The organism is Butyrivibrio hungatei (assembly GCF_001858005.1).
Lineage (GTDB): Bacteria > Bacillota > Clostridia > Lachnospirales > Lachnospiraceae > Butyrivibrio > Butyrivibrio hungatei.
Map to the genome: position 1 here is coordinate 57,672 of NZ_CP017831.1, position 230,686 is coordinate 288,357.

At 42.1% G+C, this 230,686-nt stretch carries 183 protein-coding genes, 7 tRNA genes, 3 rRNA genes and 1 riboswitch (2 of these 194 only partly in view); of the genes, 177 read left to right on the forward strand and 16 right to left on the reverse strand.

Features of this window, described 5'->3' with window-relative positions:
• The 42 genes from glgB to bhn_RS00925 all read left to right on the forward strand — a co-directional run.
• Positions 1-1,041, forward strand: partial view of a 1,4-alpha-glucan branching protein GlgB gene (glgB, locus tag bhn_RS00720; protein ID WP_083385594.1) — the 3' portion only. Its footprint begins 951 nt before the window's first position; 1,041 of the gene's 1,992 nt are visible here — the last part of the coding sequence; its start codon lies beyond the left edge, outside the window; the stop codon is at positions 1,039-1,041.
• Positions 1,042-1,131: 90 nt separating this feature from the next.
• On the forward strand, positions 1,132-4,254 hold the full coding sequence (locus tag bhn_RS00725; protein WP_071174912.1) for a DUF6240 domain-containing protein: 3,123 nt from the start codon (positions 1,132-1,134) through the stop codon (positions 4,252-4,254).
• A gap of 32 nt (positions 4,255-4,286) precedes the next feature.
• Positions 4,287-5,450 (forward strand): flagellin N-terminal helical domain-containing protein, encoded by a 1,164-nt coding sequence (locus bhn_RS00730; protein WP_071174913.1) that lies wholly within the window; start codon positions 4,287-4,289, stop codon positions 5,448-5,450.
• A gap of 18 nt (positions 5,451-5,468) precedes the next feature.
• On the forward strand, positions 5,469-5,945 hold the full coding sequence (locus bhn_RS00735; RefSeq protein WP_071174914.1) for a flagellar protein FliS: 477 nt from the start codon (positions 5,469-5,471) through the stop codon (positions 5,943-5,945).
• A 103-nt stretch (positions 5,946-6,048) separates the two neighbouring features.
• Positions 6,049-6,468 (forward strand): A24 family peptidase, encoded by a 420-nt coding sequence (locus tag bhn_RS00740; protein WP_071174915.1) that lies wholly within the window; start codon positions 6,049-6,051, stop codon positions 6,466-6,468.
• Entirely contained in the window at positions 6,465-7,472 is a 1,008-nt protein-coding gene (locus tag bhn_RS00745; RefSeq protein ID WP_071174916.1) for a P-loop NTPase family protein, read from the forward strand. Before bhn_RS00740 ends, bhn_RS00745 begins: the two co-directional genes overlap by 4 nt.
• Positions 7,456-8,700: a CpaF family protein gene (locus bhn_RS00750; protein ID WP_071174917.1), complete on the forward strand. Its 1,245-nt coding sequence runs from the start codon at positions 7,456-7,458 to the stop codon at positions 8,698-8,700. Before bhn_RS00745 ends, bhn_RS00750 begins: the two co-directional genes overlap by 17 nt.
• The gene (locus tag bhn_RS00755) at positions 8,639-9,403 is read left to right on the forward strand and encodes a type II secretion system F family protein (RefSeq protein ID WP_083385598.1); all 765 of its coding nucleotides are present in this window, start codon (positions 8,639-8,641) and stop codon (positions 9,401-9,403) included. Before bhn_RS00750 ends, bhn_RS00755 begins: the two co-directional genes overlap by 62 nt.
• A 14-nt stretch (positions 9,404-9,417) precedes the next feature.
• Positions 9,418-10,875 (forward strand): type II secretion system F family protein, encoded by a 1,458-nt coding sequence (locus bhn_RS00760; protein WP_071174918.1) that lies wholly within the window; start codon positions 9,418-9,420, stop codon positions 10,873-10,875.
• A 57-nt stretch (positions 10,876-10,932) separates the two neighbouring features.
• Positions 10,933-11,151 carry a Flp1 family type IVb pilin gene (locus bhn_RS00765; protein WP_236845941.1) on the forward strand — a complete coding sequence of 73 codons (219 nt, stop codon included), beginning with the start codon at positions 10,933-10,935 and terminating at the stop codon, positions 11,149-11,151.
• Positions 11,152-11,185: 34 nt separating this feature from the next.
• Positions 11,186-12,574 (forward strand): DUF5702 domain-containing protein, encoded by a 1,389-nt coding sequence (locus tag bhn_RS00770; RefSeq protein ID WP_071174919.1) that lies wholly within the window; start codon positions 11,186-11,188, stop codon positions 12,572-12,574.
• The gene (locus bhn_RS00775; protein ID WP_071174920.1) at positions 12,571-13,464 is read left to right on the forward strand and encodes a hypothetical protein; all 894 of its coding nucleotides are present in this window, start codon (positions 12,571-12,573) and stop codon (positions 13,462-13,464) included. Before bhn_RS00770 ends, bhn_RS00775 begins: the two co-directional genes overlap by 4 nt.
• 13 nt (positions 13,465-13,477) lie before the next feature.
• On the forward strand, positions 13,478-13,909 hold the full coding sequence (locus bhn_RS00780; protein ID WP_071174921.1) for a prepilin peptidase: 432 nt from the start codon (positions 13,478-13,480) through the stop codon (positions 13,907-13,909).
• Positions 13,896-14,351, forward strand: coding sequence for a hypothetical protein (locus tag bhn_RS00785; protein WP_148661886.1), 456 nt, complete (start codon positions 13,896-13,898; stop codon positions 14,349-14,351). Before bhn_RS00780 ends, bhn_RS00785 begins: the two co-directional genes overlap by 14 nt.
• Positions 14,351-15,661: a DUF6382 domain-containing protein gene (locus bhn_RS00790; protein ID WP_071174923.1), complete on the forward strand. Its 1,311-nt coding sequence runs from the start codon at positions 14,351-14,353 to the stop codon at positions 15,659-15,661. Before bhn_RS00785 ends, bhn_RS00790 begins: the two co-directional genes overlap by 1 nt.
• Positions 15,662-15,699: 38 nt before the next feature.
• The gene (locus bhn_RS00795; RefSeq protein WP_071174924.1) at positions 15,700-16,710 is read left to right on the forward strand and encodes an SCP2 sterol-binding domain-containing protein; all 1,011 of its coding nucleotides are present in this window, start codon (positions 15,700-15,702) and stop codon (positions 16,708-16,710) included.
• Positions 16,711-16,722: 12 nt separating this feature from the next.
• Positions 16,723-17,385, forward strand: a complete 663-nt coding sequence (locus tag bhn_RS00800) for a rhomboid family intramembrane serine protease (RefSeq protein ID WP_071174925.1) — start codon at positions 16,723-16,725, stop codon at positions 17,383-17,385.
• Entirely contained in the window at positions 17,385-17,795 is a 411-nt protein-coding gene (locus bhn_RS00805) for an HIT family protein (RefSeq protein WP_071174926.1), read from the forward strand. Before bhn_RS00800 ends, bhn_RS00805 begins: the two co-directional genes overlap by 1 nt.
• 10 nt (positions 17,796-17,805) lie before the next feature.
• The gene (locus bhn_RS00810; protein ID WP_071174927.1) at positions 17,806-18,648 is read left to right on the forward strand and encodes a fumarate hydratase; all 843 of its coding nucleotides are present in this window, start codon (positions 17,806-17,808) and stop codon (positions 18,646-18,648) included.
• A gap of 11 nt (positions 18,649-18,659) precedes the next feature.
• Positions 18,660-19,217, forward strand: coding sequence for a Fe-S-containing hydro-lyase (locus tag bhn_RS00815; protein ID WP_071174928.1), 558 nt, complete (start codon positions 18,660-18,662; stop codon positions 19,215-19,217).
• A gap of 107 nt (positions 19,218-19,324) precedes the next feature.
• Positions 19,325-19,412, forward strand: a tRNA-Ser gene (locus tag bhn_RS00820).
• A gap of 757 nt (positions 19,413-20,169) precedes the next feature.
• Positions 20,170-21,713: ribosomal RNA gene (locus bhn_RS00825) — 16S ribosomal RNA — on the forward strand.
• A 70-nt stretch (positions 21,714-21,783) separates the two neighbouring features.
• A 5S ribosomal RNA gene (gene rrf, locus bhn_RS00830) occupies positions 21,784-21,901 on the forward strand.
• 263 nt (positions 21,902-22,164) lie between these two features.
• Positions 22,165-25,024: ribosomal RNA gene (locus bhn_RS00835) — 23S ribosomal RNA — on the forward strand.
• Together the 16S, 23S and 5S rRNA genes with 6 tRNA genes alongside form the textbook arrangement of a ribosomal RNA operon.
• Before the next feature lie 68 nt (positions 25,025-25,092).
• Positions 25,093-25,166 (forward strand) — tRNA-Asp (locus bhn_RS00840).
• Between the two features lie 32 nt (positions 25,167-25,198).
• Positions 25,199-25,271 (forward strand) — tRNA-Val (locus bhn_RS00845).
• Positions 25,272-25,300: 29 nt separating this feature from the next.
• Positions 25,301-25,373, forward strand: a tRNA-Thr gene (locus bhn_RS00850).
• Positions 25,374-25,379: 6 nt separating this feature from the next.
• Positions 25,380-25,461, forward strand: a tRNA-Tyr gene (locus tag bhn_RS00855).
• A gap of 63 nt (positions 25,462-25,524) precedes the next feature.
• Positions 25,525-25,598 (forward strand) — tRNA-Met (locus bhn_RS00860).
• A gap of 6 nt (positions 25,599-25,604) precedes the next feature.
• Positions 25,605-25,677 (forward strand) — tRNA-Phe (locus bhn_RS00865).
• 145 nt (positions 25,678-25,822) lie between these two features.
• Entirely contained in the window at positions 25,823-26,416 is a 594-nt protein-coding gene (locus bhn_RS00870) for an HD domain-containing protein (protein ID WP_330393223.1), read from the forward strand.
• 22 nt (positions 26,417-26,438) lie between these two features.
• Entirely contained in the window at positions 26,439-27,842 is a 1,404-nt protein-coding gene (locus tag bhn_RS00875) for an aminotransferase class I/II-fold pyridoxal phosphate-dependent enzyme (protein WP_161487276.1), read from the forward strand.
• On the forward strand, positions 27,824-29,233 hold the full coding sequence (gene pyk, locus bhn_RS00880; protein ID WP_071174930.1) for a pyruvate kinase: 1,410 nt from the start codon (positions 27,824-27,826) through the stop codon (positions 29,231-29,233). Before bhn_RS00875 ends, pyk begins: the two co-directional genes overlap by 19 nt.
• 8 nt (positions 29,234-29,241) lie before the next feature.
• Positions 29,242-29,835 (forward strand): nucleoside/nucleotide kinase family protein, encoded by a 594-nt coding sequence (locus tag bhn_RS00885; protein ID WP_071174931.1) that lies wholly within the window; start codon positions 29,242-29,244, stop codon positions 29,833-29,835.
• A 51-nt stretch (positions 29,836-29,886) separates the two neighbouring features.
• Complete coding sequence (locus bhn_RS00890) at positions 29,887-30,327, forward strand: YaaR family protein (RefSeq protein WP_071174932.1); 441 nt, start codon at positions 29,887-29,889, stop codon at positions 30,325-30,327.
• A gap of 10 nt (positions 30,328-30,337) precedes the next feature.
• Positions 30,338-31,384 (forward strand): DNA polymerase III subunit, encoded by a 1,047-nt coding sequence (locus bhn_RS00895; RefSeq protein WP_071174933.1) that lies wholly within the window; start codon positions 30,338-30,340, stop codon positions 31,382-31,384.
• Positions 31,381-32,319 (forward strand): PSP1 domain-containing protein, encoded by a 939-nt coding sequence (locus bhn_RS00900; protein ID WP_071174934.1) that lies wholly within the window; start codon positions 31,381-31,383, stop codon positions 32,317-32,319. The genes bhn_RS00895 and bhn_RS00900 overlap by 4 nt, the downstream gene beginning before the upstream one ends.
• Positions 32,306-33,049: a tRNA1(Val) (adenine(37)-N6)-methyltransferase gene (locus bhn_RS00905; protein WP_330393224.1), complete on the forward strand. Its 744-nt coding sequence runs from the start codon at positions 32,306-32,308 to the stop codon at positions 33,047-33,049. The genes bhn_RS00900 and bhn_RS00905 overlap by 14 nt, the downstream gene beginning before the upstream one ends.
• Entirely contained in the window at positions 33,049-33,900 is an 852-nt protein-coding gene (gene rsmI, locus bhn_RS00910; protein WP_071174935.1) for a 16S rRNA (cytidine(1402)-2'-O)-methyltransferase, read from the forward strand. Before bhn_RS00905 ends, rsmI begins: the two co-directional genes overlap by 1 nt.
• A 14-nt stretch (positions 33,901-33,914) precedes the next feature.
• The gene (locus bhn_RS00915) at positions 33,915-35,231 is read left to right on the forward strand and encodes a glycoside hydrolase family 27 protein (RefSeq protein WP_071174936.1); all 1,317 of its coding nucleotides are present in this window, start codon (positions 33,915-33,917) and stop codon (positions 35,229-35,231) included.
• 169 nt (positions 35,232-35,400) lie between these two features.
• Entirely contained in the window at positions 35,401-37,014 is a 1,614-nt protein-coding gene (pckA, locus tag bhn_RS00920) for a phosphoenolpyruvate carboxykinase (ATP) (protein ID WP_071174937.1), read from the forward strand.
• 62 nt (positions 37,015-37,076) lie between these two features.
• A complete protein-coding gene (locus bhn_RS00925) occupies positions 37,077-37,733 on the forward strand; it encodes a hypothetical protein (RefSeq protein ID WP_071174938.1) in 657 nt (218 codons plus the stop codon).
• A 50-nt stretch (positions 37,734-37,783) separates the two neighbouring features.
• On the opposite strand, the gene bhn_RS00930 is transcribed toward bhn_RS00925, so the two are convergent.
• The gene (locus bhn_RS00930; protein ID WP_071174939.1) at positions 37,784-39,151 is read right to left on the reverse strand and encodes an MFS transporter; all 1,368 of its coding nucleotides are present in this window, start codon (positions 39,149-39,151) and stop codon (positions 37,784-37,786) included.
• Positions 39,152-39,280: 129 nt separating this feature from the next.
• Between bhn_RS00930 and bhn_RS00935 the strand changes: the two genes are divergently transcribed.
• The 3 genes from bhn_RS00935 to bhn_RS00945 all read left to right on the forward strand — a co-directional run bounded on the left by bhn_RS00935 (position 39,281) and on the right by bhn_RS00945 (position 45,158).
• Complete coding sequence (locus tag bhn_RS00935; protein WP_071174940.1) at positions 39,281-42,442, forward strand: alpha-mannosidase; 3,162 nt, start codon at positions 39,281-39,283, stop codon at positions 42,440-42,442.
• 63 nt (positions 42,443-42,505) lie between these two features.
• Entirely contained in the window at positions 42,506-43,297 is a 792-nt protein-coding gene (locus tag bhn_RS00940) for a hypothetical protein (protein WP_071174941.1), read from the forward strand.
• Positions 43,298-43,469: 172 nt separating this feature from the next.
• Entirely contained in the window at positions 43,470-45,158 is a 1,689-nt protein-coding gene (locus bhn_RS00945) for a CehA/McbA family metallohydrolase (RefSeq protein ID WP_071174942.1), read from the forward strand.
• On the opposite strand, the gene bhn_RS00950 is transcribed toward bhn_RS00945, so the two are convergent.
• Entirely contained in the window at positions 45,145-46,050 is a 906-nt protein-coding gene (locus tag bhn_RS00950; RefSeq protein WP_071177375.1) for a helix-turn-helix domain-containing protein, read from the reverse strand. The genes bhn_RS00945 and bhn_RS00950 overlap by 14 nt on opposite strands.
• Before the next feature lie 35 nt (positions 46,051-46,085).
• Here bhn_RS00950 and bglB point away from each other — a divergent pair, with 35 nt between their 5' ends.
• The 19 genes from bglB to nagB all read left to right on the forward strand — a co-directional run bounded on the left by bglB (position 46,086) and on the right by nagB (position 69,090).
• Positions 46,086-47,177 carry a beta-galactosidase BglB gene (bglB, locus tag bhn_RS00955; RefSeq protein ID WP_071174943.1) on the forward strand — a complete coding sequence of 364 codons (1,092 nt, stop codon included), beginning with the start codon at positions 46,086-46,088 and terminating at the stop codon, positions 47,175-47,177.
• A 16-nt stretch (positions 47,178-47,193) separates the two neighbouring features.
• Complete coding sequence (locus bhn_RS00960; protein WP_071174944.1) at positions 47,194-48,120, forward strand: ROK family protein; 927 nt, start codon at positions 47,194-47,196, stop codon at positions 48,118-48,120.
• A 16-nt stretch (positions 48,121-48,136) separates the two neighbouring features.
• Positions 48,137-49,801 carry a hypothetical protein gene (locus bhn_RS00965; protein ID WP_071174945.1) on the forward strand — a complete coding sequence of 555 codons (1,665 nt, stop codon included), beginning with the start codon at positions 48,137-48,139 and terminating at the stop codon, positions 49,799-49,801.
• A gap of 46 nt (positions 49,802-49,847) precedes the next feature.
• The gene (gene iolC, locus bhn_RS00970) at positions 49,848-50,864 is read left to right on the forward strand and encodes a 5-dehydro-2-deoxygluconokinase (protein ID WP_071174946.1); all 1,017 of its coding nucleotides are present in this window, start codon (positions 49,848-49,850) and stop codon (positions 50,862-50,864) included.
• 181 nt (positions 50,865-51,045) lie between these two features.
• Positions 51,046-52,977 carry a 3D-(3,5/4)-trihydroxycyclohexane-1,2-dione acylhydrolase (decyclizing) gene (iolD, locus tag bhn_RS00975; protein WP_071174947.1) on the forward strand — a complete coding sequence of 644 codons (1,932 nt, stop codon included), beginning with the start codon at positions 51,046-51,048 and terminating at the stop codon, positions 52,975-52,977.
• A 28-nt stretch (positions 52,978-53,005) separates the two neighbouring features.
• Entirely contained in the window at positions 53,006-53,785 is a 780-nt protein-coding gene (locus bhn_RS00980; RefSeq protein WP_071174948.1) for a 5-deoxy-glucuronate isomerase, read from the forward strand.
• Positions 53,786-53,817: 32 nt separating this feature from the next.
• Complete coding sequence (gene iolE, locus bhn_RS00985; RefSeq protein ID WP_071174949.1) at positions 53,818-54,714, forward strand: myo-inosose-2 dehydratase; 897 nt, start codon at positions 53,818-53,820, stop codon at positions 54,712-54,714.
• A gap of 27 nt (positions 54,715-54,741) precedes the next feature.
• A complete protein-coding gene (gene iolG, locus bhn_RS00990; RefSeq protein WP_071174950.1) occupies positions 54,742-55,752 on the forward strand; it encodes an inositol 2-dehydrogenase in 1,011 nt (336 codons plus the stop codon).
• Between the two features lie 14 nt (positions 55,753-55,766).
• A complete protein-coding gene (locus bhn_RS00995) occupies positions 55,767-56,921 on the forward strand; it encodes an iron-containing alcohol dehydrogenase (RefSeq protein ID WP_071174951.1) in 1,155 nt (384 codons plus the stop codon).
• A gap of 131 nt (positions 56,922-57,052) precedes the next feature.
• Positions 57,053-59,128, forward strand: a complete 2,076-nt coding sequence (locus bhn_RS01000; RefSeq protein ID WP_071174952.1) for an ABC transporter substrate-binding protein — start codon at positions 57,053-57,055, stop codon at positions 59,126-59,128.
• Positions 59,129-59,232: 104 nt separating this feature from the next.
• A complete protein-coding gene (locus bhn_RS01005) occupies positions 59,233-60,321 on the forward strand; it encodes an ABC transporter permease (RefSeq protein ID WP_071174953.1) in 1,089 nt (362 codons plus the stop codon).
• Complete coding sequence (locus tag bhn_RS01010; protein WP_071174954.1) at positions 60,321-61,439, forward strand: ABC transporter permease; 1,119 nt, start codon at positions 60,321-60,323, stop codon at positions 61,437-61,439. The genes bhn_RS01005 and bhn_RS01010 overlap by 1 nt, the downstream gene beginning before the upstream one ends.
• A gap of 13 nt (positions 61,440-61,452) precedes the next feature.
• Entirely contained in the window at positions 61,453-62,544 is a 1,092-nt protein-coding gene (locus bhn_RS01015) for an ABC transporter ATP-binding protein (RefSeq protein WP_071177376.1), read from the forward strand.
• A complete protein-coding gene (locus bhn_RS01020) occupies positions 62,531-63,538 on the forward strand; it encodes an ABC transporter ATP-binding protein (RefSeq protein WP_071174955.1) in 1,008 nt (335 codons plus the stop codon). Before bhn_RS01015 ends, bhn_RS01020 begins: the two co-directional genes overlap by 14 nt.
• A gap of 258 nt (positions 63,539-63,796) precedes the next feature.
• Positions 63,797-64,714, forward strand: coding sequence for an ABC transporter permease (locus tag bhn_RS01025; protein ID WP_071174956.1), 918 nt, complete (start codon positions 63,797-63,799; stop codon positions 64,712-64,714).
• On the forward strand, positions 64,714-65,580 hold the full coding sequence (locus bhn_RS01030; RefSeq protein WP_071174957.1) for a carbohydrate ABC transporter permease: 867 nt from the start codon (positions 64,714-64,716) through the stop codon (positions 65,578-65,580). The genes bhn_RS01025 and bhn_RS01030 overlap by 1 nt, the downstream gene beginning before the upstream one ends.
• A 150-nt stretch (positions 65,581-65,730) precedes the next feature.
• Positions 65,731-67,350 (forward strand): extracellular solute-binding protein, encoded by a 1,620-nt coding sequence (locus tag bhn_RS01035; RefSeq protein WP_071174958.1) that lies wholly within the window; start codon positions 65,731-65,733, stop codon positions 67,348-67,350.
• A 139-nt stretch (positions 67,351-67,489) separates the two neighbouring features.
• The gene (locus tag bhn_RS01040) at positions 67,490-68,368 is read left to right on the forward strand and encodes an ROK family protein (RefSeq protein WP_071174959.1); all 879 of its coding nucleotides are present in this window, start codon (positions 67,490-67,492) and stop codon (positions 68,366-68,368) included.
• On the forward strand, positions 68,365-69,090 hold the full coding sequence (gene nagB / locus bhn_RS01045; protein WP_071174960.1) for a glucosamine-6-phosphate deaminase: 726 nt from the start codon (positions 68,365-68,367) through the stop codon (positions 69,088-69,090). Before bhn_RS01040 ends, nagB begins: the two co-directional genes overlap by 4 nt.
• Positions 69,091-69,164: 74 nt before the next feature.
• Here the strand turns inward: nagB and bhn_RS01050 are convergent, their stop codons facing one another.
• Entirely contained in the window at positions 69,165-70,775 is a 1,611-nt protein-coding gene (locus bhn_RS01050) for a CTP synthase (RefSeq protein ID WP_071174961.1), read from the reverse strand.
• 243 nt (positions 70,776-71,018) lie between these two features.
• On the opposite strand from bhn_RS01050, the gene ftsH reads away from it, so the two are divergent.
• The 19 genes from ftsH (at position 71,019) to bhn_RS01145 (ending at position 94,091) form a co-directional block, all read left to right on the forward strand.
• Complete coding sequence (gene ftsH / locus bhn_RS01055; protein ID WP_071174962.1) at positions 71,019-73,217, forward strand: ATP-dependent zinc metalloprotease FtsH; 2,199 nt, start codon at positions 71,019-71,021, stop codon at positions 73,215-73,217.
• Positions 73,218-73,281: 64 nt separating this feature from the next.
• Positions 73,282-75,150 carry an excinuclease ABC subunit UvrC gene (uvrC, locus tag bhn_RS01060; RefSeq protein WP_071174963.1) on the forward strand — a complete coding sequence of 623 codons (1,869 nt, stop codon included), beginning with the start codon at positions 73,282-73,284 and terminating at the stop codon, positions 75,148-75,150.
• A 55-nt stretch (positions 75,151-75,205) separates the two neighbouring features.
• Positions 75,206-76,153 (forward strand): HPr(Ser) kinase/phosphatase, encoded by a 948-nt coding sequence (hprK, locus tag bhn_RS01065; RefSeq protein ID WP_071174964.1) that lies wholly within the window; start codon positions 75,206-75,208, stop codon positions 76,151-76,153.
• A 24-nt stretch (positions 76,154-76,177) separates the two neighbouring features.
• On the forward strand, positions 76,178-77,113 hold the full coding sequence (locus bhn_RS01070) for an ROK family glucokinase (RefSeq protein WP_071174965.1): 936 nt from the start codon (positions 76,178-76,180) through the stop codon (positions 77,111-77,113).
• 22 nt (positions 77,114-77,135) lie between these two features.
• Entirely contained in the window at positions 77,136-78,050 is a 915-nt protein-coding gene (gene murB / locus bhn_RS01075) for a UDP-N-acetylmuramate dehydrogenase (protein ID WP_236845942.1), read from the forward strand.
• Between the two features lie 215 nt (positions 78,051-78,265).
• On the forward strand, positions 78,266-79,141 hold the full coding sequence (rapZ, locus tag bhn_RS01080) for an RNase adapter RapZ (protein WP_071174967.1): 876 nt from the start codon (positions 78,266-78,268) through the stop codon (positions 79,139-79,141).
• Between the two features lie 15 nt (positions 79,142-79,156).
• Positions 79,157-80,080 (forward strand): DNA-binding protein WhiA, encoded by a 924-nt coding sequence (gene whiA / locus bhn_RS01085; protein WP_071174968.1) that lies wholly within the window; start codon positions 79,157-79,159, stop codon positions 80,078-80,080.
• A gap of 12 nt (positions 80,081-80,092) precedes the next feature.
• On the forward strand, positions 80,093-80,353 hold the full coding sequence (locus tag bhn_RS01090; protein WP_071174969.1) for an HPr family phosphocarrier protein: 261 nt from the start codon (positions 80,093-80,095) through the stop codon (positions 80,351-80,353).
• Between the two features lie 295 nt (positions 80,354-80,648).
• The gene (locus bhn_RS01095; protein ID WP_071174970.1) at positions 80,649-81,554 is read left to right on the forward strand and encodes a GNAT family N-acetyltransferase; all 906 of its coding nucleotides are present in this window, start codon (positions 80,649-80,651) and stop codon (positions 81,552-81,554) included.
• 109 nt (positions 81,555-81,663) lie between these two features.
• Positions 81,664-83,457, forward strand: a complete 1,794-nt coding sequence (locus tag bhn_RS01100; protein ID WP_071174971.1) for a Na/Pi cotransporter family protein — start codon at positions 81,664-81,666, stop codon at positions 83,455-83,457.
• Positions 83,458-83,479: 22 nt separating this feature from the next.
• Positions 83,480-84,634 carry a serine hydrolase domain-containing protein gene (locus bhn_RS01105; RefSeq protein ID WP_071174972.1) on the forward strand — a complete coding sequence of 385 codons (1,155 nt, stop codon included), beginning with the start codon at positions 83,480-83,482 and terminating at the stop codon, positions 84,632-84,634.
• 2 nt (positions 84,635-84,636) lie between these two features.
• Positions 84,637-85,197 (forward strand): NUDIX hydrolase, encoded by a 561-nt coding sequence (locus tag bhn_RS01110; protein ID WP_071174973.1) that lies wholly within the window; start codon positions 84,637-84,639, stop codon positions 85,195-85,197.
• A gap of 30 nt (positions 85,198-85,227) precedes the next feature.
• The gene (locus tag bhn_RS01115; RefSeq protein WP_083385603.1) at positions 85,228-85,992 is read left to right on the forward strand and encodes a Crp/Fnr family transcriptional regulator; all 765 of its coding nucleotides are present in this window, start codon (positions 85,228-85,230) and stop codon (positions 85,990-85,992) included.
• Positions 85,993-86,009: 17 nt separating this feature from the next.
• On the forward strand, positions 86,010-86,744 hold the full coding sequence (gene pflA, locus bhn_RS01120) for a pyruvate formate-lyase-activating protein (RefSeq protein ID WP_071174974.1): 735 nt from the start codon (positions 86,010-86,012) through the stop codon (positions 86,742-86,744).
• 170 nt (positions 86,745-86,914) lie between these two features.
• A complete protein-coding gene (gene pflB, locus bhn_RS01125) occupies positions 86,915-89,179 on the forward strand; it encodes a formate C-acetyltransferase (RefSeq protein ID WP_071174975.1) in 2,265 nt (754 codons plus the stop codon).
• Positions 89,180-89,369: 190 nt separating this feature from the next.
• Positions 89,370-90,119 carry a basic amino acid ABC transporter substrate-binding protein gene (locus tag bhn_RS01130; RefSeq protein WP_071174976.1) on the forward strand — a complete coding sequence of 250 codons (750 nt, stop codon included), beginning with the start codon at positions 89,370-89,372 and terminating at the stop codon, positions 90,117-90,119.
• Positions 90,120-90,129: 10 nt separating this feature from the next.
• Entirely contained in the window at positions 90,130-90,816 is a 687-nt protein-coding gene (locus bhn_RS01135) for an amino acid ABC transporter permease (protein ID WP_071174977.1), read from the forward strand.
• Positions 90,803-91,540 carry an amino acid ABC transporter ATP-binding protein gene (locus tag bhn_RS01140; protein ID WP_071174978.1) on the forward strand — a complete coding sequence of 246 codons (738 nt, stop codon included), beginning with the start codon at positions 90,803-90,805 and terminating at the stop codon, positions 91,538-91,540. The genes bhn_RS01135 and bhn_RS01140 overlap by 14 nt, the downstream gene beginning before the upstream one ends.
• A gap of 73 nt (positions 91,541-91,613) precedes the next feature.
• A complete protein-coding gene (locus bhn_RS01145; RefSeq protein WP_071174979.1) occupies positions 91,614-94,091 on the forward strand; it encodes an amidohydrolase family protein in 2,478 nt (825 codons plus the stop codon).
• 2 nt (positions 94,092-94,093) lie between these two features.
• Here the strand turns inward: bhn_RS01145 and bhn_RS01150 are convergent, their stop codons facing one another.
• On the reverse strand, positions 94,094-94,915 hold the full coding sequence (locus bhn_RS01150) for a TrmH family RNA methyltransferase (RefSeq protein WP_071174980.1): 822 nt from the start codon (positions 94,913-94,915) through the stop codon (positions 94,094-94,096).
• 184 nt (positions 94,916-95,099) lie between these two features.
• Between bhn_RS01150 and bhn_RS01155 the strand changes: the two genes are divergently transcribed.
• The 14 genes from bhn_RS01155 to bhn_RS01220 all read left to right on the forward strand — a co-directional run bounded on the left by bhn_RS01155 (position 95,100) and on the right by bhn_RS01220 (position 117,657).
• Positions 95,100-96,446 carry an MATE family efflux transporter gene (locus bhn_RS01155; protein ID WP_071174981.1) on the forward strand — a complete coding sequence of 449 codons (1,347 nt, stop codon included), beginning with the start codon at positions 95,100-95,102 and terminating at the stop codon, positions 96,444-96,446.
• A gap of 71 nt (positions 96,447-96,517) precedes the next feature.
• Positions 96,518-97,198, forward strand: a complete 681-nt coding sequence (locus bhn_RS01160) for a YoaK family protein (protein ID WP_071174982.1) — start codon at positions 96,518-96,520, stop codon at positions 97,196-97,198.
• A gap of 103 nt (positions 97,199-97,301) precedes the next feature.
• Entirely contained in the window at positions 97,302-97,661 is a 360-nt protein-coding gene (locus bhn_RS01165) for a zinc ribbon domain-containing protein (protein ID WP_071174983.1), read from the forward strand.
• A gap of 5 nt (positions 97,662-97,666) precedes the next feature.
• Positions 97,667-98,080 carry a hypothetical protein gene (locus bhn_RS01170; RefSeq protein ID WP_071174984.1) on the forward strand — a complete coding sequence of 138 codons (414 nt, stop codon included), beginning with the start codon at positions 97,667-97,669 and terminating at the stop codon, positions 98,078-98,080.
• Positions 98,081-98,180: 100 nt separating this feature from the next.
• The gene (locus bhn_RS01175) at positions 98,181-99,911 is read left to right on the forward strand and encodes a hypothetical protein (RefSeq protein WP_071174985.1); all 1,731 of its coding nucleotides are present in this window, start codon (positions 98,181-98,183) and stop codon (positions 99,909-99,911) included.
• Positions 99,912-99,929: 18 nt separating this feature from the next.
• A complete protein-coding gene (locus bhn_RS01180; RefSeq protein ID WP_071174986.1) occupies positions 99,930-101,096 on the forward strand; it encodes a hypothetical protein in 1,167 nt (388 codons plus the stop codon).
• Positions 101,097-101,128: 32 nt separating this feature from the next.
• Positions 101,129-102,292 carry a hypothetical protein gene (locus tag bhn_RS01185; protein WP_071174987.1) on the forward strand — a complete coding sequence of 388 codons (1,164 nt, stop codon included), beginning with the start codon at positions 101,129-101,131 and terminating at the stop codon, positions 102,290-102,292.
• Between the two features lie 293 nt (positions 102,293-102,585).
• Positions 102,586-104,355, forward strand: a complete 1,770-nt coding sequence (locus bhn_RS01190) for an ammonium transporter (protein WP_071174988.1) — start codon at positions 102,586-102,588, stop codon at positions 104,353-104,355.
• 26 nt (positions 104,356-104,381) lie between these two features.
• Positions 104,382-105,965 (forward strand): asparagine synthase B, encoded by a 1,584-nt coding sequence (asnB, locus tag bhn_RS01195; RefSeq protein WP_071174989.1) that lies wholly within the window; start codon positions 104,382-104,384, stop codon positions 105,963-105,965.
• 39 nt (positions 105,966-106,004) lie between these two features.
• Complete coding sequence (locus bhn_RS01200) at positions 106,005-108,113, forward strand: glutamine synthetase III family protein (protein WP_071174990.1); 2,109 nt, start codon at positions 106,005-106,007, stop codon at positions 108,111-108,113.
• Positions 108,114-108,143: 30 nt separating this feature from the next.
• Positions 108,144-112,661, forward strand: coding sequence for a glutamate synthase large subunit (gene gltB / locus bhn_RS01205; protein WP_071174991.1), 4,518 nt, complete (start codon positions 108,144-108,146; stop codon positions 112,659-112,661).
• Between the two features lie 42 nt (positions 112,662-112,703).
• Positions 112,704-114,191 carry a glutamate synthase subunit beta gene (locus bhn_RS01210; RefSeq protein WP_071174992.1) on the forward strand — a complete coding sequence of 496 codons (1,488 nt, stop codon included), beginning with the start codon at positions 112,704-112,706 and terminating at the stop codon, positions 114,189-114,191.
• A 344-nt stretch (positions 114,192-114,535) separates the two neighbouring features.
• Entirely contained in the window at positions 114,536-115,747 is a 1,212-nt protein-coding gene (locus tag bhn_RS01215; RefSeq protein WP_071174993.1) for a GGDEF domain-containing protein, read from the forward strand.
• Positions 115,744-117,657, forward strand: coding sequence for a peptide ABC transporter substrate-binding protein (locus tag bhn_RS01220; protein ID WP_071174994.1), 1,914 nt, complete (start codon positions 115,744-115,746; stop codon positions 117,655-117,657). The genes bhn_RS01215 and bhn_RS01220 overlap by 4 nt, the downstream gene beginning before the upstream one ends.
• A 43-nt stretch (positions 117,658-117,700) precedes the next feature.
• Here the strand turns inward: bhn_RS01220 and mgtE are convergent, their stop codons facing one another.
• Positions 117,701-119,065, reverse strand: coding sequence for a magnesium transporter (gene mgtE / locus bhn_RS01225; RefSeq protein WP_071174995.1), 1,365 nt, complete (start codon positions 119,063-119,065; stop codon positions 117,701-117,703).
• Positions 119,066-119,417: 352 nt separating this feature from the next.
• On the opposite strand from mgtE, the gene bhn_RS01230 reads away from it, so the two are divergent.
• From bhn_RS01230 to bhn_RS01330, 21 genes are all read left to right on the forward strand, one after another.
• Positions 119,418-119,978 (forward strand): hypothetical protein, encoded by a 561-nt coding sequence (locus tag bhn_RS01230; protein WP_071174996.1) that lies wholly within the window; start codon positions 119,418-119,420, stop codon positions 119,976-119,978.
• Entirely contained in the window at positions 119,975-121,723 is a 1,749-nt protein-coding gene (locus tag bhn_RS01235; RefSeq protein WP_071174997.1) for a carbon starvation CstA family protein, read from the forward strand. Before bhn_RS01230 ends, bhn_RS01235 begins: the two co-directional genes overlap by 4 nt.
• A 132-nt stretch (positions 121,724-121,855) precedes the next feature.
• Entirely contained in the window at positions 121,856-122,338 is a 483-nt protein-coding gene (locus bhn_RS01240; protein WP_071174998.1) for a PTS sugar transporter subunit IIA, read from the forward strand.
• 51 nt (positions 122,339-122,389) lie between these two features.
• A complete protein-coding gene (nagE, locus tag bhn_RS01245; RefSeq protein WP_193399762.1) occupies positions 122,390-123,832 on the forward strand; it encodes an N-acetylglucosamine-specific PTS transporter subunit IIBC in 1,443 nt (480 codons plus the stop codon).
• Between the two features lie 114 nt (positions 123,833-123,946).
• Positions 123,947-124,933 carry a DUF3048 domain-containing protein gene (locus bhn_RS01250; protein WP_071174999.1) on the forward strand — a complete coding sequence of 329 codons (987 nt, stop codon included), beginning with the start codon at positions 123,947-123,949 and terminating at the stop codon, positions 124,931-124,933.
• Between the two features lie 101 nt (positions 124,934-125,034).
• Positions 125,035-125,451, forward strand: a complete 417-nt coding sequence (locus bhn_RS01255; RefSeq protein WP_071175000.1) for a LysM peptidoglycan-binding domain-containing protein — start codon at positions 125,035-125,037, stop codon at positions 125,449-125,451.
• Positions 125,452-125,557: 106 nt separating this feature from the next.
• Positions 125,558-126,202, forward strand: a complete 645-nt coding sequence (locus bhn_RS15865; protein ID WP_083385608.1) for a hypothetical protein — start codon at positions 125,558-125,560, stop codon at positions 126,200-126,202.
• 113 nt (positions 126,203-126,315) lie between these two features.
• The gene (gene aspS, locus bhn_RS01265) at positions 126,316-128,127 is read left to right on the forward strand and encodes an aspartate--tRNA ligase (RefSeq protein ID WP_071175001.1); all 1,812 of its coding nucleotides are present in this window, start codon (positions 126,316-126,318) and stop codon (positions 128,125-128,127) included.
• Between the two features lie 231 nt (positions 128,128-128,358).
• Entirely contained in the window at positions 128,359-130,389 is a 2,031-nt protein-coding gene (locus tag bhn_RS01270; RefSeq protein ID WP_071175002.1) for a methyl-accepting chemotaxis protein, read from the forward strand.
• Positions 130,390-130,665: 276 nt separating this feature from the next.
• Positions 130,666-130,929: an AtpZ/AtpI family protein gene (locus bhn_RS01275; protein ID WP_236845943.1), complete on the forward strand. Its 264-nt coding sequence runs from the start codon at positions 130,666-130,668 to the stop codon at positions 130,927-130,929.
• Between the two features lie 23 nt (positions 130,930-130,952).
• Positions 130,953-131,363 (forward strand): ATP synthase subunit I, encoded by a 411-nt coding sequence (locus bhn_RS01280; protein WP_071175004.1) that lies wholly within the window; start codon positions 130,953-130,955, stop codon positions 131,361-131,363.
• Between the two features lie 10 nt (positions 131,364-131,373).
• The gene (locus bhn_RS01285) at positions 131,374-132,144 is read left to right on the forward strand and encodes a F0F1 ATP synthase subunit A (RefSeq protein ID WP_071175005.1); all 771 of its coding nucleotides are present in this window, start codon (positions 131,374-131,376) and stop codon (positions 132,142-132,144) included.
• Between the two features lie 51 nt (positions 132,145-132,195).
• Positions 132,196-132,477, forward strand: coding sequence for an ATP synthase F0 subunit C (gene atpE, locus bhn_RS01290; protein ID WP_071175006.1), 282 nt, complete (start codon positions 132,196-132,198; stop codon positions 132,475-132,477).
• A gap of 19 nt (positions 132,478-132,496) precedes the next feature.
• Positions 132,497-133,033, forward strand: coding sequence for a F0F1 ATP synthase subunit B (gene atpF, locus bhn_RS01295; protein ID WP_236845944.1), 537 nt, complete (start codon positions 132,497-132,499; stop codon positions 133,031-133,033).
• Between the two features lie 160 nt (positions 133,034-133,193).
• Positions 133,194-133,733, forward strand: a complete 540-nt coding sequence (gene atpH, locus bhn_RS01300; RefSeq protein ID WP_071175007.1) for an ATP synthase F1 subunit delta — start codon at positions 133,194-133,196, stop codon at positions 133,731-133,733.
• A gap of 22 nt (positions 133,734-133,755) precedes the next feature.
• Entirely contained in the window at positions 133,756-135,276 is a 1,521-nt protein-coding gene (atpA, locus tag bhn_RS01305; protein ID WP_071175008.1) for a F0F1 ATP synthase subunit alpha, read from the forward strand.
• Between the two features lie 17 nt (positions 135,277-135,293).
• Complete coding sequence (atpG, locus tag bhn_RS01310; protein ID WP_071175009.1) at positions 135,294-136,154, forward strand: ATP synthase F1 subunit gamma; 861 nt, start codon at positions 135,294-135,296, stop codon at positions 136,152-136,154.
• A 177-nt stretch (positions 136,155-136,331) separates the two neighbouring features.
• Complete coding sequence (gene atpD, locus bhn_RS01315) at positions 136,332-137,726, forward strand: F0F1 ATP synthase subunit beta (RefSeq protein WP_071175010.1); 1,395 nt, start codon at positions 136,332-136,334, stop codon at positions 137,724-137,726.
• Between the two features lie 5 nt (positions 137,727-137,731).
• Positions 137,732-138,160, forward strand: a complete 429-nt coding sequence (atpC, locus tag bhn_RS01320) for an ATP synthase F1 subunit epsilon (protein ID WP_071175011.1) — start codon at positions 137,732-137,734, stop codon at positions 138,158-138,160.
• 357 nt (positions 138,161-138,517) lie between these two features.
• Complete coding sequence (locus tag bhn_RS16050; RefSeq protein ID WP_148661887.1) at positions 138,518-141,295, forward strand: carboxylesterase family protein; 2,778 nt, start codon at positions 138,518-138,520, stop codon at positions 141,293-141,295.
• Between the two features lie 20 nt (positions 141,296-141,315).
• On the forward strand, positions 141,316-142,569 hold the full coding sequence (locus tag bhn_RS01330) for a glycoside hydrolase family 5 protein (RefSeq protein ID WP_071175012.1): 1,254 nt from the start codon (positions 141,316-141,318) through the stop codon (positions 142,567-142,569).
• A gap of 79 nt (positions 142,570-142,648) precedes the next feature.
• On the opposite strand, the gene bhn_RS01335 is transcribed toward bhn_RS01330, so the two are convergent.
• Entirely contained in the window at positions 142,649-143,437 is a 789-nt protein-coding gene (locus bhn_RS01335; protein ID WP_071175013.1) for a hypothetical protein, read from the reverse strand.
• Between the two features lie 712 nt (positions 143,438-144,149).
• Between bhn_RS01335 and bhn_RS01340 the strand changes: the two genes are divergently transcribed.
• A complete protein-coding gene (locus bhn_RS01340) occupies positions 144,150-145,598 on the forward strand; it encodes a glycoside hydrolase family 43 protein (protein ID WP_148661888.1) in 1,449 nt (482 codons plus the stop codon).
• A 14-nt stretch (positions 145,599-145,612) separates the two neighbouring features.
• On the opposite strand, the gene bhn_RS01345 is transcribed toward bhn_RS01340, so the two are convergent.
• On the reverse strand, positions 145,613-146,554 hold the full coding sequence (locus bhn_RS01345; protein WP_071175015.1) for a helix-turn-helix transcriptional regulator: 942 nt from the start codon (positions 146,552-146,554) through the stop codon (positions 145,613-145,615).
• A gap of 319 nt (positions 146,555-146,873) precedes the next feature.
• On the opposite strand from bhn_RS01345, the gene bhn_RS01350 reads away from it, so the two are divergent.
• The 13 genes from bhn_RS01350 to bhn_RS01410 all read left to right on the forward strand — a co-directional run bounded on the left by bhn_RS01350 (position 146,874) and on the right by bhn_RS01410 (position 167,091).
• Positions 146,874-148,274 carry an endo-1,4-beta-xylanase gene (locus bhn_RS01350; protein WP_071175016.1) on the forward strand — a complete coding sequence of 467 codons (1,401 nt, stop codon included), beginning with the start codon at positions 146,874-146,876 and terminating at the stop codon, positions 148,272-148,274.
• Between the two features lie 17 nt (positions 148,275-148,291).
• Positions 148,292-151,207, forward strand: a complete 2,916-nt coding sequence (locus tag bhn_RS01355; protein ID WP_071175017.1) for an extracellular solute-binding protein — start codon at positions 148,292-148,294, stop codon at positions 151,205-151,207.
• A 16-nt stretch (positions 151,208-151,223) separates the two neighbouring features.
• Complete coding sequence (locus bhn_RS01360; protein WP_071175018.1) at positions 151,224-152,162, forward strand: carbohydrate ABC transporter permease; 939 nt, start codon at positions 151,224-151,226, stop codon at positions 152,160-152,162.
• A gap of 1 nt (position 152,163) precedes the next feature.
• Positions 152,164-153,027, forward strand: a complete 864-nt coding sequence (locus tag bhn_RS01365) for a carbohydrate ABC transporter permease (protein WP_071175019.1) — start codon at positions 152,164-152,166, stop codon at positions 153,025-153,027.
• A gap of 20 nt (positions 153,028-153,047) precedes the next feature.
• Complete coding sequence (locus bhn_RS01370; protein ID WP_071175020.1) at positions 153,048-154,574, forward strand: hypothetical protein; 1,527 nt, start codon at positions 153,048-153,050, stop codon at positions 154,572-154,574.
• Positions 154,575-154,578: 4 nt separating this feature from the next.
• Positions 154,579-155,238, forward strand: a complete 660-nt coding sequence (locus bhn_RS01375; protein ID WP_071175021.1) for a Yip1 family protein — start codon at positions 154,579-154,581, stop codon at positions 155,236-155,238.
• A gap of 21 nt (positions 155,239-155,259) precedes the next feature.
• Entirely contained in the window at positions 155,260-157,830 is a 2,571-nt protein-coding gene (locus tag bhn_RS01380; RefSeq protein WP_148661889.1) for a DUF5696 domain-containing protein, read from the forward strand.
• Between the two features lie 14 nt (positions 157,831-157,844).
• On the forward strand, positions 157,845-158,753 hold the full coding sequence (locus bhn_RS01385; RefSeq protein ID WP_071175023.1) for a carbohydrate ABC transporter permease: 909 nt from the start codon (positions 157,845-157,847) through the stop codon (positions 158,751-158,753).
• Positions 158,746-159,756, forward strand: coding sequence for a carbohydrate ABC transporter permease (locus tag bhn_RS01390; RefSeq protein WP_071175024.1), 1,011 nt, complete (start codon positions 158,746-158,748; stop codon positions 159,754-159,756). The genes bhn_RS01385 and bhn_RS01390 overlap by 8 nt, the downstream gene beginning before the upstream one ends.
• Before the next feature lie 68 nt (positions 159,757-159,824).
• Entirely contained in the window at positions 159,825-161,303 is a 1,479-nt protein-coding gene (locus bhn_RS01395) for an ABC transporter substrate-binding protein (protein WP_071175025.1), read from the forward strand.
• A 65-nt stretch (positions 161,304-161,368) separates the two neighbouring features.
• Positions 161,369-163,096 (forward strand): SGNH/GDSL hydrolase family protein, encoded by a 1,728-nt coding sequence (locus bhn_RS01400; RefSeq protein WP_071175026.1) that lies wholly within the window; start codon positions 161,369-161,371, stop codon positions 163,094-163,096.
• Between the two features lie 19 nt (positions 163,097-163,115).
• The gene (locus tag bhn_RS01405) at positions 163,116-165,131 is read left to right on the forward strand and encodes a glycoside hydrolase family 3 protein (protein ID WP_071175027.1); all 2,016 of its coding nucleotides are present in this window, start codon (positions 163,116-163,118) and stop codon (positions 165,129-165,131) included.
• 79 nt (positions 165,132-165,210) lie between these two features.
• The gene (locus bhn_RS01410; RefSeq protein ID WP_071177382.1) at positions 165,211-167,091 is read left to right on the forward strand and encodes a sialate O-acetylesterase; all 1,881 of its coding nucleotides are present in this window, start codon (positions 165,211-165,213) and stop codon (positions 167,089-167,091) included.
• A 9-nt stretch (positions 167,092-167,100) separates the two neighbouring features.
• Here the strand turns inward: bhn_RS01410 and bhn_RS01415 are convergent, their stop codons facing one another.
• Positions 167,101-167,985, reverse strand: a complete 885-nt coding sequence (locus tag bhn_RS01415; RefSeq protein WP_071175028.1) for an AraC family transcriptional regulator — start codon at positions 167,983-167,985, stop codon at positions 167,101-167,103.
• A gap of 80 nt (positions 167,986-168,065) precedes the next feature.
• On the opposite strand from bhn_RS01415, the gene bhn_RS01420 reads away from it, so the two are divergent.
• Positions 168,066-170,054, forward strand: coding sequence for an alpha-glucuronidase (locus tag bhn_RS01420; protein WP_071175029.1), 1,989 nt, complete (start codon positions 168,066-168,068; stop codon positions 170,052-170,054).
• A 9-nt stretch (positions 170,055-170,063) separates the two neighbouring features.
• On the opposite strand, the gene bhn_RS01425 is transcribed toward bhn_RS01420, so the two are convergent.
• Positions 170,064-170,933: a helix-turn-helix domain-containing protein gene (locus tag bhn_RS01425; protein WP_071175030.1), complete on the reverse strand. Its 870-nt coding sequence runs from the start codon at positions 170,931-170,933 to the stop codon at positions 170,064-170,066.
• Between the two features lie 202 nt (positions 170,934-171,135).
• On the opposite strand from bhn_RS01425, the gene bhn_RS01430 reads away from it, so the two are divergent.
• From bhn_RS01430 to clpX, 14 genes are all read left to right on the forward strand, one after another.
• Complete coding sequence (locus tag bhn_RS01430; protein ID WP_083385611.1) at positions 171,136-173,979, forward strand: glycosyl hydrolase 115 family protein; 2,844 nt, start codon at positions 171,136-171,138, stop codon at positions 173,977-173,979.
• Between the two features lie 46 nt (positions 173,980-174,025).
• A complete protein-coding gene (locus bhn_RS01435; RefSeq protein ID WP_071175031.1) occupies positions 174,026-174,964 on the forward strand; it encodes an ABC transporter permease in 939 nt (312 codons plus the stop codon).
• Positions 174,965-174,979: 15 nt separating this feature from the next.
• The gene (locus bhn_RS01440; RefSeq protein WP_071175032.1) at positions 174,980-175,852 is read left to right on the forward strand and encodes a carbohydrate ABC transporter permease; all 873 of its coding nucleotides are present in this window, start codon (positions 174,980-174,982) and stop codon (positions 175,850-175,852) included.
• A 64-nt stretch (positions 175,853-175,916) separates the two neighbouring features.
• Positions 175,917-177,629, forward strand: coding sequence for a type 2 periplasmic-binding domain-containing protein (locus tag bhn_RS01445; protein WP_071175033.1), 1,713 nt, complete (start codon positions 175,917-175,919; stop codon positions 177,627-177,629).
• Positions 177,630-177,700: 71 nt separating this feature from the next.
• Positions 177,701-177,943: a hypothetical protein gene (locus bhn_RS15535; RefSeq protein ID WP_148661890.1), complete on the forward strand. Its 243-nt coding sequence runs from the start codon at positions 177,701-177,703 to the stop codon at positions 177,941-177,943.
• 14 nt (positions 177,944-177,957) lie between these two features.
• On the forward strand, positions 177,958-180,081 hold the full coding sequence (locus bhn_RS01450; protein WP_071175034.1) for a glycoside hydrolase family 3 C-terminal domain-containing protein: 2,124 nt from the start codon (positions 177,958-177,960) through the stop codon (positions 180,079-180,081).
• 188 nt (positions 180,082-180,269) lie between these two features.
• A complete protein-coding gene (locus bhn_RS01455) occupies positions 180,270-181,748 on the forward strand; it encodes an L-fucose/L-arabinose isomerase family protein (RefSeq protein WP_071175035.1) in 1,479 nt (492 codons plus the stop codon).
• Positions 181,749-181,894: 146 nt separating this feature from the next.
• On the forward strand, positions 181,895-183,580 hold the full coding sequence (locus bhn_RS01460; RefSeq protein WP_071175036.1) for a GH25 family lysozyme: 1,686 nt from the start codon (positions 181,895-181,897) through the stop codon (positions 183,578-183,580).
• A gap of 120 nt (positions 183,581-183,700) precedes the next feature.
• Positions 183,701-184,930 (forward strand): UTP--glucose-1-phosphate uridylyltransferase, encoded by a 1,230-nt coding sequence (locus bhn_RS01465; RefSeq protein ID WP_071175037.1) that lies wholly within the window; start codon positions 183,701-183,703, stop codon positions 184,928-184,930.
• A gap of 141 nt (positions 184,931-185,071) precedes the next feature.
• Positions 185,072-186,088, forward strand: coding sequence for a UDP-glucose 4-epimerase GalE (gene galE, locus bhn_RS01470; protein ID WP_071175038.1), 1,017 nt, complete (start codon positions 185,072-185,074; stop codon positions 186,086-186,088).
• A 47-nt stretch (positions 186,089-186,135) separates the two neighbouring features.
• A complete protein-coding gene (locus bhn_RS01475) occupies positions 186,136-186,948 on the forward strand; it encodes a phosphatase (RefSeq protein ID WP_071175039.1) in 813 nt (270 codons plus the stop codon).
• A 77-nt stretch (positions 186,949-187,025) separates the two neighbouring features.
• Positions 187,026-187,295, forward strand: a complete 270-nt coding sequence (locus tag bhn_RS01480) for a hypothetical protein (RefSeq protein WP_071175040.1) — start codon at positions 187,026-187,028, stop codon at positions 187,293-187,295.
• A gap of 95 nt (positions 187,296-187,390) precedes the next feature.
• The gene (locus tag bhn_RS01485; RefSeq protein WP_071175041.1) at positions 187,391-188,968 is read left to right on the forward strand and encodes a S1C family serine protease; all 1,578 of its coding nucleotides are present in this window, start codon (positions 187,391-187,393) and stop codon (positions 188,966-188,968) included.
• Positions 188,969-188,986: 18 nt separating this feature from the next.
• Positions 188,987-190,516 carry an ATP-dependent Clp protease ATP-binding subunit ClpX gene (gene clpX, locus bhn_RS01490; protein ID WP_071175042.1) on the forward strand — a complete coding sequence of 510 codons (1,530 nt, stop codon included), beginning with the start codon at positions 188,987-188,989 and terminating at the stop codon, positions 190,514-190,516.
• A 53-nt stretch (positions 190,517-190,569) separates the two neighbouring features.
• On the opposite strand, the gene arcC is transcribed toward clpX, so the two are convergent.
• Positions 190,570-191,508 (reverse strand): carbamate kinase, encoded by a 939-nt coding sequence (gene arcC, locus bhn_RS01495; protein WP_071175043.1) that lies wholly within the window; start codon positions 191,506-191,508, stop codon positions 190,570-190,572.
• 172 nt (positions 191,509-191,680) lie between these two features.
• On the opposite strand from arcC, the gene bhn_RS01500 reads away from it, so the two are divergent.
• Entirely contained in the window at positions 191,681-193,051 is a 1,371-nt protein-coding gene (locus bhn_RS01500) for an MATE family efflux transporter (RefSeq protein WP_071175044.1), read from the forward strand.
• A 79-nt stretch (positions 193,052-193,130) separates the two neighbouring features.
• Here the strand turns inward: bhn_RS01500 and bhn_RS01505 are convergent, their stop codons facing one another.
• Genes bhn_RS01505 through bhn_RS01520 form a run of 4 tightly spaced genes read right to left on the reverse strand, consistent with a single transcriptional unit; the run spans position 193,131 to position 196,761 of the window.
• Complete coding sequence (locus bhn_RS01505) at positions 193,131-195,056, reverse strand: glycoside hydrolase family 2 protein (RefSeq protein ID WP_071175045.1); 1,926 nt, start codon at positions 195,054-195,056, stop codon at positions 193,131-193,133.
• Positions 195,057-195,071: 15 nt separating this feature from the next.
• A complete protein-coding gene (locus bhn_RS01510; protein ID WP_071175046.1) occupies positions 195,072-195,800 on the reverse strand; it encodes a DUF975 family protein in 729 nt (242 codons plus the stop codon).
• Positions 195,801-195,825: 25 nt separating this feature from the next.
• Positions 195,826-196,320: a hypothetical protein gene (locus bhn_RS01515; protein ID WP_071175047.1), complete on the reverse strand. Its 495-nt coding sequence runs from the start codon at positions 196,318-196,320 to the stop codon at positions 195,826-195,828.
• A gap of 27 nt (positions 196,321-196,347) precedes the next feature.
• Positions 196,348-196,761: a DUF4190 domain-containing protein gene (locus bhn_RS01520; RefSeq protein ID WP_071175048.1), complete on the reverse strand. Its 414-nt coding sequence runs from the start codon at positions 196,759-196,761 to the stop codon at positions 196,348-196,350.
• Between the two features lie 207 nt (positions 196,762-196,968).
• Here bhn_RS01520 and bhn_RS01525 point away from each other — a divergent pair, with 207 nt between their 5' ends.
• The 5 genes from bhn_RS01525 to metK all read left to right on the forward strand — a co-directional run bounded on the left by bhn_RS01525 (position 196,969) and on the right by metK (position 205,261).
• Entirely contained in the window at positions 196,969-199,641 is a 2,673-nt protein-coding gene (locus bhn_RS01525) for a Tex family protein (RefSeq protein ID WP_071175049.1), read from the forward strand.
• A 158-nt stretch (positions 199,642-199,799) separates the two neighbouring features.
• Entirely contained in the window at positions 199,800-201,635 is a 1,836-nt protein-coding gene (locus tag bhn_RS01530; RefSeq protein WP_071175050.1) for a WG repeat-containing protein, read from the forward strand.
• On the forward strand, positions 201,632-202,210 hold the full coding sequence (locus bhn_RS01535; RefSeq protein ID WP_071175051.1) for a hypothetical protein: 579 nt from the start codon (positions 201,632-201,634) through the stop codon (positions 202,208-202,210). The genes bhn_RS01530 and bhn_RS01535 overlap by 4 nt, the downstream gene beginning before the upstream one ends.
• A gap of 68 nt (positions 202,211-202,278) precedes the next feature.
• Complete coding sequence (gene xylB / locus bhn_RS01540) at positions 202,279-203,748, forward strand: xylulokinase (protein ID WP_071175052.1); 1,470 nt, start codon at positions 202,279-202,281, stop codon at positions 203,746-203,748.
• A 120-nt stretch (positions 203,749-203,868) separates the two neighbouring features.
• A riboswitch (SAM riboswitch) is annotated at positions 203,869-203,987 on the forward strand.
• Between the two features lie 83 nt (positions 203,988-204,070).
• Positions 204,071-205,261, forward strand: coding sequence for a methionine adenosyltransferase (gene metK, locus bhn_RS01545; protein ID WP_071175053.1), 1,191 nt, complete (start codon positions 204,071-204,073; stop codon positions 205,259-205,261).
• A 276-nt stretch (positions 205,262-205,537) separates the two neighbouring features.
• Here metK and bhn_RS01550 read toward each other — a convergent pair whose 3' ends face one another.
• The gene (locus bhn_RS01550; protein ID WP_071175054.1) at positions 205,538-209,077 is read right to left on the reverse strand and encodes a DNA polymerase III subunit alpha; all 3,540 of its coding nucleotides are present in this window, start codon (positions 209,075-209,077) and stop codon (positions 205,538-205,540) included.
• Between the two features lie 161 nt (positions 209,078-209,238).
• On the opposite strand from bhn_RS01550, the gene pfkA reads away from it, so the two are divergent.
• From pfkA to bhn_RS01665, 24 genes are all read left to right on the forward strand, one after another.
• Positions 209,239-210,207: a 6-phosphofructokinase gene (pfkA, locus tag bhn_RS01555; protein ID WP_071175055.1), complete on the forward strand. Its 969-nt coding sequence runs from the start codon at positions 209,239-209,241 to the stop codon at positions 210,205-210,207.
• 119 nt (positions 210,208-210,326) lie between these two features.
• Positions 210,327-211,130, forward strand: coding sequence for a TrmH family RNA methyltransferase (locus bhn_RS01560; RefSeq protein ID WP_071175056.1), 804 nt, complete (start codon positions 210,327-210,329; stop codon positions 211,128-211,130).
• A 1-nt stretch (position 211,131) separates the two neighbouring features.
• Positions 211,132-211,926: a pyrroline-5-carboxylate reductase gene (gene proC, locus bhn_RS01565; RefSeq protein WP_071175057.1), complete on the forward strand. Its 795-nt coding sequence runs from the start codon at positions 211,132-211,134 to the stop codon at positions 211,924-211,926.
• A 145-nt stretch (positions 211,927-212,071) separates the two neighbouring features.
• Complete coding sequence (locus bhn_RS01570; RefSeq protein WP_071175058.1) at positions 212,072-213,184, forward strand: cell wall hydrolase; 1,113 nt, start codon at positions 212,072-212,074, stop codon at positions 213,182-213,184.
• Between the two features lie 125 nt (positions 213,185-213,309).
• Positions 213,310-214,302 carry an ornithine carbamoyltransferase gene (gene argF / locus bhn_RS01575; RefSeq protein WP_071175059.1) on the forward strand — a complete coding sequence of 331 codons (993 nt, stop codon included), beginning with the start codon at positions 213,310-213,312 and terminating at the stop codon, positions 214,300-214,302.
• 1 nt (position 214,303) lies between these two features.
• On the forward strand, positions 214,304-215,107 hold the full coding sequence (locus bhn_RS01580) for a biotin--[acetyl-CoA-carboxylase] ligase (RefSeq protein WP_071175060.1): 804 nt from the start codon (positions 214,304-214,306) through the stop codon (positions 215,105-215,107).
• Positions 215,108-215,119: 12 nt separating this feature from the next.
• Positions 215,120-215,935 (forward strand): type III pantothenate kinase, encoded by an 816-nt coding sequence (locus bhn_RS01585; protein ID WP_071175061.1) that lies wholly within the window; start codon positions 215,120-215,122, stop codon positions 215,933-215,935.
• Between the two features lie 18 nt (positions 215,936-215,953).
• Positions 215,954-216,436 (forward strand): DUF6145 family protein, encoded by a 483-nt coding sequence (locus tag bhn_RS01590; protein WP_236845945.1) that lies wholly within the window; start codon positions 215,954-215,956, stop codon positions 216,434-216,436.
• Entirely contained in the window at positions 216,437-217,414 is a 978-nt protein-coding gene (gene dusB / locus bhn_RS01595) for a tRNA dihydrouridine synthase DusB (RefSeq protein ID WP_071175062.1), read from the forward strand.
• Positions 217,415-217,558: 144 nt separating this feature from the next.
• Positions 217,559-218,044, forward strand: a complete 486-nt coding sequence (gene greA / locus bhn_RS01600; protein ID WP_071175063.1) for a transcription elongation factor GreA — start codon at positions 217,559-217,561, stop codon at positions 218,042-218,044.
• 119 nt (positions 218,045-218,163) lie between these two features.
• A complete protein-coding gene (gene lysS, locus bhn_RS01605) occupies positions 218,164-219,732 on the forward strand; it encodes a lysine--tRNA ligase (RefSeq protein WP_071175064.1) in 1,569 nt (522 codons plus the stop codon).
• A gap of 361 nt (positions 219,733-220,093) precedes the next feature.
• Positions 220,094-220,537, forward strand: a complete 444-nt coding sequence (locus bhn_RS01610; RefSeq protein ID WP_071175065.1) for a MarR family winged helix-turn-helix transcriptional regulator — start codon at positions 220,094-220,096, stop codon at positions 220,535-220,537.
• Positions 220,530-220,682 carry a GNAT family N-acetyltransferase gene (locus tag bhn_RS15880; protein WP_236845946.1) on the forward strand — a complete coding sequence of 51 codons (153 nt, stop codon included), beginning with the start codon at positions 220,530-220,532 and terminating at the stop codon, positions 220,680-220,682. The genes bhn_RS01610 and bhn_RS15880 overlap by 8 nt, the downstream gene beginning before the upstream one ends.
• Positions 220,672-221,007 carry a GNAT family N-acetyltransferase gene (locus bhn_RS01615; protein ID WP_236845947.1) on the forward strand — a complete coding sequence of 112 codons (336 nt, stop codon included), beginning with the start codon at positions 220,672-220,674 and terminating at the stop codon, positions 221,005-221,007. The genes bhn_RS15880 and bhn_RS01615 overlap by 11 nt, the downstream gene beginning before the upstream one ends.
• Positions 221,008-221,030: 23 nt before the next feature.
• Positions 221,031-221,585: a DUF5714 domain-containing protein gene (locus tag bhn_RS01620; protein WP_071175066.1), complete on the forward strand. Its 555-nt coding sequence runs from the start codon at positions 221,031-221,033 to the stop codon at positions 221,583-221,585.
• A 92-nt stretch (positions 221,586-221,677) separates the two neighbouring features.
• The gene (locus bhn_RS01625; RefSeq protein ID WP_071175067.1) at positions 221,678-222,880 is read left to right on the forward strand and encodes an MFS transporter; all 1,203 of its coding nucleotides are present in this window, start codon (positions 221,678-221,680) and stop codon (positions 222,878-222,880) included.
• 165 nt (positions 222,881-223,045) lie between these two features.
• Entirely contained in the window at positions 223,046-223,816 is a 771-nt protein-coding gene (locus tag bhn_RS01630) for a hypothetical protein (protein ID WP_071175068.1), read from the forward strand.
• A gap of 126 nt (positions 223,817-223,942) precedes the next feature.
• A complete protein-coding gene (locus bhn_RS01635; RefSeq protein WP_071175069.1) occupies positions 223,943-225,553 on the forward strand; it encodes an ABC transporter substrate-binding protein in 1,611 nt (536 codons plus the stop codon).
• Complete coding sequence (gene nikB / locus bhn_RS01640) at positions 225,546-226,469, forward strand: nickel ABC transporter permease (protein ID WP_071175070.1); 924 nt, start codon at positions 225,546-225,548, stop codon at positions 226,467-226,469. Before bhn_RS01635 ends, nikB begins: the two co-directional genes overlap by 8 nt.
• On the forward strand, positions 226,469-227,287 hold the full coding sequence (locus tag bhn_RS01645) for an ABC transporter permease (RefSeq protein WP_071175071.1): 819 nt from the start codon (positions 226,469-226,471) through the stop codon (positions 227,285-227,287). Before nikB ends, bhn_RS01645 begins: the two co-directional genes overlap by 1 nt.
• Before the next feature lie 3 nt (positions 227,288-227,290).
• Entirely contained in the window at positions 227,291-228,013 is a 723-nt protein-coding gene (locus bhn_RS01650) for an ATP-binding cassette domain-containing protein (protein ID WP_022762018.1), read from the forward strand.
• A gap of 1 nt (position 228,014) precedes the next feature.
• The gene (locus bhn_RS01655; RefSeq protein ID WP_071175072.1) at positions 228,015-228,755 is read left to right on the forward strand and encodes an ABC transporter ATP-binding protein; all 741 of its coding nucleotides are present in this window, start codon (positions 228,015-228,017) and stop codon (positions 228,753-228,755) included.
• Between the two features lie 38 nt (positions 228,756-228,793).
• Positions 228,794-229,555, forward strand: coding sequence for a class I SAM-dependent methyltransferase (locus bhn_RS01660; protein WP_083385615.1), 762 nt, complete (start codon positions 228,794-228,796; stop codon positions 229,553-229,555).
• A 20-nt stretch (positions 229,556-229,575) separates the two neighbouring features.
• Complete coding sequence (locus bhn_RS01665) at positions 229,576-230,316, forward strand: DUF4198 domain-containing protein (protein ID WP_161487277.1); 741 nt, start codon at positions 229,576-229,578, stop codon at positions 230,314-230,316.
• A gap of 18 nt (positions 230,317-230,334) precedes the next feature.
• Here bhn_RS01665 and bhn_RS01670 read toward each other — a convergent pair whose 3' ends face one another.
• On the reverse strand, positions 230,335-230,686 hold the 3' portion of the coding sequence (locus bhn_RS01670) for a succinylglutamate desuccinylase/aspartoacylase family protein (RefSeq protein WP_071175074.1). 605 nt of this gene lie beyond the right edge of the window; 352 of the gene's 957 nt are visible here — the last part of the coding sequence; its start codon lies off the right edge, out of view; its stop codon occupies positions 230,335-230,337.

The following is a 230,686-nucleotide window of genomic DNA, read 5'->3' on the forward strand; positions in this document are numbered from 1 at the left end:
ATGCTCTACCTTGATTATGGCAAGAAGGACGGCCAGTGGATACCAAATAAGTATGGTGAGAATAAGAACCTTGAAGCTATCGAGTTCTTTAAACATTTAAATTCAGTAGTCAGAGGAACATATCCGGAAGTTCTGACTATTGCCGAAGAGTCTACAGCGTGGCCAAAGGTTACAGCTCCTCCAGAAGAAGGAGGACTTGGCTTTGCCTACAAGTGGAATATGGGCTGGATGCATGATTTTTGCGAGTACATGAAGCTGGATCCATATTTTAGACAGGGCGCGCACTACATGATGACCTTTGCTATGAGCTATAACAGCTCAGAAAAGTATATTCTGCCGCTGTCTCATGATGAAGTAGTTCATCTTAAATGCTCAATGGTTGAGAAGATGCCAGGCTATAAGGTTGATAAGTACGCAAACCTAAGAGTTGGCTATACATATATGTTTGGTCATTCAGGAAAAAAGCTCTTGTTCATGGGACAGGACTTTGGCCAGGAGAGAGAATGGAGCGAGAAGAGAGAGCTTGACTGGTACCTTCTGGAAAATGAACTAAACAGAGGAATGAAGGACTACGTAGGAGAGCTCCTTAAGATCTATAGAAAATATCCTGCCCTTTATGAAGTAGATGACGACTGGGGCGGATTTGAGTGGATAAACGCTGATGACAAGGAGCGAAGCACCTATAGCTTCTATCGCAGAGCTATTGATGGCAGAGATAACATTCTTTTTGTGCTCAATATGACTCCTGTTGAAAGAAAGGGCTTTATGGTGGGTGTTCCTTTTGCCGGAACATATACCAAGATTCTTGATAGCGCTGAAAAGAAATACGGCGGAGTTGGCAGTAATGTGGAGACCAAGATAGAAGCAGTAGCTGGCCTTTGCGATTACAAGGATTACAGCATAACTCTTGACCTTCCTCCTTATGGAGCAGAGGTGTTTGTATTCCAAAATCCAGAACTGGAGCCTGTAAAAAAGACGACTGCCAGGAAAACCACGAAGAAAGCCACAACAAAAACAACAAAGACAACTAAGAAAAAATAAGTCTTAAGAATTTATGACCATGTGCCGAAATAGAAGGTGACGGAATAAACCGTCACCTTTTTTCGTGTAGATTTCTTTAGCGAGGCGCAGATGAATATAACTTTTCAAAACATTACAGACCAGCGCGCTGAAAAGAAACCGTTCATAAACGGCATGGAAGCAGAAAATAGAACAGGTTTAAGTGCTGGAAGAACAGAAAAGACTGGTGGAAGCGCATATGCAGTACAGTTAGATTCAAGTCTTTTTAGTGACGACGCATATGCAAAAAATGCAAAGAGCATTGATGACATCAGCAACATGGCAGAAAACACGGATGTTTTGAATAGACATAATTTTATGGCTCTTTTATCAAATACCATGTCAGGGGAGGATTACGCAAAGGCCCTTGAGGATGGATTTGATCTTAAAAATCTAAATAGTGCAGAGACAGTCACCATAGTAGATAGGATCAAGAGCGCCCTCCTGCAGGCTGGCGTCGAGGTTGTGGGCTACAATGATGACATGAGTCTTGATAAGCTTACCAAGATCTTTGGAAACAAAGGTTTTGCTTCTGCGCTCAAAAGCAGTTTTTCTGAAAATGACATTCCATTAACAGAAGAAAACATAACAGATGCCAAGGTTGCCTATGAGGAGGTTTCTCAGATGGAGAACCTTGATGATAGTGCGGTCAAATACCTGGTGCTGAACAATAAGTCAGCTACAATTGGCAATGTATATTTGGCTCAGCACAGTACAAATGGCCAGAATGCATCTGGAAGAGGCTTCTATGCTCAGGATATGAGCGGATATTACGCTCAGAAATCAGACAGTTACGATTGGGAGCAGCTTCGCCCCCAGCTTGAAAAGGTAGCAAACGAAGCTGGGCTTTCTGCAGAGGATGACCATGTTATTGATATGGCTAAGTGGACAGTAATGCAGGGCATTCCACTTACTGCTGAGAATTTAGATCGTGTGATCGAGCTTAAAGAGATTTCTTTTCCTATAAAGGATGAAAAACTTGCAAGCGTTATAACATCAGCAATAGCAGATGGAAAGAGCGCTGTAGAAGGCAATATTATAGATCCGACAAGTAATATGAGCAGAGCTATTGAGATTGCAGATAAAACAGCAAAGCTTTCAGATACGTCAGTAGACAAGGTTCTTTCACAGGGAAAAGAAGTTAATCTTAAGAATTTATTTGAAGCTGAGTATTCTTCAGTCTCTGTAAATGCAGCTTACTATGATACTGCGGCATCCCAGACAGCAAGGCTCCAACTTGAAGAAGTAAGGCTTAAGATGACAGTAGAAGCAAATAAGCAGCTTCTAGATAGTGGATTTTCTATAGACACAGCGCCTATGGAGCAGCTCATTGAGAGACTTAAGAGCATTCTTGGGCAGCAGGCTGATGAGGCAGCAGGTCAGGCAGTTGATGAGCATACCCATGTTACGGGGGTTAGCTCAAAGGCAATCTTTGAGATGTCTCTTTCTAGGATCTCGATCATCAGGACAGCTCCAGCAGATCTTGTTGGCAAGATGTCTTCTGAGTTTGAGACTGCAACACTTGGAAAGATAAGTGAAGAAGCAGCAAAGCTCACAATGAAGTTCAAGGCAGCAAGCCAAGGATATGAAGAGCTTATGACAGCCCCACGAGCCGACCTTGGAGACAGCATCAAAAAAGCCTTTAGAAATGTTGATGATATATTGCAGGATCTGGGCAAAGAGTTAAATGATGAGAACAGAAGAGCAGTCCGGATCCTTGGATATAACATCATGGAAATAAACGAAGAGAACTTTGAAAAGGTAAGATCCTGGGATCAGAAGCTTAAGTCCACAATAGAGAGACTAAAACCGGGAGCAGTTCTTGATCTTATAAGAGATGGCAAGAATCCTCTTGGAATGACTATAGAAGAACTTGGAAAAAGTCTTGATGAGAATCTCATGGGAGGGAACAACGATTCTTCTGGTGGAAATAGTAAATCTGATGAGAAGTATGCGAAGTTCCTTTATAAGCTTGAGAAAAAAGGTAATATTACAGAGGCAGAAAAGCAGTCATTTATCGGCATATACAGACTTTTTCATACCATCAAAGCAACAGATTATCAGGCTATTGGATCACTTCTTAAGACAGATCAGGATATGACTTTGGGAAATCTTTTGAAGGCAACAAGAACTCAGAAGACTTCAAAAAGAGGCTTGGATTTCACTGTTGATGATGATTTTGGAGGTTTATCAGCAGGACAATCTGGAATAAAAATTGATGAACAGATAAATTCAGCCTTCAGGTTTTATAGTGCACAAGCCGATATAGTATATGAGAACCTTGAACCTGAGAAGTTAGCCAAGGCAGCACCTAAGAATGAGACTCTTTTACCAGACCTTGCAAATGCGCTCAGTCAGGCTGAGATTGATAAAGAGCTTGAAAGAAAGTATAGCGATGAGCAGCTAAAAGATATCAGAGAGACAGTAGCATCCAGGCTTACAGAAAGTACTCTTGATGAGATGGATGCACTTGATATGGAGCTCACCTACAACAATCTTGAAGCCATGATCGCTAACAGGCGAGACAGAAAGAGCGGCAAAATCTGGGAAAAGGCAACTGACTATGATGAAAAGGCTGACGAGATCCAGGATAAGCTCACTTCACTTCTTGGAGAAGAAGGCTATGAAGAAGAGTATCAGAAACAGGTACTTTCTCTGAGAGATCAGCTTTCCGAAGAAATACTTAATCCGGAAAACAGTTTCATTGATGTAAGGGCAATAAAACTCATGCAGAAGCAGTTGTCCGTAATGAGCGGAAATGCTGAAAGAGGAAGCTTTGAGATCCCAGTAGAAGTAGAAGGAACCAAGGTTTCAATGCATGTCACTTTGCGAAGTGACAACAGCAATATCACAAGGATGGACGCAAGTATTCAGACCTATGAGTATGGACTTATTACAGCAAGTCTTTACGAAAAGGGAGGCGTGATAAACGGAATGCTCACTACAACAAGTGCAGAAAACGCCGAAGAATCTGAATATCTTGAAGGAATCAGGCAGAAAATGTGTGATAATCTTGCGAATATGATAAAGGATATAGGTGTAGACCAGAATATGATCAGTATCCTCTATCACGCACAGAGTAAACCTACAGGAGTAGGCACGGGAATTGCCAGAGCCATGGATGGCGGACAGAACAACAACACAGATACAACTACTTTGCTAAAAATGGCAAAAGCATTTATCGAAGCTCTCTAAGGGTGGCAGATACGTGCAGAAACGAGGTTGAAATGAAAGTTAATTATAATGTATCAGCAATGATCGCTAACAATGCATTACAGAAGACTGATAAAAGACTATCTGAATCACTTGAGAGATTATCAAGTGGTCTAAAGATTGCAAATGCCAAGGATAATCCTTCAGGCCTTGCAATGTCACGTCGTATGAATTCTCAGATCGAAGGACTTGGAGTTGCTAACAACTCATCAAATGATGCTATTTCTATCGTACAGGTTGCAGATGGTACCCTGTCTGAGATTCATTCGGTCTTACAGAGAATGGGACAGCTTGCTATTCAGGCTAGTAACGGTACTCTTACTGATTCAGACAGAGAGATCATTCAGGAAGAGGTAACACTTCTTAAAGAAGAGATCGAGAGAATGGCTAATACTACACAGTTCAATGGACAGAGTATCCTTGACGGATCCTTTGATCTTAAGGGCTATGTAACAGATAAGTATGGTCAGACCAACCCTAACGTCAAGCTCTGTAGCTATTCAGACGCAGTAGAAGCCGGAAAATACAGGATTGAAGGAATCGATGTTGAATTTGCAAATCTTATTGGTTCAACAGGTGTAGATAAAAAAGCTATTTTCATTGATGATGCTGTTGCAGCAAATATCAAGATCTACAAAGAAAATGGCGAGCAGTACATGACAAACCACATGACAGCAACTGTAGAAGAGGATGTACTGACACTTAAAGACAGCACAGGTAAGTCAATTAGTATTCAGATCGATCAGGCCTATAAGGGCGACATGTATGTTGAGCTTACTGCTCAGGGAGCAATGACCATGCAGGTTGGTGCCAACGAAGGCCAGACACTTGACGTCAGAATTCCAGAAGTGTCACTTAGAACACTTTCTCTTTATAACCTTGACATGGCAAATCTTCAGGGTGCACAGGAAGCAATCGAGAGCACAAAGAATGCTATCACAACAATAAGCTCTATCCGAAGCAGACTTGGTGCTTATCAGAACAGACTTGAGCACACAGTCAGCGGACTTGATATTACTGTAGAAAATATGACAGCAGCTTATTCAAGAATCATGGATGTTGATATGGCAGAAGAGATGACAACATATTCAACACAGCAGGTTCTATCACAGGCTGGAACATCAATGATGGCACAGGCCAATCAGAGACCTTCACAGATACTGCAGTTATTACAGTAATTGAAAGAGAGGCATGCTATGACTCAGGAAAAGAAACAGGAATATACTCTTAAGATTTCTCAGGCAAATCAGACACAGCTGACTACAATCACATATGAGATCGTTATCGATTATCTTGATGAAGCAATGGATCAGCTCAGTGTTGGCAAGAAAGAAGAGGCTGAAAAGAACCTTTTATATGCACAGAACTGCATAGATCAGCTCATCACTTCTATCAATCTTAGCGTTGAACTGGGAAGAACACTGCATCAGATATATATCTTCTCCAAGAAAGAGCTGATGGCAGCTGGTGTTACACATAGCCTTCACCGCATTTGGCGAGTAAAGAAGAACTTTAAGCTATTACATGAGGCTTACAAGGAGCTTGAGAAGGCAGATAACAGTCTCCCTATTATGGGAAACACGCAGAAAGTCTACGCTGGACTCACATACGGTAGACACAGCTTAAATGAAGACATTTCGTCGATTTCAATGAATCGAGGATTAATGGCATAATGCACTTTGTGCATTATGCTATTTTATTTTTTGGGGACTTTACAATCAAAAAATATTTTGGTAAATTCTTTAATCGCGAGCTCGAATAATTTCTAAGGAAGGAGTGAGCTTTATTCAAGCGGTTCTATTTACCTTCTTGTCGGGCGCAGTTTTTACTGACCTATATAAAGACAAGATCTACAATTTCTGGGTGATACCGGGACTACTAATTGGTATCATATCTGCCGCCTTCGGAGGCTTTCAATCATTCACAGCATCCATTTCAGCAGTAGGTATTACATTTATAATTTTACTTCCGGTTTATCTTTTAAAAGGAATTGCCGCAGGTGATGTTAAGCTATTCATGGCTACAGCGGCATTCATGTCATTGCAGGACACCTTTTCCTGCATCCTACTATCTTTCTTGATAGCGGGACTTATTTCACTAGTAATAATGATCGTAAAACGTAATAAGAAAAAGACAATCCACTTTGCAGTACCAGTACTTATAAGTGCATTGTTTGTAATAGGAGGTGCACTATGAATAGGCCTTTGCTTGCGCTGTGTGACACAGATGAGATTTATATAAGCAGGCTGGATGAGTATTTAAGGGAAAACTTAAAACTATCTTTTGACATTGTCTCTTTTACGGCAGTTGAGATATTCAGAGAATTTATGAAACATACTCAGATCTCACTTCTGGTGATATCTGAAAATGCATATGCCGAACTTAAGGAAAAAGCTCCTGATGGCAGCATCAGTAACATCCTGGTTCTTGATGAGGATATGCCGGGCGTGTGCGAAGATGAGGAGAGCTACGGCTTTAGTAACATTGAGCACACCAGCAAATATCAGGCAGCAGGAGATGTTGTGGGTAACATAATAGATTTTTGTGTAAAAAAGTCAGAGGATTTTGTGGGTATCAACGTAAAAAATGTAAGCTCTTGTGGAAAAGTCCTTGGATTTTATTCACCAATCTCAAAATGTGGACAGACAAACCTTGCCCTTAAGATGGGAGAGGAGCTTTCTGAAAAGGGAAAGACAATATTTTTGAGCTTTGAAAGATATTCCTCTCTTACCAGAGTCCTTGGCCTAAAAGAAGATGGAGATATTTCAGACCTCTTGTATTATGCAGAGGGGGATAGCAATAAGTTTTGCCTGTATCTAGAAAAGGTCAAGAATGAGAAAGGCTCTTTGGATGTGATATCTCCGGTCAGAACAGCAATGCAGCTTAAAGAGATCAACAGTAATAATCTTAAACATCTTTTGGATTTACTAATGACCAGTGGGTATGAGTATGTGATCCTTGATCTTACTGATTATCCGGATGGTTTCTTTGATATCTTGAGATTGTGCGATGTGGTCTATACAGTCACTAAAGCAGGAAGTACGGATGCTTACAGAGTTGAGATATATGAAGATACTCTTAGAGAGAATGGCTATGAAGATGTGATCGCGATGACAAGAAAGGTCAACATGACAGATGTTAAGGATACATCTGGTCTAACAAGAATTGTCAGGGAGCTTATAAATGAGCGGGAGATTTGAGGATATCAGGCGGCGAGTCAGGGCAAAGGTTGTAAGTAACCTTGATCTTTCAAAAGATACTTCTGATGACGAACTCATGGAGATCATCGATGCAGTTCTATCAGAGGAGATCAAGAAAATGGCTGTTCCCATAGAGGTCAGAAGAAAGATAAAGACAAATGTCTTTCATTCCTTAAGAAAACTGGATGTTCTTCAGGAGCTTGTAGATGACCCGACAATCACAGAGGTGATGATAAACGGAACGGACAATATCTTCATTGAAAGAGCTGGCTCCATCATAAAGAGTAAGACAAGCTTTGAGTCCAAAGAAAAACTTGAGGATGTGGTCCAGCAGATCGTTGCTTCATGTAACAGAGTAGTAAATGAAGCATCTCCCATAGTTGATGCAAGACTTGATAACGGATCAAGAGTAAATGTGGTCTTGCCGCCTATTGCACTAAATGGGCCTATTGTTACCATAAGGCGATTTCCAGAAAAGCCTTTTACTATGGAAAACTTAATACAGCTAGGAGCTCTTTCAGAGTATCTCAAAGATTATCTGTCAGTTTTAGTCAGGTCTGGCTATAACATCTTTATTTCAGGAGGTACGGGCTCCGGTAAAACAACATTCTTAAATGCATTGTCCAATTATATTCCCAAAGATTCAAGAGTTATCACCATCGAAGATAATGCAGAGCTTCAGATACTGGAGGTTCCAAATCTGGTTAAGCTTGAAGCCAGAAATGCCAACGTGGAAGGGTGCGTAGAGATAACCATAAGAGATCTTATAAAGTCATCTCTTCGAATGAGGCCTGATTGGCTTATTGTTGGTGAGGTCCGAGGCGGTGAATGCGTTGATATGTTACAAGCGATGAATACAGGTCATATGGCTATGTCTACGGGCCATTCGAATAGTGCCAAAGACATGCTTTCAAGATTAGAGACCATGGTGCTCATGGGTGTTGAGATCCCTTTGTCTGCGGTAAGGGGACAGATAGCTTCAGGAATAGATATAGTGATCCACCTTGGAAGATTAAGAGATAGATCAAGAAAACTTCTTGAAATCTGTGAACTGGAGAAGAGTCTGGATGGAACCACAGGAAAGATAAATACCAATCCGCTATTTAGATTTGAAGAGACCGGTACAGACGCAAAGGGCAAGATAATAGGCGAATGGAGGAGAGTTGGTGAACTTAAAAATACTGAAAAACTTTTATCGGCAGGTCTGCGATTACCCGCCGAAGGTTAAAGATATTCCGCTTCTTCTTCAAGGGGCAGGCATAGCAGTTCTTTTTGGAAGGATATTCTATGACTCGTGGATTGCGGTAGTAGTTCTTTTACCAATAATGATTCCGTGGATGATACATCAGAGGAAACTTGCAAGGCAGCGTGATTGCAGGATAGTGGGGATACAGTTTAAGGATGCTATTGCTTCGGTTCTTACGAACTTGAAAGCAGGCTATTCCATAGAGAATGCCTTTAGAGAAGCCAGGAAAGACATGGAACTATTGTATGGCAAGAAGAGTCTGATCGGCGGTCACTTGAATAAGATATGCAAAGGACTTAAAAATAATATTCCGCTAGAGAAGCTCCTTTTTACATTTGGAAATGAAAGTGAAAACCCTGATATTCAGGAGTTTGCAGGGGTATTTGCTGTAGCTAAAAGAAGCGGCGGCAATATGACAGACATTATAGGAAGGACCATAGGGGTCATTTCTCAGAAGATAGAAGTTGAAAAAGAGATCGAGGTTTTGATCAGTGCTAAAAGAATGGAAGCCAGAATAATGAATTTTGTGCCATTTTTCATCATCTTCTACATCGAATTAACTAGCAGAGGTTTCTTTGAGCCTCTATATCACAATGTTTTCGGAATAGTCTTAATGACGATCTGCATGGTTGTCTATGTGGCAGCCTATCTTCTATCTGAAAAGATAGTCAATATTTCAGTTTAGCCAGAGGGTTAAAAATGGTTTTTTTGTATTTGATCATCTTAATTGCAGTATTTGTTATATGGATCATGGCTCGTAACCTGGAGTTACCGTCAGGGATCACGGAGGATGGAATAGGAAGGGAACTTTTGAAAGTATCTCTTTTCATCTATAACAAGCTGTTTAGAAAAAGAAATCCAGTAAAGCTTGAGTCAGTCAGAGGGTATCTGACGGTTTTGAGCAATAGAAAAGATATTGAACAAATGGAGACTGAGTATTTCATCAGAAAGATCTGTATCTTCTTGGTGATGACTTTGGCAGGAAGTTTACTTGCGCTTATGATGGCGCTTTCTGGAATGCGAGGAGCCCATATTGTAGATGGAGGCACAGTAAGCAGAAAAAGCTATGGAGAAGGCTCTTTTGAAACTGAGCTTGTTGCTTCAAATGAAGACGGTGAGGAGATCGGAGAATTTGATGTCCTTGTAAATGAGCGAAGCTACACCAAGGAGGAGGCTGACAAGCTTTTTGAAGAAGCCAGTACTGAGATGGAAAGGCTCATTCTTGCTGAAAACGAGGAGCTTGATGAGGTCAGGACCGACCTTGATCTTGTAGAGAGCGTTCCTGGTTATCCGTTTTCTGTGTATTGGAAGATTGATGACTACGAGCTTATGCATTATGACGGAAGTCTTGAAACAGACAAAATCCCCAGCACAGGAGCGGTGGTTACTTTGACTGCGACTTACAAGTATGGGGATCTGAGCTGGCAGCAGGTCATTCCTGTTAACCTCATTCAAAAAAGTTTGAGTCCTAAGGAAAGAATGATAGCTGGTATACAAAAGCTTATCAAAAGCGCTGACGAGAAATCAGTTTACGATGAACAGATTACTTTGCCCCAAGCATATGAAGGACAAGCCATTGTCTGGAAGGTTAAGAATGAGGATAACAGTCTTCTTATATTGATCCTTACGGTCATAGGCGGAGCGGCAGCCTACATTTTTAAAGATAAAGAGCTAAAAAGAACCATGGAAGAAAGAACAGAGCAGATGCTAAGTGATTATCCGCAGCTGGTTTCAAAGCTTGTTTTGTATCTTGGTGCAGGCATGACTGTGAGAAATGTTTTTGAAAAGCTTGGACGAACCTATTTAAAAAAGCTAGAACAGGGCGGCCAAAAGCACTTTGTTTATGAGGAGCTTGTAAGAGCCACCAGAGAATTATCAAGTGGAGCGTCAGAAGCAGATGTATATGAGCGCTTTGGAATGCGCTGCGTAAGTCAGCAATATACCAGGTTATCAACTCTTCTTTCTCAGAATCTTAGAAAAGGAAACAGTAGCCTTTTGAATGTTTTGAATGAGGAAGCAACGAAAGCCTTTAATGAGAGAATGGATACGGCAAGAAAGCTTGGAGAAGAAGCGGGAACAAAGCTTCTTTTACCAATGATACTTATGCTTGTGATAGTTATGGTCATCATAATGATCCCGGCATATATGGCGTTTTGAGTAATCGCAGCAATGCTGCTTTTACATATATCAGGCGAAAAGCCAAAAGGAGGAAAAATGAATTTAGTAACACAAAACATGAAAAAAATCGGAGGAAAGATCAGGAAAGGAGTAATGGATTTCTGGAATGATGAGTCTGGAATGGGTACAGTAGAAGTAATTCTCATCATCGTAGTTTTGATTGGATTAGTAATCGTCTTTAAAAAAGAAATTTCTGGAATCGTTGAAGATGTCTTTAAAACAATAAGGGCAGATACCCGTGCGATCACAAACTAAGGGTTATCTAACTGTCTTTTTATCCCTATCAATAATGATAATCATGTCTCTGATCTTGGCTCTCTATCAGGGAGCCAGGATTGGAGCAATAAAGATGAAGACTGAATGCGTGGCAGACATCTCCATGAATTCAATATTGGCCGAGTATAACAGGGAGCTGTACGAGCAGTACGGTCTATTTATGGTCGACACATCTTACGGGACAGGAAAACATAGTATTACAAATACTGAAGAGCACTTAAGAAAATATGTTCAAAAGAACTTTGAAAGAAGCACAGTTGGTAAGCTTACGGGAAAGACAACGATGCTTGGTGCTTACTGCAAAGAAGCAAAGATAACCGGAACATCTTTTGCAGCAGACAACAAGGGAACGGTATTAAACAGGCAGATATTAGCATACATGGCGGGAGAACCTGTAGGGGCTCTTATGATAGATGTGGTAAGTAATACACAGACACTTCAGGATGCTGGATTTGATACGACAGATGTTGAAGCAATGGCAAGTGAAAATCAGGCGCAGATAGATGCTATAGAGCTTCCAACCATTATTAACGACAAGGGTGAAGAAGAGCAGATAACTCTTGGAAATCCTGCAGATATCGTTAATTCTCAAAAGGGCATAGGCGCGCTAAACCTTGCCATCAAAGATAAGTCTGTTATTTCAAAAGCCGCAGTAGATCTTTCTCAGTATGCTTCACATCGAGAACTTAATAAGGGCACGGGGCTTAGAGATTATGAGGAAATATCAGCTTCTGAAAAGCTCCTTCTTGAGCAGTATTATTACGAAAAATGCAGTAGATATGGCGAGGAGATGGACAAAGCTCTTTTGAAATACCAGCTTGAGTATCTGGCATTTGGACAAAGCAGCGATTATGGGAATCTTGAAAAGATGGCAGAGACGCTACTGTTTTGGAGAGAGGCTTCAAATATGCTCTATCTGTTTAATTGCAGTGCTAAGGTCGAAGAAGCGGAGCTTATAGCTTTAGCGCTGACTGCAATAATGCTTGTTCCAGAGTTAAAAGATCTTGTGAAGTATTCTATTCTCTTTGCATGGACCTTTGCGGAAAGTATCGCCGATCTGCATGCGCTTTTTTCTGGCGGAAGGGTACCTCTATTTAAGAGCGATAGTACCTGGAAGCTTAGCCTTACCAACATGTTTTCTTTTAGAGACCACCTAGGTGATGGAGGAGAAAGTGAAGGGCTTCTTTATGAAGATTATCTTAGAATGCGCCTTTTAATGACTGATCTTGAGAAAAAGACCTTAAGGCTCATGGACATAATGGAGATGGATATCAGGAGAACAAGTGGTAATGCGCAGTTTAAGATCGATCATTGTCTAGATACATTTTGCGGAGAGATAGAGGTGGCATCGATGTTTGGTTATGACGTAAAAATTGAAAGGGTATATGGGTACGAGGAATGAAGTGCGGACAAATAGAAGTAGTTAAAGGCACTTCTTATAAAGAATATAAAAATATAAAAAGAACACTTCTCCAGGTGGCTCAAAAAGGAGTGTCTTTATCTGCTTCTATAACAGTAGAAGCATCTATAGTCTTACCTCTTTTTATTTTCTTTTTTACAAACATAATGATGGCTTTTAATATCATCAAAATGCAGTGCGATATGGAAGCTGCGCTGCATCAGACTGGAAATGAACTGGCGCTTTTGGCTTTTGATGAAAGATGCGCGGAAGGTGTTCTTGGCATTGAAGAAGATGGCGTTAGTACAGTCGCAGGGGCACTTTCGATTTTTTACGTAAAGGGAAAAGTAGAAAGTTATTTTGGCCAAGAACTTGAGAATAGTTGTGTAACTGATGGAAAGGCGGGCTTTAGCTACTTGCCATCCAGGATAATGCTTGGAAATGACATCATTGATATCGTGATCGATTATAAAGTTCATCCGCTCATTTCTCTTATAGGGTTTGAAGATTTTCCTGTGGAAGCCAGATATTACGGGCATGCCTGGACTGGCTACGATATAAGCGAGGGTGCGGCAGCAGATGAAAATGAAGAGGAGATGGTCTATGTGACAGAGCATGGCGAAGTTTATCACAGAGACATTAACTGTAATCATCTTAAGCTCAGTATCCGCAGCGTAAGTTTGGATCAGATCGATAAGGAAAGAAGTATGGATGGTTCTAAGTACTACCCCTGTGAATACTGTGGAGGGGGTATCAGTGGAGGGAACGTGTTTATTACTGATTACGGTATCAGATATCACAGCAGTGTTAACTGCGCTGGTCTAAAAAGGAAGATCTATACGATACCTATATCTGAAGTTGGTGACAGAAGGCCTTGTAGTGGATGTGGCTAATTTAGGAGGATTTATGATTCAGGTTGTTTTGGTTTTAGTTTTACTTGTGATTGCCTCAATTGAGGATATCAGGAAAAGAGAAATATCAGGAACTGTGCTGCTTGGCTTAGCGGGAGTGTCCTTGGTATGCAGTGTGCTTTCAGTCTATAGAGGGCATAGTACTTTTTCTGACGTAGCGATGTCTCTTTTGCCAGGAGCAGTTGTGATACTGCTGGCATGGATCACCAGAGAAGGGATTGGCTATGGAGACGGACTACTACTTATTGCAATGGGGCCGGTGATTGGCCTAAGGGGAATTGTGATGGGGCTTGTAATAGCTTTTTTTGCAGGCGGAGTTCTTTCTATTATATTGATGATCTTTAAAAAGGTAGGAAAGAGGTACAGTTTTCCCTTTGTGCCTTTTATGACAATTGGAATGGTGGTGAGTTGTTTTGCGAAAATTTAAGGGATATATGACATTGGAAGCATCCCTGATCGTTCCTATGGTGATCTGTGTATTTGTGGTATTGATCTTCTTTACATATTACTTATATGGAAGATGCGTACTTTCTCAAGATAGCTATATTTTGGCCTTTAGAGCCAGTATAAATAAAACGGCAGAATTCAAGGAAGATCCGGAAGGGTATGTTGCAGCTAAAATGGATCAGGTGCTGGGAAATAAGTACTTTGGAAGCGAAAAACCTACTGTACATACGAGAGTAAACGGCAAAGAAATAATAGTTACAGGCAGCAATACTGTCAGAACCAAGGCTATGGGCAGATATTTCTTAAAACCAAAGACAGGATGGGACTATATAGCTGCTGGAAAAGCCAAAAAGCTAGATCAGATAAAGCATATGAGAAGAGTTAAAAGACTAAAGGATATTGCGCAAAGGAGCGTAGGATAATGGAACAGAAATTTTATAGAGATCTAAAACATAGTTATGCTGTCTGCAGCTGTGACGCAGACATAATGGAAAAGAAGGATACCCGTTATCAGTTAAAGATAATGGAAAGCGGAAGAATACCGAAGCTTTTGAAGTGCTCTCTTCGAAAGATCAACCAGGAGAACTTTATTTATTACGATATTAGCTCCATGATGAGCCTTGAAGACCGGTACTCTTCCAGAGGGATGGGATATGACGAGCTTATGCAGCTCTTTTCAGATATGAAGATTATGATTGAAGGCCTTTCTGAGCATCTTCTTGGAAATGAAGGTATTGTCCTTGATTGCAAGAGTGTATTCTGTAACTTGTCTTCAGGTGAATATCAATTCATGTACTATCCCAATTATAGCGAGAGTGGATCAGCTGAGGCGTTTTTTGAATCTGTTTTATGTATTACAGATCACGACGATGAGAAGGCGGTCGAGCTCATTTATGGACTATGTGACAAAGCGCAGCTTTCAGATGTTCTTTTGATAGATGTTCTTGATGATCTGTTAAAAGAGCCTGTAGAAGAGAAGATAGAGCTGATAAAAGAGCCGGAAGTATATTTCGAAGAGGAAGAAGAGATGGAAGAGCCAGAAGAAACTGGCATGGAAAGGGCAAAGAGGCGCCTTGGAGGCAAGGCAGAGCTTTTCTTTTCGCTTTTATTCGTGGCGGTTATCATTGGGCTTATGTACATCAGGGTCAATTATGTTCTTACAAAAGAAGAGAACCTCTTATCTATAGCAATCATGCTCGTATCTGGCGTAACCGGAGTCATAGCTTTTTTGTCAGGAATAAAGACAATGAATGGCCCAAAGCAGGAGAAAAAGAATAATGATTACGAAGAAGATATAGAAGAATACGACAATTATGATGACTTTGATGATGATGTGTCATACGACATCCCGATCCATGTGACAGCTTCCACAAAGGAGGTTAAGAAGTTAGATCTTGGTGAGTGCGAGGAAACAGTGGTTTTGGACGCTGAAGAGGCGGAGCATATGACTTTATACAGCAGAAATACCGATAAGACTATAAGGATCAGTCTGGACAAACTGCCGATAACTATCGGGAAAATGGAGGGCTGCGTGGACAGGGTGCTCTCGGATGCCAGTGTATCACGTATTCATTGTAAGTTTCTTCGTGACGAGAATGGTGTAGCTCTTGTGGATCTGGGGTCAACCAATGGAAGCTTTAGAAACGGTCTTAAACTCATTCCTCAGGAAAAGAATTATATAGAAGAAGGAGATGAAGTAAAATTAGGTAGAATATGCTTTGATATCCGATAAATGTGATATACTATCTGTAACTGGTTGGAGGGGTATTCATGAAGATAAACATCTATTATGGAGGAAGAGGGATCATCGATGATCCTACCTTAAGCGTTATCTCGCAAATTACAGCAGTTTTACAGGAATTGAATGTTAAAGTTCAGCAGTACAATCTGTACGAGCAGAGGAATGGCATAACTGCGCTTCCTAACACTCTCAAGGATGCAGATGGAATCATTCTGGCATCTACCGTTGAGTGGTTTGGAGTTGGCGGCTATATGATGCAGTTCCTTGATGCATGCTGGCTTTATGGCGATAAAGAAAAGATCAAGCAGATATATATGGCTCCTGTTGTAATGTCTACTACTCATGGTGAAAGAGAGGGTATGACAAATCTGGCAGCTGCCTGGGAGATGCTTGGAGGACTTCCTTGCGAAGGAATATGCGGATATATTGCTGATACAACGAAGCTTGAGAATAGCTCTGAGTATAGCAAGATCATAGATAAAAAGGCTGAGAACATGTATAGAACTATCAGCCAGAAGATGCCGGTATTCCCTGCAAGTAATCAGGCTGTCATAAATAAGGTTGCTGTAGCTAATAGCATAGATCTGACTCCACAGGAATCAGAGCAGCTTTCAGAGTATGCGTCTGATGATAAATATGTACGCACTCAGAAGGAAGATCTTCAGGAACTTGCAAGCATATTTAGAGACAAGATGGGACAGGAAGAGTCTGCTGCAGGCAGTTCTGATGAATATGCCAAGGTGCTCAAAAAGAAATTCACACCTGTTGCAGGCGTTAGAGCTAAGTATAAGATCGTGTTCCAGGACAACTCAAGGCTTAAACCTATAGTGATAGATGTTGACAACAGCAAGTGCGATCTAAGATGTCAGGATGAAGATGGATGTGATGTGGTGATCACTGCAGACCAGAAGGTATTTGAGGAAATCCTTGATGGTCACATGACATTTCAGAGAGCTTTTATGGGCGGAAGCGTCAAGATGAAGGGTGACTTCAAGCTGCTAAGGAGCATGGATCAGCTTTTTGAACTAATGTCAGAATGATAGGTGTTGTTTATGGATAATATAGAGCGTGAATCCTCTGAAATAACAGATCAGTTCTGGGATAGACAGGAAAAGATCTACAAAAAAGCGTTCATAACAATAGGGCTTCTTACTATTAATATAGTAGTCTTTTTGATCAGCACATTTGTGGCTTATCCTGCCGTATACAATGAAGGGGTTCTGGTTACAGAAAGAATCTTAAATGATGGCGAGTTTTATCGTATTGCCACTGCGATCTTTTTGCATGCGGATATCAAGCACCTGTTTAACAACATGATAATACTGTTTTTGGTTGGTGCTGTTGTAGAGAATTACACGGGACACATTTATTATGTGATTGTATACTTTTTCTCAGGCTTTTTTGGAAACATACTTTCAATGGCTTATGAGCTAAAAAATGGCTTGAAATGGATTTCGCTGGGAGCGAGCGGAGCTGTGATGGGGATAGTAGGTTTTCTTATTTCATGGCTTATCTTGAACAGACGCGTATTTCTCAGATCCAAGGGAACAGTGATAAGAGTAGCATTGCTACTGATCTTTGTTATCCAGTCTTGTTTCTTTCAAGAAGGGGCCAATACAGTAGCGCATTTAGGTGGTTTTATAACAGGCTTTGTGCTTGGATTATTAAATATAGTAGTATTCAAGAATGATAAGATGATGGAGGGACTAGCATAATGGACGGATGTATTTTTTGTAAGATAGCAAATGGAGAGATACCTTCAAATACAATATATGAAGATGATGCTTTTAGGGTAATCCTTGATAATGGCCCTGCTACAAAGGGACATGCCCTTGTATTACCAAAGGCTCACTATAGTGATCTTTTTGAGATGCCTGAAGAGGCAGCAGCGGATGCTATGAAGGTTGCTAAGAAGGTGGCTTCTCTTATAAAGACTAAGCTTAACTGCGATGGACTCAATTTGGTTCAGAATAATGGAGAGACTGCAGGACAGACAGTTATGCATTTCCATCTTCATGTTATTCCTAGATATGAGAACGATGGACAAAAGATTCTTTGGAATCCAACCAGTCCTTCAGCAGAGGAACTTGTAGACATCAAGAATAAGATTGTAGGAACAGTTTAAGGGGATATACATGCGAGACATCGATGTTTCACTAGTTACTCAGACAGTAAGGGATATGTGTATTGACGTAAACCATGAGCTGTCTCCGGATATGAAAGAAGCTTTTAATGAAGCATGCTCAAAAGAAGAATCCGAGTTGGGCAAGCAGATTTTTAAACAGTTGCAGCAGAATCTTGATATAGCCAAGGCGGATAAGATACCGATATGTCAGGATACAGGAATGGCAGTGTTCTTTGTTAAAGTAGGCCAGGAAGTGCACTTTGTTGGTGGCGATATTACAGAAGCTATCAATGAAGGAGTACGCCGCGGCTATACAGAAGGTTATCTTAGAAAATCTGTAGTTGGAGATCCTCTTATTAGAAAAAATACAGGAGATAACACGCCGGCAGTTATCCATTATGAGATAGTGCCTGGAGATAAGGTGGTCATTACCTGTGCGCCAAAGGGCTTTGGCAGCGAGAATATGAGTAGAGTATTTATGCTTAAGCCTGCAGATGGTGAAGAGGGTGTTAAGGCTGCGGTTGTTCAAGCTGTAAAGGACGCAGGACCAAATGCATGCCCACCTATGGTTGTGGGCGTTGGTATTGGCGGTACCTTTGAGAAGTGTGCGGAAATGGCAAAAGAGGCTCTTACAAGGCCTGTTGGTCAGCATTCTGATATTGGATACGTTAAAGATATGGAAGAAGAGATTCTTGAGCGTATAAATGATACTGGTATTGGACCTGCTGGTCTTGGAGGAAGAGTAACAGCTCTTGCAGTAAATATCAATACATATGCGACTCATATAGCAGGACTTCCGGTGGCAGTCAATATATGTTGTCACGTAAACAGGCATATTAAAGCTACTATATAATAAGGTGAATAATGGATATTCAGTTAAACGCTCCTATAGATAAGAACAAGATAAAAGAACTGAAGATTGGCGACATGGTCTATATTTCTGGTACGATCTATACTGCTAGGGATGCAGCCCATAAGCGAATGGCAGAGGCACTGGCTAAAGGGGAAAAGCTCCCTATAGATCTTAATGATAATCTCATATACTACATGGGACCTTCTCCTGCTAGGGAAGGAAGAGCTATTGGGTCTGCAGGGCCTACTACAGCTAGTAGAATGGACAAGTATGCCCCGGATCTGCTGGATCTGGGCCTTGGCGGAATGATTGGCAAAGGAAAGAGGTCAAAGGAAGTATCTGAGGCTATTGTAAGAAATGGTGCTATTTACTTTGCTGCAATAGGCGGTGCTGGAGCTCTTTTATCCAAGGCAATAGTCGATTCAGAGGTGGTTGCCTACGATGATCTTGGAACAGAGGCAATAAGGAAGCTTAAAGTAGAGAACTTCCCTGTAATAGTAGTAATCGATCCAAAGGGAAACAACCTCTATGAAGAGGCTGGGACGCTATATAATAGAGAAAAGAAATAAAAAGATTTGACAAAGCACTTAGGTCTTTGTATAATAACATTTGCGTCTTGGCTAATAGCTGAGATACAAGAATTCACAACCACATATTGGTAGGAGGATTCAGGCATGGAGAAATACTCAAGTGGCTGAAGAGGCGCCCCTGCTAAGGGTGTAGACCGTTCGCGCGGTGCGCGGGTTCAAATCCCGCTTTCTCCGTTTAGTACATTAGAAGATGGCTTATATGAGCCATCTTTTTTTTATTCAATAGGATATTACTTCGAATATCGTATGAAACATCACCAGGAACCAGCATGTCGTAAGTGACATGCTTTTTTGATGCACAAGACCGGCAAGCGAATGGATGCTTGCATACAAATTCATTTGCCGGTCGTAAGAACATGGAGCACTAAGTGCGGAATGTTCGTGTGCGAAATCGAGTAGGAGTCAGCCTACTCGATTGCATAAAAAGCTAACAGAGTTGGCGCTACAAAATGGAGGGATAATTGAATGCTAATATCTATATAATTAGCTCAATTTGGGCTATGGTATGGTGTTCTTTTGTGAACGGAATTAAAAACTACACAATAGATTGGGGTCAAAAAGCCTCAAAACGCCCATATATAGTAGAAAAAAACTTTTTAAAAAAAACTGAAAAAAGTAGTTGCATTTGATAAGCCCCTTTGCTATAATAACTTTTGCCCGCTTGAGAGAGGGCAGGGAAGCCAAGCAGTAAGCGGCTTTCCGAAAAAGGATTTAGAAAAACTTCTAAAAACTTTTAAAAAAGTTGTTGACAAACACTTGAAGCTGTGATATTCTAAATGAGTTGCGGCTGAGAGCTAAGCAACAAAGCACATTGACAAATAAACAGTAATGCAACCCTGAAAAATTCCAAGAGAATTATTCAGAACAAAGATTTAGTAAATAACGGACAGAACAAAAGCCAAGCTTTAGTTCTTTGTCAGATCAAACTTTTAAACGTGAGAGTTCGATCCTGGCTCAGGATGAACGCTGGCGGCGTGCCTAACACATGCAAGTCGAACGGAGATTTAACGCTGATGAGGCTTCGGCGGATTCTTGTTAAATCTTAGTGGCGGACGGGTGAGTAACGCGTGGGCAACCTGCCTCATACTGGGGGATAACAGCTGGAAACGACTGTTAATACCGCATAAGCGCACAGCATCGCATGATGCAGTGTGAAAACTCCGGTGGTATGAGATGGGCCCGCGTCAGATTAGCCAGTTGGCAGGGTAACGGCCTACCAAAGCAACGATCTGTAGCCGGCCTGAGAGGGCGGACGGCCACATTGGGACTGAGACACGGCCCAAACTCCTACGGGAGGCAGCAGTGGGGGATATTGCACAATGGAGGAAACTCTGATGCAGCGACGCCGCGTGAGTGAAGAAGTATTTCGGTATGTAAAGCTCTATCAGCAGGGAAGAAAGGCTCGTAAGAGAGATGACGGTACCTGACTAAGAAGCCCCGGCTAACTACGTGCCAGCAGCCGCGGTAATACGTAGGGGGCAAGCGTTATCCGGATTTACTGGGTGTAAAGGGAGCGCAGACGGTGATGCAAGTCTGAAGTGAAACCCCACGGCTCAACCGTGGGCTTGCTTTGGAAACTGTATGACTAGAGTACTGGAGAGGTAAGCGGAATTCCTAGTGTAGCGGTGAAATGCGTAGATATTAGGAGGAACATCGGTGGCGAAGGCGGCTTACTGGACAGCAACTGACGTTGAGGCTCGAAGGCGTGGGGAGCAAACAGGATTAGATACCCTGGTAGTCCACGCGGTAAACGATGAATACTAGGTGTTGGGTGCCATAGGCATTCAGTGCCGTCGCTAACGCAGTAAGTATTCCACCTGGGGAGTACGTTCGCAAGAATGAAACTCAAAGGAATTGACGGGGACCCGCACAAGCGGTGGAGCATGTGGTTTAATTCGAAGCAACGCGAAGAACCTTACCAGATCTTGAGATCCAGATGAATACAGGGTAATGCTTGTAGCTCTTCGGAGCATCTGAGACAGGTGGTGCATGGTTGTCGTCAGCTCGTGTCGTGAGATGTTGGGTTAAGTCCCGCAACGAGCGCAACCCTTGTCCATAGTAGCCAGCAGTAAGATGGGAACTCTATGGAGACTGCCAGGGATAACCTGGAGGAAGGTGGGGATGACGTCAAATCATCATGCCCCTTATGATCTGGGCCACACACGTGCTACAATGTCGTAACAAAGGGACGCGATCCCGCGAGGGTGAGCAAATCTCAAAAATAACGACCCAGTTCGGACTGTAGGCTGCAACCCGCNTGCACGAAGCTGGAATCGCTAGTAATCGCAGATCAGCATGCTGCGGTGAATACGTTCCCGGGTCTTGTACACACCGCCCGTCACACCATGGGAGTCGGAAATGCCCGAAGCCGGTGACTTAACCGTAAGGAGAGAGCCGTCGAAGGCAGGTCTGATAACTGGGGTGAAGTCGTAACAAGGTAGCCGTAGGAGAACCTGCGGCTGGATCACCTCCTTTCTAAGGAAAGAAAAAGGAATGAAGTAGGGAGTTGTATTACTGTTTAGATGCCAATGAGCATCAAGAAATTTCCGGTGGCGATGCGCTTAGGGGTAACACCCGTTCCCATCCCGAACACGACGGTTAAGACCTAAGCGGCCGAAAGTACTATACTGGCAACGGTATGGGAGGATAGGTGGCTGCCGGTTTACAAAAAAAGATTACGCTTTAACAGCGATGAGAGATTAAAAACATTTTTGATCTCTGATGACTGCTAAAGCAGTCAAGAAGTTTGTACCTTGAAAACCGAATACTGAGAAATTTTTTAATCCAAGATATTTTTACGATTAAAAGACATCGAAAATCCAAAACAAAGAAACAAATTTATTCTTTATGAGTAACGCTATACATCATAAAGAAGAGAGAATGGTTATCGAAAGATAAGACCAGTTCTATACTAGCTAACTAAAATGGTTAAGCTATATAGGGCGCAGGGCGGATGCCTTGGCACTAAGAGCCGATGAAAGACGTGATAAGCTGCGAAAAGCTACGGGGAGATGCAAATAATCCTTGATCCGTAGATATCTGAATGGGGCAACCCGGCAGAGAAGAACTCTGTCATCGTTTACTGAATCCATAGGTTAACGAAGGGAACCCGGTGAACTGAAACATCTAAGTAGCCGGAGGAAGAGAAAACAAAAGTGATTCCGTAAGTAGCGGCGAGCGAACGCGGAAGAGCCCAAACCTAGGAGCTTGCTCTTAGGGGTTCGGACTGTATAATCGATGGAGACTGTTAGTAGAATCTGAATGGAAAGTCAGAGCCAAAGAGCGTGAAAGTCGCGTATACGAAAATGGTCGAAGCGAGACAGTATCCAGAGTAGGACGAGACACGTGAAACCTTGTCTGAATATGCGGGGACCACCCCGTAAGGCTAAATACTACTTAGTGACCGATAGCGAATAGTACCGTGAGGGAAAGGTGAAAAGGACCCCGGGAGGGGAGTGAAAGAGAACCTGAAACCCTGTGCCTGCAAGCTGCGAAAGCTCCATATGAGAGTGATCGCGTACTTTTTGTAGAACGGTCCGGCGAGTTATGTTTGTTGGCGAGGTTAAGCACTTAAGGTGAATAGCCGAAGGGAGACCAAGTCTGAATAGGGCGAATAGTCGTCAAACATAGACCCGAAACCGGGTGATCTATCCATGGACAGGATGAAGCGGCCGTAAAAGGCTGTGGAGGTCCGAACACACATCCGTTGAAAAGGGTGGTGATGAGCTGTGGATAGGGGAGAAATTCCAATCGAACTCGGAGATAGCTGGTTCTCCCCGAAATAGCTTTAGGGCTAGCCCTGTAGCATTCCTCTTGGAGGTAGAGCACTGAATATCCGCGGGGGCTTCACCGCTTACCAAAGATTATCAAACTCCGAATGCCAAAGAGGATGAGCGCAGGAGTCAGACTACACGAGATAAGTTGGGTAGTCAAAAGGGAAAGAGCCCAGATCTACGGCTAAGGTCCCAAAGTACGTGTTAAGTGGAAAAGGATGTGGGATTTCATAGACAGCTAGGATGTTGGCTCAGAAGCAGCCACACATTCAAAGAGTGCGTAATAGCTCACTAGCCGAGAGGTCCTGCGCCGAAAATTACCGGGGCTGAAACACGACACCGAAGCCTAGGGATTGATATCATCTACGGGTGATATTGATCGGTAGGGGAGCATTCACAGGGGCGTAGAAACTGTACCGAAAGGAGCAGCGGAGCGCTGTGAAGAGAGAATGCCGGAATGAGTAGCGAGATGGAGGTGAGAATCCTCCAGGCCGAATATCCAAGGATTCCAGGGTAAAGCTGATCTGCCCTGGGGAAGTCGGGACCTAAGCTGAGGCCGAGGAGGCGTAAGCGATGGACAGCAGGTTGATATTCCTGCACTTATGTATATCAGAACTGTGGGGACACAGGCAAAAGGCACGAGCCGGGGAAGGAAGAACCGGTCCCGCAAGGGGGAGCGAAGTATAGTAGTGAAGCGTGAGATATGACTGTCAAGAAAAGCCACTATTGCGTATACATAACCCGTACCGTAAACCGACACAGGTGGATGAGGAGAGAATCCTAAGGCCGACGGGAGAAGCATTGTTAAGGAACTCGGCAAAATGTCCCCGTAACTTCGGGATAAGGGGAGCCCACGCAAGTGGGCCGCAGAGAAGAGGCTCAAGCAACTGTTTAGCAAAAACACAGGTCTATGCGAAACCGAAAGGTGAGGTATATGGGCTGACGCCTGCCCGGTGCTGGAAGGTTAAGAGGAGAGGTTAGAGCAATCGAAGCTTTGAATTTAAGCCCCAGTAAACGGCGGCCGTAACTATAACGGTCCTAAGGTAGCGAAATTCCTTGTCGGGTAAGTTCCGACCCGCACGAAAGGCGTAATGATTTGAGCACTGTCTCGGCAATGCACCCGGTGAAATTGAAGTACCAGTGAAGATGCTGGTTACCCCGCCAGGACGGAAAGACCCCATGGAGCTTTACTCCAGGTTGATACTGGGGTCCGGTACCATATGTACAGGATAGGTGGAGACTAAGAAGTAGTGACGTCAGTTGCTACGGAGTCGCTGTTGGGATACCACCCTTATGATGCTGGGCTTCTAACCAAGGATCTTGAAACAGGTCCGGGGACAATGTCTGCCGGGGAGTTTGACTGGGGCGGTCGCCTCCGAAAGGGTATCGGAGGCGCTCAAAGGTTCCTTCAGAATGGACGGAAACCATTCGCAGAGTGCAAAGGCAGAAGGGAGCCTGACTGTGACACCGACGGGTGGAACAGATACGAAAGTAGGACTTAGTGATCCGGTGGTATGAAAGTGGGATTGCCATCGCTCAACGGATAAAAGCTACCCTGGGGATAACAGGCTTATCACTCCCAAGAGTTCACATCGACGGAGTGGTTTGGCACCTCGATGTCGGCTCATCGCATCCTGGGGCTGTAGCAGGTCCCAAGGGTTGGGCTGTTCGCCCATTAAAGCGGTACGCGAGCTGGGTTCAGAACGTCGTGAGACAGTTCGGTCCCTATCCGGCGCGGGCGTAGGATATCTGAGAGGAGCTGTCCTTAGTACGAGAGGACCGGGATGGACGGACCGCTGGTGTATCAGCTGCATCGCCAGATGCATAAGGCTGGGTAGCCACGTCCGGAAGGGATAAACGCTGAAGGCATCTAAGCGTGAAGCCCCCCTCAAGATGAGATATCCCTGCTTCGGCAGTAAGACCCCTTGGAGAGTACGAGGTTAGATAGGCACAAGGTGTAAGCACGGTAACGTGTTCAGCTGATGTGTACTAATAGGTCGAGGGCTTATCCAAAACGCAAGTATAGGAAGATGGATTTAGATATCAGTGTTCGGTTTTGAAGGTACAAAAACTTCAATAATGGCCCGGTGGCTCAGCTGGTTAGAGCGCCGCCCTGTCACGGCGGAGGTCAGGGGTTCGAACCCCCTTCGGGTCGCTCAACTTCATATTGTTTGGTTTACTTAGAACGGGATCTTAGCTCAGCTGGGAGAGCATCTGCCTTACAAGCAGAGGGTCACAGGTTCGAGCCCTGTAGGTCCCATTTTTCTACTAAACACAATTCGTGTGTAGGCCGATGTGGCTCAATTGGCAGAGCAGCTGATTTGTAATCAGCAGGTTAACGGTTCGAGTCCGCTCATCGGCTCTATATGGATGGCTTCCCGAGTGGCCAAAGGGGACAGACTGTAAATCTGCTGCAAATTGCTTCGGTGGTTCGAATCCACCGCCATCCATTTTTTTATTGCAAAAATGCAATAATCAAATAGGATTCGTACGGTGGTGCGGATTTATAATGACGCGGGGTGGAGCAGTCTGGAAGCTCGTCGGGCTCATAACCCGAAGGTCATAGGTTCAAATCCTGTCCCCGCTACTCTATGCCTAGATAGCTCAGTTGGTAGAGCAGAGGACTGAAAATCCTCGTGTCGTTGGTTCGATTCCGACTCTAGGCATCTTTTTTATTAATTCTTTACTCAGTAGGCGGAATTGTTTACTGAGTTTTTTTATGTTTTTTATACATTTTCCCTTGTTCTGTGGTAATATTATAAAAATTAGTCCACGTGGTGCTCAAAGCCACATAAGTAAAGGTAAAGAGTTATGATGCATTTAACTGGAGAAGATAAGAAGATTATCAAACAGGTCTTAGATATTAAAGACTATGATCCTGATACATTTGACCCAAAGATCTTAGATGAGCTTGAGGAAGATGAAGAGTATCGTGGTATTCTTCATAAGCATGGAGCAGAAGTTCTTGGTTCTAAGCGCTATCAGAGATTAAAGACTTACATTCAGCATGGCAATGTAACAGTATTCGAGCATAGTATTCACGTTGCACTTTGTGCAATAAAGTTAAATAGAAAGCTTAAAGTAGGCTGTAAGGAAAGAGCATTGATAAGAGGAGCTCTTTTACATGACTATTTCTTGTATGATTGGCATGATAGTGATGCACCTGGAAATATACATCCAAAACTTCATGGATTTTATCATCCTGGTATAGCACTTAGAAATGCTTGCAGAGACTTTAAGTTATCACCAAGAGAAAAAGATATCATTGAGAAGCACATGTGGCCACTTACAATAAGACCACCTCGTTGCAGAGAGGCATGGATAGTGTGTTTAGCAGATAAATATGCGTCTACGCTTGAAACATTGAAGCTTAAGAAAGGAAAGATTAAAGTTAACTATGCCTGATCTTTACCAGGAGTTAATTAGTTTGGCTGAAAGTGATATGTATCCCTTTCATATGCCAGGTCATAAAAGAAACTGCTTAAGCACCCCATTAGAGGGTGCTTTTCGTTGTGATATAACAGAAATAGATGGCTTTGATAATCTGCACGATGAGGACGGCATTATTCTTCAGGCAGAGGAAAGAGCTAACAGTCTTTATGGTGCTGATAAGACATATTTTCTTGTGAATGGAAGTACAAGTGGAGTTCTTTCAGCTGTTTCGTCAGCTGTTCATAAAGGAGGCACTGTATTAGCCGCAAGGGCTAGTCATAAGTCTTTTTATCATGCAGCATATCTCAGAGATCTAGATATTCATTACTTACCTGATAATACAGAAAAAGAATTAAATATACCTGGAAGATACAGTGCTAAGGATGTTGAAAAGTGCTTAACAGATGATGTCGAGGCTGTATTTATAACTTCTCCAACCTATGAAGGCAAATGTTCAGATATTAGAGGAATAGCTGAGGCATGTCATAGAAGGGGAATTGCACTTATTGTTGATGAAGCTCATGGTGCGCACTTTGGCTTTGGAAAAGAATACACTGATGCAGAGGGTGGGTTTTATGCCTTACCTAATAGTGCTGTTTCAGAGGGAGCAGATCTGGTAATTCATAGCACTCATAAGACACTGCCATCAATGACTCAGACAGCACTTATTCATGTTCAGGGAAATATTGTTGATAAGGGACTTCTTAAGAGATTTTTAAGGATATATCAGTCTAGTAGCCCTTCATATGTACTTATGTCTTCAATTGATCTATGTATGAAGGAAATGGAAGAAAAGGGAGACGAATTCGTTAGAAATCTCCTTAAGTATAGAAACAAGATTCAGGAAGAAACTGCGTCTAATCAGCTTGTAAAAGTACTAGGGCATGATGACAATGAGGATGCCGCTAAAGTGGTGATTTCTGTAAAAGATACCTCAATGACAGGACAGCAGTTATATGATATACTTCGTGAGGAATATGCTTTGCAGCTTGAAATGGCAGGCGAAAAATTTGCACTTGCTATTATCTCAGGCTGGGATACAGAAGAAGGTATAGATAGACTGATCAGGGCTATTAATGACCTAGAAAAAAAGGCTGTTAAGGAAGAAGCAAGTTCTAAATATGGGAAACTTGTGATGCCTTCTAAGGCTATGAAATTGAGTAAGGCCTGGGATAGCGAAAAAGAAGTTATCAGAATAGATGAAGCCGCAGGACATATATCAGGTGAATTCATCAATCTGTATCCACCGGGAACACCGATAATTGCGCCTGGTGAAGTTTTTTCAAAAGAAATATTAGATACCATTAAGACTTATTTGGGTGAAGGCCTTAATGTTCAGGGGATTGTAGAGGATAATAAAGGAAATAAGGAAGGAATTATATGCGTAAGACAAAAATAATTTGTACTATTGGACCAGCAAGTGAGAGCGAGGAAAAGCTTCGTGAGATAATGCTTGCAGGAATGAACGTAGCTCGATTTAATTTTTCACATGGCTCACACGAGGAACATAAGAGAAAATATGACAGGATCAAGAAACTTCGTGAAGAACTTGATCTTCCTGTAGCAGTTATGCTTGATACAAAGGGACCAGAGATTCGTTTAAAAGATTTCGAAGCTGGAAAAATCGAGCTTCAGGCAGGACAGAAGTTTACACTTACATCTAGAGAAGTATCAGGAACACAGTCAGAGGTATCCATTACATATAAGGAACTAACAAACGATTGCAAGAAGGGAATGACTATCCTTATCGATGATGGTCTCATTGAACTTGTAGTTGATGAAGTAACAGATACAGATATTGTCTGCACAGTAGTAAATGGTGGACCAGTTTCAGATAAAAAGGGAGTTAATGTTCCTGGAGCAGAGCTCACAATGCCTTACTTAAGTGAGCAGGATAAGAGTGATATTATTTTCGGCTGTGAGCAGGGATTTGATTTTGTGGCAGCATCTTTTGTCAGAAACAAGGAAGACGTTGAGGCTATTCGTGAGCTCTTAAATGAAAAGAATAGCCAGATGAAGATAATTGCTAAAATTGAGAGTACACAGGGTATCAATAACCTTGAAGAGATTTTGGATACAGCTGATGGAATCATGGTAGCAAGAGGTGATCTTGGCGTAGAAGTTCCATTTGAAGATGTACCAGTAGTTCAGAAGGAAATGATCAAGCTTGCAGAAGCAAAGGGAAAGTATGTTATTACAGCAACTCAGATGCTTGATTCTATGATCCATCATCCACGTCCAACACGTGCGGAAGTAACAGACGTAGCAAACGCTATTTATGACGGCACAACAGCTATCATGCTTTCAGGAGAGACAGCTTCTGGTGATTATCCAGTTGAGGCTGTTAAGACAATGGCTCGAATTGCAGAGCGTACCGAGGCTGATATCGATTATGTTGGAAGACTTCGCAAGAGAGACTATGTCCCAAGCGATATCACAACAGCTATTTCACATGCTACATGTAATATTGCAGCAGAAGTCAATGCTGATGCGATCCTTACAGTTACTATGTCTGGATTTACAGCAAGCATGGTATCTAGATACAAGCCAAATTGCCAGATCATTGCATGCACAGTCAATCCAACAGTTTGCAGACAGTCAAATCTTATGTGGGGTACAACACCACTTCATATCAGACAGGAAGACACAGCTGATGAGCTTTTCAGGGAAGCTATCAATGCTGCTAAGAATGCAGGATATCTCAAGGCAGGAGATAAAGTTGTATTAACAGCAGGAGTTCCACTTGGAATACCAGGTAGAACAAATATGATAAGAGTAGAGGAATTATAAGGGGTAAAATGGGAAGAATATTTCTTTTGATGGGAAAGAGTACCTCTGGTAAAGACACAATTTACAGAGAACTTATAAAGAACGAGGAACTCAGGTTAAATCAGGTGATTCCATATACAACTCGCCCTATGAGAGATGGGGAGACTGACGGAGTTCAGTATTTTTTCAAGGATGAGCAGGAATACCAGAATCTTAAGAAAAGTGGCAAGATAATAGAAGAAAGAACCTATCACACAAATTATGGCGAATGGAGATATTTCACTGTAGATGATGGTCAGATCGATCTATCTGCTGGAAATTATCTGGTGATAGGAACTTTGGAATCGTATTGCTACATTAGAGATTATTTTGGAAAAGAAAATGTGATTCCACTTTTGATTGACGTAGACGCCAAGATAAGACTTCAAAGAGCTATGCACAGAGAGGACAAGCAGGAACATCCTAAATATGATGAAATGTGCAGACGCTTTTTGGCTGATGAAGAAGACTTCAGTGAAGACAAGATTGCTCAGGCAATGGTGCAAGACAGATTCAAGAATAATGGCAAAATAGACGATTGTATTAATGAAATAACTAGGTACATTATTCAGAAAATAGGATAAAATAAGTATAGGCGTCAAGTGACATAACGACATGGTTTGAGGGGTCAAATTATGGATATAAAGATCAATAATGTCGTACAGCCGACACAAACTGCAGCACCTGAGCAGGTCCAAGAGGCGAATGGAGATTTTAAGTTTGTTCTAACCAGCAAGCTGGAAGACACAAATCTTGCAGAGCGCCTCAATTTGATGATGCAGGATATTGTCCAGCAGGGTGAGAGAATATCCAAGAGAAATGACATCAAGGATATGCAGCGCTACAGAGTGCTTATAAAAGATTTTTTAAATGAAGTTGTCACAAGATCTCACGCCTTTTCAAGAGAGAATTTCCTTGATAGAAAGGGAAGACACAGAGTTTATGGAATCATCAGGCAAGTAGATGATGAGCTCGATGCTCTTGCTAAGGAACTTGTTAAAGATGAGAAGGACAATATTGGGATACTGGCCAAGATAGGTCAGATTGAAGGACTTTTGTTGGATATTTTTACTTAAGGGGAACGAAATGGCGGATTTTTCCGATATCATAGATCAAGTTCAGATGAAAGAGCACATGCAGAATGCGCTCAAGACAGATAAGGTGTCACATGCCTACATCATATCTGGTGAGAATGGTTCGGGAAAAGAGTTTATCGCACGTATATTTGCAAAAGCACTTCAATGTGAGAACAGACAGGACAAAAAAGGCTTTATCGATGGATGTGATGAATGTCCATCCTGTGTGAAAGCCTTAAGCGGAAGTCATCCGGATATCATTACTATCGGACATGAGAAACCAGGAAGTATTGGTGTTGATGATATAAGACATGGTCTTAGAGATGACGTAGTCATCAAGCCATATGAGAGCAAGTACAAGGTCTATATTATTCCAGAGGGCGAAAAAATGACTCCGGCAGCACAAAATGCGCTGCTTAAGACATTAGAGGAGCCACCTTCATACATTGTTATCATAATTCTTACTAATAATATCAATGCATTTCTCCCAACAATCATAAGTAGATGTATTGTTCTTCCTATGAAGCCAGCACAGGATGATTCTATCAAGAAATACCTGATGGAAGAGTGTCATGTAGTTGACTATAAGGCTATGCTATGCGCTTCTTTTGCAAGGGGAAATGTAGGCAAGGCCATAGATCTGGCTTCAAATGAGAAGTTTGAAAATCTAAAAGATAGTACAATTGAGCTCTTTGCAAAGCTTAAAAACCTAGAGATCCATGATATGATGGACCGGGTTCATGAAATACTTGCACCTTCTGATGAAGAAGATAAAGCAAGCAAAAAGAATATTGATCCCAAAAGTCTTGAAGACTTTATGGATGTTTTTATATTCTTATTTAGAGATATGCTGGTTTACAAAGCCACAGAGAACGAGGATCACTTGATTTTCTCTGATAAGATATCGTATATTAGAAGTGTTACAGAAAAATGTGATTATGAACAGATCGATCAGATGCTAAAGAATCTAGAGATAGCGAAAAATCGTATAGGTTCAAATGTTAATATAGATCTTGCATTGGAGCTTATGCTCCTTGCAATTAAGGAGAATTTATGACAAAAGTAATCGGCGTCAGATTTAGAACTGCCGGAAAGATATATTTCTTTTCACCAGGTAAGTATGTGATCAAAAAGGGCGATCACGTTATTGTAGAGACAGCTAGAGGTGTTGAATACGGAACAGTAGTAGGCGAGCCAAAAGATGTTGAGGATGACGAGGTGGTTAAGCCACTTAAGCCAGTTCTCAGAACAGCCAGCACCAAAGATGATGAACAGGAGAAGGCTAACAGAGAGAAAGAAAAAGAAGCTTTCAGAGTTTGCCTTGAAAAGATCAAGAAGCATAATCTTGATATGAAGCTCATAGATGCAGAGTACACATTTGATAATAATAAGATCCTTTTTTACTTTACAGCTGATGGACGAATCGACTTTAGAGAATTGGTAAAAGATCTTGCGGCAGTATTCAAGACAAGAATCGAGCTTAGGCAGATTGGTGTTAGAGATGAGACCAAGATCATAGGTGGTTACGGAATCTGCGGTAGACCACTTTGCTGTCACTCTTATCTTTCAGATTTTGTGCCGGTATCAATCAAAATGGCCAAGGAGCAGAGCCTTTCACTTAATCCAACTAAGATTTCAGGTGTATGTGGAAGACTTATGTGCTGCCTCAAGAATGAAGAAGATGTTTATGAAGAGCTCAATCGCAAGATGCCTAGCGTTGGAGATATCTGTAAGGCCAATGACGGACTTGAAGGTGAGGTTTCAAGCGTAAATATCTTGAGACAGACTCTCAGAATCCTCGTAGATGTTGATGATGAGAAGGAAGTTCACGAGTACAAGCTCGAAGAGATAGAACAGATCAAAAAGAAACCAAAGAAAAAGAACCAAAACGGTGGCAAGAAAAATTCTCAAGAAGACGCTGAGATAAAAGAGCTTGAAAAACTTGAGAAGATCGAGAAACAGGAAGGAAAGTCAAAGCTTGGGGACAATTGATCTTAAAAGCGGAGAAAGACTGGATGATCTGCAGAGAAACGGATATAGGATCATACAGGATCCAGAAAAATTCTGTTTTGGTATGGATGCAGTTCTTTTGACAGGGTTTGCAACTGTTCCGGATGGTGGCAGTATGCTGGATTTGGGAACAGGAACAGGAATAATACCTATACTTATGGCAGCCAAGACCAAGGCAGATAGGATTGTAGGTCTTGAAATACAGAAAGAAAGCTCCGAGATGGCTGGTAGAAGTGTGATTCTAAATGACCTGCAGAACCGTGTAGAGATCATTCATGGAGATATTAAGGAGGCAGGCGATTTATTCGAGGCTGCCTCTTTTGATGTAGTAACATGCAATCCGCCATATATGATAGGTGGGCATGGCCTTAAAAATCCTGATGGACCTAAGGCCATAGCAAGACACGAGATATTATGCGATTTAGAGGATGTGGTTAAGGCAGCAGCAAGATGCCTTAAGCCTGGAGGCAAGTTCTATATGGTACACAGACCATTTAGGCTGTCAGAGATCATTGTCTTGATGCATGATTACAGGGTGGAGCCAAAAAGGATGAGGTTAGTGCATCCTTTTGCAGATAAAGAGCCAAACATGGTCCTGATAGAAGGCGTTAGAGGCGGAAAGTCCAGAATGACAGTGGAAGCACCGCTTGTAGTCTATGAAAGTCAGGGCAAGTACACACAGGAAATATACGAGATATACGGGTATAAATAATGCAGGGAAAGTTATATTTGTGCGCAACTCCCATCGGAAATCTTGATGATATGACTTTTAGAGTATTAGAGACTCTAAGAAGTGTTGATCTGATAGCCGCTGAGGACACGAGAAACAGCATAAAACTGCTAAATCATTTCGATATCCACACTGAAATGACTAGCTATCATGAGTACAATAAATACGATAAGGCCAAGTGGCTTATCGAGAAAATGCTTGAGGGAACGAATGTTGCTCTCATAACTGATGCAGGAACACCAGCTATTTCAGACCCGGGAGAGGTTCTTGTCGCTGAATGTCACAAAAGCGGTATTACTGTAACATCACTTCCGGGACCAGCTGCTTGTATTACAGCGCTTACGCTTTCTGGTCTTCCAACCAGAAGATTTTGTTTTGAAGGTTTTTTACCATCTCTTGAAGACAAAAAAGATAGAAAAAGAATTCTTGAAGATTTGAAAGATGAGAGCAGGACTATGATTATATACGAGGCTCCTCATCACTTAAAACAGGTTCTAAATGACCTGTATGAAACGCTGGGAAATAGAAGAATTTCCATATGTAGGGAGCTTACCAAGAAATTTGAAGAGGTGAACCCTACAACATTGGAAGATGCCATCTCTTTTTATGGAGAAAATGAGCCAAGAGGCGAATATGTACTAGTTATCGAGGGGAAGAGCCTTAAGGAGCAGGACGAGGAAAAGAGATTATCCTGGCAGGAGATGAGCATTGAAGAGCATATGAAGTTTTATGAGGATGCGGGGGTTCCTCATAAAGACGCCATGAAGAAGGTTGCAGCCGACAGAGGAGTCGGAAAAAGAGAAATATATAAGGCACTATTAGAGAATGACTGAAGTTGGAGGTTTTTATGGGAGACAAGTATTATGTAGCAAAAAGGCCACCTATGGGATGGAACAGTTGGGATTGTTACGGAGCAAGCGTTACTGAAGAGATTCTTCTTGGAAATGCGCAGTACATGGCAGAGAATCTGGAAAGATTTGGCTGGGAGTATATCATCTGTGACATTCAGTGGTATGAACCACTGGCTGATAGCCATGAATATCACAAATTTACTGAGCTGGAGATGGATGAACATTCAAGACTTATTCCAGCGGTTAACAGATTTCCATCATCAGCTGGTGGAAAAGGCTTTAAGCCAATAGCTGACAAGATCCATGATATGGGGCTTAAGTTTGGTATTCACATCATGAGAGGTATTCCAAGACAGGCAGTTCACAGAAACACACCAATTTTGGGAACAGACGCTACAGCAAGGCAGATTGCACATCCAGCATCTATCTGTCTGTGGAACACTGATATGTACGGTGTTGATGCCAAGGCAGAGGGGGCGCAGGAATATTACAACTCACTGTTTAAAATGTATGCAGAGTGGGGTGTAGACTACGTAAAGGTAGACGATATCGCAAGAGTAGATTGTGGACCAGATGCGCCAGGAGCAGGATTTAGCGAGATTGAGCTCATCAAGAACGCAATTGAAAACTGCGGAAGAGAGATGGTTCTTAGCCTTTCACCAGGACCAGCAAGGGTTGATCAGAAAGACTTCCTTCTTACCAATGCAAACATGTGGAGAATGACAGACGATTTCTGGGATAAGTGGGAACACTTATATGGAATGTTTGAAAGATGTCATGCATGGCAGGGCATTGGATGCAAGGATCATTGGCCAGATTGTGATATGCTTCCACTTGGACATCTGTGCGTTTGCAATAACGAGAATGGAAAACAGGGGCATTACACACATTTCACCCATGATGAACAGAAGATTCTCATGACACTTTGGTGTATATTCAGATCTCCACTTATGTTTGGTGGTGAGATGAGAGATAATGACGAGTTCACAAAGAGTCTTTTGACCAATGAAAAGCTTCTGAACATGCACAAAAACGGAAGAAAAGCCAGACAGGTCGAAAGAAAAGACGATGTTGTAGCATGGAAGAGCATCTCAAAAGATGAAAAGATCTACATTGCAATTTTCAATATCAGCGACTCAAAAAGAAAGTACAAGCTTAAATTAAAAGATTTTGGACTTCCAAAGAGTAAAAAGTATGACGCTATAGAAATTTGGACCAACGTTTCCGAAACTTTGGAAAATGGAAAGAGGTTTGAGCTGGCGCCACACACAGTTGTTTGCTACGAAATCGAAGCGTCAGAAATGTTAAAATAATGCTAGGTTTTAACAGGAATTTTATAGATATTTTCTGTCAAAAATCTTGTTAAAAGTTTGACTTTGTAGTATAAAAGAAGTATCGGGCGCAGAATTCCCGTTTGATAATAGTGAAACTGCGAATCACGTATTCGTAACAAAAAAATATTAAAGAAAAGAGGATAGCAAAATGGCAAATATCGATTTAAGCCAGTATGGCATCACAGGTGTAAAAGAAGTTGTTTACAATCCTTCATATGAAGACCTTTTCAAAGATGAGATTGATCCAAGTCTTACAGGTTATGACAAGGGTGTAGAGACAGAGCTTGGTGCTGTTAATGTTATGACAGGTATCTATACAGGTCGTTCACCTAAAGATAAGTTCATCGTTGAGGATGAGAAGTCAAAGGATACAGTATGGTGGACATCTGAGGAATATCCTAACGATAACCACAGAGCATCACAGGCTGCTTGGGATGCTTGTAAGAAGCTCGCTGTAGAAGAGCTTTCAAACAAGAAGCTTTATGTAATCGATGGTTTCTGCGGAGCAAATGCTGATACACGTCTTTCAGTACGTTTCATCGTAGAGGTTGCTTGGCAGGCTCACTTCGTAAAGAACATGTTTATCCGTCCTACAGCTGAGGAAGAGGCTAACTTCAAGCCTGATTTCGTTGTTTACAACGCTTCTAAGGCTAAGGTTGAGAACTATAAGGAGCTCGGACTTAACTCTGAGACAGCAGTTCTTTTCAATGTAACAAGCAAGGAGCAGGTAATCCTTAATACTTGGTACGGTGGAGAGATGAAGAAGGGTCTCTTCTCTATGCAGAACTACTTCCTTCCACTTCAGGGCATGGCTTCAATGCACTGCTCAGCTAACACAGATATGGAAGGTAAGCACACAGCTATCTTCTTCGGTCTTTCAGGAACAGGTAAGACAACTCTTTCAACAGATCCTAAGAGACTCCTCATCGGTGATGACGAGCACGGTTGGGATGACAACGGTGTATTCAACCTTGAAGGTGGTTGCTATGCTAAGGTTATCGGCCTTGATAAAGAGTCTGAGCCAGATATCTACAACGCAATCAAGAGAAATGCTCTTCTTGAGAACGTAACAGTAGATGCTAACGGTAAGATTGACTTTGATGACAAGAGCGTTACAGAGAACACTCGTGTATCATATCCTATCGAGTTCATCGACAAGATTGCTCAGAAGGTAAATAAAGTTTCTGCTGGTCCAGATGCTGAGAACGTAATCTTCCTTTCAGCTGATGCTTTCGGAGTACTTCCTCCTGTATCAATCCTTACACCAGAGCAGACACAGTACTACTTCCTTTCAGGATTCACAGCTAAGCTTGCTGGAACAGAGAGAGGAATCACAGAGCCTACACCTACATTCTCAGCTTGCTTCGGTCAGGCATTCCTTGAGCTTCATCCTACAAAGTACGCTCAGGAGCTTGTTAAGAAGATGCAGAAGTCAGGAGCAAAGGCTTACCTTGTTAACACAGGTTGGAACGGAACAGGTAAGAGAATCTCTATCAAGGATACACGTGGTATCATCGATGCTATCCTTAACGGTGATGTTCTTAAGGCTGAAACAAAGAAGATCCCTTACTTCGATTTCGAAGTTCCTACATCTCTTCCAGGAGTTGATCCTACAATTCTTGATCCTAGAGATACATATGCAAATGCATCTGAGTGGGAAGAGAAGGCAAAAGACCTTGCAGCTAGATTCCAGAAGAACTTTGTTAAGTACACAGGAAACGAAGCAGGTAAGGCACTTGTATCAGCTGGTCCTCAGCTCTAATAAATTAAACATTCAAGGGCTGTCACGAAAGTGGCAGCTCTTTTTTGTAAAAGGAACTTGCTATGGAAAACATATTTGAGTACGCACCAATAATCTATATGGATAAAAAAGAGCCAATAAGTATCAAAAAAGTTGGCTATCGTATATATGAAAAAGACGGAGAAAGAAGCGATTCTTTTAACAGATCTTTTGATTTCCAGAATCACAAAGGAACTGTAAAAGTTATAGAATATGCGTATTATCTGGACTACGACATTCAGCACTTATATGACCTTGAGCACATCTGGATCTATCTTGATAAAGAAGGAAAAGTCGTAGGAGCAGAAGGAAGCTATCACGGAAGATTTTTAAATGCGATCCTCTTTGATGTCACAGGCTTTGCAGAAAAGGGCAAGAGAATTAAAATGTACTCTCAGCCAGGAAAACACGCAATGCTAGCAGCCCCTAGACTGATGTTTTTGTATCCTGAACTGTACGAAAGCTGTCAGAGACTTGCTGGAATCAGTGGTCTGGACGCCCCAGAGAGATACCTAACAGATATCCACATCACAGAAGAAGAGAATCAAAAGGTTATCAAATACATAAGAGACAACTTTTCTTTTGAGCCCACCATGGAATTTGAAGAATATGTAATTTCAGAAGATGACTACATGCCATGGAATGAGCTTGCAGAGAAGATTCCAGAATTTATTCAGAAGCAATTAGATATAATTCTTTGAATTAAAAAGCCTACTCACAAAAGTGAGTAGGTTTTTTGGTTCAACACTTATTAAAATTCATCAGAACCCTTAAGTTCTTTTATCTTAGAAAGGATCATCTTTTCGTTATAGGCAAAGAATATGCATGCGCCGATAAAGCAGCAGATAAAGGCAACAACTGCAGTTGTGCGGTAGCTTTGCTTGGTCTCGGCAACAGTAACAGAAGTGAAAGTTACAAGGGCAAGAGCCTGGCCAAGTTTAAAGGCAAAGGTTCTGGCAGCAAAGAACATACCGCTTCTATCTTCGCCTGACTCTAATCTTGTAAGCTCAGCAACATCTGCAACGCAGGCTTGAGGAAGGATTCCAAGTATTGCCATTGGAATGGCAGCAGTTACTGCGATGATAAATCCCCACTGAAGTCCCTTTCCACAGAAAGAAGTAATTGCAAATACGCAGCAATATGAAAAGAATCCAAAGATGATAAGGCTCTTTTTGCCAATCTTTTTTGCAAGGATGTTAACCACAGGATACAGAAGAACACTGATAAATGTCATGGTCGCTGTCAAAAGGAATGTCCAAGTATCCTCAATCTCCATAAGCTTGGTCTCGTAGAAGGCAAGACCAGTCTGGAAAAGAGTAAGTGCAAAGAAATAGATAACATCGCTGTAGACAAATCGTCTAAATTGTCCATTTGAAAAAGTCTTACCCAGAGACTTGAAAGGCTTGGTATCGCTAGGCTTGCTGTCAATGTAATCGCGCTCCTTGATGTAGAAAGCAGGAATCATCATTGAGATGCAAGCGATGGCAGCCATGATAGCTACTGCAAGTCTGATACCGTCCTTTTGTCCTGCCAAAGAAGTAAGAGCTCCAGCGAGGTTTGGTAAGAGGAATGAAATACTCTGACCAACGATAAATGTAAATGAGATATAAGTTGAAACATTTATCCTATGCTGCTGTGTATCTCCAAGCTCCGCGATCAGCGCATTGTATGGAGTGCAGAACATAGTCATAAACAAATAGAAAACAAGTAAAAGTATAAAAAGAACAAGATCATTAACTACGATATTTCCAGTTTGTGGGAGAACGAAGAGACCTATTGTACAGAGGGCAAAAGGAATTGCCATTGCACGAAGGAAAGGAATTCGTCTTCCTTTTTTGTTGGTACATCTGTCAGACCAGCCAGCAACAAGAGGATCAGTGATTGCGTCAAAGATTCTGCCGGCTGCAAGAACAAGACCAAATAAAGTAAGTTTAAAAATGATAGGATTTTGCGTAATTCCCGAAGCAAAAATTCCTGTGTTTGGATTTTGTGCATCAGGGCTACCCGTGTAGTAATAGACCATCCAGTTAGATACGACACCAGATAAAAGGCTCCATCCAAACTGTCCTAAAGCAAAGATCCAGAGTAATTTGTTAGTGATAGGCTTTAACTGTTTCATGTCAAAAAGTCCTTTCTATTTTATAAAAACTATTATACACCAAACCAGTTTCCAATAATATTTCTATTTCTTTTTTGAAGAAAAAGGTTATTATGTTTTTATGTAAAAAATTAAGGCAGGAAACTTTTAATGGGAAATTTGGAGAAGTACAACAAGATTAAAGCTACGCTTGAGAAACTGGAAAAAGACATTTTTTCAAACGTAACACCAATTGAAGAAGTGATGACAGATGAGGGTCTCAAGATATTGTCAGTTCCGTATGGCAAAAGAGACGCTCTCTTTGATGATTCATTAGATTGGAAAGAATTTGAACCAGGTGGGGTATGGGGAGAACCAGATAAACACTACTGCTTCAAGGTGACAGTACATATTCCGGATTCATTCGAAGGAAAAGAAGTTTTATTCTTCATGTCCACAGGTGCAGAAGATATCTGGAATACTAATAATCCACAGATGCTGGTTTATGTAAATGGTGTAAGACGCTGTGGTATGGATATGAACCATAACAGTCTCACTATATTTGACAAAGAGGACTGGAAAAACAATAAAGATAGAACTGTAGAGATCAGAATATATGCATATTCCAATCTTGATAAAAACGAAAACTATCTAAGCCTTACACTTGCAACCAGAAACGAAGAAGTGCAGAAATTATACTTCGACATGAAAGTCCCATTCGAGGCAATGCAGGCCATGCTTGGGATTCCGTCATCCAAACGTGAATCAGTCCTTGATACAACTGCGGGCGCATTTGAGGAACAGAATAAAAACGTGGAGATTACTGAGGAAACATTCACAGGGTTATCCACAAAGCTATCCACAACTGGGGAAAACTCAGTGGAAATAATTTTAAATCAGCTGTTCAAAGCCAGTAATTTACTGGGTGTGGACTATGTGGAAAATGCAGACGCGGCAATCAACAATTGTGGAAAACTCATCGAGAGTTCCGATTATCTCAGGGCTAATCTATATGGCATTGTGGATAACTCTGTAACAGTCAAGAGCACAGGACATACCCATATTGATGTTGCCTGGAAATGGCAGATCAGACAGACTAGAGAGAAGGTAATCCGCAGCTACTCTACTGTTATGGAACTTATGAAAAAATATCCTGAGTATAAGTTCATGGCTAGTACTCCACAGATGTTTGAGTTTGTAAAAGAGGAAGAGCCAGAGCTTTTTGAAGAGATAAAAGAAAAGGTAAAAGAAGGTCGCTTTGAGCCAGAAGGAGCTATGTGGCTGGAGGCAGATTGTAACCTCACATCAGGAGAGTCCCTTGTAAGACAGATCCTTTACGGAAAAGAATATTTCAAAAAAGAATTTGATGTGGATAGTAAGATACTTTGGCTTCCAGACGTATTTGGATACAGCGGAGCACTCCCGCAGATCCTCAAAAAGAGTGGAGTTAAGGCATTCATGACAACGAAGCTTGCCTGGAATGATACTAACAGAATGCCAAATGATCTTTTCATCTGGGAAGGAATCGACGGCAGCAGTATTCCAACCTACATCATCACAGCATGTGACTATGACAAGGCTGTCGAAGCCAATGAAACAGGAAAGATCCTGAATTACACATACAATGGAAGGCAGAATGCATCTCAGGTAATGGGAACATGGGAAGCCTTCAGGGAAAAAGACATAACTGATACAGTTCTCGAAGTTTACGGCTACGGTGACGGCGGCGGCGGCCCAACATGGGAAATGCTTGAGATGGACAGACGCCTTCACATGGGAATTCCTGGAATTCCAAAGACAGAGCAGGGGCTGGTGTCAGAGTTCTTTGAAGATCTCCTTGATAGGATCAAGGATAATAGCGACGTTCCTACATGGAATGACGAGCTCTATCTTGAGTACCATAGAGGAACCTATACTTCTATCGGCAAGAACAAAAAGAATAATAGAAGATCAGAGTATCTCCTTGCAGAAGCAGAGCTTCTTTCAGTCTATGCCTACCTTAAAGGGCAGGCTTATCCTGCAGATCAGATAAAAGAACTGTGGAAAAAAGTAATGCTCAATCAGTTCCACGATATACTTCCAGGCTCATCAATTGAGGAAGTGTACATAGATTCTGATAAAGACTACGCTGAGATCAAGTCAGCCGCTGAGAAGATCGTAGCTAACGCAGTAGAAAAAAGCGGATTAAAAGATAACAAAAAGTGGATAAGTCCTTCAGAAAAAGATTCAACTGTGGACAAGAAGCTTACGCTTACAGAAACTGGCGATGAGACAGTAGTAGAAAACAAGTATTACATCATATCTTTTGACAAAAATGGTGAGATCTACAGTCTTTTTGACAAAGAGATAGGAAAAGAACTGAGGCATAGCGAGAAAGAACCCCTTAACAGACTTATCGCTTTTGAAGATAAGCCAAAAGAGTATGATTGCTGGAATATTGATGACACTTTTGAAGATGTTTCATGGAATATAACAGGCCTTGATAGCATCATAGCTAGAAGGGAAAGTGGAAAAGTAATCATCTCTATTTCAAGAACCTTCAGGGATTCAAAGATAAACCAGGATATTGTAGTTTATGCTGATAGCAGAAGGATTGATTTTGTTACAAAGGCTGACTGGCATGAGCACCAGACTTTATTAAAGGCAGCATTTCCTGTAGATGTTCAGACAGACAAGATAACCTGCGAGATCCAGTACGGAAACATAGAGAGAAACTTGAAGAGAGAAACTAGCTGGGATAAAGCAAAGTTTGAGTGCTGCGCTCATAAGTGGATCGATATGTCAACCAAGGCGGGAGAAAGCTACGGCGTTGCAATCTTAAATGACAGCAAATATGGCTATGATTCCAAAGAAAACCTCATGAGACTTACACTTATTAAATCAGGAATCTTCCCTAACCCTAACGCAGATCAGGGACAGCACGAGTTCACCTATTCTCTTTTCCCACACCTGGGTGATTACAGGCAGGGGCACGTAATAGAAGAGGCTAGAGCACTCAATGAGGAGAGCCACTATTCTCAGGCAAAAGAGCTTGTGGAAGCCGTAAGAAACAGCATCTTCGAACTCAAAGACTCAGAAGGTGTCTATGTTGAGGCTGTTAAACTTGCAGAAAGTGGTGATGGCATCATAGTAAGACTCTATGAAGGACATGGAAAGAGCGCAGAAGTGACTGCAGCTGTATTGAAAGAATTTGATATAGTTCCTAGGGAAGTTTATGAGTGCGATCTCCTTGAAAACCGCATAGACACAGGTATCACATATGATGCTATGACAAAAGAAATGAAATTTGGATTAGAAAAGTTTGAAATTAAGACAATAAAAATTTTGCTTTGACCGTAAAATACGCTATAATATATTAAGAAAAAGTTAACCGGGGTGAATAATTGGGGGTTTACCATGGCACTAAATATTTCAGAAGTAGTAAGTGCAGTTAATAAATATCTGTATTCAATCTCTGATGTAGCTAAGGCTACATCAGATTCTTCAAAGACCGCAAAAGCCGGTGAAGAATCCATATTTCAAAAATACTTAAATAATGCAACGGAAAATGCGGTAGCTTCTGATGACACACAGGCAGCAGAGGTTGTCGCAGCAGTAGCTGCTGATCCTAAGACAGGTGCAGCTGCGACACCTACAGTACAGACTGATGATTTAAGCCAGAAGATAAATAGTGTTTTTGATAATATGAATCTTGAATCCAAGATACTTAGTAACTTAGAATCAAAATCCGTGGATATTAAGTCAGAGATCACCAAAAACATTGCATCTCATACGGTGGATGTTAAGGCAGAGCTTGTTGATAATATGGCAAGTCACAACAGGCTTAATGAGATTCGAGAAGAGGTGGTCAAAGAAGTATCACCATCAACCACATCAACTGATGGAGATGCTTCATCAAATTTCAACGCTTATAACGGGCTTCTTGGTTCAGGAGCATTAAAGGAACTTGCAGATTCATCATACTTTACATCCAATCTGGTTCAGAGTTCCATAACAAATGCGGATGATCTAACGAGCAAGAAAGATGCTGGAAACATGACAATAGCGGATCTAAATACTAATTCACTTTTGTCAAACACGCTAGGCAATTCCTTCTCAGCACTAGATTCAAACGACTATACATCGGCTCTTGTAAACTCTTATAAAAATAATAGCGCATCTAATGCATTGTTTGATTTTACTGTTTAAGAGCATCACAAAAAATGCAATATTTTTTATGATTAAACATAAAAATCGCGTAGATAATGCACATAATTGACACTAAAATGTATGATATGGAGATATGGTAGGACTCTATGTCATACATTTTTCTTTTTATAACACCTTGGCAGTTCTATTTGTCAGGAGGAATAGATATAGCATGAGTAAAGAAACAAAGTTTTTATCAATTGCAATAGGTCTTTTACAGGGTAAGCTCGCTGAGGAAGGCGTTGACGATCCAGTAGTAAAAGAAATGAATGCAGACAGACTCTATGAATTTACCAGTTTTGCTGTTACAAACTTTGGAGGTAAGATTTCAAAGAGAACCAATAATGTTGATTACGATGCCAAGAACGACAGAAACAGATTCCATAGAAATGGAATTCTTGAAGGCGCTACTGATCTTGGTAGTTTGATCGTAGAGACAAGATGCGACGGAGTAGGAACACCTGCTCAGGTCAAGCTCTTCAAACTTCTTGAAGGCGAGACACCAGAAACATTTAATAGGGTTAATGGTAAGATCACTATGATCCGTGATATGACTGGATTTGACGGTGTTCTTTCCAGAAAGCTCTCGGAAGGAACATATGTAGTTGAGATCTCAAAGGGTAGTGAGTATGAGATCATCACAGACAGCCTTGAGATCAAGACTGGTGAATATACCAAGAAGCTTTATGACCTCAACAGATTCTACAATCTTTCAAAAGAAGGCTGGATCGCAGGAGACCTTCATCATCACAGCGTTTATTCAAGCCCTGTTTACGCAGGAGATGACGATGTAGTTGAGACTCCACAGGAAATAGCAAATTCAATGATGGCCATGGGACTTGAGTACGGCGCACTTAGTGATCACCACAACGTCCTGAACCATGAAGCATGGAAGGCTGGGAAAAGAGATAACTTCACACCTATAGTGTCCAAGGAAATTTCAACTTCCAACGGACATGTTATGGCTATGGGTGTAGATGAAGATGTAATATACGACATTCCACAGGGTGATCGTAGAACAGACGAGTTCCTGAGAAATGAATTCAGACGTGTTACAACACAGATCAAGGAACTGGGCGGACTTCCACAGATCAACCATCCTAGAGATCTGTCAGTTTCAATATCCTGGAATCCAAATTTTTATGATATGATCGATATCTTTGAGACCATGGAGATTTGGAATGGATCTAACCCAATGATGGCCGGAAGTACCAATGATCTGGCTTACAAGCTGTGGCTTACACTTATGCAAAGAGGATTGCTTCTTCCAGCAACAACGGGAAGTGATACACATAATATAGCTGCAGATGATTATCACATTCTATTCGATCAGATCATGGATACAGTTGATATCATCAAGGCTTCAGAAAAAGAGCTCGAAGAAAAATATAAAGATGAGCTCCACGTATTTAAGCTTATTACAGAGAGTCTTTTACCTATCCTTGAAAAATGGGCTGAGACAAACCTCACAAGCGGCGGAGTCAGAACCTATATCAATATCGAAGGTGAAAGAAATCAGGAAAATGTCTTAAAGACATTAAAGAGTGGTCATAGCTTTTTGACTAACGGACCAATCCTGATCCCAACTGTAAATGGCAAAAAGCCTGGTGAGAAGCTTGAAAAGTCAGGAAAACTTGATATTGATATTAAGCTCCTTGCTAACACAGAGCTTAAGAAACTCCTTATCTGTACTGAGAATGGAACATTTAAGGAGATAGATTTAAAAGCAAACAAAGAAAAAGGCTTCTATGACTACAGCATGCACATAAGTGAAGATGTAGAAGAAGCCAAGTATGTATTCTTTATTGCTAAGAGCGATTGTACAAACCTTGCTATCAGCAATCCTGTTATTTGTTGTTAGTGATCGCGGTCTGTCTGTACTGTCTGGGACTTGTTCCTGCAACCTTATTAAAGATTCGGTTGAATTGTGAGAAAGATGCAAAACCGCATTCTTCTGAAATAACAGAGATTTTCTCATTGGATGAAACAAGCCTGTACTGTGCGTTCTTGATCCTGGTAAGCTGAATGTAGTTGGAGAGGTTGAAGCCTGTAACCTGCTTGAACTCTCGTGACAAATAGCTAGGGCTCACAAAGAACTGATCAGACAGCGAGTTAAGTGAAATATCTTCACTGAAATGGTTATGAATGTAGGATGAGATCTCATACATCTTTTGCTCGATGGAGCTGTAGCTCTGATCATTGGTGTAGAGATTCTTGTCCTTTAAATCATAAAGAGTATAAAGAAATTCCTGGAACTTAGTGTGAATATAAAATTCATCTGCAGGATTTCCGTAATACTGGTGCTCTTTAGAAAATACAAAGAGCGAATTCAAGATGCTTATAAGTTTTTGCCTGTCTTCAAGGCTAAATCTGAAGATTGGGACTTCATTGTTGAAAGGACTGAGAATTTTCTCATAAGCTTCGGCAGTATCTGGATTATGAAGCTCATACATAAAGTCAATAATGATTCTCTTGCTGGGCTCGCCCTTGTAATACACAGATTTGTGCATGACAGAAGGCGCCAGTAACACAATGTCTCCCATGTGGATATTGTAAGGAGTTCCCTCGATAAGGTGGGTTGCGTTAGGCGCAAGCAGTATCATCATCTCGTAATATGGATGCAGATGCTGGAATTCCATATTGATAGAGGCATCCCTCTTATCATAATCAATGTAATAAAAGATGTTGTTAGGGATGTTGTTGATGATTATATAATGATTGTCTTCATAAAAAATACTGTCATCTATAAGCATGTGATTAGTATATATGAAAAAAAGAGAGGTAGCAAATGAAAGTCGATAATGAATTAATAACAAATACTCTGAAGGTTCTGGCAGATAGTTTCCAGAAATTCCTCTATGAGGATGATGAGTTCTTTTTGGAAAATATGAAATCCAAGAATCTTGCTGGAGATGATGTATCAAGATACCAGCACTGGGAGTGGACTCAGGGAGTAGGACTTTACGGACTTTTGCAGCTCTTTGAAGAGACAGGAAATCAGAATTACTACGACTTCCTTGATAAGTTCTATGATAAGGAGATCTCACTTGGACTTCCTGCAAAGAATATTAATACGACAGCTCCACTTTTGACATTGTCATTTTTGTTAAAAGAAAAAGAGAATGCTGAATATAGAAAAGTATGTCATGAGTGGGCAGAGGCCATCATGAAAGATTTCGTAAGAACAAAAGAAGGCGGCTTCACTCATAGAACATCTGACAGTGAGAATAACGAAGAGCTATGGGATGATACACTGTTTATGACAGTTATGTTCCTTGCTAGTATGGGCGAGATCGAAGACAACGATGAGTACAGAGAAGAAGCAAGGTATCAGTTCCTTCTTCACATCAAGTATCTTACAGACCGCAAGACAGGACTTCTTTTCCATGGATGGACCTTCAACGGAAATCATAACTTCGCAGAAGCTCTTTGGGGCAGAGGAAATTGCTGGTTTACAATGGCAATTCCAGAGTACCTTTCAATTGCTGATGTAAAGGGAGCAGACAGAAGGTTCCTTATCGGTGCTTTGGAACGCCAGGTAGAAGCTCTTGAGAAATACCAGGATGAGAGCGGAATGTGGCATACACTTGTAGATGATCCAACATCATATGTTGAGACAAGTGCTACATGTGGATTTGCCTACGGAATATTAAAGTCAGTTAGAATGGGACTTATTGATCCTAAGTATAAAGAGGTTGGACTTAAGGCACTTGATGCAGTGCTTTCAAATATTGCAGAAGATGGAACAGTCAACCAGGTATCCTACGGAACTCCAATGGGTAGAGAGTCCAAAGACTTTTATAAGACCATCGAAATCAAGCCAATGCCATATGGACAGGCCCTCGCAATGTTATTCTTGTTGGAAGCATTGAAAGCGTGAATTATTGAGGTGTGAGATGTACAGAGTTGGAGTGGATGTAGGTGGAACCAATATTGCGATCGGAATTGTTGATGAAACCTACAAGATTGTGGACAAGACTGGTGTTAAGACATCAGAAGCTAGTAGTCCAGAAGAGATGATCAAAGCCATAGCAACAACTGTAAAGGAGTTGATTGCTAGGAATGGTTTAAATGAATCCGATATCGAATCCATCGGTGTTGGGGTTCCGGGAACGGCTGAGCTTGATACAGGCAAGATCATGTATGCTAATAACCTGGGATTTGAGGATGTACCATTTTTACCAGAGCTTCAGAAGGCTCTTGGTGAGAAGCTTGGAAGTGTTACTTGTTTTGACAATGATGCTAATGCAGCGGCAATTGGTGAGTACATTACAGGCGGTTATGATGCAAAAAATTTTGTGATGGTCACTCTTGGTACCGGAATCGGCGGCGGGATCATCATTGATGGCAAGGTTGTGAGAGGTATCAATTACGCGGCAGCAGAGATCGGACACATGACAATAAATGTGGAAGGAGCGGAGTGCAACTGCGGAAGACGAGGATGCTTTGAAAACTACGCATCAGCAACAGCCCTTATAAATCAGGCAAAAGAAGCTATGCAGGTAGATGACATGGATGGCGAGAAATTCTTTGGTCTTGTAAGAGAAAAGAATGAAACAGCGCTCAAAGTCCTGGACCAGTTTACAACTTATCTTTCCGAAGGTCTCATAGACATAATAAACATCCTGCAGCCGGAAGTACTTGTTTTAAGTGGCGGTATTACAAGGGCAGCAGATCTTTTTATTGAACAGGTGAGAGATAAGGTCAGCAAAGGCGTATATTCAAGAACCAGCAAAAAGAATACATTCATCACTGTGGCAAAGGGAATCGCAGACGCAGGAGATGTAGGAATAGTAGGAGCAGCACTAATTAGCAAAGGTTGAATAAAAGAGGCATATTATGGAAAAACATTATCAGATTATTTTAAAGGACACAGAAGAAAGAGTATATGAGTCCATGCGTCAGCAGATCATGGATGAGAATAATCCTAATCAGGGAGCATTTCTTGATGATGATCATATCTTGGATGCGAAGTACACCATCTATAGAACAGCTTCTATGATGGCTCTTTATTGCAATAGCGACAGTGAGCTTTACAGAAGCAAAGAGCTCTTAAACAGGATCAGACTTGGCTTTAAGTTTGCCAAGATGATGCAGCATGAAAGCGGACTTTATGACTATGTAACATGTAACTTCAATTCCGCTCCAGATACAGCTTTTTCAATCAAGAAGCTCATGCCGTTTTTCTTTTACCTTAGAGATATCGTAGGAGACAAAAGAACTGCTGAAGAAAATGAGATGTTCGAGACAATGAATGAGATCATTGAGAAGGCAGCTCACGGTATCATGACTGGTGGCTTCCATACTCCAAATCATAGATGGGCAATTGCTTCAACACTTATGGAATGTGCCAAGATCTATGACAATGATGACATGAGAGCCTGTGCAAACAGATATCTTGCAGAAGGAATCGATTGCAATGAAGACGGAGAGTTTGCAGAGAAGTCAGCAGGTAACTATAACAGAGTAAATAATGACGCTATGATCACACTTGCTGAGGCAACAGGTGATGCTTCCTATGAAGATTATGCAGTTAGAAACCTTTACATGATGCTTCATTACTGGGAACCAGACGGATCAGTTTATACAGCCAACTCAACAAGATTTGATAAGGACCGTCTCTCATATCCTACAGATTATTACACTGAATATATGCTCATGGGTCAGCGTCACAACGTGCCTGAGTTCTATGAGATGTGCAACAGCATTATAGATATTTGTCAGTCCAAGAATCTCTTAGCTCCTGACTGCCTCATTTATTTCATGTGGTATCCAGAATGGAGGACGATCGAGCACGATGGACTTTACAGCAATCCTGATTACCACGTATTTTATAAAAACTCAGGTATCGCCAGAAATAAATCTGGAAGATATACATATACAACCATGAGCGGCAAGTCAAACTTCCTTTATTTCCACAACGGAAGCATCAAGCTTGAGATGAAGGTTGCAGGAAGCTTTTGTGAACACAGAGCCTTCAAGGCAGATACCATCGAGGAAATTCCTGGGGGAGTACACCTTCACCAGACAATGCATGGTTGGTATTACCTGCCATGGAGCGCAGACAAGATTCCAGAGACCAACGACTGGTGGCAGATGGACAATGCAAACAGAGACAAGAAGATGGGACCAGACATGGATATTGATGTTTGGGTAACAGAGTCTTCTGAAAAAGATGGAATCGATGTAAGGGTTAAGACAAGCGGTGTTGATGGAGATCCTTGGAGAATCGAGCTTGCATTTACCGGAGCAACATTCATTGAAAATGATCACCTTGCTATGCACCTTTCAGGCAACGAAGCTCTCACAGTAAAAGATGGAAACGTAGAGCTTTCAAACAGCAAGGATACACTTGTTATTGGACCAGCTTTTGGAACTCACAGATTCATGGAGGGTAAAGAGGACTCTGAGCTGAGAAATGCAGGCGCATCAACAGTTTACTTTACTGATTACACAGGATTTGATCATACTATCACAATTAGAAATAAAAGAAGTCAGTTCTAAATTATCTACATAATAATGTATTGGGGAATACAAAGGGGATAGAAACATGAAGTATTTAGAATTTGATAGCACAAGGAAGATGGACATAGTTTTTCTTGGAAGGATTGCAATTGATTTCAATCCGGTAGACTATTTTCATCCATTAGAAGAATGCACAACATTCAAGAAGTACGTCGGTGGATCACCGGCTAACACTTCAATTGGTGTCACAAGACACGGCCTTAAGGCAGGCTTTTTTGCAAAGGTATCTGATGACCAGTTCGGAAATTTCGTAGTGAATTTTATGAACAAAGAAGGCGTGGATACATCCCACATCACAAGATGTGCAAATGGCGAGAAGCTTGGTCTGACATTTACAGAGATACTCTCACCAACAGAGAGCAGTATCCTCATGTACAGAAATGATATTGCAGATCTTCAGCTTTCAGTTGAGGATATAGATGAAGACTATATCAAAAACAGTAAGGCACTCCTGATCTCAGGAACATCCCTTGCTGAGAGCCCTTCAAGAGAAGCTGCTTTGAAGGCTGTTATGCTTGCCAAGAAAAATGGCACGAGAGTCATTTTTGATGTGGATTACAGAGCATACAACTGGAAAAATGACGACGAGATCTCAATCTACTACGCAGCAGTTGCCAAAGAAGCAGATATCATCATGGGTTCAAGAGAGGAGTTTGACCTCACCCAAAAGCTCATTATGCCAGGCTTGAACGATGAAGAGACAGCAAAGTACTGGTTCTCACAAAATGCCAAGATCGTTTTGATCAAACATGGTAAAGAAGGCTCAACTGCCTATACGAAGGACGGCGAAAAGTATTCAATAAAACCATTCCCGGTAAAAGCACTTAAGGGATTTGGCGGCGGAGATGGATACGCATCAGCTTTCCTCTATGGAATATTCTCAGGCTGGGACATGATCGATTGCCTTGAATTTGGTAGCGCTGAGGCATCAATGATGGTCAAGAGCCACTCTTGTTCAGAGGAACTTCCAACTACAGAAGAAGTCAGGAAATTCATAGAAGAAGAGAAAAAAGAATATGGTGAAATGATTGCAAGAGTTTGATGACAAAAAATGCAATCTTTTTATGAAGTCATCATAAAAAGCGCGTAGAATATGCACAATAATAAAAATAAAATGTATGGTATAGGGTAACAATTACGCTCTATATCGTACATTTTTTTGTTTTGGGAAATTACAAAGAGCGTGATCAAGGGGTATAGCAAATTTAATATAGGAGAAGGTCATGGAGAAAACTATAAAGCTTACAACAGCTCAAGCGCTGGTTAAGTTTCTTGACCAGCAGTATGTTTCCTTTGATGGTAAGGAGACAAAGTTTGTAGAGGGGATATTTACAATCTTTGGTCACGGTATCGCTGTAGGACTTGGGGAAGCCTTAGACAGTGATCCGGGAAAGCTTAAGGTCTTTCAGGGAAGAAATGAGCAGGGGATGTGTCATACCGCCTGCGCATTTGCCAAGCAGCATAACCGCAGAAAGATCATCGCTTGTTCATCCAGTGTAGGTCCAGGTGCCGCAAATATGGTAACTGCCTGCGCAGATGCGACAGTCAATCATATTCCACTTTTAGTATTCCCAGCAGATACATTCGCATCAAGACAGCCAGATCCTGTTCTTCAGCAACTTGAAGTAGAGGGTTCACTGGCAGTAACGACAAATGATGCATTTAAGCCAGTCTGCAAGTATTGGGACAGGATAAACAGACCTGAACAACTCATGACAGCAATGATAAGCGCCATGAGAGTTTTGACAGATCCTGCAGAGACGGGTGCAGTATGCATTTCGCTTCCACAGGATATCGAAGGCGAGGCCTATGACTATCCGGAGTACTTCTTTAAAAAGCGAGTTCACAAGATCGTTCGCCAGGCAGCAGCTTCAGAAGAGATAGAAGATATTGTTTTAAAGATCTCTAAGGCAAAAAAACCACTGGTAATAGTTGGCGGAGGCGCTAAATATTCAGAGGCTGGCGAGACAATAGAGAAGTTCTGCAGCTCTTTTAACATCCCGTTTGGTGAGACTCAGTCTGGAAAGAGCGCTTGTAAGTCATCTGATCCTATGTGCCTTGGAGGAATCGGTGTAACAGGTACAGCTGCTGCAAATCAGATTGCCAAAAAAGCAGATCTTATCATAGCTCTTGGCACAAGGCTTTCTGACTTTACAACGGGGTCAAAGAGACAGTTCAAGCAGGGAGTATCGGTTGTTACCATAAACGTAAACCGCTTTGACGCATACAAGATGGATGCAACAAAGGCTGTTGGTGATCTGAAAGAAACTCTTACATTGGTTACAGCAGAGCTCAAGAAAAAGAAATATAAGAGCGCATATAAAGATGAAATAAAGACTGCAAAACAAAATTGGTCAAAGGAAATGAAAAAACTTGCAGGCATTGTTTATACAGGCGATAAGTTCAAACCAATGATCGAAGCAAGGGATCCTAGAACACTTCCTGAGTTCCATAAATTAACAGGAGCTACATTGACACAGACAGCAGCTATAGCTGCAGTCAGACGAAATATTGATGCAAATGCAAACATTGTTACAGCTGGCGGATCGCTTCCTAGCGATCTTCAGAGAATGTGGACTACTGACGAGAGAGGCGCTTACCATGCAGAGTATGGCTATTCATGTATGGGATATGAGGTGGCAGGAGCGCTTGGAGTCAAGATGGCTGAGCCCAAGAAGGAAGTCTATACATTTCTTGGAGATGGAAGCTTTTTGATGCTCCACAGTGAGATTGCAACAGCAATGCAGGAAAAAGCCAAGATCAATATCTTAGTATTTGATAATTGCGGATTTGGATGTATCAACAATCTGGAAATGACCCATGGTATTGGCTCAATGGCAACCGAGTTCAGGTATAGAGACCGAAATGGAAAGCTGGCCGGAGACCTTATTCCTATCGATTATGCCATGATCGGTAAGGGATACGGACTTAAGACCTACACAGTAAGAACTGTGGAAGAGCTGGAGGAAGCAGTAAAAGATTCTAAAAAGCAGAAAGTATCTACTCTCATAGACCTAAAGGTAATGCCAAAGACCATGACTGATGGTTACGATTCATGGTGGGATGTAGGTCTTGCAGCAGTATCTACAAGTAAGAGTGTAAGGGCCTGCCGCAAAGATGTAGAAGAAGGTAGAGCAGAGGCTCGTAAATACTAATAAAACTTTTTTAGAGAAGGGGAAAGCTATGGGAAAGGTTTTTGGTTATCCTGAGTTTGATGACAAGGGCGAAAAGATCCTGACGACTTATGATAACGACTATAAAGACATGATGATGGACATCAGAGTATTCCGTATGTCCGAGGGCCAGGTAAAAGAATTTGTGAAGCCCAAAGAGGAGATGGCAGTTCTTTTGCTAAAGGGAAAACTAAAGTATTCCTGGAACGGTCAGGAAAAGGAAGTGTACAGAAAAGACGTCTTCACAGACGGGCTCTATGCGCTTCATGTTTGTAAAAACACCAGGGTTACAGTTACAGCAGAAAGTGATGCAGAGATTCTTGTTCAGTGCACTGACAATGAAAAGGAATTTGATGCTAAGTTCTATGATCCAGATAACACGCCGTGGATCTACTCTTGCAAGGACAAGTTCGGGGGAACTGCAAAAAGAAGAGTGAGCACCGCCTTTGATCATGAGACAGCGCCTTACTCAAACATGGTTCTTGGAGAGGTTTTAAATGACCCGGGAAACTGGTCAGGATACATACCACACACACATCCACAGCCAGAGACCTATTATTTTCTATTCGACAGACCGGAGGGGTTCGGCGCAAGCTTCGTAGGAGATGAGGTCTTCAAGAGTGTTGACGGTAGCTTTTCAGCAATTCCAGGTGGAAAGGTCCATCCGCAGTCCTGCGCACCAGGATTTCAGATGTACACCTGCTGGATGATCAGACATCTGCCAGGAAATCCATGGACCGACAGGATTGATGATGAGAGATACACTTGGCTGTATGACTACAAGGGGTAAAAGACTACATAGACAACAAAGGGGAGAAAGTAATGTTAGATAGTAAGAAGGTATCACTGGGCATCGCGCCTATTGGCTGGACCAATGACGACATGCCAGATCTGGGAAAAGAAAACACATTTCAGCAGTGCATCAGCGAGATGGCACTTGCAGGCTTTAAGGGCTGCGAAGTAGGAAGCAAGTATCCAAAGGATGCAGAAGAACTAAAGAAGGCACTTGATCTTAGGGGTATTCAGGTGTGCAATCAGTGGTTCTCCTCATTTCTTTTGACAAAGCCATATGAAGAGGTGGAAAAAGAGTTTGTGGAACAGCTTAATTTCCTGAAAGCTCTCGGAGCTAAGGTAATAGGGGCCTCAGAGCAGAGTTATTCTACTCAGGGAAAACTGGATCAGCCAATCTTCGAAGGAAAATATGTCATGAATGACAAGGAATGGGACAGACTTATAGACGGACTCAATCGGCTTGGCAAAGTCGCCAAAGATAACGGTATGACATTAACATACCATCACCACATGGGTACTGTGGTTCAAACAGAAGAAGAGATCGATAGATTCATGCGCATGGTAGATCCTGAGCTTGTCTATCTATTATTCGATTCAGGACATCTGTCATTTGCAGGAATTGATCCAGAGCCAATCCTTGCTAAATATGCAAAGAGAGTTAAGCATGTACATTTAAAAGACATAAGAACAGCTAAAGTTAATGAGGCAAGAGAGAACAAGTGGAGCTTCCTAAAAGGCGTACGAGAGGGAGTATTTACCGTACCTGGAGATGGTGACGTGAATTTTGCTCCACTATTCAGAATATTGGAAGCAACGAATTACGAAGGATGGGTAGTTGTAGAAGCAGAGCAAGACCCTGCAAAAGCTAATCCGTTTGAGTATGCGCTCAAAGCTCGTAAGTACATCAGTGAAAAAACAGGGTTATAAGCAAAAACAATTTAAAGGGGAAAAAATATGGTTACAGTAGGAATTATCGGCGCTGGCCGAATCGGAAAGGTACATGTACAGAGTATTAGCAATAATGTTCCAGGAGCCAAGATCAAGACACTGGCAGATCCATTTATGAATGATGAAACTGCTAAGTGGGCGGAAGGCATGGGAATAGAGAAGGTAACAAAAGATTATAAGGACATCATCAATGATCCTGAGATCCAGGCAGTACTCATCTGCTCATCAACTGATACTCATGCGCCTATTTCTATAGAGGCAATAAACGCAGGAAAGCATGTCTTTTGCGAAAAGCCCATAGATCATGATGTAAACAAGATCCATGAAGTCATTGATGCATTAAAAGGCAAGAACCTCAAGTATCAGGTAGGCTTCAACAGAAGATTCGACCATAACTTCAGGGCAGTACAGGCAGCAGTTGCAGCTGGCAAAGTTGGAGATCCTCAGATCATCAAGATCACATCAAGAGATCCTGAACCACCTTCACCAGCATATGTTGCAGTATCTGGTGGAATGTTCATGGATATGACAATTCATGACTTTGACATGGCCAGATTCCTTGCAGGATGCGATGCAGAAGAAGTATATGTTCAGTCGGCAGTTTTGGTCGATCCGGAGATTGGCAAGGCTGGCGATGTAGATACAGCCGTTATCACCATCAAAATGAAAAACGGAGCTCTTGTAGTAATTGATAACTGCAGAAAGTCAGTATATGGCTATGATCAGAGAGCAGAAGTATTTGGTTCAAAGGGAATGGCAGCAATCACTAACGACGCCCAGTCAAATGTGACAGTGTCAAATCAGGATGGGGTAACAGGAGAAAAGCCTCTTTTCTTCTTCCTTGAAAGATATATGCAGGCTTATTCAGATGAGATCAAGTCCTTTATTGATGCAGTTGAGAATGACACAGAGACAGCTGTTGGCATTGAAGATGGTCTTAAGCCAGTACTTATGGCAATGGCAGCAAATCTTTCTGTAAAAGAACACAGACCAGTAAAGCTTTCAGAGGTCGAGTAAGGGGGAAGTAACTAATGGCTAAAGAGTTTATTGTTCCGGGGAAGATAGTTACTGGAAAAGGAAGTATAAAAGAAGTCGGATCATATGTAGAAGGTTTTGGTAAAAAAGCTCTCATAGTATGTGATCAGATAACTGAAAAGCTTGGCAAAGTGAAGATCATCACAGATGCACTAAATAAAAAAGGAATTTCTTTTGCGATATATGATGATTTCCTGGGGGAGCCAACGAATGTGATGATAGAGGATGCTCTGTCAATCTACAGAAACGAGGCTTGCGATTTTCTTGTGGGAATAGGCGGTGGAAGTGCTCTTGATATTATGAAGGCAGTTGCGGCAATGGATGCCAATACTGGCAAGATATCGGATTATATGGGAAAAGAAATATCTGGCATCAAAGCTAAGATGGTAGCAATCCCGACAACAGCTGGAACAGGCTCTGAGGCAACACAGTTTACCATCATTTCTGATGTGGATACAGGTGTAAAAATGCTTCTAAAGGGAGCGCAGCTCATGCCAGATGTTGCAATAATTGATCCAGAGCTGACTATGACACTGCCTCCTAAGATGACTGCGTCAACAGGACTTGATGCGCTTACACATGCGGTTGAAGCCTATACATCAAGAAAGGCGCAGGCACTTACAGACACCTTGGCAATATCTGCAATAAAAAGAATATTTCATTACCTTCCGCTTGCATATCATGACAATGGCAGTGATGTGGCTAGAACACAGATGTCTATTGCAGCTTTGGAGGCTGGAATAGCCTTTAACAATTCCAGTGTAACGCTGGTTCATGGAATGAGCCGTCCTATCGGAGCTCTTTTCCACGTGCCACATGGAATTTCTAACGCAATGCTTCTTAGTGTTTGCCTTGAGTATGCAAAGGAAGGGGCTAAGGACAGATTTGCCGATATGGCAAGAGCAATAGGGGCAGCAAGTGATGAAGATTCAGATGAACAGGCAGCAGATAACTTTATGGTTGAGATTAAAAAAATCTGCAATGTTTGTCACATACCAACACTTGAGGGATATGGCATAAACCGTGATGAATTCTACGCTCAGATCGATAAGATGGCCGAAGATGCGATGATAAGTGGAAGCCCATCAAACACAGTTAGAGAACTGGATGTAGAGGTGCTAAAAGACCTTTATCGCAAATTATACAAGTGAAAATAATAAAAATAACAAAAAATGCAATGTTTTTTGAAAATAATCAAAAAAAATAAACTATTTTACCTTATCATGGTTTGATAATATGTTAATATCATAATGTATTGGTGATATTACCAAAGGAGGAACTTATGAGAAAGAAGAATTCTAGATTATTATCTATGGTTCTTGCAGCAGCAACATCAATGACGATGTTAGCAGGTTGTGGGGGAGCAGCTACTCCTAATGAATCTGGGGTAGATACTAACACATCAACAGAGCAGGCAGGAACAGAAGCTACAACAGAAGAAGTATCACAGGTAGAGGTTAACCTTGGAAGCTATTCTGAAGCTCCAATGCTTGCTGATCAGGTATCAGCAGGAACACTCCCAGCAGTTGAGGAGAGAATCCCAGACGCTGATAACGTTTTTGTTGAAACTGTAGATGCAACTGGTGCACACCTTGAAATCGGTAATTACGGCGGGGTTATCAATCTTGCAGGTGCTAGCGGCGGATGGGGATTATCCAGACCAACACTTGAGTCTATTATCCGTTACAACACAGACGGATCTTATTATCCAAACGTAATCAAGGCTTTTGATCACAACGATGACTACACAGAGTGGACATTCCACTTAAGAGAAGGCATGAAGTGGTCTGATGGAGAGCCATTCACAGCAGATGATATTACATTCTGGTATTACATGTGCCATCTTTCAAACTTTGATAGCAAGAAGAACGGATGGCCAGCTCTTAAAGAAGAAGTTGACGGCGAAGATGCTTGGGCAAAGCTTACAAAAGTTGATGATTACACAGTAACATGGACATTTGTAAATCCTAAGTACCCAGCAGACTTCATTGAGAACGGCGACTTCAAGTGGTGCTGGGCTCCAGCTCACTACTTAAGCGATCTCATTCCTGATTCAGAGGATTTCCCTTATGTAGAGAATGAGTATTGGCAGTCAACAGGACTTTCTGAAGAGGAAGTACTTGCAAACGCTCAGAAGAAGGGCATCGATGCAGCAACAGTTAAGGATCTTGGTAAAGCAGTTTCTTACAACTTCTGGAACACATCAGGACTTCCAACACTTAACTCTTTCGTTCTTTCAACTGTTCCAGGTAACAGCTCAAAAGACGATACACTTTGCATCATGGATCGTAACCCATACTTCTGGAAAGTCGATGCAGCAGGCAATCAGCTTCCTTATGTTGATGCACTTCACTTCAACACAACTTCAGAAGATGGACAGGATCTTCTTATGTTCCGTTCAGGCGAGATCGATATCATTACAATCGCTATGAAGGACATTTCAGCAACACTTGGTGATCTTGGCGATGCAGCTGAGCTTCGTGAGTGGGGCACAACAAACTGGGGTAGTTACCAGATCACATTTAACTACACAAACACAGACGAGAATTATGCAACACTTTTTGCTAACCCAGATTTCCGTGAAGCTATGTCAATCTGCGTAGATAGAAAACAGGTTTCAGAGCTTCTTTCAGACGGATTCCTTGAGCCAGGCCAGGCAGCTCCAGCTGAAGGCAACATCGGATACGATGAAGAGTGGGCAACAAAGTGGACAGAATATGATGTAGACAAGGCTAAGAGCCTTCTTGAAGGATGTGGACTTGTAATGGGATCAGACGGATTCTACGATTTCGCAGATGGATCAGACTTCATGCTTACATTCCTTGCATATGATGGTGGTGCTGATGAATCATATCCAGTATTTGAGCAGTACTACAAAGCAGTTGGTATCAACTGTGCACTTAAGAACCTTGAAGTAGCAGCATTTGATGAGCAGATTGATAACAATGACTGGGTTGCAGTAATGGGACCTCACACAGCTATCGGTGGTGCTTCACTTAAAGATAGAGCAGCTCCATTCGTTCCTATCGCTCAGTCATCAGAGTGGTATGGTGAGTATGGTACATACTACCAGACAAAGGGCGCTCAGGGTGTTGAGCCTACAGGCGACATGGCTAAGCTTGTTGAGATCTATGACAAGTGGCGTTCAACATCTGATGAAGCAGAAAGAGACGCTTATCAGGAACAGATCTATCAGATCCACAAGGATAACCTCTGGTCAATTGGTTATCTTAAGGCAGAAAACTCATATGAGCTCATTAACTCAAAGATTAAGAACTATGCAGATAACCTTGTATGGGCTGACTGCTATCAGTATGCTAACATGACTCACTATGAGGTGCTTTTCAAAGCTGAGTAATATTATCAACACTAATTGAATTGGTAAATATTTCCGAGGGCGCGAAAGGTTTTTAAAACGCCCTCGGATTTTTTGAGAAAGGGACAGTTCTGATGGAGGAAAAAATGGCTAAAAAGAGCTTTGTTGGTAATCTGAAGGCCTTTTTTGAGAAAGACCTTGTTCAGTACATCGTTAAGCGTGTACTCATGTTTATTCCTACATTGCTTCTTATTTCAATTCTTGTTTTCTTCGTTATACAGCTTCCTCCGGGAGACTATGTATCAGCACATATCGCGGCTCTGGCCACAGAAGGTGAGCTGGTAGACGCAGATTACGCGGCATCAATGAGAGAAGACTATGGTCTTGATCTGCCAGTATGGCAGCAGTATATCAAATGGGTAAAAGATATCATCTGGACACCATCTGATACACCTTATTACAGACTTTATCACTCACACCACAACTGGAAGTACTCATTTGCATATGGTCGTGATGTTTGGAGCGTAGTAAATGACAGATTAGGATTAACTATTGGCGTTACTTTCATTATCATGTTGTTCCAGTATCTGGTATCAATACCTATAGCAGTATACGCCAGCACCCATCAGTATTCGGTGGGCGATTACATATCGGCCATCATAGGATTTTTGGGTACGGCTATTCCTAACTTTATTTTGGCTATTGTACTTATGTATTTATCTTATAGATGGACAGGCAACGCAAACGTAGGTCTGTTTACACAGGAAATGCTCAAGAACGGTGTTCACCTCTACAACTTTGGCGATTTCATGAAGAGAATGATCATTCCTATCGTCGTAATCGGTACAAGTGGAACTTGCGGTATTATCCGTTCAGTCAGAGCGCAGATGCTTGATGAAGTTGCTAGACAGTACACATTAACAGCAAGAGCTAAGGGTGTACCAGAAGGCAAGATCATTATGAAGTACTGCTTCAGAGCAGCTATCAACCCAACTGTTTCAGGTCTTGGCGGAGTATTATCAAGTCTTTTCTCTGGTTCAACTGTAACAGCTATGGTATTAAACATGCAGATTCAGGGACCTGTACTTTACAAGGCACTTCAGTCTCAGGACATGTACCTTGCAGGTGCTATCGTTATGATCCAGGCAGTATTGGTCGTAATCGGTGTACTTTTATCAGATATTGCACTTGCTTTCCTTGATCCAAGAATTCGTTATTCAGGAGGTAACAGATAATGGCAAAGCGCACAAAGTCAAAAGACGATTATTATCTTGCCTCCCAGTGGACCTTGATGGCAAGAAAGCTCAAGAAACACAAACTGGCACAGGTTTCATTCTTTATTTTAGCAATACTTTATATTGCAGCTCTTTTTGCTGATTTCCTTGCTCCATATTCACTTGATGAATTTGATGGACTTTACAGAAACTCAGCACCAACAGCAATCTATACAATCTACGATGGCCAGAATGTAGGACCTCACGTATACAAACTTGCCAAGCAGATTGATAAAAAAACATTTGAAGTAAGCCTTCAGCCAGATCTATCAGAGTATTACAAGATTCGATGGTTTGTACATGGCTCTGAGTACAAGATCTTAGGACTATTCCCTTGTGATCTTCACCTTTTTGGTGTAGGCGAAGGATCAAATGGCGGAACGGGAGCTAAGTTATTCCTCTTCGGAGCGGATTCACTTGGACGAGATATTTTCTCAAGAGTACTTCTTGGCGCAAGAATCTCGCTTTCAATCCCATTTGCCAGCGCGATCATAAGTTTCTTCCTTGGAATTGCAATCGGATCAATTTCAGGTTACTTTGGTGGAGCCATCGATATGGTAATACAGCGTATTATCGAGGTTATCGGTGCTGTACCTCAGATTCCTCTTTGGATGGCACTTTCAGCAGCTATCCCAGCCGGAATCTCAACAATTAAGATGTACTTCTACATGACGATCATTCTTTCATTCATTAACTGGACTGGAATGGCTCGAGTTGTTCGAGGCAAGTTCCTCTCTCTCAAGAATGAAGATTATGTAATGGCTGCCAGAATATCAGGTGTATCAACCTGGAAGATCATCTGGAAGCACCTTGTTCCTGGATTCATGAGTTACCTTATCGTATCACTTACTCTTGGAATTCCTGGATCGATCGTAGGTGAGACTTCTATGTCATACCTTGGACTTGGTATTAAGTCCCCTGCAACCAGCTGGGGTGTACTTCTTCAGGAAGCAAGCTCAGTTACTGACGTAGCAGCTAACCCACACAAGCTTATTCCAATTATCTTTGTAACAATCACAGTTTTGGCATTCAACTTCCTTGGAGACGGAATGCGAGATGCAGCTGATCCATACAAATAATCAGGAGGAATTTATGGAAAAGGAAAATATTATAGAAGTAAAAGACCTCCATGTTGATATAAAGATGATGGAAGGCACTCTTACACCTGTAAGAGGCGTAAACTTCGAAATAAAGCGCGGCGAGACACTTGGTCTTGTTGGAGAATCAGGTTGCGGTAAGTCAATTACATGTAAATCCATTCTTGCTATCAATGACAAAAAGTGTATTCCAAGCGGTGAGATCATGTTTAAAAATGAGGATGGAACAGAAGTAGATATCCTCAAGATGAATCCTAAGGGAAAAGAGATCCGTAATATCAGAGGAAAGCAGATTTCCATGATCTTCCAGGAGCCAATGGTAGCTTTTTCTCCAATGTACACAATTGGTAACCAGATCACTGAAGCAACTCTTTTGCATATTACAAAGGACAAGAAAAAGGCGAAAGAGATCTCTCTTGAAGTAATGAGAAAGGTTGGTATCGCCAACGTAGAAAAGAGATACAATCAGTATCCTCATGAGTTTTCAGGCGGTATGTTACAAAGAGCACTTATAGCTATGGCTCTTGTATGTAATCCAAAGCTCCTCATTGCTGATGAGCCTACTACAGCTCTTGATGTTACAATTCAGGCTCAGATCCTTGAGCTTATGAAAGAACTTCAGAAAGAGTTCAACATGGCTATCCTCTTCATTACACATGACCTTGGCGTTGTTGCCAGAATGTGTGACAGAGTAGCTGTTATGTATCTTGGAAAAGTCGTTGAGACTGGTGATTCCAAGACAATATATGCAAACCCTCAGCATCCTTACACAAGAGGTCTTATGGGCTCTGTTCATAAGATCGGTGGAAATAAGGAAGAGAGACTTTTCTCTATCGAGGGTACTGTACCTCTTGCCATGAATCTTCCAAAGCAGTGTGGATTCTATGACAGATGTGATTGCAGAATCGAAGGCCTTTGCGACAAGGCTGAGCCTGAGCTTGTAGAGACTGAGCCGGGACACAAGATTGCATGCTTTGCTTGCAACAATCCTGCTTGTCAGGCACATAGAAAAGAGGTAGAGGAGAGACTTGCAAAAGAAGCCTCAGAACCTGCACCAGAAGGAGGAAAGAAGCGTGGAAAAGGGTAATATTTTAGAAGTAAAACATCTTCACAAGCGTTTTACCTCCAAGAACGTAACAGTTAAGGCTGTTACAGATGTTTCTTTTAGCGTAAGAGAAGGCGAGACTATCGGTATCGTTGGTGAGTCTGGCTGTGGTAAGACAACACTTGGACGTTGTATCGTAAGAGCTTATGATGCATCTGAAGGTGAAGTAATGTACCGCACAGAGGCTGGCGAAGAGCTCGACTTCCTCAAAGTAGACAAAAAGAAGATGAAAGGAATCCGTAAAGAGATTCAGATGATCTTCCAGGATCCATATTCATCACTTGATCCTAGAATGACAGTACTGGACATCATCAAGGAGCCACTTAAGGCTAACTTCCCAAAGATGCCAGAAAGCGAAATGGATCAGAAGGCTAAGGACATGGCTGAGAAGGTAGGCCTTAATCCAGCTTACCTCATGAGATATCCACATGCGTTCTCTGGTGGACAGAGACAGCGTATCGGAATCGCAAGAGCACTTGTTCTTAATCCTAAGATCATTGTTTGTGACGAGGCTGTATCAGCCCTTGACGTTTCTATCCAGGCCCAGGTTATCAACCTGTTAAAAGACCTTCAGAAAGAAATGAAGCTCACATACATCTTCATTTCACATGACCTTTCTGTAGTTGAGCATATCTCTGACAGAGTAGGTGTTATGTACCTTGGTAAGATGGTAGAGTATGGCGAAACAGAGCAGATCTTCTCACATCCAAAGCATCCATATACAGAAGCTTTGATGTCAGCAGTTCCTGTCGCTGATCCTAACTTCCAGCAGGAGAGAATTCCTCTTAGAGGAGAGATTCCAAACCCTGCAAATCCACCAAGTGGATGTTACTTCCACACAAGATGCAGATTCTGTGATGAGAAGTGCAAAGAGATCACACCTGAGTACGCTCAGTATGAGCCAGGACACTTCGCAGCATGTATCAAAGCAGGTGAGTTAAAGCTTAGAGGCTTTGAATATACAGAAAATAAATAATCGATCCTAGAGCGGATGTAGGTCGCAAAATGACCATACATCCGCTTCTTAATTTATAAAAAAACTGAATATTTGACTAAAATGTAAAATGACAAAAAATGCAATGATTAATCAAGTATAGGGCAAAATCAATGTAGTTTCTTGTTGGTGACATGGGTAAAATAAGTATATATAATGATAAAGAGAACAGTGATTATCATTATAGCGTTTGTGATGTGGGGGATATCACATTTTGAGTTATTGGGAAGAGAGGGTTATATGGACAAGAAAAAGAGAGGAAAGGTCAGGGTATATCTGAGAAACAACTGGCAGTTGTACCTGATGCTCATAATTCCTGTAGTGTATATGGTCTTGTTTAAGTACAAGCCAATGCTCGGTGTAATTGTAGCTTTCAAGAAATTCAATGTTTTTAAAGGCATTTGGGATAGCCCATGGATAGGACTTGCAAACTTCAAAGAAGCTTTTACTTCGAAAGACTTCTGGAGTGCGCTTAAGAACACTTTGATACTTAATATCGGTGATCTTATCATAGGTTTTCCATTTCCAATATTCCTTGCGATATTTTTAAACGAGCTAAGAAGTGAAAGGATCAGAAAGACTACTCAGACTCTTTTGTACCTTCCAAACTTCCTTTCCTGGGTTATCATCTCAGGAATCGTTACACAGCTCTTTTCAAATTCAGGACTTGTAAACAACGTTATCACATCACTGGGGGGTGAGAGTGTATCGTTCCTAAGTAACTCGTTCCTGTGGAGATTTGTGTACTGGGTAATGGGTGTATGGCAGGGAGCTGGATATTCACTTATCGTTTATCTGGCAGCTCTTATGGCTGCAGATGCTTCCCTTGGAGAAGCTGCTTATATCGATGGAGCAACCAGACTTCAGAGAATATGGCATGTAACTATTCCACAGATTTCATCAACTATTACAGTTCTTTTGATCATGCAGATCGGAAAACTTGTTAATATCAGCTTTGACAGACCATATATGATGGGCAATACCCTTGTCAGGGATGCGTCAGATGTTATCAGTACTTACGTGTATTCCGTAGGTCTTGCGGCAGGAAGATTCGACTTTGCTACAGCAGTCGGTCTGTTCCAGACAGTAGTTGGAATTATCTTAGTATTTTCAGCTAATGCTGTTATCAAAAAAATGGGACAGGAGGGAATCATGTAATGAGCGCTATCAACAGTAAAAACGAACGACTATTCCAGTTTTTCTGGACAGCATTCTTCATTCTTATAACTTGCATTGCCATGATTCCTATACTTCGCGTTTTGGCAGTTTCACTTAGTGGTAAGAATGCAATCCTTGCAGGAAAGGTATTTATCCTCCCTGTAGACATCAATATAGAAGCTTATACAAGAGCACTTCAGAGCGGAAGCTTTGTAAATGCCTTCTGGTATTCAATCGTACTGATGCTTGCATCAACAGTAATAAATCTAGTAATGACAGTGCTTGCAGCATATCCTCTTTCAAAGAAGGGACTTGTTGGTGGCAAGATCGTAATGACACTCTTCGTTCTTACAATGTATCTTCACCCAGGTGTTATTCCTGAGTACCTGAACGTAAGAGACTTCAAGATGATAGACACTGTGTGGGCACTTATTGTACCAGGCGCCCTTAGTGCATACAACATGATCATCATGTGTAACGCTTTTAAAGGTATTGACGCAGCTATCTACGACGCAGCCAAGATCGATGGTTGCAGTGAAGCAAGATGTCTTTTAAGCGTAGTTCTTCCACTGGTATATCCAACAATGGCGACACTTGGATTATTCTACGCAGTAGGAAGATGGAACGGAATCAGCGATGTTTTGTACTATATCAATTCCTCCAAGTATTTTACAGTACAGATGGTACTTAAGCAGTTCGTTGAATCCATCAACGTTTCAGTTGAGGAAGGTCTTCAGACTAACCTCGTGGCAGAAAACATTAAGGCAGCAAGTATTGTGATATCAATGCTTCCAATGCTGATCGTATATCCTTTCGTTCAGAAGTTCTTTACAAAAGGAATCATGGTCGGAGCGGTAAAAGGCTGAGAGGTCTTGCTGAGGTAGTTTCGAAGCTAGACCGAACGTGTTCTGGCGAGCGAAGCGAGAGCAGAACTTCCTTGGCGAGCGAAACGAGAGCAGAAGTGAATCTAACTCTCATAGAGTTCAGATATTTTTTTCTTACAAAGGAGGATTACAATGAAAAAGAAACTATTGGCAACAGTGCTTAGTGCTTGCATGGTTATGGGCGTGCTCGCAGGCTGCGGAAACAGTAAAGCACCAGCTGACACAAACGGTACTCAGACAGCTGATTCTACTTCTGATTCAGGCTCAGCAGACACTGCGGCAGAAGATCTTAAGGGTGACGAAGTGGATATCACAGTAATGGTTTGGGACAGAGGTAATGCTGCACCAAACACAACTACTGAGGACAACGCGCTTACTCAGTGGATCCAGAAACAGATGAAGGATCTTTACAACATTAACGTTACTTACGTTTCTGTTCCAAGATCTGAGTCAGATGACAAAGTTAATATCATGATGTCTGGTGGAACAGCACCTAACATTGTATTTACTTATTCACAGGATCTTTTCTATAACTACGCATCAAGCGGAGCATTAAAAGACCTTTCATCACTCTATCAGCAGTATGGCTCAAATATTCAGCAGTATTGCGGTGAAGCTCAGAACGGTATCGGTGATCTTGGTGATCAGAAGTTTGCTGTTATGAAGCAGAGAGGAACAGAGAATGCTCGTCACACAGCTTATATCCGTAAGGATTGGCTTGATCAGCTTGGTATGGATGTTCCTAAGACAAAAGAAGAGCTTGGCAAATATCTCTATGCTGTTAAGGATGCTGGGCTTGGCACACCTTGGGCAATGAGCGGACGTTCAGATACAGAGAAGATGTATCTCAACTTCGTTGGTTCATATGTAACTCTTACAGATGACAAGATGGCTTACACCTATGCTGAGTCATACATGGCTGTAGCTCCTGGAGCAAAGGATGGTCTCAAGCAGCTCAATGAGTGGTATAACGATGGACTTATTACACAGGACTTCCCAACAGATACAGATGAGAGCGTATTCCTTGCAGATGTAGCTAATGGTAAGGTTGGTTTCGTCCTTGATGATACAACACACATCTGGGATTCTATTGCAGTCCTCAACACAACACTTGGTGCAGAGGATGCATCATTTATTCCAGTACAGTGCTTCGATCTTCCAGATGGATCATATAGAACACCTTTCGAGTACAGATATGCAATGTTCGTAATGATCCCAGAAGAGACAACAAACGATGAGCAGGCAGCAGCTTGCATGAAGTACCTCAACTGGCTTGCAGATCCAGCAAATGCAGTTCAGGTTCGTTACACACCAGAGCTTACATATGATGAGCTTGGCGTAGCAAATGAACCTTCAACAGCTGACAAAGAAGCTAAGGGATATCCTGGAACATGTGATGACCTTTGCATCATGAACCTCAACTTTGACTGGGTTAACGATTACGAGACAATGTCTAAGTCACAGTATGCTGCACAGGAACAGGATTGGGCTTCAGTAGAGTGGTATGAGAATTACTATGATGTTTGCGCAAACGGAAAGTATCGCTTCCCTATCTACGGATACATTTCAGATGAGCAGGCAACATACGGAACAGATATCAAGAACAAGATGCTCACATTCGTTTACAATTGTATCTGCGCACCTTCAGACCAGTTCGAAACTGTATATCAGAAGGGCTACGATGAGCTTGTAAATTCAGGACTTCAGAAGATTCTTGATGCAAGAGCAGCATATTACGATTCAGTAAACTGAAATAACTATTAAAAAGGTTTTTAATAAGGCTGGGGGGCTGCCATTAGGCGGCCCTCTTTAGCGCCTTATCTGATTGAATAGCAATTTGTTAATTTATATAATCTTCTTATAGGAAGATATATAAATTTGGAGGAGAATTATGAGATTCGGAGCACTTGAGGCAGGCGGCACCAAAATGATCGTAGCGATCGGTGACGAAAACGGCAAAATATTGGAGAGAGCATCTTTTCCTACTAAGACACCAGAGGAAACTATGCCTCAGATGATCGACTTTTTTAAGGATAAAGAAATTGAGAGCCTTGGAATAGCATGTTTTGGTCCAATCGACTTAAACAAGGATTCTAAGACTTATGGATATATCACATCTACACCAAAGCTTGACTGGAAGAACTATGACATTGTGGGTGCATTCAAAAAAGCATTGAACGTACCTGTCGGATTTGATACAGATGTTAACGGATCCCTTTTAGGTGAGATTACATGGGGATGCGCAAAAGATAAAACAGATGCCCTGTACCTTACCATTGGAACAGGTATAGGTGGAGGAGTCATGACAAATGGAAAGCTTCTCCATGGAATGCTTCATCCAGAACTTGGACATATCAGACTTGCCAAGGTTCCTGGAGATGATTATGCCGGAAAATGCCCTTATCACGGAACATGCTTTGAAGGTTTGGCAGCAGGCCCAGCTATCGAAGAGAGATGGGGCAAGAAAGCAGTTGAACTTGCAGATAGAGATGAAGTTTGGGAGCTTGAGAGCGAATACATTGCTCAAGCACTGTCTTCATTTATTCTGACACTTAGTCCGCAGATTATTATCCTTGGTGGCGGAGTAATGCATCAGATGCAGCTCTTTCCACTGATAAGAGAAAAAGTTGTTAAACAGCTTAATGGATATTTAAATACAAAAGAATTAGAGAACATGGATAAATACATCGTTCCAGCAAGTTTAAATGACGACCAGGGAATCATGGGCGCAGTGAAGCTGGCTATTGATGTTAAAGGAGAAATAAAATGAGAATTATCAAAGTAAGAGATTATCAGGACATGAGTAGAAAGGCAGCAAACGTTATCTCAGCGCAGATGATACTTAAGCCAGACAGCGTGTTAGGACTTGCAACAGGATCTACTCCTCTTGGATTATATGAAAAGCTCGTTGAATGGTACGGCAAGGGAGACCTTGATTTTGCACAGGTCAAGACAGTTAACCTTGATGAGTATGTAGGTCTTTCAGCTGACAATGATCAGAGCTATAGATACTTTATGAACAAGAACCTCTTTTCAAAGGTAAACATTGATCCAAAGAATGTAAATATTCCTGATGGTACAAACCAAGACGCCGAGGCAGAATGTGAGCGTTATGAGAAGGTTATAGAGAGTCTTGGGGGAATTGATATTCAGCTCCTTGGAATTGGAAATAACGGTCATATCGGCTTCAATGAGCCAGCTGAGACATTTATGATGAAGACACACAGAGTTGACCTTACAGAGAGCACTATAGAGGCTAATAAGAGATTCTTTGAGGATGTGTCTATGGTTCCTAGACAGGCTTACACAATGGGAATCGGAACCATCATGAAAGCCAAGAAGATCGTTATGGTAGCAAGCGGAAAGACAAAAGCACCGATCATTAAGGAGGCTTTCACAGGAGAAATCACTCCAAGAGTACCAGCTTCAGTTCTTCAGCTTCATCAGGACTTCACACTTATTGCAGATGAAGAAGCTCTTTCACTTATGTAATATAAAATAAAGATTTTAAAGCATAATTAAAGCGCAGCCGGATGACCGGTTGCGCTTTCTTTGTCGTTATAAGATCATCTCTTGTTCTCGTGCTCAAGAGAAGCCTTGATGAATCCTGAGAAAAGAGGATGTGGTCTGTTAGGACGAGACTTAAGCTCTGGATGAGCCTGTGTAGCCATGTGGAAGTCGTTTGAAGGAAGCTCGATCATTTCTACGATTCTTCCGTCAGGAGACATACCGCAAAGCCTCATGCCGTTCTGCACAAGGACTGTTCTGTAGTCGTTGTTAACCTCATATCTATGACGGTGACGTTCTGTGATGTCTGTTGAACCAAAGAGCTCGTAAGCCTTTGACTCTTTATCAAGTACACAAGGATATGAACCAAGACGTAATGTACCACCGATGTCCTCAACACCATTCTGGTCTGGTAAAAGAGCGATCATAGGATGTGTAGTGTTAGGATCAAACTCGATTGAGTGAGCATCCTTGTAACCAATGACATCTCTTGCAAACTCAATGATCGCAAGCTGCATACCAAGGCAAAGACCAAGGAATGGAACATTATTTTCACGAGCATATTTAATAGAAGAGATCATACCTTCGATACCACGATCACCGAATCCACCAGGAACAATGATACCGTCTACATCTGAAAGATAAGAAGCAACGTTTTCATCATTAACTTCTTCTGAATCAACCCACTTAATATCTACAGCAGTCTGATTTGAAATACCGCCGTGCTTGAGAGCTTCTACAACGCTGATGTATGCGTCATGGAGCTGAGTGTATTTACCAACAAGTGCAACCTTAACTTCGTGCTTAAGGGAGTAAAGTGTATCAACCATTGCCTTCCAGTCTGTAAGGTCTGGCTCTGGGCAATCAAGTTCAAGACATTCACAAGCTACCTGAGCCAAATGCTCTTTTTCCATTGCAAGAGGAGCCTCATAGAGGTATTCAAGGTCAAGGTTGTTAAGAACGTGGCTGCTAGGAACATTACAGAAAAGAGCTATCTTGTCCTTGGTATCCTGGTCAAGCTCGATCTCTGTACGACATACGATAACATCTGGCTGAAGACCCATTCCCTGCATAGTCTTAACTGCTGACTGTGTAGGCTTGGTCTTGATCTCTTCTGAGCAACGAAGGTAAGGAATAAGAGATACAAGGATGAGCATTGCATTTTCGCGTCCTACTTCATGCTGGAACTGTCTGATAGCCTCAAGGAATGGCTGTGATTCGATGTCTCCGACTGTTCCACCAACCTCGATGATGGCAATACGTGTCTCATCATCTGTGAAGTTTCTGTAGAATTTACTCTTTATCTCGTTTGTGATGTGAGGAATAACCTGTACTGTACGTCCGCCATAGTCACCACGGCGCTCTTTCTGAAGAACTGACCAGTATATCTTACCGGTAGTTACGTTAGAATTTTTATCAAGATTCTCGTCAATAAATCTTTCATAGTGACCAAGATCGAGGTCAGTTTCAGTACCATCTTCAGTTACGAAAACTTCTCCGTGCTGAACAGGGTTCATAGTACCTGGATCGATATTGATATAAGGATCAAACTTCTGCATTGTAACCTTGTAACCTCTGGCCTTTAAGAGTCTACCGAGTGATGCGGCAGTGATTCCCTTACCAAGTCCAGATACAACTCCACCAGTTACAAAGATATACTTTACAGCCATTTACATTTCCTCCTGATTATTGACGAGATAATATAGTTATTATTAATAAACACAAGCCATAATTATATAATTAAGCTTGAAGAAAATCTAGTTAAAAAATGAAGAAAATTGATTTAATAATTGAAATGTTGAAATATTGGATTGTACTCTATATAATAGTACAATATGAGTGTTATAATAAGCTAACTTATTATATCACGAACAGGTTGTAGTATCACGTAAATAAAGATTGGAATTTAAGATATGGATAATAATCAGAATCAGAGAAATAATAACCCTCTTGGAGGGGATAACAATTCTCCAAGAAGACAAAACATAATATTACTTTTGGTAGCAGCTTTGGTAACTATGATATGTATGACATATTTTCTCAAAGCGTTTTCCGATGATACCAACAGAGAGATTACTTACAGCGAGTTCCTTCAGATGGTTGACGATGGCAAGGTTGATAGCATTGTCATAGAGAGTGACAGGATTGATATTTATCCGGTTGATTCAAAAAAGGAAAATCAGAGTCCAAGCTATTACTACTTCACAGGAAACAATACAGTAACTTATTACACAGGTAAGGCTGAGGAGGACACAGACCTCACTAAGAGAATGCTCGAAGCTGGCGTTGATGTCAGCAGCGAGGTTCCTGACAACTCAGGTCTTATCCTTGCCTTCATTATTCAATATGTAGCACCAATTCTTTTACTGTGGCTTATCCTTTCATTTGTATTTAGAAAGATGAGCAAAGGCGGCGGACCACTTAGTGTTGGTAAGAGCAATGCTAAGGTTTATGTTCAGAAGGAGACAGGAGTAACCTTCAAGGATGTAGCTGGTGAGGATGAGGCAAAAGAGTCTTTGGTAGAAGTTGTAGACTTCCTTCATAATCCAGCCAAGTATTCCAAGATCGGTGCTAAGCTTCCAAAGGGTGCACTTTTAGTAGGCCCTCCAGGAACAGGTAAGACACTTCTTGCCAAGGCCGTAGCAGGTGAAGCACATGTTCCATTTTATTCACTTGCAGGTTCAGACTTTATCGAACTTTATGTAGGTGTAGGTGCCAGCCGAGTTAGAGACCTCTTTAGCGAAGCCAGCAAGAATGCACCTTGTATCATATTCATTGATGAGATCGATGCCATCGGACGTAGCCGTGACAACAAATACGGCGGTGGCAATGAAGAAAGAGAACAGACTCTTAACCAGCTTCTCTCTGAGATGGATGGTTTTGATTCATCAAAAGGTGTTCTCATTCTCGGAGCTACTAACAGACCTGAGATCCTTGATAAAGCGCTTCTTCGTCCAGGTCGTTTCGACAGAAGGATCATCGTTGATAAGCCTGATCTTAAGGGCAGAGAAGAGATCCTCAAGGTTCACTCCAAAGATGTCAAGATGGATGAGACAGTTGATCTTAAGGAACTTGCACTTGCTACAGGCGGATGCGTTGGTTCAGATCTTGCAAACATGATCAACGAGGCAGCCATCATTGCTGTTAAGGAAGGTAGAGAGTTCGTTAGCCAGAAAGATCTCATGGAAGCCTTCGAGCAGGTTATCGCAGGTAAAGAAAAGAAAGATTCAATCCTTAGCAAAGAGGAGAGAAAGCTTGTCAGCTACCACGAAGTTGGTCATGCTCTCGTAAGCGCAGTTCTTTCTAATACAGAGCCAGTTCAGAAGATCACAATTGTTCCTAGAACAAAGGGATCATTAGGATATGTTCTTCATCTTCCAGAAGATGAGAATCAGCTTAGGACCAAGGATGAGCTCCTTGAGAGAATCATCGTTTCACTTGGTGGACGTGCTGCAGAGGAACTTGTATTTAATACAGTAACAACAGGTGCAGCTCAGGATATCGACGATGCTACAGCAGTAGCAAGAAATATGATCACACTTTATGGTATGAGCGACAGATTCGGACTTATGCAGCTTGAATCTATCCAGAACAGATACCTCGATGGTAACAGAGTTCTGCAGTGCAGTGATGAGACAGCAACTCTTATTGATGAGGAAGTTAAGAAGCTTCTTGCTGAGTGCTACGAGAAAGCCAAGAAGATCGTTGGTGAACACCTCGACACTATGGACAAGATAGCACAGTTCCTTATTGAAAAAGAGACTATCACAGGCGCAGAGTTCATGAAGATCTACCGTGAGGCTGAGAACCTTCCTGAACCTACAGAAGAGGAGAAAGAAGCGGCCAAAGCTAAGAGACTTTACGCTACTAGAGCTGAGTCAGCTAAGGTTGGAGAGAACGTTCCAGTCAAGAAAAAGAGTGAGGAAGCGCCTAAGGAAGAAGTTCCTAAGGAAGAAACTCCTGCAGATGGACCTTTATTCAAAGAGACAGAGTCGATATTCACAACACCTGTTCAGAATGAAGAAACTAAAGATAATGATGAGAATCAGGACGATCAGCCAAATGTAGGCGGCGGTACATTCTCACATGTTCCAAATGACTTCGATAAATAATATAATGTAACTAAGACCAAACCAAATATGCTATTTGTGTTTGGTCTTTTATATCTAGAGAAAAATGAGTAATTTTGATATAAAAGAGGAACTCAAAAAACTTCCTAATAAACCAGGAGTTTATATCATGCGTGATGAGAATGACACCATCATGTATGTTGGCAAAGCCATAAACCTTCACAATCGTGTAAGGTCTTATTTTCGTGCCAACATTGGAAGAGGCCCTCAGATAGACCAGATGGTGAAGCAGATTGCCAGATTTGAATATATCGTGACAGACTCAGAGCTTGAAGCCCTGGTTCTTGAGAACAATCTGATAAAAGAGAATTCTCCTAGATACAACACTCTTTTAAAGGATGATAAGACCTATCCTTATATTAAGGTGACAGTGTCAGAGGATTTTCCAAGAGTTCTTTTCTCAAGACTTATGAAAAAGGATAAGTCCAGGTACTTCGGCCCATTTACCAGCGCGGCAGCAGTTAAGGACACCATTGATCTTATCAATAAGATCTATGGTCTTAGGACCTGTAACAGATCTTTGCCAAAAGAGATCGGAGCAGACAGACCATGTCTTAACTACCATATGAAGCAGTGCTGCGGTCCATGTACAGGCAATGTTACTAAGGAAGAATACAGAGAAAGAATCGATAAGGCCCTGGAATTTTTAAACGGAAATTATGGCGTTATCATGAAGGATCTGCAGCAAAAGATGGAGGCGGCATCTGAAGAGCTTGATTTTGAATCTGCCGCTAAGTACAGAGATCTTTTGGCAAGTGTGAGAGTTGTTGCCCAGAAGCAGAAGATGACTGACTCCTCTATGGAGGACAAGGATATAGTAGCTATCGCTTCTGATGATAAGGATGCGGTAGTTCAGGTATTCTTTGTAAGAGATGGAAGGCTCATAGGACGAGAGCATTTCTATATGACCCACGTTTCAGAGAACCCATCAGGAGAGATACTCCAGAACTTTGTTAAGCAGTTCTATGCAGGAACCCCATTTATTCCAAGGGAGTTGATCTTACCAGAACCAATTGAGGATATGGAGATAATAGAACAGTGGCTATCTCAGAGAAAGGGCAGCAGGGTGTATATATCTGTTCCTGAGAGAGGTCAAAAAGAAAAACTCATGGAGCTTGCTACTCAGAACGCAGAGCTTGTTCTTTCTAAAGATAAAGAGAGGATAAAGCGCGAAGAGGGAAGGACCATTGGAGCAGTAAAAGAAATAGAAAAGCTTCTTGGCCTTAAAGGGCTTAACAGAATGGAAGCCTTTGATATATCTAATATAAGTGGCTTTGCAAATGTTGGTTCCATGGTGGTCTACGAAAAGGGTAAGCCCAAAAAGAGCGACTATAGAAAGTTCAGGATAAAGTCTGTGGCAGGACCTGATGATTATGCCTGCATGCATGAAGTCTTAACACGAAGACTTCTTCATGGAATCGAAGAAAAGCACGAACTTGAAGTAAGAGATATAGACGCCCAGTATGGAAGTTTTACCAAGTTTCCAGATCTGATACTGATGGATGGTGGAAGAGGGCAGGTCAATATCTGCCTGCAGGTGCTTGATGAACTGGGAATCCATATTCCTGTCTGCGGTATGGTCAAAGATGATAACCACAGGACACGAGGCCTTTATTACAACAACGTGGAGCTTCCTATAGATACGAGATCAGAAGGATTTAAGCTGATCACAAGGATTCAGGATGAGGCCCACAGATTTGCTATCGAATATCACAGATCACTTCGTAGCAAGGCCCAAGTCAAGAGTTCACTTGATGATATTCCGGGAATTGGACCAGCACGTAGAAAGGCTCTTATGAAGGGCTTTAAATCCATTGAAGATATCAAAAACGCTTCTGTTGAGGAGCTTGCTGCAATACCTGAAATTCCTGAAAATATTGCGCAGCAGATATATGACTTTTTTCATATTCTATGATATTATTTAGCCGTGTGAGTATGCACATTAACATGAAAAATTTGGAGGGGAACAAATGGCGAGTGTTAGTCTTAAAACTATCATTGAAAGAATGAAACTCGAGAATCTGACACCTGAACTTGACATCAAGAAGATCAGGATCAGCCAGCCGGATATCAACAGACCTGCTCTTCAGCTTGCTGGATATTTCGAGCACTTTGAGGCAACAAGACTACAGGTAATTGGCTTCGTAGAATACACGTATATGGAATCTTTTTCAGATGATGAAAGAGAAAAGATGTACAGAGAATTTCTCTCGTTCGATATTCCTGGTGTAGTATTCTGTAGGGAACTTGCGCCAGATCCTCTTTTCATAAAGATCGCTATGGAAGAGAAGGTCCCAGTGCTGATGACCAAGAAGTCAACATCATCATTCATGGCTGAGATCATCAGATGGCTTAATGTTAAGCTTGCTCCATGTATTTCTATTCACGGCGTATTAGTTGATGTATATGGTGTCGGCGTTCTGATCACTGGTGAGAGTGGAATCGGTAAATCTGAGACTGCTATCGAGCTCATCAAGAGAGGACATCGTCTTGTATCTGATGATGTCGTTGAGCTTAGAAGAGTCAGCGAAGAGACACTTATTGGAACAGCGCCTGATATTACCAAGCATTTCATTGAGATGAGAGGTGTTGGTATCATCGATGTCAAGTCACTTTACGGTGCATCAAGCGTTAGAGAGACACAGACCATTGACCTTGTTATCAAGCTTGAAGATTGGGACAAGGACAAGGAGTATGACAGACTTGGCCTTGAGGAAGAGTACACAGAGTATCTTGGCAACAAGGTAGTTTGCCATCGTATTCCTATTCGTCCAGGTAGAAACCTTGCTGTTATCTGTGAATCAGCGGCAGTTAACCACAGACAGAAGGCTATGGGCTACAACGCAGCTCAGGAGCTTTATAATAGAGTTCAGAATTCACTTGCAAAAAGACGCGGTGAAGATGATGACGATGAATAATAACTAATAGAAAGAGGTTTTGTTATGGCTAGATATGTATTTGGCGCAGATGTAGGGGGAACAACTGCAAAGATCGGTCTTTTGACTGAGACTGGTGAGAAACTGGATTTCTGGGAAATCCCAACAAGAACAGAAAACCATGGAGAAATGATCTTAACTGATGTTGCAGAAGCAATCAGAAATAAGATGAAGGAAAGAAACATTGATGATTCAGATGTGATCGGTGCTGGTGTTGGCGTTCCTGGTGCTGTCAATGTTGATGGACTTTGCTATCAGGCAGTTAACCTTGGCTGGGAGAACTACAACGTAGTTAATGAATTCCATTCAAAGTTAAAGCTTCCAGTTAAAGCTGGTAACGATGCTAACGTAGCTGCTCTTGGAGAAGCTTGGAAGGGCGGTGGACAGGGCTATCCTAACATGCTCCTTGTAACACTTGGAACTGGTGTTGGTGGTGGTATCATCAACGAAGGCAAGATCCTTACAGGTGCTAAGGGCTCTGGCGGAGAGATCGGACATATTCATCTTGTAGATGATGAAGTAGATGCTTGCGGATGTGGCAATCACGGATGCTTTGAGCAGTATGCATCTGCTACAGGCGCTATGAGAATTGCCAAGAGAATGCTTGCTGCCAGTAGTGAAGACAGCGTTCTTAGAAATGGTGATTTCGAATGCAAAGACGTGTTTGACGCAGCCAAGAAGGGTGATACTCTTGCTGTTAAGATCGCAGAGCAGTACGGATATTATCTTGGAAAAGGTATCGCTATCACAGCAAGTGTAGTTAACCCTGAGATCATCGTACTCGGTGGTGGCGTATCCAAGGCTGGTGAGATGCTCTTTGATCTTCTCATGCCAAGCTTTAAGAAATACGTATTCCCAGGCTGTGCATCAGCTAAGTTTGCGCTTGCAAAACTTGGAAATGACGCAGGCGTTTATGGCGCTGCCAAGATGATGATACAGTAATAGATATAAAGGATGTAACAATTTGAATAGCAGTTTGATAGAAGCTATGAGACAGATCGTCTCAGCGGATAATTTATTAATTAATGAACCTATGAGCAGGCACACTACATTTAGAACTGGTGGGCCTGCCTGCTTGTTTTTGAGACCAGAAAATCAGGACCAGTTAAAAAAGGTCATGGACTTTGTAAGACGCCTTGGAACTGATTATTTCGTACTTGGCAATGGTAGTAATCTTCTGGTTTCTGATGAAGGCTATGATGGAGTGATCATCTCCCTTAGCAAATTTAATAAGGTAGAATTAAAAGGAACAAATCAGATTTATGTAGAAGCAGGTGCTATGAATTCCACCATCGCTTCTTTTGCAAGAGATAACGCACTCACAGGTTTTGAGTTTGCAGCGGGAATTCCGGGAACCATCGGTGGAGCAATGATCATGAACGCTGGTGCCTACGGCGGAGAAATGGCTCAGGTTGTAACTGAGGTCACAGTTCTTTCTCCAGAAGGCGAGATCATGGTTCTTGATAACAACACCATGGAATTTGGTTATCGCACAAGTGCTATCAAGAATAAAGGCTTTATAGTCTTATCAGTTCTATTAACCCTCAAAAGAGGAAAAGAAGAAGAGATAACATCTCAGATGAAAGAACTTGCCGAGAAACGCCGCGATAAGCAACCTCTCGAATATCCAAGCGCAGGTTCAACCTTCAAACGTCCGGAAGGCTACTTCGCAGGCAAGCTCATCGAAGACGCAGGCCTTCGCGGATTCTCCGTTGGCGACGCCCAAGTCTCCGAGAAACATTGTGGCTTTGTAGTTAATAAAGGGTCAGCCACATCTACAGATATTTATAACTTGATAAAAGAAGTTCAAAAGGTTGTCTATGAAAAAGCTAATGTTAGACTCGAGCCTGAAGTTATAATATTGGGTAAATTTAGTTAAGATAAGTTTAAACCGTTAGTTTTTGATAATATATTTTGTTTATTTATTGAGAGTGGCGTGTGCTGGTATATTTTTCATGAGACAGCGTTAAAAAACGTTAGCACTTAGGTGCTGTATTTTAGCACCTTAGTACCATTACGTTTTTTACCGAGCGAAAGCGTCTGTCGAATGTAAAATATACCAGCACACGCCCCCCAAAAAAGAAAGGGAACACTATGAGGTTTGTAATAGTCACGGGAATGAGTGGTGGCGGTAAGTCTACAGCCATACATATGCTTGAAGATGCAGGTTTCTACTGCGTTGATAATCTGCCTGTTTCTCTTATTGAGAAATTCGCAGAACTCATCACAATGCCTGATAGTGAGATCAATAAAGTCGTCCTCGGTATAGATGCAAGAGCTGGTCAGCAATTTGAAGAAGTTGCTGGAATGATCGATTCCCTCAAGGAAAGGGGCATCCCTGTAGAGGTCCTCTATATGGACGCCAGCGATCAGGTTCTTATCAAAAGATATAAGGAAACCCGAAGGATCCATCCTATGAACGTCAACTCTGTTGGCGACAGGATCGAGGATGGAATCGCCAAGGAAAGAAACGTTCTAGCAGAAGTAAAAAAGAGAGCTGATTACGTTATTGATTCATCTCAGCTTCTTACCAGAGAACTCAAGGAAGAATTAGACAGGATCTTTGTAAAGAATGAAGAGTACAATTCACTTATGATCACAATTCTTTCATTTGGATTTAAGTATGGAATTCCTTATGACGCAGATCTTGTTTTTGATGTGAGATTTTTACCAAATCCATTTTATATTGATGAACTCAAGCATCAGACAGGTAATGACAAAGGGGTTCAGGATTACGTTAAGAGCTTTCCTGCATGCGGTGAATTCGTTGATAAGCTTGAAGATATGCTCAAGTTCCTTATTCCTGGATATGTTCAGGAAGGCAAGTATCAACTTGTTGTTGCCATTGGCTGTACCGGCGGCCAGCATAGAAGTGTGACTATTGCAAATGAGCTTTATGACAGGCTCAAAGCTTCAAAAGGTAACTATGGACTTAAGATTTTCCACAGGGATGTCAAGCAGGCTAAATAGCAGGTAAGGTGAGATATGTCTTTTTCATCAGAGGTTAAAGAGGAGCTGGCTAAGCGAATCGGAAGCTCCAGACACTGTCAACTGGCAGAACTTGCTGCTATCATAAGTAGCGCAGGATATATCGAGATAAAAGACGGCATAGCAACAGCGCTATACCTACAAACCGATAATCAGTTGGTGGTCAGAAAGTTCTTTACATTAATAAAAAAAGCATTTAATATAGGAAATGGTATTTCGTCAAGTGCCCATGATAACAAGCCTGTGATAGACGACGTGGGACTGATAGATTCTTGCCTTAAGGCTATCAAGATGATAGACGGTGATGGCAGGATTCGTGACATAAACGAAGGAACAAATCCAATTGTAACCAGAAATTCGTGTTGCAAGAGAGCGTTTATTAGAGATTCGTTTTTATGTCTTGGATCCATCAGTGATCCAAACAAGGGATACCATTTAGAATTTGTATGTGATTATGAGGCTGAGGCCACATTTTTACAGGAACTCATCGAGAGTTTTGATATAGAAGCCAGAATAGTTCGTCGCAAAAAATATTACGTCCTCTATATCAAGGAGGGTGCTGGAATAGTAGACCTGCTTAATATAATGGAAGCGCCAGTTAGTCTTATGAATCTGGAGAATCTCAGGATCGTCAAAGAGATGAGGAACTCCATCAATAGAAGAGTTAACTGCGAGGTTGCCAATATTACCAAGACCGTTAATGCAGCTACCAAGCAGATAGAGGATATTACATATATAAGGGACCATTATGGTTTTAATAAACTGCAGGAGAGCCTTCGCGAGATGGCGGAGATCAGACTTGAGCATCCAGATGCAACACTTTTGGAGCTTGGAAAGTTCTTGGATCCACCTGTTGGTAAGTCAGGAGTTAATCATCGACTTAGGAAACTAAGCGAACTTGCGGATAAGTTAAGATCCTAAAGGAGGGGAATTATGTTAACAAAATCTATCGAAATCAAGTTACCTAGAGGCCTTGAGGCTAGACCAGTTGCAGAGCTTGTACAGCTCGCTAGCAAATATGAGAGCACAGTACATATCGAGGCTCAGTCCAAGAAAGTAAACGCTAAGAGCATCATGGGAATGATGACACTTAATATCGCATCTGGCGAGCTTGTTACTGTTATCGCTGATGGAACAGATGAAGAGAATGCTGTAGCTGATATGGAGAAGTTCCTTCAGGGAAGCCACAAATAATAGAAAAGAAATAGAAATAATTGAATAGATAAAAAAAGCCCTATAAAAGGGAGGATGCCAGGTAAGCTACCCTTACCTGGCATATTATGAAAAAGTTTTTTATTTGGTATTGTCTTAACTCATCTGACACTATTATAATAACAAGCCAATATGTCCAAAAGATGATTTGAAGTAACCATTCTTTTAATTAATTGTAAACAAATTATGAACGCCCACATGTCGCTAAAATGATGTGATGAGCTTTTTTTATGCCCAAAACCCGCATATATGGTATACTTTTCTTGAGGTGGCAATTGTGCTTAATTCAATCTTTTTTATCTATGAGAATGAGATCATAGTTCCTTTAGTTCAGGACGAATCAGCCTATGTGGTGGAACAGGGCTATTCATCTGCTGTATTCGAGGCATCTAAGTTTCCAGAAAACGATTATACATCACACAAAAAGACTATTCTGATTGCTACAGATTCACAAGCTAAGGCAAAAGAGCTCTCGGAAAAAGGTTTTTATGTCATAGGAATAGCTCATGCAGAGAATACTTCTTACGAATTCAAGGGACTTAAATATATTTTTACAGATATTTCCGAGGTGGATATAGACTCTTTTGTTAAGGCATATCAGAGATATGCTGGCGAACCCTGGGAAATTCTTAAGACAGAGAGACTTGTTGTAAGGGAGACAACCCTAGAAGACGTAGATGAATTCTACAGACTTTATGCGGATCCGGAAATAACACGCTATATGGAAGGTCTTTTTGAGAATCCTGAAGATGAAAAAAGATATCAAAAGGACTACATTGATAAAGTATATGGACTTATGGGCTTTGGAGTGTGGACGGTTGTCAGAAGGTCAGATGGTGTCGTTGTTGGAAGGGCAGGATACTCCGTAAGGAATGGCTTTGACGATATAGAGCTTGGCTTTTTAATTGGAAAAGAGTACCAGAGACAGGGCTATGCCATGGAAGTTTGCTCGGCAATCCTTGATTATGGCAAGGTTGTCTTGCAGCTTGATAAGGTACAGACTTTAGTCAAGGCGGAGAATAAAGTCTCAATACACATATGTGAGAAATTAGGATTTGAGCAGACAGATACTGTAGAAGTTGAAGAGAACATCTATGGTCAGGAATATAATGCAGGTCAGAAAGTGCCATTTAACGAGTGTCGACACGGGACATACGTCAGAATGATCAAATTATTATGGTAATTTTTAGGTTCTTCCTATAATATATATTTGTAGTTTATAGGAAGGATGATTGAATAGGTACGAAGCGTCGTATGGAACGCTTAGAGGAGCGGTATCTATCGGAGGTATTATGAGTTCATTAGAATTATTTAGTCTTGTAGCGGGCCTTGTTGGTGGCCTTGCAATGTTCCTTTACGGAATGAATGTTATGAGTGGAGGCCTTACAAAGGCAGCAGGCGGCAAGTTAGAGAGCGTACTTGCCAAGGTAACCGAACATCCAATCATAGCTTATGCTTTTGGTGTTGCAGTAACTGCTATAGTTCAGTCTTCATCAGCATCTACTGTCATGGTAGTTGGTCTTGTAAATTCAGGTATCATGACTCTTAGACAGGCAGTAAACGTTATTCTTGGTGCCAACCTCGGTACTACATTTACTGCATGGCTTCTTTCACTTAACGCGATCAGTAGTGACAATTTCTTTATAAATCTTCTTAAGCCCAAGTCATTTACACCATTTTTGGCTATATTTGGCATTGGTCTTTATATGTTTTCCAAGAGTGAAAAAAAGAAGAATGTAGGAACTATCCTTCTTGGATTTTCTGTTCTTATGTTTGGTATGAGCAGCATGTCAGATGCGGTCTCACCACTTAAGGATGTTGAGTCTTTCAAGCAGCTTCTTACAACCTTCAGTAATCCATTCATCGGATTTCTTGTAGGTATTATCTTTACTATGGTTATTCAGAGCTCGGCCGGTACTATTGGTGTACTTCAGGCTTTGTCTCTTTCTGTTAAGATCAAGCACAGTGTTGCCATTCCAGTAGTTGTTGGTGCTGAGGTTGGTACATGTATTACAGCTATTCTTTCATCCTTTGGAGCTAACAAGAACGGAAAAAGAACAGCTCTTATGCATTTGTATTTCAATGTAATAAAGGCAGTTCTTTTCATGATCATCTTCTATTCATTAAATACGGTACTTCATTTTGCGTTTATGGATAAAGAAATTGGAATGGCAGGAATTGCTGGAATCCACACACTTATAAATCTCGTTGCAACGCCGCTGATGCTTCCATTCTCCGGAATCCTGGTAAACCTTGCCATGAAGACTATTCCTATCGATGACAAGGAAAAGAAAGAACAGGAAGAGCAGGAAGGTCTTCGCACACTGGACCCACTGTTCCTTTCAAACCCTCCATTTGCCCTTGAGCAGGCTAGACAGACAGCTGTTACAATGGCCATTATGACAAAAGAAGCATTGAATAAGGCAATTGACCTTATTACTGATTATCATAAAGACACTGCAGAAGAAGTTGAGTACCTCGAGCAGCAGGTAGATAGATACGAGGATGAGCTTGGAACATATCTTATGAAGATCAATTCTCATCACCTTGCTCCAGACGACAGCCATACTCTTTCACTTCTCTTGCATTGCATTACAGACTATGAGAGAATTAGTGACCATGCTCTTAACATTGCTGAGAAGGCAAAGAGCATGGATGAAAACGGACGAAGCTTTTCACCTAAAGCTCAGGCTGAGATGGATATTTATTCAACAGCGGTCAGAGATATCGTAGATACTTCTATAACTGCTTTTGATAATCAGGATGTTAAGCTTGCCAAGACTATTGAGCCACTTGAGGAGACAATCGATGAGATCCAGAAAGAGGTTAAGCGTCGTCATGTTAGAAGACTTCGTAAGGGCAAGTGTACTATCGAGCAGGGCTTTGACCTTAGCGATATCGGAACAGACTTTGAGCGAATTGCGGATCACTGCAGTAACATTGCGGTAGGTATCATCGAAGCCCACGAAGACAACTACTTTGCACACGGCTATCTCGAGACCTTAAAGGCTGAAAAGAATGATGGATTTGAGCAGGCAGTTGATTTCTATGAGAGAAAATACCGCTTACCTTCAGTTAAGTACTAATTAATTTCAGGGAAAGAGTGTTATGAACATTAGAAAATTAAAGTACCTTGATGAACTTATTGAAGCACAGAGAGAAAGAAATAAGCTTCAGGGTGCAACTATCGTGGTTGAACATAAAGGCAAAAGAGTCTATGAGAACCACTACGAACCAGATAGAGAAGACAGTATTTATAAGATCTTTAGCATGACCAAGCCAATTACAGCCTTGGCGGCTATGATGCTTTACGAAAGAGGGAAGCTTGATCTGATGAGCAATGTATCAGATTATCTTCCTGCTTTTGCTGATTGTAAAGTTGTAACTCCAGATGGAATACAGAAGGCGCAAAATCCTATTAAGATCATCAACCTTCTCAATATGACATCAGGAATTGCAGGTTCAGGAGATTTTGGAGAAGCTGAGAGATCCATGAGCAAAGTCTTCAAAGAGGCTAAGATTCAGAGAGAATCCGGAATCCTTAAGAACAACATTGATGTTTGCAACAAACTTGCAGAAGGCTATCTTGCATTTGAACCAGGAACAGGTTACAAATATGGCTACTCAGCAGATATCATGGCTGGAGTTATCGAAGCTATCACAGATATGAAGTATTCAGAGTTCCTTAGAAAAGAGATCTTTGATCCTCTTAACATGGATGATACTGGATTTAAGATCGACATGGGCAAGACTTCCAGACAGGCGATTTTATATAGAAGAGACAAGAATAACAAAGTTGTAAGAGCTGAGGTTGATGTTGCCCGTAGAATGGATATGGAAAATCCTTTCGAGGATCCTTGGTTTGAAAGAGGCGGAGCAGGTCTTTATTCTACAGCTTCAGATTATTCACATTTCACGCAGATGATCCTTAATAAGGGTTCTTACCACGGCAAAGAGCTCATTGGTAAAAAGACTCTAAGCTACATGTTAAGCCCACAGCTTAACGCACTGCAGCTTGAGGATTTTGCAATAGATGAAAATCAGGGTTACAACTATGGTAACTATTTTAGAGTGCTTACTGATCCTGCAAAGGCTCTTTCAAACGGAAGTACTGGCGAGATTGGTTGGGGAGGATTTGGCGGAACTTATTTCTTTGTAGATCCTTCAGAGGAACTGACAGTAATCTATATGCAGCAGATTGAAGGCGGCTATGACAGCAGCTTCATCCGCGGTGTCAGACAGATTGTATATGGAGCTATTTAAAAATGGAATTTGAGTTTTTAGAAAAGAAGGAACAGGGCAAGTTCATTACCCGATATGACCTTCATTACAGAACATCTGATGATCAGGAAAAGATATATGAAATGATCAGCAGAAATCCAGACCTTAAGACAATGGATGATCTTAAGAATCCTAAAGAAGATGCAGTTGCCATTATCATGCATGATGAGACAGGCGAGAAGATCCTCATTAACAAAGAGTTCAGAATGGCAACAGGGGAATGGGTTTATAACTTCCCTGCAGGACTTATAGATGAAGGCGAGACTGCAGAGCAGGCTGCCAGAAGAGAATTAAAAGAAGAAACAGGGCTTGATGTAATACGCATAGATGATTGGTGGGGCAAGTGCTACAGTGCGATCGGTTTTTCTAACGAGAGAAATGCTTGTTGTGTAGGCGTTGCCGGAGGTACTTTTTCAGAGAGTACTTCAACTCAGGAAGAGATCGTTCCTGGCTGGTATACCAAAAAAGAGATCAGAAATCTTTTAAAGACTGAGGCTTTTGCAGTCAGAACTCAGGCGTATTGCTATCTGTGGTCCAGACAATAGTTTTTTTACCAGATTAGTGGAAAGTAGAGCATGAGCGAAAAGAAGGATCAAAGTAAAAAAGGAATATATAAAGAAGCAGACCATGGTGAAGAGCTGAAGCGAGGCATCATCGGTCTTAATATATGTGAGGAATGTGGCGGATTTTGTACCGAGAAGCTCCCTCTTATGGAAGGTCTTCCTGTAAATGCGCAGGTAAGCCTTATGGAGCACTCAGTCCATGAAACCCTCAAGAAGAACAGCTATCTTTTCAGAGAGGGAGAGGCAGTTGACTCCATATGTATAATAAGAAAAGGAAGAGTTAAACTTTGTCGATATGATTCTCTTGGTCGTGAACAGATCATTACCATATTGGCAGATCATGATATCATTTGGGAAGGCATGTTCCTTGACGGAAGCGTCTATCCATATTCTGCAGTGTGCCTTACCAATGCGTCTATCTGTCTCATTCACAGAGACGATTTCATAAAGGTGGTTGATAATCCAACTGCCGCCATGAACATCATAATTCTTCTCAGCAAAAAGCTTCATGATGCTAATGAGAGAAATATGCTGTTATCTACCAAAGACCCCATGGCAAGACTTGCAGGCTTTTTGATGTACAGAGTAGACAGAAGCCCTAGTGACGATATTGTGCTCAAACTCGATGACATAGCAGCAAGCGTGAGCCTTCGAACAGAGACAGTTTCTAGGAAGCTTCGCGAAATGGAAAAGATGCACCTTATTGAGAGACTTGGACATGCAAGGATAAAGGTGCTTGATAGAGATACTTTGCGGGAGATTTATATTTCCCAGTGATTTAGATTGGAGTTTTTATGATTAAAGGAGCTATTCATTCTATAGAGACCTTTGGTTCTGTAGATGGACCTGGAATTAGATTTATTGTATTCCTCAAAGGATGCAATCTTAGATGTAAATATTGCCACAACGTAGATACCTGGGATCCGCACTCAGAAGACATGAGAACAGCAGATGAGATTCTGGATTTTGCTGAAAGATATCGTAGCTACTGGGGTGAAGAAGGTGGAATAACTGTAAGTGGTGGAGAGCCACTTCTTCAGATTGATTTCCTTATTGACTTGTTCAAAAAGGCTAAGGAGCGAGGTATCAACACTTGTATTGATACAGCAGTGCAGCCATTCACTAAGGAAGAACCATTCTTTTCAAAGTTTGAAGAGCTTATGAAATATACAGATCTGCTCCTTGTTGATATCAAGCATATCAATAGAGAAGAGCACATTAAGCTCACAGGACTTCCTAATGATAATATCAAAGAGTGTTTTGAATATCTTGATCAGATAGGTAAGCCAATCTGGATCCGACACGTATTGGTTCCAGGAATTACAGACAACGATGAATATTTAAGAGAGACCAGAAAATTTATTGAGAAATTTTCTAATATAAAGAGAATAGATGTGCTTCCATACCACTCAATGGGACAGATGAAGTTCAAAGAACTTGGAATTCCATATCAGCTTGAAGGTGTTGAATCACCAACAACAGAGCGCGTTGAGAACGCCAGAGCAATTTTAAACGGAAAAAAGAACTGATTTTATCGGTTCTTTTTTTATTTCTGTGAAACTTTTGTGAAAAGTGAAAAAAATAATAAAACTTGATTTCAATCAATGTTTGAACAAATTGTAAATGATAATATGACTTCCGGTAGATAATAGTGATAAATAATTAACAAACAATTGTTAGTTTTGAAAGGAGATATACCATGAACGAAGCATGGAGAGGTTTTAAAGGAACCCACTGGCTGGATGACGTTAATGTAAGAGACTTCATCCAGAATAACTACACACAGTATGATGGAGATGAGAGCTTCCTTGCTGATGCTACAGATGCTACTAACAAGCTCTGGGGCAGATTACAGGAGCTTCAGAAAGAAGAGAGAGAAAAGGGCGGCGTACTTGAGTGCGAGACAGAAGTTGTATCTAGCCTTACAGCATATGGCCCTGGCTACATCGACGAGTCTATGAAGGATCTTGAGAAGATCGTTGGTCTTCAGACAGACAAGCCTCTTAAGAGAGCATTCATGCCTTACGGCGGAATCAAGATGGCTGAGGAAGCTGCTGAGACTTACGGATACAAGGTAAACGAGAAGTTCCACAAGATCTTCACAGAGTACCACAAGACTCACAACCAGGCTGTATTTGATGCTTACACACCTGAGATGAGAGCTGCTAGACACAGCCACATCGTAACAGGTCTTCCAGATACATACGGCCGTGGACGTATCGTAGGCGACTACAGAAGAGTTGCTCTTTACGGTATTGATTTCCTTATCGCTAAGAAGCAGGAAGATTACAACAACTGCGGCGATGGCACAATGCTTGACCATATCATTCGTCAGAGAGAAGAGATCTCAGAGCAGATCAGAGCTCTTAAAGGAATGAAGGAAATGGCTGCTGTATACGGATTCGATATTTCACAGCCAGCTAAGAACGCAAAAGAAGCTATTCAGTGGCTTTACTTTGGATATCTTGCAGCTATCAAGACTCAGAACGGTGCTGCTATGTCTGTTGGACGTGTTTCAACATTCCTTGATATCTATATTGAGAGAGATCTTAAAGAGGGAACACTTACAGAGTCAGAGGCTCAGGAGCTTATCGACCACATGACAATGAAGTTCAGAATGGTTAAGTTTGCTCGTATCCCTTCATACAACAACCTCTTCTCAGGAGACCCAGTATGGGCAACACTTGAGGTTGGTGGACTTGGTATGGATGGTCGTCACATGGTTACAAAGAACGACTACAGATTCCTCCACACACTTGAGAACATGGGACCTTCACCAGAGCCTAACCTTACTGTTCTTTATACATCAAAGCTTCCAGCTACATTCAAGAAGTATGCTGCTAAGATTTCTGTTACAACATCTTCAATCCAGTACGAGAACGATGATGTTATGAGACCTATCTGGGGCGATGACTACAGCATCTGCTGCTGCGTATCTGCTACACAGACTGGTAAAGAGATGCAGTTCTTCGGTGCTAGAGCAAACCTTGCTAAGTGTCTTCTTTACGCTATCAACGGTGGTAAGGACGAGAAGTTCCTCACAAAAGATGGTAAGCACATGCAGGTTGGACCAGAGATGGCTCCTATCACATCAGAAGTTCTTGACTATGATGAAGTTATGCACAAGTATGACATCATGATGGATTGGCTTGCAGGACTCTATGTAAACATCCTCAACCTTATCCAGTACATGCATGACAAGTACTACTACGAAGCAGCTGAGATGGCTCTTATCGATACAAACGTAAGACGTACATTCGCTACAGGTATCGCTGGTTTCTCACACGTTGTAGATTCACTTTCAGCTATTAAGTATGCAAAGGTTTCAACTGTTCGTGATGAGTCTGGTCTTGTAGTTGATTACAAGATCGAGGGAGACTTCCCAAGATACGGTAACGATGATGAGAGAGCTGATGAGATCGCTGTATGGCTTCTTAAGACATTCATGAAGAAGATCGAGAAGCACCACACATACCGTGATTCAGAGCCTACAACATCTATCCTTACAATTACATCAAACGTTGTTTATGGTAAGGCTACAGGTGCTACACCTGATGGAAGACCTGCATTCGCTTCATTCGCACCTGGTGCATCACCATCATACGGTGCAGAGCAGAATGGTCTTCTTGCATCACTTAACTCTGTTGCTAAGATTCCTTACGAGTACGCTCTCGACGGAATTTCAAATACACAGACAATGAACCCTAACGCTCTTGGTCATGACGACGAAGAGAGAGCTAACAAGCTTGTTAACGTTCTTGATGGATACTTCGATCAGGGATCACACCACCTCAACGTTAACGTATTTGGTAAGGAGAAGCTCATCGATGCTATGGAGCATCCTGAGAAGCCTGAGTATGCTAACTTCACTATCCGTGTATCAGGATATGCTGTTAAATTCATCAACCTTACTAAGGAGCAGCAGCTCGACGTTATCGCTCGTACATGCCACGAGGCACTCTAATTTAGAGCTAGAGCATAGCAAATTTAAGTATAATACCACTACTAAAAATGAAGGATGTCGCATTTCTGCGACATCCTTTTTTATGTTTTGATTTTTTTTATTTCCCTCTTGATATTTATTAATATTACTGCTATATTATACATAAAAGTTGCATAAATATACATTAATTTGCATAAAACAGGAGGTTATTATGAAAAATAAGGTATTATCTTTAGTACTAATAATGATGTTAGTAGCTCTTTCACTTGTAGGATGCGGAAGCGCTAAGTCAAATGGAACACTTGTAGTAGGAACAAACGCAGCATTCCCACCATTTGAGTATATCGGTGATGATGGAAATCCTGATGGATTTGATGTAGCACTTATCAAGGCAATCGGTGAGAAGATTGGAATGGATGTTAAGATTCAGGATATGGAGTTCGATTCTCTTGTATCATCTATCGGTGGCAAGATTGACGTAGCTATTGCTGGTATGACAGTTACAGAAGAGAGACAGAAAACTGTTGATTTCTCAGAGCCATATTATGAAGCTGTTCAGGCAGTTATCGTTCCAAAGGGCTCATCAATCAAGAGCGCAGATGACCTCAAGAATCTCAAGATCGGTGTTCAGCTTGGAACGACAGGTGAGTTCATCGCTGACGAGATTGAAGGCGCAGAAGTATCAGCTTATAATAAAGCTATCGATGCAGTAAACGACCTTAATAATGGACGTGTTGACTGCGTTATTGTAGACAAGAACCCTGCTGAAGTATTCGGAACACAGTTTGCTGATTCAGTAGATGTTCTTCCAGGAACAGATTTTGACTTTGAGCCAGAATTCTATGCGATTGCCCTGCCTAAGGGAAATACAGAGCTTGCTGACAAGATCAACAATGCTATTGCAGAATTAAAGAAAGATGGTACTTACGACAAGCTTGTTGCACAGTACATTGAGGAGTAATTAGAAACACATGACAGTTAAGGAACGTTTTATTGCCGCTTTCATAGAAAGCGACCGCTGGAAACTTTATATCTCAGGCCTTGGAATCACGCTTGAAATAGCTCTTTTTGCAGGTATTCTTGGTATCATAATTGGAACGATATTGGCACTTATGAAGCTCTCTACTACAGAAGAGGGCAAGCCAACGATATTCAATTATATTGCCACGATCTATATTGATGTTATTAGAGGAACACCTAGCGTATTGCAGCTTCTCATTATGTGGTTCATCATTATGGCATCTTCCAACAACGGAATCTTGGTAGCATCTCTTTCATTTGGTATCAATTCCGGTGCATATGTTGCGGAGATCGTCCGTGGCGGTATTATGGCTGTTGATAAGGGACAGATGGAGGCAGGACGCAGTCTTGGTCTTTCTAAGGCTGCTACTATGCGCTATATCGTCCTCCCTCAGGCAGTCAAGAACATCATTCCACCACTTGGTAATGAGTTCATCACTCTGATAAAAGAAACAGCGATCGTCGGATATGTTAGCCTTACGGACCTTACTCGTGTTGCAAACCAGATTGCATCAAGGACTTATGACGCATTTATGCCTCTCATTGGGGTAGCAGTTATCTACTTTGTGATAATCAAGCTCCTCTCTACTTTCCTTGGAAAACTTGAAAGGAGGATGCGCGTAAGTGATCACCGTTAAAAATCTGTGTAAAGAATTTAAGAATACTGATGGGACCGTAACCAAGGTTCTGAAAGGTATCAATTATGAAATAAACAAAGGCGAAAAGATTGTAATCGTTGGACCTTCAGGTTCAGGAAAGAGTACTTTCCTTAGATGCCTTAACCTCATGGAAAGACCTACATCAGGTCAGGTAATCTTTGATGGAGTTGATATTACAGACCGTAAAGTCAACATCAATGAAGTTAGAGAGCGTATGGGAATGGTTTTCCAGAATTTCAATCTCTTCAATAACCTCACTGTTATGCAAAATATCATACTTGCTCCTGTTAAGCTGGGAATCATGACAGAGTCGGAGGCCAAAGAGAAGGCAAAACAGCTCCTTGAAAGAGTTAACCTTCTTGATAAGGCAGATGTTTATCCGGCTTCTCTATCAGGTGGACAGAAACAGCGTATCGCTATTGTTCGTTCACTCTGCATGAATCCAGAAGTTATCCTCTTTGATGAGCCAACTTCAGCTCTTGACCCAGAGATGGTAGGCGAAGTTCTCGATGTTATGAAAAAGCTTGCTGATGAAGGCATGACCATGGTAGTAGTAACTCATGAAATGGGCTTTGCCAAAGAAGTTGCTACAAAAGTCCTCTTCGTAGACGAAGGAAACATTCTTGAAGAGAACACACCAAAGGAATTCTTCGAGAACCCTCAGAGTAAGAGACTTCAGGACTTCTTATCAAAGGTATTGTAATTCAAATTTGCAAAAACTTCCTAAACACTCTATGCTTATTACAAGTGTAGAGTGTTTTTTTGAGGGCAAATGTATGACATATTTCACATGTTTTTTCTTAGATAATGAGAAGGATATAATAGTTGATCTGTATAAGGATCTTGATAAGCTGTTCTTTATTCTATCAACGCCAAACCATGCAACTGGGAACTTGATCCGTAATTTGGCTAAAGCATGTAAGGTGCCATTATCTCAAGACGTAGAAGGCAAGTTCATCATCAAAGGCGAAGTCCCATGCTACATAGATGGCAACAACGAAGAGAGTTATAGCTTCAGGCTCGGAGAGACTGAGGTTGCAAGCATCTATCCAGATGGAAGTGTTGATGTGAAGGCCGGAATACCAGCAATTGCCAAGACACTTATGAGCCAGACCAAAGACTTTAGGCTTGATCTGGACAAGACAATCTTCAAGACCTATGTCCGTAAGGACCTCAAATTCCGCGGCGATCTTCATACTCATATGAACGGAAATCTTCCAGGAGATATACTCATTGCCCTCGGAATCTATCATCAGATCAGATATCCTTTATATTATGTAAAAAAGCTTGATATCAAGCTTACAGACGCTCAATGGGAAAAAGTAAATGCTCAGCGTGAGAAGGTTGCAAGGCAGTTCATATCATCAGGGCTTCAGGGCAAATACCTGGATAGAAGGATCAACGACAACACCTTTATTAACTTTGCTGACCTTATACTCAATAACCTCGATAATGCAGAGATGAACATCGTCAAGATCCGCGGCTCCCTTGCAGTCATTAAGGACGGTCAGGCGGTTTTTACAAACCTTGAGAAAGTCTACCTATATAGATATGTCTTTTGCAAAGGCAAGGAAAGTGAAGACAAGATAGAGCTCCAGCGAATTGATCAGATTCCAGATGAGGATGTCAAAAGAGCCTTAAAGCAGATGCTAAAGGATAAAGAAAATCCAGCGTACTGTGGAAATACTATCTTCCAGGATAAGCTCCTTTGGATAGCCCGTAACTACAAAAAACAAGGCGTTTACTACGCTGAGATCAGTGACACAACCCTTGTAAAAAAATATGAATCCCTTGAAATGCTAAGACAGGTTCATGAGGTAATGCCTGAGATCTACCAGGAGACAGGCGTAATGCTCAGGTTCCTTGCGGCAATGCGAAGGATTCCACTTACTATTGTCAAAGACGCAGTAACTCCAGCCAATTACCTGGAGCAAAATCTTGAGGTATTAAAGGCTACAGCACTTGATCCATATGTTGCAGGCTGCGACTTCGTAGGTGAAGAGATAAATGACATTATTACCTTAAAGCCAGCCTTCAAGGAGATCGTGAAGATTGCCAGTAAGGACCCAAGCTTTGTGATCCGCGTCCATGCTGGAGAGAACGATAGCCAGAAGGACAACATCGCTCACAGTATCGCCTGTGTAAAAGACTCTTTGGCACCTGGCCAGAAGATGCCAAGAATGCGCCTTGGACATGGCCTTTATACATACAGTCCAACTTCCAAGAAAGGCCGCGAAGTACTAAAGCAGCTCAAAGAAAACAACGTAGTTCTGGAGTTCCAGATTACAAGTAATGTTAGATTAAATAATCTTAACTCCCTTGAGCACCACCCTCTGAAGCAGTACCTAAAGCAAGGAATCATGTGCGTTCAGGGAACAGATGGAGCAGCTCTCTACGGCACAAACTCCATAGATGAAGAGCTCTCTCTTGAAAAGATGCTCTCTCTTTCAGAAGCGGATTTAAAGCTTATGAAGGATGCAGAGACCAAGATAATTGAAGAGAGCCAAAAGGCGTACTCTGACAAGAAGGCAGCCTTTACACAGCTCCTTGCAGGAAGAGACCTAGAAGAAGTCCTCCTTGAGAAGATGAAGGCGGTTAAAATCTCTAAGCGCCTTGATAAAGGTGACCCCAAGATTGATGCCAATCAGGAACTAAAAGAGCAGATAAGCGAGATAACCTGGGATAGGCTTCCGGTGGTACTCCTTGGAGGAAGCTTTAACACAGAGAACAGGTCAACCAAGATAACTGCCAAGGGAAAAGAGCAGCTGGATGCCCTTCTTGATTATTTGAGCCCAGAAGATGCCTGCTTTGTAATAGGCCATAAGTTTGCGGGCTATGAGAAATATCTTTTGGATCATAATGATAAAGGTTTCAGGATATATGCAGTTGTGCCTGCCCTTATTACCAAAAAAGAAGCAGATAAGATAAAAAGCAGTGGAGTTCAGGTAAGAGTATCTACAGAAGCCCAGGGAATGGGCATTTACAAGAGCTTTAACTATGAAATATTTGAGCGCCGCCCATCTATGGTAGTAGCCTTTGATGGAAACAGCGCCGCAGCAAATCTCATACAGGAAGCCAAGAACGGAAAAGGCTTCTCAGAAATATATGTATGGAGCCACTCCAAGACCCTTCAGCAAAAGGCCAAATCTCTCCACGGCTATGTTCACACCTTTGATGAAGAGAATCCAATCGTGAAGGCCATTGGCAAGCTCCAGCAGGAAATCGCAGACAAATTAAATAGTAAAAAGAAGTAATATCATTTTCTGGATAATTCCCAGAAAGCTACAGCGCTTGCGGCCGCAACGTTAAGAGAATCCACCCCATGGGACATAGGAATCTTGACGCAGTAGTCGCAGGCGCTTATTGTTTCAGGTAAAAGTCCATCTCCTTCGGCACCAAGGAATACTGCAAGCTTCTCACAGGAGTGAAGCTCAGGGTCATCAATGTCTTTAGTATCATTTCTAAGAGCCATAGCAACAGTCTTAAATCCGCATTTCTTAAGGCTTTCGAACTCGGCGTCTTTAGGAAGGAATGTCCAAGGCACCTGGAATATAGTACCCATGCTGACTCTTGCAGCCCTTCTATACAGTGGATCAGAACATCCACTTGTGAAAAGAACTGCATCCATAGAAAGGGCAGCAGCGCTCCTTACGATTGCTCCTATGTTAGTTGGATTGGTGACATTTTCAAGAACTGCAACGCGCCTTGCTCCTGTGCACACATCTGCTACAGAAGGCAGCTCTTTTCTCTTCATAGCACACAGAACGCCGCGAGTTAGGTGAAATCCTGTGATACCAGTCAGGACTGAAGACTCTGCCACAAATACGGGCACGTCAAAAGAGCTGCTACAACGTTCAATGACTTCAGCTGCCTCTTTTTCTGTCTGATCTTTTTCTAGCAAAAGAGAAATAGGCTCATAGCCAGCATCCAAAGCCCTTGTGATAACCTTTGGACTCTCGGCGATAAAAATACCAAGGTCAGGTTCATTTATGTGATATAGTTGATTTTCGGAATATTCATGGTATACGGATAATTCCGGTGTATCAATCGTATTAACTTCAATAAAACTTTTTGCCATCTGAATAACCTTCAAAATATAATAAGAAACGTCTTATAATACTTTATCTGTAATAATTCTCAATATCAAGAAGACCTTCAACTTTTGCCATATTTATATATAAATCTTCTATTTTCTTTTGTCATTAACCATGCTAGAGTGAGACTAAGAGATTCAATTTGTCATACTCTAGGGAAGGATTTTTATGGGAAAGAAATACGTCACAGATATGACAAGCGGCAATGAACTTGTGCTTCTTGTTAAATTCACTATACCTATGCTCTTAGGTAATTTGTTCCAGCAGTTTTACAACTTGGCAGATACTGTAATAGTAGGTCAGTTCGGTGGGGAATATGGTCTTCCTTCAATTGGCGCGGTAGGAAGCGTTAACTTCCTATTCTTTTCGCTGTGTCTTGGAATGGGATCCGGCGTGGGAATCATGATATCTCAGAATTTCGGAGCAGGTAAGGACGAATACGTAAGAAAAATAGTCGGTAATTCAATATATATCACTCTGGTAGCAGGAATCTTAATGAGTATAGTCAGCGTTGTCTTTGCAAGACCTATACTGATGCTCATGGATACTCCATCTGAGTGTATGGCAGATGCTCTTCTTTACATGAGGATAGTCTGTGGAGCAACCTTCCTCGTTGCTGCATATAACATGATATCTTCGATATTAAGAGCTCTGGGTGATAGCAAGACACCGCTGATCTTCCTGGTAGTTGCCTGTATTATCAATATTGTTCTAGATCTTGTAACAGTAGTAGGTTTACATATGGGAGTTGCAGGTGCAGCCATAGCAACAGTCTTTTCCCAGACAATTGCTATGATCGGTTCCATTGTTGTGGGGGTAAAAAAGAATCCATATCTACAGCTACAACCTATTCACAAGGAACTCGATACTAATATCATAGACAAAGCTATAAGGCTGGGTATCCCACTTGCTCTACAGAACGCGCTTATTGCATTCTCTTGCGTAGCGCTTCAAAGAGTCGTTAACAGCTTTGGAAGTGATGTTATGGCAGCCTATACAGCTACTGGACGAATTGAACAGCTTGTTCAGCAGCCTTTTGGTTCACTTGGTGTTGCGGTTTCCACATTTGCTGGACAGAACGCTGGAGCCAAGAAGCTCGATAGAGTTAAGAGCGGCTGTATCAAGAGTGTCATGATAATTGCAGCCTTCAGCCTTATTATGGTAGCTGTCATGTTTGCCTTTGGAGAAAATATTATCAGATTCTTCACGCCTAATCCTGAAGCCATCAGGATCGGAGCACAGGGACTTAGAATTACAAGCGTGTTCTACTTCACATTGGGACTTATCCATGTATTTAGAGGAATGTTAAACGGTGTAGGCGATGCTGCTTTTGCACTTATAAATGGAATAATAGAAGTTGCAGGACGTATTGGTTTTGCCGCTATCTTAATGGCGATTCCTGGAGTTGGACTCTGGGGATGCTGGTACACAAACGGCCTCACATGGGCTATCACCGGTATTGGATGCGTTATCAGATATATGAAAGGAAGATGGCGCAAGAAAGTATTTGTATAAAAGATATAAACCATCATTTTAATGGTAAAAACAGCTATTTTTACCATCAAAATGATGGTAAGGGGAGAAACATGGGAATCTATTCATTTAACAACAAAAAATATCAGAGATCAGACTCATTTTTGCTAGGAGCCATACTCTCTGTATCAGGAGGCTTTCAGGATGCATATACTTATGTTTTAAGAGATAAGGTATTTGCTAACGCGCAGACAGGTAATATAGTCCTCATGAGCCAGGGAGTAATTAATAAAGACTGGGCAAGTAGTTTTAGATATCTTCTTCCAGTTTTGGCTTTTGCACTGGGAATTGTAGCCTCAGAGCAGATAGGCCACAGATTCAAGCACAGTAAAAAGATTCACTGGAGGCAGATAGTTCTTTTGATAGAAGCATTTATCTTGGCTGTTGTGGCGTTTGTTCCCCTTACGCACAATGTAATTGCTAATGTACTTGTTTCTTTTGCCTGTGCTATGCAGGTTCAGGCTTTCAGGAAACTCCATGGCTATGCATATGCCACGACCATGTGCATTGGGAATTTAAGAAGTGGAACAGAAAGTCTCTCAATATATTTCAGAGAACGAAACAAAGAGTCACTGATTAAAGCATTTCATTATTATGGAATCATTTTCCTCTTTGCAATTGGAGCAGGTGTAGGCGCAACCATCTCATCCCATTATGGAATCAAAAGCATTATTTCGTCAGCGGTTTTACTGATTATCGGCTTTTTTGTAATGCTTGATACAGAAGAAAAATAATCAAAAAATATTCTGTCAAATAATTGACAAATGTTAACGATAATGTAATAATTTGTAAAGAATGCGCTTATAAAAAATATGTTTTGAAAAGGGGAAAAAAGGGATGAGTTTTTTTGATGAAGTTGGTAAAAAGATTTCTTCCGCTAGTCAGGAAGCAATCGCAAAGACAAAGGACTTTGCTGACGTAGCAAAGCTCAATTCAAACATCTCTGACGAGGAGCACAGAATCACAAACGCTTATACAGAGATTGGAAAGATGTACTATGAGAGTCATCTTGAGAATTTCGAGGAGTGTTATGGAAACCAGTTTTCACTTATCAAGGATTCTATGGCTAAGATCGAAGAGTACAAGCAGAAGATCGTGGACATCAAGGGTGTATCAAAGTGCCCTAAGTGCGGAGCAGAACTTACTAAGGACGATGTATTCTGCACAGCATGTGGAACAAAGGTAAAGGAGAACTGATAGATATGGAAAAGACAAAACTAGGAATATCAGTAGGTCTATTTGGAGCATTAGTTTTTGCAGCAGCTTTATTTGGTGGATATATGTCTTCCATCATTATTTTAGGATATGTACTTCTTTTTGAGGCAAACGAGTGGCTCAAGAAGTCAGCAGTTAAGGCTGTTGCTACATTAGTAGCATTCAGCTTTGTAACAGCAGTTATCGGACTTGTACCAGACGCTATTAACTGGGTGGCAAACGTGATCAACACATTTGGTGGTAATGTCCGTTTTGAGTTCATCAACGATGTATTCTCAGATATCAAGGGAGTTATTTCAATCTTAAAGGACCTTGTATTCCTTGGCCTTATCTACAAGGCACTTAATCAGGGAACAATCAAGCTTCCTGTTGTTGATGACCTTATCAATAAATATATGTAATTTGTTTGATCAACTAAATATATAAGTGCATTGCTGGATTTCCCACCAAGGGGAGTCCAGCATTTTTGTTACATATCATTTTTTAAGGAGAGAGACGCAAATGGTTGGACCTAAAGGTGGCAACAAAAAACTGGTTGGAATCATTGTGGCTATAGTCATCATTGGAGCATTACTTACACCAGACATAGTTAAAATGGCAACTAAAGCACATAAAGAAAGAGCTGCTCAGACAACAGAGCAGAGTAGTGAAAGCAACGAGTCTGCTGCTGCAGCAGAAGCTTCAAATAGCTCAGCATCAAATACCTCACAGGTAGCAGAAAACACAGAAGAGCCAGAGGAAGAAACAGGCCCAGAGCACGTAGAGTATTTTAGCTTACGTGTTGGTAGTGGAATGTATTCTTATACAACTGGCAGCAACGATTTTATCTTCTTTACTGAAGATAACAAGTATTATGCTCCATTTGCCAAGATGCTGCATATAGGTCAGGATCCAATTACATTCACGGATAAGAACGTGACCAGAATAGAGAATGATGAATTCAGAAGCTGTGTCATTACTGCAGATGGCAAGAATTATCTTTTTAACCAGTGGACAGATGATCCTATTATGTTAAATGAAAAGTCTGTGAATGCCTCATGTGTTTACGATGACGCAACATACATGATCCCTACAAGCGCAGATGGAACAGTTGGAGACCTTTACTACATAAATTCTATTTATGAAGAAGAACAGCTCGTTGCCTCTGATGTTGTAGTTGATACAGCAGGTATCAATTTCTACAGCCCAAGCTATGATGACATCAAGTTCCTTTACACCAAGGAAGTTGGCGGCAAAAGAACTCTTATCCTCGCATACACCAAAGAAGAGACAATTCAAAAGGGCGATTTCAAGATCTATGAGACTGAAGTTGCTGAAGGAAACATGATTCCAGTGTTCCTTGATATTTATGACTATGCATATTATGACCAGGATAAAAAAGAGCTCTACTACGTATCTCAGGATCATCAGGATAAGAGCAAGATCGAGACAAAGATGATCTACACAGGAAATATGGATGAGTTCTATGCTTTTGACGACGGCGAACTTTATATCCTTGATGGTGACAATGTGTATGGATTCAATCCTTCATATGAAAAGGCAGAGCCCCTTTTATCAACTGGAATTGCTAAGCTTGAGTATCACGGAAATGTTTCAGCATATGGTTATCACAATGGTCACAGAGTATACGCTTCTGCAACATCATGTCTTTTAACAGACAAAAATGGTGCTACCTACTTCGGAGCTACCAAAGAAAGCGAGCTCACTCAGCCAAATCGCAAGATGGGTGAAGACAAAGCATATTACTATCCATGCGGATGTTACTCAGCAATTCTCTATGTCAAAGATGGCGTGCTCTGGATCGATCAGTACAACGGTGTAAATGAAGAGACTGGTGAACTAAACATTGAAAACTTCATCTTATTTGATAAAGAGAAGGTTGTAGATTTCTGCTCAGATTACGGCGGAGGATTCATGTTTGTATATACAGAAGATGGAAACGTGTACTTCTTAAATGCAGATGAAAAAGAAGTTAAGCTCATAGATTCAGGCGTTGACTATAATCAGGAGAGCGATATCGCAAACTTTGCTTTTGATTATGACAATGAAATGCTTTATTACAGCAAGGACGGAAAATTCTTTAGATACGATATAGAGATGGATTCAGTAAATGACAGCATCTACTATGAAGGTTGGAAAATAAGCAGAGATTGGACGTACGTATACATCACTTCAGATGGCGATAAGACAACCCATCTGTTCTATGGCGGAAGCACCTACGATTGCAACTAAAAGGAAAGAGGATAAATTATGAAAAGAGTATTAGTAAGCTGCCTTATTGCAGCCATGTTTACAGGCCTTGTAGCCTGCGGAAATAACGGAGCCACAACAGATGGTACAAACGGCTCAGAAACAGTTACAACATCAGATTCAGATGCAAATGCAGAAGATCAGGCTGATACAGATAACGGAGAAAAAACTAAGGATAATAAGGGCGGATCTGGATTTGTAGGTCAGTCAAGCGAGCTTAACTACGACAAAATGATCATTGATTACAATGATATTTCAGATGAAGTCAGAAACGGCATGAAGGAATATGGTGAGGCGCAGTTAAAAAAGTTTATTGAGGAAAACTCATCTATTTACGAAAATGTTGGCGATCTTAACTATGAAGGAATCATTTGGCAGGTAAATGATACTCCAGAAGGCGGTAAATCAAGCGATCTGTTCATGTTCTTTTCCACAACTGGAACAAAGCTTGATGAAATTTCCGGAGAAAAAAAGGAAATGGACATCAGCTTCTATGTAGATATGGTTTATATTTGCCCGTTAGATGAAAAGACCTATGGATGCTCAGAAGTATGCATTTATGAAAACAAAAACATAAATGCTGAGTTTGCATATAGCAGATCACAGATGTTGACATATTATTACACAAACATGGTAGATCAAAAGAAAAATGGATATGTAGATGAGGCTTTTGATGGTTTTGAAAGATATGGTGAATATAAAGCAGTAACTAAGGTTGTAGACCTGGAGAAAGCGCCATTTTTCGAGACAATGAAGCAGGTAGGCGCTCAGAACATCGATAAATACATGGCTGAAAATTTTGTAGAAAATATCCACTATACAGAGCCTGAGTATGTTGGTAGCTTCATCAGAAAATATGATAATGAAGATAAAAAAGAACGCACAGAGACCCACATTATTTATAAGCTTGTATTCTCCGATGATGATGGCCTTTGCGAGGCCACAGAACTATATTTTGACGAAGGTTTCGATGATACATGCTTTACTGTGGATGGAGAACTGCTTTATCACAGTAGCTGTGACAAACCATATGGAAATATGTATCTGGGAGATTCAGCATACGAAGTTCGCGCAAGTGACAGCATTGACAAGATATTCAGGCTCTATGACGATGGAGAACTCCATGAAGCTGTAATTGATCTGTCAGAGTCACTTAAGGTTAACTAATTGATTCAAGCAAATAAAAGGGAAGAGAAAAAATGAAAAGAGTATTAGTAAGCTGCCTTATTGCAGCCATGTTTACAGGCCTTGTAGCCTGCGGGGACAATGCATCATCAGAAAACACAACTGGCTCTGAGTCTTCGGTTACAGCAGATTCAGGAGCTGATGTGGAAAGCCAGGCTGATTCTGGTGAAGAAGATAAGGCTAAAGACAATAAAAGTGGGGTTCATTACGATAAAGATGCAAAGATTCCAGGCCTTGACTACCTTGTTAAATCGTACAGTGAGATTCCAGATGAGGTTAAAGAGGAATTTAAGGAAGATAGTCTGAATATTATTCAGCAGTATTTAGAGGAGACAAACAACACATATGAGATAGATGGGGATCTCAAGTATGAAGGATATTATTTCCAGCATGTAGAAAGTAAAACTACTGGAAATTCTAACCAGATACTATATGTGTACACAACAACAGGAAGCAGATGTGAAGTCAATTCTACAGACAAGACAGAGGGAACCTTATGCTTCTATGCAAGATATGGAAATGTTTGTCCTGTTGATGAGCATACCTATGGCTGCGCAGACAAAAAGGGTCTTGAATATTTTGATTATGTTGCCAAATACGAAATAGATGAAGAGAGACTCATGACAAGCATGTTCATCAAGGAAGGAGCGTCTACCACTCCAGGATATACGCAAGAAGCTGGTGATGGAATGGAAAAGTACGGTAACTATACACCGCTTACTAAGGTAGCTGATTTGGAAAAAGATCCATCCTTTGAAGATATGAAAGCAGTAGGTGTAGCTACTATCGATCAGTATATGGAAAATGAGATGGAAGACAATATCAAGTATACAGCGCCAGAGTACTATGGAGCATATATCATGAAACATGACAAAGATGAGGATGTGGGCAAAGTCACTAGTTCATACCTTGTATTTAAATCAGTAATCTCTGATACTGAAGGTCTTATTGATGATACTGAAGTTTTATTTACTATTAGCTTTTCTGGTACATCTTATACAGAAAATGGAGAGCTAACTTATGGCATGGTAAGTTCAGATCCTGTAGGCCAGTCTGAACTTGGCGACTCAGCCTATGTAATAAGAGCTTACGAAAAGGTAGAAGACATGTACCATCTAAGAGAAGCTAGTCAGACATTAGACCGTATAATCGATAGGTCAGAAGTACTTAATTACTAAAATTGAAAAATTGTATACAAAAATGCTTGACATGTGTTTTTTGTTAGATTAAAATTCATACTCATAAAGACAAAGGCGTCTTAGAGATTACTCTCTAAGGCGCTTTCTGCATTTTAGGGTACTACTTCCGCGGAGTATACCTAAAAGTGTATACAAGTATTCTAAATGCAAAATATAATTTCATATTGTCTGATATTTAAGCGATGCAATGGGGCATCATACTACAAAAGCTTGTAGTGTGCCGTTGCATCGCTTTTTGCGTAGAGTCGCAAATAATGGAGAGGAGAAAAAGTATGAGTGAGGAAATCTTAAGTGCTATCGACTCAAGTGTTTTTGGCGTTTGGTTTTTGATTGGTGCTGCTCTTGTATTCTGGATGCAGGCTGGATTTGCAATGTGTGAGGCTGGCTTTACAAGAGCCAAGAATACAGGAAACATCATCATGAAGAACCTCATGGATTTCTGTATTGGAACAGTAGTATTTATTCTTATTGGTTTTGGCCTTCTTCTTGGGGAAGATCTTGCAGGCTTCATCGGAAGACCAGGATTTGATATCTTTACAGATTATGCAAACTTCGACTGGTCAAATTTCGTATTTAACTTAGTCTTCTGTGCTACAACAGCAACAATTGTTTCAGGATCAATGGCTGAGAGAACTAAATTTTTATCATATTGTGTGTACTCGGCAGTTATCTCAGCAATCATTTATCCTATCGAAGCTCACTGGACATGGGGCGGCGGATTCCTTGCACAGATCGGTTTCCACGATTTTGCTGGATCAACATGTATCCACATGGTAGGTGGTATCTCAGCTCTCATCGGTGCAGCAATGCTCGGAGCTCGTATCGGTAAATTTGAAAGAGACAAGGATGGCAAGGTTACAAAAGTTAATGCTTTCCCTGGTCACAATCTTGTAGCAGCAGCTCTTGGTGTATTCATCCTCTGGCTTGGCTGGTACGGCTTTAACGGAGCGGCATGTACATCAATTGAACAGCTCGGCTCAGTATTTGTAACAACAACAATCGCTCCAGCGCTTGCAACAGTAACATGCATGATCTTCACATGGATCAAGTATGGTAAGCCTGATGTTTCAATGTGTCTCAATGCTTCACTTGCAGGTCTTGTTGCTATCACAGCTCCTTGCGATGTTACAGATGCATTCGGCGCTATCGTGATCGGTATCGTAGCTGGTTTACTTGTTTGCTTTGGTGTATGGTTCCTTGATTACAAACTTCATGTTGATGATCCTGTTGGTGCCGTTGCAGTTCACTGCTTAAACGGTATTTGGGGAACAATCGCAGTTGGTCTTTTTGCTACACCTTCTGCTCCTGGATATTCACTTGCTGATTCAGAAGGAAACATTTTAGTAGGTCTTTTCTACGGCGGTGGTTTCAAGCTTCTCGGAATCCAGCTCCTTGGTTTCATCGTAGTTGCAGCTTGGACAGCAGTAACCATCACGATCACATTCTTTGTTATCAAAAAAGTTATAGGGCTTCGTGTTTCAGAAGAGGAAGAGATCCTTGGTCTTGACTCAACAGAACACGGTCTTGCATCAGCATATTCAGGATTTGCCATCATGGATGTTTCAAACACTCTGAATATGTCAGTTAATGAAAATACAGACCTCGGCGTAAGTGATTACGAAGAGGCTTCAGAGATCCAGAAGCACGCTTCAGTGCCTGTAGTTACAGCACCAGTGCATACAGAGTCTGGAATACATAAAGTTGTTATTATCGCTAAGTTGTCCCGCTATGACAAGCTCAGACGTGCTATGAACGAGCTTGGTGTAACCGGAATGACTGTCACTCAAGTTATGGGTTGTGGCGTCCAGAAAGGTTCTGGCGAAATGTATCGTGGAGTCGAGATGGATGCCACTCTCCTTCCTAAAATTAAACTGGAAGTTGTTGTTAGCAAGATTCCGGTTGAAGACGTTATAGAAGCAGCCAAGAAAACTCTTTACACCGGACATATTGGTGACGGCAAGATCTTCGTTTACTCTCTCGACAACGTAGTAAAGATCAGAACCGGTGAGGAAGGTGCTGCAGCCTTAGCAGATGTAGAGTAAAAAATACTAAAACAGGAGGAAACGGTATGTGCGCAATACTTACATACGCAAGAGAATCGGTCCGAGAAGAATTCTTTGAAGAAATGCTTTCCAGGACTGTATCCCGCGGACCAGACATGTCCAGGATACAAAAAGTCGAAGGCGGATGGATGGGCTTTAATCGCCTTTCCATCATGGGCCTTAATGAATCAGGAATGCAGCCATTTAATTATGGAAAGAACACCGTCATTTGTAACGGCGAGCTTTATGGCTTCAAAGATCTTCGAAATTACCTTGTTTCTCTCGGATACAGTTTCAAAAGCGACAGCGATTGCGAGATACTGCTTCCTCTGTATGAAAAACTTGGAACAAAAATGTTCAGTCTTCTCGATGCGGAATTTGCCTGCGTTATCTATGACGGGGAGAAAAAGAAATTCGTAGCAGCCAGGGATCCAATAGGAATCAGACCTCTCTACTACGGATATGACAGCGAAGGCTATATAGTTTTTGCATCAGAACCAAAGAACCTGGTGGAAGTTACAGACAAGATCATGCCTTTCCCTCCAGGACATTATTACGAAGATGGTGAGTTTGTCTGCTACAAGGATATGACCGAGGTAAAAGAGGTATCGGTAGATGACCTTGAGACTATAACAGATAAGATTCACGACAAGCTATTAAACGGTATCAAGAAAAGACTTGATGCAGATGCGCCAGTTGGATTTCTTTTATCTGGCGGACTTGATTCATCTTTAGTCTGCGGCGTAGCAGCAAGCCTTTCAGACAAGCCACTTGAAACCTTTGCTATTGGAATGGATATCGACGCTATTGATCTTAAGTATGCAAGAGAAGTAGCAGAGTACATTCATAGCAACCACCACGAAGTGATCATAACCAAAGAAGATGTCATAAACGCCATAGAGCCAGTGATACACGCCCTTGGAACCTACGACATCACAACTATCAGAGCATCCATTGGAATGTATCTTCTCTGCAAGTGGATCCATGAGAACACAGACATCAAGGTAGTTCTCACCGGTGAGATCTCAGACGAGCTCTTTGGTTATAAATACACAGACTTTGCACCAAGTGCCCAAGCTTTCCAGGAGGAGGCTCAAAAGAGAATCCGCGAAATCCACATGTATGACGTTTTAAGAGCGGACAGATGTATCAGCGTAAACTCTCTCGAAGCAAGAGTTCCTTTCGGAGATCTGGATTTTGTGAACTATGTAATGAGTATAGATCCAGAGAAAAAGTTAAACACCTACGGAATTGGAAAGTTCCTTCTCCGCAAGGCTTTTGAAAAGGATCAGTTCATTCCACACTCAATCCTCATGAGAGAAAAAGCAGCTTTCTCAGATGCGGTGGGACATTCCCTCAGAGATGACCTCATGGACTACGCAGATGCCAAGTACACTTACGCAGAGTATGAGACCTTGAGAAAGAAATACACACATGCAAAGCCATTTACAAAGGAATCACTTCTATATAGAGAAACCTTTGAAAAATATTATCCAGGTCAGTCGGATATGGTAATAGATTTCTGGATGCCCAATAAGAGCTGGAAGGGATGCAATGTTAACGATCCTTCCGCAAGAGTTCTTTCAAATTATGGGGCGTCTGGTGAGTAATAATTCAGTAAATTTTTAACCCATTAAGGAGGAGAAAAAATGATAGAAGCAAGCAAACTTACAGAGGAATTCGGATGCCTCGTATTTAACGACAGAATCATGAGGGAGCGCCTTCCAAAAGATATTTACAAGGCAGTAAAAAAGACAATTGAGAAAGGTTCACACCTTGAACTTGACGTAGCTAACTGCGTTGCAGCAACCATGAAAGAATGGGCTGTAGAAAATGGTGCTACACACTTTACACATTGGTTCCAGCCAATGACAGGCCTCACAGCTGAGAAGCATGACAGTTTCATTTCACCTACAGATGATGGCGGAGTTATCATGGAGTTTTCAGGAAAAGAGCTCGTAAAGGGCGAACCTGATGCATCAAGCTTCCCATCAGGCGGACTTCGTGCAACCTTCGAAGCAAGAGGTTATACAGCATGGGATCCTTCATCACCAGCATTCATCAAAGACGGATCACTTTATATTCCAACAGCATTCTGCTCATATGGCGGAGAAGCACTTGATAAAAAGACACCTCTCTTGAGATCGATGGAGGCTCTTTCAACTGAGGCTGTTAAGCTCCTTCACCACCTTGGATACAAGGATGTTACAAGAGTAAGCACAACAATCGGTTCAGAGCAGGAATATTTCCTCATTGACAAAGATTACTATAAAGCAAGAAAAGACCTTCTTTTCACAGGAAGAACTCTTCTTGGAGCACCAGCAACAAAGGGTCAGGAAATGGAAGATCACTACTTTGGTGTTATCAAGCCAAAGGTTTCAGCATACATGCATGATCTTGATGAAGAACTTTGGAAGCTCGGTATTCCAGCAAAGACCAAGCACAACGAAGTTGCTCCATCACAGCATGAGCTCGCTCCAGTATTTGAGACAGCAAACATCGCAGTAGATCACAACCAGCTCACAATGGAAGTCATGAAAAAAGTTGCTGACAAGCACAACTTTGCTTGCCTCCTTCACGAGAAGCCATTCGAAGGAATCAATGGTTCTGGTAAGCACAACAACTGGTCAGTTTGCACAGATACAGGAATGAATCTCTTAGATCCAGGCAAGAACCCTGGCGAGAACATCCCATTCCTCGTATTCCTTATGGCAGTTATTGCAGCAGTAGATGAGTATGCACCAATCCTCAGACTCTCAGTAGCATCTGCTGGTAACGATCATAGACTTGGCGGCAACGAGGCACCTCCAGCAATCATCTCAATCTTCGTTGGTGATGAGCTGGCAGAAGTTCTTAAGGGTGTAGAGGCTGGCTCAGCATATCAGAGTACTGGTAAAGTTCAGATGACAATGGGAGCTACAGTACTTCCACACTTCACTAAGGACAACACAGATAGAAACAGAACATCACCATTTGCCTTCACAGGTAATAAGTTCGAGTTCCGTATGCCTGGTTCAGCAGTATCAGTAGCAAACGCAAACATCGTTCTCAACACAGCAGTTGCAGAAGAAGTTTCAAAGCTCTATGAGAAGCTCAAGGGCTACAGCGGATCAGAGCTCAAAGAGAAGGTTATGGAAGTTCTGAAAGAGACACTCCTTGAGCACAAGAGAGTACTCTTTAATGGAAACGGATATACAGATGAGTGGGTTGAAGAAGCTGAAAAGAGAGGCCTTCCAAACCTCAAGTCTCTTCCAGATGCAATGCCGTTCTGGATCTCAGACGAGTCAATCGCTCTCTTCACAAAGCACGGAATCTTCACAAAGGAAGAGATTCAGTCAAGATATGAGATCCTCCTTGAGAACTACTCAAAGTCAATCCATATCGAAGCTCTCACAATGCAGGAGATGGTACGCAAAGACCTTACAGAAGGCATCGTAGCTTATGAGAAGGATCTTGTAAAAGAAGCATCACAGAAGAAAGCACTTCTTGGCGACGGCGCTGGTTCACTTGAGATCGGTATCCTTAAGTCTCTCGACGAAGCAAGCGTAGAGATTGGCAAAGCTCTCGCTAAACTCGCTGAAGATACCAAGACTGCAGAAGGTAAGACCGAGGCCCTCGACACAGCAGAGTTCTATCAGAGAACAGTCCTTGCAGACATGGACGAACTCAGAAAGTACGCAGACAAAGCTGAAGCCCTCATCCCAGAGAAATACCTCTCATACCCAACATACGGTCAGATGCTTTTCTCTCTAAGATAAAAAGCAATAGATACAGGAAGGAAGCCCAAAATGGAAACATGGTTCAATGAAAAAGATGCCTGCGGTATAGGTGCGGTCATAAATATAAACGGCAAACCTGATAATAAAGTTCTTGACGATGCTCTTTCCATTGTTGAGAAACTAGAGCATCGCGCAGGTAAAGATGCAACAGGTAAAGTCGGAGACGGTGTAGGAATCCTTGTTCAGATTTCTCACAAATTCTTTTCAAAAGAAGCAGCCAAAAACGGCATCAAATTAAAGAAAGCCGGTGACTACGGCATTGGTATGTTCTTTTTTCCACAGGATGACATGAAGCGCATGTTTGCAAAAAGAATGCTTGAAGTCATTGCAGAAAAAGAAGGTCTTAAAGTACTGGGATGGAGAGATGTAGAGACGCATCCCGAGATCCTTGGTGAAGTGGCTGTTAATTGCATGCCACATATCAGTCAGTGCTTCATTGAAAGACCTGCTGACGTAGAAAAAGGAATCGACTTTGATAGACGTCTCTACTGCCTTAGAAGAGAGTACGAGAAGTCATCAGAAGATACATATATTTGCTCTTTTTCATCCAGAACCATCGTTTACAAGGGCATGTTCTTAGTAGGACAGTTACGTAATTTCTATGAGGATCTTCTTTCACCAGATTATGTAACTGCTATTGCCATGGTTCATAGCCGCTTCTCTACTAATACAACACCTTCGTGGCAGCGTGCTCATCCATATCGTATGATCGCCCACAACGGTGAGATCAACACTATCCGTGGTAACAGCGATAGAATGCTTGCCAGAGAAGAGACCATGTCGTCAGACATTTTGGGTGACGACCTGGGTAAGGTTTATCCCGTTATCGCATCATCAGGCTCAGATTCAGCGATGCTCGATAACACCCTGGAGTTTCTATACATGAACGGAATGGATCTTCCGCTTGCAATGATGCTCACTATCCCGGAGCCCTGGAAGCACAACGACTTCATGGATCAGAGCAGAAAAGATTTTTACCATTACTATGCAACAATGATGGAGCCATGGGATGGCCCTGCGGCAGTTCTTTTCACAGATGGAGAACTCTTTGGTGCTACCCTTGATAGAAATGGACTGCGTCCATCAAGATATTACGTTACCAAGGATGGCAGGCTTATCCTGTCGTCAGAAGTTGGCGTTCTTGATATTCCAGAAGAGATCATTGAAAAGAAATCACGTCTTTCACCAGGTCACATGCTCCTTGTAAACACCAAGGAAGGACGCATCATCTCAGATGAAGAGTGCAAGGAAAAGTATGCCAAGTCAAAGCCTTATGGTGAGTGGCTCGACAGATACCTGCTACATCTTCATAAACTCAGTATTCCAAATAAAAAGATCCCAACACATACTCAGGAAATGCGCGACAAACTCTACAAAGTTTTTGGCTACTCCTACGAGGATGTGAAGACTCAGATCATGCCTATGGCTACAACTGGTATCGAGCCTACAGTATCCATGGGAACTGACGTGCCACTGGCTATGCTCTCTCAGCATCATCAGCCACTTTTCTGCTATTTCAAGCAGCTCTTTGCACAGGTTACAAATCCGCCTATAGACTCACTTCGAGAGAAGGTTGTAACAGATACAACTGTTTACATCGGTTCTGATGGAAATCTTTTGAAGGAAAAAAGCGATAACTGTAAGGTTCTTGAAGTAAACAGCCCAATCCTTACTGGCGTTGATCTCATGAAGATTGAAAATCTTGATCAGCCAGGCTTCAAGGTTCAGAAGATATCTCTTTTGTACTACAAGAATACTCCTGTTGAAAGAGCCTTAGAGCAGCTGGATGTTTCTGTAGACAGAGCAGTTGCCGATGGAGTGAACATCATAATCCTCTCAGACAGGGGAGTAGATGAGAACCATATGCCTATTCCTTCACTTCTTGCTGTATCTTCTGTGGAGCAGCATCTTGTAAGGACCAAGCAGCGCACGGCAGTATCACTCATTCTTGAAAGTGGTGAGCCAAGAGACGTTCATCAGATCGCTACACTTCTTGGTTTTGGTGCGCGAGCTATCCACCCTTACCTGGCGCAGGAGTGCATTGCAGAGCTCATCGATATCGGAATACTTGATAAAGACTACCACACTGCTATTGCAGATTATAATAAAGCTCTTCTTGGTGGCGTTGTTAAGATTGCAGCCAAGATGGGTATTTCAACCCTTCAGTCCTACCAGTCAGCAAGGATATTTGAGGCAATCGGTCTGTCAAAAGAGCTTGTGGACAAGTACTTTACAGGAACCACCAGCAGGGTAGGCGGTATCGGAATAACCGAGATTGGAGAGGATGTAGAGTTTAGACATAATCAGGCCTTTGATCCACTTGGTCTTTCTACTGATTCAACTCTTGATTCCTTTGGCTTCCACAATTTAAGAAGTGGTGATGACAAGGAAGACCATATGTATAATCCAAAGACCATCGTAACTCTCCAGAGAGCAGTCAGAGAGGGCGACTACGAGAGATTCAAGGAATATACACAGATGGTGGATGACGAGGACAGACCTCATACACTCAGAGCTCTTTTGTCCTTTGTACCAGCCAAAAAGCCGGTACCACTTGAGGAAGTTGAGAGGGAAGAGGAGATCGTAAAGCGCTTCCAGACAGGTGCCATGTCCTATGGATCTCTTTCTCAGGAGGCCCATGAGACCCTTGCTATTGCCATGAACAGACTTGGAGGCAAGTCCAACACTGGTGAAGGCGGCGAGGACAAAGCACGATTTGGAACTGAGAGAAACAGTGCAGTTAAGCAGGTTGCTTCAGGTAGATTTGGCGTTAGCAGTCAGTACCTCTTAAGTGCAAAGGAAATACAGATCAAGATGGCGCAGGGTGCTAAGCCTGGTGAAGGTGGACATCTTCCTGGCAAGAAGGTATACCCTTGGGTTGCAGCAACAAGATTCTCAACTCCAGGTGTAGCCCTGATTTCGCCACCTCCTCATCATGATATCTATTCAATTGAAGATCTTGCACAGCTCATTTACGATCTCAAAAACGCCAATGACAAGGCAAGGATCTCAGTTAAATTGGTTTCAGAAGCAGGAGTTGGAACTATAGCTTCTGGTGTAGCCAAGGCAGGAGCACAGGTAATCCTTGTGTCAGGCTATGACGGAGGAACAGGCGCTGCTCCTTCATCCTCAGTTCATCACGCAGGACTTCCATGGGAACTTGGTGTAAGCGAAGCTCATCAGTCTCTTTTGGATAATGGTCTTAGAAGTCGCGTTGTTCTGGAGACAGATGGTAAGCTCATGACAGGTAGAGACGTTGCCATTGCAGCGCTCCTTGGTGCTGAGGAATTTGGCTTTGCAACAGCTCCACTGGTAACTATGGGCTGCATGATGATGAGAGTATGTTCCAAGGATACATGCCCGTTTGGTATCGCAACTCAGAACGAGGAGCTCAGAAAGAGATTTAAAGGTAAGCCAGAACACGTAATGAACTTCATGCTCTTCGTAGCAAGACAGCTTCGTGAGATCATGAGCGAGCTTGGATTTAGAACTGTAGAAGAGATGGTAGGTCATACAGACAGACTTCAGATGAGAAGCTATGATGAAGCATCTGCAAGTGTAAGCCAGAGAAAGAACGCAGCAGATCTTAAAAGGATCCTTGATTCAAGATATGCAGGGGCAACAAATAATCATTTTGATCCAAAGGATATTTATAATTTTGAGCTTGAAAAGACCCTTGATTCAAGAGTGCTCATTCCTGAATACGAAAAGAGCAAAAAGAATCTTGGTAACAAACAAATCAGAATGAAGGTTGATATTTCAAGCACTGACAGAAGCTTTGGTACCCTTCTTGGCAGCAGAGTAACTGCAGACTATGAAAATAAGCTTTCAGATGATTCAATCCTTGTGGAGGCCAACGGCGGCGGTGGTCAGTCCTTTGGTGCATTCCTTCCAAAGGGCGTAACTTTAAAGCTCTACGGCGATGCAAATGATGGCTTTGGAAAAGGACTTTCAGGAGGCAAGGTAATCGTAAGACCGTCTGACAAGGCTACTTATAGGGCACATGACAATATCATAATCGGTAATGTGGCTTTATATGGTGCTACAGCCGGAAAAGCATATGTGTGCGGTGTTGCAGGCGAAAGATTCTGTGTTAGAAACTCAGGTGCTGTTGCAGTGGCAGAAGGCTGCGGTGACCACGGCCTTGAATACATGACTGGTGGACGAGCTGTAATCCTTGGTATGACAGGCAAGAACTTTGCTGCCGGCATGAGCGGAGGTATAGCCTATGTCCTTGATAGAGAGCATACTCTCTACCTTAGAATGAACAAGGATATGGCTTCACTCTATGAAGTGACTGAGAAGTATGATATAGCAGAACTTCGAAGCATTATCGAAGACTATGTAAAAGAAACAGATTCAGAATTTGGCAAAGAGATCCTGAATGATTTTGAAAATTTCATTCCTGATTTCAAGAAGATCGTTCCAAATGATTATCAGAAGATGCTTACGGCCATAGGAAAGTATGAGGAACAGGGCATTGATCACGATCACGCTGTCCTTGAAGCATTCAAAGAACTTACATGATAAACGTAAACATTCATCTGAGAATTAGATAGGAGATTGAAAATGGGAAAAGAAACAGGATTTCTTGAGTATACAAGAACAAATAATAAAGATGTACCACCAGAGGAGAGGATTCTCAACTTTGAGGAATTCCATACACCTCTTGATACAGAATCACGCAGAAAGCAGGCAGCAAGATGCATGAACTGCGGTGTTCCATTCTGCCAGTCAGCTATGAATCTTGGGGGCATGGTAACAGGTTGCCCTCTTCATAACCTGATTCCTGAGTGGAACGATGAGATCTATAAAGGCCATGAGAAGCACGCTTTTGACAGACTTCACAAAACCAGTAACTTTCCTGAGTTTACAGGAAGGGTGTGCCCGGCTCTTTGTGAGAAAGCCTGCATGTGCGGACAAAATGGCGATGCAGTAACGGTTCATGACAACGAGCTGTATCTGGTAGAGACAGCCTTTGCAAAGGGTTATATCAAACCTTTGATACCAACTATCAGAAGCGGCAAAAAAGTTGCTGTCATAGGAGCAGGACCTTCAGGACTTGCAGTAGCAGATGACTTAAATCACAGAGGACATTACGTAGAAGTTTTTGAAAGAGAAGATGAAGTCGGCGGTCTTCTCATGTATGGAATTCCAAATATGAAGCTTGATAAGAGCGTTATAAAGCGCAGAAGAAAACTCATGGAAGCAGAAGGAGTATTATTCCATACTGGTGCGAACATCACCAAGGAAGAGACCACAGCTCTTTTGAGCAAATTTGACGCAGTAGTGCTATGCTGCGGTGCCAAGAAGGCAAGACCACTTCCGGTGGCAGATCCAGATAGTATAAAGGGCGTATATTACGCAGTAGATTTCCTTACAAAGACTACAAAAGCTCTTATGAAGGCAGAGGATAGAACAGTAGAAGCTCTTAAGGAAGAAGGCGGATATATAGATGCAGCAGGCAAAAACGTCGTCATCGTCGGTGGTGGTGATACTGGTAACGACTGTATCGGAACTGTCATCAGAATGGGAGCAAAGTCAGTTACAGCCCTTGAGATGATGCCAAAGCCTCCTGTAGAAAGAGCAGCAAATAATCCATGGCCTGAGTGGCCAAAGGTCTTAAAGACAGATTATGGCCATGAAGAGGCTATCCACGTATTTGGATCTGACCCAAGAGTTTATGAGACCACTGTAAAGAGCGTAACTACTGACAAGAAGGGTAATATCAAGCAGATCGAGACAGTGAAAGTAGGATTTAAGGGTGGAAAACTTGTTCAGATAGCAGGAACAGAAAAGACTCTTAAATGCGATATTCTCCTTATTGCAGCAGGATTTATTGGCTGTGAAGACTATTCAGCAGAAGCTTTTTCTCTTAAGACCAGTCAGAGAGGAACTGTTGTGACTGAAATAGACAGTTATCATATTCCAAATACCAAGATATTCAGTGCAGGAGATATGCATAGAGGTCAGTCCCTTGTTGTATGGGCAATTGCAGAGGGTAAAGCCTGTGCAAAAGAGGTTGATGAGTACCTTATGGGTTATACAAATTTATAAAAACGTGAAAAAGAGTGCTTCTCGGAAAGAGGAGCACTCTTTAGTTTAATGAACTGTTTACTATAATTTAATAAAGTGAATTAACGCAATATGGTATATTAATATAAGCAACAGTTGTTTTTTCGTATCCGGAGAGCACATATATGTGGAAACGTGCACAGGAGCGATTCCGTACGCGAAGTCTAGTTGCGACCATAGTACTTATGGCTGCGATATTCATTGCTTCCATTATTTATGTTTTTTATGTGCGGGATTACACCAGGCAGCAAAGCTACATAAAGCTTCAGCAAGCCACCGAGGAAACCGTTGAGTCCATCGAGGGTCAGTTTCGTGCGGACCGAAATATGTTGCGTCTTATCTCAAGGATCATCTCAGAGACTGATGTATCTCTTCGATCTGTCAGTATTTCCAAGTACATGAATATATATGATGTTAATGCTGGTGTATCTGATGTTGCTATTCTTATGCGGGATAACATGGCTGTAAGAGTAAGTGGAGCAGATACGGATACTACTGGCATTTTAAATTTCAATGAAGTAAAAGAAAAAGGCGAGCATCTGTCGACTCTTCAAAAGGATCTTGATAACGATGAGGAGCTTGATATCAGAAATTTTGTACCTATTCGAAAAGAAGGAAAGACCATTGCATTTATTTACGGTACAACTACGCCGGAATCTATTCTAAGCGCATGGACCCCGGATATTTATGATGGACATGCCATAGTATCCATAATAGAAAGAGACACGGGGCTGTTCCTGGCTGATGGCCTTGGAAGAACCAATACAATTTTGCAGGAATCTGATTTTACAGTGGCGCAGATCACTACAAATGAAAGCATTGTTGACTCAGTAAAAAATGGGAGAAGAGGCTTTGCCATACTTAAGTCTCCAAGCGGAGAGGCATATTATGTATGTTTTCTTCCTATGAATATTGCCAACTGGGAGCTTTCTGTGAGCGTTCCGGAAAAAGATCTCTATGCGACAGTAAGGCCTATGTACAGATCTCTTTATATATTCCTGATCGTAATGACACTGGCGCTGGTTGTATATTTCCTGTATGTCATCCACATTACAACAGGTTCTCTTATTGGTATCGAGAGAAGAGCCAATATGGATGCTCTTACCGGACTTCAGAATCGTAATAGATATGAATATTTCTGTCAGCATCTTCAGCAGGGAACAGAAGGAATTGCCTGCATCTATTTTGATGTTAATGGTCTTCATGAAGTCAACAATACTCAAGGCCATCTGGCAGGTGACAATATGCTCAAGACCATAGCATCCATTATCTGTAATGAATTTGGCGATTCCAATACTTACAGGATAGGCGGCGATGAATTTGTGGCCTTTAGATATGAGCGAGATGAGCAGGCTGTCAGAAAGGATCTTGATAGGGTGTTAAAAGAGGTAGAGTCAAACGGATACCATGTGGCAAGTGGTCTTGCAATGGCGACACCTGACAAAAAGCTCTTGACTGTTATCAAGAAGGCTGAAGAAGAAATGTATGAAAATAAAGCCAAGTACTATGAATCCATAGGAAAGGAGATGCGAGGATGATGAAGAAAAGTTTAAAAGCATCCGCTCTCTTTATGGTGATGGTGCTTCTTTTAACAGGTTGTTATGCTAAGCTCCCTGATATCGAAAATCATACGCTTGATGATGCGTACCGAAGTGATGCTGTTGTATATAATACCCTGTACGCTTCAGAAGTTACTAATCTTAATTACCTGGTTACAAGCTCTCCGGTAGACACTGTCATCACAGCTAATGTAATTGACGCACTTGTTGACTATGATAATGAGGGCAATATAGTTCCGGGACTTGCAGAGAGTTGGGAATGTACAGAGGATATGTGTACGTGGGTATTCCATTTGAGGAATGGAATCAAATGGGTTGACTATGAAGGAAATGTCTATGGCGAAGTTGTGGCAGATGATTGGGTTGCTGCTGCAGAGTATGTGAACAATGCAGCCAATGAGACAGACTGTCAATATATGTATTGCACCGGATCTGTTGTGAAGGGAGCACAGGAGTATTATGACTATACCAGATCTCTTCTGCATCCGGAAGAATATGATGTGAAACCCAAAAAGGTAGAGCCTTCAGATATAGGAGTAATGGCTTATGATGATAAGACTCTTATCTATAAGCTTGATAAACCTTGTCCATTTTTCTTGAGTGTTCTTTCCTATACTTCTTATCTACCTGTTAGCAGGAAATATCTCAAATCATCTGGAACAATGTTCGGAAAAGACTATAAGAATGTCTTGTACAATGGTGCATATATACTCCACTATTTTCAGCCTTTGGAAAAACAGATATTGGTTAAGAATCCGAATTACTGGGATAGAGACAAGGTGTATATAGATAGAGTAGAAAATGTCTATGATTCAGAAGCGGCTACTATCGGAGTTGAAAGATATGAAGAAGGGCTTATAGATAAGGCTGTTGTAAGTGCAGACAAGCTAGAGCGATATCTTTCGATGAGATTTCATTCAGATGAGATCCATGGTACAATTCCAGATTGTTCTTATTCATATTTTTACGTTTTTAATTTTGCACCAAGTTATAACGAAGAGAATGAACCGGAAAACTGGCGCAAAGCCGTGGTAAATGAGAACTTTAGAAAAGCTATCATGTGCTCTATAGATAGAGAGGAGGCCCTATCTGTTTATGAGCCATATGATCCAGGAAAACTGGTGAATAATACGGTTACCCCACCAGGAGCTATCAGTATAGATGGAAAAGATTATACTAAGTTCGGTAAGTTAAGCTATTATTCCGGAAGAGATAGTTACAACAAAAATGATGCCAGGATCTATAGAGATCTTGCTAAGAGGCAGCTAAAGGAAGCAGGAGTTACATTCCCTATTAAGATCCTAATGCCTTATAATCCGTCTGTTGTGGGCTGGAAGCAGGAAGTATTTACGATAAAAAAACAGCTTGAACACTCACTTGGTACAGATTTTATAGAAGTTGTGGTAGAAGCTGGAAGTGATACGGGATTTTTGAATGCAGTTCAAAGAAGTGGAAAGTTTTCATTTATGAAATGCCGATGGGGAGCCGATTATGAAGATCCCCAAACCTGGACAGAGCCTTTTGAAGAGGAAGATGATTATTCATTCTGGCATCAGTGCGAGGATGAAAAAGTCAAAGAAGTCTGTGAGATATGGGAGAAGCAAAAGGACAATGCATCAGAGATAACGGATAATGAAAATCTAAGATTTGAAGCCTTTGCTGAGGCAGAGCGTCTTATTCTTGATCACGCCATTGTTGTTCCATTTTCCATAATGATCGGTGATGGCTATGTTATGGACAAGATAAATGAATTTGAGAGAGAGTATTCATCTTATGGAATGGCTAAACAAAGATATAAGGGATGCCATTTATATGAGGATTCCATGGACATGGAAGAATACCAAAAAGCCTATAAAGAATGGGCACATATTGAAGATGAAGAAGAATAAAAGCTGGTCCCTTACAAAAGAGACCAGCTTTTTGTTGTGAATGTTATACCACCAGATGCAACATCCTTGTAGCAATATTGAAGTAAACCAGAAGTGACAGTGCATCTACTATTGTTGTAATGAATGGACTTGCCATTACCGCAGGGTCAAATCCCACCTTGGAAGCCAGCATAGGAAGGCAGCAGCCCACCAACTTGGCAATAAGCACTACGAACAAAAGTGTAAGGCAGATAACTGCAGCAACTGTAATAGTAACTCTATCCAGGAATATCAGCTTTAAGAAGTTAGCACATGCAAGGGTAAGACCGCAAAGAACAGCGACTCTTATCTCTTTCCATATTATTTTGAAAATATCTTCAAACTCAATCTCTTTAAGTGAAAGTCCACGGATAATTGAAACACTTGCCTGTGAACCAGCATTTCCGCCGGTATCCATCAGCATTGGGATGTAAGCTGTAAGTACTACATAAGCTGAAAGAGCGTCTTCAAAGCCTGTAATGATAGCACCTGTAAATGTGGCACTTATCATCAGGAATAATAGCCAAGGGATACGATTCTTGTAGGTTTCAAAGATACCAACCTTTGGATAAGGCTTATCAGATGGTACAATAGCAGCCATCTTCTCGATATCCTCTGTAGCCTCTTCTTCAAGAATGTCCACAACGTCATCGATTGTGATGATTCCGACCATACGACTCTCATTGTCTACAACAGGCATTGCTGTAAATCCGTATTTCTGGAACATGCGGGCAGCTTCTTCCTGGTCAGTCATGGTATTGATGCTGATGACATTGGTGTTCATTATATCGCCAATGATTTCATCAGGCTTCATAATGAGCAGGTATCTAAGAGCAACAGTACCAACCAGAACTTTTTGCTTGGTAACAACATAACAGATGTTGATAGTCTCAGAATCTACGCCCTTTTGTCTGATCCTCTCTATGGCGTCGGTAACAGTCATATCTTCTCTGAGGTCTACATACTCCACAGTCATGATAGATCCGGCAGAGTCCTCAGGGTACTGAAGCAGATGATTGATATCAGCTCTGGTTTCAGGGCTTGCGTTGGCCAAAATGCGTTTTACAACATTAGCTGGCATCTCTTCCAAGAGGTCAGTAGCATCATCGGCCATAAGGTTGTCAATAATGTTGGATGCTTCTCGATCGGACAGTGAACGGATGATATACTGCTGGTCATCCAGTTCCAGATCGGCAAATACGTCAGCAGCCATGTCTTTTGGAAGGATTCTGAACATCTTAAGAGAATCCTCATCCTCCATCTCTCCCATAGCAGCAGCGATATCTACTGTGTTCATCTCGGAGATGGTCTGACGAAGCTTGGTATATTGCCTAGATTCAAGAAGTTCCTGCAAGATTTCTACGATTGTCTTTTCTTCTTGTAATTCCATGGTAATCTCCTATGAATTTGGTTGGCGGTTAATATGGTACTTCGACCAGGAGCAGAATCGCTACTGCAATTATGTGAATCTGACTTCATAAAAACCACCACCTTTCATACGAGATTTTGTGAGTTAACTTTAACACAATTTTTCACAAAAATAAACCTCGCAGATTGATTAATTTGCATAGAGATCAGGATAAAAAAACAACGAATACATTACAAAATTAATCTGTTTCTAAAAAATACATTAATTTTGTCATCTTGCAATAACGCGCCAACGTGATAAAGTACTTCTTAAATATTTTTTTATGTAACCTTCCTGAGATTAATTTCTTAAGGTTACTGGTGTGGAGGGGCAGATGGCATTATCATCTGATGATTATTTAAATGAACTCTTAGGCCGCTATCAGGCCAATTTCGACATAACCAAAGATTTTTCCCTGGGAGACAGGATATATCCAGCCTACGCATGGTTCTTTTCATTTGGAGAGAAGTACGTTCTGAAGAAAGAAGCCCAGCTCTGGGCAATAAGAGCCTATGAGCATGTGCTGTTCATTAAGACAGATTCTGTGTCAAAAGAACTTTTGCAGGAAATAAGACAGACAATAGAAGATCATGTGGAACCAGAGCTTGTAAGACGCGGAGAAAAGTATCCGGAAAAGGACCACATGTGTACTTATATGACATTCGTCATCATTTCTGATAGGACCCCTGACAAGGAACTGCAAAGAGAAATAAAGAGATTTAAATATGACAAAGGATATCTCTTTAATTTCAGGGGACACAGCGAAGGTAAGCTGGCTCTTGCATGCCTTGACAGTGAGACCGTTGTTACTAACTACAGTGGAAAAGAGCTAAAAGAACTCTTGACCGATATATTCAAGACCCAAAGGGGTACTAAGGAGGAGAAAGTTTCATGAATGCAGCAGTATTGTTGATCGCTAGTGCAGCAGTTCTCGTAGCAGGATATGTCTTCTACGGCGGATGGCTTGCCAGGCAGTGGGGTATCGATCCAAAGAGGAAGACACCAGCACACGAGTTAAAGGATGGTATGGACTATGTTCCAGCTAAAACACCAGTAGTTATGGGACATCATTTTTCATCAATTGCAGGAGCAGGCCCAATTAATGGACCTATTCAGGCAGCAGTTTTTGGTTGGGTTCCAGTTCTTTTATGGGTACTTATCGGTGGTATTTTCTTTGGCGGCGTCCATGATTTCGGAGCTCTTTTTGCATCACTTCGACATAAGGGACAGTCTATCGGTGAGATCATAGATGACACTATGGGCAAGACAGCCAAGAGATTATTCCTTACCTTTGGTTATCTGACACTGCTTCTTGTAGTTGCAGCTTTCAGTTCAATTGTTGCCAGCACCTTTGGTACAACAACAGCAGCTGGAGCAGCTGTTGAGGGTGCAACACTTGCAGCTAATGAGTCTACAGCAATGATTTCTTTCCTGTTTATCGTTCTTGCTATAGTTTTTGGATTCTTTGTATATCGTAAGAATGCACCAATTGTGGTTGCATCAGTAGTTGGCTGCCTTGGAATAATCGCAATCGTAGCCATTGGACTTAATTTCCATCCAATCTCTCTTACATACAACACATGGATGTGGGTAGTTGGAGCATATATTCTTGTAGCATCTGTAACTCCAGTTTGGATTCTTTTACAGCCAAGAGATTACCTTAGCTCATTCCTTCTCTACTTCATGATCGGAGCAGGTCTGGTAGCAGTTATTGGAGCAGTTTTGGCCGGTCAGGGTAGCTTCTCAGTCCCGGCATTCGGAGATGCAACGCTAAAGGGAACCGGCGTATTTACAACAGGTACTGCATTCCCGGCTCTTTTCGTAACTATTGCCTGCGGTGCTATTTCTGGTTTCCATTCACTGGTTTCTTCAGGAACATCTGCCAAGCAGCTTGATAATGAAAAGAATGCTAAGCCTGTAGCCTATGGTTCAATGCTTATTGAATGCCTCGTGGCAGTTATTTCACTTTGCGCTATCGGATTTGTATGGGCAGCAGCTGCTGACGGCACATATGCAAGCCCAACTCAGGTATTCGCTGGCGGACTTTCATCTATGATCGCTACATTTGCTCCTGGAGCTCAGAACATTATGTATCAGATGCTGATCCTTGCAGTTTCTGTATTCTGTCTTACATCACTTGATACAGCAACAAGACTTGCAAGATACATGTTCCAGGAATTCTTCCTTGAACAGGGACAGACAGCTAAGGATGTGACAGGATACAAAAAAGTATTAGCTAATCCTTACGTAGCTACAGCTATCACAGTTGTTTTAGGTGTAAGCCTTGGTATGACAGGTTACTCCAAGATCTGGCCATTATTTGGCGCAGCTAACCAGCTTCTTGCAGCTATCGGACTTCTTGCAGTCTGCACATGGCTTGGAGCTGTAGGCAAGAACAACAAGATGTTCTATATTCCTATGGTATTCATGCTTGCTGTTACAGTTTGCTCCCTCGTTCAGACTATTACAGCCAAGATGAAGGCATATGTTAGCGGAGCAGCAGATTTTTGGGCACTTATTCAGTCTGCTATCGCTGTACTGCTTGTAGTACTCTCTCTTGTACTTGCATTCATTGCTGCAAAGACACTTATCAAGCAGCATCAGGACAAGAAAAACACTAAGCCTGAAGAGGCAGCTTAATACAAAAATACGTTGAATAATATCCTATATAGAGTTATTATAGTTATAATAAAACTAGGTTTTACTAATCGCTGTAAGGCCTAGTTTTTTCTTTCTAAGCCAGTTGACCGGTTTGTGTTGGAGGGGGATTATATGGGATTATTCGATAAACTTTTCCAGAGCGGTAAATTTGAGATTGGTTCACCAGTTAACGGCACTATCGTGCCTATATCATATGTTAGTGATCCTACATTTGGTGAAGAAATGGTCGGTAAAGGTGTAGCAATACAACCTTCGGATGGTAAATTCTGTGCCCCATGTGACGGCACTCTCATAGCTCTTTTCCCAACAGGTCATGCATACTGCATTAATACTACTGATGGAGCTGAGCTTCTGATCCATATCGGAATTGATACAGTTAAACTAAAGGGTGAGCATTATAAGCTAATTGCAAAGCAAGGAATAGAGGTCAAAAAAGGAGATCCAATAGTTGAAGTGGATCTCGAAAGTGTAAAGGCGGCTGGTTATGATGTCATAACGCCAATGGTTATTTCTAACCATAGTAAGTTTTCCAGGATCGAAAAAATGACAGGTGCTGTGAAAGTTGGGGATACAGCCATGGTTGTCAGTAAATAACTGCGATGAGGAAGTGCAGTTAGATATAAACCACAAAGGAGGAAAAGTAGTATGATGAAGTATTTACAAAGGATCGGTAAGTCTCTGATGCTCCCAGTTGCAGTTCTTCCAGCAGCAGGTATCATGTACGGTATCGGATATTGGATTGATCCAACAGGTTGGGGGGCTAACAATATCATAGCTGCTTTCTTGATCAAGGCAGCGTCGGCCATCATCGATCAGATTCCAATTCTTTTCGCCATCGGCGTATCAGTTGGTATGGCAAAGGACCACGATGGAACCAGTGCTCTGGCAGGTCTTGTCTCTTTTCTTATGATCACAACGCTTCTTAGTAGCGGGGCTGTTGCTATGTACAGAGGTGTTGATGTATCAGAAGTTCCTGCAGCATTTGGCAAGATCAGTAATGCATTCATCGGTATCCTTTCAGGTATCATTGGTTCAAGTTGCTACAACAGATTCAAGGATACCAAACTTCCAGACTGGCTTGCATTCTTTAGTGGAAAGAGATGCGTTGCTATTGTAACAGCAGCAGCTTCATGCTTGGCTTCAGTTATCTTGTATTTCGTATGGCCTATTATTTTCGGTATCCTTGTAGCGTTTGGTACAGCTATCATTGGACTTGGTCCTATAGGTGCAGGTATCTATGTAATGCTTAACCGAGCACTTCTTCCTTTGGGACTTCACCACGCACTCAATGCTGTATTCTGGTTTGATACTGCAGGTATCAATGATCTTAACCTCTTCTGGTCAGGCGCTGACGGAGCAGTTAAGGGTGTTACAGGACAGTACATGACAGGATTCTTCCCGATCATGATGTTTGGTCTACCTGCTGGTGCACTTGCAATGTATCACACAGCAAAAGATTCTAAGAAGAAAGTAGCAGCTTCCCTTCTTTGGGCGGGCGCTCTTGCTTCATTCTTTACAGGAATCACAGAGCCTTTGGAATTTGCATTCATGTTCCTTGCTCCTGGATTATATCTTGTTCATGCAGTTCTTTCAGGTATTTCAGCAGCAGTTTGTGCTGCTCTTCCATTCAGAGTAGGATTTAACTTCTCAGCTGGTTTTGTAGACTGGTTCCTTAGCTTTAAGGCTCCAATGGCAGTTAATCCTTGGCTTATCCTTCCAATAGGCCTTGTATTTGCTGTTATCTACTATGTAGTATTCAGATTTGTTATTATTAAGTTTGACCTCAAGACTCCTGGTCGTGAAGATGACACAGAAGAGGAAGAGAAAAAGATTGATCTTGCAAACAATGATTTCACAGCAATGGGCAAGCTCATTCTTGAAGGCCTTGGCGGTAAAGAGAACATCAAAGAGTTCGACTACTGCGCAACACGTATCCGTGCAGAAGTAAATGACTACACTCAGGTTAATGAAAAGAAGATCAAACAGGCAGGAATTGCCGGTGTCATTCGTCCATCCAAGACAACAGTTCAGGTTGTTGTAGGACCAAAGGTACAGTTCGTACATGACGAGATAAAAAAGATGCTTTAAATGATCAGAATTTTGAAGAGGTTCAGCCTTGTGGCTGAGCCTCTTTTGCTTTAAGATATAATAGACGCTTATAAAAGAGGAGAGAAAGAGTGAGAAAATATTAAGGGGTGTTATATGCGTTTAAAAAATGTTCTTGCAGTTGTAACTAGTGTATTCTGCGCTTTTATGCTTTCTATCACTGCCTATGCTGGCAATTCAGAGCTGACGGGACTTCCTATTGATGACAGCATTGCTGGTCAAAGACCTGTAGCTATCATGGTAGACAATGAAAAGAAAGCTCTTGCTCATTACGGCGTAGCAGAGGCTGACATTGTTTATGAGATGATGAACAGCACAGCCAATGGCCGAATCACAAGACTCATGTGCCTTTACAAGGATTGGGCAAATCTGGGACAGACAGGAAGTATCCGTAGCACCAGAACTACCAACATTATCCTGACTGGTGAGTACAATGCGGTACTTATCCATGATGGAGGCCCGGTTTATATCAAGAGCTATCTGAAACAGCCTTACGCTACACATATAAGTGGCGGATTCACAAGGGTCAAGAATGGAAAGCCAACAGAATACACAGAGTATGTCTTTGGCGAAGAGCTGGTAAATAGATTTGCTAAGGCAGGTATTCCTAATACCTATAGCGCAACTCTTGAGAGAACATCACACTTCCTTTTTAATGATAATGACGTGGAGCTTCCAAGTGAACTTGTAGCTAATACAGTTGATCTTTCAAGCATCTTTGTCCACAACAAGAGTCAGCTTCTTTTCAATGCAGAAACAAGAACTTACGATTACTACGAGTACGGAGCTGTTCATGCAGATGCGGAGGATGGACAGGTTCTGACCTTCAAGAACGTCATTCTTCAGAATGTGCCATTCAAAAAGCTTGATAAGAATGGTTATCTTACCTACGATGTTGTTGGATCAGGTACAGGCTATTACATCACTAATGGCAAGGCACTTCCAATAACATGGGTAAAAGATAGTGCTACTGGATTTACCCACTATTATTACGCAGAGGGCGTTGAGGTCATGATCAATAGAGGAAAGACTTACATTGGTCTTCTTCCTACTGACACCTGCGACCAGCTTAGGATTGGTTGAGACTGCAACTTACTGTCCGTTTTATAACCCACTATAAATTATAGGATTGTATTGTGAGAAACATGCAATCCTATTTTTTATGTTTAAATGCGAGGTGGATTATGAGTAAAGCGTTGATGGCAGCAGCTAGTTTATATAATGACCAGAGATTTTTATCAAAGAGTGAACTGAGGATATATAGAAATAAGATTAGACGTCAGAGAATTGTTAGAAGACAGCGCATAACTTTAGCGATGATCATTGCGATGTTTCTTTTTGCTATGATCTTTGTGGTATCAACACTTGTCTCAGACGCTGCATCAGATGACTATACTCCAGAATACAAATACTATGGATCAATAACTGTAGGTGTTGGTGATACTCTGTGGGACATTGCTTCAGATAATATTTCATGGACCCATTATGATACAGTAGAGGACTATATTTCAGAGATATGTAGCATCAATCATGTAGAAGAAGAGGAGATCTTTGCAGGTGACAATCTCGTGATACCTTATTATTCAACGGAATTTAAATAATAAAAGTATTATAAAAACTGCAAAAATACTCAAAAAATCGTTCAAATATGCCGATTATTGCTATATAATTAGTTTAGGAACGAATCCTTTTTTGGAGGTAACGTCTATGAGGAAAGAGTATATTGCGGGAATGCTTTTAATATCAATGATGGCGCTGGTTCTAGGATGTGGCAAGAGCACACAGATACAGTCTGAAGGCGAGGATCTTAAGCCGGTCATCTATCTTTATCCTACAGAGGACGATACAGAGATCTCTGTAAGTCTTAATTACAATGGAAATCTTGTAGAGCTTATTCCTGAGTTCAATGCAGAAGATACTTGGAATGTAACAGCCAATAGAGATGGACAGATTACCTTTGAGGGTCAGACCTATGATTACTTGTTCTGGGAAGGAGATCCTGCATATTCTTATGATTTCTTCTCGGGCTTCTGTATCAGAGGCGCTGACACAGAGATGTTCCTTAGAGAGAAGCTTCCTCTTTTAGGACTTAACGAGTCAGAGACAGAAGAGTTCATCGAGTTCTGGGTTCCAATGATGGAAGGCAATGAATTCAATATGATCAGCTTCCAGGGTAACAACTATGACAAGAATGCCAAGCTTACTATCAATCCTCAGCCAGATAACATTATCAGAGTGTTCATGGCTTGGTATCCAACAGACAGATATATCAAGATCAATCCTCAGTATATAGAGACTCCTTCAAGAGATGGTTTCACTGTTGTTGAATGGGGTGGCAATAAAGTAAAATAATAGGCTTGAAACTATTACAATGTTGGTCTAAAATGTTGTGCGTGGTATCGGATTAATTTCCGGAATCACGCACTTATTTTTTATCATGAACAATTAGAAATGGAGTAGTTTTTATGATGCAATCACGTACACATAACTGTGGTGAGCTGCGCATGGAAAATGTTGGCGAGAGCGTTACACTTGTTGGCTGGCTTGAGAACATGCGTGAAGTCGGAAGCGGACTTGGTTTCGTAGTTCTCAGAGACTTCTATGGCACAACCCAGATCGTCCTTGAAACAGAAGAAATGGTTAAGACAGCCAAGGCTATCAATAAGGAATCAACTATTTCTGTGAAGGGTGTAGTAAGAGAGAGATCTTCCAAGAACCCTAAGCAGGAGACAGGTGATATAGAGGTTGTTCCTGAGTCTATTACAGTCCTGGGACGTTGCCGTTACAATGAGCTTCCTTTTGAGATCAATCATTCAAGAGAGGCTGATGAGACAGCTCGTCTCAAGTATCGTTATCTTGATCTTAGAAATCCAGAAGTTAAGAAGAACATCATTCTTAGATGTAACGTAGTAGCTGCACTTCGTCAGGCTATGATGGAGCACGGATTTATGGAGATCACAACTCCTATTCTTACAGCTTCATCTCCAGAAGGCGCAAGAGACTACCTTGTTCCTGCTAGAAAGCATCCTGGTAAGTTCTATGCACTTCCACAGGCTCCACAGCAGTTCAAACAGCTTCTTATGACAGCTGGATTTGACCGTTATTTCCAGATTGCACCATGCTTCCGTGATGAGGACGCAAGAGGAGACAGAAGCCCGGGAGAGTTCTATCAGCTCGATATGGAAATGGCTTTCGCTTCTCAGGAAGACGTATTTGCAGTTTGTGAGGATGTTCTTCCTCCAATCTTTGCTAAGTATGGTACATATAACCGCGCATCAGGCGCTCCATTTAAGAGAATCCCTTATCTTGAGGCTATGGAGAAGTATGGCTCAGATAAGCCAGATCTCAGAATAGATCTTACAGTTAATGATGTTACAGAGACTCTTGCTGATTGTGGCTTTGGACCATTTGCTACAAAGGCAGAAGATGGAACAGAGACAAATGTCAGAATCAAGGCAGTTGTTGTTTCAGACTTCAAAGAGAGCAGAAAATTCATCGACAAGACTATCTCAGACGTTGAGGTTCAGTCAGGTAATAAAGCATATTGGTTTAGAATTGATGAGAATGGCGAGCTTGTTGGAGGTATCTCTAAGTTCGTTGCTCCTATCAAAGATCAGGTTGTATCAGCTCTTTCACTTAAGGCTGGTGACCTCGTAGTTCTTTCAAGCGGCAAGCTTTCTGCTGCACAGAAGACTGCAGGCGTTATTGTTAAGACATTTGGTGCTGCTGTTCCTGGACATATGGACAAAGAGCAGTATGCATTCTGCTGGATCGTTGACTTCCCTATGTACGAGATCGGTGAGGAGTCAGGCGAGCTTGAGTTCTGTCATAACCCATTCTCAATGCCATCAGGCGGTCTTGAGACACTTCTTAAGGCTGAGAGAGGCGAGATCGATCCTCTTTCAATCACAGCAGATCAGTACGATCTTGTTGTTAATGGTGTAGAGCTTTCATCAGGTGCTGTTCGTAACCATGATCCAGAGATCATGATCAAGGCATTTGAGATGGTCAGACTTGGTGAGGATGACGTTAAGGCTAAGTTCCCTGCTATGTACAACGCATTCTGCTATGGTGCACCACCACACGCTGGTATCGCTCCTGGTGTTGATCGTATGGTTATGCTTCTTGCAGGTGAGGATTCGATCCGTGAGATCATTCCTTTCCCTATGAACAAGAATGCTCAGGATATCATGATGGGTGCTCCTGGATTTGTAACAGACAAGCAGCTTGAAGAACTTCACATCAGAACTGTTGATGTAGAAGAGCCTGAAGAATAATTTTCTAGAATAAATATACAAATTGGCTACATAAATCAAAGCCCTATTTTACTTGCTTAGGTGACTTTTGGGTCACTTGAGTAAAATGTAATAGGGCTTTTAATTGTGCATTTTTATTTTTCATGAAAAAACAATTAATATTAAAAACAGATTTAATTTATAATACATTAATTTATTAGCCGTATAATGATTATATGATTTACATAAAGTCACATACATAAGGAGGAAATCATGTCTGAGAAGAAAGAGATCGCTTCAAAAAAAGGAAAAAGGATAAGTGCGCAGTTACTTGTACTGATAGTACCTATTACAGCACTGGCAATAGCGATAGTTACAACATTCATAGCGTTAAGTGCTAGGTCAGTAATTGAAGAACTGGCTAAAAATGCTCTTTATCAGGAAGCAAGAGCTAATGCTGCTGAAACAGGCAGTAGAATTCAGATGATCACTACATATTTTGAGGGATTGGCCCAAACTGTAGAGAAGAACTCTTATAACAGTGATCAGGAAATAATAAATGATTACCAGTTCAGTTTGGCCCAGTTTACTGAAACCAGTACAGGTTTCTATATTGGTCTTTCTAATAAGGATTATATCGATATATCTGGATGGGTTCCTGATGCTGGATTCGATCCTACGGCAAGACCTTGGTATACTTACGGTATAAACTATAGCACGATGACTCTTAATCCACCTTCAGTGGATCTTAGTTCCGGAGAGATTGTAGCATCTATTTCAAGAAAAATTACACTAAAGGATGGCAGAAGCGGAGTAATGTCTGCGGATATTTTTCTTAATGACATTTCCAAGACAACTAGCGCATTTAAGCCTCTTGGAACAGGATCCACAATGATGTTCTCAGGTTCAACAATGGTTGCATCTCCTGCAGAGGATCAGATAGGAAAAGATGTATCTGACTATCCTGACGATGGATTCATCCAGCAGGTTGCGTCTATCGTTAAGAGTGGCGGAACAAATGATATCGTCACTATTCATGGAACTGATGGATATGATTACTATGTAGCATTTAATAATGTTGCAGGAACAGAGTGGTACCTTGTTTCATTTGTAAAGGTTTCAGAAGTGCTTGCTTCACTTAGAAGCTTCATCATAATCAGCGTGATCATAGCTGCTATAATCGTGTTCATTATGGCAATCATAATGTTCAGAGTAATTACAAGAATGATCACTAAGCCAGTTAGCAATCTGACTAATAATATTACAAGGATTGCAAGTGGTGACTTCACTGTAGATATTCAGAAGGGCAGTGAAAATGCAAACGAGATCGGTATCATGAACAATAACATGTTTGATTATGTTAATCAGATGCGTGATACTCTTGCAGAACTTAAGGGGGTTACAGGTAAGCTTGCTACAGAAGCAAATAATAGTAAGACGGCATCCAGTGACCTCAATGAACAGGCTGATGAGCAGAGCAGAGCAATGCAACAGATTCAGGGTGCTATGGATGATATGGCACATGCCGTAACAGAACTTGCAAATCAGGCAACAACCCTTGCCCAGGAAGTGAGCAATCTTAACGATAAGAGTAATCAGACAAAAGACACCATGGAAACTCTCGTAACAAAGGCAAAAGAAGGCCAGAGAGACATGGAAGCTGTTCAGACAGGTATGACAAACATCTCATCTTCAATGGAAGAGATGAACAGAGTAGTTGGAGATGTAGGAGAATCTGCTAACAAGATCAATTCCATCATCGAGATCATCAACTCTATTGCGTCACAGACAAACCTCCTTTCACTCAATGCTTCAATTGAGGCTGCAAGAGCTGGCGAGGCTGGTAAGGGATTTGCAGTTGTAGCTACAGAGATTGGTCAGCTTGCTAATAACAGTGCTGAGTCAACAACTCAGATTGCTGAGATCATCAAGGATATCACAGCACAGATAAAAGACCTTTCAGATAAGTCACAGGCTAACATGGAAGAGATCAGTGCAAATATGGATGCAGTTAATACTGCAGGAGAGACCTTTGAAGAAATCTTCAAGAGTCTCGATGAGACCAGCGATATCGTTGGCGAGATGATCTCTAAGGTAGGCAATGTCGATGAGATTGCAACTTCTATGGCTGCTATTTCAGAAGAACAGTCAGCAAGTACTCAGGAAGTTAGTGCAACAGCCACAACTCTTGCATCTAGTGCAGAGCAGGTTGCAGTTAACTCCAAGGGTGTTGATGGAAGTGCGGCTGCAGTATCAGAATCCTCAGATAGGATCGGGGATCTCATTAGTCAGTTCAAACTTTAATTACAATATAGCTATATAAATAGATTTTCAGAACAATAAGCGAAATTTTGATAAAATATTTCTAAATCAAAAGGCTAAGGGTTCCATTTTCCTAGAAAGGAAGGGACTTTTAGCCTTTTTTAATACAATACACACAAAAGCATTAATCGTCTAACATCAGTTGAGAAAATGGCGCAAAAAGTGTATTATTATCTTGTTATACTGTTTATTTTATGCACAATAGACGGTATACCGATAAAAGTGAAAGGAGAGGTGAACTAAATGCAGGTTAAGCGCATGTCAGAAATATTAGGACAGTTCGCTATGGTAGGCCAGCTCGGACTATCACTCCTTATGCCACTTCTTATGTGTCTTTTAGCATGTTATCTTATGTGTGCCAAGCTATCTGTTGGCACATGGGTTTACATACCAGGGTTTATCTTAGGACTCGGAGGTTCTATGACGACAGCTTATAAAGTTTATCTGTCAGTGATCCACAAAGAAGAAAAAAAGAAAAAAGCTAAAAATAGCAGTGAAGTTTCTTTTAACAGGCATTTTTGATTACTTAAATTTAGGAGAGACGTATGAAATTACAGGATGCTGTAAAAAAGGAGACGGGGATAATTGCTGTGGGGACAGCCATAGGCATTCTCGTTATGTATGTTGTGTTTTTTGTTTTGCACATGGTGCTTCCTAACTGGGCGCCATTTGATATACAGGTTATCTTAGGGGGAATAGGCGGCTTTATAGTGGCTGTCGGTAACTTCTTTTGGATGGCCATATCTGTGCAAAAAGTTGCAGGTATTACGGATGAAGAGAGAGCAAGAAAGACCATGAGCGTAAGCTACAGGTACAGAACACTGCTTCAATTCTTGTGGGTTATTATTGCGATAGTAGCTCCTGTATTCAATGTGGTGACAGGAATTGTTCCTCTTTTCATTCCAAGCTTGATAATCAAACTACGCGGGATCTTGTCTGCGGGGAAAGGAGGTTGAAGGCGAAGATATGAGTAGTGATTTTTCAGTCGTTGGGCCGAAGATATATTACACGATCCACACTGGTATCCCAATTTTGGGCGATTTTAATATTACCGAGACGCTCGTTGTGAGCTGGATCGTAATGATTATTATCACTGGATTGTGTATCTTCCTCACAAGAGATCTTAGACTGGAGAATATTTCCAAGAGACAGGCATTCGCAGAGATGCTTGTGGAGATGGGCAATAATTTTGTCCGTAACAATACTGGAGGCAATAAGTTTGATAAATTGATACCATTTGTATCCGCTCTGTTTGTAACGAGCGTAGTTTCAAACCTTATAAGCCTTACAGGACTAAGAAGTCCAACAGCAGACTTATCAACAGAAGCCGCTTGGGCTGTAGTTGTTTTCATCATGATCACAGCTACCAAGATCAAGACCAACGGCGTGGGCGGATATCTGAAAGGTTTCACGACACCTATTGCAGTCATGACACCATTCAATATTCTGTCAGAGCTTGCTACACCAGTTAGTATGGCATGCCGTCATTTTGGAAATATCCTTTCAGGAGTAGTTATTGACGGACTTATCTATTGGGCTCTGGGACTTGCGTCAGCAGCTCTTTTGGGACTCATCCCTGGAGCAGTTGGAAGATTCCTTTCCAACATACCGATCTTAGGAGTCGGTCTTCCGGCCATTACAGGCGTTTACTTTGACTGGTTCTCAGGATGCATGCAGGCGTTCATCTTCTGTATGCTGACCGTCATGTACATCGCCAATGCGGCAGAGGAAGGTTAAAAAAACTAAATAAAGTGAAACGATAACAAAGTTATTTTAGGAGGCAAAAAAATGGGTGATTTTGAGTTATTAGCTAGAGGTATTGCACTTGCAGGATGTGGTATTGGTGCAGGATGTGCACTTATCGCAGGTATTGGACCTGGTATTGGTGAAGGAACTGCTGTTTCTAAGGCTCTTGAAGCTATTGGACGTCAGCCTGAATGTAAGGGCGATGTAACAAGTACTATGCTTCTTGGTTGTGCCGTTGCAGAGACAACTGGTATCTACGGTTTCGTTACAGGTCTTCTTCTTATCTTCGTTGCACCTGGAATGTTTATGAATTACCTGAAGTAATCAAAAAAGGAGAACTAATATGCAATTACAGGCTCTAATGATGCTCACTGCGGATACAGCCAAGACGCAGGAGCTGGTTACATTGGTACCCTGGACCTTTATTGCACAGATAATAAACTTATTTATCCAGATGTTTCTGATAAAGAAGTTCCTTTTCAAGCCTATCAACGATATTCTTGAGAAGAGAAAAAATCTTGCTGACAAGGCGATCAGGGAAGCCAGAGAGGCCCAGGAAGAAGCCGATTCTCTTAAGTCTCAGTACGAAGAAAGCCTGACTAATGCACATGCCGAAGCTGCAAAGATTGTATCTGAAGCTCAGAAAGAGGCTCAGAACAAGGCTGATACTCTTGTAAAAGAGGCAGAGCAGCAGGCAGCAGGAATCAAGGCAAGAGCTGCTGAAGACATTGAGCAGGAAAAGAAGAAGGCTATCAATGAGGCCAAAGATGAGATTGGCGGACTTGCAATGGATATTGCAGGCAAGGTTGTTGAAAAAGAGATCAACGAAGCTGATCACAAGAAGCTTATCGAGGACTTTATTAGCAAAGTCGGAGCTTAAATATCAATCAGTCCGAAGCATTTACTGCTGAGGAAATAAACTAAAATCAGTCCGAAGCATTTACTGCTGAGGACGTAAGAAAATGAAACTAGGGTGAGCATGCCCTATGCCGAAGGCATTTTAATGGCATGCGAATCAGAATTTCGACGAAGGAGAAATTATGAGTAAAGCTGGAGATCTTTATGGGCAGAGCCTATATGATCTGGCAGCGGAATCTAACCTATCGGATGAGATACTGGGCGAAATGGAGTTGATCAAAGGGATCTTTAAAGAGAACCCTGATTATGTGACACTTCTTTCGGAACCTTCAGTCCCAAAGAACGAAAGGCTGAAACTTGTCGACGAGGCATTCGGAGATGGTTGTCAGCAGTACCTTTTGAACTTTATCAAGATCTTGGTTGAGAAGGGATTACTTAGAGAATTCTCTGCTTGTCAAAAGAGATTCAGGAAATGCTACAACGAGGAACACGGTATCGCAGATGCCCTTGTTACCACGGCTGTGGCGCTGGATGAGGCACAACTCAAACAGTTAACTGATAAACTTGAGAAGTTAAGCGGCAAAAAAGTGTTGCTGAAGCAGAAGGTAGATAGTGGCGTCCTTGGTGGCGTAAGAGTAGATCTTGAGGGACAGCTCTTTGACGGAACAGTCAAAGGCAGGTTATCCGAGCTTCGCAGAAAAGTTGATGAGACAGTCATCTAAATAATATACATCGGAGGATGATATGGAACTAAAACCAGAAAAAATATCCGAGGTCATTCGAAGCCAGATAAAGAATTATCAGAACGCAATTATCCAGAATGAGACCGGTACAGTTCTTACCGTTGGTGATGGTATCGCCAGAGTAAGCGGACTTTTGAACTGTATGGCAGGTGAGCTTCTGGAGTTCGAGAATGGTACATTCGGAATGGCTCAGAACCTCGAGGAAACAGTAGTATCCGCGGTTTTGTTCGGCGAGGATGTTGGTATCAGCGAAGGACAGACCGTTAAACGTACAGGTCGAGTTGTTTCTGTTCCTGTAGGCGAGAAGATGATCGGACGTGTTGTAAACGCTATCGGTCAGCCTATCGATGGAGCAGGTCCAATCGAAACCACAGAATATAGACCAGTTGAGTCACCAGCTCCTGGTATCATTGACAGACAGCCTGTTAAGGAGCCTCTTCAGACAGGTATCAAGGCTATCGATTCTATGATCCCTATCGGTAGAGGTCAGCGTGAACTTATTATCGGTGATAGACAGACTGGTAAGACTACAATTGCAATTGATACTATCCTTAACCAGAAGGGTAAGGATGTTATCTGTATCTACGTTGCTATTGGACAGAAGCGTTCAACAGTAACTGCACTTGTAGAAGATCTGAAGAAGGGCGGAGCAATGGACTACACTATCGTAGTTGCTGCTACAGCTTCTGAGCCTAGCCCACTTCAGTATATTTCACCATATACAGGTTGTACTATGGGTGAGTACTTCATGAATAAGGGAAAACACGTGCTTTGCATCTATGATGACCTTTCTAAGCATGCTGTAGCTTATCGTGCACTCTCACTTTTGATCAGAAGACCACCAGGACGTGAAGCTTATCCTGGAGACGTTTTCTATCTTCACTCAAGACTTCTTGAGAGAGCTGCTAAGCTTTCTGATGAAAACGGTGGCGGATCACTTACAGCCCTTCCTATTATCGAGACTCAGGCCGGAGACGTTTCAGCGTATATTCCTACAAACGTTATCTCCATTACTGATGGTCAGATATTCCTTGAGACAGAGCTCTTCCACTCAGGTATTATGCCAGCGGTTAACCCTGGTATCTCAGTATCTCGAGTAGGTGGTAACGCTCAGATCAAGGCTATGAAGAAGGTTGCCGGAACACTTAAGCTTGTTTATTCACAGTATCGTGAACTGCAGAGTTTCGCTCAGTTCGGTTCAGATCTTGATGAAGATACAAAGGCTCGTCTTGCACAAGGTGAGCGTATTGTAGAAGTCTTAAAGCAGGACAAGAACCAGCCAGTACCTGTTGAGAAGCAGGTTGCGATTCTTTATGCGGTTGTTAACAACATCCTTATCAAGGTTAATACAGAAGATGTTGCTGAATATGAAGCAGGTCTTTACGACTTCCTTGACAGCAATCCAACTGGTATCGCAGTTATGAAGGAAATCCGTGAGACTGGTAAGCTTGAGAGCGACGCTGAGAATAAGTTAAAAGAAGTACTGAACGCTTATACTGAAAACTTCATCAATAAAAAATAATCAGGAGGGAAACTTAAATGGCTGGATCAATGAAAGCTGTTAAACTCCGAATAAAGAGCGTTCAGAGCACGATGCAGATCACGAAAGCGATGCAGCTGGTTGCAGCTTCAAAGCTTCGTAAGGCAAAGGAAAAGGCTGATAATTCAAAGCCTTACCTTGAGACAGTGCTTGCAACACTTACAGATATAGCTAATGGAAATAACGATTTCCGTTCTATCTTTACCAAGAGTAACGATAATGACAAATGGCTATACGTTGTAATTGCCGGAGACAGAGGTCTTGCGGGCGGATACAACTCAAATCTGTTCAAGTTTGTTGAGAAAGAGATCAAGGATAAGAGCAATGTAACAGTTCTTCCTATCGGTAAAAAATCTGTTGAGTTCTTTAAGCATAGAAATGTGCCTATCCTCACAGAAGAGTATGCTGAAGTTGCCAAGATCAACATCTCGGATTGCTTCCAGATAGCAAAGCTGCTCTGTGGTTCATATGGCGGAGATGGTTTTGGACATGTATTCCTGTGCTACACAAATTTCGTGTCCATGCTGTCGCAGGTACCTACAGCCACATCACTTCTCCCATTATCTGATCTCAAGACAGATAATAAAGAGAGCGATGGCAAGGCAAAAGACCTGATTCTGTATGAGCCAAACAGTGAAACAGTGTTCGATACAATTGTTCCTGAATATTTAGCTGGAATCTTGTACACAAGTATTAATATCTCGTATGCTTCTGAGCTTGCTGCTCGTAGAACAGCCATGGAGGCTGCAACAGACAACGCAGAAGAAATGATTGAGAACTTAAGCTTGTACTACAATAGAGCTCGTCAGGCAAGCATCACTCAGGAAATTACTGAGATCGTGGCTGGTGCAGAAAGCTGAGAACTTGCCGAGGTTTTTTCGAGGCTAGTTCGAAGCTTGTTCTGTCGAAGCTGCAATGCAGCTGAGAGCAGAACTTCCATACGAGAGCAGAACTTCCATATGAGATAGAACTTCCATATGAGAGCAGAACTTCCAAATAAAATATGAAGGAAAATAAAACAATTAAGGAGTTTAACAATGAGTGAAAATCATGTTGGAAAGGTAATACAGGTTACAGGTCCTGTACTTGACATCCGCTTCAAAGAGGGTGAACTTCCAGATCTTCACAATGCTATAGAGATCATGATCGAGGACCGCAAGCTTATTGCAGAGGTTGCTCAGCAGGTCGGAGATGACGTAGTTCGTTGCGTAGCTATGAGCTCCACTGATGGTCTTGTACGTGGCGTTGATGCCAAAGATACAGGAAGCCCTATCACTGTACCAGTTGGTGACAAGTGCTTAGGAAGAATCTTCAACCTTCTTGGAGAGCCTGTTGATAACGAACCTGCACCAGAAGGAGTAGAGAGATGGGCAATCCATCGTCCAGCTCCTGCTTATGAGGATCAGGTTCCTGCTACAGAGATCTTTGAGACAGGTATTAAAGTCGTTGACCTTATCTGCCCTTACGCTAAGGGTGGTAAGATCGGTCTTTTCGGTGGTGCCGGCGTAGGTAAGACAGTTCTTATCATGGAGCTTATCAACAACGTTGCTAAAGCTCACGGTGGTATTTCCGTATTCACCGGTGTAGGTGAGCGTACTCGTGAAGGTAATGACCTTTACGGAGAAATGAAAGAAAGTGGAGTTATTGATAAAACTGCACTAGTTTATGGACAGATGAACGAGCCACCAGGAGCCAGAATGAGAGTTGGTCTTTCTGGACTCACAATGGCTGAATATTTCCGTGATGTAAAGAATCAGGATGTGCTTCTTTTCATCGATAACATCTTCCGTTTCACACAGGCTGGTTCAGAGGTTTCAGCCCTCCTTGGACGTATGCCTTCAGCCGTAGGTTATCAGCCTACACTGGCTACTGAAATGGGTGCTCTTCAGGAGCGTATCACATCCACAAAGAAGGGATCTATCACATCAGTTCAGGCCGTATACGTACCTGCTGATGACCTTACAGACCCTGCTCCTGCTACAACATTCACACACCTTGATGCTACAACCGTTCTTTCCAGAGATATCGCATCAAAGGGTATTTATCCAGCTGTTGATCCTTTGGATTCAACAAGCCGTATCCTTTCTCCAGATATCGTAGGAAAAGAGCATTACGAAGTTGCTAAGGGTGTACAGCAGGTTCTTCAGAGATATCGTGAACTTCAGGATATCATCGCTATCATGGGTATGGATGAACTTTCAGAAGAGGATAAGCTTACAGTTTACAGAGCACGTAAAGTACAGAACTTCCTGTCACAGAGCTTCTCAGTTGCTGAGCAGTTCACAGGTCTTCCTGGAAAGTACGTTCCTCTTAAAGAGACAATCCGTGGCTTCAAGATGATCCTTAATGGTGAGTGCGATGATCTTCCAGAGAGTGCATTCCTTCTTGTAGGAACTATTGACGAAGTCTTCGAGAAAGCAAAGAAAGGATAACTATTATGTCCAGTTATCATTTACAGGTTGTGTCCTTGGATGGTCTCGAATTCGAGGGTGATGTTCAAAAGATTATGCTTCGTACAATAGATGGTGATGTTGAGATTTTGGCTCGTCACACCAACTACTGTACAGCTATAGGTATGGGCACCGCCAAAGTGACCATGGACGACGGCCAGGAGAGAAAAGCAGCCTGTATCGGTGGAATGCTTTCTGTAATGAACGGAGAGGTCAGAGTCCTTCCTACTACTTGGGAATGGAGCGAAGATATCGATCTTGATCGTGCCATTGCTGCTAAGCTCAAAGCTGAACAAACTTTGAATGACAAGGCAATCGACAAGGAAGCAAGAATTCGTGCCGAGGCCAAGCTCTACAGAGCTCTCGTACGAATCGGTTCCTCCGGTAAGGATAAAAGCAATTTATTTGATAATTAAAAATGACCCGCCTAGGATTTAGAGTCCCAGGCGGGTTTTTGATTGCTCTAAAAACGACGCCCGGCATGTCTTTTTAGCTATTTTCTTATTTTGGCATGTCAATTTTCGCCAATTTCATGATTTCCGGCATGCTATTTTCTAGTTCCTTAAGTCTTTGGCATGCTTTATTTCCTTTTGTCGGGAGATTTTGGCATGCCTTTTCTCTCTTTTTTCTTGTTTATGCATGCTTCAGATTTCTTTTCCTACAACTTAGCAACCTTTAGAATAGATGTAGCAATAATTGAATAGACCATTTTCCTCAAAAATTTTACTCTACGATAAGAGACTGTATTTTTTAACACAATGGGGTGAAAGATTATGTTAAGAACAACAAAAGTAGAAAATGGTTTAGTTAAAGGTCTTGCAGGAGAAGATCCTCGAATTACCGTGTACAGAGGAATTCCTTTTGCAAAGCCACCAATTGGTGAAAACAGATTCAGGGCTCCACAGCCATGCGACGACTGGGAAGGAACATTAGAAGCATATGATTTTGGACCGATCTCATATCAGGATACACCTGGTATTGGCGGCGGCCTCTACGACAGAGAGTGGCACGTTGATCCAGAGATTCCTATGAGTGAGGACTGCCTCTATCTCAACATTTGGACTCCTGCTAAAAGAGCTGACGAAAAGCTTCCAGTACTTGTATGGTATTTCGGCGGCGGCTTCCAGTGGGGCTACACAGCAGAGATGGAATTTAACGGAGAAGCCCTTGCTAAAAGAGGCATCGTAGTAGTAAGTGTTGCCTACAGGCTTGGCTGCTTTGGTTTCCTTGCACACAAGGATATAACAGCAGAAAACCCAGAAGCTCCAGGTAATTTCGGCCTTCTGGACCAGAGATTTGGACTTCACTGGGTTCATAGAAACATCGCCGCATTTGGCGGAGATCCAGACAGGATCACTATTTCAGGTCAGTCAGCAGGTGGCTCCAGCACAATGCACCAGCTCACCAATCCTGAGAACTATGATATCGTAAAGGGCGCTGCGATCCTTAGCGGAATCATCAGAATGCCTAAGATGGACGACGATATCTTTAGACCACTTAGCCTTTCCCAGGCAGAGGATCTTGGAGCTCAGTTTTTTGAAAGTCTCGGGGTAAAAGACCTTTCAGAAGCCAGAAAGCTCACATCAAAAGAGCTTCTCGAAGGCTACGATAAATTTGCTCAGGATCATCCTAGAATGTTCCCGATAATTGATGGAAAGTTCTGCGACAGCGACCCTGTAGAGCGTTTTGTAAACAGAAAATGTGCTGATGTTCCTGTAATGTCAGGAAATACATCAGATGAATTTAAGATAGACGGAATCAGCATGGTAGAGTCCTCTGTAAAGAGTGCTTTTGGTGATGCTCATAAAAATGCACCTGACCAGAAATTCTACTATTACAGATTTGATCCAGATATTCCTGGAGATGGACATCCTGGAGACAGCTATCCTGGAACCTTCCATTCATGCGATCTTTGGTTCTTCTTTGGAAATCTTGCAAAGTGCCACAGACCATATGAAGGACATCACTATGACCTTCAAAGGCAGATGTGCGACTACTACGCAAACTTCATAAAAACTGGAAATCCTAATGGCGAAGGTTATGACAAGCTTCCCCTTCCAGAGTGGACACCTTATACACCAGAAAATCCAGCAGAGATGGAGTTCCTTGGAAGAGGTGCTGTACCAAGGCTTGAAGGCGGTATCAGACAAAACAGCCAGAAGCAGGCAGTTAATCCATATCTTCCTTCATGGGAGTACATCCCAGATGGTGAACCTTATGTATTTGGCGACAGAGTTTATGTCTATGGTTCCCATGACCTCTATCAGGGTGAAACATTCTGCCTTGGGGATTATGTTTGCTGGTCAGCTCCGGTTAATGACCTTGGTGAGTGGAAGTATGAGGGTGTAAGCTATCCAAAGGTATCTGATCCTCTTAATCCAGATGGACACATGTGCCTCTATGCACCTGACGTTACAGTTGGTCCAGATGGTAAATATTATCTTTACTATGTTCTTGATAAGGTATGTATTGTATCAGTTGCAGTTTCAGATACACCGGCAGGCCCATTCAAGTTCTATGGCTATGTTCACTATGAAGATGGAACCAAGCTTGGAGAAAAAGAAGGCGATGAGCCACAATTTGATCCTGGTGTAATTACAGAAAACGGTGTCATATATCTTTTCACAGGATTCTGCGGACAGGGCGACAAGTCAAGACATGGCGCCATGTTAACAGTTCTTGGCGAAGACATGCTCACAGTTAAAAAAGCTCCAAAATTTATCGCGCCTGGCAATCAGTACAGCCAGGGAACACCATACGAGGGACATGCATTCTTTGAGGCACCATCCATCAGAAAGCACGGCGATACATATTACTTTGTATATTCATCAGAAGTTATGCATGAGCTCTGCTACGCAACATCAAAAGATCCTGAGGGGCCTTATGAGTACGGAGGAGTAATCGTAAGTAACTGCGATCTTCACATCGACAGCTACAAGAAGGCAGAGGAGGCTACAGCTTACGGAGCCAACAACCACGGCAGTATCGTAGAGATTGCAGGCCAGTGGTACATCTTTTACCATAGACATACAAATGGAACATGGTTTAGCAGACAGGGCTGCGCAGAGAAGATAAACTTCGAGGCAGACGGTTCTATCAAGCAGGTTGAGATCACATCTTGCGGACTTAACAACGGACCACTTTCTGACAAGGGCGAGTACCCAGCTTATATCGCTTGTAACATCTTCACAAAAGAGCATAAGATATATGTAGAAGCTGGTGCTCCAAGAGTTGTGCAGGAAGGCGGAGATGGTGACCAGAACCCTGGATACATCAAGGATATCGTCGATGGAACAACCATTGGATTCAAGTACTTTGACCTCAAGAAGGTTACCGGTCTTAGAATTAAGACAAGAGCTTACTACAACGGAACCTTCGAGATCAGAACTGCTCTTGATGGCGAAGTCCTTGGCGAGATCAAGGGCATCGGCTCAAACATTTGGACTTCATTTGAAGGAAAGCTCCCAGAGCTTAGCGGCACACATGCACTGTACCTGACCTACAAGGGAACAGGAAATGCCAGCCTGGCTTCAATTGAGTTCCTGCATTAATTTGAGGGGAATAGAAATTTATGTCAAAAAAGAAACTTGTTATTTTTTCACTTGTCTTCGCACTCCTTACGGGGTGCGGAGCCAGTGCACCAGTAGATGATGGAAACACTGATTCCAGCGCAGAAACGGTTCAGGACGTAAGTAATGATGAAGCTTCTGAAAATGCAGAAGTATCTGATGCCACTGAGGAAAAATCATCAGATGATACTTCCGCGGCTGATAGTGTCACTCCATCAGAAGGGAAATATGATATGCGAGATATCACTCCTAAGGATCTTGTGGCTGAAATGACCACTGGTTGGAACCTCGGAAACACCTTTGATTCCTGGGGCGGTTCAGGTCTTTCAGATGAAACCTATTGGGGTAACCCCAAGACTACCAAGGAAATGATCGATGCTGTTCACGACAAAGGCTTTAATTCCATAAGGATTCCTGTAACATGGTATGATCACATGGGCGCAGCTCCTGAATATACCATTGACGAAGCTTGGATGGACCGAGTAGAAGAAGTCGTAAACTATGCCCTTGATGATGGGATGTACGTTATCATCAATTCTCACCATGAAGAGGAATGGCGCATTCCAGACAATGCTCACATCGATGCAGTTGATGAGCAGGTAAAAGTACTCTGGGTACAGATTGCTGAAAGATTTGAAAAATATGGCGATCACCTTATCTTTGAAGGCCTCAATGAACCAAGAGTAAAAGGCGGTCAGGATGAGTGGAACGGCGGAACTCAGGAAGTCAGAGAATGCGTAAATAGACTGAACCAGACATTTATTGATGCTGTTAGATCAACAGGCGGCAATAATGAAAAGAGACTTGTTCTTATTACAACTGTAGCAGATTCGCCTGTTAAACCAGCAATAAATGGCCTTACCATTCCTGATGATGAGCATATGGCGGTGACTATCCACGCTTATACTCCATATGATTTCACCTTCAAGTCAGACAACTCCTATGATACATGGGATGGCTCCCATAAGGCTGATATTGACTACATGTTTGCTGATCTTAGAAACAAGTTCATTAGCAAAGGCATACCTGTCCTCCTGACAGAATACGGCGCTGTGAACAAGGATGGCAATGAAGATGAAGTTTGCAAATGGGTTATCTACTATCTCACCAAGGCAAAAGAGCTTGGTATCCCATGCTTTTGGTGGGACAATGGCCAGTTCAACGCCGGAAATGAATTCTTCGGAATCTTCAATAGAAACACCCTCAGCTGGGAAAGAGAAAAAGTTGCTGATGCCATAGTTGAGGTATATAAGTAAATATGAGCATTATAAAACGGTCGCAAGTCTTATATTTGCGACCGTTTTTTTAACCGTACATACCAGTTTGAGCGATTATTTAGTTTTCATAAACCCAATCAAGCTGAATTTCTACACCAAGTGTATTTTTTACTGCATCAATGAATTCCTGAGGATCTTCACCCTTCAACCAATCGTATTTCATGCTATATGATCTACTAAGATAATAGCGTGGCTCACCATCAGCATAAATTGTTCCAAGGTGTTCTCTCAAGTATACTGTAATTTCATTCCAATTAGTTACGGAGATGAGAACGCATCTTTTTTTGCTATTTGAATCCATAAGTGTCATAAAATCAGTATTTCTATTTGCATCTCGGTGATAATCTGCAAAGTAGCTGTCATATTCATCTTCATTCAAATTATTAGTATCAACTATGTCTGTTGGATCAACGATGTCATCTGTATCGAAATAATCACCATCTAAGAATTCAGAATCTTCAAGTTTAGCATATTCATAGTCATCAACTAGCGCATCGCTGCCAGAGTCATCGATCTGATATGTCCAGGTGCCTACTTGTGCATCAAAGTATTCAGCAATATGAAAAGGCTCGCCTGATGTTTTGGCAAAAGCATCATCTACAGATAAGATAGTAACAGAAGGCTCGCCAAGATCATCGCCGTGATCTTCAGAATCAGCGTTATCTTCGGCGGTTTCTTCTGCTTCCATTTTATTAGCGTTTTCTGTATTTGCGTTATTGTTATCTTCTGTTACGGTTGTTGCACTACTTCCGCTTGTGTTTGACATTTCCTTGTTTGCTCCGCATGCGCTCAGTGTTAATGCTCCCATTAGCATAAGCGCTGTTAAAATCCTTTTTCTCTCATTCATTTTTTTGCCCTCCCTAGAGTGTTTTTGAATCTTCGTTCATAGTGTAATGCTTCTAAAATCGTGAAGCAATCGCTTGTTTTGCGACAAAAGCGCACTTAACTTGCGGGATGCTACCCATTGGCGAGACTTTATGGCTATCAAGAAAATGATTAAGGTTGTTCCCAGCGGTATGCAATAACAAATCTGATACATGCAAAAAGTGAAGAAGGTAGAGAAAAGGCATGCCAAAAACTCTCGAAAAAGGAAAAGGAAGCATGCTAAAAACTTGAAAACTTGAAAAAGGGCACGCTGGAAATCTTGAAATTGAAGAAAATTGGCATGCCAAAGCAAGAAAATAGCTAAAAAGGCATGCCGAGACGCCACAAAGCGCCGCGAGAGACAACTGCACGCATGCCAGACTAGCTTGAAGTGCCGCACGTCCCCCCCCACTTGCAATTATTGACGTGAAATTAGCAATTATTTAGTGGAATCCCCAGGCTCCGATACCGTATAGTCTTGTACATGGAATTAACAAGGTGGGGTTAGCGATATGTACAAAAACAAGAAAAAACCAGCAATTGCAGTACTCAGCATATTAACGGCCTTAACAATTCTAGCGGGATGCCAAGATCAAAAGGCAAGAAGCCAATCAGAGCAAGATAAGACTCAATACCAGCAGGCCCCACAAACCGAAACGGCGACAGAAACAGATCAAACCGAGGGGGATACAGATATGTCAGCAACACATTCAGTTGAGATTCAGAAAAGTTACAAGCAGATAACAGAGCACAATCCGGTAATGCTCCAGAGATTTGGCGCAGATCCATATGCTCTTGTTTATAATGGAAGAGTCTACCTCTACATGACAGGTGATAAGCCATCATACGAGGCTGATGGTTCAGTCAAAGAAAATACCTATTCGAATATCAACACCATAAACGTTGTATCATCAGATGATCTTGTTAACTGGACAGATCATGGAACAGTATACGCAGCAGGCAAGAACGGCGCAGCAAGCTGGGGAGCAAACTCATGGGCACCAGCTGCAGCTTACAAGAACATTGATGGCAAAGACAAGTTCTTCTTATATTTTGCAAATAACGGAAATGGCATCGCTGTTCTCACAGCAGATAGCCCAACTGGACCATTCACAGATCCTTTAAATGGACCACTCATCTCAAGAGATACTCCAACCTGCGCAGAGGTAACATGGCTCTTTGATCCTGCAGTTCTCATGGACGATGACGGATCAGCCTATATTTATTTCGGAGGCGGAGTTCCTTCGCCTGATAAGGCTGCAAATCCAGGAACAGCAAGAGTTGCCAAGCTCTCTGATGATATGATCAGCCTCGACGGAGATCCAATCGCCATCGAGAACGTTCAGTATCTCTTTGAAGATTCAGGTATCAACAAGATAAACGGAACCTATTACTATTCATATTGCACAAACTTCGATGTTACTCTAGAAGCAGAAAAAGAGCTCGGCTTCTCTAATGGCGAGATCATGACCATGAAGTCAGATTCTCCTATGGGACCTTTCGAGCCAGCAAACGGAGTCCTCAAGAATCCTGAAGTATTCTTTGGCCTTGGCGGTAACAACCATCACTGCATGTTTGAATTTGAAGGTCAGTGGTACATCGCATACCACTCCAGAATCCTTGAAGAGAAGATGGGAATCCTTCACGGATACAGAAGTACCAGCATTGATAAAGTAAGATTCAATGAAGAGGGCGAGCCAGCTGCCAGTGTTGGGACTAGAAACGGTGTTCCTCAGGTAAAAGACTTTGATCCATACCAGACAATTCCAGCAGTAACCATGGCTAACGAGGCAGAGATAGATACAACCCAGTTTGGAGAGGAAGCCAAGGAATACGGCTCAGGAGATATGATCCTGACTGGCATCAAGGATGGCTCATGGACCAGCATTGAAGGCGTTAACTTTGGCCCAGAGGGAGCAAAGAGCATCGAAGTAGAGTACCTTGGCACAGGAGAAGGCACAATTAACATCTGCCTTGATCTTCCATCAGCAGAGCCGGTGTGCAGAATTCCTGTATCAGCCGCAGGCAAAGAACTTACAATTGTCACAGCAGAGTTTGAAAATCCTGTAACAGAAAAACACACTGTATACTTCGTCTTTGAAGGAAGTAACTACAGTGTGCATTCATGGAAGTTTAATAAATAAGCAGCTCTTTTACATTATCCTTGCTGCTGTTTGTGCAGTCCTTGAGAAAATAAAGAACGGTACTCACCAGGGGTACACCCTTTCTTTTGCTTGAAGGTCCGGTTAAAAGTAGAGATACTTGAAAAACCGGACTGGAGGGCGATATCAGTAATAGAAAGATCGTCCCTTGTAAGGAGAACCTCCGTAGCCTTGATACGCTGACCGATAAGGTAGTCGTAGAAAGTACAGTTCATATATTCTTTGAAAAGTCTTGAGAAATGGAACTTGGAGAAACCGCTGTAAGCAGCCACATCCTCAAGAGTTATATCGTAGGTGTAATTCTGATCGATGTAATCAATAGCATTGTTGAGCTTTTCAAAATACTCATGTCTCTTAACTGGCGTGCTGTCAGTAAAGATGTTGATCTTGCTGAGGCGGTGCCTTGAGAGAATAGTCATGATCTGGAACAGGTGGGAATAGATAGAAAACTCATAGAACTCAGTCTTCTGAAAGTATTCATTCCATATCTGTGAAAAGAGATCGCTGATCTCGGAAAAGATCGGTGCGTGGCTCTCAGGAGTGATATGAATGCAGTCTTGAAGCATAGTGATAAGACTGGAGTATCCTCTAAGGGATGAGAAAAAGTCTATATCAAAAAGGCATACATATCTGCAGCCTGTTTTTGGCGCATGAAGGCTGTGAGATCTGCGAGGCGGGATAATGATGATCTCGCCAGGAACAACATGATAGTAGTCACCATCAATTTCTACATCATAGTAATTTTCAATAGGAGCGATAATCTCAAGAGCGTTGTGCCAGTGTGATGAATAGTCACAGGGCAGCTCATTGTACCAAATTCGTAGAGATGAGTCCTTTGGAAAAATAGATTTCTCGTTATTGTTCACCATTACACGTGCTTTGTAATCGGTGTTTTGCTGATAATAGTCTAACTTAACATTGTCTTCTTTTTTGACCATTGTTGTTACACCTTTCTAATATCAGTGTCTTATTGAATTTACCCTCAAATCATATCATTATCTGGTAAATAAAACTTCTCAAAAATTGCTATCAATCATCAAAAAGTGCTCAATATAGATAATAGAAAATCAATTAGCTCCATGTCTATTGTTAAATGTGCACAAAAAAACACTACCATTTTTTGCGGTCAAAAAGCAATATCTGAACGCCATTTTGCAAAAAATGACAAGCAAATCTTTCCGCTAGCTTATATGCTATATCTTGTCAACTAGAATAATGATTAGCAAAAATTGATTACTAATTGGGGAGGCTAAGTTGATGAAAAAATGGGGAAGGTCTTTAGCGGGCGTCTGCGCAGTGATCATGGCGATTTCTATTACTGCATGTGGCGAAGCAGCTGGATCAGAGGCGGTAAATGCATCGTCAGAGACAGCGACAAGCGCAGATGACGCATCATCAGTTTCTAGCTCAGAACCAGAAAATCAGGAGAAGCAAGAATTGAATACAGAAGAAAGTATGGAGCAGATTCCAGCCCTTAGAGATGTGGTTCCCAAGAAAATGGGATGCAGGATTGGATGTGCTATTACAGGTAAAGAACCTTGGGATCCCAAGCTGTGGGACCTTGTTACAACACATTTCAATGCAGTGACACTTGGAAATGAACTTAAGCCTGATTCACTCTTTGGTTATAGCGTAAGCACCTGTCCTGGTACAAAAGAGGCAGAGCTTAACGGCGAGACCATAACGGTTCCAGTTCTTAATTACAGTAATCCGGAAAAGATACTTAATAAGATACTCAAATGGAACGAAGCTAATCCAGACAGAAAGATAGAAGTAAGAGGACACGTTCTCCTCTGGCACTCACAGACTCCAGAGTGGTTCTTCCATGAAGATTATGACAAGACCAAGCCATATGTCAGCAAGGAAGAGATGGACAAGAGACTTGAGTGGTACATAAGAGAAGTCTTGACTCACTTTACTGGAGAGAACAGCCCATATAAAGATCTTTTCTATGGATGGGACGTAGTAAACGAAGCAATATCTGATTCAACAGGAACCTATAGAACAGATACGGAAAGACCTGATGAAGATCTTCTAGAAGACAGACACGGCGGCAACTCCAGCTGGTGGCATGTATATCAGAGTGAAGAGTTCATCATCAACGCATTTAAGTACGCTAACAAATATGCTCCAGATGATCTTGAGCTTTACTACAACGACTACAACGAATGCGATGCCAAAAAGAGAGCAGGAATCATCACTCTCCTTGAAGCAGTAAAAGCAGCTGAAGGTCCTAAGGGCGAAGGTACCAGGATCACAGCAATGGGAATGCAGGGACATTACAGTATGGAGGGCCCTTCCTATACAGAGGTTGAGGCATCAGCCAAGGCCTATGGCAAGGTTGTTGGAAATGTACAGATCACCGAATGGGATCTTAGAGCAACAGATGGCTACGACGGAAGCCCAGAAGCTATGGAAAAAGAATATGAGGAACAGAGAAAGGTTTACAACCTCATGTACTACGGACTTCAGTCAGCTCAGAACTCAGGTGTAAACATTACAGGAATTACCTTCTGGGGAACGATAGATACACTTTCATGGCTACAGTTCAGATCAAATGTTGGCGGTGGAAGTCAAAAAGAACAAAAGCAGTGCCCACTATTATTTGATGGCAAGTATGAACCAAAGCCAGCATTTTGGGTGTTCGCACAAGAATAAACAAAGGACTATATAACATGAACAAGACATTGCGAAAAGTTTTAATAGTTATTGGGGTATTAGTAGTTTTCGCCGGTATATGCGTACTTCTTTCACATAGAGAAAGAACTGATTTCCACGAGAAATACGAAGGCACAGATCTCACTGTTGAAGTTGAAGGAATGGAAAGAGTAGGCGCTTATACAGGATATCTTAATGAACATGCAGATGCAGACAGACCTTCAGGTGACATTGCAGTAAACATTGATGAATATGAATCAAAAGGTACTGTTCGTAAAGAAAATAACGGTATTTTTACTGAGACCGGTTCTGAGATCACATGGACAGTAGACGTGCCAAAGGCTGGCATGTACCAGATCTACATCGAGTATTTCATTCCAGAATCAAGAGGAGTTCCTGCAGAACGTACCGTATACATTAACGGAGAACTTCCATTTGAAGATGCCAGAAACATTTCATTCACCAGAATGTGGATGGATGGCGGAGAAGTTAGAACTGATAACAGAGATAACGAGATCAGACCAGTTCAGGTTGAATACTTCGATTTCCAGTCAGCATATTTTAGAGACGACATGGGATTTGTCCCAGAGCCATATGTTTTCTATTTTGAAAAAGGTGAAAACACACTTACATTCGAAGCAGACAATGAACCAATGATCCTCTCAAAGGTAGAGCTTAGAGGAGTTACAGAAAGACCTACTTATGAAGAGTATCTTGCAGCTAACAAACATGATCCTGCATCTGAGCAGGCCAGAAATTACATGCAAGTGGTTCAGGGTGAGGATTCTACCTTAAGATCTGAATCCTCCCTATATGCCAAGTATGATAGATCCTCACCTACCACTTCACCAAATAGTGTTACACACACAGTTCTCAACTATGTAGGTGGAGAAAGCTGGAGATCAACAGGTCAGTGGATCCAGTGGGATATCGAAGTTCCAGAGGATGGATATTACAACATCATGGTAAAAGCCAGACAGAACTACGCAAGAGGATCTGTTTCAAATAGAAGCGTTTACATTGATGGCGAGATTCCATTCAAGGAGCTCGAAGAGATCTCTTTTGAATATTCAAACGATTGGGAGAGTCTTGAGCTTCCATATGATATCTACCTTACAAAGGGTGTTCATACTGTAAGGCTTGAGGCAACTCTTGGAGGTGTTGGACCAATCCTTGAACAGGTTCAGGATTCAACCTACAGACTCAATCAGATATATAGAAAGATTCTTGTTTACACTGGCGCAAGCCCAGATGTTTACAGAGATTATCACATCGATACAACATATCCTGAGATCATGAAAGCAATGGACCTTGAGTCAAAGAGATTATACAAGACCGTTGATGACATGGTTGAATACTCAGGACAGATGGCAGATAACATTGCTACAGCTCAGACAATTGCTCAGCAGCTTGAAAGATTTATCGAAAAGCCACAGAAGATCACAACAGAGTTCGTTGCATTCAAGGACAACATCACATCACTTGGTACTGCACAGCTCAAGATGAGTGAAACAAAACTTGATGTAGATTACATCGTAGTTTCAGGAACTGATGCTCATCCAAAGAAAGATAAAGCAACTGTATTTAGCAAGATCGGTCACGAAGTAAAATCCTTTGTAGCATCATTCTTTGTAGACTATAACTCAGTTGGTGATGTATATGATGGCTCAGAAGAGAAGGTAATCAAGGTTTGGGTATTAACCGGTAGAGACCAGGGAACAATCCTTAAGTCCATGATCGATGATGAGTTTACAACATCAACAGGAATAAAGGTCAACGTAGAGATCGTTGATCAGGCAGCACTTCTTAATGCAGTACTGGCAGGCAGAGGACCAAACGTAGTTCTTTCAGTTTCAGCAGAAAAACCTGTTAACTACGCACTTAGAGGAGCGGCAGAGGATATCACTCAGTTTGATGGCTGGGAAGAAGTAATGAGTCACTACTCACCAAGCTCTTATGAGCAGTACAGCCTTGATGGTCACATCTATGGAATACCAGAGACACAGACCTTCAACGTAATGTTCTACAGAAAAGACGTACTTGAAGAACTTGGACTTGAGGTTCCACAGACCTGGCAGGAACTCATCGAAATGCTTCCTACAATTCAGGGTAATAGCCTTTCAATAGGTATTCCTACAGCGGCAGGTAGTAGCGGTGCATCATCAGCTTCTACACAGGTTATGTCAAATGTACCGGACCTTTCAATGTACTTCTCACTTCTTTATCAGTACGGCGGTGACATGTACAACGAGGCAGGAACCAAGACAACAGTCAACACAGAAGCAGGCGTCAAAGCCTTCGATGATTACGTAAGATACTTTAATGATTATGGCATTCCTACAATCTATGACTTCGTCAGCAGATTCCGTTCAGGAGAGATGCCAATAGGTGTAGCAGCTTATTCAACATACAACACACTCATGGTTTCAGCACCTGAGATCAGAGGTCTTTGGGACTTCACTCTCATTCCTGGAACATACAGAACAGATGAGAATGGAAAAACATATCTTGATCGCTCAGACTTCATAACAGGAAGTGCAACTATGATGATCACAACTGAGGATGAAGAGTTAAAGCAAGCTTCATGGGAATTCATGAAGTGGTGGGCAAATGAAAAAACTCAGGTTAGATTTGGTCGTGAGATCGAAGCACTCCTTGGTTCATCTGCTAGATACGCAACAGCAAACAGAGATGCATTCAAGAATCTCTCATGGAGTGCAGATGATATCGAAGTTCTTGATGAACAGTGGGATCAGACAGTTGGTATCAGAGAAGTTCCTGGTGGATATTTCACAGGAAGACACATATCAAATGCCATCAGAAAAGTTCTTACAGATAAGACTGATTCCAGAGAGACCATTATTGATTATTCAATCTTTATAGATGAAGAGATCAAGAAGAAACGACTTGAGTTCGGTATGTCAGTAGATTGATTAGGAGAAACTAGAAATGAAGGAATATCTGCAGAAGTATCTGACACTGCGAAAACATAATTTTCAAGTAGCAGTTAAGAAAGCCAAAAACAGGAAGATGTGCTATTTGTTCCTTGCACCATACGCAATACTTTTCACTATGTTTTATGTATTTCCTGTAGTGGCATCAATATATTACAGTTTCACTTATTACAACATCCTTGAACCACCAAGGTTCATCGGACTTCAGAACTACACAAGCTTGATCCTTCAGGATGATATCTTCCTGATAGGTGTCAAGAATACACTTATGATAGCTCTCATAACAGGACCACTAGGATACATATTGTCATTCGTTTTTGCATGGCTCATCAGTGAACTCCCTAGATGGATCAGAAGTATTGCGGTAGTTGTTTTCTACGCACCATCAATCGCTGGTAACTGTTATGTTATCTTCTCAGTATTCTTCAGAGGAGATGTTTACGGTTATGTAAATGCGTTCCTGTTAAGCCACGGACTCATTGATACAGCCAAGCTTTGGCTCATTGATCCAAAGTACATGCTTCCAATCTGTATGCTGGTTATCCTCTGGATGAGCTTGGGAACAGGATTCCTTTCATTCGTAGCTGGTCTTCAGGGTATAGATAGAGCTCAGTACGAAGCGGGATACATGGATGGTGTCAAGAACAGATGGCAGGAGCTTTGGTATATCACACTTCCAAACATGAAGCCAATGCTCATGTTCGGAGCGATCATGGCCATCACATCATCATTTGGTGTATGTGAAGTAACAATGGCACTTTGTGGATATCCTAGTACAAACTATGCAGCACGAACAATCGTAACACACCTTTATGACTACGGTTTTGACAGATTTGAGATGGGTTATGCCTGCGCTATAGCAACAGTATTGTTCTTGATGATGATTCTTTGTAATAAAGCAATTCAGAGCTTGTTAAGGAGAGTTGGAACTTGATATGAGTAAGCTAATTAAGAAAAGAAAACCTAATAGATCCATCGGAGGAGATATAGCACTTTACATCTTCCTTATACTGGTTGCGATGGTCATGGTATTCCCAATCGTATATGCAGTCAGCAGTGCTATGAAGCCACTTGATGAGTTGTTTAAATTCCCACCAAGGATTTTCCCACAGCATCCAACATTTGATAACTTCTCAGATTTGTTTGTAACAATGGGAAAGAGTGGAGTAGTAACATTCTCAAGATATCTTTTCAACACTGTATTTATTACATTTGTTGGTACAGCAGGACATCTTATCATCGCATCAATGGGTGCCTTCGTACTTGCCAAGTATGAATTCCCAGGTGGAAAGACATTCTTCAAGATTGTCACAGTATCTATGATGTTCACAGGTATGGTAACACAGATTCCTAACTACCTTATCATCAACAAGCTTGGATGGATCGACACATACTGGGCAATAATCGTTCCTGCTTTTGCAGCACCAATGGGATTCTTCCTTATGAAGCAGTTCATGGAAGGACTTCCAACATCACTTATTGAAGCAGCCAAGATCGACGGAGCCAATGAGTGGACAGTATTTTCAAGGATCGTTATGCCAAACGTAAAACCTGCATGGATGACACTTATCATCTTCTCAGTACAGGGACTTTGGAATAACAGAGCATCAACATTTATTTATTCAGAAGAACGAAAGACTCTTGTATATGCCCTTCAGCAGATCCAGGCTGGTGGAATTGCAAGAACAGGACAGGGAGCTGCAGTACTTGTAGTAGTAATGATCGTTCCAATTCTTATCTTCGTATTCTCAGAAAGCCAGATCTTAGAGACAATGGCTAGCTCAGGACTTAAAGACTAATGTGAAAGGTTGAAGCAGTTATGCATAAGAAAAATTTCATTATAAAAACTGGAATAGCGTTAATTGTAGCTGCGACAGTGCTTCTTCAGCCGGTCACAGCACAGGCCAAAAGTGATGGAGAGTATGGATACACTTACAATTACGACTGGTGGGGCGATGTTCAGGAAAGTCCGGACCTTTATACAGTTTGTAAGGTATTTACATCTTCAGAACTTGGACTTGATCTAAAGCTTAAAAATCCTCAGGGACTTTTCGTATATGGCACAAGCATTTACGTGTGCGACAGCGGTAACAACAGGATCATAGAGCTTGATAGAAAATCTCCTGAAAAACTGGAAGTAAAAAGGATCATTGATTCTTTTTCTGGAGGAACAGGAACAAATACATTAAATAACCCTACTGATGTAGCTGTTTCAGAAAAAGGAAACATCTTCATCGCTGATCAGGGAAATGCAAGAGTATTAAAGCTTGATAAAGACCTTAATTACATCATGGAATTTACAAAGCCTGATGATAGCACCCTTGATCCAGCACTTGTATTCCAGCCAAACAAGCTTGCAATCGATACAGCTGAGCGTGTGTACTGCATAGCTGTTGGAATCAACAAAGGTCTCGTCAAGTATGAAAATGACGGAACATTCTCGGGATTTGTAGGTGCAACAAAGGTAACCTTCAAGTTTGCTGATTACATCTGGAAGAAGCTTGCTTCTCAGGAACAGAGAGCCAAGATGGAATCCTTCGTTCCAACAGAGTACGAGAACATCTACATGGACTACGAAGGCTTCATATATGCAACAGCAGCCATCAGAACAAACGAAGATAACAAGGTTGACGGCGATGCAGTTAGAAAGTTAAATCTCCTTGGTTCAGACATCCTCGTAAGAAATGGTGACTGGAAGATCATCGGTGATCTTTACTTTGGATCAGGCGGTGGTTATGAAGGCCCATCAATCTTTACAGATGTAACCTGTATGGACAACGACATTTATGTCTGCCTCGACAGAAACAGAGGAAGACTTTTTGGATATGATGATCAGGGCAGAATGGTATTCGCCTTTGGTGGAAACGGAAACATGGATGGATACTTCAGAAGACCATCAGCCATCGAGCACTACGGACATGAGCTCTATGTACTTGATAGCCTTGATTGCTCCATAACAGCTTTTGTACCAACAGAGTTTGGTAACACAGTCTACAACGCTATCGAAGATTTCGACAAAGGTAATTACGAGAAATCTGGAGAAGAGTGGCAGAAGGTTATGGATCAGAATGGCAACTACGATCTTGCTTACATCGGTCTTGGAAGAGCACTTCTAAGACAGGAAAGATACAAAGAAGCCATGAACTACTTTGAACTTAAGTATGACGCCGAGAACTACTCAAAAGCTTACAAGCAGTATCGTAAGCAGTGGGTTGAAGAACACATCGGCTGGATAGTACTTGTGGTAGTCTTGTTATTCCTCATTCCTCTTGGAAGAGGCAGGATCAAGAGTATCAAACATGAGATAGATACAGCAGACATTTTTATAACAGGTAAAGACAGGTGAGGGTATGATAGCAAAACCAAAAGAGAATATGACTCCAAAAGAAAAATATATTGATTCGCTGAAGTTTGCTCTTTACTGCATGACTCATCCCCTCGATGGATTCTGGGATCTGACTCATGAAAAAAGAGGAACCTATGCAGCGGCAAATACTATACTTGCTGCAGCGCTTGTTCTTAGAATCATGAAGCTCAAATACACAAGCTTTTTGTTTATGCAAGTTTATTGGGAAGACCTTAACATCTTCCTGTATCTTGCCAGCGTCATTTTCCCGCTTTCCCTTTGGGTAGTTGGCAATTGGGCTCTGACGACACTCTTTGACGGAAAAGGAAAACTGGGACAGGTATATATGGCAACCTGCTATGCCTTTACACCATATGTACTCATACAGTTCCCGCTGATGATATTCAGTAATTTCGTAACTGTTCAGGAAGGTCAGTTCTACTCAGTAGTCAGTGCACTTTCCTTGGTATACGCAGCCCTACTTGTAATAGCTGCCATGGGGCAGATTCACGAATACTCCGCTGGAAAGAACATTCTTTTTACTGTTGCAACACTGTTTGCAATGCTGGTAATGATCTTCATCCTCATGATCTTCTTTAGTATGATCTCACAGGGTGTAGCGTACTTCATTTCACTGGCAAAAGAATTGATGTTCCGAATGTAGGAATGGCAAGAGGTGACGAACTTGAAAAAAGAGTTAAAGCAAAAACTAATAAAAGGGTTAATAAAACTCATCCCTTCATTGATCATATTTTTGATAATCGTTGGAGCCATCTTTTACGTAGTTAATACCAAGGCTCCTGAAGAGTCAAAAGAAGCTATTCCTCCATACGCTTATGGTGGTGGCGAAGACACGATTACCATCGATAACGGACAGCTTAAGTTATCCATGGATCCAAAGACAACTGAATTTAGTATTGAGGTAAAGGACAGCGGCAAGGTGTGGTACTCAAATCCACTTGATGCGGCAGAAGATGAGAAGGCGCTTGATGATCAGAAAGCATATCTTCAGTCACCACTTATCATGTCTTACTCGATCACACAGGGACTTGAGACAACTTACAATTCATATGCCTTCAGTGCTCAGAATGGTATCTACGAGATCGTTCCAGGAGACAATGAGATCAGAGTTAATTATTCACTTGGAAGTGTACAAAAAGAATTCATCATTCCTCCAGTAAGTACTGCAGAAGAGTTTGAGGGTTACCTCTCACAGATGGAAAAAAAAGATGCTGATCTTATTAAACAGTACTACAAAAAGTACGACATCAATAAGCTCACACCAAAGGATAACAAGGAAGAGCTCCTTGCAAACTATCCTATCATCGAGACAGAAGTTATCTACGTACTCAGAACTGCTACCAAAGAGAATGTAAGAAAGACTATCCAGGATAAGTTCGAGGCAGTTGGATATACATATGATAATTACCTTGCAGATAAAGAGCTGGATCAGTCATCAAACACATCAGATAATGCAATTTTCAATGTAAGCGTTGTCTACAAGCTTGAAGGAAAAGACCTGGTGGTAGAAGTTCCATTCAGCGATCTTGATTTTGATCCTGAGACACCAATCTATACAATCACTCCTCTTCCATATTTTGGAGCAGGCGGACCAAATGATAACGGCTTCATGCTGGTACCTGAAGGCGGCGGAGCACTTATCAATTTCAACAACGGCAAGACATCACAGAGTAGTTACTACACCAACGTATATGGTTGGGATATGTGCCTTAGCAGAGATGCAGTAGTACACAACACAAGAGCTTACTACGGAGTGTATGGCGTTTCTGAAGGAAATGATTCCTTTATCTGTATCCTTGAAGACGGCAGAAGCTACGCATCAATCCAGGCTGATGTTGCAGGCAAGAACCACAGTTACAACTTTGTTAATGCCAAGTACAGCATCTGCCAGAGAGAAAAATTCGATGTAGGTGATATCGCTAACTCAGATATTTACGAATACGCAACTAAGCTTCCAGATGAGACCTTGAGACAGAGATACACCTTTGTAAACTCAGGAAGCTACGTAGATATGGCAAAGGTCTATAGCACATATCTTCAGAATGAATACGCAGGCTATCTTGATCTTGTAGATGACACATCAGCTCCAGTAGCCATTGAGATCGTAGGTGCTATTGATAAGGTTAAACAGGTTCTTGGAGTTCCGGTTTCAAGACCACTTAAGCTCACAAGCTACAAAGATGCAGATGCCATCATCACTGATCTTGGAAATAACGGCGTATCAAATATGCAGGTTAAGCTTTCCGGATGGTGTAACGGCGGTGTCAAGCAGAAGGTACTTGCAAGGACCAAGACAGTTGGTGCACTTGGAAGCAAAAAAGACCTTAAGAACTTTGTAAATAACGCAGAAGCAAATGGAAATACAGTTTACTTAAATGGTATTACTCAGTACGCATACGACAGTAACCTCTTTAATGGATTTTTTTCCTATAGAGATGCTGCCAAGTTCATCAGTAAGGAAAGAGCTGAGCTTCACGCATACAGCCATGTAACTTACGCAGAAAGAGATTCAGAGGACCTTCACTATCTCCTTCATACAGAACTTGCAAACAAGTACGCAGACAAGCTTGTAAATACTTCTAAGAAGTACAACGCTGGAGCATCATTCCAGGATCTTGGTATGGATCTTTCATCAGACTTCTACAGAAAGAAGACTTACAGCAGAGAACAAGTACTGGGACTCCAGGTTGAGCAGCTTAAGAGCTACAACGAAGCAGGCACACCAGTAATGATCAATATGGGTAATGATTATGCTATCCCATTCGCATCAATGGTTACAAACATGGACCTTAGAGGAAGCGAATATACGATCCTTGATGAGTGTGTACCATTTTTCCAGCTGGCTGTTCATGGAAGAGTAGATTACACAGGTGAGCCTATCAACATCTGTGGAAACGCAGAAGATGAAGTTTTATATTCTGCCGAGTATGGTGCAGGACTTCAGTTCACCTTCATGGAGGAAGATTCCTTCGCAACACAGAAGACTTTATACACAGAGTATTACGGATCATCTTACGATTCATGGAAAGATCGTATGCTAGAGATCTACACAAGATACAACAATGAACTTGGACATACATTCAATCAGGAAATGACAGGTCATGAGAATTTAACAGCTGATGTTTCCTGTACAGAATATGCAGATGGTACAAAGGTTTACGTCAACTACGGCTACAGTGATTACACAGAAGGCGCAGTTAAGGTACCAGCAAGAGATTATGTAGTTACAAGGTGAGAGGGGAGTTTGTTATGAGTAAGCAAAAAAACAAATTGGCTGGGCTTCAAAAACGCAAAGCCATATCAGGATATCTTTTCATATCACCTTTCATAGTTGGCTTCTTGGCCTTCATGGTCAAACCACTTTTTGAATCCTGTTACATGAGCTTTTGCAATGTAAATCTGGCGGCAGGAACTGTTACCAAGACCTTTAACGGTTTAACGAATTATGTATTCGCCTTCAGGGTTGATCCTGAATTTAACAGACTCTTGTGGGAAGAACTCTCACGTATGATGGTTTATTCACTGGCTATCATTGTATTTAGTTTTTTCGTGGCTTTGATCCTCAATCAAAAGTTCCATGGAAGAGCATTGGTAAGAGCGATATTCTTCCTTCCGGTAATCCTTTCATCAGGTGTTATCGTAGGACTTGAGTCCAACAACGAACTTATGTCATCACTGGCACAGACAATTGAGCAGTCCACATCTGGAATCAGCATCACAGCAGCTATGGAGACTATCCTTAGAACTGCAGGCGTAGGTGTAAGAGCTTATGAAAAGGTATTTGAAGTTATCAACAATATCTACGACGTAGCTCTTTCATCAGGAATCCAGATCATCATCTTCCTCTCAGGACTTCAGACAATATCTTCAAGCATGTATGAAGCAGCTGATATCGAGGGATGTACCAAGTGGGAGAGCCTTTGGAAGATCACCTTCCCAATGATCAGTTCTCTGTTCCTTGTTAACTGGATCTACACAGTAGTTGATTTCTGTATGAGATCGGATAACGGGGTTATTGAAAAAATACAGAAGGTAATGATTGACCAGCAGCAGTACGGAAATGCATCAGCAATGTCATGGGTATACTTTTTACTTGTACTTGCATTCGTTGGAATAACATCATTCTTTATTTCAAAGAGGGTTTATTACTATGACTAATACAGAGAATAATTCAAGATATGACAAATTAGGATTTTGGGAAAGAAATAAGCTTTCAGGTGGATATCTTTTACAGAAAAAGATATCTGAGAGAGTCATAAGCATTATCAGATTCATCCTTTTGTTTGGTATGTGCTTCATGATCCTTCAGCCAATCCTTAACAAGATTTCAGTAAGCTTCATGACAGAAAAAGATCTGTATAATCCGATAGTTATTTCTATTCCTGAGCATTTTACCACAGGAAACTACAGACTTGCAGCAGAGCTTATGAACTATAGACAGGCAGTAATTAATTCACTACTGATCTCTCTTACGATCGCAGCTCTTCAGATTGCAGTCTGCACACTGGTTGGATATGGATTTGCCAGATTTGAATTTCCATTCAAGAAATTCTGGTTCGCCATGGTAATACTTGTAATCTTGATTCCACCACAGACTATTGCAAGTTCACTTCATTTGCACTTTAGATTTTTTGATATATTGGGATTATGTCAATTAATTACCGGCAATACAATTAATCTCAGGGGGTCAAAGTTACCTTATTATCTCATGAGTGCAGGATGTATGGGACTTAAGAACGGTCTGTACATATACATGATCCGTCAGTATTTCAGAAATATTCCTGGCGATCTTGAAGAAGCAGCGTATGTTGATGGCTGCGGAATGCTTAAGACCTTTGTAAGAATCATGCTTCCACAGGCAAAGCCAATCATCACTTCATGTTTCCTTTTTGCTTTTGTATGGCAGTGGACAGACGGATTTTATTCAAAAATGTTCCTTGGAAATACCAAGCTTGTAAGTACTGGTCTTGCAAGAATCGTAGATAGCCTTGGTGCTTATATCCAGAGAATAAACGGCGTTAAGACAACAATTTCTGTTGCTTACTCAAACTGTATTCTTGCAACAGGAACACTTATGATCATAGTACCACTTATTATTCTCTATCTCTTTGCACAGAGATCATTTGTTGAGAGTATCAGTAGTACAGGTATCAAAATGTAATGGTAGCTACCGGATATTTAAAATATCTGGACTAATATTTTCCCAATGGGGTAAGGAGGATTTAGAGTATGAGAAAGTCTCTAACAACCAAAGCAACAGCCGTTATCACAATGGCAGCTATGCTTACAAGTATGGCAGCCTGCGGCGCAAACGAGTCTGCACCAGCAGACAACACTCAGCCAGAGAGCTCTGCTGATGCATCAGCAGAAACAGCTGCAGCAGAAGCTTCTGAGGAAGCAGCTCCATCTGACGAGTACGATCCATATCAGGTTATCACAGATGACGCTGGTAACCCAATTGACCTTGGTGGTATGGATATCATTATCCGTGACTGGTGGTCAGGTGATGAAGCTGAGCCACAGAACGATTATGAGGAAGCTCTCAAGGATTACAGAGATTGGATCCAGGAAACTTACAACTTCACAATCAAGTCACAGGCTATTTCTGACTGGGGTTCAACACCACAGGATTTCGTTGACTACGTTACAACAGGTGGCGACGATGTAAACTACCTCTTTGTTCTTCGTGATGACCCAGCTATCACATCAGCTATGGCAAATGGTCTTCTCTATGATCTTTCAACACTTGATTGCCTTGACTTCAATGACATCAAGTTCCAGAGAAACCTTCTTCACGAGCAGTATTCAAAGGGAGATAGCATCTATGCTATGTTCGCTGGATATTCAGAGGCTCGTACAGGAGTTTACTTCAACAAGAGACTTCTTACAGAAGCTGGAATCGATCCTGATTCAATTTATGATATGCAGGCTGATGGATCTTGGACATGGGATAAGTTTGATGAGCTTATGTCAAAGGTTCAGCAGGATAAGGATAACGACGGTACTGTAGATGTTTGGGGTCTTACACTTAACGAAGGTGTTATGACAACAGAAGCTGTATTCTCAAACGGCGGATCTTTCATCGATAAGGATGCAAGCGGAAAGTATGTATACAACCTTGAGTCTCCTGAGACACTTGAAGCTCTTGAGTGGACAGTAGATATGTACAAGAAGTATGACATGCCAGATCCAGAGGGCGCTGAGTGGGATTACTACAAGGAAGCATTCATCAACGGTATGGCAGCATTCATGGTAGAAGATGAGTATGCTGGCGCACCTGGTAACTTCCTTGATGATATGCAGGATGAAGTTGGATTCGTTATGTTCCCTAAGGGACCTAAGATGAACGACTACATCAACGTTTGGACAAACAACCCAGTTGCAATCCCTGGCTGCTATGATGCTGACAGAGCTTGGAAGCTTGCATTTGCTTGGAACCTTTACACAAATCCACCAGCAGCAGAGTACTATGATTACAACGGATACCTTTCAACAGCTAGAAATGGTAAGTTCGATGAGAGAGCTGTAGACGAGACAATCACAATGATGACAGAAAAGGGAACAATTGCTTATCACGGCATGATCCCTAACTTAAGCCTTGGCTCAGACTTCGTATGGAACATCACAGCTGACTGCGTAGTATCAGAGCAGGTTGAAGCAATCCGTGACACATGGAAAGCTTATGTAGATGAAGCAAACGCTCAGTAATTAGGGCTTCAAAGGTTTACAAAAAGGGCGGCTAACACAGCCGCCCTTATTTTATAGGGGTGAGTATGAATACTATATTACGTGAGGGGCCAAAAGCACCAAAGGATCCTGTAAAGAAAAGACCATTTTTCTTTATCATGCAGGAAAAAGAAATATTTGCTGCACCACAACCTGACGGCAAGGGAATCCAGTTCCTTTTTATGGATATGGGAAGACTTGTGGATGCTGCTAAACTATCCGGGAATATCGGCGATGATTATATGCTTGAGCTCTTAAGATCTGCAGAGGGCTTTAAGACATTGGTACATTCAATCGGGGTAAGTGTATCAGGAAGAAATACTTCAGAGACAGTCAAGTTCGTAATGGAGATGTATCCAGTTAAGGCAGGTCAGAAGGCAACTAAGATTGAAAAAGATGTTCTGATGAATGGAATGGAAGAAGTCATCAGACTTGATGAAATAAATTGGGAAACTACTGATAAGGAAGTAGGGCAGATTAGATTTGAATTTGCACAGCCTGGAGTTCAGGCAACTACTGATATCAGATTATATTTAAATAAAGGCTTTATAGCACCTGTTCAGCCAATAGAAAGAACTGTAGATTTTCATTCGACGGCCTATCGTCAGATGATACAAAAAAGCCTTTTTGATATGGGGAATACCAGCCGTCTTGAAAAAGTGCTTGGCAAAGCAGGAAGTGGCGAAGATGTAACTATTGCTTTTATTGGCGGATCCATAACCCAGGGGGCAGGCGCAATACCTATCAATGAAAAGTGCTATGCAAGAGTGTTTGCTGATAGCTTTCAGGAAAAATATGCTAAGGGCGGAAATGTAAATCTTATAAAAGCAGGCGTTGGCGGTACACCGTCTGAACTTGGCATGGTGAGATTTGAAAGAGATATCCTGAGAAATGGCTCGCAAAAGCCGGATCTTATAGTAATAGAGTTTGCAGTTAATGACGGAGATGATGAGACGCAAGGAGTGTGCTATGAGAGTCTTGTAAGGAAAGCTCTTGCTCTTCCGTGGAAACCTGCAGTAGTACTTCTTTTTGCAGTGTTCTCCTTTGACTGGAATCTTCAGGATAGACTATCACCTGTAGGCTACAGGTATTCTGTACCTATGGTGAGTATCATGGATGCAGTAACACCGCAGTTTCCGCTTCTTCCTGATGACGGAAGAGTTATCTCCAAGAATCAGTTCTTTTACGATGTGTACCATCCAAGTAATCTGGGACATCAGATCATGGCAGATTGCCTCATAGAACTCATTGATAAGGTAAATGAGACACATCAGGAAAATGATCCGGAACCAGAGAGCTTCCCTGAACCAGCCATTGGAGCTGATTTTGAAAAGGTTGAGCTTTTGGATAAAGCGGAATTTGACAAGCTAAAGGAAAAATATAAGATCACTAGTTTTGGCTGCGGCTCTTTTAACGAGACAGACAAAGACCTTCAGTTTGTGGAGATGGACAGTGAGATAGAACAGACTCCGGAGTTTAAGTATAACTGGCATCATTCTGGTAAAGATGGCACAGAAAAGGCATTTACAATTGCTCTGACTTGTAGCAAACTAGTAATAATATTTAAGGATTCGGGTAATTCATCCTATGGCAAGGCTGACGTTTATGTGGACGGAAATCTGGTCAAGACCCTTGATCCACTTGTGGTAGGATGGACACACTGTAATCCGGTGATACTGTTCAATGATAAGCGCACCAGGAAGCACAAGGTAGAAGTTAAGATGCAGGATGCGTCCAAGAAGTTTACAATCCTTGGCTTTGGCGTCGTGGGGTAATGTTTAGTAGGAGTTATTTATGAGAGAATCAAAATTAAAAGAAATACTTAAAAAGCTCACTCTTGATGAGAAGCTTTCTATGATCCACGGAGCAGGATTCTTCCGCACTGCTGGAGTTGAGAGGCTTGGTATTCCTGAGCTCATTTCTTCTGACGGACCAATGGGAGTCAGAGGAGAATTTGCCAATGACAAGTGGATATCTGTAGGACACGGCGAAGATAATGTTACTTATTTTCCATGTAACAGCGCTCTAGCCAGCACATTTAACAGAGCCCTTGCAACTGATGAAGGTAGTGCTCTTGGTGAAGAGGCAAGAGGCAGAGGCAAGGATGTGATCCTTGCACCAGGTATCAACTTAAAGAGAAGTCCTCTCTGCGGAAGAAACTTTGAGTATTTCAGTGAGGATGGATTCCTTACAGCAGAGCTTGCAATTCCTTTTGTAAAGGGTGTTCAGAGACATGACGTTGCAGCCTGCGTCAAGCATTTTGCCATCAACCATCAGGAAACATCAAGACTTTCAGTTGATGCTGATATTGATGAAGATGTACTTAGAGAGAATTATCTCAAGGTGTTTGAGAGAGTTTTATTAGAGTCAGGCGCACATTCAGTAATGGGTGCTTACAACAAGCTCTATGGTGATTTCTGCTGTGAGAGCGAGTTCCTCTTAAAGAAGGTATTAAGAGATGAATGGAAGTATGACGGTTTAGTAATATCCGATTGGGGCGGAGTTCATAATTCCAAAGAAGCAGCACTTGGCGGCTGTGATATCGAAATGTCCGTGACTGATGACTTTGACGAGTACTGCTTTGCAAATCCTTTGAAAAAACTTATCAAAGCCGGAGAAGTAGATGAGAAGGTAATTGATGAGAAGGTACTTAGAATCCTCAAAGTCATGAACAAACTTCATATGCTTGATGGAAAGAGAAAGCAGGGAGCTTACAACACTGTTGCTCACCAGAGAACTGCTTACAGAGTAGCTGCGGAGTCAATAGTTCTTTTGAAAAATGAAAAAGAGGCACTTCCTCTTGATCCTGCTAAGCTAAAGAGAGTGCTAGTTGTTGGTGATAACGCTGTAAGACAGCATTCACTTGGCGGCGGAAGTGCAGAGATCAAGGCATTTTACGAGGTGGCTCCACTTCTTGGACTCAAGGAGAGACTTGGCGGCAATACCAAGGTTGACTTCCTCATGGGATACGACGCAGAGATCGCACCGGAGAGTCAGGAGATCAACTGGCAGCAGGCAAGCCTTGAGGAGAGGAAAAAAGAGGCTAAGGTCAAGAATAAGCTCAACAAAGCGATGAGCAAAGAAGTTATGGATGCTCTTAAGAATAACAAGTATGACAGCGTTATCTTTGTGGGCGGTCTCAACCATAACTATGACTCAGAAGGCAAAGACAGAATAGATATGGAGCTTCCTTATGGACAGGATGAACTCATTGAGAAGATCCTGGAAGTTAGAAGTGATGCAGTTATAGTCCTTATTGGCGGAAGTTCAGTACAGATGAGCAAGTGGATCGACAAAGCTTCTTCAGTTATCTGGAGCTATTACAATGGCTGCGAGGGTGGAAGAGCAATTGCCGATGTTATCTTTGGCAAGATCAATCCTTCAGGAAGGCTTCCTGAGACTTTCTATCTGAAGCCTGAGGATTCATCAGCTATTTCCGTTGGAGATTTTGGAAACACTGATATGGTTCATTACAAAGAGGGATATAGAATTGGTTACAAGCATACAGATCATGCAGGTATTCCGGTTCAGTTCCCATTTGGTTATGGATTATCTTACAGCAAATTCTCTTTTACCAAAGAAAAGTACATGAAGGGTGAAAGAGAGCTAAGACTTACAGTTAAGAACGAAGGTAAGAGAAGTGGCCTTGAAGTTGTCATGGTATATGGTACCAATGATAGAACAGGCGTAAGAGAGCTTATCGGATTTGAAAAGGTTAACGTTGTCAGCGGTAAAAAAGTAGATGTGGCTATAAAGGTTCCAAAGGGATACAGCGATGTCAGCACTTCTAGAACTGCTAGCAAAAAGTGATTAGTTCTTAGCAATTACATGCGTGAAAAGAGATTAAGCGATGGTTATAATCTTACCTATAGAAAGGAATGGTAGGATTATGTCATCGCTTAAATTATGTCGATTGATTTCTGATGGCGCAGTTCTTCAGCGCAGGAAAAGTATACATATCTGGGGATGGGACGAAGCAGGAATGCAGGTCACCATCAAGCTTGAAAACGATATTACTACAGCAATGTGTGATGCAAGTGGAAGATTTGACGCTTACCTTCCGGCAAGGGAAAGTGGTGGACCATACAAGCTGGTAGTAGTAGATGACAAGGGCGAAAAGGTCATTGTTGAGAATATCCTGGTTGGTCTTGTGTGGCTCTGCACAGGTCAATCCAACATGGAACTTCCTCTTGCCAGGACAAAGGATCAGTATCCTGAGGTTGTGGCAAGTGATGAAAACGACAGGATCAGAACCTTTAAGATCGTAGAAGAGACCTGCTATACAGGCCCTTATGAAGAGCTCAATACCGGTAGCTGGGTTTCAGTAGGCAGAGATACTATCATGAACCTTTCAGCTACAGGTTACTTTTTTGGTAAGCACCTTCAGGAGCTTACAGGTCAGCCAATAGGCCTCATCAATGCAAGCCTTGGCGGATCAAGGATCTACTCCTGGATGAGCAAAGAGATGCTTGAGGGCTATGATGATCTCCTTGAGATAGCTGGTCACTATGCCGACAGCTCTTTTGTTGAAGGACAGATCAAAAAGAATATAGAAAACGGTGATAAGTGGAGAGGTGATCTCTACAAGGCAGATAAAGGGATCTCAGAAAAGTGGCATGAGGATAAGCTTGATATTTCTGGCTGGACAGACCACAAGGTTCCAGGATTCTTCAAGGGAACTGAACTTGACGGATTTATCGGTGCGGTCTGGTTTAGAAGAGAATTTGATCTTCCCAAGGAGCTTGCAGGTAAGCAGGCACGTCTTTTCATGGGAACCATGGTTGATAGCGATATCATCTATGTGAACGGACAGAAGGTAGGAGAGACTGGCTATCAGTATCCACCACGTAAATATGACATTCCAAAGGGACTTACCAGAGAAAAGAAAAATACCATTGCCATCAGACTTACAGTTGAGACTGGCATGGGAAGATTTACAGAGAATAAGGAACTTAAGATATTTAATAAAGATGCCGCAGTTTATCTGGATGGAATCTGGAAGTGCAAGGTGGGTGCTACAGCAAAAGAGATACCTGCAACAGACTTCATCAACTGGAAGCCGACAGGCCTTTACAACGCTATGACAGCACCTTGCCACAATTTCCCGATTGACGGAGTCATCTGGTATCAGGGCGAGAGCAATGTTGAGGATGGCTATGACTATGCAGACTTTACAGAGCGCATGGTAGGGGGCTATAGGAAGGCATGGAAGGAAGAAAATCTCCCATTCATTGCAGTTCAGCTTCCAAACTTTGTAATAGATCAGCTCCCAAGGACTGATGACTGGGGACAATTTAGACTTACTCAGAACAAGATCCTTGATATGCCAATGACTGGTCTTGTAGTTACTATGGGACTTGGTGAAGACAATGATCTTCATCCAGTTGTCAAAGAGCCGGTAGGTGAGAGATTAGCTCTTTGGGCAGCGCATCTAAAATATGGCTATAATGGAGAGTACACTGGTCCTATAGCCACAAGTGTTCTCATGGATAATGGTGAGATCACAGTTAACTTGACTCATGCAAATGGTCTTACGGTGCAGGATGCAGGCAAGGGACTTGAGTTACAGGATTTTTATGTGATCGATATTAATGGAAAAAGAAAAAAGGCTAAGGCAAGACTTCAGGATGGTACTGTAGTTGTAGATAGTCCATTTGATGAGGGCAAGGCAAAGAGACTATGCTGGCTTTCAGAGAACACCTATCATGGCGGACTTATCACCAATAGCACAGGAATACCAATGTCTCCTTTTGACCTTGCCATCGAATGATCAAGAAGCTTATTTGTTGTCAGCGCCAGTGCGATACAGCTTTCTGAATTCTGTTGGAGAGCAACCGTTTACATCCTTGAATACTCTGTTGAAGGTAGACAGGCTAAAGAAACCAGATCTAAGAGCAATATCCATGACAGAAAGATCTGTGTCGCCAAGGAGTTCTTTTGCCATAAGGATCCTACGTTTAGTGATATACTGATAGCATGATATTCCCATGTAGGATTTGAAAAGACGCTCAAAGTGGAACTTTGAAAAACCTGCAAGGTCAGCAAGCTTTTCAACAGTAAGGTCATCTGAGCGATGTGAATCAATATAGTTAGTAACAAGTACCAGCTTGTCGATGTTCTTGTGCTGGTAATCCTGTGCTTCGATAGGAACAGGGGCATCGCTAAGGTGCATGCTACCGATCTGAGCCAGAATAAGTGTTACAAGCGAATAGACAGAAATCTGCAGAAACTCGTCGCTTGCGCCGTAGAGTCTGTCGATTTCCCAGAAATAGTTGTGTAACCTTGCTGATTCAAGAGGATAATCCTTCTGCTTGATATGGGTGTAAGAAGGAAGAGTCTTGAGGAGCGGAACAAGGGATGAGACCTGAGAGTAGCCACCAATATCAAATAAGAGGATGAGCTTCTCACCTCCAGGTGCATCAGAAAGATACTCGTGAAGAGTTCCAGGAGCGATCATTACGATATCTCCAGGGGCAACGTTTATCATAGACTTGGTATCGTTGTGGAATTTCACTTTAAGAGAACCTGACACGCAGAGAATGAGCTCTACCTCATTGTGCCAGTGCAGTGGATATTCTGAAAGGGTGTTGTGATATAGCAGAACTCCCTTTAACGTATCATAGAAAATGTCTTCGCGGGCCTGTTCGTTAATGTTATGTATCATACAGATCACACTCCTAATAGGATACTGCGTTTAATATGTGCATTATTTTATCATAAATTTACTAAAGAGAGGTATTAAAAATGGAATCAGCAAAGTGGAGTCAGCTCTGGCTGGACTACAAAAAATGCAAGGATTCAGTAGAGAAAATTGCTATTGAAGTTCTTGGTTTTGACAGAGCTCACAGGGTTATAGATAGCGGGGTAAAAGAACTTAAGCTTGCACTTGGCAGAATATTTGGAGCAGAAGTATCAGAAGGAAATGGGGCCGCTGATCCTTTTGCTGTTAAGATAGTAAAAGACAGTGCTGTAGCCAAAGAAGGCTATGAGTTAGTTTCATCAGCTTCTGAGATCAGGATCACAGCTAGCGATGAAAACGGCGCTCTCTACGGAATCTTTGCAGCTATCCGCAAACTTTCCTGCGGTGTAGCCAAGGAAGAAATATCAGAAAAGGCGGCACCATCCAATCCTCTTAGAATGATGAATCACTGGGACAACATGGATGGCAGCATAGAGAGAGGTTATTCAGGCAATTCTTTTTTCTTTGTAGATAATGAGATCGTAGTTGATGAGAGAACAGTAGACTACGCCAGATTCATGGCCAGCATCGGTATCAACGGGATCGTCATCAACAACGTAAACGTTAAGGACGCAGCAAGCTATCTTATTACTGACAGATATTTTGCCAAGGTAAAAGAGCTTTCAGAAGTGTTTGCAGATTATGGCATCAGGTTATATCTGTCCCTTAACTTTGCGTCACCTATAGAGCTGGGAGGACTTGAACTTTGCGATCCTCTTGATGAGTCAGTAATAAACTGGTGGAAAGATAAGGTAAAAGAAGTATATGACAAGCTTCCTTTACTTGGAGGATTCCTTGTAAAGGCAGATTCTGAGGGAAGACCAGGACCATTTACCTACGGCAGGACTCAGGCTGACGGCGCAAATATGCTGGGAGATGTCATAAAGCCATACGGCGGTATCATCATCTGGAGATGCTTTGTATATAACTGCACTCAGGACTGGAGAGATTACAAGACTGACAGAGCAAGGGCTGGATATGACTACTTCAAAAATCTTGATGGTCAGTACCACGACAACGTAATCCTTCAGATCAAGAACGGCCCTATGGATTTCCAGATCAGAGAGCCTATTTCTCCACTTCTTGGCGGACTTACCAAGACTAATCAGATGCTGGAAGTTCAGATCGCCCAGGAATACACAGGTCATCAGATCGATCTGTGCTACCTCGTTCCTATGTTCAAAGAGGTGCTTGATTTCAAGACATATTGCCAGAAGGACAATGATACTATCGCAGATGTTGTGAGCGGAAGAGCTTTTGGTAACAGCCTTGCTGGTATGGCAGCAGTCATCAACACAGGTAATGACTTTAACTGGACAGGTAATTATCTGGCAGCAGCTAATCTCTACGGTTTTGGAAGACTTAGCTATAACACAGAGTTATCCTCAGAAGAGATTGCAAGAGAGTGGATAAAGATGACATTTTCTCTTGAAATTGTGGATGAAGACATGTTAACTGACATGCTCCTTAGATCAAGAGAGATATATGAGAAGTACACAAGCCCACTTGGTATCGGATGGATGGTAACTCCTAACGGCCACTATGGACCAAGTGTTGATGGATATGAGTATTCTAGATGGGGAACTTATCACAGGGCAGATCACCTTGGGATCGGTGTAGACAGAACTGATAAGGGAACAGGCTACGCTCAGCAGTATTACAAGGAAAATGCAGAAGTTTACAATGATCCAAAGAAGTGCCCTGACAACCTTGTTTTATTCTTCCATCACCTTCCGTATACATGGAAGCTTCAGTCAGGAAAGACTGTGATCCAGCACATTTATGATACACATTTTGAGGGATATGCTGAGGCAAAAGAGATTGCGGCAAACTGGGAGAAGCTTGAAGGCAAGATTCCTTCAGATATGTACAACAACGTGCATCACAGATTTGAGATGCAGCTTGCAAATGCAAGAGAGTGGTGCGATCAGGTGAACTCTTATTTCTATAGAAAGAGCGGAATAGAAGACGAACTTCACAGAGAGATTTACTAAGCGCTTCGCTTAATTTTCATCTCTGTGAGATAGCTGAAACTGCTTGGGTGCAACACCTATCTGCTTGGAGAAGCGTCTTGAAAAACTGGAATAGTTGTTGTAGCCAACCATAAAACAAACGTCATATGGAGAATAGTTCTGGAGCAATAATTTTTGTGCCAGAACTATTTTTTTTGCATTTATGTAGTGCTTCAAAGAATCTCCCATGGCTTCACTAAATACGCGGCTAAGATGGTCGCTGCTGTAGTGAAGATCTGCAGACATCTTATTGATAGTGATGTCTTCTTCAATGTGGGAGTCAATATAATCAAAGATCCTGGTCACAACCTGTGGCGTAATGCTGCTCTGAGCCTGAGATGCAGCTTTTGATGAGTACTCACAGGTCAAAAGCAGGAACTCTGCCAAAAGAGCTTTTGACAAAATAGAGTGTCCAAATTCCTGGCTTACTAAACTAGCCTCAAGTCTTTCTGCTAATTCAATAAAACGTGGAAGTGCCTCTTCAGGAATGTGAAGGACATTCATGTTTGGTGAGGCTTCGCTTCTAAAAAGGGACGAGAAGTCTGTTTCAGCATCACCAAGATTTTTAAGAAATTCATATTGGATGTTTATAACGATTCGCTCATAGCCGCTGATATTAAAATCTTCCAGATCAAGGCCATGAAAAACCAAAGGGCTGATAAAGAACATATCGCCGCGTTTCATCTGTATCAGGTCTGGCTCGATCATGATGTTAACGTTTCCTCTCAAAAAGAAGACAATCTCGTAACCGTCATGGGTGTGAACAGTCTTTACGTCAGAAGGCATAACTCTGGCTGTTTTGTGCTCACAGATGATCTCCTGATCAATTATGCTATACGGACAATCCAAACATTTTCTCATTCTAATACCCCATTTTCTTTCTTCTAGACAAAACTCACAATGACTTAATGGAATAACTCGAAACCCTTGTGCAATATTATATCGGAAAATGCAAAAAAATTCTATCTTTTTGTGTATTTATATATAAATCCTAGACAATACAATTATATTATAAAAAAAGTTCTGACATTTTTTATAATTAGAAATTGTGTTGGGGGACGATGTGGCAAAGATAGGGTTTGACAACAGGATAATGTTTACATATGAAGCTAAGTCATATTCTGGCGTTAACCAAATTGCTGCGTTAGTCAGAAAAGACGTAAATCTTGTAACAGGATTCACAGCCAAGGAGTATATAAGAGGCGAAAAGTGCAAGAATCTTGTGATCTACGGAACAGTTGACAAAAGCGATTATCTTGAAGAGCTTGAAAAAAGAGGCGTTATAGATCTCAAAGAGGTAAGAGGAAAGTGGGAAGTATACAGCTTTCAAGTAGTTGATCATCCTATGGATGGCGTAGAACATGCTCTTATCATTGCAGGGAGCGACAAAAGAGGTACTATTTACGGACTCTTCCATTTATCTGAACTTCTTGGGGTTTCGCCATTCGTCAACTGGAATCATGCATATCCTCGCAAGAGAAAGAATGTATTCCTGACAGATGAAGTCAATGTAGTGACCAAAGAGCCATCAGTAAAATATAGAGGCTTTTTTATAAATGATGAGTGGCCGGCATTTGGCAACTGGGCAACAGAGCACTTCGGCGACGTTAATGCCAAGTGTTATGAAAGAATATTCGAACTTCTCCTTAGATTAAAAGGAAATTACCTGTGGCCAGCAATGTGGAGATCCAACTTCAGTATGGATGGCCCGGGACTTGAAAGCGCAAGACTTGCCAATGAGCTTGGTGTAGTAATGAGTACATCTCACCATGAGCCTTGCATGAGAACGGGCGAAGAGTACTCACTCCTTAGAGGTAAGGATTCAATATACGGAGACGATTGGAGCTTTATTTCAAATAGAGAAGGTATTACAAGATTCTGGAGAGACGGTCTTGTAAGAAACAGAGATTTTGAAAATGTAATAACTCTTGGAATGAGAGGCGAAAGAGATTCCAAGATCCTTGGGCAGGATGCAACCCTTGCCGATAATATAGATCTTTTACGAGATGTTTTAAAAACTCAGAACCAGCTCATAAAAGAAATAATAGATGAAGATGTTCAGAAAGTACCAAGACAGTTTGTACTTTTTTCAGAAGTAGAAGAGTTCTTTTACGGAGATGACAAGACCAAAGGCCTTCTGGGAGATCCAGAGCTTGAAGGTGTAACCCTGATGCTCAGCGACAACAACGTGGGTTATACCAGAACACTTCCTTCCAAGGAGATGAGAGACCACAAAGGCGGCTTCGGTATGTATTATCACATGGATATGCATGGCGGACCATTCTCCTATAAGTGGATCGGAGCAACATATCTCCCAAGAGTATGGGAGCAGATGACTCAGGCCTACGATTTCGGGGTAAAAGAGATATGGGTTGTAAATGTAGGTGATATAGGAACTCAGGAATTTGGACTTTCCTACTTCCTTGATCTTGCATACGACATAGAAAAATGGGGCGGAAAAGATGCTTCTATAACTCAGAAATACGTTTCTGAGTGGGTTGAGCGTTCATTTGGAGCTATGATGCCACAGTCTCTGCGTAACAAGGCTCAGAAGATAATCTGGGATTACACAGGTCTTTTGGAAAAAAGACGCCACGAGATAATGCACGGCAATGTATATCATCCACTTCACTACGGTGAGGCACAGGATGTACTTGATATATCAGAGGGAATCCTCAAAGAGGCAGCTGCCATCAAGAAAAGGATAAGCGATGAAGATATGTCAGCCTTCATTTCACTTTTGTATTATCCAGCTTGTGGAACAGCAAACCTCATGAAGATGTGGATACTTGCTGGAAGAAATGAGCTTTTTGCTAGGCAGAACAGGATCGAAGCTAATCAGATCGCGTTATTAGTAGATGCTTGTGTCAAAGAAGACGACGCTCTCATTACTGAATATGAAACAGTAGATGATGGCTACTATAAGGGCTTTGGAAGATCAGAGCACATCGGCTTTATCAACTGGAATGAAGAAGATGACAGATTCCCAATGAGATACCTTATATATGGAGCAAATTCTCCAAGAATGATGGTTTCCCGTAAGGATGACGAGCACTACATGACAGGTACAGAGTGGTGCGACAGGCCACAGACCTGGAAAGACATGCTAAGAGCAGACGTAGATAGTATCGAGTTTGATCTTATAAATGGAAGCGAGCATCCATATAGATTTGAGATTACCGCTGACAATGATTGGATGAAATTTTCCAAGGTTGAAGGCGAGGTAAAGGCAAGAGAGAGAATAACTCTTTCAGTAGATAAGTCTTTATTAAAAGAAAAAGTGACAGGACATTTTGATATTGAGTGCGTAGGATTTGGCACAGCCCATACTACAGTAGAGGTTATGCCACCACAGGTTGTTCCTGGTCATTATATGGAGAGCGACGGATTTGTTTGTATCGAAGCTGAGCATTTTAGTTCCAAGAAGGATACGACAAAAGGCTCCTTTGAGATCCTGTCTCCATATGGAAGAAGTGGAAGCGCTATAAAAGTCTTCCCTTCTACAGCAGATTTTTTGACAGAAAAGAAAAGACCAAGCGTTGAGTACAGGTTCTGGATAGAGGATGAAGGAGACTACGAGCTCACATTCGACCTTGCACCAACTACACCAACAACCTTTAAGACTGAGCAGTATCTTGGCTACTCAGTAAATGAAGAAGAGATATGCATAGTTAATTCGGTACATAGAACTGACATACCATATTTCCTAAGTCCGCAGTGGGCGCAGGAAGCCAAGGACAATGTTAAGAAGGTCAGCGAGAAGGTTCACTTAAAAGCTGGCAAGAATACACTGCAGTTCTACGGTATGAGTCCAGGCATAGTATTGGAAAGAGTTCTTTTTGTAAGAGATGGGGTAACGATTCCGAGTTCATACTTGGGCCCCAAAGAAAGCTACTTGGGCGATTGATCTTGTGGGGATAAGACATAAATAGAGAAGCATAAGGAGGAAAAGTATGAAAGAGAAGGGGAAGACGTCTAATTTCAAGTTTAGCGTCTACATGAAGAGGTATTGGCAGTTATACGTCATGCTTCTGTTACCACTGACATATTTATTAGTGTTCAAATATGCACCAATGGTCTATGTTCAGATTGCATTTAAGAAGTACAGCTTGGTTGAGAGTATCTGGAAATTGCCAGTAGCAGCCAATCACGGATTTGAGTATTTTATTAAGGCATTTAAGACTAATGATTTTAAATATGCCCTTAGAAATACACTTACACTTAATTTGCTGGATCTGTTCTTAGGTTTTCCAGCACCTATCATTTTTGCGCTGATATTAAATGAGCTTTGTTTTGCAAGATACAAGAAGGTAGTTCAGACAATTGCTTATATGCCTCACTTCCTTTCTTGGGTCATCATCTACAGCTTGGCACTTCAGCTCCTTGCACCAAATGATGGCCTTGTAAACATGGTAATTCAGGACCTTGGCGGAAAAGCTATTCCATTCCTTAATGAAGAAGGTCACTGGATCGGAAGTTATATCGGCTTTGGTATTTGGCAGAACTTTGGTTGGGGATCCATTGTTTATCTGGCATCTATCGCAGGTATCAATCCAGAACTATATGAGGCAGCAGCTGTTGATGGAGCAGGAAGATTCCGCAAGATGTGGCATATCACTCTTCCAGGAATCAAGCCAACCATCGTAGTTCTTCTCATCATGAGCCTTGGTAATATTCTTGGTGGTGGTTTCGACAGACCATTCGCATTCCAGAACAACCTCGTAATGAGAGTTGCTGACGTTATTCCAACATTCGTTTATAGAGTAGGTATCAAGGGACTTCAGTTCTCACTTACAACAGCTGTAGGTCTTTTCCAGTCAGTTGTTGGTGTGTTCTTCCTGTTAATGGCTAACTTCATCTCACGCAAACTTGGTGAGAGAGGAATATGGTAAGGGAGGAGCATAGAAATGAAAGTTAAATCAAGAGCAGATAAAATCTGGGATATTGTATTTGTGATCTTTTGCTTACTTGTAAGTGCGATCTGCATTATCCCAATGTTAAACCTCCTTGCTAAGTCACTTAGCGGTGTGGATTATATCGTAAGAAGTGAAGTATATCTTATTCCAAAGGGACTGAACTTTAAGGCATATGCAACAGTACTTAAGGATGCCAAGTACATAAGAGCTTTCTTCTGGACAGTCTTCCTTACTATCATTTGTACAGTTGCTTCACTTACAATGACAACACTTTGCGCTTATCCTCTTATCTTTGAAGGACTTAAGGGAAGAAAAGCAATAAACGTATTCATTACTATCACAATGTTCTTTAACGCAGGAACAATTCCTAATTACCTGCTGATGCAGAAGCTTAACCTTTTGAGTAACCCATTGGTTCTCATTATTCCAGGTGTAATGAGCGTTTATAACATGATCATCATGCGAAGCTTCTTTTATGGAATACCTGATAGTTTGAGAGAATCAGCTGAGATTGATGGAGCATCATTCTTTAGAATATTGATCAGTATTTATCTTCCTCTTTCCAAGCCTGTTATGGCTACACTGGCTCTTTTCTATGCAGTAGGAAGATGGAACGGTTATTCAGATGCCCTCATGTATATGAGAGAAGCCAAGTATTATACATTGCAGCTTCTTTTGTACAACATCATCAACAACATCAACCAGGTTGAGGTTGCAACACAGGAAGGCTTCTCGGCACCTGGCCTTTCAGAATCACTTAAGGCTGCGGTAGTAATGTTCTCAACAGTGCCTATCCTGTGCATCTACCCATTCCTTCAGAAGTACTTCATTCACGGAGTAACTTTGGGGGCTGTAAAAGAATGATCACTTGGCGAGGTATTAAATTGGTAGTAAATGATATTTATCATATAAAAATGGAGGTATAGTTATGAAGAAAAAGGTATTATCTATGTTTCTTGCATCCGTTATGGCGCTTTCAATCGTAGCCTGCGGATCATCAAACGGGGGTTCTGACACCCAGACTGGTACAGATACTGCAGCTCAGCAGGATAACGCTACTGAGACAGAAGCGCAGGCTGAACCAGAAACAGCTTCTGAGCTTGTTGACGGCAAGTTTGCTGAGACAAGAAAGATCACAGTAGAGATCTATGACAGAGGAAATGATGGTGGATCAGATCCAGAAAACAACATGTACACAGAGTACATCAAAAAGGGAATGCTTGAAGAGCACAACGTAGAAGTTACTTTCAAGAAGGTTCCAAGATGGACAGAGGTTGATGATATCAATAACCTTCTTGCAGCCGGAGAAGCTCCAGATATCTGCGTAACTTACAGCTATCCTACAGTTCTTACATACGCTCAGATGGGCGGTGTAATCGACCTTGCTGATTATGTAGACGCATACAAGGCAGATCTTCCAAACCTTTGGAACTGGCTTGGCGAGCAGAACATTTACTGGGATAAGGATCCTAAGACAGGTTCTATCTGGGCAATTGAAGGTAGACGTGCTGAGCAGCAGAGAATCGTAACATTCGTTCGTCAGGACTGGCTTGATAAGCTTAACATGAAGGCTCCTACAACAACTCAGGAATTCGAAGATATGCTTATCGCATTCAGAGACAATGCTGATACTCTTCTTGGAAAAGATGCTTCCAAGATGGTTCCTTTCTCAACAAGCTATGATGTAGGTTGGAGAACAGCTAACATCATCACATCTTTCATGGATCCTAAGATTACAGATAAGGAATACTACATCAATGGATTCGATGACAGAATGGTTACACAGGCTTCTACAAAGGAAGCAGTTAAGCTTCTTAACAAGTGGTACAACGAAGACCTTATTTGGAAAGATTTCGCTCTTTATGGAAGCGGAGACACAACTGAGGATGACATGATCAAGGCTGGTTATGTTGGTGCATTCCAGCACAACTGGGATTATGTATTCAGAAACGGTGAAGACAGCATCAATGCAAACCTTAAGAGAAATGTTGGTGAAGATGCTAAGTTCGTTCCTGTAGATTGCTTCCAGAACTCAGAAGGAAAGTATGCTAAGTGGCTTTACAGCTCAGCTGGTGACAGAAAGATCTTCTTCCCAACAACAAACACAGAGCCTCTTGCTTCACTTCTTTATGTTGATTTCATTTCAAAACCTGAGACAATCAAGTACCTTCAGGCTGGTGATGAAGGCGTAACACACGAAGTTCTTGATTCTGGTGCTATCCAGATCATTGCTGCAACAGGCGATGCAATCCAGAACTCTGGTAAGAACATTGACTACACAATCACATGTAACGGAACAAACTTTGGTGACGAGAAGCTTGCAGCTCTTTCACTTGCATATGGTTATGCAGAGGCAGATCCTGAGCTTGTAAGCCAGGCAGATGTTATCTCTCGCACAGATGGCATTGAGCCAGTTAATGTAAACGTTGGAGAGATCACAGCAGAAGCTGGTGTTGGTGATACTCTTTCATCAAAGAGAGATCAGATCTATGACAATGCTGTAGTTGCTGCAGAAGCAGATTTCGATTCAACATGGGATAGCTACATGTCAGATTACCTCTCAGCTGGTGGACAGGCTATCATGGATGAGCGTGCAGAGAAGTGGGCTGAGTACTTCGGCGATGCAGATATGTTACCATGATATAAGCGTCATAATACATAATGCTTACATGCTTGCATGATAAGCATTATGTATTGATGACCTGAACAAACATGAGGAAAAAAGCAATTTACGAAGTAAATAGCGATTTCCGAATGTTTGCAGGATTGCGAGAGTTTCGCAGAAACGTAGCAATCCGTATATCATGGTTTGTAAGGCATGTTTTTAGAGGCGTAACCCTTGTGGTTACGTCTCTTTCTTTATCCGCAAATATTAAGCTGATTAAGGCAAAAAATGGTAAGAAAAAACAATTCCCATTCTTTAAAATTGAAAATGGATCACAAAAGATTAATTAAAGGGGATAGTTTTTATGAATAGAGAGGAAGCGAGAAAGCGAGCAAAAGAACTTGTTGCTAAGATGACTGTTGATGAAAAAGCATCACAGCTTCGTTATGATGCTCCAGCTATCGACAGACTGGGAATTCCAGCATACAACTGGTGGAATGAAGCTCTTCACGGCGTTGCAAGAGCAGGCACAGCTACAATGTTCCCACAGGCTATCGGACTTGCAGCTGCATTTGATGAGGACCTTATGGGTGCCATCGGTGAGATTGTTGCTATCGAGGCTCGTGCCAAGTACAACGAGCAGTCCAAGAGAGAGGACAGAGATATTTACAAGGGACTCACTTTCTGGGCTCCTAATGTAAATATATTCAGAGACCCACGTTGGGGTAGAGGTCATGAGACCTATGGAGAAGATCCTTATCTTACCAGCAGACTTGCAGTTCCATTTGTTAAGGGGATGCAGGGTGATGGAGAATATATGAAGGTTGCTGCATGTGCCAAGCACTTCGCAGTGCATTCAGGACCAGAAGGAGAGAGACATTTCTTTGACGCCAAGGCATCCAAGAAGGATTTGGAAGAGACATACCTTCCTGCTTTCGAGGCATGTGTAAAGGAGGCTGGTGTTGAGGCAGTAATGGGTGCTTATAACAGAACAAATGGTGAGCCATGCTGCGCAAATAAGCCTCTCATGGTAGATACTTTAAGAGATAAGTGGGGATTCGAAGGACACTTCGTATCAGACTGCTGGGCAATCAAGGATTTCCATGAAAATCACAAGGTAACAAGTAGCCCAGAAGAGTCAGCTAAGCTTGCTCTTGAAATGGGATGTGACCTTAACTGCGGATGTACTTATCAGACTATTATGAATGCTTATAGAGCAGGCATTCTTGATGAAAAACTCATTACAACATCCTGTGAGAGACTCTTTACTACAAGATTCCTTCTTGGAATGTTTGATAAGACAGAGTATGATGAGATTCCTTTTGAGAAGGTTGAGTGCAAAGAGCATCTTGCTGTAGCTAGCAGAGCTGCAAGGGAGTCGGTAGTACTTCTTAAAAATGATGGACTTCTTCCACTTGATAAGTCCAAGATAAGGACTATTGGCGTAGTTGGACCAAATGCTAACTCAAGACTTTCACTTATTGGTAATTACCATGGAACAGCTTCAAGATACATCACTGTTCTAGAAGGTATCCAGGACAAGGTTGGAGATGATGTCAGAGTTCTTTATTCTGAAGGTTCAGACATCTTCAAGAATAATATCAGTAACCTGGCAGATCCTAATCTTCCAGACAGACTTTCAGAGGCGCAGGCAGTTGCAGACCACTCAGATGTAGTGGTTGTTGTAGTTGGTCTTGATGAGAATCTTGAGGGTGAAGAGGGTGACGCAGGAAACCAGTTCGCGTCAGGAGACAAGATCAATCTTAATCTGCCTCTTTGCCAGAGACAGCTCCTTTACTCAGTGCTTGAGTGTGGCAAGCCTACCATCGTAATTGATATGGCTGGTAGTGCTATTGATCTTAGTAAGGCTCAGGAAGAGGCTAATGCAGTACTTCAGGCTTGGTACCCAGGTGCTAGAGGCGGTAAGGATGTTGCAGATATCCTCTTTGGCGATGTATCTCCATCAGGTAAGCTTCCTGTAACGTTCTATGCTTCAGCTGATGATATTCCAGATTTCAAAGACTATTCTATGAAGAATAGAACTTATAGATACTTTACCGGAACACCTCTTTATCCTTTCGGATACGGACTTACATATGGCGATTGCTATGTTAAGCCTGATCTTCATCTGCATATGGATAATGGCTCCAAGGATGGCCTTGTTGATGCCGAGCTTACAGTTAAGGTGGCAAATGACGGCAAGGTAGACACAGACGAGGTCGTTCAGGTTTATATCAAGGATCTTGATTCTAAGTTTGCTACGACACATCCAAGCCTTTGCGGCTTCAAGAGAGTGCACGTTCCTGCAGGCTCAGAGGTAGAGGTTACTGTTAAGCTTGATAAGAAGGCATTTACTTCTGTAAATGAAGAAGGCGAGAGAAAGATATTTGCCAAGAACTTCAAGCTTTATGCCGGATGTCAGCAGCCAGATACTAGATCAAAAGAGCTTACTGGACACGAGTGTGTAGAGATTGGGGTTACTCTTTGATAGCTTGTCTTTTTTATAAGGGTAAAAGATTACAAGATATAGGTATTTTGAATAATTTTATCGGGGTATTTTCTATAATTTGGCACGTTGTTTTTTAGTGCTTTTTAGCTGATAATGATATACGTCGGTTAGACTACAGGTAGAGTAGAGCATATTGCTCTTGGTATAAAAAAGAAAGGGGATTTATTATGATCAATATTCCAGAGGTAAAAATCGGTCTTGTTGCAGTAAGCCGTGACTGTTTCCCAGCTTCACTTGCTGTAAACAGAAGAAAGGCTTTAGTAGAGGCCTACAAAAAGAACTACAACGACAAGGACGTTTATGAGTGTCCTGTATGCATCATCGAGAGTGAGACTCAGACACTTGAGGCTCTTGAAGATGTTAAGAAGGCTGGATGTAACGCTCTTTGCGTATATCTTGGAAACTTCGGACCAGAAATTTCTGAGACACTTCTTGCAGAGAAGTTTGACGGACCTGTAATGTTCTGTGCGGCAGCAGAAGAGTCACAGGGCGACCTTATCGATGGTAGAGGAGATGCTTACTGCGGTATGCTCAACGCAAGCTACAACCTTCACCTTCGTAACGTTAAGGCATACATCCCAGAGTATCCAGTAGGAACAGCTGATGAGTGTGCTAAGATGATCAACGAGTTCGTTCCAATCGCTAGAGCACTTGATGGACTTGCAAACCTCAAGGTTATTTCATTCGGACCACGTCCTATGAACTTCCTTGCTTGTAATGCTCCTATCCAGCAGATCTACAACATGGGTGCTGAAATTGAAGAGAATTCAGAGCTTGACCTCTTCGAGTCATTCAACAAGCATGCTGGTGATCCTAGAATCGCAGAAGTTAAGGCAGATATGGAAAAGGATCTTGGCGCTGGTAACAAGAAGCCTGAAATCCTTGAGAAGCTTGCTCAGTATGAGCTTACACTTCTTGACTGGATCGAAGAGCACAGAGGCGGCAAGAAATATGTATGTATCGCTGGTAAGTGCTGGCCTGCATTCCAGACACAGTTCGGATTCGTTCCTTGCTACGTTAACTCAAGACTTACAGGCAGAGGAATCCCTGTATCTTGCGAAGTAGATATCTATGGTGCAATTTCAGAGTTCATCGGAACATGCATTTCTGATGATGCTGTTACACTTCTTGATATCAACAACTCTGTACCTGCTGATATGTACGAGCAGTCAATCAAGGGCAAGTTCGACTACAAGCACACAGATACATTCATGGGCTTCCACTGCGGAAATACATGCACAAGCAAGCTTTCAAGCTGCGAGATGAAGTTCCAGAGAATCATGGCTAGAAACCTTCCTGAGGAGGTTACACAGGGAACACTTGAAGGTGACATCATTCCTGGTGATATCACATTCTATAGACTTCAGAGCACATCAGATAATCACCTTAAGGCATATGTTGCACAGGGTGAAGTTCTTCCTGTTGCTACTCAGTCATTCGGTGGAATCGGTGTATTTGCTATTCCTGAGATGGGAAGATTCTATAGACATATCCTTATCCAGCACAACTTCCCACACCACGGAGCAGTTGCATTCGGACACTTCGGAAAGGCTCTTTACGAAGTATTTAAGTATGTTGGAGCAGAGGTTATCGGCTACAATCAGCCAGCTTCACTTCCATATCCAACAGAGAATCCATTCGCGTAAAGCACTTGACGAGGTATCGTCAATTAGGGGCTATGGGGTTTTAGTTTAATAATAAAGTGCCACTTTGGAGGTTGCTCCAAAGTGGCATTTCTTATATAATTGTTTATGTTAAGAAAAATGTAAAAATCCGAGGGGAGTCAGTGTAAATGAAAAAAGTGGGAAAACTCATTCTTTCAGTAGGAATGCTCATCTCTATGGTAGCGATCCTATCTTTTTCGCCTGTAAGCTGTATCACAGCTGAGGCTGCAGGAGCAGGACCAGAAGTTGCAGTAGGTATCGATGTTTCCAAGTATCAGGGAGCAATCAACTGGCAACAGGTCAAAGCTTCAGGCATCAGATTTGCTATGATCCGTGTTGGCACTACCAAGAAGGGTCTAGACGAACAATTTGTAAATAACATCAACGGAGCCAATGCTGCTGGCGTTAGAACAGGTGTCTATATCTATTCATACGCTACTACTCCAGAGGCAGCTGCTGCAGAGGCCAATCAGGTTCTTGCATGGATAGCTCCATATACAGTAACTTTCCCAGTTGCAATTGATATTGAAGATCAGTGTCAGAGAGGACTCAATGCTGCACAGCTTCAGGCTATCGCAGATACTTTCTGTGGAATCCTCAATGCAAATGGATATGAGACAATGGTATACGCTAGCCGTAACTGGTTCCTTCAGAGAATGCCTAGTGTAGCTTCTGCAAAGTGGGTTGCTCAGTACAATTCATCCTGTGATTATCCTGGTGAATATGCTATGTGGCAGTCAACAAGCCATGGCTCATATGCAGGTGTTCCTTCAAGAGTAGATGTTAATCACCTCTACACAGATTATTTCTCTCGTATTATTCCAGAGGGATTTAATAGCTGGGGCGGACACGTATTCTACTACAGCAATTACCGTAAGCAGTATGGTTGGCTCAACCTTGCAAACGGAAGATATCATACAGATGCTAATGGATTTGTTCAGACTGGTTGGTTCCAGGATGAGACAGGTATCTACTACCTGAAGCCAGCAGAAGGCGGACTTGCAGCAGTTGGATTTAATGATATCGACGGTTCAAGATTCTACTTTGATGCAAATGGTAATAGATGCACAGGCCTTCTCAATCTTGGAGAAGCTGGTGTATATTATGCCAATGCAGATGGTGTTTGCCAGAAGGGTTTTGTTCAGCTCGAGGATGGTATTCACTATTTTGATGAAAACTATGCAATGCACGCAGGTCTTACACAGATTGGCGACAAGCTTTATTTCTTTGGTCCAAGTGGTGCAATGCAGACTGGTATGATCGCACTTGAAACTGGTAAGTATATGTTTGATGCAGATGGTATCGCTATTAGCGGATGGTTCTCCAATGAACAGGGACAGAGATTTTACTTTGCGCCAGATACACATACAGCTGTTACTGGTCTTGTAACTCTTGATAAAGCTAATTATATCTTTGACGCAGAAGGCGTTATGCAGACAGGCTGGTCAGGAGATGTTGCTAGCAGATTCTACTTTGGACCAGATGGTAAGATGGTTACAGGCTGGAACGCAATCGATGGCAAGAACTTCTACTTTGGTGCAGATGGTAAGATGGTTGTTGGTCTTGCATCTCTCAAGGATGGTGTTTACTATCTTGATCCAACTGACGGACATCAGGTTGTTGGCTGGGTACAGACTCCAGAAGGTTGGAGATACTTCGATGTTAACAACGGAAGAATGCTTGTAAAGGTTACAGCACTTCTTGATAACGTAAATTGCACATTTGACAAGAATGGAATCCTTGTTGATCCAGCAGGCTGGACACCAGGAACTCCAGCACCAGCACCTGCTCCAGAAACAGCACCAGCAGGCTGATGAAAGAAATTTGATCGAGAGAAGTTGCCATTTGTGTGGTGACTTCTCTTTTTTACGAAAACTTTGACATGTGGTAAAATGGAAAAAGTGTTTATTAGAGGACGACGGAAAGGAAACGTTATGAACTTAGAAGAAGCAAAAAAGAAACTTGAGGAGTATGGCCAGAGCCATGTTCTCAAATATTATGATGAGCTTTCAGATGGCGAGAAGGCTGATCTTCTTCAGCAGATTGAGGATACAGATTTTGCTGTACTTGCAAACTGCAAGAACCTTGGAAAGAGCGAAGGAAGGGGAAAGTTTGCTCCACTTGCAGCAATGCAGGTTTCTGAGATTGAGAAGAGAAAAGATGAATTTACTAAGATAGGTGTAGAGGCTATTAAGTCTGGCAAGGTGGCAGCAGTTCTTTTGGCAGGTGGAATGGGTACAAGGCTTGGATCAGATAACCCTAAGGGAATGTATGACATTGGCCTTACCAAGCACGTTTACATCTTCCAGAGAATAATCGAGAACCTACAGGATACAGTTAAGGCAGCGGATGGTGCATATATTCATCTCTTTATCATGACAAGTGAAAAGAATAATGATGCTACTGTAAACTTCCTTAAGGAGCACAACTACTTTGGATATCCTGAGGATAAGGTAACATTCTTCAAGCAGGATATGGCGCCAGCTTCAGATTATGAAGGAAAGGTTTACATGGAAGGCAAGGGTAGAATCTCCACATCACCTAATGGTAATGCAGGCTGGTATTCATCAATGCTCAAGGCTGGCCTTCGCGATGTTATCCTTGCAGAGGGCATCGAGTGGATCGATATCTTTGCAGTAGATAACGTTCTTCAGAGAATCGCAGATCCTTGCTTTGTAGGTGCAACACTTAATGCAGGCGTTGACTGCGGTGCCAAGGTTGTTCGCAAGAACGCGCCAGACGAGAAAGTTGGTGTTATGTGTCTTGAGGATGGCAAGCCATCTATTGTTGAGTACTATGAGCTTTCACAGGAGATGATGGATGCCAAGGACGCCAACGGCGATCCAGCATACAACTATGGTGTAATCCTTAACTATCTCTTCAATGAGAAGGCTCTCAATGAGATCGCTAAAAAGACTCTTCCTCTTCACGTTGTTGAGAAGAAGATTCCATATATTGATGAGAATGCTGAGCTTGTTAAGCCTGAGAAACCAAACGGATGCAAGTTCGAGCAGCTGGTTCTTGATATGATCCACATGCTTGATAGCTGCCTACCTTATGAGGTAGTAAGAGAGTATGAGTTCGCACCGATCAAGAACAAGGAAGGTGTGGATTCAGTAGAGTCTGCAAGAGAACTTTGCAAGAAGTGTGGAATTGAGCTTTGATTACAATCAGTTAACATTATGACAGGTACGCATAACAAAAGAACGTTGTAATATAGTAATTCACTTACTAAAATAAAAGCCAAGATAGCAATTTGTGAAAACAGACAACATTTTGCAAAGAACAAAAAGAGAGGTATCAAAATGGCAATTCTAGTAACAGGTGGAGCAGGATATATCGGATCACACACAGTCGTTGAGCTACAGAACGCTGGATACGACGTGGTAGTTATGGACAATCTGGCAAATGCAAGCAAGAAAGTAATTGGCAGAGTCGAGGCGCTTACTGGTAAAAAAGTGCCATTTTATGAGGCAGATATTAGAAACAGAGAGGATCTCGAGAAGATCTTTTCAACAGAGAAGATTGACAGCGTAATTCACTTCGCTGGACTCAAGGCAGTAGGCGAGTCAGTTCAGAAGCCTTGGGAGTATTATGACAACAACATCACAGGAACACTTACTCTTGTTGATGTCATGAGAAAGCACAACTGCAAGAACATCATCTTCTCATCTTCAGCAACAGTTTACGGTAACCCAGCATTTATTCCTATCACAGAGGAATGCCCTAAGGGAACATGTACAAACCCTTATGGATGGACAAAGTCAATGCTTGAGCAGGTTCTTACAGATATTCAGAAGGCTGATCCAGAGTGGAATGTAGTTCTTCTTAGATACTTCAATCCAATCGGAGCACACAAGAGCGGAACAATCGGTGAGAATCCTAATGGAATTCCTAACAACCTTATGCCATACATCACACAGGTTGCAGTAGGTAAGCTCCCAGAACTCAATGTATTTGGTAACGACTACGACACACCAGACGGAACCGGCGTACGTGATTACATCCACGTAGTTGACCTTGCAGTAGGACATGTTAAGGCTCTCAAGAAGCTTGCTCCTGGAAGCGGACTTAACATCTACAACCTTGGTACAGGCGTAGGATACAGCGTACTTGACATCGTCAAGAACTTCGAAGAAGCTACAGGAGTTAAGATCCCATATGTGATCAGAGACAGACGTCCTGGCGATATCGCAACTTGCTACTCAAATGCTGACAAGGCAGAGAAGGAACTTGGCTGGAAGGCTGAGAATGGTATCAAAGAAATGTGCGCAGATTCATGGAAGTGGCAGAGCCAGAATCCTAACGGATACGAAGACTGATCATGAAGCTGTGATATGGGGGAAGTAAGAGAAATAGAGGTTTTTAGATGTACCATATAGAATGTGATACCCATACACATACAATTTATTCACGACATGCATATTCAACTATAGAAGAGAATGTCAGGGCTGCCAGCGAGAAGGGAATCAAGCTTCTCGGCAGTACTGATCATTTCAGTTCTATGCTCTTTTCGGATTACGAAAACGTCAAGAATTATCAGTTTTTCTTTGGAACTAATATGTGGCCAAGGCAGTTTCACGGAGTCACTCTTTTAAGGGGCTGTGAGGCTGATATAGTAGACATGGAAGGCCACATGTTTGGATTTGATAACATCATTACCAAGTCTATCGTAGGTGATGAGATGGAAAGCCCAATGCCACTTAGTGATATGGTATTCCGCAGAATGGACTATGTGATCGCAAGTGTTCATTCCAAGAGACATACAGTAGGTCATTCGGCAGCTGAGAACACACAGATGTTCATAAATGCCCTTAGCCATCCAAAGGTTCTTTTCATAGGACACATTGGAAGATCTGGTGTTGAGTTTGAGATGGACCCAGTGCTTAAGGCAGTCAAGGATATGAACAAGGCCCTTGAGATCAATGAGGCAAGCTTCTCATATGAAGGTCATCATCAGAGTCTGTGCAGACAGGTGGCAATCAGATGCGCAGAACTTGGAGTTAAGATAGCAGTCAATACTGATGCTCATATGGCTTATGAGATCGGCAATGCATCTAAGGCTCTTGCAATGCTAGAAGACATCCACTTCCCAGAGGAACTCATCATTACCCGCACAAGGGAGAGTTTCCTTGAAGCCTTAAGAGCAAGTGGAGTTTTTACAGATAATATTATAAAATGATTATATGCTGGATTATGAGATAAGCTCATGATCCAGCATTTATTATGAAAAGAACTTTAACAAGGCGGTATTTATCTATGTTTAGAATGTGGTGCAGAGTTATTGATGATAACCACTTGATCAAAGATACAGTAATATGCGATGAGACCTATGACAAAAGAACTCACAAAATAATGAACGCCCTTGAAAAGGCGTGCTATGAATTTGACCTTCCAAAGCCTATTTGGCTGGACCCAATAGTCAAAGATTTTCAGCTTCATAATAAATGCAGGTTCTATCAGGACTCTTTTATCGAGGAAATAGATTTCGACTATCTGGAAATACAGGTTTTAGAAGAAGATTATTAATTCTAATATTATTTTTTTATTATAAATTCAACACAATTCCGTCACAGAATGAAACTATACTAAAGCCATAATTTGAAAGGAAGAAGGTATGACCTATGTTTGAAGAAGAAAACAAGCCAGGTACAAACAGCAACCCTTACAACAATTATAGTTATGGAAATGGATATATGGGGAATAGCTCACAGAATTCTTACAGCTACGGTAACGGGCAACAGAGCTATGGAACTTATCAATATAGCTCCAATGGCAACATGAATTCTGGGGCAACAAATCAGACGCCTGCGCCAAAGAAAAGAAATACAGCAGGCATCGCAGTAGCAATTATAGTAGCAATAGCTCTTTTGACTGGTGGCATTGGAGCGGGCTACTACGCAGTAACAAATAGACCAGAGCTCTTTGCTAGTGTCAAAGATGGATCCAAGCAGGTCGAGGAAACTCAGGAAGAAGCTCAGGACGAGACAGCAAAAGAGGAAGCTGCAGCAGAAGAGGCTACCAAGGCTGCTGAAGATGTAGCTGAGGAAGAGAGCAAGATTCAGACTACAACAGTAGCTGGAGAAGTTAAGGCAGTAGTTACTGATGTTACAGGTGTTGTTTCAGAAGTAATGCCAGCAATGGTAATCATTCATAACAACTATACAGCTTCTCAGAACTTCTTTGGATATGTTCAGGAACAGGAAGCACAGGCTTCAGGTAGTGGTATCATTGTAGGTCAGAATGATACTGAGCTTTTAATTGCAACTAACTACCATGTTATCGAAGGCGCAGATTCATTGGAAGTTATCTTTACAGATGATGCTTCAGTTCAGGCGGTTGTCAAAGGAACTGATCAGGATATGGATCTTGCAGTTATAGCAGTTATGCTTGATGACATTTCATCAGATACCCTTGATTCCATCAAGGTAGCAACTCTTGGAGACAGCGATTCACTCAAGCTTGGCGAGCCAGCAATTGCAATCGGTAACGCTCTTGGCTATGGTCAGTCAGTTACAACAGGCGTAATTTCAGCTGTTAACAGAGAAGTTGAGATTTCTGAGGGCGCATATCAGACATTTATCCAGACAGATGCAGCAATTAACCCAGGTAACTCAGGTGGTGCACTTCTTAATATATCTGGTGAAGTGATCGGTATCAATTCTAACAAGATCGGCGGCGAGACAATTGAAGGTATGGGCTATGCTATTCCTATTTCAGTTGCACGTCCTATCATCGACAAGCTCATGAATGAAGAGACCAAGGTAAAGGTTTCTGATGAAGAGAGAGGATATCTTGGAATTTCAGGTGTGACAGTTACATCATCAGTATCTCAGATGTATGGACTTCCACTTGGTATCTATGTTGCAGAAGTTGCTGATGGCGGTGGAGCTCAGGCAGCTGGCATGCAGAAGGGTGATGTGATCGTTGGCTTTGAGGGTGACGAGATCACATCAATGGATGAGCTTCAGAACAAGCTTGCGTACTATTCAGCCGGTACAACAGTAAAGGTTACTGTTAAAAGAGCTAACGGTGCAGAATATAATGAGATCACTATGGACCTTACACTTGGCAAGGCTATGACTGATTCTAATGCAACAAATGGAAGCGGCAATTCTGGAAACGGCAATAATGGCGGCAGTATAGACCAGCAGCCAGCCGGCGATCCAAATGCTAAGAGCGGCCAGGGTAGCGGACACTAATTATTTAATGAGGTATATATGGCAGGAAACAGAGACGACGAATTTGATTTCAGAGAGATAAAAGAGGGTGATAATGGCTCAGATGTTGTTGATACAACATCTGAGTCTTCTGATGCAACCAAAGAAAACGGCGACAAAACTGAATATGAAGATGTTTGTTTTGTGTGCAGACGTCCAGAGAGTAAAGCTGGTAAGATGTTCCATCTTCCAAACAATATCTGCATCTGTAATGACTGCATGCAAAAGACCATGGACACAGTCAGCCAGTTTGATTATCAGAACATGCTGAACAATCCAAATCTTATGAATGAACTCAACAAGAATACAAATGGGTTTCCGGGATTTGGTTTCTTTGGTATGGGTGATCAACCATTTGGTGGCATTCCTAATTCACAGAAGATCAAGAAAAAGAGTGAGAGCAAGGTTAAGCCAGCTTTTGATATAAAGAATATCCCGGCTCCTCACAAGATCAAGGCTAAGCTTGATGAGTATGTCATCGGACAGGACCAGGCTAAGAAGGTAATGTCTGTTGCAGTTTATAACCACTACAAGAGAGTGGCTACAGATACAATGGATGATATTGAGATCGAGAAGTCCAACATCCTTCTTCTTGGACCTACAGGTAGTGGTAAGACTTATCTTGTTAAGACACTTGCTAAGCTTCTTGATGTGCCTCTTGCTATTGCAGATGCCACATCACTTACAGAAGCTGGTTATATCGGTGATGATATAGAGAGCGTAGTTAGTAAGCTCCTTGCTGCTGCTGGCAATGATGTTGAGAAGACAGAGCACGGAATCATCTTTATTGATGAGATAGACAAGATTGCCAAGAAAAAGAATACTACAGCAAGAGATGTCAGCGGTGAATCAGTTCAGCAGGGAATGCTTAAGCTTCTCGAAGGATCAAATGTCGAAGTTCCTGTAGGAGCAGGCAGCAAGAACGCCATGGTTCCTCTTACAACTGTTAATACCAGAAATATTCTCTTTATCTGCGGAGGTGCTTTCCCTGACCTTGAGGAGATCATTACCCAGAGGCTTAATAAGAAAACATCAATTGGTTTTGATGCAGATCTTAAAGATAAATATGAAGATGATCCAAATCTTCTTTCAAATGTAACAGTAGAAGACCTCAAGAAATTCGGTATGATCCCTGAGTTCCTTGGAAGACTTCCTATCATCTGTACTCTTCAGGCTCTTGATAAAGAGATGCTGATACAGATATTAAAGGAGCCAAAGAATGCGATACTTAAGCAGTATCAGAAGCTTCTTGCACTTGATGAGGTTGATCTTCGCTTTGATGATTCAGCCCTTGAAGCTATAGCAGAGAAGGCTCTTGAAAAAGACACAGGAGCCAGAGCTCTTCGTGCCATTATAGAAGATTTCATGCTTGATATCATGTATGAAATCCCTAAGGATGAGAATATCGGAAGAGTAACTATTACTCGTGACTATATTGAAAAGAAAGCAAGTCCTTTGATCGAGATCAGAGGAGAGAGCTTCCAGCCTAGAATACCTCAGTTTAATACTGAAGCAGCAAAACAGGTTTAAAGACATAATTAAAGCCTCACGCAGATGCGTGAGGCTTTATATATGAAATGAGATCATTCAAAAGTGATGAAAGTACCAGCCTTGCCCTTAAGAGCAGCATCAACAGAATCAAGTGATGTAATGAGAACTGATCCGTTGTGATTGGCTTCGAGGAATTCGATAGCAGCTTCAATCTTAGGAAGCATGTCGACTTCTCCAAACTCGCCAGCCTCAATATATTTCTTGGCGTCTGCTACGTTCATCTTGATGATCGGTTCCTGGTCTTCCTTCTGGAAGTTCTTGTACACATAAGGAACTGAAGTTAAGATGATGAGTCTGTCTACTTTGAGGTCTGCTGCAAGCTTGCCTGCAATAGCATCCTTTTCAATTACGGCAGATGCACCTTTAAGGGTATGTCCCTGCTGAATAACAGGGATTCCGCCACCGCCGCAAGCGATAACTTCCTGACCGGCATCCACAAGAGTTCTGATAGCATCGATCTCAACGATGTCGATTGGCTTAGGAGCTGCAATGATCCTCTTGTATCCGTTTCCAGGAATCTCTTTTACGAAGTTACCTTTTTTTACTTCATTATCTGCGTCTTCCTTGGACATGTTACGACCGATTTCCTTGGTAGGAGCGTAGAAAGCTTCGTCATAAGGATCAACTGTAACCTGTGTAAGGATTGTGCTGACTGGTTTATAGATTCCGCGTTTTGTGAGCTCTGTCTTGAGTGAGTTCTGAATATCATAGCCAACGTAACCCTGGCTCATGGCACTGCAGACACACATAGGAGCTGAAGTGTAATCTATATACATTCTGTGAAGTTCGGTCATAGCCTTATGGATCATGCTGACCTGTGGACCATTACTGTGAGTGATGACCAGCTGATAGCCGGCCTCTACAAGATCTGCAAGAGCTTTACCAGTGAGCTGTGTGGCAGCTCTCTGTTCCATGGTGTTGACACCAAGGGCTTCATGACCTAGAGAAACAACTGCTTTGATATTATCCATTTTGTCCTCGTTCCCGCACTATATCTGTGCTAGTAAGATACGACTATTGTACAATAATTGCACTATTTTTGGAAGTTTCCTCCTAAAAATATACTTGATATTTTATCAAAATGTAGTAGACTATCTCAGTACCAAAAAACATGTTCGATATTTTGAAAGAATGGTTTAAAACATGCAAAAAAGTAGTAATGTAAAAGACTTAACTGTAGGAAATCCAATGTCTCTTATCTTTGGATTTGCGCTTTCTCTTTTGTGGGGAATGCTCTTCCAGCAGTTGTACAACATTATAGATACAGCTATTGTTTCCTGGTTCCTTGGCAAAGAGGCTTATTCAGGAATGGGCTCAACAGGATCCATCAACTTCCTTATCATGGGATTTTGCATGGGAGTATGTAATGGATTTGCGATTCCTGTAGCTCAGAGATTTGGAGCCAAAGACTATAAGAGCATGCGTAAGTTCGTAACACACTCTATCATCCTCAGTGCTATATTCGCTGTAGTGATGACAGTTCTTGTCAGTGTTTTCTGCAGACAGATCCTTACTGCTATGAAGACACCTGAGTCAGTTTTTGAATACGCATACATTTATATATTAGTAATATTTCTTGGAATTCCAGTTACATATATGTATAACCTTTTATCTGGAATCATCAGAGCTCTTGGAGATAGCAAGCACCCTGTTCAGTACCTGATCATCGGATCAGTTGTTAACATCGTCCTGGATATCGTGTTTATTGTTCCATTTCATTGGGGAATCTTTGGAGCAGCCTTTGCTACAGTTATTTCTCAGGGTATTTCAGGAGCCCTTTGCCTTATCTTTATCATTCGAAAGATAGATATCCTTCACTTACAGAAGGAAGACTGGGAGCTTGATAGACATCACTTCGTGATCCTTCTCAACATGGGTGTTCCAATGGGACTTCAGTATTCCATCACAGCTATTGGAAGTGTAATCCTTCAGATTGCCATTAACTCCCTTGGCGAAGATGCGATTGCTGCTGTTACGACAGCCAGCAAGGTTGCGATGTTCTTCTGTATTCCATTTGATGCCCTTGGATCAACAATGGCAACTTATGGCGGACAGAACGTTGGTGCCAAGAAGCTTGAGCACCTCCAGGACGGTCTTATCGCAGCCTGCAAGATTGGATGTGGCTACGCAATCTTAGCGTTTGTAGTTCTTGCACTTTTTGGAAGACAGTTCTCAATGATATTCCTGGAGGCAGGAGATGTGGCATGCCTCGATAACGCCCACCTGTTCCTCTTTTACAATAGCTTATTCTATGTACCACTTGCACTTGTAAACATTGTTAGATTCCTTATCCAAGGGATGGGCTTTTCAATGTTTGCAGTACTTGCCGGAGTAATGGAAATGATCGGAAGGGGCGCAGTAGCCCTACTCTTTGTTCCAAAATTCGGATTCATAGCAATCTGTCTTGCAAGTCCAGCAGCCTGGATCCTTGCAGACGCCTTCCTGATACCAGCCTTCATCATGGTTCGTAACAGACTTAGACGAATCTTCCAAGGTCAGGTAGAAGTATACTAATAACAAAACTCCCAGTGACGGCCCCATGGTTTGCATGGATGATGGTCATTGGGAGTTTTTTATATTCATGAGCTTTAGATTACTGTTTTTTAAACCTTGTTAGTAGATGTGGATCAAGGTCTGGGTTGATCTTGGTGATCCTGCGGTCGTAAGTGATGAGACCGTTTACTTCTTCTTCTACGTCGCTGAGCTGGGTGTAGACTACACCGGCTAGGCCCTTTGAAACAAGTGGCATGACGCTTGAGTTCATGATGTTATAGTAGGCGACACCTAGGTCATCTAGAGTGTCGTATTTTTTGTATCCAAAAACGCGGTCTACACTGGAGTGACCCTGGATGTGGCAGGTCAGGCCACCAAATTCAGAGATGACGAAAGCTCTGTGGTTAGGGTCATCTTCCACGGCAAGTGGTCTGAAGTAGTTGTGTACGCTTCTAAAGTCGCCGCTTCCTTCATCAAACCAGCCACTGGCTTGGTCGATAGGCCTTGTGTCATCAAGGTCTTTTGCCATGATCGTGGCACCAGCTGCGTTGAACTGTCCCCATCCTTCATTGAACAGAACCCAGGTACCTATGCTAGGCACATTGTAGAGATAGCTTATGGTGTTCTGCATCTCCTGAAGCCATTCTCTTCGTCCATCTGCTGAATGTCTTGAAAATGCCTTGTAATAAGCAGGACCATCTGACATACGTCCAAACACCTTTGGGAAAAGAGTTGGAAGATATGAAACTACAGGTTTAGCATAGGATGAACCTCCGCTTACCATGTCCTGCCATACTATCATTCCAAGCCTGTCGCAGTGGTAGTACCAGCGAGCAGATTCAATCTTGATATGCTTGCGCAGCATATTAAAGTGAAGTCTCTTCATTTCCTTGATATCAAAAATAAGAGCTTCATCTGAAGGTGCTGTATAAAGACCGTCTGGCCAATAGCCCTGGTCCAAAACTCCCATGAGGAAGTATGGTTTGTGATTTAAGCAAAAACGTCGGATGCCCTTTTCGTCGTCTTCTACAGTAAAAGAGCGCATTGCAAAGTATGAGCTTACATGATCATCTGCTGTAGAGATCTGGATCGGATAAAGATAAGGATCTTCCGGGCTCCACAGATGAGGATCATCAATCTCAAACTTAAAGTTGTAGTAAGATGCAGGCCCCTGTGAGTGATCTACACTTGCACTTGGGTATGTATCTGATGAGTAGGAGAAGTCTCCAATAAAGAAATTTTCTATTGCATCATGGGATGCAGGAGACTTAACGAGCTCATGACCTGGAATCTTGACAGTTACCTGACTAGGAAGGTTTGTTGAAACCTCGATAGATACAGTCTTTAGGTCTTTTTCCGGTCTGATTCTAAGTTCCCTGATATAAGTAGCAGGAACTTCCTCCATCCAAACTGTCTGCCAAATGCCGCTCTGAGCGGTGTAGTACATTCCTCCTCTTCTCAGAGTCTGCTTGCCTCTGCTGTGGTAGGAAGAATCACTGGTGTCGCGGACCTTTACAACAAGAGTGTTGTTTTCAAAGGTCATGTTATCTGGTGTGTGATTGAGATAATCAGTGATATCCAGAGTAAATGGAAGATAGCCTCCGCCGTGGTATCCTACGTGATCTTCGTTTATGTATATGTCTGCAAACTGATCCACTGCACCAAAGTGCAGGAGTATCCTTGAGTTTGGAGATTTCTTTTTTATTGTTGGGAGAGCTCTTTTGTACCAGAGAAACTGGTCCGGATCAAGACGTCTTTCTACGCCTGAGAGCATTGCCTCAGGAGAAAAAGGCACAAGTATTATACCCTCAAACTCTGATGGAATTTCATCCACTGAGTCAGGGGTAAAAGAATAATCCCAGTAGCCGTTGAGATTGATATAGCTGTCTCTTACAAACTGAGGTCTTGGATACTCCTTTAAAAGGTTATCCGGATCAATATTTTCGCCCCAAGGGGTGTAAAGGCGATTAAGGACATCGTCTTCGTGCGGCTTATCGATTGCTTTGATTGCATCAATTAAGTCCATATTTTACCATCCTTTTTATTCTGATTTCTTGGCCTTTAGCATTATAAGAGCTTGATAAAAAGCGGCAAGAGTGCCGTTTCTATAAACGTTTACCCAAAGAAGTGGAATTCCAAGTGTAAGTATTCCTAAGAGATATAAAGGAACAAATGTAAGGTTAAGTGCCAGAAGTCTTAATCTGTAGCCGTTCATGATCCTGTGACTGGTTGCAAGGAGCTCTTTTGCTGATCTGTCAGGGAAATCATGGAGAAGATAAAAAGCCTGTGAATAGGTGATACGTATGTAAATGTTAACCACAAGCTCCACCAAAACAGCTAATAAGCTGAGCATGATGAGGTCTGATGATGGCCTGGTGGTCTGCCTCAAGAGATATATCAGGTATGAAGCTGGAAGACCAACAACAAAATCAATGATCACAAAAAATGCCTGAATGATAACCGCTTTTTCAGGGTTCTTTTTGAAACCAAAGAAAAGATCACTGATTGAAACTGTCTGTGAATAAACGAGATTCATATAGAGGTATGTCTTGCCGGAAACAAGGATACCCATGAGAATATAGATAATGAGAACTATGAGTTCATTGATGATGAGCTGGACTACGCCGTTTGCTGTAAAGGTAGCGATAGCACTGACAAAAAAGATGATTACGGCATAGAGAATATCTGCTCCTATCAGGGTTCCATACTTATCAAGGGCCTGTTCCCTGACGGAGGCCTTAAGTTCTGATGTTGATTTAAGATTAGTCATTAAAAAGTTACACTCCCCAACATCCTCACACAGCCAGGTCTACATTGTTTCCCAAAAGTCCTTGTTTGTCCATGGACTTTCTTGCTTGCTGGTAAGGGTTTTCTTCGTTTGAATATTTTATCTTGGTTGCGGTTTCTCCTCCGCATACATAAGTACGTCCGCATTCAGGACATACAGCGGTTTTGATAGATACGGATGCCTGCAATACCTTGCCGTTATGCTGGGCGGCATCTTTGTAGGCGTTACTAACATGCTCAGCTTCGTGACCTCTGACTCTCGATGCTGCGGCCTGAGGGCTGATGTGCTGGGCACTCTTAAAAGAAACCATCTCATCGGAACCGTCCTGGTACTTACGGTTCTTGCAGGTCTCACATTCCGCTGGAGATGAGAGCTTGCCTGGAGCTCTCTGGGTTGATTCATTTGGATTGAGGATTGGTTTACTGTCTGTAGCAGCCGCTGGGCTGTATGCCCCTGCTGAATATACACCATATCCGCTATTAACAGCACCGATAATACTCATAGGCACCTCTTTTCCCATGCTGAAAGGTTATTGATCAGTGGTAACTCCAAGTTCCTTAAGCATGTCGTCAAAGCTCTCGCCATTCATCTGCTCTGACATCTGATTTAACTGCTCTCTGTAGGTAGGATCAGTTAAAACATGATAAAAACTTGATATTAAAACAAAGTAACCAACAACGATACCGATCGTTCCATAAATGATGCCTTTTTTGGCCTGTGGCAGGAGCTTTGGCTGTGAGCCTCTTGATAAAAGAGCCAGCACAACAGCGATACCGCCAAGGATAATGCCAATGTTCATAAAGAAACAAAATGGAACAGAAATAAGGCCTGTCACCATGGCAACTGTGGCCAGATTTACATGTCTGTCAAGCTCGTTGTGAGTCATGTTGTAGTTGTAATTGTTGTAGTAGTACTTGTCGTCCCCGTTTTCGCTTCCGTTCATGGTACTCCTCGTAGTTCTAATTAATTGTGCGCATAATACGACACCTATATCATAAATATACAATAAAACAGCTGTTTTTACAATGTTTCCAACACTTCTAGAGGCTTGAAAACAGTGGGAATTCATTGCTATAATAGTGGAGTGTGTGGATTTATAAAAAATTCACGAAAAATTAACTTCAAGTTAAACCCATAATGTGAGGAAAGTATGGACATAGTATTAAAGATCAAAGAAGAACTTAAGGTGGAAAAATGGCAGGTAGAAGCTGCAGTCAAGCTTATTGACGAAGGCAACACCATCCCATTCATTTCACGTTACAGAAAGGAAGTTACAGGATCTCTTAACGATGAGCAGCTCCGTAATCTTGATGAGAGACTCAAGTACCTTAGAAGTCTTGAAGAAAGAAGAGAGCAGGTTCTTGCTTCTATCGAAGAACAGGGCAAGATGACTGATGAACTCAGAGCCAAGATCGTAGCAGCCGAGACCATGGTTGCTATCGAGGACCTTTACCTTCCATATAGACCAAAGAGAAAGACAAGAGCAAGTGTAGCTAGAGAGAAGGGACTGGAAGGTCTTTCAGAGATTCTTTTAGCTCAGGAAACAACCAAGCCTCTTCAGGAAGAAGCTGCAGCATTTGTTGATCCGGAAAAAGGTGTTAATGATCCAGCAGAAGCTCTTCAGGGCGCTATGGATATCATCGCTGAGGATGTATCTGACAACGCTGACTATCGTGCATACATCAGAGAAGTCACAATGGAACAGGGTATTCTCACCAGTAAGGCCAAGGATGAGAAGGCTCAGAGCGTATATGAGATGTACTATAACTACGAAGAGCCTGTTAAAAAAGTTCTAGGCCACAGAGTTCTTGCTCTTAACAGAGGAGAGGCTGAGAAGTTCCTTGTAGTCAAGATCGAAGCTCCAGAGGAGCAGATTCTTCAGTACCTCAACAAGAAGCTTTTAAAGAATGACAACCCTATTACAACTCCTGTTATCGAAGAGATCACACAGGATGCTTATGAGAGACTTATCGCTCCAGCTATCGAGCGTGATATCAGAAATGAGCTCACAGAGACAGCTGAAGACGGCGCTATCACAGTATTTGGCAAGAACCTCACACAGCTCCTCATGGCACCACCTATTGCAGGAAAGACTGTACTTGGTTGGGATCCAGCTTTCAGAACAGGTTGTAAGCTTGCTATCGTAGATGCAACAGGAAAGGTACTTGATACCAAGGTTATCTATCCTACAGCTCCACAGAACAAGGTAGAAGAAGCAAAAGCAGAGCTTAAAAAGCTCATTGATAAATACAATGTTGATCTTATCTCAGTTGGTAACGGTACTGCTTCAAGAGAGTCTGAGCAGGTTATCGTTGAGCTCATCAAAGAGCTTGATAGACCAGTTCAGTACGTTATCGTTAACGAGGCAGGTGCCTCTGTTTATTCAGCTAGTAAGCTTGCTACAGAGGAGTTCCCACAGTTTGATGTAGGACAGAGAAGTGCGGCATCTATTGCCAGAAGACTTCAGGACCCTCTTGCTGAGCTTGTTAAGATCGATCCAAAGTCAATCGGTGTTGGTCAGTACCAGCATGATATGAACCAGAAAAAGCTAGGCGAAACACTTGAAGGTGTCGTAGAAGACTGTGTTAACAAAGTAGGTGTAGACCTCAATACTGCTTCTGCACCACTTCTTCAGTATATTTCAGGTATTTCCAAGGTAATTGCCAAGAATATCGTAGATTATAGAGAAGAGAACGGTAAGTTCAAGAGCAGAAAAGAGCTCCTTGAAGTACCTAAGCTTGGACCAAAGGCATACGAGCAGTGCGCCGGATTCCTTAGGATCTCTGATGGTGAGAACCCACTGGATGCTACAAGCGTTCATCCTGAGTCATATGATGCAACACTTAAGCTCATGGATAAGCTTGGAATCACATTTGATGACGTAAGAGCAGCCCAGAAGAACGCAGCTAAGGCAGTCCTTGAAAAGCCAGCTCCAAAGGCAGAAGATAAGCCGCGTCCACCAAAGAAGCCAAAGCAGGTAGTCATCAAGAATACAAGCACAGCTATGGGAGCAGCCCTTGCAGCGGCTCTTGCGGGAAGTGATCTTGCAGTAGTTGACGCCCAGGATAACAAGGAATCTGCCAAGGGACCTGTAGCCAAGGCAGCAGAGACAGCTGGCACAGTTGGAACACTTTCCAAAAAGGTTTCAGAAGCAGACAAAAAGAAGCTTTCAGAGGAGCTTGGAATTGGTGAGATCACTCTTACAGATATTCTCTCAGAGCTTGAGAAACCTTCAAGAGACCCTCGTGAGAATATGCCTGCACCAATCCTTAGAAGTGATGTCCTTGATATGAAGGACCTTAAGCCTGGTATGGTACTTAAGGGAACAGTCAGAAACGTAATCGACTTTGGTTGTTTCGTAGATATAGGTGTTCATCAGGACGGACTTGTTCACATTTCACACATCACAGACAAGTTCATCAAGCACCCTCTTGAGGCAGTGAGCGTTGGAGATATCGTAGACGTTCAGGTCCTTGACGTTGAACTTGATAAAAAGAGAATTGCTCTTACCATGAAGATCGGTGATCCTGCCAAGGTTGCAGCTGAGGCAGCAGCCAGAGCAGCACAAAGACCAGCTCCAAAGGTGGTAAAAGAAGAAAAGAAAGCGGCTCCAAAGAAGACATCTGTAGTTGATCAGGTGGCAAAGGCAGCAGGAGTTACCAAGAAAGCAGTTCCAGCCAAGAAGCCAGCAACTAAGGCGGCTGCTCCTGCAGAGTCAAAGCCTGCTACAAGCAAGGCTGTGGCATCAGAGGCTAAGCCAGCAGCACCTAAGACATTCAAGAAAAAAGGCATTGTCATCTTTAGAGGAAATGCAAACGAATAAATAACGAACCAAAGGTGTGAGCCCTGGGGACGGGGTTAGTGGCTCATTTTTGTGAACAAAATGAGCCACTAACCCCGTCCCTAGGGCTCACTTTGTGCAACGATAGAGTTTGGCTGAATGTATACTAAGTGATAGAACTACTCAAAGGAGTCTTATTTATGAAGACGAAAGAAGAGCGAATCAAGAAAAATAGGATAATAGCTATAGCATTTTTGATCGCGGGAGTGCTAATGGCAGCTTTTATGATACTGCAGGCTCAGATTACTAAAAGGATTGATGAAAGTAATGCAGACGTAAGAGATGCAGGTACTTACATGATGGATTTTGAAGGAAATGTGGAATATGAGATAACTGATGTCAAGGAACAGGATGATCCTTATGTAGTACAGGCATTTAAGAAGGCAGATGTTAAACTCCCTGCAGATTTCTACAGGTTCTTATCTGCCAAAGAAACAGCTTTTACCGAAACTATCCACTACTTACGTGATGATAAGCTGGGAAACGGAGCATATGATTATGAGTGTGAAAAAGTAGATGAAGGCTGCTACATCTTGCGCAAAGGCGAAGAAGACAAATGCGGACTTACTGATGGCAGGGGAAATTGGATAGTAGAGCCTGAATATGGAACTATTTCATCAACTTACTATGAGGAGTATGGCTATCTTCAGCTGTATTTGCATTATTCAGGTGGACCCAGTGCCTTTGTTGACAGAAATGGTAACTGGATCATGGAGAAAGAGAAATATTACAACAGGCTCCATATATACCAGAAAGAATCTTTGATCGTGTTTAAGGATTTCACTTCTGACGGCGAACACTATGGTCTGTGTGATATCGATGGAAATGTAGTATTTGAAGTTACTGGGGAAGAAGTAAATGTACTAAAGGTTGGAAATACGGAATACTACCAGGTATTAGATCCTGATGGAAAAGTCAGACTGCTTGATCGCAATGGAAATGATGTTGTTGGCGGTGAAAATAGATCGGTCAATGCGTACAATGACTGCTTGATAGTACGTGATCAAGAAGGCAGATACTTTATCTGCGATGAGAAAGGTCAGCAGCTTACACCACACGAATATGATTCGCTTGATGGGATAGATTGTGATGATGCCGGACTTCTAATAGCTGAGAAAGAGGGTAAGAAAGGCATTATAGATACCAAAGGAAACACTGTCCTGGAAATAGGATACGCCGATATCCTGGACATTGAGCCAGCGGGAAATGTTGATGTGCCTTTTGACAAAAGAGCTTTTCTGGTAAAAACAGAAGATGGAAAAGTTGGAATTTATAATGTGAAAGAAGGCTTTACCATAGAGCCTCAGGATGAAACAGCTATTAACGGTGATAGTTATTATCACTACGACTATGATAATGAAGTCCTTTTCTTTTACTGTGATCATCTGAAATGTATAGTGCTAAGACCAGACCACGAGCCTTTTTATGTGGAGTGCAATGATATTTATGTGGGAGCAAAAGGTGTCTTTGTTGTGGAGGACTACTATAGCGGGATCAGAACCTATACACTGCTGGATCTTGATGGAAATAAGATATATGCAGAACAGGCCGATAATGTTGATGTGACCTACATTGATGATAAATTATGCATATTGGTCACTAAGCCAGAGAAACAAGGTGGAGGCTACAAGATCGTCTATGATGGCAAGGTAACCTTTGAATGTGCAAAGGACAATATCAAAATAGACGAAGAAAATACTCACGTTGCTTACGCTGTCTGCGATGACAATGGCAAATACGGACTGATAAATGCAAAAGGTGAACTTGTGCTGGACTATCAGTATGATGATGTAGAAGTTGAATATGCAGTTATCTATAAACATGATCTTTACTACATAGTTAAGGATGCAGGAGAAAAATACGGAGTTATGGACGCTGACCTGAAATGGATATATGAGCCACAGTTTGATCATGTAGAGCCCAAGTATAATGGACTTGCAGTAACCTTAGAGAAAGGTCAGGAGATAGTGAAATGAAAAAAATTGATACATCGATGAACAAAATGCCCATTATCTATGCGCTTTTTATTCCAGTGAATTTTTATCTGCATATCCTGGGAGCGACAGTTTGTAATATCCATCCGGCTTTTTTCATAGTGCTGGACATCTTAAGGATACTGGTCATTGCCTTGTACGGGCACTATTTAGCTCTCAGATATGATGAATCAAAAAATGAAAAAGATGTCAGCAATATGTTTATGTTTGTGGCGGGGATAGCATTTTTGGCTTTTGTCTATAACACTGTAGTTTCACTTGGGCTTTCCTCCGTTACTCGTTCGGCAAATGAATCCATTGTGGTAGCTGCTATGGTGTTAGAGCTTGTGATAGAAACCATTGCCTTTTTTCACATTGCGAAACAGGATGCTAAGCTGATTACAGTAATATGGGTGGGTATCAATATTGCACTTGGGATAGTTGCCCTTGCAGACTTAAATGATCCAGGTAAAAGCGCGTTCTGGTATGTGCTGATCGCACTTGTTGCAAGAGACCTTTATAAGGCGAGGATCATTTATTCACAAGAATTAGTTAATCAAAAGCAAGATGTGAAGTGAATACTTCATGGAGAATGACTATAATAGTAATATAATGTCAGTAGTATGGGACGATTAGGAGGTAAGGTATGCTTTATATTGGTGTAGATTTGGGGACTTCATCTGTTAAGCTTGTGCTGATGGATGAAACTGGTAAGATTCACGGAACAACTTCAAGGGAATATCCTTTATTTTTCCCACATCCAGGCTGGTCAGAACAAAAGCCTGAGGATTGGTACACAGAGGCAATAACAGGTCTCAAGGAACTTCTAAAGGACGTAGATAAGTCACAGGTTGCAGGTATCAGCTTTGGCGGACAGATGCACGGTCTTGTAATACTTGATGAGAACGATAATGTAATCCGTCCTGCAATTCTTTGGAATGACGGCAGAACTCAGAAGCAGGTTGACTATCTCAACAACGAGATTGGCAAAGAGACCCTCTCAAAATATACTGCAAACATCGCATTTGCAGGATTTACAGCACCTAAGATTCTCTGGGTAAAAGAAAATGAGCCAGAGAACTTTAAGAAGATCAAAAAGATAATGCTTCCAAAGGATTATCTTGCATATAAGTTATCAGGAACATTCTGCACAGATTACTCTGATGCATCAGGAATGCTTCTTCTTGATGTTCAGAATCGTAAGTGGTCAAAAGAGATGTGCGACATCTGTGGTATTACAGAAGATATGCTTCCACAGCTCTTTGACAGCTTTGAGAAGGTTGGAACACTTAAGGCTGAACTTGCTGCAGAGCTTGGACTTAAGGATAGCGTAGTGATCGCAGCAGGCGCTGGCGACAATGCTGCAGCTGCTGTAGGCACAGGAACAGTTGGAAACAACAAGTGCAATATTTCACTTGGAACAAGCGGAACAATCTTCATGTCATCAGACAGCTTTGCGGTTGATAGCAATAATGCGCTTCACTCCTTTGATCATGCTGATGGACACTTCCATCTCATGGGATGCATGCTCAGCGCAGCCAGCTGCAACAAGTGGTGGAATGATGAGATCTTAAAGACCAAGGACTATGCGGCAGAGCAGAAGGGAATCGAGAAGCTTGGTGAGAACCACGTATTCTTCCTTCCATACCTTATGGGTGAGAGATCTCCTTGGAACAATCCAAATGCTCGTGCAACCTTCACAGGTATCACAATGGATACAACAAGAGAGGATATGACACAGGCTGTTCTTGAAGGTGTTGCTTTTGCTACAAGAGATATGTATGAAGTAGCTAAGTCAATTGGTGTAGCTCCTCAGAGAACAATGATCTGTGGTGGTGGTGCCAAGAGCCCTCTTTGGAGAAAGATGATCGCTAACATCCTCAATGTTGAAGTTGATGTTCCAGCATGCGAAGAAGGACCTGGAATGGGTGGTGCTATGCTTGCTATGGTTGCTTGTGGAGCATACAAGACTGTAGAGGATGCGGCAGTAGCGATTGTTAAGGTTGATAAGACTGAGAAGCCTGATCCAGAGCTTGTTAAAAAATATGAGGCAAGATATCAGCAGTTTAAGACAATCTACCCAGCACTTGCTGAAACTTTTGACAAGATCATCTGATAAAAGAGCTTTATACAATATTTAGATAAATATTCTTATTTAGCCTATTGATTTTATTAATTGTATAGGGTAATATACAAGTCGGATATTCGATAGAGTATCTGTATAAATTTATAAATTCTCTTATTCAGAGTGGTGGAGGTACATAGGACCTGTGAAGCCACGGCAACCCCTTGATCATATCAGGAAGGTGCCAACCTGAGCGTGCAACTCCAGTATTGGAAAACGAGCAATAAGAGGATCTGATATGATAATCAGCTCCGTTTGTTTTGTTTATGCACGCAACAAAACAACGGAGCTTTTCTAATGAAAGGAAAACAGAATGGATAAGTTTATTTTCACATCCGAATCAGTAACAGAAGGACACCCAGACAAAATCTGCGATAACATCTCTGATGCTATCCTTGACGCCTGCATGGAGCAGGATCCTATGAGCCGTGTAGCTTGCGAGACAGCTGCATGTACAGGATTCGTTCTCATCACAGGTGAGATCACAACAAAGGCACACGTTGACTATGCCAAGATCGCTCGTGAGACAATCAAAGAGATTGGCTACGATGATTCAGCTAAGGGCTTTGATGGTAACACATGTGCAGTACTCGTAGCACTTGATCAGCAGTCAGCTGATATCGCTATGGGTGTTGATAAGGCTCTTGAGGCTAGAGAGAACCAGATGACTGATGAGCAGCTTGAAGCTATCGGTGCTGGTGACCAGGGTATGATGTTTGGTTACGCTACAAACGAGACAGACGATTACATGCCATATGCAATCAGCCTTGCACACAAGCTTACAAAGAAGCTTACAGAAGTTAGAAAGAACGGCACACTTCCATACCTCAGAGCAGATGGAAAGAGCCAGGTTTCAGTAGAGTATGATGAGAACGGTAAGGTTAAGAGACTTGAAGCTATCGTTATTTCAACTCAGCACGATGAGAAAGTTACACAGGAGCAGATCCACGCAGATATCAGAAAGCACGTTATCGATACTGTAGTTGATCTTTCACTTGTTGATGACAACACAAAGATCTACATCAACCCAACAGGACGTTTCGTAATCGGTGGACCTCAGGGTGATGCTGGTCTTACAGGACGTAAGATCATCGTTGATACATACGGCGGAGCAGCTCGTCACGGCGGCGGAGCATTCTCTGGTAAGGACTGCACAAAGGTTGACCGCTCAGCAGCTTACGCAGCTAGATACGTTGCAAAGAACATCGTTGCAGCAGGTCTTGCTGACAGAGCAGAAATCCAGCTTTCATATGCTATCGGTGTAGCACAGCCTACATCAATCCTTGTAGACACATTTGGAACAGGTAAGGTTTCTGATGAGAAGCTTACAGAGGCAGTTCGTAAGGTATTCGACCTTCGTCCAGCTGGTATCATCAAGATGCTTGACCTTCGTCGTCCAATCTACAAGCAGACAGCAGCTTACGGCCACTTCGGACGTAACGACCTTAACCTCCCATGGGAGCAGACAAACAAAGTCGAGGAACTCAAGGCTGCTGTTAAATAATTTACGCTGTGACTTCAGGACGCTTAAGAAATAAATAATAGTTCTATTCACTTAGTATTTTTCTCAGTGATACATAAGACAATCTAAAAAACCTGAAATGATAAGTTTCACTTTGTTCAAAGCACTTATCATTTCAGGTTTTTATATTGTCATGTATCATCTGAAAAAAATAAATCGTTCATAGAACTATCATTTATTCTCTTAAGCTGTTCATGGAGAGAAAGCTTAACTGATATAATCCATATCTGTGAAATTGTGACATGGGTAGAGAGTTTATTATACTACCTGTATGTTGTCGTTTCCGAAAGCTTCTTTGAGCTTATCAGTTAAGATCTTATCGGCTTTAACGGTATAGCCTCTACCCAACTTTTTTACTTGTTTGGTGTCAGTTAAGTAAACAGTTACTTCGTCGCGACCATCACTTTCGGATAATAATTTAAAGAGTTGCTGTTCGTGAGCGTTGTAATCGTCAAGGCTTGCAAATCTAATCCAAACATTTCGGGCAATTTCGTCAAACAATGTCACCTTGCTGGCGATAAGTTTGGCGTCTCTATCTTCTTCTACGGATACGCGGCCTTCTATGAAAACCTTGGCATCTGCGTTGAGGCGTCCAGCGTTAGCTTCGTAGGTCTTAGGGAAGACGATAACTTCCACAGAACCAACAAGATCTTCCAATGTGATAAAGGCCATGATCTGGTCGTTCTTGGTGTACTTTATCTTTTTATCTATAATGATTCCGCCGATGGTTGCGTTTGCGTTGTCCTTAACAGCCGGCTCGCCAACTTCATCGTCTAGGAAGAAGTCTGCTGTAGTGTTTGTGATCTTCTTTTTCCACATAGCAACGTACTCTTCCAGAGGATGTCCAGAGATGTAGATTCCAAGCACATCTTTTTCGAATTCCAAAAGAAGGTCCTTCTGGAACTCTCCAACATCAGGAAGAGGAACTTCATACTGCTTTTTGTCTTGCTCGGAAGCAAGGTCGAAAAGTGACATCTGGCCAGCCATACTGTTGCGGCCATTTGAATGGAGCTGATCCATGATCTGGGCGTAAACAGTCATATGCTGTTTTCTGGTTCCTTCAAAGCAGTCGAATGCGCCGGCTTTTATGAAGTTTTCAACAGCTCTTTTGTTGATATCATTGTCGTTTCCGGACATTCGAGTCAGGAAATCGTTGAGGTTCTTAAACTTACCGTGAGCACGCCTCTCGCTCACTATAGCGGAGATAACAGGCCTTCCCACACCCTTGATAGCTGTAAGGGCGTATCTGATAGCCTTTTTCTTGCCAGGTGCTGTTGTGACTACAGCGCCAGGAATAGGAGTGTCACCCTCCCCAGCATCTATCTCAGTAACCGAGAATCCAGAATATCCCTCGTTTATATCAGGTGGTAAAAGAGTTATGTTCATATTCCTGCAGCTCATGATATAGCCCGAAACCTTGCCGGGATTATCAATTACTGAAGTCATAAGAGCTGCCATAAATTCGACAGGATAGTAGTATTTAAGCCATGCTGTCTGAAGTGCAACCACTGCGTAGCAGGCAGCGTGTGATTTGTTGAATGCGTACTTGGCAAAGTCCATCATGGAATCGTAGATCGCGTTGGCAACTTCAGGACTGATGCCCTTAGAAGCACAGCCAGGAACGTTCTCTTCAGAATTACCATTTACGAAATTGGCTCTCTCAACCTCCATGACATGCTGTTTCTTTTTACTCATGGCACGTCTTACTAGGTCAGCTCGGCCAAGAGTGTAGCCGCCAAGCTGCTGAACGATCTGCATAACCTGTTCCTGGTAAACGATACAACCGTAGGTAGGCTTCAAGATTGGCTCAAGCTCTGGCGTTAGATAGCTGATGGAACCGGCATCGTTTTTACCAGAGATGTATTTTGGAATAAAGTCCATAGGACCTGGACGGTACAGAGAAACTCCCGCAATGATATCCTCAAGGGATTGAGGCTTAAGTTCTTTCATGAAAGCCTGCATTCCGCCGGATTCAAGCTGGAATATACCGTCGCACTTGCCACTACCTATAGAAGCAAGAACCTTCTGGTCGTTGTAATCTATCTCATCTATATTAATGAAATTTGCATCTCCAGGTTTGGCGCCAAGAGAGGCATTTGCATAATTAACAGCATCCTTGATAACAGTAAGAGTGCGAAGTCCCAAGAAATCCATCTTGAGAAGTCCCAGCTCTTCTATAGTAGTCATGGTGAACTGGGTTGTGATGTTACCTTCTGCTGAACGTGACAGTGGAACAAGGTCCTCAGCTGGTGCCTGGCAGATAACGACGCCGGCAGCGTGAATTGAAGTATGTCTAGGAAGACCTTCAAGCTTCTGACACATGTCGATGAGCTTGTGAACCGTAGGGTCAGTTTCGTAGCTGGTCCTAAGTTCAGGGTTCATGGAAAGAGCCTTCTCTAGAGTAATGTTCAGCTCATTTGGGATCATCTTGGCAATCTGATCGCCATAGCTATAAGGAAGGTCCATAACTCTGGCAACGTCTCTGATAACACCCTTGGCTGCAAGTGTACCAAAGGTGATGATCTGAACAACCTTGTCAGCACCGTATTTTTCAGTAACATAGTCTATAACATCCTGACGGCGCTCGTACTCGAAGTCCACGTCTATATCAGGCATGGATACACGCTCAGGATTAAGGAATCGCTCAAAGAGAAGATCATACTTGATAGGATCGATATTAGTGATGTGCATGCAGTAGGAAACAATACTACCAGCGGCAGATCCTCTGCCTGGGCCTACAGCGATGCCATTTTCTCTACAGTAATTGATGTAGTCCCAAACAATAAGGAAGTAATCTACATATCCCATCCTCTTGATGACGCCAAGCTCGTAATCAAGCTTATCCTTTAAGGTGCCGTCATCGTCAGGATATCTCTCATGAAGACCATCGAGACAGAGCTTATTGAGGTATGTCCATGAATCATAGCCCTCTGGAACCTCGAAATGTGGGAGCTTGGTAACACCAAACTCAATCTCAACATTACATCTGTCAGCAATCTTCTGGGTGTTGTCGATAGCTTCCTGTGCATATGGGAAAAGAGCTCTCATTTCCTCTTCACTCTTAACATAGTACTGGCCGCCTTCGTAACGCATTCTGTCTTCGTCGGTGACTTTTTTGCCAGTCTGTATGCATAAAAGAAGGTCGTGAGCTTCTGCATCATCAGCGTATGTATAGTGACAGTCGTTGGTAGCAACAAGAGGAATATCAAGCTCCTGAGAAAGAGCAAGAAGTGTGTTGTTGACCATGCGCTGCTCAGGGATACCATGATCCTGAAGTTCTAAAAAGAAATTGCCGTGACCAAAGATCTTGTCGAGGCGGATAGCTGCCTCTTTTGCTGCGCCATTCTGACCCTTGATGATGTTCTTTGGTATCTCACCTGCAAGACAGGCAGAAAGAGCTATGACACCTTCGTGGTATTTTTCTAAAAGCTCCATGTCTACACGAGGTTTGTAGTAATAGCCCTCAGTGAAGCCGCGGCTTACGATATGTGAGAGGTTGGCGTAACCTATGTTGTTCTCAGCAAGGAGCACAAGGTGGTAGTATCTCTCATCGGAGACAGAAGTCTCTTTTTCAAAACGGGAACCTGGGGCAACATAAACTTCGCATCCAAGGATAGGATTGATACCTTCTTCCTTGCATGCCTTGTAAAAGTCAATGACACCATACATTACACCGTGGTCAGTGATAGCTCCGGCGGTCATTCCAAGACTCTTAAGTCTTTTTACATATTCTTTTATCTTGTTTGAACCGTCCAAAAGACTGTATTCAGTATGGACGTGAAGATGTGTAAATGCCATTTGATTGCCCCAACAAAAATTATTTAAAATATTATATCATAAAGGAAAATATTATTGCAGACATTAGAAGTTTGCGCTAATATAATAAGTTAGGAATGATAATAAAATGACAATGTAAAGGTTGCTATGCAACATAAGAAGTAGGAATCGAGGAAAGAAAGATGGCAAAGCAGATCAAAACTATCGGTGTACTTACAAGTGGTGGAGATGCACCAGGAATGAACGCTGCAATCAGAGCAGTTGTACGTAAGTCATTAGCTAACGGACTTAAGGTTAAGGGTATCAAGAAGGGATACATGGGTCTTCTTAATGAAGAGATCATTGACATGGATAGACGTAGCGTATCTGATATCATCCAGCGCGGTGGTACAATTCTTGGAACAGCTCGTTGTATGGAGTTTACAACTCCTGAAGGACAGGCTAAGGGAGCAGAGATCTGCCGTAAGCATGGTATAGATGGTATGGTCGTTATCGGTGGTGACGGATCATATCGTGGAGCACAGAAGCTTTCAGCTCAGGGTATCAACACAGTAGGTATCCCAGGAACAATCGACCTTGATATTTCATGTACAGATTATACAATCGGTTTCGATACAGCTATCAACACAGCAATGGAAGCTATCGACAAGATCCGTGATACATCATCATCTCACGAGAGAGTTAGTATCGTAGAGGTTATGGGACGTAACGCCGGATACATCGCTCTTTGGTGCTCAATCGCCAACGGTGCAGATGATATCCTCCTTCCTGAGAAGTATGATTACAATGAGCAGAGGATCATCGACAACATCATTGATAACCGTAAGAAAGGTAAGACACACCACATTATCGTAAACGCTGAGGGTATCGGACATTCAACATCAATGGCTCGTAGAATTGAGGCTGCTACAGGTCTTGAGACAAGAGCATCTATCCTTGGTTACATGCAGCGTGGTGGTAGCCCAACATGTAAGGACCGTGTATATGCATCTATGATGGGATGCTACGCAGCAGATATCCTTGCAGCTGGCAAGACTAACAGAGTAGTTAGTTACAGAAACGGTCAGTTCGTAGATTACGATATTGATGAGGCTCTTGCAATGAAGAAGAACATCAACGAGTACATGTACGAGATCGCTCGCATTCTTTAATCTGAATATATGTAAACTTAGCTGTTATCCTCGTTTGAGGGTAACAGCTTTTTTTAATTTCTGCGTATTTTTTTGTGATATACTATACGTACAAAAAATAGAACGAAGGAAATAATTATATGATCACAAGTGTGAATAACGACAGAGTCCGCAAGGTTGTGACCTATATTCAGAAGAGTAAAGCCAGAAGAGAGGACGATGTCTTCGTAATAGAAGGCATGAAGATGCTCAGAGAGGTTCCTGTTCTTCAGGTTAGAGAAGTCTACGTAACCGGTAGATTTGTTGATAAAGCAAGTGAAGATGATAAAGAGATCCTTTGGAGATACGGTGCAGAGGAGGTTTCTGAGGATGTCATGAAGAAGATGGCAGATACCCAGACACCTCAAGGTGTTCTTGCGGTTGTATCCCAGTACCATTATACAGAAGAGGAAGTATTAGAAGGCTACAATCAGGGCAATGAAGGCGCAGCTCCACTCCTTCTTGTGCTTGAGAACATTCAGGATCCGGGCAATCTGGGAACAATGTTCAGATCAGGCGAGGGCGCAGGAGTTACAGGTGTGATCCTCAGTAAGGGAAGCGCAGACATCTACAGCCCAAAGGTTATCAGGTCCACCATGGGATCTATATTCAGAATGCCTTTTATATATGTAGATAATCTTCCGGAGATGGTCAAGAAGTTAGGTGATAGCGGCATCAGTACTTACGCTGCTCACTTAAAAGGAAAAAAGAATTACGACGAGTTCGATTATACAAAGCCAACAGCTTTTTTAATAGGAAATGAAGGAAACGGATTAACTAAAGAAACGGCTGATGCTGCTACAGATTACGTACTGATCCCTATGAAGGGTGAGGTAGAATCCATGAACGCGGCAACATCATCTGCAATACTCACATTTGAAGCATCAAGGCAGAGGAGGAGTTAATATGACAATCGGTTTTATTGGACTTGGAAACATGGCAAAGGCAATGATCGGCGGAATCCTTGAAAAGGGACTCATGGCGCCAAACGAGATCATTGGTACAGCTGCAACAGAGGAGACCAGAAAAAAGGTTGCTGACAAATTTGGCATTCAGGTTCGCACCTCTAATGAAGCAGTTGCCAAAGAAGCAGATATCATCATTCTGGCGGTTAAACCTCAGTATCTCAAGGTTGTGATTGCTGATATCATGGACAGCGTGGATGACAAAAAGCTTGTAGTCAGCATTGCTGCTGGAAAGACAATCAGCTGGCTTTCAAACGAGTTCGAAAAACCGGTAAAGCTTATCAGAGTTATGCCTAATACACCAGCCCTGGTAGGAGAAGGCTGCTCAGCTGTATGCAGAAATGACCTTTGCAGCGACGAAGACTATCACTTTGTAAAAGAGCTTTTGGAGAGCTTTGGTAAGGCTTATACAGTGCCAGAGAGCATGATGGATGTAGTAGTAGGTGTCAGTGGTTCATCACCTGCTTATGTATTTCTTTTCATAGAAGCAATGGCGGATGCCGCAGTTGAAGGCGGAATGCCACGTAAACAGGCATATGAGTTTGCAGCTCAGTCAGTTCTTGGAAGTGCCAAGATGGTTTTGGATACAGGTAAGCACCCTGGCGAATTGAAGGATATGGTATGCTCACCTGCCGGTACAACGATAGAAGCTGTACATGTTCTCGAACAGGAAGGATTTAGGGGAGCGGTCATGGATGCAGTAACTGCCTGCATTGAGAAGAGTAAGAGCCTCTGATTCGGGTTCAAAATTTGACAAAAATTTCGATTTTTGCTAATATCTGTTTCGGATATTTGCTTGACGGTAATAAGTCGCAATATATTCGTAATATTTACTTAGACGGTCGTTTGAGTAATACATACATTTAGAGGTAAGCAAAGATATGAAAAAAGAATCACAGTTATCCACTAGGATAATGAGACTTATCATGTTTTGCGGTCTCGTCTTGATTCTATTCGTTTCCCAGGGGTTAACAGCATATGCAGGAGGCGGCGCTACTTACGCCAGTTATTCTACAGGTATCTCCAGCATTGTTAGTCCTACTACACCACTTGGAATCGATAGAACAGCTACAGAAGTTAAGGTGGCGGAGAGCGTAGATAAGTCCTCAGATGCCAGTTCTTCTGCTTCATCTGAGTCTAAGGAATCTAAACTCGTCATGTCCAATGTAAGTCAGGCCATGAATATTCGAGAAGAGCCTGCAGAGGATGCGCAGAAGGTCGGAGTTCTATACAAGGACTGTGGCGGCAAGGTAATAGAGAGAAGAGATGGATGGACCAAGCTTCAGTCAGGTGACTTGATCGGTTGGGCCAAGGATGAGTATCTTCTTTTTGGAGAAGACGCTGAGAGCTTAGCAGCAGACGTTGGTAAGCAGCTGGTTACAAGCCAGAGTAGCGCGCTCAATGTTAGATCAGAGGATTCAGAGGACGGAGAGGTCATCGGAGTTCTCGGAGAAAAAGCTTTCGTTGATATGATCGAGGATCTCGGCAATGGCTGGATCAGCGTAGATTACAACGACGAAGTAGGTTATGTTCAGGCTGAATATGTCACAACTGAGTTCAAGATCGACCAGGGTGAGACGATCGCAGCCATAAAGGTTCGTGAAGAGCAGGAAAAGAAAGCAGCTCTTACAAAGAACACCGGCGCAGTTTCTGCTGATGCTGATGAAGTTAAGCTTCTGGCAGCACTTATCCAGTGCGAAGCAGGTAACCAGCCATATGAAGGAAGAGTAGCCGTAGGTGCGGTAGTTATGAACCGAGTTAAGAGCGGCGCTTATCCTAACACTATTTACAGTGTTATTTATGCATCAGGACAGTTTACACCAGCTATCAATGGTACAGTTGCCAAGGTTTATAACAGCGGCAATATCTACGATATGAACTACCAGGCAGCTGAGGCAGCTATTAACGGTGAGACAACTGTTGGTACAGCACTTCACTTCAGACGTATCAATGGTCATGAAGGAATCATTATCGGAGCGCATGTATTCTGGTAATATTCATCAAAACTGAATATTTATACAAATTTATTAACAAAACTGAATATTTATGCTATTATAAAGGGGGTTGCAATTGCAATCCCCTAATTAATTAGTATTTATATTTTCAGGAGGATAAAAAGATGAATTTGTACGGAAAAGATTTTTTGAAACTGCTTGATTTTACACCTGAGGAAATCCTTTATCTTATTGACCTTTCTGCAGAGTTTAAGGAAAAGAAGAAAAAAGGCATTCTTCATGATGAGCTAAAGGGCAAGAATGTCGCTCTTATCTTTGAAAAGACCAGTACCCGTACAAGATGCGCTTTTGAAGTTGCAGCACATGACCTGGGAATGGGCACAACTTATCTTAATCCAACTGATTCACAGATAGGTAAAAAGGAAAGCATCGCCGACACAGTAAGAGTTCTTGCCGGAATGTTTGATGGAATCGAATACAGAGGCTTTGAGCAGGAAATAGTTGAGACTATGGCTAAGTATAGTAAGGTTCCCGTATGGAACGGACTTACCAACGAGTTCCACCCAACTCAGATGCTGGCTGATGCCCTTACTATCAAAGAGCACTTTGGAAAGCTTAAAGGCATCCACCTTGTATATATGGGTGATGCAAGGTACAATACAGGTAATTCACTGATGGTTATGTGTGCAAAGCTTGGCATGCATTTCACTGCAGTATCCAATAAGAAATATTTCCCAAGTCAGGAACTTATTGATACCTGCAAGGATATTGCCAAATCCACCGGAGCTGTGATAGATTTTAGTGAGGACCCGATTGAAGGAACAAAGGGTGCCGATGTTGTTTACACAGATATCTGGGTTTCCATGGGAGAGCCAGAGAGCGAGTGGGAGCAGCGAATCAAGGACCTCGAGCCTTATCGTGTTACCAAAAAGATCATGGACAACGCTGGAGAAGGAAGCGTATTTATGCATTGTCTTCCATCCTTCCACGATCTGAATACAGGAATAGGCCGGGAAGTTAAAGAAAAATATGGACTCGATGAGATAGAAGTAACTGACGAAGTCTTTGAGTCAGATAAATCTATTGTCTTTGAGGAAGCAGAGAACCGCATGCACACCATTAAGGCTGTGATGTATGCTACTTTAAAGGAAAACTAACATGCTAGGCTATGAAGAAATTAAAGGGCAGCTCCATACCAAATGGGCTGCCCGTAATCTTGTTTATAAGGATGTTACAGGCTCCACCAATGATGATGCCAAAGCCCTTGGGGAAGAAGGCGCTCCTCATGGCACACTGGTGGTGGCTGACGTTCAGAATAAAGGAAGAGGCACCAGAGGAAGGTCCTGGGAAAACCCAAAGGGCACCAATATAGCCATGAGCCTTCTCATAAGACCTGACGCACCACCTGACAAGATATCCATGCTCACTCTGGTCATGGGCCTATCCGTTGCAGAGGGCATAGATAGCGCTGTTGGAAAGAATGTTACATCTATCAAGTGGCCTAACGACGTAGTGATAAATAGTAAAAAGATCTGTGGAATCCTTACAGAGCTTCACATGAATCCTGATAATACTATTGGCGATGTGGTCATTGGAGTAGGAATAAACGTTAAGCTTAAGGATATTCCTGAGTCCATCAAAGATATAGCAGGTTCCATCCTTTCAGAAACAGGAAAGGACATCGACAGGTCTTTTGTTGTAGCAAGCTGCATGAAGGCTTTTGAAGAAAACTATGAGAAATACATTAAGACCTATGATCTGGCTCTTTTAAAAGAGCAGTATGAAAAGAGACTCATAAATATAGGAAAAGAAGTAAGAATCCTAGACCCGAAGGGTGAATATGAAGCAGTCGCAGAAGGAATAACTCCAAATGGGGCGCTGATAGTTCGCACCAAAGATGGTACAATAAAGGAAGTTAATGCCGGTGAAGTATCCGTTCGCGGACTTTACACTTATGCATAAAAGGAGCAGACAATGATTCTTGTAATTGATGTAGGAAATACAAATATCACTTATGGAATATTCAAGGGAGAAAAGCTTGTGACATCCTTCAGGATGGTTTCCAAGATGACTCATACTTCTGATGAGTACGGAATCAAGCTTCTGGAATTCCTGCATGTAAACGAGATCAAAAAAGAAGAGATCGAAGGCGTAATGATCGCAAGCGTTGTGCCTCAGCTTATGCATGCTCTTGTAAATGCAATACTCAAATACATTGGCAAGAAGCCATATATTGTAGGCCCTGGAATCAAGACAGGTATCAAGATTGCAATTGATAACCCTAGAGAAGCAGGCCCTGATCTTATTGTTGACGCTGTGGCAGGCTACGAGCTGTACGGCGGACCTGTTCTTGTAATTGACTATGGAACAGCTACTACTTATATTATTGTAAATGAAAAGGGCGAGTTTTTTACCGGTGTTGTTGCACCAGGTATCAGAATCTCAGCCAAGGCCCTTTGGGAAGATACAGCCAAGCTTCCTGAGATCGAAATCAAGAAGCCATCAAGCATTCTGGCAAAAGAGACTATTTCCAGCATGCAGGCAGGACTCATCTACGGACAGATCGGCCAGACCAAGTATATTGTTAATGAGATGAAAAGAGAATCGGGCTTTGCTAACATGAAAGTCGTTGCAACCGGTGGACTTGGAAGACTTATTGCAGAAGAGACAGAGGAGATCGATATTTACGATCCAACACTTACACTGAAAGGTCTTCAGATCCTTTATGAAAAGAACCGAAGGAGCAAGCCACAGCTTAATGACTTTGAAGACAGTGACAGACCAGAATAATATAGATTTGGAGAAAAAATGAGCGCTAAAGATTTTGAAGAACAATACAAAAAAGAATTTGAAGATAATGGATCTATTGAAAATGAGCAGGAAGAGCTCAAGATAGATGAAATGCAAAAGACTAATAAAGGCAGAGTCTTTGAAGAGACTGCTGGTGGAAGGGTAGTTCTCTGCGGAGCCAATGCTTACGAGCAGAAGTATTACTTCAATCCTATATTCAAGCAGATTCCTGAGAGTATAAAAAAAGAGCTGAATATCATCAGTGTTCTTTTCACTCAGGAAGCAGGCGGAATCTTCACAATAGTTTTTGAAGAGGATGGAAGCATCAGTATCGAGACTAATGCAGATGAAGAGGATATCACTTATGATGAGATCACAGCAGGTCTACTTGTAGGTGAGGTTCGCAGAAAGAGACAGGACCTCTTTGAGGCGCTTGGACTCTATTACAGGATCTACGTACTCCACGAAAATCCTGCAGATATTTTAGGAAGCGAGGATTAAATGTCAGGATACGGCAAGCTTCAGATTGGAAGCGTAACCTTAGACAATAACATAATCTTAGGACCTATGGCAGGCGTTTCTGACCTGCCTTTTCGTCTGTTATGCAGAGAAATGGGCGCTGGTCTTGTGTGCATGGAAATGGTAAGTGCCAAGGCAATCACTTACAAGAACAAGAACACAGGGATGTTAATGGAGATCCATAAGGATGAACATCCTGTTTCTTTGCAGCTCTTTGGCTCTGAGCCAGAGATAATGCAGCAGGCAGTTGAGATGATCAAGGACAGGCCTTACGATATCCTGGATGTCAATATGGGATGTCCTGTACCGAAAGTGGTTGGAAATGGCGAAGGCTCTGCACTTATGAAGAACCCAGCCCTTATAGAGAAAATCGTTGCTGCTCTTGTGGAAGTCTCTGACAGACCTGTTACTGTCAAGATCAGAAAAGGCTTTAACGAGAACATGGTAAACGCCGTCGAGTGTGCACAGGCAGCAGAGGCAGGCGGTGCGGCAGCAGTTGCAGTTCACGGCAGGACCAGAGAACAGTATTACTACGGCGAAGCAGACTGGAACATCATTCGTCAGGTCAAAGAGGCAGTGAAGATTCCTGTAATAGGGAATGGAGATGTCACAGATGGACCATCAGCCAAGCGAATGTTTGAAGAGACAGGATGCGATGGAGTAATGGTGGCTAGAGCTGCCCAGGGAAATCCCTTTATCTTCAGGGAGATCAAAAGCTTTTTTGAAACAGGAAAGGCTTGTGATAGGCCTACTAAAGAGGAAATCTATGATACAGTTCTAAGGCATGCAGATCTGCAGCTGGAATATAAGGGTGAATTCATAGGAATCCGCGAGATGAGAAAGCATGTTTCCTGGTACACAACAGGTATGGCAGGAAGTGCCAAGTTTAGAAACGAGATCAATCAGATGGAAAATATGGAATCCCTTAAGGAAGCCTGTAAGAAGCTGTTTTTATCCTGAATACAGCAATTAAGTAAATGTTAATTTCTGTATCATTGACAGTATAATTTATAGACTGTATAATAGCAAAGTTAAAATAGCTTTTTAAGTTTTTTAAGACAATGTAGATATAAATCGAATCTTTACGAAGGGTAGGATTTAATAATGGAAGAAAAGAAAAATATCTTAACTTATGAAGGTCTCAAGAAATACGAAGATGAGCTTCATGAACTCAAAGTAGTTAAGAGAAAAGAAGTTGCTGAGAAGATCAAAGAGGCAAGAGAACAGGGTGACCTTTCAGAGAACGCTGAGTATGATGCAGCTAAAGATGAGCAGCGTGATATCGAGGCTAGAATTGAAGCCCTTGAGAAGATTCTTAAAAACGCGGAAGTAGTAGTTGAGGAAGACGTAGACCTTAACAAGATCAGCATCGGATGTAAGGTTAAGATTCGTGACCTTGAGTTCAATGAGGATCTTGAGTACAAGATCGTAGGTTCATCAGAGGCTAACAGCCTTAAGGGTAAGATCTCTAACGAGTCTCCAGTTGGTAAGGCTCTTATCGGAGCTAAGAAGGGACAGACAGTTTCTGTTGAGACACAGGCTGGTGTTCTTAAGTACAAGGTGCTTGGCATCGAGAGATCAGAGAACTAAAAGATTCAGCCACAGGCTGAGTTTGGATTAGACATTCAGAGCCAGCGATTTTGACGATTCGCTGGCTTTATTAGAGTAAACACGCAGGCCTATAGGTCTGTAATCAGGAGGAAGAAAAAGTGGCAGATAATAATCAGCAGAACAATCAGCAGAATGCACCACAGGAAGACGTTGGACGTCTTCGTCAGGTTAGAAGAGACAAGCTTACTGAGCTTCAGGCAGCAGGAAGAGATCCTTTCCAGATCGTTAAATATGATCAGACACATCACACCAAAGAAGTAAGGGACAACTTTGAGGCACTTGAGTTTGTGGCTCCAGTTGATGAAGAAGGCAAGGCAGTTATAGTACCTATGTCAGACATTCCTTCAGACAAGCTCGTATCTCTTGCAGGCCGTATGATGAGCAAGCGTGTAATGGGTAAGGCATCATTTGCTAACCTTCAGGACAGAGATGGACGCATGCAGCTCTATGTTTCTAGAAATGACCTTGGCGATGAGGCATATGCTGATTTCAAGAAGATGGATATCGGCGATATCATCGGTGTTAAGGGATTTGCCTTCAGGACCAAGACTGGTGAGATCTCAGTTCACGTTAAGGAGCTGGTTCTTTTATCTAAGTCACTTATGCCACTTCCTGAGAAGTTCCACGGACTTACAGATACAGAAATCAGATACAGACAGCGTTACGTTGACCTTATCATGAATGAAGACGTTAAGGAAACATTCAAGAAGAGATCAGCAATCCTTCGCGAGATCCGTAACTTCCTTGCAGATAGAGATTTCATGGAAGTTGAAACTCCTATGCTCGTTGAGAACGCAGGTGGCGCAGCTGCAAGACCATTCATCACACATTACAACGCACTTGATGAAGAGCGTAAGCTCCGTATCTCTCTTGAGCTTTATCTTAAGAGACTTATCGTTGGTGGCCTTGAGAGAGTATACGAGATCGGCCGTGTATTTAGAAACGAAGGTGTAGATACAAGACACAACCCAGAGTTCACACTTATGGAGCTCTATCAGGCATATACAGACTATGAAGGAATGATGGAACTTACAGAGTCTATGTTCCGTTACCTTGCTGAGAAGGTTTGCGGCACAACACAGATCAAGTACGGTGATAACATCATCGACCTCGGCAAGCCATTCGAGCGTCTTACAATGAACGACGCAATCAAGAAGTATACAGGAATTGATTTTGATACAGTTAAGACTGACGAGGAAGCTAAGGCTCTTGCAAAAGAGAAAGGCATCGAGTTCGAGGATCGTCACACTAAGGGCGATATCATCAACCTCTTCTTTGAGGAGTTCTGCGAGAAGAACCTGATCCAGCCTACATTCATCATGGATCACCCTCTTGCTATTTCACCTCTTACCAAGAAGAAGCCTACAGATCCTGAGAAGGTTGAGCGTTTCGAGCTCTTCATCAACACTTGGGAGATGTGCAACGCATACTCAGAGCTTAACGATCCTATCGATCAGCGTGAGCGTTTCGCAGCTCAGGATGCTAACGCAGCAGCCGGCGACGAAGAAGCAGAGCACACAGATGAGGACTTCCTCAACGCACTTGAAGTTGGTATGGCACCTACTGGTGGTATCGGCTATGGCATTGACCGTCTCTGCATGCTCCTTACAGACAGCGCAACAATCAGAGACGTGCTTCTCTTCCCGACCTTGAAATCCAGTAAGTAACACACGGACTCATTAGGAATCACTGAAATCCATAGACGTACTATGTTATCCAAAAATAATAGGACATCAGTGGTGTGTCAAAAGACAATTTCTACTTGCTTAAAAATCGCATTTTGGGATAGGAACTTTTAAAGTTTCTATCCCAGGGTAATTGTCAAAGGAATAATCGGTTCTGACACATTACACATTTGACCACATTTCTCGAAGGAAGGCAAAAAGAAATACCAGTCAGAGGTCAGTCATGATCAGGCATGCAGAGCCATGTAGTTGTTTATAACGGCTATATGGCTTTTTTATATTATAAATTAGTTGACAAATACAACTAATGATTTTATCATTTAAATCCATAGGAGGGCATTCGATGGATAAGGTAAAACTATTTCGAGAAAGTACCAGAGAATTAGAACGTAATCTTGAGAAGCTAAACAGTTCTGATTGCTGTCAATGTAACGTCAATACATCTCAATGCTTTCTGGTTGTTGAGATAGGCAGAAAATCCGGAATATGTGTAAAGGAACTTGCTGAACTTCTTAAGATGGATAAAAGTGCTGTAAGCAGATCTGTAGAAGAACTTGTCCAAAAAGGATATGTTTTGCGAGAACCTTCAAAAAGGGACCGTAGGTGTGTAGTGCTTAATCTGACTGATGAAGGAATGGCAAGATTCAATACAATAGAAAAAGATATGAATTTGAAGTTTGAGAGAGTTTTTTCAATGATTCCAAAGGAAAAACAGAGTCAGGTTTTAGAGGCATTAAATATCTATAATGATGCGATAAAAAAATCGGAGGTGGAATGCTGTGATTAGAGAAATGAGAGATGAAGACTGGGGGACAGTATCAGAGATTTACAAGCAGGGATTAGAAGAGGGAACATCAACTTTTAATACAGAGTGTCCTAGTTTTACTGAGTGGAATGAAGACCACGTAAAGAATTGCAGGTTTGTTTTTTGAGGAAGAAGGAAAGGTTGTAGGCTGGATAGCGTTAAGTCCTTCTTCGAGTAGGTGCGCATATAAAGGCTGCGTTGAAATGAGTGTATATGTTGATAGAAACTATAGAGGTCATGGGATAGGAACAGCTTTGGTAAATACGATTATCCGAGAAGCTGAGAAAGATGGATATTGGAGCATATATTCTGCAATATTTTCAATTAATAAAGCAAGTATAGCCTTACACAAAAAATGTGGTTTCAGGGAAATTGGCTATAGGGAAAGAATAGCTAAAGATCGATTTGGAAAATGGCAGAACACAACTCTTATGGAGTACAGAGCTTCATAATTAGTTTATAGGAGAAGCTACTTATGACTATTGAAGAAAAAGCAAACAGGATTATTGAAGATATACGTAATGAAAAAGGCGTAAATCCTATCAAGATGTTTAAGTCAATGGCAAAAAAAGAGTATATAAGCATACATGGGCCAGAGCATCATATATTAGATGGGGCATGTCTTTTAATGGCTTATCATAATGCAGGTGGCAAAATAGATATAGACTCTGCTTTGGAGAAGCTTTTGAAAGAAGGACTCCGGATGCCGGGAGCAATGTGCGGACTGTGGGGAATATGCGGAGCGATAACATCTATAGGAGCAGCCCTTTCTATTATTGATGGTACAGGACCACTTTCTGAGGATGGCACATGGGGAGATCACATGGCATTTACATCAAGCGCCATAGGAGAACTTGGCCAGATAAATGGCCCAAGATGTTGTAAAAGAGATGCTATGATTGCGTTCAAGCATGGAATAGAGTACGTAAGACAGCACTACGGGGTGCAGATCGAATATGAGAAGCAACACTGTGAGTTCTCATCGCAGAACCAGCAGTGCATCAAAGAAAGATGCCCTTTCTTTGGATAATGGAAAGCTTTTGGTTTCGGACGAATTAGAAATTATGGAACTTTGAATTTCAGGATAATGAAATAAGCAAATCGGAATTAGTGGAGTAGAACATGGATAAAAAAAGGGCTTTGTCTGGCGCCATAATATTTATAACCCTGATGGGAATCGTAAGTCTGTTTTCGGACATGACTCATGAAGGCGCCAGAAGCATATTGGGCGAATATCTGAACCTCGCAGGGGCATCCGCTGCAACCATCGGATTTGTGTCCGGTATAGGAGAATTGTGCGGGTATTCACTAAGGCTCATATCCGGATTTATAGCAGATAAAACGAAGAAATACTGGACATTTGTTATCACAGGCTATGTAATACAGGCTCTGGCGATTCCTGCACTGGCACTCGTACCTGAACATGGCTGGATTTGGGCCTGCGGTCTTGTGATCCTGGAGCGTATCGGAAAAGCGATAAAAAAGCCTGCCAAAAACACATTGGTAAGCTTTGCGGCAAGCGAGATCGGAACCGGAAAAGGCTTTGCCTATCAGGAGTTTCTGGATCAGCTTGGCGCGTTTCTCGGACCGGTACTGCTTTTTGTAACAGCTCTTGTAAAAGGTAGAGACGACCTTTTTACAACATATAGGATCTCTTTTGCGATACTGCTTGTTCCTGCAATGATCACCATAGCTCTTGTTTTGACAGCAAAGATAAGATACCCTGATCCGGAGATCTTTGAAAAGCAGGAAGATAAACAGGCAAGCTTTGAATTCAGGAAGTCATTTGTTCTGTTCATGGCGGCCATCTGCTTTTTTGCTTTTGGCTTTGCAGACTTCACCCTGATCACACTTCATTCGGCTAATACCGGAGCATTTAATGAATCCATGCTCAGCCTGCTATATGCTGGGGCAATGGCTGTGGATGCCTTTGCTGCACTATTCTTTGGCTGGCTTTATGATAAGGTCGGGCTGAAGGCTCTGATCATTTCCACACTATGCAGCACATTCTTCTCATGTTTTGTTTTTATGACTGGAAATGCCTGGTTGATCGGAGCTGGGATAATTCTGTGGGGGATTGGAATGGGTGCGCAGGAAAGTATTATGAAAGCAGCTGTCAGCGGAATCGTCCCGCGTTCCATGCGAAGCACCGGTTTCGGAATATTTGAGACAGGATTTGGTATTGCGTGGTTTCTGGGCAGTTGGCTTCTCGGTGCCCTGTATGATTTGAATCCTGTGTATCTTGTCACTGTGTCTGTGGTATCACAGTTTCTGGCGATTGCATTTTATGCTTTATGCCTCTGGTGCAATAAGACAGAGTGCTAACAATTCCAGTTTGCTGGAATGAGCATTATACCGGAAGTTAATCTAATCATACCCATAAACATTTAAAGAATATTGCCGATATAAAAGATAGCAACGGAAATGCGTGTCTTTTCAATGGAATGAACATCCTTGAAAGGGCACGTTTTTTGTTATCTGGAGGCAATCATGGGTATAGCAGCGATAGCAAATGATTATTTAACAAGACCATTAGGATCTGCAGCTGGAAAAGAGACAACTCCCGTCATAAGTGAGACTGAAAGCTTTGGACAGAAGCTACAGGCTGAAACTGAGAAAAAATGTCCATACAGCTTTTTGGCGAAGGATGGAGTCATACAGTACAAAGGAGTTACTTTTGTCTGTGATTACAAGCAAAATGCCATAACGCTCGGAAATATGTATGAAAAGGATAAGGTCCTTAAGATTGCCCTTCCTAGTGGTGGAAGCCTTCATGTCAACGTGGACAACATTGATACTCTCTCTAAAGCAGCGAGTATGTTTACGCCCGAGAATCTAAACGCTATAATGCGTGCTATCCATGAGTATAATCATTGCACCAGGAAACGCATAGAGATAGAAGAAGAGAAAGCTGAGACTGCAGAGGAAGCTGCTGCAGAATCAGAAACACCAGATGCTGAGAAAGAGCCGGAGGTAGATAAAGCTACACTGGCAGAGCAGATAAATGCATTCAGGACAGAACTGTTCTATAAGCTTATCAATAATGAAACTGAGATAAAGATCCGGATAGGCAGCCAGGAGATGAGCATAAAGGAGTGGGATAAGCTCATGGACAGCATTGATAAAGAACTTGAGACTATTCACGAAGCACTTATGGAGAAAGAAGAAAAGCAGTCTGAAAAAGAGCAGGAAGAACGGATCAGAAAGCTTTTTGAAGATAGAAACACAAATGAAGAAATAACCACTGTGGTTGGCGTATAATTTAAGTCATTGAAAAAACTATAACCAACGTAGTAATAACCCCCCAGGGGGCTTGTGGAGTGGATTTCACAATGCTATCCTTTCCATTGTGTGAGGTAATTTAAGCACAGTGGAGGATACTATATTATGAAGAAAAAATTTCTAGCAGCACTTCTTGCTGCAACCATGACATTATCAATGGCAGCCTGTGGTTCCGGTGCAGGAACTCAGACAACAGAAACTCAGACAACAGAATCTGAGGCATCTGCTGATACACAGGCGACAACATCTGATGATCAGACAACTGACGCAAGTCAGTCTACAGCTACAGGTGAAAAGATTCTTCACACTGCAGCATCTTTTGCTTATCCAAGTCTTGATGTACATAAGGAGTACTACGGATGGTACACATCCATTTATGGAGTTTCAGAGGCACTGTTTAAGCTCGACGAGACCATGAGCGCTGTTCCATGCCTTGCTAAGGACGCAGTTGCAGATGGAAGCACATGGACTGTTACACTTAATGATGGTGTTCAGTTCTCAAACGGAAACCCTCTTACAGCTGATATGGTAATCAGAAACCTTCAGCGTCTTGCTGCAGAGAACAGCAGATTTGCTTATCTCGGCGATTTTGAAATGACTGCTACAGATGACAAGACAATCGTCATCGATACTAAGGAAGTTTATCCTACTCTTAAGAACGACCTTGCAAGCCCTGAGTGCGGAATGATCGATCTTGATGCAACAACAGATTTTGACAACGCACCTGTATGCACAGGCCCATTTGTTGTTACAGAGTTTATCCCTGAGGGAGACGTAACAGTAGCAAAGAACGAAAACTACTGGGGCGGCGATGTTAAGCTTGACGGCGCTGTATTCTACTACATGCAGGAGGATGATCCCAAGCTCCTTGCTATGCAGAGCGGCGAGATCGACTGCTACAACAGCGTTTCATCAGCAGCTCTTGAGGTTTATAACCAGAGCCCTGATCTGTACGATGTAGTTTCAATTCCCGGTGCACGTCTCCAGTTCTACATTCTCAATGAGAATACACTTGATGATTCTGTGAGAGAAGCAATCAATCTCACTGTTGATAAGGACAAGATCGCAGAGTACCTTTCAGGTACAGTATCTGCAGCAGTTGGACCATTCTCAACATCAGCTGCTTATGGCAAGGTAAATGTTCCTGCAGTAGATACTGCCAAGGCAAAAGAGCTTTTGGAGGCCGATGGTTATACACTTGGAGCTGACGGCATCTACGAGAAGGATGGTAATAAGCTCAGCATCAGCATTGCATACTATGCAGCAAGATCTCTTGATACTCTTGCAATCCTAATCCAGGAGCAGCTTAAGGCTGTTGGTATTGATTCAACACTTAGAGTTGAGGAAGATCCGGATGCTACTTACATTGCAAACGCTGACTTTGATCTTGCTCTTTACTGCATGATCGCTGATAAGTCAGGTGATCCTCTTTACTTCATCGACTCAACTCTTGCAGACGGAGCTTACTACAATGTAGGTGGATTTGAGAGTGCTGAGTGCCAGAGCATGATTGAGCAGCTCAGAATTGAGACAGATACTGCAAAGAGAGCAGAGCTTGCCAACAAGATCGTTCAGATTGCTATAGATGACAATGCATTTGGATATGTTGGACTTTTCAATAACACTACAGTTCTTCGTAAGGGCGTAAGCGGATTTGCAGAGTATGTTCCTTTCGATTTCTATGGAGTAGACGCAGAGACTGACATTAATGGCTAAACAAATACTTAAAAGGATCCTGGGACTTGCCCTGATACTTTTAGTGCTGAGCTTTCTTGTGTTTGGCATAATGTATCTGGCTCCCGGTGACCCTGCGGAAAAGAGACTCACCTCCCAGGGCGTGGTGGTCACAAAAGAAATACTGCAAGCGGAGCGGGAGAGGCTTGGCCTCCTCCGCCCCTTTATCGTTAGGTACGCGGAGTGGCTTTCGAATGTTCTTAGAGGAGATTTTGGTGTTTCCTTTAAGGATGATCTTCCCGTAGCGCCAAAACTGATAAAAGGGCTTAAGAACACATGTGGACTGGCTTTAACCAGTCTGCTTTTGGCGCTTATAATCTCTTTTCCACTGGGAATATGGTCAGCGGTCAAAAAGGGGAAATTGGTAGACCATATCGTCAGGCTCTTTTCATTTATAGGTAATTCTCTTCCGAATTTCCTGATATCAGTACTTTTGATGTATCTGTTTTGCATACATATCAAGGTCTTTCCCGTAATTGCAGATGGAAGCTTCAAAGGAATGATACTTCCGGCGCTTTCTCTGGCAATACCCATGGCGGGAAGGTTTACAAGACAGATAAGGAGCGAACTCCTGGATCAGCTTGGTGAAGAGTATGTTGTGGGAATGAAGTCCAGAAAGGTAAAGGGCAGATTTATTCTTATCAACAATGTCCTTAGAAACAGCCTTGGACACATACTTACAATAATCGGCCTTCAGATCGGAACCCTGATGGGAGGCAGCGTTGTTATTGAGAATATTTTCAGATGGCCGGGTATCGGCAAACTTGTGATGGATTCCATAACAGCCAGGGACTACCCTGTGATCATGGGCTTTGTGCTTATTATGGGAACAATCTATGTTGTTATAAATCTGATAGTTGATATTACCTACAGGCTTTTGGATCCGAGGTCTTTTTAATGAACCATAAACGGAAAAAGATTAACAGAATAAAAGTAATAATATCTGCAGGTGTTGCACTGCTTTTGGTGCTTATAGCTCTTTTCGCAAATGTAATTGCACCTAATGATCCATATGCAACAAGCGCATCAGCCATAAGGTCAGCTCCGTCCGGGGAATTTCTGTTTGGAACAGACAACCTGGGAAGATGCGTGTTTTCAAGAGTTTTATATGGAGCAAGGACAACTATAGCAGCTACATTTATATTGGTTGCGATTTCTTTCATCCTTGGAAGCTTTATCGGAGTACTTAGCGGATATTATGGCGGAATATTGGATGAAATTATGATGAGGATTGCCGATATTATGCTGGCATTTCCTCAGATGGTAGTAGCCATCGCGGTTGCGGGCATTCTTGGAGGAGGACTTTCAAGCGCCATGATCGCGCTGGGAATAACTATGTGGACCGGGTTTGCCAGACTTGCACGGAGTCATACTTTTGCCATAAAGAATTGCCCCTACGTGCAGGCTGCAAAACTGGCGGGAAAGAGTGGGCCGGCTATAATGATGGCCCACATACTTCCCAATATAATAGCACCACTTCTTACAAATGCCCTTACGCAGATAGGAACCACAATGATAGGTATCTCGGGCCTGTCCTTTTTGGGGCTTGGAGTTGTGCCACCCACTGCTGAGTGGGGATCAATGATCAATGAATCCAGGGCGTATATACAGATTGCACCTTGGGCTGTGCTGTATCCGGCAATTGCCACCATAGTCACCATCATAGTATTTAACTATCTTGGGGACTGCGTCATGGAATACAGAGATGAGGACTAATGCATGGATACAATACTTAGGATAAGCAATCTCTCTGCCGGTTACGGTGATGAGAATGTTATAAATGATATCTCTTTTGAGGTGGAAGCAGGTAAAAGAGTCTGCATCGTCGGCGAGAGCGGAAGCGGTAAATCTACGCTTCTGAAGGCTATTCATGGCTTTGGAGGTGTGACTGTAACAAACGGCAGTATAGAGACCCCAAAAGACATTTTGCTTGGCGTTGTGCCTCAGAATCCCGGGGGATCTTTTAATCCCATAAGGACTTACAAGGCACAGATCATGGAGGCGCTAAAGAGCAATAACATTGATTTTAAAATAGATGAAGTTGAGAAGACGCTCCGGATCCTGGGACTTAATGATGCTAAAAGAGCGCTTGCATCAAGGCCTTATGAGCTTTCAGGAGGCATGAACCAGCGTATGGCCATTGCCACAACAATGCTCCTGGAACCGGGGATTTTATTGTGCGATGAAGTTACAAGCGCCCTGGATGTTAAAACTGCAGGGATGGTTGTGGAGCAGCTTCTTGAGATCAACAAACTAAAGGGCACTACTATTCTGATGGTTACCCACCATTTGGGTATTGCATCTAAAATGGCTGATTACATTGGAATCATGAAAAATGGCAGGATGCTTGAGTATGGCCCTGCAAAAGAGATCCTGGAGAATCCGCAAAACGATTACACAAAGAATCTCTTGAAGGCCGTACCAAGACTGAAGGTGAGCTGATATGCCGGATTCAGATATAATTTTAGAAGGAAAAAATCTAAATAAAAGTTACGTTGATAAAGGCAAAAAATTACAGGCCTTAAAGGATGTGAGTTTCTTCCTGAAAAATGGAGAGATCCTTGGAATCGTCGGCGAGAGCGGAAGTGGAAAGAGCACCCTTCTTCGTCATGTCAGCTGCCTGGAAAAGCCTGATAGTGGAAATCTTTATTATAAGGGAACAGAGTATACAGGTAAGTCGCCGGCCTTTGCCGGAGCTTTTCTGCAGATGATATTTCAGGATGCCCAGATGTCTTTTGACCCAAGAATGAAGATGAAAAAAGCCGTTGTGGAAGCTACAAAGGGCTGTGGCCATGAAAAACTGTCACGAATCCTTGAGGCCGTTGGGCTTGATGAGAGTCTTTTGGAGAAAAAGGCAGGAAGCATGTCCGGAGGACAGTGCCAGCGAATGTCAATTGCAAGGGCGCTGTGTTCTGATGCCGGGATTCTTTTGTGCGACGAGGCAACAAGTGCGCTGGATGTTACAACTCAGGCCCAGGTAGTAGCTCTTTTGCAGCAGCTGAGGGAAAAAGAAGGGGTGTCGATCATATTTGTCTCCCACGACATCGCCCTGGTGAGCATGCTGTGCGACAGGATAATGGTAATGAAAAACGGAGAGTGTGTGGAAGAGGGAGAGACCGGTAAAGTTCTTGGAAATCCACAACATGAGTACACGAAAGAACTGCTTGATAATCTTATTGAGTAACAAACTTTTAGAAAAATAATTGAGGTATACATAGTAATATGACTAAACTTATGCAGATTCCTTTTGAGGAGGAAGCGGAAGATATCAAGGATAAAGTGGTGACCTATTGGTCCAAGAGGGCTGAGAGCTTTAGCGAGCACAAGCATGAGGAGATCCACAGCAAGAAGAAACAGCTATGGCAGGCGGAGTTTTCAAGGCACTTTTCAGCGGATGATAAGCTGTCTGTGCTGGATGTTGGATGCGGAGCCGGTTTTTTTGAAATGGTGTTGTCGGATTTCGGGTTTGAGGTGACGGGCGTGGATCTTACGCCTGAGATGATAGAGAAGGGAAAAGAGCTGCTTTCGCGCCATGGAGCAAAGGCGCGCCTTATGGTTATGGACGCAGAAAAATTGGATTTTGCCGATAGCTCTTTTGACCTGGTGATAAATAGAAATCTTGTCTGGACACTTCCGCATCCGGTGGAAGCCTACATGGAGTGGCACAGAGTGTTAAAGCCGGGAGGAATGCTGCTTGTGTATGATGCGGAGTATGCAAAGGGATTTCATCACTATGATCAGATGCAGAACCTTGCCCACAAAAATGTGACCGACGCCATGGTAGAGGAGTGCCATGATATTTACCACATGTTATCTATCAGCACTTTGGACAGACCGGAGTGGGACAAGGCTTGTCTTGAAAAGATCGGTTATGAAAATATAGTTACTGATCTTGGGGCGGGAGATAGACTCTATAGCGAGAAAGACCAGTTTTATATGCCTGACAGGATGTTTCTGGTAAAGGCTCAGAAAGCAATAGTCTAATAATATGAATGGAGTTTGAGATGAGAAGAGGAATTGATACTACAGATATGATGGTATATGGCCACGAAGCCTGGATAATCACTGACAAGAGTGTATATGAGCCGGGGGAAGAAGTCTGCGGAATAATGAGATGGGGACATCACATGAGACCGGACGGATTCTTTCGCCTTGATGAGATAAGAGCCTTTGCCACAGATGAAAAAGGAAACAGAATAGCAATAACACCGGTCAAAGGCCCCGGCGATGAGCAGGGAGACTACTATGAGCTTCGCTTTACGCCAGTTTCTGAGGGCATTTACACCCTTATGTGTATTTATGACAATAATTATGTAAGAGATGAAAAAGATGTGTATTATGAGGGCGACAGACGGACATATCCTGATATTCTTGATGCCAAGAACTATCCTCAGATATATGTGACAAACATAACTGTTGGAGATAAGAAGGGAACTCCCGAATTCATTCATGAGTCCAGGGTAAGCTTTGTACCAGATCCCTGGGAAGCAGACAGCGATGTGCTTCATTTAAAGCTCATCCACGACAAGTTTCCACTTAAAGGATCCACGGTAGTTGTTGTGTTCTATGATGGAAAAGAGTATTTTGAGAGAATCCTGAACACAGATGAGGAAGGCAGGATATTCTTCTCAGTGGAGAAAAAGGGTGTGTATATGGCCGTTACAAGAACTCCGCTGGCGGAAGGAATTCCCGGAATCTATGACAGCAAAGAGATAGCTTCAACATTCACATACGTTAAAAGGTAATACAAAAACAGGATGCATTCAACATGCATCCTGTTTTTGTATTACTCCGTAGGTCACCATGGGACCATTCTTGATTATGCTAAGAGATGAGCACTGGTGGATCAGAACTCCGTCAGTATTGGCAATGGCTGTGTGAAGGGGCCTTCCAAAGTAATCCCTTATCTCACCAAATTTATCACCTTTTGAAAATCTCTCTCCCACCTTTTTCTCCGGATACCAGCAGCCGGTGAATGGGGCATCGTCGCTGAATTCTCTGAGTTCTGTCTTGGGATATGTCTTGTACTCTCCTTCAATAAGACCAAGGAATTTCAAAATGTTCAGCACATCTTCTTTGTCTGCCTGTACCTCATCTTTTGGAAGGAGACTAAGC

Coding starts and splice junctions, on each gene's coding strand:
- bhn_RS00725 (WP_071174912.1), top strand. CDS start 1,132: ATGAATATAACTTTTCAAAACATTACAGACCAGCGCGCTGAAAAGAAA.
- bhn_RS00730 (WP_071174913.1), top strand. CDS start 4,287: ATGAAAGTTAATTATAATGTATCAGCAATGATCGCTAACAATGCATTA.
- bhn_RS00735 (WP_071174914.1), top strand. CDS start 5,469: ATGACTCAGGAAAAGAAACAGGAATATACTCTTAAGATTTCTCAGGCA.
- bhn_RS00745 (WP_071174916.1), top strand. CDS start 6,465: ATGAATAGGCCTTTGCTTGCGCTGTGTGACACAGATGAGATTTATATA.
- bhn_RS00750 (WP_071174917.1), top strand. CDS start 7,456: ATGAGCGGGAGATTTGAGGATATCAGGCGGCGAGTCAGGGCAAAGGTT.
- bhn_RS00760 (WP_071174918.1), top strand. CDS start 9,418: ATGGTTTTTTTGTATTTGATCATCTTAATTGCAGTATTTGTTATATGG.
- bhn_RS00765 (WP_236845941.1), top strand. CDS start 10,933: ATGAATTTAGTAACACAAAACATGAAAAAAATCGGAGGAAAGATCAGG.
- bhn_RS00770 (WP_071174919.1), top strand. CDS start 11,186: ATGATAATCATGTCTCTGATCTTGGCTCTCTATCAGGGAGCCAGGATT.
- bhn_RS00775 (WP_071174920.1), top strand. CDS start 12,571: ATGAAGTGCGGACAAATAGAAGTAGTTAAAGGCACTTCTTATAAAGAA.
- bhn_RS00780 (WP_071174921.1), top strand. CDS start 13,478: ATGATTCAGGTTGTTTTGGTTTTAGTTTTACTTGTGATTGCCTCAATT.
- bhn_RS00790 (WP_071174923.1), top strand. CDS start 14,351: ATGGAACAGAAATTTTATAGAGATCTAAAACATAGTTATGCTGTCTGC.
- bhn_RS00795 (WP_071174924.1), top strand. CDS start 15,700: ATGAAGATAAACATCTATTATGGAGGAAGAGGGATCATCGATGATCCT.
- bhn_RS00800 (WP_071174925.1), top strand. CDS start 16,723: ATGGATAATATAGAGCGTGAATCCTCTGAAATAACAGATCAGTTCTGG.
- bhn_RS00805 (WP_071174926.1), top strand. CDS start 17,385: ATGGACGGATGTATTTTTTGTAAGATAGCAAATGGAGAGATACCTTCA.
- bhn_RS00810 (WP_071174927.1), top strand. CDS start 17,806: ATGCGAGACATCGATGTTTCACTAGTTACTCAGACAGTAAGGGATATG.
- bhn_RS00815 (WP_071174928.1), top strand. CDS start 18,660: ATGGATATTCAGTTAAACGCTCCTATAGATAAGAACAAGATAAAAGAA.
- bhn_RS00870 (WP_330393223.1), top strand. CDS start 25,823: ATGATGCATTTAACTGGAGAAGATAAGAAGATTATCAAACAGGTCTTA.
- pyk (WP_071174930.1), top strand. CDS start 27,824: ATGCGTAAGACAAAAATAATTTGTACTATTGGACCAGCAAGTGAGAGC.
- bhn_RS00885 (WP_071174931.1), top strand. CDS start 29,242: ATGGGAAGAATATTTCTTTTGATGGGAAAGAGTACCTCTGGTAAAGAC.
- bhn_RS00890 (WP_071174932.1), top strand. CDS start 29,887: ATGGATATAAAGATCAATAATGTCGTACAGCCGACACAAACTGCAGCA.
- bhn_RS00895 (WP_071174933.1), top strand. CDS start 30,338: ATGGCGGATTTTTCCGATATCATAGATCAAGTTCAGATGAAAGAGCAC.
- bhn_RS00900 (WP_071174934.1), top strand. CDS start 31,381: ATGACAAAAGTAATCGGCGTCAGATTTAGAACTGCCGGAAAGATATAT.
- rsmI (WP_071174935.1), top strand. CDS start 33,049: ATGCAGGGAAAGTTATATTTGTGCGCAACTCCCATCGGAAATCTTGAT.
- bhn_RS00915 (WP_071174936.1), top strand. CDS start 33,915: ATGGGAGACAAGTATTATGTAGCAAAAAGGCCACCTATGGGATGGAAC.
- pckA (WP_071174937.1), top strand. CDS start 35,401: ATGGCAAATATCGATTTAAGCCAGTATGGCATCACAGGTGTAAAAGAA.
- bhn_RS00925 (WP_071174938.1), top strand. CDS start 37,077: ATGGAAAACATATTTGAGTACGCACCAATAATCTATATGGATAAAAAA.
- bhn_RS00930 (WP_071174939.1), bottom strand. CDS start 39,151: ATGAAACAGTTAAAGCCTATCACTAACAAATTACTCTGGATCTTTGCT.
- bhn_RS00935 (WP_071174940.1), top strand. CDS start 39,281: ATGGGAAATTTGGAGAAGTACAACAAGATTAAAGCTACGCTTGAGAAA.
- bhn_RS00940 (WP_071174941.1), top strand. CDS start 42,506: ATGGCACTAAATATTTCAGAAGTAGTAAGTGCAGTTAATAAATATCTG.
- bhn_RS00945 (WP_071174942.1), top strand. CDS start 43,470: ATGAGTAAAGAAACAAAGTTTTTATCAATTGCAATAGGTCTTTTACAG.
- bhn_RS00950 (WP_071177375.1), bottom strand. CDS start 46,050: ATGCTTATAGATGACAGTATTTTTTATGAAGACAATCATTATATAATC.
- bglB (WP_071174943.1), top strand. CDS start 46,086: ATGAAAGTCGATAATGAATTAATAACAAATACTCTGAAGGTTCTGGCA.
- bhn_RS00960 (WP_071174944.1), top strand. CDS start 47,194: ATGTACAGAGTTGGAGTGGATGTAGGTGGAACCAATATTGCGATCGGA.
- bhn_RS00965 (WP_071174945.1), top strand. CDS start 48,137: ATGGAAAAACATTATCAGATTATTTTAAAGGACACAGAAGAAAGAGTA.
- iolC (WP_071174946.1), top strand. CDS start 49,848: ATGAAGTATTTAGAATTTGATAGCACAAGGAAGATGGACATAGTTTTT.
- iolD (WP_071174947.1), top strand. CDS start 51,046: ATGGAGAAAACTATAAAGCTTACAACAGCTCAAGCGCTGGTTAAGTTT.
- bhn_RS00980 (WP_071174948.1), top strand. CDS start 53,006: ATGGGAAAGGTTTTTGGTTATCCTGAGTTTGATGACAAGGGCGAAAAG.
- iolE (WP_071174949.1), top strand. CDS start 53,818: ATGTTAGATAGTAAGAAGGTATCACTGGGCATCGCGCCTATTGGCTGG.
- iolG (WP_071174950.1), top strand. CDS start 54,742: ATGGTTACAGTAGGAATTATCGGCGCTGGCCGAATCGGAAAGGTACAT.
- bhn_RS00995 (WP_071174951.1), top strand. CDS start 55,767: ATGGCTAAAGAGTTTATTGTTCCGGGGAAGATAGTTACTGGAAAAGGA.
- bhn_RS01000 (WP_071174952.1), top strand. CDS start 57,053: ATGAGAAAGAAGAATTCTAGATTATTATCTATGGTTCTTGCAGCAGCA.
- bhn_RS01005 (WP_071174953.1), top strand. CDS start 59,233: ATGGCTAAAAAGAGCTTTGTTGGTAATCTGAAGGCCTTTTTTGAGAAA.
- bhn_RS01010 (WP_071174954.1), top strand. CDS start 60,321: ATGGCAAAGCGCACAAAGTCAAAAGACGATTATTATCTTGCCTCCCAG.
- bhn_RS01015 (WP_071177376.1), top strand. CDS start 61,453: ATGGAAAAGGAAAATATTATAGAAGTAAAAGACCTCCATGTTGATATA.
- bhn_RS01025 (WP_071174956.1), top strand. CDS start 63,797: ATGGACAAGAAAAAGAGAGGAAAGGTCAGGGTATATCTGAGAAACAAC.
- bhn_RS01030 (WP_071174957.1), top strand. CDS start 64,714: ATGAGCGCTATCAACAGTAAAAACGAACGACTATTCCAGTTTTTCTGG.
- bhn_RS01035 (WP_071174958.1), top strand. CDS start 65,731: ATGAAAAAGAAACTATTGGCAACAGTGCTTAGTGCTTGCATGGTTATG.
- bhn_RS01040 (WP_071174959.1), top strand. CDS start 67,490: ATGAGATTCGGAGCACTTGAGGCAGGCGGCACCAAAATGATCGTAGCG.
- nagB (WP_071174960.1), top strand. CDS start 68,365: ATGAGAATTATCAAAGTAAGAGATTATCAGGACATGAGTAGAAAGGCA.
- bhn_RS01050 (WP_071174961.1), bottom strand. CDS start 70,775: ATGGCTGTAAAGTATATCTTTGTAACTGGTGGAGTTGTATCTGGACTT.
- ftsH (WP_071174962.1), top strand. CDS start 71,019: ATGGATAATAATCAGAATCAGAGAAATAATAACCCTCTTGGAGGGGAT.
- uvrC (WP_071174963.1), top strand. CDS start 73,282: ATGAGTAATTTTGATATAAAAGAGGAACTCAAAAAACTTCCTAATAAA.
- hprK (WP_071174964.1), top strand. CDS start 75,206: ATGGCGAGTGTTAGTCTTAAAACTATCATTGAAAGAATGAAACTCGAG.
- bhn_RS01070 (WP_071174965.1), top strand. CDS start 76,178: ATGGCTAGATATGTATTTGGCGCAGATGTAGGGGGAACAACTGCAAAG.
- rapZ (WP_071174967.1), top strand. CDS start 78,266: ATGAGGTTTGTAATAGTCACGGGAATGAGTGGTGGCGGTAAGTCTACA.
- whiA (WP_071174968.1), top strand. CDS start 79,157: ATGTCTTTTTCATCAGAGGTTAAAGAGGAGCTGGCTAAGCGAATCGGA.
- bhn_RS01090 (WP_071174969.1), top strand. CDS start 80,093: ATGTTAACAAAATCTATCGAAATCAAGTTACCTAGAGGCCTTGAGGCT.
- bhn_RS01100 (WP_071174971.1), top strand. CDS start 81,664: ATGAGTTCATTAGAATTATTTAGTCTTGTAGCGGGCCTTGTTGGTGGC.
- bhn_RS01105 (WP_071174972.1), top strand. CDS start 83,480: ATGAACATTAGAAAATTAAAGTACCTTGATGAACTTATTGAAGCACAG.
- bhn_RS01110 (WP_071174973.1), top strand. CDS start 84,637: ATGGAATTTGAGTTTTTAGAAAAGAAGGAACAGGGCAAGTTCATTACC.
- bhn_RS01115 (WP_083385603.1), top strand. CDS start 85,228: ATGAGCGAAAAGAAGGATCAAAGTAAAAAAGGAATATATAAAGAAGCA.
- pflA (WP_071174974.1), top strand. CDS start 86,010: ATGATTAAAGGAGCTATTCATTCTATAGAGACCTTTGGTTCTGTAGAT.
- pflB (WP_071174975.1), top strand. CDS start 86,915: ATGAACGAAGCATGGAGAGGTTTTAAAGGAACCCACTGGCTGGATGAC.
- bhn_RS01130 (WP_071174976.1), top strand. CDS start 89,370: ATGAAAAATAAGGTATTATCTTTAGTACTAATAATGATGTTAGTAGCT.
- bhn_RS01135 (WP_071174977.1), top strand. CDS start 90,130: ATGACAGTTAAGGAACGTTTTATTGCCGCTTTCATAGAAAGCGACCGC.
- bhn_RS01145 (WP_071174979.1), top strand. CDS start 91,614: ATGACATATTTCACATGTTTTTTCTTAGATAATGAGAAGGATATAATA.
- bhn_RS01150 (WP_071174980.1), bottom strand. CDS start 94,915: ATGGCAAAAAGTTTTATTGAAGTTAATACGATTGATACACCGGAATTA.
- bhn_RS01155 (WP_071174981.1), top strand. CDS start 95,100: ATGGGAAAGAAATACGTCACAGATATGACAAGCGGCAATGAACTTGTG.
- bhn_RS01160 (WP_071174982.1), top strand. CDS start 96,518: ATGGGAATCTATTCATTTAACAACAAAAAATATCAGAGATCAGACTCA.
- bhn_RS01165 (WP_071174983.1), top strand. CDS start 97,302: ATGAGTTTTTTTGATGAAGTTGGTAAAAAGATTTCTTCCGCTAGTCAG.
- bhn_RS01170 (WP_071174984.1), top strand. CDS start 97,667: ATGGAAAAGACAAAACTAGGAATATCAGTAGGTCTATTTGGAGCATTA.
- bhn_RS01175 (WP_071174985.1), top strand. CDS start 98,181: ATGGTTGGACCTAAAGGTGGCAACAAAAAACTGGTTGGAATCATTGTG.
- bhn_RS01180 (WP_071174986.1), top strand. CDS start 99,930: ATGAAAAGAGTATTAGTAAGCTGCCTTATTGCAGCCATGTTTACAGGC.
- bhn_RS01185 (WP_071174987.1), top strand. CDS start 101,129: ATGAAAAGAGTATTAGTAAGCTGCCTTATTGCAGCCATGTTTACAGGC.
- bhn_RS01190 (WP_071174988.1), top strand. CDS start 102,586: ATGAGTGAGGAAATCTTAAGTGCTATCGACTCAAGTGTTTTTGGCGTT.
- asnB (WP_071174989.1), top strand. CDS start 104,382: ATGTGCGCAATACTTACATACGCAAGAGAATCGGTCCGAGAAGAATTC.
- bhn_RS01200 (WP_071174990.1), top strand. CDS start 106,005: ATGATAGAAGCAAGCAAACTTACAGAGGAATTCGGATGCCTCGTATTT.
- gltB (WP_071174991.1), top strand. CDS start 108,144: ATGGAAACATGGTTCAATGAAAAAGATGCCTGCGGTATAGGTGCGGTC.
- bhn_RS01210 (WP_071174992.1), top strand. CDS start 112,704: ATGGGAAAAGAAACAGGATTTCTTGAGTATACAAGAACAAATAATAAA.
- bhn_RS01215 (WP_071174993.1), top strand. CDS start 114,536: ATGTTGCGTCTTATCTCAAGGATCATCTCAGAGACTGATGTATCTCTT.
- bhn_RS01220 (WP_071174994.1), top strand. CDS start 115,744: ATGATGAAGAAAAGTTTAAAAGCATCCGCTCTCTTTATGGTGATGGTG.
- mgtE (WP_071174995.1), bottom strand. CDS start 119,065: ATGGAATTACAAGAAGAAAAGACAATCGTAGAAATCTTGCAGGAACTT.
- bhn_RS01230 (WP_071174996.1), top strand. CDS start 119,418: ATGGCATTATCATCTGATGATTATTTAAATGAACTCTTAGGCCGCTAT.
- bhn_RS01235 (WP_071174997.1), top strand. CDS start 119,975: ATGAATGCAGCAGTATTGTTGATCGCTAGTGCAGCAGTTCTCGTAGCA.
- bhn_RS01240 (WP_071174998.1), top strand. CDS start 121,856: ATGGGATTATTCGATAAACTTTTCCAGAGCGGTAAATTTGAGATTGGT.
- nagE (WP_193399762.1), top strand. CDS start 122,390: ATGATGAAGTATTTACAAAGGATCGGTAAGTCTCTGATGCTCCCAGTT.
- bhn_RS01250 (WP_071174999.1), top strand. CDS start 123,947: ATGCGTTTAAAAAATGTTCTTGCAGTTGTAACTAGTGTATTCTGCGCT.
- bhn_RS01255 (WP_071175000.1), top strand. CDS start 125,035: ATGAGTAAAGCGTTGATGGCAGCAGCTAGTTTATATAATGACCAGAGA.
- bhn_RS15865 (WP_083385608.1), top strand. CDS start 125,558: ATGAGGAAAGAGTATATTGCGGGAATGCTTTTAATATCAATGATGGCG.
- aspS (WP_071175001.1), top strand. CDS start 126,316: ATGATGCAATCACGTACACATAACTGTGGTGAGCTGCGCATGGAAAAT.
- bhn_RS01270 (WP_071175002.1), top strand. CDS start 128,359: ATGTCTGAGAAGAAAGAGATCGCTTCAAAAAAAGGAAAAAGGATAAGT.
- bhn_RS01275 (WP_236845943.1), top strand. CDS start 130,666: ATGTCAGAAATATTAGGACAGTTCGCTATGGTAGGCCAGCTCGGACTA.
- bhn_RS01280 (WP_071175004.1), top strand. CDS start 130,953: ATGAAATTACAGGATGCTGTAAAAAAGGAGACGGGGATAATTGCTGTG.
- bhn_RS01285 (WP_071175005.1), top strand. CDS start 131,374: ATGAGTAGTGATTTTTCAGTCGTTGGGCCGAAGATATATTACACGATC.
- atpE (WP_071175006.1), top strand. CDS start 132,196: ATGGGTGATTTTGAGTTATTAGCTAGAGGTATTGCACTTGCAGGATGT.
- atpF (WP_236845944.1), top strand. CDS start 132,497: ATGCAATTACAGGCTCTAATGATGCTCACTGCGGATACAGCCAAGACG.
- atpH (WP_071175007.1), top strand. CDS start 133,194: ATGAGTAAAGCTGGAGATCTTTATGGGCAGAGCCTATATGATCTGGCA.
- atpA (WP_071175008.1), top strand. CDS start 133,756: ATGGAACTAAAACCAGAAAAAATATCCGAGGTCATTCGAAGCCAGATA.
- atpG (WP_071175009.1), top strand. CDS start 135,294: ATGGCTGGATCAATGAAAGCTGTTAAACTCCGAATAAAGAGCGTTCAG.
- atpD (WP_071175010.1), top strand. CDS start 136,332: ATGAGTGAAAATCATGTTGGAAAGGTAATACAGGTTACAGGTCCTGTA.
- atpC (WP_071175011.1), top strand. CDS start 137,732: ATGTCCAGTTATCATTTACAGGTTGTGTCCTTGGATGGTCTCGAATTC.
- bhn_RS16050 (WP_148661887.1), top strand. CDS start 138,518: ATGTTAAGAACAACAAAAGTAGAAAATGGTTTAGTTAAAGGTCTTGCA.
- bhn_RS01330 (WP_071175012.1), top strand. CDS start 141,316: ATGTCAAAAAAGAAACTTGTTATTTTTTCACTTGTCTTCGCACTCCTT.
- bhn_RS01335 (WP_071175013.1), bottom strand. CDS start 143,437: ATGAATGAGAGAAAAAGGATTTTAACAGCGCTTATGCTAATGGGAGCA.
- bhn_RS01340 (WP_148661888.1), top strand. CDS start 144,150: ATGTCAGCAACACATTCAGTTGAGATTCAGAAAAGTTACAAGCAGATA.
- bhn_RS01345 (WP_071175015.1), bottom strand. CDS start 146,554: ATGGTCAAAAAAGAAGACAATGTTAAGTTAGACTATTATCAGCAAAAC.
- bhn_RS01350 (WP_071175016.1), top strand. CDS start 146,874: ATGAAAAAATGGGGAAGGTCTTTAGCGGGCGTCTGCGCAGTGATCATG.
- bhn_RS01355 (WP_071175017.1), top strand. CDS start 148,292: ATGAACAAGACATTGCGAAAAGTTTTAATAGTTATTGGGGTATTAGTA.
- bhn_RS01360 (WP_071175018.1), top strand. CDS start 151,224: ATGAAGGAATATCTGCAGAAGTATCTGACACTGCGAAAACATAATTTT.
- bhn_RS01365 (WP_071175019.1), top strand. CDS start 152,164: ATGAGTAAGCTAATTAAGAAAAGAAAACCTAATAGATCCATCGGAGGA.
- bhn_RS01370 (WP_071175020.1), top strand. CDS start 153,048: ATGCATAAGAAAAATTTCATTATAAAAACTGGAATAGCGTTAATTGTA.
- bhn_RS01375 (WP_071175021.1), top strand. CDS start 154,579: ATGATAGCAAAACCAAAAGAGAATATGACTCCAAAAGAAAAATATATT.
- bhn_RS01385 (WP_071175023.1), top strand. CDS start 157,845: ATGAGTAAGCAAAAAAACAAATTGGCTGGGCTTCAAAAACGCAAAGCC.
- bhn_RS01390 (WP_071175024.1), top strand. CDS start 158,746: ATGACTAATACAGAGAATAATTCAAGATATGACAAATTAGGATTTTGG.
- bhn_RS01395 (WP_071175025.1), top strand. CDS start 159,825: ATGAGAAAGTCTCTAACAACCAAAGCAACAGCCGTTATCACAATGGCA.
- bhn_RS01400 (WP_071175026.1), top strand. CDS start 161,369: ATGAATACTATATTACGTGAGGGGCCAAAAGCACCAAAGGATCCTGTA.
- bhn_RS01405 (WP_071175027.1), top strand. CDS start 163,116: ATGAGAGAATCAAAATTAAAAGAAATACTTAAAAAGCTCACTCTTGAT.
- bhn_RS01410 (WP_071177382.1), top strand. CDS start 165,211: ATGTCATCGCTTAAATTATGTCGATTGATTTCTGATGGCGCAGTTCTT.
- bhn_RS01415 (WP_071175028.1), bottom strand. CDS start 167,985: ATGATACATAACATTAACGAACAGGCCCGCGAAGACATTTTCTATGAT.
- bhn_RS01420 (WP_071175029.1), top strand. CDS start 168,066: ATGGAATCAGCAAAGTGGAGTCAGCTCTGGCTGGACTACAAAAAATGC.
- bhn_RS01425 (WP_071175030.1), bottom strand. CDS start 170,933: ATGAGAAAATGTTTGGATTGTCCGTATAGCATAATTGATCAGGAGATC.
- bhn_RS01435 (WP_071175031.1), top strand. CDS start 174,026: ATGAAAGAGAAGGGGAAGACGTCTAATTTCAAGTTTAGCGTCTACATG.
- bhn_RS01440 (WP_071175032.1), top strand. CDS start 174,980: ATGAAAGTTAAATCAAGAGCAGATAAAATCTGGGATATTGTATTTGTG.
- bhn_RS01445 (WP_071175033.1), top strand. CDS start 175,917: ATGAAGAAAAAGGTATTATCTATGTTTCTTGCATCCGTTATGGCGCTT.
- bhn_RS15535 (WP_148661890.1), top strand. CDS start 177,701: ATGAGGAAAAAAGCAATTTACGAAGTAAATAGCGATTTCCGAATGTTT.
- bhn_RS01450 (WP_071175034.1), top strand. CDS start 177,958: ATGAATAGAGAGGAAGCGAGAAAGCGAGCAAAAGAACTTGTTGCTAAG.
- bhn_RS01455 (WP_071175035.1), top strand. CDS start 180,270: ATGATCAATATTCCAGAGGTAAAAATCGGTCTTGTTGCAGTAAGCCGT.
- bhn_RS01460 (WP_071175036.1), top strand. CDS start 181,895: ATGAAAAAAGTGGGAAAACTCATTCTTTCAGTAGGAATGCTCATCTCT.
- bhn_RS01465 (WP_071175037.1), top strand. CDS start 183,701: ATGAACTTAGAAGAAGCAAAAAAGAAACTTGAGGAGTATGGCCAGAGC.
- galE (WP_071175038.1), top strand. CDS start 185,072: ATGGCAATTCTAGTAACAGGTGGAGCAGGATATATCGGATCACACACA.
- bhn_RS01475 (WP_071175039.1), top strand. CDS start 186,136: ATGTACCATATAGAATGTGATACCCATACACATACAATTTATTCACGA.
- bhn_RS01480 (WP_071175040.1), top strand. CDS start 187,026: ATGTTTAGAATGTGGTGCAGAGTTATTGATGATAACCACTTGATCAAA.
- bhn_RS01485 (WP_071175041.1), top strand. CDS start 187,391: ATGTTTGAAGAAGAAAACAAGCCAGGTACAAACAGCAACCCTTACAAC.
- clpX (WP_071175042.1), top strand. CDS start 188,987: ATGGCAGGAAACAGAGACGACGAATTTGATTTCAGAGAGATAAAAGAG.
- arcC (WP_071175043.1), bottom strand. CDS start 191,508: ATGGATAATATCAAAGCAGTTGTTTCTCTAGGTCATGAAGCCCTTGGT.
- bhn_RS01500 (WP_071175044.1), top strand. CDS start 191,681: ATGCAAAAAAGTAGTAATGTAAAAGACTTAACTGTAGGAAATCCAATG.
- bhn_RS01505 (WP_071175045.1), bottom strand. CDS start 195,056: ATGGACTTAATTGATGCAATCAAAGCAATCGATAAGCCGCACGAAGAC.
- bhn_RS01510 (WP_071175046.1), bottom strand. CDS start 195,800: ATGACTAATCTTAAATCAACATCAGAACTTAAGGCCTCCGTCAGGGAA.
- bhn_RS01515 (WP_071175047.1), bottom strand. CDS start 196,320: ATGAGTATTATCGGTGCTGTTAATAGCGGATATGGTGTATATTCAGCA.
- bhn_RS01520 (WP_071175048.1), bottom strand. CDS start 196,761: ATGAACGGAAGCGAAAACGGGGACGACAAGTACTACTACAACAATTAC.
- bhn_RS01525 (WP_071175049.1), top strand. CDS start 196,969: ATGGACATAGTATTAAAGATCAAAGAAGAACTTAAGGTGGAAAAATGG.
- bhn_RS01530 (WP_071175050.1), top strand. CDS start 199,800: ATGAAGACGAAAGAAGAGCGAATCAAGAAAAATAGGATAATAGCTATA.
- bhn_RS01535 (WP_071175051.1), top strand. CDS start 201,632: ATGAAAAAAATTGATACATCGATGAACAAAATGCCCATTATCTATGCG.
- xylB (WP_071175052.1), top strand. CDS start 202,279: ATGCTTTATATTGGTGTAGATTTGGGGACTTCATCTGTTAAGCTTGTG.
- metK (WP_071175053.1), top strand. CDS start 204,071: ATGGATAAGTTTATTTTCACATCCGAATCAGTAACAGAAGGACACCCA.
- bhn_RS01550 (WP_071175054.1), bottom strand. CDS start 209,077: ATGGCATTTACACATCTTCACGTCCATACTGAATACAGTCTTTTGGAC.
- pfkA (WP_071175055.1), top strand. CDS start 209,239: ATGGCAAAGCAGATCAAAACTATCGGTGTACTTACAAGTGGTGGAGAT.
- bhn_RS01560 (WP_071175056.1), top strand. CDS start 210,327: ATGATCACAAGTGTGAATAACGACAGAGTCCGCAAGGTTGTGACCTAT.
- proC (WP_071175057.1), top strand. CDS start 211,132: ATGACAATCGGTTTTATTGGACTTGGAAACATGGCAAAGGCAATGATC.
- bhn_RS01570 (WP_071175058.1), top strand. CDS start 212,072: ATGAAAAAAGAATCACAGTTATCCACTAGGATAATGAGACTTATCATG.
- argF (WP_071175059.1), top strand. CDS start 213,310: ATGAATTTGTACGGAAAAGATTTTTTGAAACTGCTTGATTTTACACCT.
- bhn_RS01580 (WP_071175060.1), top strand. CDS start 214,304: ATGCTAGGCTATGAAGAAATTAAAGGGCAGCTCCATACCAAATGGGCT.
- bhn_RS01585 (WP_071175061.1), top strand. CDS start 215,120: ATGATTCTTGTAATTGATGTAGGAAATACAAATATCACTTATGGAATA.
- bhn_RS01590 (WP_236845945.1), top strand. CDS start 215,954: ATGAGCGCTAAAGATTTTGAAGAACAATACAAAAAAGAATTTGAAGAT.
- dusB (WP_071175062.1), top strand. CDS start 216,437: ATGTCAGGATACGGCAAGCTTCAGATTGGAAGCGTAACCTTAGACAAT.
- greA (WP_071175063.1), top strand. CDS start 217,559: ATGGAAGAAAAGAAAAATATCTTAACTTATGAAGGTCTCAAGAAATAC.
- bhn_RS01610 (WP_071175065.1), top strand. CDS start 220,094: ATGGATAAGGTAAAACTATTTCGAGAAAGTACCAGAGAATTAGAACGT.
- bhn_RS01620 (WP_071175066.1), top strand. CDS start 221,031: ATGACTATTGAAGAAAAAGCAAACAGGATTATTGAAGATATACGTAAT.
- bhn_RS01625 (WP_071175067.1), top strand. CDS start 221,678: ATGGATAAAAAAAGGGCTTTGTCTGGCGCCATAATATTTATAACCCTG.
- bhn_RS01630 (WP_071175068.1), top strand. CDS start 223,046: ATGGGTATAGCAGCGATAGCAAATGATTATTTAACAAGACCATTAGGA.
- bhn_RS01635 (WP_071175069.1), top strand. CDS start 223,943: ATGAAGAAAAAATTTCTAGCAGCACTTCTTGCTGCAACCATGACATTA.
- nikB (WP_071175070.1), top strand. CDS start 225,546: ATGGCTAAACAAATACTTAAAAGGATCCTGGGACTTGCCCTGATACTT.
- bhn_RS01645 (WP_071175071.1), top strand. CDS start 226,469: ATGAACCATAAACGGAAAAAGATTAACAGAATAAAAGTAATAATATCT.
- bhn_RS01650 (WP_022762018.1), top strand. CDS start 227,291: ATGGATACAATACTTAGGATAAGCAATCTCTCTGCCGGTTACGGTGAT.
- bhn_RS01655 (WP_071175072.1), top strand. CDS start 228,015: ATGCCGGATTCAGATATAATTTTAGAAGGAAAAAATCTAAATAAAAGT.
- bhn_RS01660 (WP_083385615.1), top strand. CDS start 228,794: ATGACTAAACTTATGCAGATTCCTTTTGAGGAGGAAGCGGAAGATATC.
- bhn_RS01665 (WP_161487277.1), top strand. CDS start 229,576: ATGAGAAGAGGAATTGATACTACAGATATGATGGTATATGGCCACGAA.